Genomic DNA, 230,686 nt, shown 5'->3' with positions numbered 1-230,686 from the left:
ATAATTCCGCCGGGAAATCCGACCTTCTTTTCACATCGTAGATCGTCACATCAGCGCCCAATTTACAAAGCAATACAGCGGACGAAATACCGCTTTTTGCCATTCCTATAACGAGAACTTTCTTATTTTTGTATTCCATTTCCTGCCTCCGAAAGTCATGCAAAGAAGAACAACAAACCCCCAACGCTCAAAAGCATCGTAGCGGCCATGTACCCCGAGACTACTTTTGTCTCCGGGACGCCCGCCAGTTCAAAATGATGGTGGAGCGGGGCCATCCGGAACACCCGCTTTCCGCGCAGTTTAAAGGAGCCCACCTGGATGATCACCGAGATCGCCGACAATACAAACATGAAGCCCATGATCGGCAGGAACAGCTGCATCTCCGTAGCGATCCCCATCGCCGTGAGCGCCGCCCCCAAAAGGAACGATCCCGTATCCCCCATAAAAACCTTGGCCGGATAGGCATTGAAGCACAAAAAGGCGATACACGTCCCCAACACAGCTGCCGCAAACATGGTCATGTTCGACATATCCGCTTGTATCTCCGGGCTGATCAACGCCGCACCCAACACACTGAAAATAAAAATCAGGATAAACGTGGCGGAATTGATCAGCGTAATCCCTGTTGCGAGGCCGTCCAGCCCATCCGTCAGGTTTACACTGTTGACCATCGCGATCAGCACAAACATCGTAAATGGAATAAAGCCCGCTCCCAGCTGCCATTCCGTCCCGGCGATTGGGATCAGCACCGTTTTAATATCCAGCCAGAAATACGCGAGGCACGCGACCACTGCCGCAGCAACCAGCTGCAGGACGATCTTCTGCCACGCGCGCAACCCCAAAGACCGCTTTTTGAATAACTTTAAACCGTCATCCAAAAATCCGATCACGGAAAACGCCAACACTGTGACCACGGCAAAAACCGTATAGCGTATATCACCCGAAGAAAAAATAAAGCTCGTCGCCACGATGCCGATCAACATAATAATGCCGCCCATCGTAGGCGTGCCTTCCTTTACCAGATGTGTTTGCGGCCCGTCATCCCTTACATGCTGTCCCGCTTTCGCTTTCCTTAAGAGCGGTATGATGATCTTTGCCGCAACAAATGTTATTCCAAATGCAATCAGGATCGAGAATAACATGTTTACCATAAAGTCCATAAAGCCTTATTCCTCTTCGTTTCCGTCTTTTTTATTTGTAAATCCAAGTTCATTCAATATTTCTTCCACAACGACCTTTTCATCAAAGTCGTGCTTTACGCCCTTGATCTCCTGGTAGTCCTCGTGTCCTTTTCCTGCCAGCAGGATCATATCCTGGGGCCGGGCGTTTTTGATCGCCCACCTGATCGCTTCCCTGCGATCCTCGATGCGCGTATATTCCCCGCCCGATTCCTTCATCCCTTCTTCGATCTGGTCTAGGATCGCCGACGGTTCTTCAAAGCGCGGGTTATCGGATGTCAACACAGTAAAATCAGAGTAATCCCCTGCTATTTTTCCCATGATCGGGCGTTTTGTCGTATCGCGGTTCCCGCCGCAGCCGACAATCGTCACAACGCGGCCTGGCGCAAACCCTCGCAAGGTAGAAAGCGCGTTTTTCAGGCTGTCGGGCGTGTGTGCATAATCGAGTATGATCCCAAAATCCTGTCCATGTGTATCCAAAGGCTGGAACCGGCCGGCCACCGGGCGTAGCTTCTTTAAGCCCTGCTCGATATAGTGCGCACTGATTCCGAGGGCATGCGCTGCCACGATTGCCCCCAATGCATTGTATACGGTAAATTGGCCGGGGATAGCCACCTCGATGTTCAGGGTATTAGCGCCCATATCGACGGTGAATTTCGTCCCCTCATGCGTGATCTCGATCTCCTTCGCCATATATTGTACCGGCTGCATCACGCTGTATTTGACGACCTCGCTCTTTGCCGCAGCCATCATGTTGGCCGCACTGTCGTCATCGATATTGATAATGGACTTTTGCGATTGCTCAAACAAAAGGCTCTTCGCGTGGATGTAATTGTCCCACGTCTTATGAAAATCCAAATGATCCTGTGTCAGGTTGGTAAAAATACCAATATCAAATTCAATGCCATAAACGCGTTTTAAGTCCAGGGAATGTGAAGACACCTCCATCACTACCATCTCGCACTTGTGGTCCGCCATCTTTTTCAACAGCCTCTGCAGGTCAACAGACTCGGGTGTCGTGCGTTCGGTATGGATTTCCCTGTCCCCGATCATGTTCACAATCGTGCCGATCAGTCCTACTTTATACCCGGCCTGTTCGGCAATCGATTTCAGCATATATGTCGTCGTCGTTTTTCCATTGGTTCCCGTCACGCCTACCATCGTCATACGCTTGGCAGGATTACCAAAAAAATTACAGGCGGCAAGGGCCATCGCAGCCCTGTCGTCCTTCACGATGACCTGCGGAACGGCAAGCTCCGGCTGGTATTCCGTCACGGCAATTGCCGCAGCGCCTTTCCTTACCGCGTCCGGCGCATACTTGTGTCCGTCTTCGGCAAACCCGGCGATACAAAAAAACAGATCGCCACGCTTCACATCACGGGAATCATACTTTAAGTCCTTAATCTCTATATCTTTGTCGCTTCTTATGTCACATCTGATACCGCGAAATATTTCAGACAGTCTCATTTTTTCGTGACCTCCTCCATAAACAAAAGTATTATACCACAAAATATTGTGTCCCGCTACTGTGCCGTGTCTATTTGTAGATTGAACTGTACTGTCACCGTCGTACCTTTTTCCACTTGCAGGTTTGCCGCCGGCTTCTGGCCTTGCGCCACACCGTCGCCGAGCGCCACAAATTTTAATCCTGCGGCAACCGCCGCATCGCGTGCATCCGCTATGCTCATGCCCGCAAAATCAGGAACCGTAGTCATTTCTGCCACCGGCGCCGATTCCGATTTTGTTTCCATATTGAGCGTTACCGTAGAACCGGCATAGACTTCCTCTTCCGCCGCAGGTATCTGGCTCAGCACATTACCGCTTCCGTCCAGCTTAACTGTGAGCCCCGCATTTTCAAGCGTATCCTTTGCCGTCTGCATCTCCATCCCTACCACATTTGGCACAACGGTTTTTTGTGCACTACGCGCCGCCTCGTCGTCAGGTGCAATATTGTTGTTTTTCAGGATATCCTCCAGCACCTTCTTTGCATACGGCGCGCAAACCGTGTCATTGCTTTCCCCTGATGCGATTCCGTTTGCAGTGACCATCACAAGATACCTGGGAGTTTCAGACGGCGCGAAGGCAAAGAAGGACGATACCATCTTCCCCTGCATAGGCGTATCGCCATCATAAAATGCCGATGACCCGCTTAAGCCTCCTACGGAGTATCCTGCGATCTGCGCCTGTGTGCCATCGCCGCTTTGGATGTAGTCGAGCATCATCTCCTTGATTTGCGACGCCACCTCGGAAGAAACCGTCTGCCCTTTTACTTCCGCTTCATATTTTTCAACGATATTTCCATTGCTGTCCGCAAGGCCCAATACCAGCCGCGGCGTATACAGCGTCCCCCCGTTCAGGATCGACGCCAGCGCGTTCGCCATCTGTATCTGCGAGACCTTCATGTTTTCGCCCGCGCCCATCAGCGCAACGTCCGCTTGCCGCGCATATTTTTTCTCCATCACGTCGCCCTGCGTATCGGTCGAAAAATCGATCCCCGTCTTTTCACCAAAACCAAACGCTTTCAGGTATTGGTATAACGTATCCTTGCCCAGTGCATCCGATTGGAGCGCTGCCGCGATGCTGCAGTGATCCTCCACTGCCTGCATCATATTCTGCGTCCCATGCACCGCCCTACACGAAATCTTTTCGCCGTCCACGACTACGGAACCGCTGCAACTGTATTCGCCCGCCATATTCTCGTTCATTGCGGCCGCCAATGTAAAGACCCCAAAAATGCTTCCGGGTTCGTACGGCGTCGCAGTGATGGTATTGACGGACATTGACGCGAGTGCCGTCGCATCCTCGCGCGGCGGATTATTCAGGTCAAATTGCGGAATGTTCGCCATCGCCAGCACTTCACCTGTGGTAACGTCCAATACCAGCCCCTGTACGCTGTCCGGCGAATGGTCTGCATACAGTGAGTTGCACGCGTCCTCCAAAATGCTCTGCGCCATTTCGTCGATCGTCAGGACAACGCTTTGCCCATCCTGCGGCTCGATCACCATTTCCTGCCCATTGGGCACGCCGCTTCCGTCCTTTGCCGTCTCTGTGACCTGCCTGCCCTGGCGGCCTTCCAGCGTGCTGTTATAACGCTTCTCGATACCCGTCTGCCCAACGCCGTCCTGCGTCGTATATCCAATGACCTGCGATGCAAAATCCTTATTCAGGTAAAACCTCTTCACATCGCCAATCAGGCTGACGCCCTTTAATTTCAAGTTGGCGATTTCCTCGGATTGCTCCGTTGTGATTTGCCGTTTGAGCCAGATTTCCTTTTTCTCAGTATTGGTCGCTTTTGCATACACGTCTTCCCTCGGCATCTCCAAAATACGGGAAAGCTCGTCCGCCACCTGGTCTGCATTGCCGGCTTTGTCGATCGTCTCCGGCTGCAGCGCGACTGTATCCGCCGCGGCGCTTTGTGCAAGCACATACATATTGCGGTCGAAAATAGATCCTCGTTTTGCGTCCACCGCCACATCGCGCGTCCATTGTTTCTGCGCTTTTTCCTGTAGCCATTCTCCCTTAAATAAAGACCAATATCCCACTCGTGACATGAGCAGGATAATGAGTACAGACAATATGATCAGTATGACCAGCAACCTTTTCCTGGTTACTAAAACCCGTGAAGTCGACAATGTTTACTCCTGTTTAATTCTGGAACCATCCTTTGATCGTATCCAAAATTGTATTGATGAAGCCGGAAAATCCACTTGCAGCATCATTGCCGCCTGCCGGCTGGGACAGATCCGTGCTTCCCTCCGCTGTTACCGTATCCTGCGTATCCGCCGTATCGGCTGCGGCAGCCTGTGCTTCCGGTTCTACGAATACGATCTGGTTGTCTTTGGGTTCAGACATCCCCATCGCCGCCGCCTGCTGCCGGATACTGCTCAGGTCTTCCTTTAACGAAACTTCCATCTTTGCCTTGTCTAGATCCTGTGAAAGCGATTCAATGCGGGATTCCAGCTGTGCGTTCTGGTAATTCAGATTACTGATCTGCGAATAGCGGATCAGGATTCCTGCCAAAACCGCAAAAACCACAGCGATCAGGATGATCGTGGAAACGACTCCTTTTTTCTTGGGCGCTTCATATTCCACTGCGATTGGCTTTACTCCATTATACGCGGTCGCATCCGTTGCTTCCACCATGTCAAAGCCATGGATCGGTTTCCTTCTCTGCATTGGGCGGGATACGGGCCGTTCATACGACCTTTCATACGCCGGAGCATATGCCGCTCTTTGCTGCGCATAAGAGTTTCTCGGCTGCTGGCGCATACTGCGTTCACGTACGGGTGCGTTATAGCCATAGTTTCCCGCGGGTGCGCTTACTTCGTATGCCGGCGTCAGCTTCCTGCCGCCTACGACATTCTTGACCCCCGTCTGGCGGATCGTTTCCCGCGTTTCGTAAACCTCGCGCCTTTGCTGTGCGCTGCGTGCCGCTTTTGCGCGCTGTTCCTGTTGCCGTGCACGTTCATATTCCATGCGTTCTTCATATGCTTTTTTGCGCTGCATAGCGATTTTGCGCATATTATAAGCCTGCATGTCAGTGATCCTGCCCATGCGCTGCTGTGCGTTTATATTTGCCGTATTGTTGCGCGGTATCTGTATTCTTTCGTAATTATGCGCCTTTTGCGGTATCGCGTTCATTGATTCATCCTCTCCGCTATCGTTTTTCCACTATGCGCAGCTTTGCACTGCGCGCTCTTGGGTTGTTTCCCAGTTCTTCTTCGCCCGGAATGATCGGTTTCCTGGTCACCAGCTTGACCTGGCTGGCCTTTCCGCATACACAGACCGGGAAATCTTTCGGACATTCGCACGGATCGAACAGCTTTTTGAAAGTCTGCTTGACGATCCTGTCTTCTAACGAATGGAAGGTGATCACCGCCAGCCTTCCGCCGCTTGTAAGCGCCTGTACATAGTCTTCCAGCGCCTGCCCAAGGCCCGCAAGCTCGCCGTTCACTTCAATGCGTATCGCCTGGAACGTTCGTTTTGCCGGATGCGGCCCTTCCCGCCGTGCCGCGGCCGGGATCGCATTTTTGATGATCTGTGTCAGTTCCTCCGTCGTTTCTATCTCTTTTTGGGCCCGCGCTTCTGCAATAAATTTCGCAATACGCGCCGCCCATCTTTCTTCTCCATATTCGCGCAATATCCGCGTTAATTCATTTTGCGGATATTCGTTGACTACCGTCTTTGCGCTCAGGGCGCTTTCTTGGTTCATCCTCATATCGAGCGCCGCATCCTGTTGGTAGGAAAAGCCCCGTTCTCCCTCGTTGAGCTGGTAAGAGGAAACCCCCAGGTCTAGCACCGCGCCGTCTATCTTACCGATCCCGTTTGCCGCAAGGATCTCCCTGATATTTTTAAAATCATCATGGACGAATAATATTTGGCTTTCAAACTCTTTCAGCCCCTGCCTGCAACGCCGGATCGCCGCCGTATCCTTGTCGATTCCGATCAGCTTTCCTCCCGGCGATATCCTTTCCAGGATCCCCCGCGAATGTCCGCCGCCGCCCATCGTCCCGTCAACGATCGTTTTCCCGCTTTCCAGACGAAGTGCATGGATCGTTTCTTCATACAGGACGGGCACGTGGCCGCTTTGCGCCATCATATGCCAAGCTCCGCAAGCTTCGCGAGCGTCTCTTCATAATCCTTGTATGCGCTGTCGTTGTATTCCTCCCAGCCTTCCTTAGACCAGATTTCCGCCCTTGTCATTACGCCGATGATCACCGTTTCCTTGATGGCCCCAATATGGTCGCGCAGGCGCTGCGGCAACAATATCCTGCCTTGTTTGTCGCCCTCGCATTCGCACGCGCTTGCAAACAGCATACGTGTAAAGCTCTGTGCGGCAACATCCGATACCGGCAGGTCTTTCAGCTTTCCGGCAAAATTTTCCCATTCGCTTTTGGAGAATACAAACAGGCATTTACCCACGCCTTTCGTAACGATAAAGCTTTCGCCCAGGTCGTCACGAAATTTCGCGGGCATGAACACTCTGCCTTTGGCGTCTAAATTGTGCGAATATTCTCCAATCAGCATGGCCTGCCGCAAACTCCTTTCACCACTTTTAACCACATTTCACCACTTTTAATCAAATTTTATCACTATCCCACCCATTATGCAAGCATTTTTCAATGAAACGAACAAAAAAACGCAAAATCTTCATTTTGCGTTTTTTTGCATTCTTATCGTATTTTTTTGTGCTCTCCTAAATGATTTGTTTTAGTTTGAAATGCAGGTAATCGGCCGAGGTCAAATTATAGTTTACCGAACCGATTTTAAGATCCGTCAGGCAAATATTTTTCAAGATTTCCCCATGCAGGTGGCCAAAAACAACTTCCTCCACCCCGTATTCCTGCAGGATCGCGTTGAATTCCGTATCCTGTATCGTTTCATAAACAGGCGGAAAGTGCATCATGACGATTTTTCTTTTTCCTTCATCCTTTTTGGCGCTGTCAAGGGACATCCTAAGGCGCATCTTTTCCCGTTCATAGATCTTGCGGTCGTTTTCACTGAAACTGTTATCCTGCGGGAACATCCATCCCCGCGTGCCGCAGAACACGAAATCCCCGATCGCAATGCTGTTATTTTGCACTATGTAAGTATCGTTTGTCAACAGGGCGTTTATTTGCGTCATAGAGCTCCACCAATAGTCATGGTTCCCTTTGAGCAAAAGCTTGGTTCCCGGCAATGCGCAGATCGCGTCCAAATCCGGCCGCGCGTCCTCCAGTTTCATCGCCCAGCTGATATCCCCCGGAATCAGCACTACGTCCCCTTTTTTGACACGTGCATTCCAATCGCTGCTGATCTTCTCGAAATGATTGATCCAATGCTCCCCAAAGATATCCATCGCCTTCGGCTGTGCATTGGACAAATGCAGATCCCCAATCGCATAAATATTCATGCACGCGTTTCCTCCGCGGTCATTTTTTCCATATACGCAACGATCTCCTCTTTCCCCCGCTTGTCTGTCGAGCTTACCGGTACGATATCGATATCCATATCGATATCGAGCGCAGCGCTGATATATTTCGCCATTTGTACCACATAATGGAAACGCTTTGATTTCGCGATCTTATCGGCCTTTGTCGCTGCGACCATAAACGGTATACCGTAGTGTGCCGCCCATTCGATCATCTGCACGTCGTCGCCTGTCGGATTATGCCGGATATCGATCAGGATGACCATGGCACGCAGCCCCCGTGCCACGCGGAAGTAATCCTGCATCATCTCTGCCCACGAATCCTTCTCCGCTTTCGATACACGCGCAAAGCCGTACCCCGGCAAGTCTACCAGATAGAACGAATCGTTGATCAAAAAATAATTGATCAGACGCGTCTTGCCCGGCTGTTTGCTGACGTAAGCAAGCTTGGAATTGTTGGCAAGATAGTTGATCAGGGAGGACTTCCCCACATTGGACTTTCCTGCAAACGCGATTTCCGGGAGATCCCCTCCCGGATAATCCACGCTCTTTTTCATACTTTTATAAAAGGCTGCCTTTTTAATTTCCACTATTTTTTCTCCGCCACGATCGCATGCTTGAGTACGTCGTCTATTTTGGTGGCAAAAACAAACGATAGCTGGTCCCGTACGGATTGCGGCAATTCTTCCAGGTCTCCCTGGTTATCCTTCGGCAGGATGATCGTATGGATTCCCGCCCGCAAAGCGGCAAGCGCCTTTTCCTTGATGCCGCCGATCTTGAGTACCCGCCCCGTCAGGGTGATCTCGCCCGTCATCGCGATATCATGACGCACAGGACGCTTCGTGAGCGCGGATACAAGCGCCGTCACCATTGTGACCCCTGCCGACGGCCCGTCTTTGGGGATCGCTCCCTCAGGCACATGGATGTGCAAATCCGTTTTCTCGTTGATATCGAGCGGCAGCTTTAGCTTTTTCATCATCGCGCGCACAACGGATATCCCCGTTTTCGCGGATTCTTTCATTACATCGCCCAGCTGTCCGGTGAGCTCCACCTTCCCCGTCCCCGGGATCACCGACGCTTCGACCGGCATCGTCTGTCCGCCGACAGCCGTCCATGCAAGGCCGGTCACCACGCCGACCGTGTCCTGCTTTATCATATCGTTTTCGCTGCGCTTCGGGTGCCCCAAAAACTCCTTCAGGTTTTTCTGCGATACGGATATCTTCGCTGCCCCCGTTTCCACGGTCTTGACGGCTGCCTTGCGCATGATCGCCGCCAGCTCGCGCTCCAAACTGCGCACGCCGCTTTCCGCAGTGTACAGGTGGATGATATCCATGATCGCCGCGTCGGAGACTTTTATTGCCGACGGCTTTAAACCATGCGCCTTCGCCTGCTTTGGCATCAGGTGCCTTTTGGCAATATTGAGCTTTTCCACATCCGTATAACTGTCGATTTGGATGATCTCCATCCGGTCGTACAGCGGCCGTGGGATCGTGCTGATATCGTTGGCTGTTGTAATGAACATGACCTTTGACAAATCAAAGTCGATGTCCAGGTAATGATCCCGGAACGTATTGTTGATCTCCGGGTCGAGCACTTCGAGCATCGCCGATGCCGGATCGCCCCTGAAGTCGCTGGACATCTTGTCGATCTCGTCCAGCAGGAAAAGCGGATTCATACTGTCCGCCTGCTTAATCGATGAGATGATGCGTCCGGGGATCGCGCCAATATACGTCCTCCTGTGCCCGCGGATCTCCGCTTCGTCGCGCACGCCTCCCAGGGACATACGCACAAACTTCTTATCGAGCGCACGCGCGATCGAATGGGCGATCGATGTTTTACCAACGCCCGGAGGCCCCGCAAGGCAGAGGATCGGCCCGCGCATGTCGTTTTTCAATTTGCGCACCGCAAGGAACTCGATGATCCTGTCCTTGACCTTGTCAAGCCCGTAATGATCCTCGTCCAAAATCTTGCGTGCGTTCTGCAGATCCAGGTTGTCCACCGTATATTTTCCCCACGGCAGGCTTACGATCCAGTCGATATAGCTTCTAAGAACGCTGATTTCCGGCGAACCCGGCGCCATCTTGACCATACGCGCCAGTTCCTTTTCCGCCTTGGCGCGTGCTTCGTCGCTTAAAGGCAGCTCCTGAATCTTCTTCCGAAGCTCTTCGACTTCGTCTTCATCGTTTTCCGTTTCGCCCAGTTCCTTCTGGATCACCTTCATCTGCTCGCGCAGGAAATACTCCCTCTGGGATTTATCGATCTGCTGCTTGACGGAGGAGGCGATTTCCTTGTCGATCTCCAAAATATCGATTTCCTTTTTCAGGATATTCACAACAAGCTGCAGCCGGTCGAGCTCGTCGATACAGTCAAGCACGCGCTGCTTATCGTCGAGCTTGATTGCCACATTGGAGGCGATCATGTCCGCAAACTTGCCCGGCTCCTCGATCTCGCTGATCGTAAACAAGGTTTCGCCCGGGACGCGTGCCCCCAAAGACGCAAACCGCTCAAACAGATCCGTGATGCGGCGCATATAAGCTTCCTTCAAAACTTCCTGTGCCTTATCCGTGGTCACCTCATCCGGGATCGGCTCTACCTCCGCCTGGATGTACGGCTCGCGCTCCGCATATGAAAGGATACGCGCCCGTCGCTCGCCTTCCACCAGCACGCGCAGCGTATCCCCAGGAAGCTTCAATACCTGTTTCACCTTGGCGATCGTACCGATCTCATGTACGTCCGTTATTTCAGGCGATTCAATTTTCATATCCTTCTGTGTCACCAGGAAAATATCCCGCCCCTGTACGACACACTCTTCCACCGCCGCGACAGAAGCCTCCCTGCCTACGTCAAAGTGCAGTACCATATACGGGAAAATGACCAATCCCCTTAACGCCACCATGGGCATAACTACTTTTTCCAACTTACCTTCTGCTCCTTTATTCTGCATTATGTTCTAAATTATACCTTATATTGTTCTTCATTTCAAACGCATTCCGCCTGACTTCTGTGCCTGCAGTAAAACGCACGCAAAAAGACGCGTTATTTGCATAACGCGTCTTTTGATGATGTTACTTTAATTTATTTGGACTTTACAACCGCGTGTGCCGCAGCCAGTCTCGCGATCGGTACGCGGAACGGCGAGCAGGACACATAGTTGAGGCCTAAGCTGTCGCAGAATTCAACAGTGGACGGGTCTCCGCCGTGCTCACCGCAGATCCCAAGTTTGATATCGGGTCTTGTCTTCCGGCCCAGTTCAACAGCCATCTTCACGAGCTTACCTACGCCGTCCTGATCCAGTTTGGCAAACGGATCGGATTCGTAGATTTTCTTCGTATAATAATCGTCAAGGAACTTGCCGGCGTCGTCACGGCTGAAGCCAAACGTCATCTGCGTCAGGTCATTCGTGCCAAACGAGAAGAACTCCGCTTCCTTCGCGATCTCATCAGCCGTTACAGCAGCTCTCGGCACTTCGATCATCGTACCGACCTTATAGTCGATCTTCTTGCCTTTTTCTTCCATAACCTTTTCAGCTGTTTCAACGACAAAGTCTTTGACATACTTCAGTTCCTTCACGTCGCCGACGAGCGGGATCATGATTTCCGGAACGATGTCATAGCCGGTTTCATTGATCGTTTCGATCGCAGCTTCCATGACCGCCCTTGTCTGCATCACAGCGATTTCCGGGAATGTAACCGCCAGACGGCAGCCACGGTGTCCCAGCATCGGGTTGAACTCGTGCAGGCTGTCGATGATGCCCTGCAGGTCGTCAACGCTCATATTCATCTCTTTTGCAAGGGCCGCGATGTCGTCAGCAGCCGTGGGCAGGAATTCATGCAGCGGCGGATCCAGGAAGCGGATCGTAACCGGATTGCCCTTCATTGCCTTATAGATGCCCTTGAAGTCTTCCTTCTGCATCGGCAGAAGCTTGCTGAGAGCTTTTTCCCTCTGTTCGACCGTCTTGGAAACGATCATTTCACGCATGGCAGCGATCCTGTCTTCCGCGAAGAACATGTGCTCCGTACGGCACAGGCCGATACCTTCCGCACCGAACTCGATCGCCTGCTCCGCATCGTGCGGCGTATCTGCATTCGTTCTGACTTTCAGTCTCCTGATCGAATCTGCCCAACCCATAACGGTAGCAAAATCGCCCGTTACCTGAGCTTCCTGTGTTTCGATCGCTTCGCCATATACGTTACCTGTAGAGCCGTCCAGGGAGATATAGTCCCCTTCTTTGTAGACGGTACCATCCGCTGTCGTCATCGTTTTAGCACATTCTGCGATCTTCAATTCGCCGCAGCCTGCTACACAGCATGTACCCATACCGCGGGCAACAACAGCTGCGTGGGATGTCATACCGCCGCGGGCTGTCAGGATGCCTTCGGAAGCATACATGCCTTCGATATCTTCCGGGGAAGTTTCCTGTCTTGCAAGGACGACCTTTTCGCCCTTCGCAGCAGCAGCCGTAGCATCGTCAGCCGTGAAGTAAAGTTTACCGCAAGCGGCGCCCGGGGATGCCGGAAGGCCCTTTGCGATCGGTTTTGCTTTCTTAAGGGCGTCTGCGTTGAACATTGGGTGCAGCAGCGAATCGAGCTGCTTCGGCTCAACCTTGAGGATCGCTTCTTCTTTCGTCAGCTTGCCTTCATCCACCAGGTCAACGGCGATCTTAAGGGCCGCCGGAGCCGTTCTCTTACCGTTTCTTGTCTGCAGCATGTAGAGCTTGCCGCCCTCGATCGTGAATTCCATATCCTGCATATCTTTGTAATGGTCTTCCAAAGACTGCGCGATTTTCGCGAACTGCTCATAAACTTCCGGCATCTGGTCAGCCAGATGGGAAATCGGCTGCGGCGTCCTGATCCCTGCAACAACGTCTTCGCCCTGTGCATTCATCAGGTATTCGCCATACAGTTTCTTTTCGCCTGTGGAGGGGTTTCTCGTAAACGCAACGCCCGTACCGCAATCGTCGCCCATGTTGCCGAATACCATTGCCTGCACGTTTACCGCCGTACCCCAGCTGGCCGGGATATCGTTCATGCGGCGATATACGATCGCCCTCGGGTTGTCCCACGAACGGAACACTGCCGTAACGGACTCTAAAAGCTGTTCTTTTGCATCCTGCGGGAAATCTTTGCCCATTTCCTGCTTATAGATCGCTTTGTATTTTGCTACGAGCTCTTTCAGATCGTCAGCATCAAGCTCCGTATCGAGTTTCACGCCTTTAGCGTCTTTCATTGCCTGCAGCTCGTGCTCGAATTTTTCTTTATCGATACACATAACAACGTCGGAGAACATCTGGATGAATCTCCTGTAGCTGTCGTACGCAAAACGAGGATTGCCGGACTTCTTCGCCACGCCTTCCACCGCGATATCATTGAGACCGAGGTTCAGGATCGTGTCCATCATGCCGGGCATGGAAGCGCGCGCGCCGCTGCGGACAGATACGAGGAACGGGTTTTCGGGATCGCCGAATTTCTTTCCGGTCACTTCTTCCGTTTTCGCCATTGCATCGTAGATCTGGTTCACCACTTCGTCAGCAATCACTTTGCCGTCTTCGTAGTACTTCGTGCAAGCTTCCGTAGAAACAATAAAACCTTGTGGAACCGGCAGGCCCAGCTTGGTCATTTCCGCCAAGTTCGCGCCTTTGCCGCCCAAAAGGTTTCTCATGGACGCGTCACCTTCTTTGAAAAGGTATACATACTTGTTAGCCATTCTTAAAACTCCTCCTGGATAATAATATTATTTAAAAACTTTACGCAAAATAGAGTAGCCGTTTAATAGAATCCAACGTATATTATACATGAACGCCTTTCATAAAACAACAACTTTACAAAGAATTTTCATTCAAAAACTTCATTGTTTTCAGGTGGATTTCCATCATGGAATCCAGATATTTTGACAACAATAAGACGATCCCTTTGGCATCCTCCCCTTTTGTCTGTGCTTCCGATACCTGTTTTGGTTTTAAACCGCTCAAAACACACATATTTTGCAGCACGCTGCGCGGGACCTTTATCGTCCTGACATGAGGCGCACACGACGCGCACACTTCCCCGCCCTCCGCAAGGGAAAAGCATGCCGGATCGCTTGCCGCTTCCCCGCCGCACGTCGCGCATTCCCCTATGGACGGGAAAATTCCCATCAGCGAGGTAATGCGGGCAAAAAAATACGCCAGCGACTGCATAGGCAGGAGCTGCGCTGTTTCCATCGCATACAGCGCATAGATCAACGTCAGGAACAAATCTTCATATTCGGTCGTGTGCTGCAAAAGCTTATCCGCCAGCTCCAACATCACGCATGCCGCGGAATAGGCATCGTAATCGTTTTGCACGCGGAAAAATTCCTGACGCAAAAGCGCATTGGTCAAAAAGAGCTTATCGCCCTTCTTATAAAATTCATATTCCCCGCATGAGAGCACCTGCGAAGCCGAAGCGACCTCGCTTTTTATCTTGCGTGCCCCACGCGCCTGTGCGTTGATCCTTCCGCCGGTGCGCGAAAAGAGCGTGAGGATCTTGTCGTAATCCTTATAATCCGTACTGCGCAGTACGATGCAGTAATGCTTTTCCATTCAGGCGTCCCGGTATCCAAGCGTACGCAGCACGGAAATCTTGTTCCGCCAATCCGGCTTTACCTTGACCCAAACCTGCAGGAACACTTTGGAATCAAACAACATCTGCATATCCTCGCGCGCCGCAGAGGCGATCTTCTTGAGCATCCTGCCGCCCGCGCCGATGATGATCCCCTTATGGGAATCCTTTTCGCAATAGATCACAGCGTCAATATTGAGGATTTCCTTTTCCCCGTCATACTGCATCTTCTCGATCTCCACACCGATCCCGTGCGGGATTTCCTTGCCAATACTTTTTAACGCCTTCTCGCGGATCAGCTCCCCGGCGATCACCCGTTCCGGCTGGTCGGAGACCATATCCGCCGGATAGTACATCGGCCCCTCCACCAGGTATCCCTTCAATTCCTCGATCAGTGCAGGAAGGCCGATCCCCTGCGCCGCAGAAATACGGATCATCTTTTTTCCAAAGGGCTGTAAGGAATCCTCCACCTCTGCCACACGTTCCTCATCCACTGCGTCGATCTTGTTGATGGCAATGACCAGCGGGACATCCTTTTGCTTTGCCAGTCTGGCCAGTATTTCCATGTCGCGTTCCCGCGCACCCACTTTCGCATCCACTACAAAAAGCACCGCGTCCACATCGCGCGCCGCCTGTTCCGCCGTTTTGACCATAAATTCGCCCAGCTTGTTTTTAGGCGTATGCAATCCCGGCGTGTCCATAAAAATCATTTGGTAGTCCTCTTTTGTCAGAACGCCGGTGATGCGGTTGCGCGTGGTCTGCGGTTTTTTGGATACGATAGCGATCTTCGTCCCGACCAGCGCGTTAAGCAGCGTCGACTTTCCGACATTGGGGCTGCCAAGCAGTGCAATAAATCCTGATTTGAATTCCATTTGACCCCTTTCCTAAAACACAAACAATTCTGCGAGCTCAAAGACTATAACCGTAATACCGATACCCATAAACGCGCCCACCAAAACTTCCGCGAACGTGTGCACCTTTGTTTCCATGCGGCTTTCCGCCACGATCAGCGCCAAAACGGCCGCAAACGTAGAAGTGACCGGATCGCCCGAAACAAATGCGATCGCCGTAAAAAGCGCGAATGCAAATGCAGTATGCCCGCTCGGCATGCCGCCCTGCACATAGTTCCCGCCTTTTTTCATGGAACGTGATTTTAAGATAATCACGGCAATAAAAACCAATACGAGCGCCGCAAAAGTAATATACCCTGATATGTTATTGATATAATTGACCGAAAGATAGGAATACGTATACAGCTTACGGAAAAACACGAGGTACCCAATGACCAGGGCGCTCATCGCCGCTACAAACACAGCCCCCGCGCTCACATCCTTAGCAAGGCGCGCCAGCTCGTTATACTGGTTATGCGTGGCAATATCCACCGCCGCCTCCACCGCAGTATTCATCAGCTCCGCAAAGATCACAAAGGCAATGGAAAGCACCAGGGCCATCATTTCAAAGCGCGTCACCTGTGTGACCAGCGCCGCGACAATGACCACCACGGCAAGCGCAATGTGTATCTTCATGTTGCGTTCCAGCTTGAACGACTGTAAAAAACCATTGATCGCATGGTTGAAGCTGCTCATCAATGATTTTTTTGGCCTGTATTTTTTTCCGCTTTCCTTTTCGTCCATTCCCTTACCTGCCAATATTGACCGAATTCAAAATCTCTTCCTGCCTGCCCGTCATGCGCTCTTCCTCTTCCGGCGACATATGGTCGTATCCCAGAAGGTGCAGCGTCCCATGCAGCGCCAAAAAAGCCGCTTCCCGCACGAGGGAATGTCCATATTCTTCCGCCTGCTCCTGCGCGCGTTCCAGCGAGATCGCGATATCTCCCAAAAACACATCCCCATCGACATATTCCAGGTCGATCCCGCCCGCGGTCTGCGCGAATAATCCGCTAAGCTCGTAAGCCGGAAAGGAAAGGACGTCCGTTTCTTTGTCGATCCCCCGGAACTCCCGGTTGAGTTCCCGTATGCCCTCGCCATCCGTCAGCATGATATTGAGGCAGCACGGCATCCCGGCTTCCCGCTCCGCCGCCTGAAGCGCTTTTTCGATCGCCGTACGGATCTCGTCTGAGAATGCTATTTTTTCCTGTTCGTCAGAGAATATTATCTTCATCGTCTGCTCCATGTATTTTGATCTCCGGGTACTTGATCCGCTGGTGGTACACACCGTCGAAAACATTGATGAACGCCTCCGCGATATCACGCAGGTCACGCCTATTGAGCGGAGCACGATCCAGCAGGCCTTCGTCGTACCTCGCTTTGATCAGTTTATGTACCATATCGGATATCTCTTCCCTGCTCGGGTCGTCCAGGCTCCTCACGGCCGCCTCTACGATATCCGCCAGCATGACGATCGCGCCTTCCTTGGTGTCCGGAGGATTGCCCGCATAACTGAAATCTTCCACATCCGTATTTTCGTCCTGTTTCAGCGCCTCATAATAGAAATATCCGACCGTCCCGTTTCCGTGGTGGTTACGGACAATATCGATGATCTCGCTCGGCATTTTATATTTTTTCAGCATCGCTACGCCATCCGGCACGTGCTTCCTGATGATTTCTGCGCTTTCCTTAGGATCGAGCTTGTCATGCGGGTTCACGTTGTTTCTCTGGTTTTCTTTGAAAAACATCGGGTTTTCCACTTTTCCCACATCGTGGAAATATGCGCCGACCCTTGCCAACAGCGAAAATCCCCCCACTGCGTTGCACCCTGCCTCCGCCAGGTTCGCCACTAAAATACTGTGGTGATACGTTCCCGGCGCCTCGATCATCAGCCGCTTGGTCAGCGGATGCGTCGGGTCGGAGAGCTCCAAAAGCTTGGTCGGCGTCGTCAGCTTGAACGCGTTTTCCAAAAGCGGAAGCACGCCGATACTGACGATCCCGCACATGACCCCGCTGATCACGATCATGGCCATGCCGTTAAACATCTGCTGCATACTCGGCGCTTGGTCTCCCAGTACCGGAACCTGCAGCATCCATATGATCAGCACGACCACAACCCCCGGTATCGCGGCAGTAAGCCCCCCCAGGACAAGCCGGGAACGGTAACGCATATCCTTTAGCGTATATACCGCAAAAAAGCTCCCCATCATCATAATCAGCAACAGCATCAGAGAAGCCTCGCTGAACATTTCCTGTCCCCCCGTCGTCACGCTCACCAGCAGCAGCGAGAGGAACACGCTGTATATCAGCGCATTTTTGGGCGACAATAACACCGCCCCCAGTATGACGAAGAGGAAAATCGGGAATACATGGATCGCCACCAGCTGCGCGAGGGTCGTCGCCCCATAGGCAACGGCCGTCAGTATCGCTAGAATCGCTATCTTTTTGGTATTCATCAACAGCCGCCGGTTAAACACCGCCAGGAAAACCGCATACAGCACGTAAGCCAATACGATATAAATAATGATGCCAAGGTATGGCCGTACCGAAGTGGATTCCGTACTCAAAAGCCCCAGGGATTTCAAAACGTTATATTCCGCATCCCCGACGATCTCGCCTTTCACAACGATGTTCTGCCCGCTTTTGTATATTTTGGGGGTCACCAGCTCCGCCGCCTTATCGCGCGCTTCTTTTGTCGCCGCTTCATCAAAGACCACATTTGATGCGAGGTCGTTGGACACCACCGCCACCAGCAGGCTACGCATCGCTTCGTTCAAATCCAGCTTTTCCTCGATCGTCTGGATTGCGTCGCTTTTCATCTGATCCAGCTCATCGTTTCCGATGCCCTTGGAAAGCAGGTTCTCGATTTCGCCCGACACAGCCTCCTGCAGGTTGGACAACTGCTTTGCCGTCAGCGAGAGAATATGGTAAAACTGGGTATTGTCAATATAATCGGGCAGCATATCTTTTAGTTCCGTGATCTGCTCCTGCGTCAGCAAGCTGTCCCATTGCATTGCCGCCGGGTCGAGCGTGGCAGCCGCATACGGCGTGGGCAGCGGCGCGGGGGACGCAGCGGGATCGGTCAATCCTGCATTTTCCTGCTGCACCTTATCGATCTCTTTTTGCACCGCATCAGCCTTTTCCTGTTCTTTCTGATCGTATATACTTTGCGCCTGCGCGCGTGCCCTTTCAAAGGCCGCGAAATCTTCGCTGATCTTTTTATTTACCTGCTGGGTGATATCCGCGTCCTTTTTATAAGACGGCCCCACCTGCGCCTGTGCTTCCTCGATCTTTGCCTGCGTCGTGACCTCGTCCACCACGTCTTTGGGCGCGGTGATCGTCTGGCTTGATATCTCTCCTACGGAAATATCGTATGTCTGCGGGGTGATCGAAACAAGCGCGATCGCGATACATACGCCAAGCGAGCCGACAGCCATCAGCAAATTTACAAATGCTTTTTTATTTCTCTCGTTTTTAAAAGCCATAAAATCCCCTAACCACTTTTGCTATACGATCGTATTTCCCCGCCTGTTTTCATACTTTTCAAATGCCTTGACGATATTCTTGACCAACGGATGCCGTACAACGTCTTTGTTCGTGAGGTTCACGATCCCGATATGGTCGATATTTTTCAGGATCGACGTCACCTTTTTCAGGCCTGACGAGCGCTCCTTCGGAAGGTCGATCTGCGTGATATCGCCTGTGACGACGACCTTGGAGTTTTCGCCGAACCGTGTCAGGAACATCTTCATCTGCTCCATCGTACAGTTCTGCGCCTCATCCAGAATAATAAAGGCATCGTTTAAGGTGCGCCCGCGCATATAGGCGAGCGGCGCTACCTCGATCACGCCTTTTTCGGAAAGGCGCGCGTATGCCTCCGCCCCCATGAAATCGTAAAGCGCGTCATAAAGCGGACGCAGATACGGATCCACCTTGTTTTGCAGGTCGCCCGGCAAAAACCCAAGCTTTTCGCCTGCTTCCACAGCCGGGCGCGTCAGGATAATACGCGATATCTGTTTATTTTTCAGCGCGACTACGGCCATCGCCATCGCCAGATACGTTTTGCCCGTTCCCGCAGGGCCTACGCAAATCACGACCGTATTATCCTTAATCGACTTGATATATTCCTTTTGTCCGTACGATTTGCATTTGATCTGTTTGCCGCGCGAGGTAATCGCCACCACATCGGACATCATTTCGTTTACCATTTCCTGATGCCCTTCGCTCACCAACTCCATCGCATAACCGATAGTGCTTTCGCCGATCGTCTCGTTTTTATTGTACATCTTTTTCAGCACTTCGATGATGTCCGCCGCTTCCTGCGCCGCCTTTTGCGTACCCGAAATACAAATACCATGTTCCGTAGCCCGGATCGTCGTCCCCGTCTGCGCCGAAATGATGTTGATATTTTCGTCAAAGCTTCCAAAAACGCCGGACATCTGATCCATGCTGTCAAAAGAAACGTCTATATTCGTTTGCTTTTCCGCCAAGCTTTCTATCCTCCAACTGTGTTTGTCTATACGATTGCCAGAATAACAAATAGATCATACCATATTTTCCCTTAAAACACCACAAAAGGTAATTTTGTTACAATAAAAAACGGGCCAATCACAATAACCGGCCCGTTTCGTTTCCCTGCTTAGTGTTTTCTCTTCCTTGCAGCCTCAGCTTTTTTCTTTCTCTTTACGCTGGGTTTTTCATAATGCTCACGTTTCCTGATTTCAGCCAGAACTCCGGCTCTTGCACATTTGCGCTTGAATCTCCGAAGAGCACTTTCCAGTGTTTCGTTTTCGCCTACGCGTATCTCAGACATTATCTCCCCTCCTCCCGTACTCTGTCCCCGTTTCAAAACAAGAACTGGGAGTTATTTCATACCACTGTATTATAGTCAAAACCGCCCATGATGTCAACAGCTATTTCAAAGGCTTCAGAACGATTTTCATGATCAATTCCGCCGGTTTCCCGTAAATCCGGCCCAGCATCGCACGCAGCGTATCCATATCCATGGCGGCGCCGCTCGACAGCATCTCGAAACTGTCGCCAAACATTTTAAAGCGCAGGCCCGCTTCTGTAAACCCATTGCGCAGGTAAAACGCCTTACGCTTTTCCCTCTGCGCCGCGTTCGGAACCCCGGGCATGACAAGCTCGATATCCAAAAAAAGCTCACGGCTGCCGATACGCTCCTTTAACAGCGCCAGCGCCTTGCTGCCATATCCTTTTCCCCTGTTCGCCTCATCGATGGCAAAATAATTCAGCAATGCTTTACCGCTGTCTTCGGCCAGGATCATCAGTCCCGCAAACATCCCGCCGTCCACGATCGAAAGGAACTCGATATTACCCTTCCGGAATCGCTTTAAAAGAGCGCGGAAAGGAAATTTTTCGTTTTTGGGGAAAGCTTTCTCGTAAAGCCTGCGAAAGGCCGGGATATCTCCCGCCTGTGTTGTTTTCAGTTCCATATACGCCTTTCCCCGTCAGCCCGGAGGCCACTGGAGGCTCCGCCCTCCCAGCAGGTGCATGTGCAGGTGCTGCACGGTCTGCCCTCCGTCTTTGCCCGTATTGAATACCAGCCTGAATCCATCTTTTTCAAAGCCTTTTTCTTTGGCAAGCTTTTGCGCCGCCTCTATCATACGGTCCACATATTCAAAATCTTTTCCCGCTACGCTAAGGATGCTGTCAAAATGCTTTTTGGGGATGATCAGGATATGCTCGGGAGCCTGCGGCTCGATATCGTAAAAGGCATATACCATGTCGTCTTCATATACTTTGTTTGAGGGGATGTCCCCCGCGATGATCTTGCAGAATAAACAATCTTCCATTTCCATACTCTCCTATCTTACCTGTTCTCCATACAATATACCGTCTTCATAACGGTTCAATAGAATCCTTTCAAGCATCCCCGGACGCCCCTTTGCATGTACACGCAGGTAACGATCCGTATACCCTTCCGCCAGTCCGTCTTTTGCCTCCTGCTCGAACAGCACTTCCTGCACAGTGTCCAAAAACCGCAGGGCATATTCCTTTTCCATGTTTTTCCCCGCATCGATCAGCCTGTTCGCCCGTTCCCTGCGCAATTGCATGGGGACGGAGCCTCCCATAGCCGCCGCCGGCGTCCCTTCCCGTTCCGAATAGGGAAATACATGCATACGCGAAAATCCCACTTGCTTTATAAACCGCACGGTCTCTTCAAAATCCTCTTCTGTTTCTCCCGGAAAGCCGGTGATCACGTCCGTCGTCACCGCAGGATCCTCATAAATCCTCCTGACATTTTCGATATATTGCGCAAATTCCTCCGCAGTATATTTACGGTTCATGCGCGAAAGTACGCTGTCACAGCCGCTTTGCAGCGACACATGAAAATGCGGGCAGATTTTCTTGAGCCCATATAATTCCTGCAAAAACGGTTGTTCCAGGATATGCGGCTCGAGCGATCCCAAACGAATGCGCCTGATCCCTCTGAGCGCATTCAAATCCTGCAGCATCCCGATCAACGGTTCCCCGTTCTCCTGTCCATAGGAGGAAATATGGATGCCCGTGAGTACGATCTCCTGCACCCCCGAGGATGCCAGCGCGCGGGCTTCCTTTAAGATATCCTGCCTTCCGCGGGAACGCACCCGCCCCCTCACATACGGGATGATGCAATAGCTGCAAAAATTATTACAGCCCTCCTGTATCTTGATATAGCCGCGCTCAAGCTCCCCGCTGGTTTGCACGCTCAATTCCTCAAAGGTTTCCCCGCTATTGATCTCACGCACCCGACAGGTTTTCCCACCATTCAGGCACGCATTGATCACAGAGACGATATTCCTCCTGTCCTCCGTGCCGACCACTGCGCTCACGCCTTCTATCCTGCTGACCTCTTCGCTGTCGCGCTGCGCCAAGCAGCCGCATACGCAAATGATTGTATGCGGATACCGGTGGTGGATACGCCGTATCATATTCCGCGATTTTTTGTCCGCCATATTCGTGACTGTGCAGGTATTGACCAGGTACACCTCTGCTTCCTGCCCAAATCCCACCTGCGTAAACCCTGCGTGCAAAAGCAGCTCTACCATGGCGTTGGTATCGTACTGGTTGACCTTGCAGCCCAGCGTATATGCCGCTACCCTCATACGCCGTCCCCCATCAGGTGGTAACCGATCATCGCCGCAGCTGCCAATCCCGCCGTTTCGCTGCGCAGGATCAGCTTTCCCAGGCTGCAAACCTTTGCGCCCGCCTCTTTCAACATATCGGCTTCCTCTTTGGCGAAGCCGCCTTCCGGGCCGATAACCACATAGATATCCTTCTCGTCCGGGTTTGCCTCCAGTACCTGCCGGATCTGCGTCCTTTTTTCATCCTCATACGCCAGCAACACCAGTCCGTTTGCTTCTTTCAAGCACGCCGACAATTCCCTAATCGTCACGATCCCGTCCACACCGGGCACGCGTGACCTTCCGCATTGTTTCGCCGCTTCCATTGCGATCCTGCGTTCACGCTCTACCAGTTTAACAGCAGATTTTTCATCCGGCCGCTTGACGCACCGTTCGCTCAAAAAAGGTATGAAATCATACGCGCCCATCTCCGTACACTTTTGTACCACATAATCCAGATGGTCGCTTTTGATGACCGCCTGGCAGATATGGATGCGCGCACGCGGTTCGTTTCCCGCCTCCCGTTTACCCAATATCTCGATCTCTACCGCTTCTGCCGTGACCGCCTTGATCTTTCCGGTATAATCGGCCCCGCTGCCGTCAAAGAGAATAAGCATATCCCCTGCCTCCATCCGAAGGACGCGCGAAATATGCTTTGCTTCGCCCCCTGTGACGCAGGCCACACCATCCGTGACCTGCTGTGTAAAAAACCTTTTCATCCTCTGTACTTACAGGCGATCGCCCGCCATTCCCCATCCTCTAAAATCTGAATGACCTTATAGCCTTCCCCTTCGATGGACTTGCGTACATCCCCCAGGCGCGAATCGATGATGCCCGAGCAAACATACATACCGCCTACCTTCAGGTAATGCTTTGCAATACTGTTCAAGCTGATCACCACGTCTGCGATGATGTTTGCCACAACGATATCCGCCTTTTCCCCTTCCGGCACTTCAGAAAGCAAGTCGGATTTTTGCGCCCCGATCACATCTTCACATCCGTTAAGCGCCGCATTTTCACTCGTTACCTCGACGGCGACCGGGTCTAAATCAAGCGCATATATTTTCTGAGCCCCCAGCTTCGCCGCGGCAATGGAAAGGATACCGCTGCCGCATCCCGCGTCAATGACCGTCATGCCCGGCTCCATATATTCTTCCAGCAGGTGTACGCACATACGCGTGGTTTCGTGGTTGCCCGTGCCAAAGGCCATCCCCGGATCGATCTCGATGATGATCTCGTCCTTTTTCGCCTCATAATCCTCCCATGTCGGTTTGATGACAAAAAAATCGGAAATCTTGGCCGGTTTGAAATACGCCTTCCACGCATTCTCCCAGTCCTGTTCATACACCACGTCTGTTTTTACTTCCAGCGTCCCCAGCGGCAGGCCCAGGTTCATGCTGCGTACATCGCCGATCCTGCGTTGGATATCGTCCAGTACGGCCCCTTCATTGCCGTCGCACGGGAAAAAAGCCGCCACGCAAAACGGCGCCTTTTTCGTGACCTCGTCAGAAAGATAGTCCCACGGCAATCCGCCTTTCGCACACGCTTCGTTGTCCCCTTCGACGGATACGCCGTGCGCGCCGGCCTCCATCAACAGCGCCGTAACGATCTCTTCCGCTTCCTTTTGCGTAAAAACACTGATCTTTAACCAATCCATGCTCCACTGCTCTCCTAAAATATTTATTCTTTTTATTATACCCATAAACCCGGCCCGAATGCAAATATACAAAAAAGCCGGAGATCCCGCACCAGGACTCCGGCTTTCGGCATTTTCAGTTCATTGGCATCGGCTGTTTACCGCCTCCCGGACCACCTGCAGCGTTCACGTCATCCGTGGTCACGCTCGCCTGCACCGTCCCGTTGAGGGACACATCATAAACGGCGCCCTCTTCGATATCCGGACTGGAATACAAGATCATCCGGCATGTCTGTGCAAGCTCTGCCGAAAAGAGTTCCGCACCGTTTGCGCCGATCGAGACTGTATCGCCCGCCTGGCCGTTTACGCTTGCCACGATATATTTTTGCGCACCCCCCGACGGGGTAGAGATGTTCGCACCCGTGGCCAGCACTGTTCCTCCGTTCATGGTGATACCGCTGTCTGCATCGAGGCCGCCGTTTGCGTCGTTTACCGCCCCGAAGGTCACGACCGTACCCCCGTTCATTTCGATAGAGCCGTTGGAATCGATCCCATCGCCTCCTGCGTTGATATAGATCGTGCCCCCATTGATGATGATCTCGCTCACACCGTCGTTGTTGGCGTTGATTCCGTCGTCAGAAGCTGTGATTTCGATAGTACCGCTTTCGATCGTCAAGTGCATCTCGCTCGCGATACCTTCTTCTGCCGTCCCATTCACGACCAGCGTCCCTTCGCCGTTGATCGTATAAGAGATACATCCATAAAGCGCACCGTCATAATTGCTTTCCCCTGCATCCTCCAAAGTATTGACCGTCCCATCCGCCAATGTTACCGTCACGCTACCCGCATCCTTTATGAGGATCGCAGGCCCGGAGGCGCTCTTGATTGATACCCCGTTCAAGATCAGGACGACTTCCCCTCCCGGCGCATCGACCGTGACCGTCCCGTCCGTTGTCTCACCAGATATATTGTAAGTCCCTGCCGATGAGATCGTGACGTCCGCGCCGTCGGCCTGTGCTCCCGCTCCACTGATCTGTGTGTCACTCTCCTTAAGCGTTATAGCCGTCCCGTCCGGTGTATCTGTAATGGTCGATACCACATCGGCGGAACTTACATTTTGCATTACGCCCTCTACTTCCTTACTGCTGCAGCTAACGACTGCCGCGGACAGCAAAACCGTCAATATGACTGCCATCATTTTTTTCATCACCTGTGCTTTCCTTTCCGCTATGATATTTTCAGTATGGCTGTCCAGTGTGAAATCCACATGTACATATTGTTAGGGCAGGCTGAAGTTTACATGACGTTTGAAACAATAAAAAAGATCCTGCCGCCTGGCAGGATCTTTTTTGTCTTTGTATGCCGGTGATTACATCATCGCGCCCATCATTGTACCAACCAGCGCTGCCGCTGCAACTGCTACAATAATAACCGAAATGATTGCCAGGATCGTTACGATCATGCCCAGGATTTTACCAGCCTTTGCCTGTCCGTCAGCCGGATTCGCTTTGACCGCTTTCGCACCCATTACCCACGCAACGATACCGAGAACGATACCGATAAAGCCTACGAATGGGATCTGTGCGAAGGAAAGACCTGTGCATACGGCTGCTATGATTCCGAGAATTAATGCTGTCATAATGTATAAATTCCTCCTCTTTCATTTTCGGTCACATATGTGACCAAGCACATTATATCCAATTTTCATGAACCTGTCAACTTGAAAGGCACAATATCTTGCGATTTTTACAATGCCGCCTGCTTTTAAAACGCGTCCTTTGGTTTTACAAACTCAGCCTCACGATCCTTTGCCTTGGCCTTATCTCCAAAATCGCGCAATATCTTCTTCTGTTTCTCGCTCAATTTCTTGGGAATTTGCACATTTGCGCGTACATAAAGATCCCCCGTGCGGTTACTGTTCAGGTATTTGATCCCTTTGCCCTTCAAGCGGAATACCGTACCCGGCTGTGTCCCCGGCTCCACCTTATAGCGCACCTTACCGTCCAGCACCGGTACCTCGATCTCGTCGCCGAGCGCCGCCTGCATCATGTTGATGTTCATATCGAGGTAAAGATCGTACCCCAGGCGTTCAAACAGCTTATGCGGTTTTACGGAGATCACGATCTGCAGGTCGCCGGCAGGGCCGCCGTGCTTTCCCGCATTTCCTTCCCCGCGCATGGTCAGCACCTGGCCGTTGTCGATCCCTGCCGGGACATTGACCATGATTGTGCGCTGCTTTTGTTTGGTACCTTTCCCCTTGCAGTCTTCGCAGGGAGAATCCACAATGGTTCCTTCTCCGCCGCAGGTCGGGCAAGTCTGTACGTTGACAAAATTGCCGAACATCGTCTGCTGCTGCACCCTTTGCTGCCCCGTTCCGTTGCACGTCGGGCAGGTACGTCTCTGCGTACCTGGCTTTGCTCCCGTTCCGCTGCAGGTATCGCATTTTTCCAGACGATTGACGTTGATTTCTTCTTTCAGCCCGTTTGCGGCCTGCTCAAAGCTGATGCGCATATTCACGCGGATATCGCTGCCCCGCTGCGGGCCACCCCTTTGCTGGCGCATTCCTCCGCCAAAAATGTTGTCGAAAATATCGCCAAAGCCGCCGAAGCCTTCAAACCCGCCAAAGCCGCCCTGACCGCCGTAACCCCCGGCGCCGCCCATGTCCGCAGTGCCGAACGTGTCGTACTGCTGGCGCTTCTGGTCGTCGCTTAAAACCTGATAAGCTTCGTTCACTTCCTTGAATTTCTGCGCCGCACCCTCGTCGCCCTTGTTCATATCCGGGTGATACTGCTTTGCCAGTTTCCTGTATGCACTTTTGATTTCGTCTGCACTGGCGTTTTTGTCAACGCCCAGTGTTTCATAATAGTCCTTAGCCAAGTGTCATATACCTCTCCCAAAGATTCCTAACCTCCGAAAAGCCAAAGCTTACCGCTCTGGCTTTTCAGGAAGTTTTCTATTGATATTATGATCAGTCTTTCTTTTCGTCGTCTTTTTTGTCGTCGTCCACCACTTCATAGTCCGCGTCTACAACATTGTCGTCCTGCTTTGCACCCGCGTTCGGATCGTAATTCGGGTCAAATCCGGCGCCGCCGGCCGCTCCTTGTCCACCTGCCGCATTCGGGTCTCCGCCCGCCTGCTGGTAGATCTTTCCAAACGTCTCAAACGATACGTTCTGCAGTTTTTCCGTCGCAGATTTGATCTTTTCAACATCCGTTGTCTTGAGCGCTTCCTTCGTAGCCGCCACTTCCTCCTCGATCTTCTTCTTGTCGTCGGCAGACACCTTATCGCCCAGGTCTTTCAAGGTCTTTTCCGTCTGGTATACCAGCGAATCCGCATTGTTGCGCGCTTCTACCTCTGCCTTGCGTTCCTTGTCTTCCTGTGCAAACTTCTCCGCCTCCTTAACAGCCTTATCGATGTCCTCGTCGGAAAGGTTCGTGGAAGCCGTGATCGTGATCTTCTGTTCCTTGCCTGTACCCATATCCTTAGCGGATACGTTTACAATACCGTTGGCATCGATATCGAACGTAACTTCGATCTGCGGCACGCCCCTGGGCGCGGGCGCGATACCCGTCAGCTGGAACTTCCCAAGCGTCTTATTATAAGCCGCCATTTCACGTTCGCCCTGCAGCACGTGGATTTCCACGCTCGTCTGGCCGTCGGCCGCCGTGGAGAATACCTGGCTCTTTTTCGCCGGGATCGTCGTGTTCCTTTCAATCAGCTTCGTGGACACGCCGCCCATCGTTTCGATCCCCAAAGAAAGCGGCGTAACGTCAAGCAGCAGCACGTCTTTTACTTCGCCGCCCAAAACGCCTGCCTGAATCGCCGCGCCCATGGCGACGCACTCGTCTGGGTTGATGCCCTTGAAAGGCTCTTTGCCCGTGATCCTCTTGACCATATCCTGTACCGCCGGGATACGCGACGAACCGCCCACCAGCAATACCTTGTCGATCTCCGAGCTCTTTATGCCCGCATCCTTGATCGCGTTTACCGTCGGCCCCTCCGTTTCCTTTACGAGATCTGCCGTCAGCTCGTCGAATTTCGCACGCGTCAGCGTCAGGTCAAGATGCTTGGGCCCGGATGCATCCGCCGTAATAAAAGGCAAGTTGATATTCGTCTGCATCACGCCGGAAAGTTCGATTTTCGCTTTTTCCGCAGCTTCTTTAAGGCGCTGCAGCGCGATCTTGTCGCTCCCCAGGTCGATCCCGTCGCTCTTTTTGAACTCCGCGACCATCCAGTTTACGATCTTGTCGTCAAAGTCGTCGCCGCCCAAACGGTTGTTTCCGCTTGTAGCCAGCACCTCGATGACGCCGTCGCCGATCTCCAAAAGGGATACGTCGAACGTACCGCCGCCCAGGTCATATACCAGTATTTTCTGGCTGTGGTCTTTTTCAAGTCCGTAAGCGAGCGCTGCTGCAGTCGGCTCGTTAACGATACGCAGCACTTCAAGCCCTGCGATCTTACCCGCGTCCTTTGTCGCCTGGCGCTGCGCGTCCGAAAAATATGCCGGAACCGTAATAACGGCCTGCGTCACCGTCTCTCCCAAATATGCTTCTGCGTCCGCTTTCAGCTTCTGCAGGATCATCGCCGAGATTTCCTGCGGCGAATACGTCTTGCCTTCGATCGTCACTTTTTTGTCCGTGCCCATGTCGCGTTTTATGGACATGACCGTATGATCCGGATTGGTAACAGCCTGACGCTTTGCCACCTGGCCTACCAGCCTTTCTCCCGTATTAGAAAACGCCACAACCGATGCGGTCGTCCTGCCGCCTTCCGCGTTGGGGATGACAACGGCTTCGCCGCCTTCCATCACCGCTACGCAGGAGTTTGTTGTCCCTAAATCGATCCCAATTACTTTACCCATTTATTTCGTCCTCCTAAATATGATTTCCATTTTTACAATTTATTGCAAAACGCTGTATGCGTTTTACTTCGCTACTTTTACCATCGTGTGCCGCAACACCTTCCCTTTGAGGATATATCCTTTTTGCAGCACCTCCACGATGCTGTTGGGCTCACGCCCCTCCTCTTCCACCTGCATCACCGCATTGTGGAATTCCGGGTCAAACTGTCCGTCGGCGGCGATCTCCTCTACCCCCAGGTTCTTGAGCGCCTCCTGGAACTGCCGCATAATCATGCCCACGCCGTCCAAAAAAGCCTGGTCGCCGCACTCTGTTGCCAACGCCCGTTCAAAATTATCGAGCACGGGCAGCATTGCCGTTGCCGCATCCGCAACGCCGTTCTGGTAAGAATTTGCGGACAAATCCGCGTTGCGTTTTTTATAGTTCTCAAAATCCGCCCGTTCACGGATCAGCGCATTCACATATTCGTCTTTTTCCGCCTCCAGCGCCTTTAACTGCTCGCTTAATTTGTCTTCCTTGCTTTCGTCGGCCCCTGCCTCACATGCTTTTTCTTCCTGTCCAGAGCCTTCTTCCTGATCCGTTTCGGCTTCCTTCTCTTTCAAGTCGGGTTCCTGCTTGGTTTTTTCCTGTTCTTTTGCCTGCGTATGTTTTTTTTGTGCCAATTTCCTGTACCTGCCTTATTTATTTCTTATCGTCTGTTTCCAGCAAACACGATAGGATATCGCTCAAACTCATTCCGACATAATTAAGGACGGAGAGCACGCGGGCATAATCCATACGTGTCGGTCCGATCACACCAAACGACCCAATCTTCTCCCCGCCAATCTTATATGTCGCCGTCACGATACTCATATCCTTAAAGTCGTCATACGGGTTCTCCCTGCCGATGCGGATTGAAAATTCCAGATCCGTTGCATTTGACATCACCTGGTAGAGCATGTCCTTGGTCTCCAAAAGCTGCAAGAAATGCTGCGCTTTTGAAACGTCCTTATATTCCGGGTAATTGAAAATGTTCTGCGCCCCGCCAAAAACCATTTCCTTTTTTTCGCGGCTCAAATTGATCGCTTCCAGCACCTTATCCATAATGACGCGCTGTTCTTCAAGCGTATCTTTGCATATGCCCTCGATAATCCCGCCCGCCTCCTTTAGGGAAGCGTTCTGCACCTTGTCTGTCAGCATATTGGAAAGGAGCTCCATCTGGTGCGCGTCCATTCCTGCGGGCACAGTAATCATCTGGTCCTGCACAATGCCGTTGTCCGTTACGAAGATCAGCATCGCCTTTGTTTCCGTAATCTTTACAAGCTGGATGCGGCGCAGTTTTACACTTTCCAGATTGGGCGCAGTCACCATGGAAATGTGCTTGGTCGCGTCCGAAAGCGCTTTGGCCGCCGATTCCAGAACCTCGCCGATCTCACCAATGCGCGCGTCAAAATAGTGGCGGATGAAAAGCGCCTCGTCCTTGGTGACACGGCCGATGTGCATCATCCGGTCTACATAGAGCCTGTACGCCTTGTCGCTGGGTGTCCTTCCCGCTGAAGTATGGGGCTGGTCTAAAAAACCCATATCTTCAAGGTCAGCCATCTCATTCCGTATCGTCGCCGGGCTGTAGTCAAGATCCGGTTTTTTGGAAAGCGTGCGCGAACCGACAGGAATACCCGTATCGATATAATCATCGATAATGGCCTTTAATATCTTCAGTTTTCTATCCGATAATTCCATGCCGCACACTCCTTTCCTTATTTGTATACACAAAAAACCGGTCTCAAACCGATTTGTTAGCACTCATCAACGTCGAGTGCTAATCCTTGATATAAAGATACCACCGCACGCGGTGGTTGTCAAGTTCGATTGATAAAATTATAGCGACTGTTCATGAACTTATTGTGAATAGCGGTCACATATTCTCAATCAGGATCGAAACCAGCCTGTTTTGCAGGTCAAATCCTCTTTTTGTAGGCATGACGCAATCATCCTTCACCACGCAAAGCCCTTCGCTGCACGCTTTTTTCAGCTCCTGCGCATGCGTCAGCAAAAAATCCTCGCCAAAACGGCTCTTGTAGTCATAAAGCAAAAACCCTTTTTTCAGGCGCAGCTTGAGCATGATATATTCGACCTTGCGCTCCGTATCGTCGATAAAGTCGGACTGTTCATAACGCAGGGCCCCCTTACCCATATTTTTGATATACCCGTCGATGTTTTCCGTGTTCGCAAAACGCAGGCGCTCGATACACGAATGCGCGGAAACACCGAGACCGATATAATCCTTTAAGTTCCAATATTTCAGGTTGTGCGCACATTCATACCCGGCGATCGCAAAATTCGATATCTCGTAATTTGTATAGCCTTTGTTGCCCAGGATCGCTTGCGCCATATGGTACATGCGCACATCCGTGTCCTCGTCGGCTGGCGTGATCTCCCCGTCCGCTACCATACGCGCCATAGGCGTTCCCTGCTCGATCTTCAAGGCATATGCGGAAACGTGCTCGGGTTTTTTATGCAGGATATGGAACAGCGTTTCCTCCCATTCCGCAAGCTCCTGCCCCGGCAGCGCATAGATCGCATCGACATTGATGTTCTCAAAGCCTGCTTCCCGCGCCATCCCAAACGCTTCATCGAACATCGCAACCGTATGCTGCCGTCCCAGCGTTTTCAAATGTTGATCCTGCGCCGCCTGCAAGCCGATACTCAATCGGTTGATGCCCGCCTTTTGATAGGCCGCCAATTTTCCCGGCGTCAGCGAGCACGGATTCGCTTCCAGCGTCACCTCCGCATCCTCCCGGAATTTGAAAAGCCGCCGCACCGTATCCATGATCCGGCCGATATAATCCTCATCGATCAGCGAAGGCGTTCCCCCGCCAAAAAATACGGAATCCACGGCCTTGTTGTACATTCCGCCGATGAGCTCCGTTTCTTTTTGGAGCGCGTGCATATACGGGGCGATCTTGCTTTGCTGCCCCGTCGATACAAAATCACAATATGCGCATTTTTTGATGCAAAACGGTATGTGAAAATACAGTCCCAGCATAGCCCTAATCCATCTTGAGAACGCTCATGAATGCCTCGGACGGGACTTCTACGCTTCCCACCTGGCGCATGCGTTTCTTACCCTCTTTTTGCTTTTCAAGCAGCTTTTTTTTACGTGAGATATCGCCGCCGTAGCATTTGGCAAGCACGTCTTTCCTAAGCGCCTTGACGGTCTCACGCGCAATGATCTTGCCGCCGATCGCCGCCTGGATCGGGATCTCGAACATCTGGCGCGGGATCACTTCCTTCAGCTTTTCAGCGATGATCCTGCCGCGCGCATAAGCACGGTCTTTGTGTACGATCAGCGAAAGCGCGTCGCACATCTCCCCGTTTAAGAGGATGTCCAGCTTCACGAGCTCGCTCTTCTCGTACCCCTTTACCTCATAATCCATAGACGCATACCCGCGCGTCCGCGATTTTAAGTTGTCGAAAAAGTCGTAAATGATCTCATTCAGCGGTATTTCATAATGCAGCAATACACGCGTCGCCTCGATGTATTCCATGTTCTTGAACGTACCGCGCTTTTCCTGGCACAACTCCATGACCGCGCCCACATAGGTATCCGGCGTCATCACGCTTACCTTGGCGACAGGTTCTTCCATATATTCGATCATCGAAACATCCGGCAGGTTGGTCGGGTTCTCGATCTCGATCTCCTCCCCGCTCATCAGGTGCACACGGTAAGAAACGCTGGGCGCCGTGGTCACAAGATCCAAATCAAACTCACGCTCCAAACGCTCCTGGATGATCTCCATATGCAGCAATCCCAAAAATCCGCAGCGGAAACCAAACCCCAGCGCCACGGAAACCTCCGGGTCGTACAGCAGCGATGCGTCGTTTAATTGCAGTTTTTCGAGCGCGTCGCGCAGGTCGTCATATTTCGCGCCGTCCGCGGGATAAATACCGCAGTATACCATCGGCGTGATCTTTTTGTAACCGGGCAGCGGCTCTTTTGCCGGATGTGCAACGTCCGTCACCGTATCGCCCACGCGCGTGTCCGCAACATTTTTGATGCTCGCGGCGATGTACCCTACGTCGCCTGCTTTCAGCTCCTTTGCCGGGATCAGCTCCGGTGCAAACACCCCGACTTCCGTCACGTCGAACGTCCTGCCGGAAGCCATGAATTTGATCTCCGTATCTTCGGATACGGTTCCGTCCATCACGCGCACATAGCTGATCGCGCCCTTATAATTATCGTAATACGAATCAAAAACCAATGCCTTGAGCGGCGCGTTTTCATCCCCGGACGGCGGCGGCAGCTTGTCTACGATCGCTTCTAAGACCTGTTCTACATTCTCGCCGCTTTTCGCGCTCACGCGCGGCGCATCCGAAGCGTCCAGCCCCAGCACATCCTCGATTTCGGCGGCGATCTCATCCGGGCGGGCGCTCGGCAGGTCTACCTTGTTGATCACCGGAATAATCTCCAGGTTATTGTCCATCGCAAGATAGACGTTCGCCAGCGTCTGCGCCTCGATCCCCTGGCTCGCGTCCACGACGAGTACAGCGCCCTCGCACGCCGCCAAGGAACGCGACACCTCATAGGTAAAATCCACATGCCCGGGCGTATCGATCAGGTTCAGCTCGTACTCCTGGCCGTCCTTTTCGTAGAGCATGCGTACCGCCTGCGATTTGATCGTGATCCCGCGCTCACGCTCCAAATCCATCGTATCGAGCAGCTGTTCCTTTAAGTCCCTGCTCGCGACCGTGCCCGTCATCTCGATCAACCTGTCCGACAGCGTCGATTTGCCATGGTCTATATGTGCTATGATACAAAAATTCCGTATGTTTTTTTGATAGTCGTTGCTCATTTATCCACCTCAAAAGTATTCCAAGATATATCATACGAAAATACGGCTTAAAATGCAATAAAATTCCTGCGCATCCGCTAACCGAAATGTGCTATAATGAAAAAAAGGATCGAGGAAAGCGAGGGGTCTTGCAATGAGCCAATATGATGAACTGATCGGCCTTCTGAATCAAAAAGGATTTCACGCGGAATTCTTTGAAAATGCTGCTTCAGCAAAGGAAGCTGTCCTGAAATTGCTTTCCGGTGCACAGTCCGTCGGCATCGGCGGAAGCGTTACCCTTAATGAGACGGGCATTTTTGACGCAGTCGTGGCGACCGGCAAGGAAATCTATTCCCAGGTGCTTGAACGCCAAAAGGAAAACCCTGATGTGAAAACGATATGGCGGAACGCGATGAATGCGGATGTATACCTGACGTCCACCAACGCGCTGACGCAGCAGGGCGACCTGATCAATATCGATGGGAACGGTAACCGCGCTGCGGCCATGTTTTTCGGGCCGGACAAGGTCATTGTCGTGTGCGGCGTCAACAAGGTCACCAAAGGGCCGCACGATGCGATCGCCCGCATCAAGAAGGAGGCCTGTCCCAAAAACGCGCGGCGTTTAGGTCTCGATACGCCTTGTGCAAAAACCGGTAAGTGCGAGGAGTGCACAGGGCAGCGTATGTGCAATGTCACAGTGCGTATCCAGTATCCGCCTAAGGGCAAAGATATCCATATCCTTTTAATCAATGAAAATCTGGGTTATTAATACCTTATCCTAAATATAATTCCGGGAGGAACCCTAACATGACATACCAGCAAAGCTATGAACAATGGAAAAGTGCTCTTGCAGGCAGCGAATACGAAGCCGAGCTTCTTGCTATGGCGGCGGACGGCGATACCCTGCAGGATAGTTTTTATAAGGAAATGGAATTCGGTACGGCAGGTATGCGCGGCATTATCGGCTTAGGGCGCAACCGCATGAATGTCTTTACGGTCAGGCGTGCGACACAAGCGCTTGCCAACAATATCTTGAAAAACGGCGATCCCGAGGCGGGCGTCGCCATCGCGTATGATACACGCAGGAACAGCGACCTTTTCGCGCGCGAAACCGCGGGGGTATTATGCCAAAACGGCATCCATGTATTCATGTACGATACGCCGCACAGCGTACCGCAGCTTTCTTTCACCATTTTGGAGCTCAAGACTACGGCAGGCGTGGTCATCACCGCCAGCCATAACCCGCCGGAATACAACGGATATAAGGTATATGGTGAAGACGGCGGGCAGTGCCCCGTGGCGGATTCCGACCGCATCACGGAGTACATCAGCCGGATCGACGATATGTTCCACATCGATTCCATGCCCCTGGACGAAGCGGAGCGGACGGGTCTGCTCACCTATATCGGCGACAAGCTCGACGAGATATATTTCAAAAAGGTAGAAGACCTGTGCCTGATCCCCGACATCGTGAAACAGCAGGCAGATACGCTCAATATCGTCTACACGCCCCTGCACGGTACGGGCAATATCCCCGTACGCCGGGTCTTAAAAGACCTTGGATACAAAAATATCCATGTTGTGCCGCTGCAGGAGTATCCTGACCCGGCCTTTCCCACCGTCAAAGCGCCTAACCCGGAGGAACGACAGTGTTTTGACCTGGCAATGGCGCTTGCCAACCAGAAAAATGCCGATTTGATATTGGCGACCGACCCGGACAGCGACCGCCTCGGCGTTGCCGTGCGTGACGACAGCAACGATTTCACCATTCTTTCCGGTAACGAGATTGGCTGCCTGCTGATGGATTATGTCCTTTTCCAGAAGCAGCCGTCCTTTACGGGCGATGAATTCGTCGTCAAATCCATTGTTTCCACAGACCTTGCAGACGTGATCGCCGCACATTACGGCGTAAAGCTTCGCAGCGTGTTCACTGGTTTCAAGTTTATCGCAGAGCAGATTAAGCTGTCCGAGCAAACGGGAAAAGGCAAATTCCTGTTTGGTTACGAGGAGAGCTACGGCTTCCTGCAGGGTACGTTCGTGCGCGACAAGGACGCGGTACAGGCTGCCATGATGGTAGCAGAGGCCGCCTGCTGGTATGCTTCCAAAGGGATAACATTATACCAGGCGGTGATCGCCATGTATGAGAAATACGGCTGGTTCGAGGAACTAGTCGTATCCAAGACCCTTTACGGAAAAGAAGGAATCGAGAAAATACAGAACGCCGTCAAAGCATTGCGTGCAGGCTATCCTGCCAGGATCGGCAGTTTTGACGTACTCGCGGTACGGGATTATTTAAAGCAGGAGCGTACCGACATGCGCACCGGCGATAAGACGCCCATTCCCATGGAAAAGTCCAATGTACTGTATTTTGAACTTGACGGCGCGCGTTTCATCATCCGCCCGTCCGGTACGGAGCCCAAATTGAAATCCTACCTTTCCGCTTCTTCCGCCGACAAATCGGAAGCAAAATACCTGCTCGGCAAGTTAAAAGAGGATGCCGTCGCGCTCATCGAAAAATTGACCGACTGAGGTAATTACATAAAAAAGCCGCCTTTTTTGGGGCGGCTTTTTCATACATCTTATTCTTTTTTCAGGCGGGCGGTGAATTCGCTCCCCTTTCCAAGCTCGCTGACCACCGTAAGCTCGCCGTCATACAGCGACGTGATGTGCTTTGCGATCGCAAGCCCGAGGCCCGTACCGCTGACTGCGCCCGCGCCCGAATTTTTTGCCCTGTAGAACCTCTCGAATATCCGATCCGCTTCTTCCTCTGGAATACCGATACCGTCGTCGCGCACATGGATATATGCGTTTTCCGCATCTTCCTCCAGCCGGATTGTGACATGCCCGCCCCGCTGGCTGTATTTCACGGCATTATCGCACAGGTTCAGGATCAGTTCCTTCATACGGGCTTTGTTCGCCCTGATCTCCGCGTGCCCTTCCACCCCTGTTTCTATGCCGCCTTTCTGGATCTTGTTTTCCAAAAGATGCAGCACATCCTGCGCGATCGTTTCCAGCTCCACGCTTTCCACACTTTCGTCGATGGTGATCTGTTCCAGTTCGGATAGCTGCAGCGTATCATTGATCAGCCCCATAAGCCGGTCAGATTCCTCCGTGATCCGTTTTGCATATTCCGCCGTTTTTTGCGGATCGTCCACCATACCGTTTTCGATCAGCTGCGCAAACCCGTTGATGGAGGTGAGCGGCGTCTTCAGCTCATGCGACACGTTTGCCGCGAAATCCCTGCGGATGCGCTCGGATTTTTCAATATCCGTCACGTCGCTGATCAACACCAGCATACCGTACCCATTGCTGCCCGCAAACGAACTGTCCGCCACGATACTGGTATAAAAACGGTACACCCTGTTGTTCAATTCGTCGCGCACCTCAAAACGCTTGTTCTTTTTCTGCGCCATCGACTTTTCCAGCTTTTTGACGACATCCTGCCTGCGGATAAAATGCAGGATATTTTCGCTGCCGACATCTTCACCCGCGCCCAATATTTCTTTTGCCGCCGCATTGATGAGCAGCACATCCATCTTTTCATCCACAATGAGCAGCCCCTCGCTCAGGCTGTCGATGATGAGCGACGTCTTCTTGTTTTCCGCCTTGACCCGCTCGATATAACGGTTCAACCGCTGTGCAAGGCGCGTAAAGGCGCGTGTGATATCCTCAAATTCCGGATATGCGCTCTGCACCTCCAGTTTTTTGCTTTTCCCGCCGACATATGCCTGGATGGACTCATACAACCTTCCGAACGGCCGCAGGATGCTCTGCGCAAACCTGCCGGAAAAAATTACGGCGATCACGACCAGGACAATAAACATCATAATGATGACCGGCAATGTCTGGTTGATGATGTTACCCACATTGGCGAGCGGCATCGCGTTGCGTACGATCACGCCATCCGGCAGTTGTTTTGCAACGTAGACCATCTCATATCCCTTTGTCTGGGAATACCGCACCTCATAACCAAACGAGCCGTTGATCGCCTCTTTGATTTCCGGACGATCCAGATGGTTCTGGAGCGGTTCGTCCCCTTCGGGCGCGTCCGCGAGCACACTGCCGTCGGGCGCGATAAAAGTCACGCGGTTGTTCTGTCCATACGCCTGCTGGTATTTATCCGCGATCGTTTGGTAATCCGGGCTTTGCTCGTCTCCGACTGCCAGCGCGATCGCGTTCACATTGCCTTTGAGCACGTCCACCATGTCGTTTGCATATGTCCCGCGGAAGCTAAATGTTGATACAAACACCGTCACCACAAGCGCGACCACCAGCATGCAGGTCATAAATAATACAATTTTCTTTTTCACGTATCATACCTCAAAGCGATAGCCCACGCCGCGGACGGTCTTGATATAATCGCCGCAGCGCCCCAGCTTCTTTCTCAGCGTTTTGATGTGCATATCCACCGTACGCGTCTCGATATCCGCCTCGATCCCCCAGATCTTGTTGAGCAGCATTTCCCGCGTCAGTACCATGCCCGTATTTTTCATAAAATACCGCAGCATCTCAAATTCTTTATATGTCAGCTCCGTCTTTTTTCCGTCCACATACAGGATATGTCCCGTTGTGTCCATCACAAGGCCGCCCTGCTCCATGGCCTGCACCCCCGGCTTCCCCGTCCGCTGGCCCGCACGCCGTATCACGGCGTTGACGCGCGCAATGAGTTCCAATACGCCGAACGGCTTGGTGATATAGTCGTCCGCCCCTTGGTTGAGCCCCGACACTTTATCCACTTCGGTCGTACGTGCGGTGAGGAATATCACCGGTACCGCAAAGTCCTCTTTTTCACGCAGCCGGCGAAGCGTTTCAAAACCGTCTATGCCTGGCAGCATGATATCCAGCAGGATCGCCTGCGGTGTTTCCATCCTGCCATATTCGCGCAGCATATCCTCGCCGCATGCATACGCATGCACATCAAATCCTGCCGATTGCAGCGTACAGGTTATCAGTTCCCTTACCGCCGCGTCGTCTTCGACTACCGATACAAAAGCCATAAACGTTTCACCTCGGTTTTATTATACCACAGCCTTACAGGATCCGTTTGTCCTTGTGCACGCCCGTTTCCGAGAACATCGCCCACTCCGCGATATTTTCCGCGTGGTCGCCGATGCGTTCCAGATACTTTGCGATCATCAGGAAGTCAACGATCTGGTCGATCTTTTCCTGGTCTTCGATCGCCATCTGCAACAGCTCATTTTTGACCACATCGTACAGGCGGTCTACTTCGTTGTCGAGCTCGATCACCTGTTCCGCCAGCTCCATATCGCGGTGCACGTACGAATCGACCGCCATATGTACCATCTGCGCCGCCCGCTTCCCCATCTTCTGTATATGCTGCGGCCGGTCGATCGTCAGGTTCTTGCAGATCGTGAGCGTGATTTCAGAAATATCCGCTGCCTGGTCGCATATCCGCTCGATATCCGTAATCATTTTCAGGGCCGTCGATATCATGCGCAAGTCCTTGGCGACCGGCTGCTGCTTCATGATCAGTTTCATGGAGCGGCTCTCGATCTGCCGTGCCATCGCATCCACCAAATCGTCGTCCTCGATGATCTCCCGCGCGCCGGCCATATCACATTCTTCAATGACGCTCAAAACCTTTGTGATCGTTTCTTCCGCCATCGCGCCCATTCGTATCAGGTCAAGGTTCAAATTTTCCAGTTCCACATCAAATTTATTTCTCATACGTTTTCCTTTCTTCCGTCATCCGAAGCGCCCGGTGATGTAATCCTCCGTCCGTTTGTCCTTCGGCATACTGAACAGGTCTTCTGTCTTTGCGTATTCGATCATTTCCCCCAAGAGGAAAAATGCCGTACGGTCGGAAATACGCACCGCCTGCTGCATATTGTGCGTGACGATGACGACCGTGTATTTTTTCTTGAGCTCGCTCATCAAATCCTCGATCTTGGTCGTGGAGATCGGATCCAGTGCAGATGTCGGCTCGTCCATCAATATGACCTCCGGTGAAACGGCGATGGCCCGCGCAATACACAGCCGCTGCTGCTGTCCGCCCGACAAACCGAGCGCGCTCTTTTTCAGCCGGTCGCGTACTTCGTCCCACAATGCCGCCCCTTTCAGGCTGCTCTCCACGATGCCGTCGAGATCTAAGCGGTTTTTGATCCCGTGGATACGCGGCCCATAGGCGATATTATCGTAAATGCTCATGGGAAAGGGATTTGGTTTCTGGAAAACCATGCCCACCTTTTTCCGGAGAATGGTCACATCCACCTTCGGGTCATAAATGTTTTCCCCGTCAAGAAGAACCTCCCCCGTGATCTTCACGCCGTCGATCAGGTCGTTCATACGGTTCAATGTTTTCAGGTAGGTAGACTTTCCACAGCCGGACGGGCCGATCAGCGCCGTGATCTTCCCTTCCTCGATATCCATATTGATATTTTGCAGGGCGTGGTTTTGCCCATAATATAAATCCAGGTTTTTTGTTTCGATTTTAATACCCAAGTTTCAGTCCCCCCCGTCACTTATTCCTGTTAGAAAAGCGCTTGCTCAAATAATTGGTCAGTAGGTTGATCACCAGCACGATCACGACCAGTACCGCGGCGATACCAAAGGCCGCGTCATTTTGGCCCTTTGCCGCATAGGTGTACAGCTGTACGGTAAGCGTCGCCCCCGATTCCATCATATGCCCAAAGAAGTTGCCCGGCATATTTGTGCCGATGCCGGATGTAAACAACAGCGCCGCCGATTCCCCTACGATCCTGCCGATCGCTAAAATGATTGCGGTAATGATTCCCGGGATCGCACCAGGGAGGATGATCGTGCGGATCATGTGCCATTTCGTTGTTCCGATCCCCAGCGCCCCTTCGCGGTATTCATTGGGCACCGTCTTCAGCGCCTCCTGCGTCGTGCGTACAATGATTGGCAGGATCATCAGCACCAGCGTCAATGCGCCTGCAAGGATAGAATATCCCAGCTGCAACGTCATGCCGAAAAATACCGCGCCAAACAATCCATACAGTACCGACGGGATACCCGCCAGCGTTTCCGTCGTAAATTCGATCACGCGCACAATTTTCCCGCGCTTCGCGTATTCGTTCAGGTAGATCGCCGCCCCCACCCCAACAGGTGTTGCGATCAGCAAAGTGATGCCGATCATATACAATGTATTCAATATGCTGGGCAGTATCCCCACCGTCTTATTGAGGGCGCTTGGCGCAGTGGATAAGAACTCCCAGCTTATCTGCGGCAGTCCGCGCACCATAATGTAGGCCAGCAGGTAAAACAGGATCACGACCGTGAGGATCGCGCAGGCATAGATCGCAAAAATCTGCGCGCCGTCTTTGGGGCGGCGTTTTCTTTTCATGATACTGATATTGTTGGACAGCTTTTCCATGCTACTTCTCATTGCTTGCCGCCTCCTTTTTCAGTATCGTATTCAGCAGGACGTTGATCACCATGATAAAGATAAACAAAACGAGTCCGATGGAAAAAAGCGCTTCCCTGTGCAACCCCGAAGCATAGCTCATTTCAGATACGATGCCCGTGGTCAAAAAACGTACGCTGTGAAACAGCCCCGGCATATTGACCACATTACCGGACACCAGGATAATCGCCATCGCTTCGCCCAGTGCGCGGCCGATCCCCAGCACTACCCCCGTAATAATCCCCGACTTTGCCGCCGGGATCTGTACCTTGAATATCGTCTGCATCTTCGTCGCCCCCGTGGCAAGCGAAGCCTCCATATATTCACGCGGTACGGCCTTCAGGGACGTGATACTGATATTGACGACCGTCGGCAGGATCATGATCGTCAGCACGATGATGCCTGAAAGCATGTTTGCACCGCCCGTAAAGGTATGCGTCGGGTCGTTTGCGTATAAAAGCGTTTCCAGCTTGGCGATCTGCGGTACCAGCAGGATCATACCCAAAAGCCCGTATACCACGGAAGGAATGCCCGCCAAAAGCTCGATCGCGGGTTTTACGATACCAGCAAGCTTTTTATGCGCCACCTCCGACACAAACACCGCCGCCATCAGCGCAATGGGTACGCCGATCAAAATCGTGATCCCCGTTCCCACCAGCGACGTTAAGATCATCGGCAATATGCCGAATTTCGGATCTGCCGCCGTCGGCGCCCACTGCGTCCCAAACAAAAAATCCTTCAGGCCGATCGTAAACATCGCCGGCGCACCGGAAATGATCATGTAGATCGTGATCACAAGGACTGCCACTACGGCAAAGGCGCCGCAAACGATAAATACGCCCTTCATTGTTTTTTCAAGGGCGCTTTTCGTCTTCCTGCCGCCCATGATTGTGATATGTTCCATACGATGCTCCTTATAAGGTCGCTTATAACCGCCTAAAGAGGCGCTGGGTTTCCCGGCGCCCCTTCAGGTAAAAACCTAAGAGGAAAAGTTTTATGAAATCGTGATCAACTTATTGTCCGCTACGATCGCCTGTCCCTCTTCTCCCATGACAAAGTCGAGGAATGCCTGTACTTCGGGACGGAGTTCACCTTCCGCCGTCACCATGAGGAACGGCCTCGAAAGCGGGTATTCGTTTGCTTTGATCGCTTCTTCCGTCGCCGGCGCACCGTCGACATTGAGGGCGGTCACCGTATCGTCGAGCGCCTCGAGCGACACATATCCAATTGCGGCCGGCGTTGCGGATACCGCCGTCTTAACTGCGCCTGTCTCATTCAATTCCTGCGCATATTTGCACTTTTCCGCCACATCGAGCAGCTCCTCGAACGCGCCGCGCGTACCGGAGGATGCTTCACGGCCGATCACTACGATCGGCTGGTCGTCACCGCCTAAGTCCTTCCAGTTGTTGATCTCACCGGTATATACCTTTGCGAGGTCTTCCTTGCTGATTTCCGTTACCTTGTTTGCAGGGTTGACCACGATCGCGATCCCGTCGATTGCCATTTTGTTTTCCTTCAGCCCTGTCTCATCTGCTTTTAATGCCCTGGAGACGTTGCCGATATCCGATTTGCCTTCCTGCACATCCTTCACGCCTACCGAAGAACCGCCCAGCTGTACATCCACTGTCACATCGGGGTATTTGTCCATGAACGCTTCTTTTAAAGCATTGGCGATCGTTTCCATCGATGTGGAACCGGACATCTGTACCTTACCGGAAACCGCCTCGTCCGGCGCTGCGGCGGATTCCGACGGCACTGCCGGCTCGGATGCCGCAGCGGATTCGCTTGCAGCTTGGGAAGGCTGCTGGGCTGCGGGGTTCCCGCCGCATCCTACGAGGGCCAATACAGACGCAAGTGCCAAAGCTGTTACCATAATTAGTTTTTTCATTTTCGTTCTCCTTATGTTAAATTTATAAAAGATTAACGTTTCAACATATTTGCATTATAAAGGGTCAATGTAAAATCACAACGCATGTTATGTAAAATCCATGTAAAAGAAAAAGCCGCTGCTCTTAAAAGCAACGGCCAATATTTTACAGCATATGCGCTCGTCTTTCCGTCAATGGCTTTCCGCAGGCTCCTCCTGCCGGCGGGATACTTCCTTTAAGTAAGGCAGCTCCTGTTTTAGATCGCGGCAAATACTTTTCTGCCAGAAATACTCCCCCAAAAACTGGATACGATGGATCCAGAACCCATGGAACAGGGCATGCAGCAGCCTCCTTTTTGTGTACACACGGTTTGACGCATCAACGATTTCCTGCTGGAGCTCATACGGCGTGATCTTCTTTGGGTAATGCACCACATTCCCGTTGTATTTCGACCAGTCCTCATGGATCAGGCGTTCCTTATCCTGCTCATACACAGGGGTTCCAGGCACAAAACACATGGACTGGATGAGCATACCGTTGATTTTGTTTTCGATCACAAACTCGGCAAGGCGTTTTCCCACGCCGCGCGTATGGTTGTCCGCTCCAAAAATAAACAGCCCGCGCACAGAGATTCCATGGCGCTGTATATTTTTGATGGAACGTATGATATCTTCCCGCGTACTCTTTTTATGGTATGTTTCAAACGCTTCGTCTTCCAAAAATTCGATACCCATGGATAACTCGATCACGCCCGCCTTGCGGAGCAGCACCAGCATTTCATCGTCAAATCCAACTTCAAAGCGTGCCTGTATCGTAAAATAATACTTGATCCCACTGTCGATGATCGCGTTAAGCACGGAAATCGCCCAATCCCGTTCCGCGAAAAAATTGTCGTCCGTGATCCACAATACATGCCGGATCCATCGCAGCCCTTTGGGGGCATGGAAAGCGATCGCCTGTTTGATATCCTCTATCACGCTTTGCGGCGACCGCGTACGCACGCGCCTGCCGAAATGGCGCACGAGCGCACAATAATTGCAGTTGTGCGGACATCCGCGGAAAGCGTGCACCTGCGGCCAAATGGTAAGGTGCCATGCCATTTTATGGTAGCGGTACAAAATATTGCGGTCAGGCACGGTATCGATGTTTTCAGGCGGCTCGCGCTTTCCCGTACAAACGGCCTTGCCGTCTTTGAAATATGCGAGTCCTGGAAAATCCATGGGCTTTCCGTCGTTTGCCGCACGGATCAGTTCAAGGATGGATTCGTCACCTTCCCCGAGCAGCACATAATCGCAGTACTTAACGGCCTCCGGGTAATTCATGGAAGCGTGCAGCCCTCCCAGTACGACAAGCGCATGGGAATTCTGCCTGACGTAACGTGCAAGCTCATACCCCCGGTTCGCATTGAACGTAAAGACGCCAATCAATACAATATCTGCATCAAGGACGTCCGCCCATTTGATTTTGGAAATAGATTCGCTGTACATCAAGGTATCCGCAACAAGGGAACGGGCAATCGTAGCCAGCGTCATCAGCCCCGTGCCCGGCGTGCGGATATATTTATCATAGGTGTACAGATTTTTTAAAGAGACCCTGTAAGGAAGGTTCCCCGGCTCCAAAAACCGTATTTTGCGAATCATCTTTTTCCCTTTTTTTCCTTTTATGTGTTTTGTATCAGGATACTACAAAAAAAGCCAGTGGCAAGTGTGCGCCACTGGCTTTTCCATCCTATCATTATGCTGTTTTGATAATCTTATTGTAGCCTTCCTTCATCAGGTTTTCGATTGCTGCCGTCCAGGATGAGGACTGCTCGCAGTACCGGCGTGCAACATCTTTTACCGATGTCCCGGAATACAGCCTTCCGCCTTCCGTCAGATATTTCGACCCCAGCAGCTGCGCCATATAGTCTACGCAGTCCGCCTTGGTGTCAAAGGCCATATATCCCCCGCGTCCGTTTTTCAAACCGCCCAGGTTGTTTTGCCTGCGGGCGAGCGAGCTCGATCCGCTTCCGCTTTCCTGCTTTGTGATACTGATCAGGAACAGCGCGTTCACGCCATATTTACTTTCCATCTCCGCAAACGTTGTTCCCAGTCCGGATAGCTCTGTCCCGTCCAGCAATTGCTCCAGCTGTTCCGGGCTGTACGCCGTCAGCCTCGTCAGGTTCGATCCATATTCATACTCATAGGCAGAAGCTGTCAGGGCTGCGTTTGCTGCGGGAATGTACCTGATCTCCCCATCGAGCAGGATCGCGTCCCAGCTGTCGTTCACATCCGTCATATATACGCCGATCTCCGCTCCCGATGCCAGGACCGTCACCGTCTCGCCGTTTTCTGCCGGGATATCTTTCACTTCCGTCTTCATGATTGTCATGCTTTGCCGCGTTTCAATTGTTTGTCCTTCCACATGCTCTTCTTCCGTTGCCGTCCCTGCCGCTTCCGGCAGTTCTTCCGCATAGGCCGGAGTGGCCATGCCCAGCATTAGAATCGTGATCAAGAAGAATGTTCCCAAAAGGATCAATCCATTCTTCATCCATTTTGTGGTACTCAACAAATCACCAGTCTTTCTATATTCAAATTTCTGTCCGCCGGCCCCGAAAGCAGGCCAACGCGTCTGATTTTACCACAAAGTGTAATATTTGTAAAGTTTTATTGATTTTATTTTAATATTTAGCATGCTTTTTGACGTTCGTCCCCCACTTTTTAATATGACTTGTCTGGTCTTGTTTTTCACTCTGAACGCGCTTTTCCATGTATTTACAAAATAAAAAAGAACCGTCCTTAGGACGGTTCTTTTAATGTGTCATATCGTCGTCTTATTCTTCTTCCAGAGTCACTTTTTCGATCACGATATCGGCAAGGGGTTTATCGGAAAAATCCGTTTTCATGGAAGCGATCTCATCTACGATGTCCATGCCTTCCGTCACCTTGCCAAACGCCGCATATTGACCGTCCAGGTGGGGTGCGTCAGCATGCATGATAAAAAACTGTGATCCCGCCGAATTCGGATCCATGCTGCGCGCCATAGAGATCACGCCACGCTTGTGCTTCAAAGGATTTTCGACTCCATTGGAGGCGAATTCGCCTTCGATCGAATATCCGGGGCCGCCTGTTCCCGTTCCGTTTGGGCAGCCGCCCTGTATCATGAATCCTTTGATGACCCGGTGGAACGTAAGTCCGTCATAGAAGCCCTCTGACACGAGTTTCTTGAAATTTTCTACTGTTTTCGGGGCAGCATTCTCGTCGAGTTTGATTTTAATCGTCCCGCCGCCTTTGATCTTCATAAGAACCATTTTCTTATGCCTCCCGGTTTCCGGGCGCAAGTAGGCGCACCCGATTTATGCCATTCATTATAAGGCATTCCATAACATTTGTAAACCGTACGCCCACAATTTTAAACATTTGTTTACCAAATCACGCGATCCAGCATCGAATTTAAAAAAGCGATAGCCACGCCAAAATTTGTAATCGGGACTCCTGCTTTTTTTGCCTGCTCGATCCTGGAGAGCATATTTTTGCGGTTGACCATACATCCGCCGCAGTGGACGACCAGCTTATATTTGGAGAGATCATCCAAAAAGCCATGCCCGGCCGTGTTTTCGATCACCAGCCCTCCGCCTGCATAATCATTGAGCCATTTTGGCAGCTTCTCACGTGCGATATCACCTTTCTGGGCATGGTGCGTACACGACTCCGCGATCAACACACGGTCGCCTGGCTTTAAACGTGCGATCGCCCGCGCTCCTTTGACAAATTCCCCGATATCCCCCTTGCTTTTTGCCATCAGCATGGAAAAGGAAGTCAGCGGGATCTCCTTGTCCAAATGTTCGTTTACATATCCGAACACCTGCGAATCCGTGATCACCAGCTTGGGCGGATGTTTAAGCTCTCCCAACATGGATTCAAGATCCTCCGTCTTGATCGAAACCACCCTGCATCCGTTGTCCAGCAAATCCCGCGTAACCTGCACCTGCGGTAAAATCAGCCTGCCTTTGGGCGCCTGGATATCCTGCGGCATGACCAATATGACCACGTCCCCTTCGCCTGCCAAGTCCCCGGTGATCGTCGGCTGCTCCGATTCCTGTGCATTGTCGATGATCAGCTGTTTCAATCGGTCGATCCCTTCGCCCGTCTTTGCATTGACAACGACCGACTTTTCGCCGACCGGCGCCGCTGCCTGCGCCCCGTTTTCTTCAAACATATTGTAAGCCACAAGTACCGGGGTCTTTTTTTCTTCCAGCTTCCGCATATATTCGCGTTCTACGCCAAGGTCTGTGTCCCCGCAGCGGATCACAAATACTGCGACATCCGTTTTATCGGTCACTTCATCCGTTTTTTTGATGCGCGCCCGCCCCAGCTCTGTCCGGTCGTCAAGCCCCGCCGTGTCAATGAACACGACAGGCCCCACAGGCAAAAGCTCCATCGCCTTGTAGACCGGGTCTGTCGTCGTACCAGCGACGTTCGATACCAAGGCGATATCCTGCCCGGTGATCGCGTTGATCACGCTTGATTTTCCCGCGTTCGTCTTGCCGAAAAACGCGATATGCAGCCGGTTGGCGCGCGGCGTTTCATTGAATCCAGACATCTTTTTCTCCTTAGAATCGAAAATCGCGTTCGCCTGCTTCGATCTTTGCGATATACTCACGCGCCTTTTCACGCACCGTATCGTTTGGTATCTGCTTGAGCTGCTGCTCGATCAACTCGTTTGCCATCTGCTTGAACTCCTCGTCGCCATAATCCGTCGCGTATTCCTTCAGCGTAATGAGCGCGTTCGGCTGGCAGATATTGCTGATCTGCCCGGTCTTTGCAAGGCGCATAAAGCGGTCGCCCGTCCTGCCCTGGCGGTAGCATGCCGTGCAGAAGCTGGGGATATAACCGTCGCGGATCAGCTCCTTTGTCATTTCAATGGGGCTGCGGTGGTCTTCGATCTCAAACTGCGGCTGCTGCGTTCCCATTGTGTAGCCGCCTACACCCGTCGCACTGCCTGCGCTCACCTGCGAAATCCCCAGCTTAATCACGCTGTCCCTGAACTTTCCACCCTCGCGTGTGGAAAGGATCATGCCAGTATACGGCACGGTCATGCGCAGGATGGCCACGATCTTCTTAAAATCATCGTCGCTGACCGCGTGCTCATAGTCCGTTTTCTTCACATCGCCCGCATCGCGGATACGCAGCATGGACAGCGTGTGCGGCCCTACGCCGAATACCGCTTCTAGGTGCTCCGCATGCATGATCTGTCCCACAAGGTCGTAGTGCCAGTCGTAAAGCCCGTATAAAACGCCCAGCCCCACGTCGTCGATCCCTGCCTCCATCGCGCGGTCGTGCGCCGTCGTATGGTATTCATAGTTGCTCTTCGGCCCCTTGGGATGCTGGTATTCGTACGTCGGTTTGTGGTACGTTTCCTGGAACAGGATATACGTGCCGATGCCCGCGTCCTTAAGCTTTTTATAGTTTTCCACCGTCGTTGCCGCGATGTTGACGTTCACACGGCGGATGGCGCCGTTATCAAAATGGATGGAATAAATGGTCTTGATGCTTTCCAGCAAATATTCCATCGTATTGTTGACCGGGTCCTCGCCCGTTTCCAGGGCCAGCCGTTTGTGACCCATCTTTTCCAGCGCTTTTACTTCCTGTACGATTTCTTCCTGCGTCAGCTTTTTACGCTCCATGCAGGACGAATGGTGATATCCGCAATACCGGCATTCATTCACGCAGTAATCCGACAAATAAAGCGGCGCAAACATCACGATACGGTTGCCGTAGATGTGCTTTTTGATCTCCATTGCAACGGCAAACATCTCCTCTAACAGCTCTTTGTCCGTAACAAAGCTCAAAACGGACGCTTCCTCGTGTGTCAGTCCCTTGAATTCCCGCGCCTTTGCAATGATACGTGCAACTTCCCCTTTGTCCTGTGCCTTTTCTTTCGCTGCGGCAAGCGTGCGCTCGATCTCTCCCTGATCCATAAACTCCGCTGCCGTCATACCTTTTCTGTCGTAAGCCATTTTACTCTCCCCTCATTCCGCGCGGAGCCCAAGCCCCGCAAGCCTTTGCTCAAGTTCCTCAAACTGCTCCTTAAGCGGCACGTCCTTTGCGTCCCTGCCCGGATAGATATCATAAAGCTTCCTGTATTCATAAGGCGTCGCCTTTTGCATGATGACGTTCGCACCGCACAAAAGCGCATCCTTCATCCCGCCTTTTACATTGAGCGCCGTCGTCGACGGCAAATGGCACCGCGGCAGTAAAAGCCGCGCCAGCGCCAGCACTTTGAGCGTCTTGTGTGCGTCCCCATCCGCCGCCTGCCCGATCGAGGTGTCCGGATGGGCGATAAACGGCCCGATCCCGGCCATCACCACCCCTTCCCTCCTGAGCGTCAACAGGTCGTTTGCCAGCGTCATGTCCGTTTGCCCCGGAAGCCCTACCATAAAGCCGCCCCCCAGTTCAAACCCCAGCGCCTTTAACATGCGCTGCGCCTGCAGCCTGCTATCAAGCAGCACGCCGTGCAGCGACTGGTAAAGGGCCGCATCCGCCGTTTCATGCTTCAACAAAAAACGGTCTCCTCCCGCTTCACGGATTTTCTTATATTCTTCCAGCGACCGTTCCCCGATGGAAAGCGTCACCGCACAATTCGCGCGCGCTTTGATACGCGCCACGATATCCGCCAGCATATCCGCCGTGTAATAAAGGTCCTCGCCGCTTTGCAGGATGACCGTGCGGTATACCCTGGCCGTTTCCACCGCCGCCTCCACCAGTTCGTCCGGCGTCATCCGGTAACGCGTCATTTTCATACCGGCATTAAGGCCGCAATACGCGCAGCTGCACCTGCAATAGTTTGAAAACTCAATGATCCCGCGTACAAAAACAAGGTTTCCATACTCCCTTGCTTTCACTGCGTTCGCTGCTGCAAATAATATATCGTCAGTTGACCCATCCGCCAATATTGCGGCAATGGCCGTCGCGTCCGGCTTCTCCGTATCCAGACGATATTTTCCAAATTCGTATTTTGCCATATTTTCTCCCCAATAAAAATGCTGTCCTTTTGAACGCAAAAGAACAGCACAAAACCATTGTCTTATCAGCCGTCCTTCCGTTCAGAATCATTCCTTGCGGTCAGAAGTCTTTCCTAATAATATAGATACCCGCTTTGCGCGCCCGGTAATCCTGATTTTATCTGGATAACCCGGCGATCGCACAGCCTTTTAATACAGCCATATCCACACTGATCACATCCGCCTCGATCTCCCTGCCCTGCAAGAACGGCAGCAGCGTGATCAACGCCTCATGCTTTAAACCAAACATTTTTTCATATGTCGTGCCCTCGATCGTCATGCAAACGCGGTGGTTGGCTTTGCATGCTTTTACTGCCATCGCCGCCATCTGCAGCGCAAGCAGCCTGCCCGCCCGTTTTGTCAGGTTGAGCAATATCTCGTACGCTTCTCCCGCGTCGCTTTCATCCGTAAAATATTCCGCAATGAAACCCGCACGGTCTGTTAGGAATTCATTTACCTGCATAGTATCAAGCTGTGCGTCAAAAGACTTTTGAAATACACCCTCCGCACTGGCAACGCGCAGGGTAAATCCGCACAGGCTCCCCAGATAACCGCCGCTCGTCATCTTTTCAAATACGCCCACGCCGGGGTTTTGCAGGCTGTTGTCAAAGGCGATGTCGATATCGCTGCGCGGAACCTTATTATAGCTTCCCGCTTCCGCATTGACGACTGTCACGCCCTCCGCGTCGTGTCCGTTCATTTTTTTGATATTCCCGATGGATTCCATATAGCAGCTGTTGCTGCCCGTACCAAGGATCGTTCCAGTGAAAGAACCGTATCCTTCCACTAATTTTTCCGCTTTTCCGGCCAGCGCCGTAGCGACCGAATCGTTTAAAACGATCACGCTGCAATCCTGCGCACCGAGGGCGGCCAGGCTTGCGCATATCTCTTTTCCCAGCAGTTTCCCTTCCGCTCCCCTCACCTTGACTTCCTTTGTGATGTCCACGATCTCGCTGTCGATGTTGGGGAGCGTCCTTGCCCGGTAGGCAAACGAAATCACGATATCCTTTGTGATGCTTGTGAGCGGGAAAATCAGTCCCGCCAGCGTATCAAAGAATTCCTGTGCACTAAGCTCCCTCTCCACGCCGGGCATAATATAGCGGAACACTTCCCCCGTACAAAAATGCCCCTCCGCATCAAATTGCGCCACCGTAATGCGCAGGTTCGTTCCCCCCGCATCCACGCACAATACAGGCTTCTTCCGCTGTACGTCGTCCTTTAAAGCAATATAGGAAGGCAGCATCAGCAGCGAACTCGGCTGCCCGCATAACCCTTTTTTCATCTCGTCGATATATTGGTCGATCTCGTCTTCCAGTACGATGGTCTCAAATCCCATCCGGTGATTTTGTAAAAATTCTTTAGCTTTCAACACATGTACTCCTTTATCAAAATTCGGCCATCTTTATTATACAAAAAAAACACATGCTTGCATAGCCGTCATCTGCCCCGTTTTCCTTTTTTCCGACATGGGTTGAGCCTTTTTCCTTTTTCTGCTATAATACTTAAGGTTTATTCCAAAAAAGCATATCTTTTGCGATGTGTACCAAAGGTGGGATTTTTTATGTCTAGATTAGTAGGAACCATTTCCCGGGGGATCCGTACCCCGATCATCCGCCAGGGCGACGACCTGGCCCAGATGGTGGCCGACTCCATCCTGGAAGCTGCAAACGCTTTTGACGGCGGTTTTGCGATACACGACCGTGACGTCATCGCGGTAACGGAAGCTGTGGTAGCGCGTGCGCAGGGGAATTACGCCTCTGTTGACGATATCGCCGCCGATGTCAGGGAAAAATTTGGCGATGAAACGGTCGGCCTTATTTTCCCCATCACCAGCCGCAACCGTTTCGCAATCTGCCTGCGCGGTATTGCGCGCGGCGCGAAAAAGATCGTCATGATGCTCTCCTATCCGGCTGATGAAGTAGGCAATCACCTGATTTCTTTAGACCAACTGGATGAAAAAGGCGTGAACCCGTGGACGGACGTGCTCGACCTCAAAAAATACCGGGAGCTGTTCGGCGTGAACCTCCATCCCTTCACAGGCATGGATTATGTCGAATATTACGCCTCTGTGATCAACGAAGAAGGCGCGGAAGTCGAATTCGTATTTGCGAACAACCCGACCGTGATCCTCGATTATACCAAAAACGTGCTGTGCTGCGATATACATACGCGCGAGCGCAGCAAGCGTAAATTACTTAACGCAGGCGCACAGAAAGTCTATACGCTCTGCGACATCTTAAACAAGCCGGTAAACGGGAGCGGCTACAATCCCGATTACGGCCTGCTGGGTTCCAACAAATCCACAGAATCGACGGTAAAACTGTTCCCGCGCGACTGCGATCAATTCGTCGCCAGCGTACAGCAAAAAATGAAGGATGCGACGGGCAAAACCGTGGAAGTCATGGTCTATGGCGACGGCGCGTTCAAAGACCCGGTCGGAAAAATCTGGGAGCTTGCAGACCCGGTCGTCTCCCCCGGCTATACCTCCGGGCTCGAAGGCGTTCCCAACGAATTGAAGCTCAAATACTTAGCGGATAACGACTTCGCCGGGCTTTCCGGCGCGGAGCTGCAAAAAGCGATCACCGCACACATCCAAAAAAAGGATGCCGACCTGAAGGGGTCGATGGCCTCGCAGGGCACGACCCCCCGGCAGCTAACAGACCTGATCGGTTCGCTGTGCGACCTGACTTCGGGCAGCGGCGATAAGGGCACTCCCGTCGTATTCGTACAGGGCTACTTCGATAACTATTCCGACGAAATCTAAAGCAAACGGTAAAAGCGCGGCCCAGTCATAAGGGTCGCGTTTTTTGTCGCCATATTATTTCTCCGGTTACCCCTTTACTAATTTAGCACAATGAATTATAATACCAGTATTGTGATAAAATTTATAAGCAGGAGAGAAATGTTATGAAAAAAATATTGCTTTTTGCCCTTGTTGCTGTTCTTGCCGCAGCGTGCCTGATTGGCTGCGCGCCCCAGGCAGAGGCTCCCAGTGAATCCGCATCTGCGTCCGATGCGGGCAGCGCTTCTGCGCCTGCGGATGAAAGCGCGGCTGCCGCCAGCGACGATTCCCTGCAGAAGATCAAAGACAAAGGCGAATTCATTATGGGTATGGACGTCAGCTTCCCGCCCATGGGCTTTAAGGACGAAAGCGGGAACATCACCGGCTTCGACGTGGAAATGGCGCAGGCCGTTGCCGACCACATGGGTGTGAAGGTCGTATTCCAGCCCATCGACTGGAGCTCCAACATCATGGAATTGAGCTCTGGAACCGTCGACCTGCTGTGGAACGGTTTTACGATCACGGACGAGCGCAAGGAAAAGCTCCTGATGAGCGATCCTTACATGGAAAACACGCAGGTGGTCGTGGTCACGGCGGATTCCCCCATCACCAAGCTCTCAGACCTTGCGGGCAAAAAGCTTGCGGTACAGGATGGTTCCTCCGCCCAAATCGCGATTTCAGAGAATAAGGAGCTTTCCGATTCCATCGGCGAGCAGGTAGATTTCAAAGATAACGTAACCGCGCTTATGGATGTTAAGACGGGCACTGTCGATGCTCTCGCGGTCGATTCCGTGGTTGCGAATTATTATCTTGCCAAAACGCCCGGCGAATATGTTATACTGGAAGAAACACTTGCGCCGGAAGAATACGGCATCGGCTTTCGTAAAGGTGAAGAGTCTTTTATGAACGCTGTCATGGATGCGCTCAAACAAATGAAGGAAGACGGTACGGCGGCCGAAATCAGCCAGAAATGGTTTGGTAAGGACGTTACCACCTTCTAAACAGGCCAGCTTTTCAAAAAACGGGCAGTGTTTGATATACTGCCCGGTTTTTTGTTATTATTCAATAATCAGGAGTCATTACCTATGGAAAAAGTATTGAGTTTGTCTGTCGAGCTTGCACAAGGCCTCGGTATTACGCTCGCCCTGTTTGCCCTGACGCTCGTGATCGCTATCCCACTCGGTTTTCTCGGGTCGCAGGTCAGCCTGTATGCCAAAAATAAATTTGGCCGTGGGATCTACAATGTTTATTTGATCATCATGCGCGGTACGCCTCTTATCCTGCAGGTCGCCTTTTTGTTTTTCGGCATCAATTTGCTGCTGACCGCTCTGAACGTACCTGCCAGCGTCTTTCGGCTGGGACGTTTTGAATCCGCCCTCATCTCCTTTGCCCTCAACTACACCGCCTATTTCAGCGAAATTTTCCGCGGCGGCGTCCAGTCGCTTAACCGCGGGCAATATGAGGCCGCTTCGGTACTTGGGCTTTCCAAAGGCGTGACCATGCGCAAGATCGTCGTTCCGCAGGTTTTTAAAATCGTCATGCCCTCCCTCGGCAATGAAGTGATCACCCTCGTAAAGGACACCGCACTTGTCAGCATCATCGCCTTGGGCGACCTGTTGCAAATCGCCTACTCGGCATCCACACGCGAAGTGTCCATCATGCCTTTGGTTGTGGCGATGGTCTTCTACCTGATCATCAATGCGATCGTTTCCGCCATATTGCAAAAAATTGAGAAGCGTATGGATTATTACAGGATATAGGAGCAGCGCAAATGAGCATATTGGAAGTTAAAAATCTGTATAAAAGCTTCGGCAAGGCCGAAGTTCTGAAAAATATCGGCCTTTCCCTTGAAAAAGGCGAAACGACAGCTATCATCGGGCCGTCCGGTTCGGGCAAAAGTACGCTTTTGCGCTGTATCAACTGCCTGGAGCGCGCGGAAAAAGGCACGATCATATTGGATGGGATCACCATCGCCGAAGAAAAAAACGGTTCTACCGTTTACCTGCCCGAAGAGGAACTGACCAAAGCGCGGCTGCACCTTGGTATGGTTTTTCAAAATTTCAACCTCTTCCCGCACTTAAACGTACTGCAAAATTTAACGCTCGCCCCCATGAGCGTCGATAAGAAACCAAAGGAACAGGCCGAAACCGAGGCCTTTGAATTGCTGGGGAAGGTTGGCCTGATGGACCGCGCCGAGGCTTATCCCTGCGAGCTTTCGGGAGGACAAAGCCAGCGCGTTGCGATCGCGCGGGCGCTCGCCATGGATCCCGACATCCTTTGCTTCGACGAACCGACCTCCGCGCTCGACCCCGAGCTTACGGGCGAGGTATTGCAGGTCATCAAAGAACTGGCGGCCGAGCACATGACTATGCTCATCGTCACGCATGAGATGGGCTTTGCCAAAGAGGTCGCAAGCAGCGTGGTCTTTATGGATGACGGACGGGTGCTCGACCGGGGTACGCCGGAAGAGCTCTTGCTCAATCCTAAAGAGGATCGGATCAAAGCATTTCTCAATAAATTATTAAGTGTGTGAGGTAAGCGCTATGAAGGTGTTGAATTTCGGATCACTGAATGTGGATTATGTATACGATGTTCCCCATTTTGTCACGCCCGGGGAAACCATCACTTCCTTTGCACGCGGTATCTTTGCCGGCGGCAAAGGGCTCAACCAGTCCATCGCCACCAAAAAAGCCGGCGGGGACGTATACCATGCGGGCAGCGTGGGCAGCGATGGCGATATCCTGCTTAAGGCCCTTCGGGAAGCAGGTGTGAACAGCGATTATGTGGTAAAGCGGGACGATGCTCCCTCCGGCCATACTGTCATCCAGGTCGACCCCAACGGCCAAAACTGCATCATCGTATTCGGCGGTACCAACCGCCAGATCCCCAAAGGGCAGATGGACGAAACGCTTGCGCACTTTGAAGCGGGCGACTTTCTTCTTTTACAGAACGAATTAAACGACATCGGTTACCTGATCGACCAGGCGTATGAAAAAGGCATGCACATCGTTTTGAACCCTTCCCCCATCGATGCCTCGATCAATGGCCTTCCTTTGGAAAAAGTGAAGTATTTTATCGTCAACGAGATCGAAGGCGCCCAAATCGCGGGAACGGATGTCATTGACGACATTATCCCTGCGATCGCGCAAAAATATCCGTATGCCAACATCCTGATGACCCTGGGTTCGGAAGGCTCGCGCTATTACGACGGCAACCAAACGTATACGCAAGGCATCTTCCCTGTCAAGGCAGTGGATACGACCGCCGCGGGCGATACCTTCCTCGGATACTTTGTCTACGGGATTTCAAGCGGGCTTGCCATAGAAGATACGCTCAGGCTGGCGGCGCGCGCCTCCTCCATCACGGTCTCCAAAAAGGGGGCGGCTGGCTCCATCCCCACGCTCGATATGGTGCTCGCACAGGAAAAATAGCAATCTGGCATCACAGAAAAGGCGGATTTTTATCCGCCTTTTGTTTTCTTTTCTTTTTTGAAGTGTTAAGATACTATTAGCAGGAAAGATTGACTGGAATGTTCGGAGGGCTGGCATATGATTACAAAACTGGAACAGGATTATACGATACGCGCACTCGATGTGGATTTAAAGGGCGTATGGCGGCCGTCCGCCGTCCTGACGCGTATGCAGGAGATCGCCGAGGATCATGCGATCGCCGTAGGTGCGGGACGCGCTGACCTCGTGGACGAGAAAGGACTCGCGTGGATGCTCACGCGCCTGCACCTCAAGATGACCAAATACCCCGCCTTAACGGAAAACATCAAAGTCGTGACCTGGCCGGGCAAGCCGACCAAGCTGTTTTTTATCCGCCATACGATGTTTCTAAGCGAGGCGGGAGAAGAACTGGGACGCGCCACTTCCCTTTGGGTGCTTTTCAATATCCGTGAGCGGTATCTGTGCCGCACGGGCGAGATCGGCGAAAACTATCCCTACGACCTCGCGCACGGGACGGCCCTTGCCGAACCTACCAAGATCAAAATGCCGGACAACATGGAGCATCTTGCACGCCGCATCGTCATGTACAGCGATACGGACATGAACGGGCATATGAACAACGCCAAATATGCGGATTGGATCTGCGAGCTCTTTTCACCGGACACCCTGAAAAATGACCAGATGGCAGATTTGCGTATCAATTATATCGCGGAAACCTATATGGACGATGTCGTCGATATCTATTGCAAGCAGCTTGAAAACACCACATTGGTATGCGGCAAACGCAACGGGCACACCGTGTTTGACGCAGCCATCGAATGGAAGAACAATATTGGGGGGATCAGGAGATGACAAAGAGAATCGGCATCTTGACAAGCGGCGGCGATTGCCCGGGCCTTAACGCGGCAATACGCGGTGTGGCAAAAGCCGCTTACGAACGTATGGAAAATGTGGAGATCATCGGTGTGATGGATGGTTTTTCCGGCCTTATCAATGGGCAGTACCGCCTGATGAAGCAGGATGAATTTTCCGGCATATTGACGCTGGGCGGTACGATCCTCGGTACAGTGCGTACGCCTTTTAAAGACATGCGCAAGATCGGCGACGATAATGTCGACAAGGTCGCAAGCATGGTCAGGAATTACGAATCCATGAAGCTGGACTGCCTATGCACCCTCGGCGGGAACGGGACGCATAAAACGGCAAACCTGCTCTCAGAAGAGGGACTCAATATCATTGGCCTGCCCAAGACCATCGATAACGACATCTGGGGGACGGATGTGACCTTTGGTTTCCACACGGCCGTGGATATCGCAACGGACGTGATCGACCGCATCCATACGACCGCCGCCAGCCATGGGCGTGTCATGATCGTGGAAGTCATGGGCAACAAGGCTGGCTGGCTCACCCTGTACGCAGGGATCGCAGGCGGTGCGGACGTAGTCCTCATTCCTGAAATGCCCTACGATCGCGGCGCAGTCATCGAGGCCGTCACCAAACGTGCCGAGCGTGGAAAAGCCTTCTCCATCATCGCGCTTGCCGAGGGCGCCCTGCGCAACGACGAAGCAGGTATGAAGCGCAAAGAGATCACCAAAAAGCTTGCAGGGGAAGGCTACCGCAGCGTTTCCGACCGTCTTGCCCATGCCATCGAATCCGCCACCGGTGCGGAAACGCGCGTCGTTGTCCCCGGCCATATCCAGCGCGGCGGAAGCCCAAGCGCTTACGACCGCATCCTTGCAACGCAGTTCGGCGTACAGGCGGCGGAGCTCATTTACCGGAAAAAATTCGGCTGCACGGTCGCGTTGCAAAAGAGTAAGCTGACCCAGAACCCGTTAAAGGACGTTGCCGGCAAGACAAAGCTTGTTGCTCCGGCCGACGATATGGTGCGCATCGCCAAAAACATGGGCCTGTGCTTTGGCGACTGAGCAGCGTTCATAAAAGGGAGTGCCGCACGCTCGGTCGTTTAAACCCTTGTGCGGCAGTCCCAGTTTTTTTGCTTGTCAAAACAAAATTACAAATTGGAGCCGTAATCCAGGGCGATGCACTGGCCCGTTATTGGGGCCGCCTCGTCACTGGCAAGGAAAAGAATGCTGTTTGCGACATCTTCCGCGCTGCAGATAGGAAGAGTCAGATCCGAGTGAGCCTCTATAGCTCCCATCATATCCGAATCCATAACCTCTCCGGCCGTTGAAGCCATGGGGGTCTTAATCGAGCTGGGGCAAAGCGCGTTGCAGCGCACGCCGCTCTTTGCGCATCGCATCGCTGTATGTTTGGTGATCCCCAGAACAGCTGCCTTGGATGTCACATAGGCGGATCCGCCCCCACCGTTGATGGCAGCGCTGCTCGCCACATTAATAATGGAACCTTTCTTGTTCTTTAACATCTCTTTGAGCGCTGCGCGAATACAATATATAGTCCCTTTGGTATTGATATCTACGACGCGGTCGATCTCGCTATCGGCCACTTTGTCCACAGGCATGAGGCACTTGTCTCTGACTCCCGCATTATTCACCAGGATATCCAGTCTCCCAAATGTTTCCACCGCCTTGGCTACCAGCATCACGCTGTCCTCCGGCCTGGAGACATCCCCGCATATTGCCAGCGCTAAGCCGCCTTCCGCCTGGATTTTTGCAGCCACTACCTTCAATTGTTTTTCGCGGCGCGCCGTAATGATTACGTTAGCTCCCTCCCGCGCAAACAAAATTGCCGTGGCTTCCCCCACTCCGGAATTACCGCCTGTGATGAGCGCCGTTTTCCCTTCAAGTCGTTTCATATCTACTACACCCCTTTTTCATTAAATTATAATCTTATATTATATCACTTTTTCGCTAATTTTAAAACGTTTCAGTCATTTTATAAAAATAATTCCAGGTATATAAAAAAGACTGCCGCATCTTTATATTTCCACCTCTGGTGCGGCAGCCTCTTTTCTTTTATCGCTTGAATTTATACCAGCAGCGCTCCATAGCCTGCCGCCTGCTGATCCGCAACGCCCGCGCGTCCCGCATAACAGCGCAAAAATGCGGTTATAAGTTCCTCGTTTTCCGCCTTGACGATCACCGGCTTTTTGACGAACATGGAAAGCGTGGATACAAAACTCCACATATCGAAATCAAAATCCATACTGCGAAAATCTAACGCCACAACGTCCGCTTCCGCTTCATCTGCGGGAATAGCGTCCATCAGGCAGTAATAATCCCCTCCCCGGATTCCCGATACCACCGCATCCGTGCATATGTCCATTTCAGCGATACGTGTATCTTTGTTCCACACCAAGCTCATATAGGCGGATGCCAGCCTCTGCGGCTTTTCCTCCCGCACAGTGGGTATGCTTGCCTCGTCGATCGCTTTTCTCAAGGCCGCGATATGCTTTTCACTACTGCCGCAGCAGCCGCCTAAAAGCCGCACGCCGCAATCGATAAACCCCTGCGCCATCTGTGCAAAATCCTGCGGCTTTTGCCGAAAGACCGCAACGCCGTCTTCCATTTCCGGCAATCCGGCATTTGGCTTTACGCACAGCATCGGCGCGATCTCTCCCATTGCCTTTACAGGCCCCAGCAGGCTTTCAGGGCCGCCGGAGCAATTCGCCCCGACCAGCGTCGCTCCCAACGCGCTCAAGACGGCAGCGCATACGTCCGGCGTATTTCCCGACATCGTATAGCCGTTTTCATATGTCATGTTTGCAACAATCTCAAATCCGCCGAGTTCCTGTGCCGCCACAACGCCCGCCCGCATTTCGCTTAAATCTGTGAACGTTTCAAAGTTGACGATACCGATTCCCGCCTCCTTCAAAGGCAGCAGCTGTTGTTTGAAATACTCTACCGCAGTCTCAAATTTCATCTCCCCAGCCGGCTCGAAAAACAAACCGGTCGGCCCAAGCGACGCGGCCACCATTACTTCCCTGCCCTTAGCGCACGAAAGCGCCAGTTTCGCGCCTTCATAGTTGATCTCATACAGCTTTTCTTCCAGGCCGTGCGACGAAAGCTGCGGCCCGTTGCCGCAAAATGTATTTGTCTGGATCACATCCGATCCCGCGTCGATATAGCTCATATATACGTCGCGCACCTTATCCGGTTCAAGTAGGTTCCATTCCTCCGCGCTCTGCCCGCCCGAAAGTCCCCTTTGCTGGAGCATCACGCCCTTGGAGCCATCGTACAATAAAACGCCATCCCTACACTTTTCAGCCAGTTTTCCCATTGCTCTCTCCCTTATGCCATACTGATTTTTCCATAAACTTATTATATCTTAAATCTTTTTCCAATGCTACGACAATCCTGAATAATCATCAGTCAAAATGTGTATTAATGAATTATCACAAAAAAGGAGGGCTCATCCATGAATTACCTGTCGCGTGACCGCGACCGCTATCTTTTGCGGTATGAGATCATCGGAGCCATCGTCGTATGCATCCTTGCCCCTGTCTTTCATTTTCTGTTCGCATGGTCGGGCAACAACCACTTCGTAGGGATTTTTGCCGCCGTCAACGAAAGCGTCTGGGAACATACCAAAATCGTTTATTTTCCATTTCTATTTTATACCATTGCCGAATATTTTATTGTAAAGCCTGATTTCAGCCGTTTCTTTGCCGCAAAAACGATCTCTATGTCGCTGATCCTGCTTTTGATGATCACGTTCTTTTACACCTATTCCGGCATGTTCGGCATAGAGTCGCTGGACGTGGATATTGTCTTTACCTTTGTACTGACGATCCTCGTATTTTATATTTCCTACCGGCTCTATCGTTCCGGCCGCGATTTCGGCAGCCTCTTTATCCTGATCATCATATTGTTTGCCGCCATCCTGGTCATGGAGCTGGCGTTCACCGCTATGCCGCCGCACATCCCGCTGTTCCAGGATTCGGAGTCCGGTATATTCGGCTTCCCCGTTTCATAACAGACCGTAAAAAATAAATATGCAAAATGCAGGAATATTTTGTATGCTGGCCGCATATAAATAAGTAAGAGGTTTTATGTGTACCTCTGAATGTCTATACCGAAACAAAAAACCGGCACCTTCTTCCAAAGACGCCGGTTTTTTGTTCGCTTGAAATTGCTCAGCCTTTCCACAAACCATGCAGGTTGCAGTAAGCAAATACTTCGATGTCGTCGCTGTCCACAGTGAATTCCGCCCTCGGCGCTTCGCCCGGCTCCAGTACGTGCCGCTGCATCAGCTTAGGTGTTTCCACCGCGATCCATTCAATATAATGTTCTTCCGTCATCGGATGCTCTACGCTTCCGATCTGTACCTTTAATTGATTGCCATCCCTCTCATAAACGGGAACGTGCTTTTCCTGTGCCGCATCCACAGTGTTAGGAACGAGCTTCACCATCGGTTTCCCACAGCAAACCAGCTGGCCGCCACCGTCCTTGATGAGTCCGACAATATTACCACACAGCTCGCATCTGTAGAAATTCGCTTTTTCTTTCATAATATACCACCTCTCATAATATAAAATAATAGGATGTCCATAAACCCAACGGCACACCTTATGTTATTCATAAACGCCGCGCCAATAAGGTAAACGCTATTTCTCATTTCTGGAAGAAAAATAAGATTGATAACTCAGGTGCTGCTGTCCCGGAAACAGGTATTCATACAGATCCATAAAATAATCGTCCGTCATACTTGCGATATAATCCACGACCACCTGGTTCGGTTCTTCTTTCAAATATTGTTCCTTCAGCGCCGCCGCCCGCGAAAAACCGCTGAAAACATGGTTGATATGGTGGCGGTAGATCGGCGAACGCTCATTGTTGTCTACAAAATCCTCCAGTAGCTTTTCGTACACCTGCTCAAACATCTTGCGGATCGTCGGATAAGGCTCGTTTTTGTCCTGCAGCTCATAGATCCGCTTGAAATTCACCTGTTTTTCATATGCAAGCGCATCCGCATATTCCTCATCCAGCTTGATATATGGCTTCCCATAACTATTGGATACTACATTGGTGATGATGTTATTGATAAAATCCGAATTGGTGGAGCCCAATACATTGTTTTCAGAAAACGGTTCATGTACGCCGATCTTAAGGATCTGCGCGTCCTGCCTGTCTTTTCCAAGGTATGCGATCACGTCCGACAGCCGTACCACACAGCCTTCCAGCGTCGCCGGCACGAGCGAGCCCGTCGCCGCTTCATCCGTATAACATTCCTCCATCTGGCGGTCAAACTCCAAAAACATTCCTTCTGCGTCCTTGGATGTATACGGGTTCGGACGATATTCCCCGCTCACCTTTTCCCCATTGTGGCACAGTATCCCGTTTAAGACCTGTAAACTTAAGTTCAGCGAAAGTACCTTGTCCAAAATCCGTGCGCTGTGCACGTTATGGTTAAAATACCGGCCCGTATTTTCTTTGTAGATCGCCGATAAAAAGCGCTCTCCCGCATGCCCGAACGGCGTATGCCCAAGGTCGTGCCCGAGCGAGATCGCCTCGATCAGGTCAAGGTTCAAATTGAGCATCCGTCCAATATTGCGCGCAATGCGCGAAACGAGCTGCACATGCAAAATGCGGCGCGTGATATCATCGTTTTTATAAAGGGAGAACACCTGCGTCTTGTCCGCATAACGGTTAAAATAGCGGCAGTAAAGGATGCGCTCGCAATCTTTGGCAAAATTGGGCCGCTGTACGCGGAAGTTTTCCTTTGCACGCCGCAGGCAATACTGGTCCCGCGTTGCATACGGGCACAATTCGTCCTGCTTCCTTTTAAGGTCGTCGTAGACCGCCTGCCTGACCGCAGGATCCAGTTCCAGATATTTTTTCTTGCCATCCATAACGTCTGCCGTCCTTTTCCCCTGTATTATACCATAAAGCCCGGGATACTGTCAGCGCTCTTTTTGCTCTTGGCCGCGTTTTGCAGACAGGCAAAATGTGTATTAATATCGTACAGTAATTTATGTGGAGGAAACGATTCTTATGAAAAAAAATGTTGTAGGGACGCTGGCGGCAGCCATCTGTTCCATATTCTTACTTGCATCCTGTGCCCCTGCGCCGGCCACGGGTATGCAGCCCTCGGGCAACGACCTCATTTTGGCGGCCAAAGGAGAGGTCACCCATATCGAAACATCCGGCGACACAACAAGCATCACCGTAGATGGCGACGATACGGATTCAAACGCGACCTATAAGCTGTTGGTCGCGCACCTGACAGGCGAAACGCCCGTCATCGACAACGGCAATGCGTCCGCTTATACCGACGGTTCCCTAAGCGTTGGCGACGAAGTGGAAATATACCTCGCCCCGAACACGCCTGTTACGGCTTCCGAACCGCCGCAGGCAACGCCCGTCAAGGTCGTCGTTACCGAGCGCGAAGCCGAGGGTTCCCCTGCCGCGGGCGCTTCCGGGCCTGCCGATGTAAAGACAGAATACGAAGGCAAGATCACAGAAATCACTCCTGACGGCGAATACTATCTCGTTTATGTCCAAAAAGAGGAGAATGGCGGTCCTTTAGACGATCTGCGCGCGGTCGTTTCCAGCGATACAAAGATCATTTCTGAACAGCGGGAAGTGAGCGGCCTTACGTCTGAGGAGCTCCAGGTCGGCGACGAGGTAACAGTGACCACAAACGGGATCGCAACCTTTTCTATCCCGCCGCAGTCCTCCGCGCAAAAAATCGTGATCCACGATGCCGGGACAAATAACCTTGGCGATACCATGTGATCGGCGGAAGCATAGATCCGCGCACAGAAAAATGCAAACAAAAAGGCGGATTTTTTCCGCCTTTTTAACGGTGTTTTTGATTAGTTGCCCATCAGCTTGACCATAACGGCTTTCTGCGCATGCATACGGTTTTCCGCTTCATCGAAAATCTCCCGTGCGTGCGCCTCGAATACATCCGTGGTGATTTCCTCTTCCCTGTGCGCGGGCAGGCAGTGTTGCACCATCGCGTCCGGCCGCGCGGCCGCCATGACATCGCCGTTGATCTGTATTCCCGCAAAGGCCTTTTTCCGCGCTTCCACCTGCGCCTCGTGGCCCATAGATGCCCATACGTCCGTAAACAATACGTCCGCATCCTTAGCCGCGGCATAAATATCGTCCGAGATAGAAAACTTCGGATTTCCCTGCGCAAACTCCAGCACCTGCGGATCGGGCCGATAATCCTTGGGGATCGCGCAGGCAACCTCCATCCCGACCGTAAGCCCGCCCACGATCAGAGAATTCGCCATATTGTTCCCATCGCCGATGTACGCCATCTTAAGGCCGTCAAAACTCTTTTTGTATTCGCGGATCGTCATCAGGTCTGCCAGCACCTGGCACGGGTGCGCATAGTCCGTCAGCCCGTTGATGATCGGGATGCTGCCGTATTCCGCCAGGTCTTCCACCTCTTTTTGCGCATAGGTACGGATCATGATTCCATCCAAATACCGCGACAAAACACGTGCCGTATCCTCCACCGGCTCGCCCCTGCCGATCTGCAAATCGTTTGACGACAGGAACAACGGATATCCGCCGAGCTGGTACATCCCCACCTCAAAAGATACGCGCGTGCGCGTTGACGATTTCTGGAAGATCATGCCCAGTGTTTTTCCCGCAAGGATAGGATGCTTGATCCCTTTTTTATTTTCGTCCTTAAGCTGATCCGCAAGGTCCAGGATCGAGATGATCTCGTCCTTTGAAAGATCGCTCATTTTCAGTAAATGCTTCATAACAAAACCCTCATTTCCATTTCAATAGTATAATTATACATCAAAATGAATATTTATGCAATATCTTTTTTATCTCTCCGCCTGCTGCTCGCAGTATGCGCAGCGGTATACGCCGCGCTCCTTGTCCGTCAGCTTAAAAACGTGTGGCAATTCCTGTTCGACCGCCGTAATACAGCGCGGGTTCTTGCATTTTACGATATTGACGACGCGCTCGGGCAGCGTTAAATTCATCTTTTTGATGATCTTCCCGCCATCGATGATGTTGACCGTGATATTCGGGTCGATGAAGCCGAGCATCTCAAGGTCGGTCTCGATCTCGTTCTCGATCTTGATGATATCCTTCTTGCCCATACGGTTGCTCTTGACGTTCTTGATGATCGCCACGGCACAGTCGAGCTTATCCAATCCCAAATAGTTATAGATGCTCATGGCTTTTCCGGCCTCGATATGATCTATGACCACGCCTCTTTCCACACTATCGATACTTAACATTACGCATTTACCCCCAACATCGTCATGATCAGAGCCATACGGACATACTTGCCAAACTTCGCTTGCTTGAAATACGCGGCGCGCGGATCCTTGTCCACCTCCACCGAGATTTCGTTGACCCTTGGCAGCGGGTGCATGACGATCATGTCGTCCTTTGCCTTTTTCATCTTGTCCGTATCGAGGATGTAGCTGTCGCGCAAACGAATATAGTCTTCTTCGTTAAAGAAGCGTTCACGCTGTACACGCGTCATATAAAGGATATCGAGTTCTGATATAATCTCTTCCAGGCGCTCATACTGTACATAGGTGACGTTCTCATTGTTTTTCAGCACGTCTTCCTTTACATAGCGCGGCACCTTCAGTTCCATCGGCGAGATGAGCACAAATTTGATATTCTTATAGCGCGACAGCGCACGGATCAGCGAATGTACCGTGCGTCCAAACTTCAAATCCCCGCACAGGCCGATCGTCAGGTTATTAAGCCGCCCCTTCAAAGAGCGGATCGTCAGCAGGTCGGTCAGGGTCTGTGTAGGGTGTTGGTGGCCGCCGTCACCCGCATTGATAATCGGGATATCGACGTTTTGTGAAGCCACCATCGCGGCCCCTTCCTTTGGGTGGCGCATCGCGATGATGTCCGCATAACATTCCACCGTACGTACGGTGTCCGCTACGCTTTCCCCCTTTGAAGCCGAGCTGTTATCCGCGCCCGCAAAACCGATCACGTCCCCGCCCAATTCATGCATCGCCGCCTCAAAGCTTAAGCGCGTCCTTGTAGAAGGCTCAAAAAAAAGTGTAGCCAGCTTCTTATACCGGCACACTTCCCTGTACTTTTCCGGATTCTTGATGATCTCGTCCGCCAGGTCGAGCAGCTCGTCGATCTCTTCTGTCGTAATGTCCATTGGATCCAGTAAATGTTTCATGTTTTTCCCCTGTTCCTTTCCATTCTGCACAAAAAAACGTCTTCCTGCACTTGACAGAAAGACGGGATCAACGCGTGACAATATGCCCAAACCTTATCAGCCTCTCTGTACCAATTTAAAGGTTCTTTATGCTTTACTTATTCTACTACACATTTTTTACGATAGCAATATAAAATCCCCAATTTTTTTTATGTTTTAATGTTTATACCGTCCGGGCCAGGTCTACATTAAAAGTAACAATCAGTAGCAAATACTTGGGAAAGGAAGTGTAAACGATGGTAGCTAAAATGGTTCGTCAATTTATTGCATTAGGGGCTGTGATCGCGCTTGGAATAACGATCCTTGCCTTTGGATTTGGCTCCGCGCCGCTTCCTGTCCAGTTGATCCAGGACAGTTTTGCAAGCCAAAGCGAAACGGCCAAATAGCTTTTTCTTTTCTCTCCACGTTTTTATTTTCTAAAAGGCGCTTCTTGAAAAAGAAGCGCCTTTGCTTTTCCTTGCTACATAAGCGGCGCAAACACGCGCAGCACCGCCTGCATCAGCCGGATATACCATTTCCGCCTGCGCACCTGTTCATAATCGACTTCCTCGCACAGGGGCATCGTATCCAGATAATCTTGCTTCACCTGCATCACAGCCTGTGCCCCGTACATCCATACGCCGCACTCGTAGTGTAAAAACAGGCTCCGGTAGTCGAGGTTGATCGTCCCCACGATCGAAAGCTTGTCGTCGCATACAAAGGTTTTGGAATGGATAAAACCGGGCGTATATTCGTAAATACGCACCCCCGCCTCCAAAAGCTGTTCATAATAGGCGCGCGTCAACAAAAACACCATCTTTTTATCCGGGATGTGCGGCGTCGTGATGCGGACGTCAACGCCGCTCTTTGCAGCATTGGTGAGCGCCGCCATCAGCTCATTGTCTAAAATCAGGTACGGCGTATTGATATACAGGTATTTCTCCGCCCGCGTGATCATATTGAGATAAACATTTTCACTGATATATTCGTCGTCCATCGGGTCGTTGCAGTACGGCTGTACGAAGCCATCCGTCCGGAACGCCTGCGCATACTTTTGCTCCGGCAAAAACGCGCTGCAATCGTTGTCGCCGCCGACCATAAAATCCCATGACTGCAAAAACATCATGGCAAACGACCAAGCCGCCTGCCCTTTCAGCATCACGGACGCGTCTTTCCAGTGTCCGAATTTTTCGATTTCATTGATATATTCGTCCGCGAGGTTTGCACCCCCGCAAAAGGCCGTATGGCCGTCGATTACCGTGATTTTCCTATGGTCGCGGTTATTGAAAATGGAGGAAAGCTCGGGCTTTAAGGTGTTGAATACCACACACTTGATCCCCATCTCCCGCAGCTTTTTATAATACTGGAACGGCAGCGTGCGCGCGCACCCCATGTCGTCGTACATAAACCGCACGTCGACCCCCGCTTCCGCTTTGCGCTTCAGGATATCGAGGATGCTGTCCCACATCACGCCCTTCTGCACAATGAAATATTCCATAAAAATATAGCGTTCTGCTTTTTCAAGCTCTGCCTTCAACTGCTCAAAAAACGCTTCCCCGCTCGGAAAATATTGTGTCTGCGTTTTCTCCCACACCGGAAACATGTTACAGCGGCGGATATAATCAGCCTGCCTCAGCGCGCCCCGGTTTTCCTCTTCCAACCGCTGCATGACGCCAGTATCCTGCTGCAACAGGCAATTTGTCTTTTCATAGATGCCCTTTGCCTTGAGGCGCATTTTTTTCGAGAGTTTGCGCTGGCTGAAAAAGATATACAGTAAAATGCCCAACAGCGGCAGTACCAGCACAGGGATAATCCACGCCAGCTTATACGATGCGTTCTGGCGCTTGTTCACGATATAAAGCGCCATGAACAGGCTCAATACAAAAAAGATGGTTTGCAGCGTCTGCGATTCATCGTCAAAATAATAGAAGATACTGATGATAATAAGCGCCTGGATGCCGATCAGGGCAAATACGATGAACAGCCGGCTGGTAAAAAAGCTCAAAATTTTCTTCATGCATCCCACCTCGTGTAATTCTTACCTGCAACTATTTTACGTCAAAACCCCTTTCTTTGCAATGTATAACAAAAAAGGCCGCACATCCTTCGCGCGGCCTTTTCGTTTCTTCCTTATTTATATTGTTCGCCGTACCCATATTTTTCGACGACATAGTCGATGTCCTTATCGCCCCTGCCGCTGCAATTCACGAGAATCGAGCCCTTCTTGTTTTCCTTCGCGTACTTCATTGCGTAGGCAATGGCGTGTGCGCTTTCGATCGCGGGAATGATCCCTTCATAGCGCGAAAGCTTGAAGAACGCCTCCATCGTTTCGTCGTCTGTCGCCGTTACATAATGCACGCGCCCAAGGTCATGTAAAAATGCGTGCTCCGGCCCTACCGACGGGTAATCGAGACCGCTGGCCACGGAATAGACCGGCGCCGCCTCGCCCGCTTCGTCCTGCAAAAGGTAGCTTTCAAAACCATGCAGCGTCCCTTTTTTGCCATACGTGATGGTCGCTGCGTGCTCGCCCACTTCTTTGCCCCGTCCCATCGGTTCCACGCCATAGATTTCCACCGGATCATCGAGGAAAGGTGTGAACAACCCCAGCGAATTACTGCCGCCGCCCACGCACGCGCAGATCGCGTCCGGCAGGTTGCCCGTCATTTCCAGGAACTGCTCGCGCGCTTCCTGTCCGACGACCATCTGGAAATCGCGTACCATCATAGGGAACGGGTGCGGCCCGACCGCACTGCCGATGCAATAGATCGCGTCCTTATAATCCCGCGCATATGCTTCAAAGGCCGAATCCACCGCTTCCTTCAAGGTCGCCGCCCCGCGCGATACCGGCACGACCTTCGCGCCCAATATCTTCATGCGCGTCACGTTGGGCGCCTGTTTAGCGATATCGACCTCTCCCATATGGATTTCACATTCAAGGCCGAAGAAAGCCGCCGCCGTAGCGAGGGCAACGCCGTGCTGCCCCGCGCCCGTTTCCGCGATCAGCTTTTTCTTGCCCATATATTTGGCAAGCAGGCCCTCGCCCATGCAATGATTCAGCTTGTGCGCGCCCGTATGGTTTAAGTCCTCGCGCTTCAAGTATATCTGCACCCTGCCCAGCATCCTCGACAGGCGTTCGCAATGGTACACCGGCGTAGGACGTCCCTGGAACTCACGGCGGATACGCCTAAGCTCGCTTATAAACTGCGCGGAATTGCATATCGTTTCATATGCCTCTGTTATTTCCTCAAACGCGGGCACAAGCTCCGGCGGCAAAATCGCCCCGCCATATTCGCCAAATTTTCCATTTTCATCCGGGTAATTTTTCAAATAGGTTCTGTAATCCATCTCTATTCTCTCCATTCCTAATCTATGGGCGTCTGCCCGTTCTCGTAGGGGAACCGTTTCCCCTCTATTCTATATCGGCCTTTGTCCGACTTTATTTATTATAACCATACTGCCCCTGTTTGTAAACACCCGGCGTTTCGTGTTCCTTTGCTTACGGCATCTGCGGCAGGCTGTCAAACCCTTTCGCAAGCTCTTCGTCCGTGGGGATATAATCGCTCATCTTCCCGTCATGGAACGCTTCATATGCCGTCATATCAAAGTAGCCTGTACCCGTGAGCCCGAAAAGGATCGTTTTTGCTTCGCCCGATTCCTTGCACCTCAGCGCTTCGTCGATCGCCTCGCGGATCGCATGGGCGGATTCCGGCGCGGGCAGGATCGTTTCTTTTTTGGCAAACAATACCGCCGCTTCAAATACCTTACTCTGTTCCACGGCAACCGCGTCCATATACCCGTCATGGTAGAGCTTGGATAGGATGGGCGACATCCCGTGGTAGCGCAGCCCGCCCGCGTGGTTTGCCGAAGGCATGAAGCCGCTGCCCAGTGTATACATCCTGGCCATGGGCGTGATCTTGCCCGTATCGCAAAAATCGTACGCGTACTTCCCGCGCGTCAAGGACGGGCAGGAGGCAGGCTCGACCGCTGTGATCCGCGGGTTTGCCCTGCCCTGCAGCTTGTCCTGCATAAACGGTGCGATCAGGCCGCCGAGGTTGGAGCCGCCGCCCGCGCAGCCGATGACGACGTCCGGATATTCATCCAGCTTTTCCATCGCGATCTTGGATTCCAGCCCGATGATCGACTGGTGCAGCAGTACCTGGTTCAGCACCGAACCGAGCACATAACGGTAACCTTCCGATCCCACTGCTTTTTCCACCGCTTCGGAAATCGCGCATCCGAGGCTTCCGCCCGTTTCCGGGTTTTCAGCAAGGATCTTCCTGCCGACCTGCGTCGTGGCGCTCGGGCTGGCGATCACGTCCGCGTCGAACGTTTGCATGACCGCCTTGCGGAACGGCTTTTGCTGGTAGGATACCTTTACCATGAATACCGTCAGCGGCAGCCCGAAGTATGAGCACGCTTCCGCCAGCGCCGTACCCCATTGGCCTGCGCCCGTTTCTGTCGTCAGCCCCTTAAGGCCCTGCTCCTTTGCGTAATACGCCTGGGCGATCGCCGAGTTCAGCTTGTGGCTGCCCGACGTATTGTTGCCCTCGAATTTGTAATAGATCTTGGCGGGCGTATCCAGTTCCTTTTCCAGGTTATACGCACGGATCAGCGGGGACGGACGGTAGATCTTGTACATCTCCAGTACTTCTTCGGGAATATCCACATACCGCGTTTCGTTATCCATTTCCTGGTGCGCGAGCTTTGTGCAGAACACCGGATAGAGGTCTTCTTCCGTTGCCGGCTGCATGGTTCCCGGATTGATCATCGGATCCGGCAGCTCTTTCATATCTGCGCGCAGGTTATACCACTGTTTGGGCATCTCGTCTTCTGTTAAATAGAGTCTGTGCGGAACTTTTACCATTGTCTTGTTCTCCCTTCAAATTTGTATTGAGCCGTCCGCCCACAATGTATGCGGCGGACGCGGCTTTCTGTTTCCAGGGATAAAAAAAGCTTTTATCCCAGTTTTCCTAGGACAAAAGCTTATAACACTTCTGCGGTGCCACCTAAATTGACGCATGAGCGCCCACTCATCACAGTCTATCAACTGCTGTCCCTCATAACGGTGGGATTCCGTCAGGTATTACTTGGCCCATGGCCTTTCTCCCTGCCCTCATCAGTCCATTCGCCGAAAATCCTGTGCTGCGATGATCACACCATCCATCGCTCTCTCAAAAGCGGTTTTCCCGGTTACTCCTCCGAATCGTTGGTTTTCTTATTTATGATTCCGTATTATAACAGACGCTTTTTAGGATGTCAAGCGAAACTGTTACTTTTGCATCGCTTTTAATTCTGCCGCCGTAATCCGGTAATTTTTATCGCGGCAGTCCTGCTCCGTAAAACGCCCATCCTGCTCCCGCTCGTTTGTGGAATCGTAAAACAGGAAGGGAACGCTCTCCCCGCCGTGCGCGCCCGTATCCGAAAACGTAAAATGGTCGGAAGCGACGGAAAGCGTATAATCGCCCCCGATCCCGGCAAGAAAATCCTTTAAAAACACACGGTCGATGGATTCGATCGCCTGCATTTTTTCCACCGGCTCAAGCTCGTGCGAAAGATCGTCCGTTTCCTGGATGTGCACATAAATATCGTCGTATTCCCTGACCGCTTTCAGCGCTTTTTCCAGCTTCTCCGCGAGAAAATCATCAAAACTGCGCCCCTCGCGCTTCGTTCCGATATTCGGCAAATTCGCTATGGTCGTGATACCGTCCATGAGCAGCGTTTCGCTGAGCGCGACGCGCCCCCTTGTATCGCCTTTGATTTCCGGCATGATGGAATCTCCCCAAAACCACAGCCCGTTGGCAGCGATTCCTTTATCCTGCATAAAATCGTACGACGCTTTCATCAACTCGAAAAACTTTGCCTGTTTGCCGCCCGTTTTGATAAACGGCGCGATATCCTGCCCGATAATGTCATGCGCAGGCTCCAGGTTCAACGGGTACAGGTCTTTTCCGTTTTTCACGATCAGCGTATTGCGGAACGAGCCGCAGTATACAAGCTTATAATCGTCGTCAAACACCGCCGCCGCAAGCTCCTTCATCACAGGCTCCGCGACATCCGTTGCGATGTCGTACGCGCTGTAGCTTTTGATACGGCTCGTCTCAAAAGAATCCCCCTCGAACGCCACCAAATTGCAACGGATATATAAATCATTATCATTCATCGGCAGGCCCAACCCTGCCGCTTCGATGATCGAGCGCCCACGATAGGTATATGGATCAAAACCTAAAAGGCTTAAATTCGCTACCGCGCTGCCGACCTCCAACCCCTGCGGGATCGTCAGGCACGTCCCGCTCAAAGACTTTTTATACAGCGCGTCCAAATTGGGCGTGCTGGCATATTCCAGCGGTGTTTTATGACCGAGCGCGGCATTCGGCCTGTCTGCCGAGCCGTCCAGTACCAGTGTAATCTTTTTCATGTCCTCGTCCTCTCTTATGCAAAATCCTTTTACATCCCTATTATACGTCATTCCCACCTTCTAGGCAATGCGTTTCGCTTTTAGCAAAGCGCGCTTTGCAAGCTTAAACAGCTCGGATGCCGCAATGACGGAAAGCGCGCAAAGAATGATCCTCATCCACATCTCAAGCTGCAGCGGCACCGTACCGAAAAACGCGCCGCCAAACTGGGTGATCACTACCTGCAGCGCAAACGTTACCAGGAACACGAGCAGCATCAGTTTGTTATTGCCGATATTTTTGAACATGCTCACATCCGAAAGCTCGCGGCTGTTAAAAGCATTGAAAAGCTGGAATACCACAAATAGGGTGAACAGGACTGTCGCCGTCTGCTGCGGCGCCGCGCCCAAAAAGTTCCACGTATGCTGCGCCATGAATACGGCTGAAATAAAAATTCCGTTAAAGGCGATTCGTCCGAGCATTCCCTTGGTCACAATACTTTTATCGCGCGCGATCGGCGTGCGCTTCATCAGGTCCTCGCGGATAGGCTCCAGGCCCAGCGTCAGGGCCGGCGGCCCGTCCATGATGATATTGATCCACAAAAGCTGCAGCGCGGAGAACGGGGAAACAAAGCCCATCAGGATCGAGCACAGCACGACGACCACCGACGACAGGTTGACCGTTAGCTGGAACTGGATAAACCTCTGGAAATTCTCGTATATTCCCCGTCCCCACTGCACCGCCTTGACGATCGTGGAAAACGAATCATCCAGCAGCACAATATCGCTCGCCTCCTTGGAAACCTCTGTGCCCGATATGCCCATCGCAATCCCCACGTCCGCGTTTTTCAGGGCAGGCGCGTCGTTAATACCGTCGCCCGTGACCGCAACCACATCCCCATTCGCTTTGAGCGCATTCACCACGCGCATTTTCAGCCCTGGCGTACTGCGCGCAATCACGCGTATTTTGGGAAGCGCCTTAAGCAGCTGTTCGTCGCTCAAGCCTTCCAACATATTGGCTTCCACGGCAATATGCCCGTCCCCTAAAAGGTCAAGCTCCCCGGCAATGGCGGTTGCCGTCACAAGGTTATCCCCCGTCAATATTTTCAGGTCGATCCCCGCGCTGCGGCAGCGCCCTACCGCGGCAAACACATCCTCCCGCAGAGGGTCGGCGATCGCTGCGAACCCGTCGTACACCATACCGCTTTCGATTTCCTGCCTGCCGCTTTCATAGTCTTTCATATCCGCAAGTCCCTTATGTGCAAAAGCGATCACACGGCAGCTTTTTTCCTGGTAAGAAAGCATATCCGCTTCGGCCTGCCTCCTGCGCGCTTCATCCAAAGCACACATGGCCAGCACTTTTTCGGGGCTGCCCTTTGTATATGCGATATGCCGCCCCTCTTCCAAAACGATCGTGGTCATGTTTTTGGTCTCCGAGCTGAATGGGAACACGCATGCAATCTCCTTGGCGGCACGCATTTGCCTGTAATCCTGCCCCGCCTTTTGCGCCGCGACCAGAAGCGCGCATTCCGTTGGATTCCCAATAAAATCCGCCGAAGCGGAACAGCTTAAGTCCGCCGTGCCGTTGATACAAAAATTGCGCAGGATCGCCCCATCGGTAAGTTCCTCCGGCCTCACGACCCCCTCTTTGGTTCCCACCGCCAATACCGTCATCCGGTTTTGTGTAAGCGTACCCGTCTTATCCGAACAAATAATGCTTACACACCCAACCGTTTCACAGGCCACCATCTTTTTGACCAGTGCGTTCTGCTTTGCCATCTTGATGATATTCAGGGCAAGCGACACCGCTACAATGGTCGGCAGGCCTTCCGGCACTGCCGCGACGATCAGCACGATGCTTGTGATAAACGCACTAGACACCGTATCGAGCGAAGCGGTGCCGTTGGTCAGGAAAATAATGACCTGTATCGCGAATACCACGGCCGCGGCGGCAGCGCCCAGTATGGTGATCGTCTTACCGAGTTTTGCCAGCTTTTCCTGCAGGGGCGTGCTTGCCTTTTGTGTGTCCGATAATTCCTGCGCGATCTTGCCAAATTCTGTTTGGTCGCCCACCGCGGTCACGACCATCACACCGCTTCCTCCCGTAATAAAGCAGCCGGAATAAAGCATATTCGAGCGTTCCGCAACAGGCGTTTTTTTATCTGTAAAGGCCGCGTCTGCATCCTTTTCGGCGGGTACGCTCTCCCCCGTAAGGGACGCTTCGTCCGCCGATAATCCTTTGCTTACAAGCAGCCGCCCGTCGGCCGGCAGCTTATCGCCCGTTTCCAGGTGGATGATGTCCCCCACGACGATGTCTTTTTGCGGGATCAGCTGTACCTGTCCGTCGCGTACTGCCTTCACGAGGACGTCCTGGTTGATCTCGCTCAAGGCTTCAAACGCCTTTGCGCTTTTCCCCTCCATGATGACAGTGATCACAACGGAGAGGGATATCGCGACGAATATTCCCACACACTCCAGGAAATCCGCTTCCCCTCCGCTTATACCGCGTGCGATATTGACGGCCAGCGCGATCAGCCCAGCTGCGATCAGCATAATGATCATCGGCTCCGTCGCCGCGTCCTTTAAACGCTTTAGCAGCGAGTCCGGCTTTTCCCGCGCAAACTCATTCCGTCCATATTTCTTTGCGTTTTCCTCCGCCTGGCAGCTCGTTAAGCCCTGCCTGGTATCCGTTCCCAGACGCCGGGCGGTTTGTTCGCCCTTCTCCAAAAATGCCTGCATACCCGCTTTCTTCCTCCCGCGTGAAATCGGCTGCGCGCGTCCGCATAACACGCATTCGTGCAGCCGGTTGTCCATAACATAACAAAAAACCGGATATCGCCCCTAAAGCAGTATCCGGTTCCACGGTTCCAAATAAAAAAGACCGCACGTATACCCTCCTTAACGGGAGCGATACGCGAGTCTCGTTAATCAAGGCAAGCCAGGCATTTGCCAGTATGTTGACTTGCCGCACACGGCTTGCCGTATGCCAACTACTCCCTCACGAAGTATTTCATTATGTTTCATATGCTACCATAGACCGCTTTGCAAGTCAATGTCAAAATGCCGTATGTTTATTATTTCCTTCCATTGGTTATTGGTATCAACAGTGCTATAATAAAAGCATGCATCAAAAGAAGGTCGTGATATTATGTCTGCAAAGGAAATCAATTTTGACCACGCGCCTCGCATCCGCAAAAAATTTTTGCCTCTGCTGGCGGGGATCGTCTGGGGCGTCGCCTCAACGGCCGTGCTGTCCATCGGCATCCCTTCCATGGTGGAAAACTGGACGATGCCGTGGCTGTGTATCCTCGTCGCGGCAGTGATCTTCTTCCTGTTTTTTAAATTTGTATTCTTCCGCCTGTTCAAAAAGCATATGCACCGCATCGATTCCTTTGAAAAGGATAAGGTTTGCGCATTCGCCTTTTTCGATATAAAGGGTTATATCATCATGGCCTGTATGATCACTTTCGGTATCGTGCTCCGTTCGCTCGATATCCTTCCGCACGTATATTTGGGCGTGCTGTATACCGGTCTCGGCTTTGCCATGGTGTCCGCTGTCATCGGCTTTTTGTCCACCTTTATCGGCCGCCACATTCGCGAAAAGGAAACACAGGCAAACTAAAAACGCGGTCTCCCGCGTTTTTTATTACTTTTAATGGATGTTTCGTTATTTCATCCGCGCAGCAGCAATTGCCTCGATCATTTTTTTGCCAACTTCCGTGATCTTATCATAATCCCCGGTTTTCGCTCCCGCCGTTAAATCACCGCCCGCTCCAACAGCAACACATCCCGCCCGGATCCACTCCGCACAATTATCAGCATTCACTCCTCCGGTCGGCATAAGCATCGCCTGGGGCAAAGGCCCTTTTATCGCCTTGATCATAGCGGGCCCAAATAAGTTTCCCGGAAATACCTTAACAATATCCGCGCCCGCCTCCATGCACTCAACCACTTCTTTTATCGTCATAGCTCCCGGCATACAGGCAATCTGGTATCGGTTGCAAAGCTTTATGGTTTCTAGATCGAGGCATGGCGATACAATATAATTCGCTCCTGCGAGGATCGCTGCACGTGCCGTTTCGCTGTCGAGCACCGTACCTGCGCCTACGATTATTTCCTCGGATGTATATTTATTTGCCAATTCTTTAATGACGTCAACCGCCCCCGGAACTGTAAATGTTAATTCAATCCCTACGATCCCGGCTTTTCTGCAGGCCTCGCAAATTTTCATCGCTTCTTCCGCATCTTCCGCACGCACAACCGCAACAATACCGCTGTCGATCAGCCTCTTTAACACTTCTGATTTTTTCATCATACCCAATTTTCTCCCATCGTTTATCTGCCATTGACAATATAGGGGCAATCTTCCCCTTTTAAGATCGAAATTACATTTTTTACTGCCATCAATCCCATATTTTTCACCGCCTCCGATGTGTGCGCCCCCGTATGCGGCGTAAACACCACATGATCCAGGCCCTTCAACGGTGAATCCTTTAATGGTTCCTGTTCAAAAGCGTCCAATCCCAAGCCAGCCAGTTTCCCATCCTTTATCGCCCGGGCCGCAGCTTCTTCATCAATGATTCCGCCGCGGGCAGTATTAATAATGATCGTGCCCTCCTGCATTTTTGAAATACTTTCCGCATTGATCATATGCCTTGTACTTTTATTGAGCGGCACATGCAGCGAGATAAAATTTGCCTGCCGTAATACATCATCAAGCGCCATCTCCGTGATATTGTTTTGACAGGCAAATCGCTTATCAAAGAAAGGATCGTAGGCGATCACCTTCATATTAAAAGCAAGCGCGCGGATTGCGAGGTTTTTTCCTATTGCTCCCATCCCAACGATACCCAGCGTTTTACCGGATAGTTCAACGCCCTCGTTTCTAGGCCATTCCCCGTTCGTTACAGCTTGATGTAACCTCGGGATATTCCTTGCCGTACTCAGCATTAATCCAAAAGCAAGTTCGCATACCGCAACGCTATTAGCGCCGGGCGTATTCGCAACTGTAATCCCTTTCTTTTTGCAAGCCTCTATATCGACCCTGTCTACCCCCGCGCCATATCGTGAAATAACTTTAAGCTTAGGGGGCATACAGTTTACTACGTCGCCAGTGATATAATCCACTCCGGCAATATAGCCATCGACTCCCCGCAACCTCTTTAAGAGTTCGTCCCCCGCCAGCGGGATCCCAAGATCGTTATAGACGACCTCGTCTGCAAAATCTTCCAGCATCTCTTTCGCCTGTATATTTTGCGGTTTCAAAAAGGACGTAGGCGTCACCAATATCCTCATCTCTGCTCCACGCTCCACTTTGGATTGTCCACGATCGCGGGCTTTCCATCTTTCTCCACCAGGAGTTTCCGGTACCCCTTTGTCTCGATCGTCCCATAGTCATGCCCCGCATCGCCCCTAAACACGAAAAAGGTCAATAACGGTTCCGAATTACTGATATTGATACTCCTGTGCGCATACCTTTTAGGCACATATACCGCTTTCCCCGGGGTCAACTCCTGCGCAGACCAATCGCCCTCAGGATTTTCCAAAAGCATATAACCATGGCCGCCCATACAATAATATACCTCTCCCGTTTCCAATATCGTATGGAAATGGCCCTTTGTCATAAAGTATTCATTTCCAACCTTGCCCGGATAAGTAATACTGCATCCAAAAGCAAGATCTCCCGGCAGCTCTGGAACTCCCATGTCATGGAATTCATATACAAGCCGATCGTCTTTATCGAGCATCTTTTCCAGGGCTTCGTCGTCGGAAAACATCCCTCTCATATCGGAAAGATATCTTTTTCCCGCTTCCTTCATTGACGACAGCCCTGTTTTCATATCAAAATCAATAGTAAATCCACGGTCAAAATCAAACTGCTTGCTACTCGTATTAAAACCAGCCATTTTTTTCTCCTATCTATGATTAAATTTAGCCGCGATCCGATCAAGTTCGGATAGCGTTTCCCCTTCAATCGGAACATGGAAAACTTCGGAGATCACCTGCGTCCAGCCGTAAATAAAGTACATCCATCCGTCTTCTACTACTAAGTTCCGGGAACTTTGCTGTTTTTCCGCCTGATGTAGAAAACCCAAGTCCCCGCGATAATTGATTTCCCAAACCAAAGCATTTTCAGGGAATACCGCCTTATCCGTTAACGGTGATCCCGGTCGGTCTTTACCAAGCCCTGTCGCGTTAATGATCAAGGATCCTTCCCCCATCATATCCATGACGGCGTCGTTCTGTCCCGCCTCCGGCGTCAGGTAATAATCAAATTCAATACCGCCCGGATCCAAATCAGCATTGATACGCTTAATTTCATCCAAACGGAGTTTTGACCTGTTTGCGATAACGATCTTTGACGGATAATTCCCAGCAAATTCTTTTCTCATAAAATAGGAACACATGGAAATCGCGCTCCCGCCAGCGCCCATAATAAGCACTCCCGCTTCCCTATGGTTTTTCCAATAATGAGCCGGCACAAATTCTTCCAAAGCCAAGCCGGAAGAAATAGGGTCTTTTGCATGGCCGCAAAGTTTTCCATCTTTTTTTGATATAGATGACAATTCCCCAAATTTAAGGGCATAAGGGTCTAAATAATCAAATGTATCCTTTGCCGCATTATAGAGGTCGATCTTATGGGTCGTCACCAAAGCTCCTGCGGAAAGTTCATCATTTTTAATAAAATCAACAACTTCTTCATAGACTTCAGGCTCCGCGTGTATCGCAATGTTAATACCTTTCATAACCGTGTTCTCAAGGCCCAACGCCCTGGCCCATTCTGGAAATACTTTCATGATGGACGATTTTCCCGTTGTAACACCAATAAAATACATTGTAGGTTGCGTTGCTTTTTCTAAGTTCATATTCTCTCCTCTTTTCAAAAAATATTAACAATTTTATTTATAAATTATTTATCATTCAGGTATTTTTACAACGATCTTGTTATATTCTATTTCCCTGTTTTTCATATGCAATAGGGTATCCGGCAAATCACCCAGCGAGACCGAATTGGTTATAAAACTTGATACGTCCAGTTTTCCGTTTTCCAACAACTCCATTACTGCGCGCCATTCGATCCCGGGAAACGGGGCGGAAAACGAATTCCAAGTTCCTTTCATGGTAATTTCATTGCGTATGATACCTTCAAATGTTTCTTTGGGAAAAACTACATCTTGATGTGCAGTACCCAAAAACAAAACCATACCCTGCTTTTTTACCATTCTTACACATTGTTCCTGAACAATGGGTACACCGGCAGTCTCAACCACAACGTCCGCCCCGCCATGTGTCAACTCTATTATTTCTGCTGTGATATCCATTTTTGAACTGTCAAACACTTCAGATGCGCCAGCTTTTTGGGCAGCCGCTAATTTGCCTTCCAAAATATCCGCCGCCAATATTTTTGTCGCACCCATGATTTTCGCAAATTGTATCGCAAGCAGGCCAATCGCGCCGCACCCCATCACAGCCACGGTATCGCCGACTTTAATTTGCGTCTTTAGCATACCGTGCAAAGCAACGCAAGCAGGTTCAACAACCGCCCCAGAAATAAAGTCAATGCCATCGGGCATTCTTACAAGATTCTGTGCCGGCGCAATGACATACTCCGCAAAGGCGCCGTCCCTCCTGGAACCGATGTAATCGTATGCGCTGCATTGTCCATAATTGCCTTGCTCACAGCTATCGCATTTAAAGCATGGCAGGATAGGTGCAACCGCAACCCTGTCGCCTGTTTTGAAATCCGTTACCCCGTTTCCAACTTTTTTCACAATGCCACAAAATTCGTGTCCTGGAACAGCTGGCATTTGATACATTCCCGTCTTAAAAATCCTGTCCAAATCCGATCCGCAAATCCCAGCTGCCTGAACCGCAATCAAAACGTCATCATCGTTTGTAATAACAGGGATATCGCGGTATTCTATCCTCAAATCTCCCGGCGCATAAAGCACAGCCGCTTTCATCTTATCGTTATCCATTTCCATTCCCCATTCAGTCGAAGTCAAACACAGTTTTCATCCCTTGTCCGCTCATGGCATATTGAAACGCCTCAAGACCATCCTCTATACGATATTTTCTGGAGATCATTCCTTCGAGGGGCAATCGCCTTGATGCTAAAATGTCAATCGCCTTTTTATAATCAAAAATGCTCGATCCCGTTGTACCCAGTATTTTCAATTCTTTGTAATGCATCAGATTGGTATCCATTAACACGTTGCTCTTTCCTTCCGGCAAACCGCCAAAAAAGTTTATTTTACCATGGCGTGCGGCTAACCTCAGGCTCTGCGCCTGAAGCGCAGGTGCCGAGCATGCTGTAATGACGATATCTGCGCCTCGGCCATTCGTATGATGTAAAACAGCTTGTTCTAAATCTTCCTCCGCTGAATTAATCAGAATATCTGCGCCATACCCAAGCATTTTTTCCAGCCTCGTTTGCAAAATATCAGCGGATATCACCGTTGTTGCGCCAGCAAGCCTATTCAGCATCACATGAAATGCTCCAATCGGGCCTGCGCCAATGACCAAAACGGTATCTCCGGGTTTGGTTCCCAATGCCTGATATGAATTATGGCAGCAAGATAACGGTTCTGCTAAAATGGCCTCATCATACCCTAGATCATCCGGCAGCGCCAAAATATTGCCAGCCTTAACGGCAAAATCCGGAATGTAAACATATTCTTCAAATCCGCCGTCTATACTGATTCCAAACGCTTCATAATCAGGGCACAGCTCATTATGTCCTTCCAGGCACATTTCACAATGCCCGCAACCAATATTCGGTACTAACGCCACCCTCATTCCTCTTTTAAAATAGGAGACATCTTCTGCAACGCACGCAATCTCGCCCACAATTTCATGACCCAAGACGCGCTTTTCCCCGCAAGGGATTTTGAAATGACCGTTTTTATAAATTCTGATATCTGTACCGCAGATCGCAGATCGCCTAACTTTTACAACCATGTCCGAACCATTTAGACTGGGCATCGGTTTTTCACCAACCATTAATTGTCCGGCAGCCATAAAATTCAATGTTTTCATAAATTCTCCTAATATCCCGTGCTATAAAAGGCAACAAAAAGCAGACCGTAAAGGCAATTGTCGTCTTTAACGCAAAAATTATGATCAAAAATATGATAATACCTATTTAAGTAGCTTCAGGAAATCCATCACAGGCAATTCCGCCTCCATCGAGAGGTATCACCGCCCCATTGATAAAATTAGAAGCTTCCGATGCAAGGAATACGGCAATTCCCATTAGGTCTTCCTGTGAAGCAGCCCTTCCCATCGGAATTCGTTCCTTTAGCTTTTGGTAAAACTTTTCATTCGAGAGAGTCGGTGCCGTCATATCAGTCCAACACCACGTCGGCGCGATCGCATTTACTGTGATACCCTCTTGGGGCCATTCGCACGCCAAAGATTTCGTCATGAGATTAACGGCCCCTTTGCTCGTAGAATACGCAGGGTCTCCCCTTCTTCCCGCAAATCCCTGGAGGGACGAAATATTGATGATTTTGCCTCCCCTTTTCTGCAAAAGCATTTGTTTTGCGGCAGCTTTCGTACAAAGAAAAACGCCTTTTACATTAATATCCATAATTTCCTGCCATGTTTTTAGGTCAAAATCCATAACAGGCCTCACCTCAGCAATCCCGGCGCTGTTTAAAAGAATATCGACGCCCCCAAACATATCCACCGCAGCTTTCACCATATAGTCTACTTGGAGTTCATCTCTGACATCTACCGTACAACTTCCGGCCCTTCCACCCATTGATTCAATTTCTTGAACCGTTTTATTATTATTCGCTTCCGTTTTTCCCGCTATCAAAACATCAGCGCCTGCCCCGGCAAACGCCAATGCGCACGCCCTTCCCAGCCCTTTTGCTCCTCCAGTAACGATTGCAGTTTTTCCTTCCAGCGAAAATGCACCCTTGATCTCCAAAGCTTTTTTCAGCAAATATTCATCATCCATTTTTTTGCCCTTCGTTTCTATATATGCGTACGACCAAATTCTTTTGGCATTTCGACTATAGCTATTTTACAGGCGCCGCATTATGAAATATCTTCATCCCTTCATCAAACCACTCGCACGTAGCATAGCCGCTTTCAAGCGGCATCGAACAACCGCTATACATCCAAATAAACTCACACGGTTCATCAAACGGATTTCTAAGCCAATGTACTGTGCCAACCTTATTAAATTGAACGTCACCGGCACATAACACGTATTCTTTATCCCCTGCGCCGACAACTCCTCGTCCCGAAATACAATACATAATTTCTTCGGCATAATAATGCAGGTGCGGTTGATGGTAATCTCCCGGATGATAAACGCTTCTTCCCATCACCGTTTTATCAGCTCCGCATGTATCGCGCCTAACAATTTGTTGTGTTTCTACATTTCCCCGGATCCCGGGCCAAAACCCAGGGGTGCCCGGCCCATGCGCAATCGGGTCTGCCTCCACTTCCCTCCAATTGATCGTCCCTTCCGGAAAATTTTCATAAATCTCTCTCGGTAAATCTGCTTGAATTCTTTTGATACCCATTGCTAATACCTCCTAAAACAAACGTTTTCTCTCAGTCAAATCTCGGAATATAAATCCTTTCGCCATCACGCATTGCCGACTGTTGCGCACATATTCCAGCCACAGTATATTTCGCGGAATGAATTGCATCTGATTTTGGCTGCGTACCGTTGACAATAGCCTGCACAAAATCATTTCCTGTATGAGGATGCGAACCGCTATGTCCTCCCCCCTGGATAAACGATTGATGCGTTTTATCCTCAACCGCTTCGCGGTTAGCCAATTTACCAATCTCAGGCGGAAGCAGGTATCCCGTGTCAGGGCAATCAACGACTTCAGCATCTTCCAGATTCGTATAAACCACATGGCCGGAATCTTCTGTCATCTGCCATTCAAAGGACATCTTGGAGCCATACACGTCAAACGCTTCCCTGCATTGGCGAATCGTATCATATAGCCATCTGGTAGATTCCAGAATGACATCGGTATCCTCAAAAAAGAATGTCGCGCTTTCCGCCGCAAAGGGGCAATGGTATCTTGATTGGCGTTCTTTTTTGATTGCGCCGGAACCATGGCAAACGACGCTTAACGGCTGCTTCCCAATAATTTCAAACGCAGGGGCAAGCGCGTGTGTTCCATATAAGAAAGGCGGGTATCCGAGCCAATAATCCGGCCAACCAGGCAGCGTCATATTTTGCATATGGTCAGAACGCAAGAATTGTAATTTTCCAAACTTTCCTTCATCCACTAATTTTTTTACATATAGAAATTCACGCGTAAATAAATGCGTCTCCAGCATCATATATATTTTATTCTGTTTTTGCGATTCGTTTACGATATCTGCGCATTCCTGGATCGTCATCCCCATAGGAACCGCGCATGCCGTATGTTTGCCGGCTTTCAGGCACATCATTGTATGTTTATAATGATCCGGTATGTCCGTCGCCAGGTGGATCGCATCCAGGTCATCGTTTTTCAGCATATCCTCGATGCTCGTGTAACATAATTCCGCCGGAATGCCATGCTCTGCCGCAGCTGCCTCAACTTTAGATTTTGTCCTTGCGCAAATAGCAACTTTTCCTACATTCGGATGCAACTTATAAATATTGATAAATTCTTTTCCAAACCCCAATCCAACAATTCCAATATTAATTTTCTTTTGTTCCATAACGAGTACTATCCTTTCTTTTGCTACCGCTTATTCCGCATGAGCTAATTTCATAATCGCTAACTCATTCATCAAATCCTTTTCTTCCCTATCTACCATCCCGCTTATCTTGCCGTTTGCCATAACAACGATCCTATCGCTTACCTTAAGCACTTCCGTCAACTCCGAACTTATCATCATGATAGAAATCCCGCGTTCTTTTAGTTCATACAACAGGTTGTAAATCTCTTCTTTCGCCCCCACGTCAATTCCTCGGGTAGGCTCATCGATAATCAAAACGTTGAAATCCGTCAACAGCCATTTTGCCAATACAACCTTTTGCTGGTTTCCCCCAGACATCCTTTTCACCATCATGTCCTGGTTCGCAGGTTTCACATTTAACTTTTTTACAATATCCTCGACTTCCGTCTTTTCGAGTTTTTTGTTAATTATGCCCTTTTTTAAATAATGCGCTTTTAAGTTCGCCAATGTTGAATTCTGTCTGATATTAAAATTCATTAATAAGCCTTGTGTTTTCCGATCCTCTGGTACAAACCCGATCCGGTTCTTAATAGCGTCCTGTACGCGGGGCTTTTTAATCTTTTTCCCATTTAAAATAATTTCGCCGCTCACAATCGGATCCGCGCCATAAATGGCCCGCGCGAGCTCGCTTCGCCCCGCGCCGACCAATCCGGCTATCCCCAAAATTTCTCCTTCATATAACCTTAAATTAATGTTATGAAGTTTCTCATTATTCAAATCTTTAATTTCAAGAACCGTCTTTTCCTTATTTGCGGGTTTTACATTTCTCTGTTCTTCAACAATTTCCCTGCCAATCATATAACTGATCAGCTTGGATTTATCCACTTCCGCAACATCGCCAGTCACAATCAGTTCCCCGTCGCGCAAAACGGAAAAGCGATCCGCAATTTTAAAAATTTCTTCCAATCTATGAGAAATATATATAATCGAAATCCCCTGATCCTTGAGTGTTCGGACAATTTTGAGCATATGCTCCACATCATCTTCACCAAGCGCAGCTGACGGTTCATCCATAATTAATATTTTAGCGTTGTACGAGATTGCTTTTGCAATCATAACCATTTGCTGCTGCCCAACGCTTAGATCCCTGACCTTAGCGTTTAAGGGTATATGAACTCCCAATTTTTCAAAAAGCTCTTTCGTCTTTTTTACAGACTCTTTGCGGTCAATAAATAACTTTGATTTCGTTTTCGGTTCAGCGGATAATACAATATTTTCCGCAACATTAAGAAAAGGGATCAAATCCAATTCCTGATAAATAATGGACACGCCGTTTTCTCTCGCGGCAATAGGTGAAAAGTCCTTAATTTCTTTTCCTTCTATCAAAAGTGACCCGCCGTTAAAATCCGGCGTATAGACTCCAGATAAAATTTTCATTAACGTAGATTTGCCGGCGCCATTTTCTCCGCACAAAGCATGCACCTCACCCTTCTTAATAGAAAGATTGATGTTGTCCAACACTTTGACTCCCGAAAATGTTTTTGATATGTTTTTAAATTCTAATATGTCCACGTTTTACACTCTCCGGTTTTTTGCTTTGCAGCGATGTTCCCACCGCTGCAAAGCACAGCCTTTATTTCTGAGGTTTAACAGCCTTTCCCGATATATTCATAACGGTTACATATCCACTTAAGATTTAACGCTCAACGGTTTTGTAAAAAATGTAGCAAATCCATTTTCCGTATCGTTCATGAACATTTCATAACCCGGTTTCCACGAATACTCCGTATCCGGCAAAGACTGATCCCAGTAATCCTTATAATTTTCACTGGTAATAATCGGGCACGGCAGGCTTACGTATTTATTGTCAGCAACAACTTCATTTCCCTTAAGAATCTCAATAGCAGTTTGTACTGCAACGGCCCCAACATAGGTGGGAAGCATCGTTGTATAAGGAGCAATCGTTCCATCTCCAATTGCCTTCAGGCAGTCATTTCTCCATGCATCAAAGCATACAAGCGTAATTTCATCTTGCCTTCCGGCATCCACAACTGCTTGCCACGCGCCTAAGCCGGAACATCCGTCCGAGCAAAGGAGAATATCAATATCTGGATATGCCTGCAACGCGTCCTCTGCCGCGGCAAGAGCATCCGCTTCGTTCCAGTTGCCATCCGTCTGTCCAAGTATCTTATACTGGGGTTTATCGCCGAGAACGCTCATAAGCCCTTCCGTTCTTTCCGTATCAGCGCCTGCACCGGCAGTACCGGAAACATAGAAAATATTCGCGCCATCCGGCCAGGTATCAACAATATAATTGGCGACAGGTATCGCAAGGTCATGATTATCAGTCGCAACATATGCCGTATAATTATCATTGTCAATCGTACGGTCAAACACAATAACCGGGACTCCCGCTTCGTTGCACATATCTACAACAGGTGCCAGCGCGTCGGACACCGCCGGTGCCAAAACCAACGCGTCAATATTCTGCTGCAACAGGTCTTCACAGTCTGCAAGCTGTTTTGTTACATCAAAATTTGCGTCACAATTAATTAATGTAATCTCATCGCCGTATTCCTCGCATATCATTTCAACGCTTTCAACCATGGATGCACGCCACGGATTACCCGTACCGGCATTTGAAAAACCAATCGTATAGTGTTCCCCTGCCGCCGAGCCTGCATCACTGGCTTCTGGAGCCGAAGAAGCCTCCGTGCCGGTTGTCCCAGGCGCTGCCGAAGACGCATCCGGCGATTTTTCAGTCGTTCCGCAGCCTACAAATGCCATAACTACTAATGCCACCGCGACCATTAATGCAACCATCTTAATTCTTTTCATCTTTTCTCCTCCATTAATATTAATTTGGCATTGCCAAACTGGTTTTCATCCTTTAGCCCTAATCCATGTTCTTCTTCGCTATCATTTTTGCCTGCTGCTGATAAATAATGATCGCGGCAATAATGATCGCGCCTTTAAAAGCTTGCTGTGCGTACGAAGGTACCCCCAGCATATTCAGTATATTTGTAGCAAGCTGTAAAATAATCGCGCCGATCATACTGCCGCCTACGCTGCCTACGCCCCCGCTCATAGCTGTTCCGCCGATCACTACCGCAGCGATGACGTCCATCTCGCTTCCCTTGCCGATCTCTGCCGATGCGCTTCCCATCCGGCTAAACATAACGATCGCAGCAACGCCGCATAAGAATCCGCAAAATGTATAAAACAATATTTTATATTTATTGATATTGATCGCAGAAAGCTTTGCAGCCTCTTCGTTTCCGCCTATTGCATAGGAATAGCGCCCAAACAGCGTATTCTTTTCTAAAATCAATCCTATAATGCCTACGGCAATAAATATTACAACCGGTATCGGAAGAAAATCTGCGATGTACCCCGCGCCAATCGTTTTGGTAAAGGCATCATATCCCGTGACTATTTTCGCATCCGTATATATCAGCGTTAATCCCGCACCTACGCTCATCATTCCAAGCGTCAGAATAAAAGGAGGTAATTTAAATTTTGTAATCATCAGTCCATTGACAAATCCAAATGCCGTTCCGATTGCCAGGGCAATGAGCATCATCGCCACATCGCCATACGCCAGAAAAAACTTTGCTGCAAATACGCTGCTTAAAATCATATTCGATCCAACCGAAAGGTCGATTCCGCCGGATATGATAACAAACGTCATGCCAACGGCCATAATACCTATAATTGAAGCCTGTCTTAAAACATTAGAAAAATTTGACCATGTAAAAAAGGTATCGAACGACAATATCGCTCCGGCAGCAATCATAACCGCCAGTACAATCAAAATACCTTGATACTGCTTCAACACGGCAATTTTTTTCTTCTTTTCAACCAAGCTTTCCGCCACATTATTACTCATTGTTACCTCCTGTAAAAATCAAAGTGTAATGATCATTCTGAATTTATCTTTTGAATTTGTTCCATATTTCGTTCATGCGAAAGAAATGCGTTATCGAAATAAAACAATAATATGATAAAGGTCTTTCAAACAGTGTGTGTTATAACGGCATGTAGAATTCCACTTCCGCGCCATCCGGATCCGTACAAAGCATCCCCCGGATTCCAAGATCCGGCATCGAAGTGGAATGTAGTTTGATCGGAACACCATTCTCGATCAAATATTCCTCCATAGCATCTACATCATCAACCAAAAAAGCAAAATGCCTATACCCGACTATAGAATTATCCGGCTGCGCTTTGTCTTCCCTTTCACCATAATCAAACAATTCCAGCAAGCCCCCGTCAGGCATTCTCAGATTTGTAATCGAAAATTCTTCCCAAACCACCTTGCTTTCTTCCTGCAATCCCAGAATATCGCGATAAAACACAATCGATTTCGCATAATTTCCAGCATTGATCGCAATATGCCCCATTCCCTTGATTTTCATATCGATCCCCTCAATTCTTATGTTTTTTAATTATTTTTTTGAATGTTTGTCAGATGTTGACTGTTATTGTTTATTATTAATTTATATCGTTTATGCGCGTTTGTCAATCATTTTTTGTATTTTTTTATTTTTATATGGATTTTTCAAAATTTGCATGTTAAAATAATAATATTCAAAAACATCTATTATCATTTACTCTCGAACGTTTATCACTCGCTATATATGAAATTTTCAATATATTATAGAAATGAGGTAATAAAAAAATGGCAAACAATTTATTTCAAGGGTATAGCCACATAGGGGTATATGTAACAGACAGGGAAAAGGCGATCCAATTTTATCAAGACGTTCTTTCTTTCGACCTTCTATTCAAAGTAGACAATGAGTCAGATGGCTTGCTGATCGCCATGCTTCAGCTTGGAAATTGTTACGTTGAAGTTCTGGAGCCTCCCCAGGGAAGAGAAAATATCGTTCCCGGTGCAATGTCGAGCGTCAATCATATAGGAATCGTTGTCACCGATATTGATAAGGCGTGCAGCCATGTGGAATCTTTTGGCTATTCGATTGAAAATCGAGGAATCTATGACGTCCCTCGGTTTGGCCGCCCGGACTTAGATCTTAAGGTTGCTTTTTTTCGCGGCCCCAACGGTGAACGTATTGAATTATTCCAAGAATTATACCGCAAATAGTTTCCCATTACTGTTACGTTCGACATTAAAAGGTGGAAGTATTGTATATTTCATAACTGCCTAATTTTTCCAAAACAAGAAACGAGGTTATATTATGAGTTCTATCAGAAAGCAAATCAGCGACGAACTGTCTAGACGAAACGGAATCTTAAATCTTATCCCCAGCTGGGTTGCCCGTACATTGCTTCTTCCCGGTAAGAGATTAAAGCTCCATCCAAACGATTTATATGCTTATGGCGCCGATCATGGGCCTTTGGTAGAAAGATGGGTCGCTTCCGTATCCCGCGCGGACAATGGTAAACTGACGATGCCAAATGAGGGCCTAAGCTATATTAACATTGGATTTGGCAGCGAAAAATTATTGCTGCAAAACGCCATCGACGATGCGGGCGATCTGATTATCGGCCAAAAAGCGATGAACGAAAGCGGTGGCCTAACCGCTTTTGCAAAAATATACGATTTTGCACGCCCCCTTCCTTTCCATATACATTATATGGAAAAGGATGCAAAAGAGTTTGGGGTGGAACCAAAACCTGAAGCATATTATTATCCCCGTCAGCTCAATTCTATAGATTACGAACATCCTTATACTTTTTTTGGCCTTACACCCAGTACCACCAAGGAAGACCTTAAAGTCGCACTTGAACAATGGGGGAAATATGGCGATAACGGTATTTGCGAATTTTCGGTTGCTTACCGCTTGAAATTGGGAACCGGCTGGAATATTCCTGCCGGTATTCTTCATGCGCCAGGGGCATTGGCTACCTATGAACCCCAGCGCGTTAGCGATACTTCTATGTTTATGCAGTCAATGGTATATGATAAATATATCGAACGCGATTTATTGACTAAATACGTTCCTGAAGGAAAAGAGTATGATTTTGATTTTATGATAGATAAAATCGACTGGGCTGCAAATATGGATCCTGATTTTAAACAAAACCATTATTGCGAACCCGTACCGGCACATCCTGAAAACGAGATGGCCGGTTATTACGAAACATTCGTATGTTATGGTTCCGATGAATTTTGCGCAAAGGAGCTAACCGTTTTCCCCGGCGAGGAAGTAACGGTTACAGACAGCGCCTCTTACGGTCTTTTGATGATGGAAGGATATGGTACTATTAATGGGAATGAAATCTCTTCTCCATCTATGATCCGTGTTGGAAATCTTACCAGTGATGAAATGTTTGTAACTGCCAGCGCTGCCCAGGAGGGCGTAAGGATCAAAAACCCGAGTCAAACAGATAATATTGTTATGCTCAAAAATTTCAGCGGAAATTGTGAAGAGTCCAAATGTTTTTTAAGAAAATACTGATTTAAGGATTTTGATCCCAAAATTGTTCTTGTAAATAGGGTATCATATCATCTAACGATTCCAAAACCGCAATAGTCATATCCTGTTCCTGTTTTCCAGGTTTCTCCAAGTCGGGGATCATAATAGTCGGCAGGCCCGCTTGACATGCGGATAAAACACCATTTACCGAATCCTCCAATGCCAGGCAGTCTGATGGATCCATATTCATAATCTTACAAATAGTGGTATATATTTCCGGATATGGTTTCCCTTTGGAAACCATATCCCCACATAGCACTACATCAATGTACTCCCAGATATGCGCCTTTTTGATCAGTTTAAGCACCCTATGTTGTTCTGTGGACGATGCAACCGCCAAAACGTAACCTCGCTTCCTCAAACCCGCCAAACACCGATGTAATCCCTTCTTTAAGGGTACGCCATTTTTTTCTATCCATTCATCCACATATTCATTCCGCATTCTCCTGGCTTCCAAAATATCAAACTTTTCTCCAAACTCATTGACAAAGACAGCATCTGTCTCTTCCTTCGTGAGCCCCAGTGTTTTGTCTAACAACTTATCCCCTGCATTACAGCCCATTCTATCGCAAGCGTGCCGCCATCCTTTTCGCGCAAGCCTTTCCGTATCAAACATCAGCCCATCCATATCAAAAACGAATCCTTTGATCATAATTTTGCTGTACCCACCCATTATATTGTATCCGTGTAAAGTGCATGCATCGCCAAGACTTTTTTTTGATACGCCTGTGCATACTTTTGGTATCGGTCATAATTTTGCCCACAAAACCGTATTACATTGCCGCAGTCAATTGTTTTTGAAATTGCCTCCCTATAATCAGGGATGATCCCTGCGCCTACTGCACCGATCACAGCGCTCCCCACGAGGGCCGCGTCTCCAAGCATCAGCGGTATAACATCCATTCCTAAAACGTCCGCCTTAATCGAGCAAAAAAGTCTTGATTTGGATCCTCCTCCAATACTTCTCATAACATTAGGTTTTACGTTGGGATATAATGTTTTCAACACACTAAAATAGTACCAATATTCATAAGCAATCCCCTCCATGATTGCACGGTATAAATGAGCCCTCTTATGCTTCCAATCCAATCCGCTAAACGATCCCTTAATATCCGGATCATTGGGAAGTACCCTGCCTGCAAAATGCGGGATAAAAAAGATACCTTCACTTCCGGCCTCCACCATTTCCGCCTCTTTTTCCAGCATTTCGTATGTGGCGTGGGGTTCCCCGGTAAACTCACTTTGAAACCACTTGATACATAATCCGCCGCCATTAATATATGAAAGCGGAATATACAATCCATCTATGGGGGATCGCAGCATAATAAGGGTTTTGTACTCAAGATCCGGAACATATTCTCTTACGGCTGCACATAGGTTGGATGCGGTTCCCGCACAATCTAAAAGTGTATTCTCCTCAAAATGCCCTGCGCCGAATGTAGACGCTGCCGTATCCCCGGCTCCCGCCGCTACGGGAATTCCTTCGCGCAATCCGCACAAATCCCCGAACTCCTTTTTTGTCGTTCCTACAATATCAAACGGCGATACCATTCTCGGTAATTTATTTTTATCGATATTAAATTCCCTTAACAGGTTTTCAGACCATGCTTTTTTAACGGTGTCCCCAAATCCAGAAAAAACAATACATGTATAATCCATAAACTGTTCTTCCGCTGACAGGCCTGTCATTTTTCCGACTACATAAGCCTGTGGTACGACAAATTTGCATATTTTATTATATATATCGCTATGCTCATTTTTCCACCAAATAATTTTTGGCGCATGCCCATAGGTCACTTGCCCGCCTGATGTCCGAATCAATTCTTTTTCACTGGTTTCCCTAAGAATATCGAGGTACTTGCCACAGCGCGTGTCCAGCCACGAATCATACGGCGTAACAGCATTTCCTTCCCTGTCTATGCCGATAATCCCCGCCATTTGGCCATCAATTGCAATTGAGAGCACCGATGCAGGAGCAATCTGTGTCTCATCCATCATTTGTTTGATTGTGCGTACGCAAGACAAATAAATTTCTTCCGGTTGCTGCCATACGGTACCGGGTTTTGGACTGATTAAACATGATTGTTCAAATGCGGAAGCGACCACATTCATATCCGTATCAAAAATCATGCTTTTTGTTCCCTGGGTTCCAATATCTATACCGATAATATAATGTTTCATATTATCCCTCCAAAAAAGGGCGGAAATTCCACCTCTCCGCCCTTTCGTTTTCTATTACATGGTATCTTGAACGATCATTTATTTATTCAAATATACTCTTTCTTCCAAATCGGGAACTACAAACACTTTTACAAGGTTTTTATCTTTCCGGAGCTCAAGCAATGCCCATTCAAGATCCTTCAGCGGGACTGCCAGCGAAAACATCGGCTTTGGATCGATCCTTCCATATTCAAGAAGCCTGATCGCTTCGCCCCAGTTATTGCCAATGCCCGCGCAAGAGCCGCTAACCTTTTTTTCACCTAAAACGAACTCATAAGGGGAAAGCGAAGCCATATCGTCAGTTGCGCAAATACCAAATGCTTCCAATTTACCGCCTCTTCTCAGCATCGAAAAAGCCTGTTCGTAAGTTTTAGACGTGCCAACCGCCTCTATTACATAATCAGCGCCTATTCCATCCGTGATCTCCATCACCCGTTTTACCGGGTCTTCTTTTGTATAATCAATCACGATATCCGCTCCCATATCTTTCGCCATCTGTAGACGCGCGGGGCTATCGCCTATTACGATAATCGGCGCAAGTCCCCTTGCTTTTGCTACAGCGGCATGCAAGATTCCCAATCCACAGCCAATGATAACGATCGAGGACGCAATGGTTGCATCCATTCTTTTAGAAGCATGCAATGTCGCAGTCAGCGGTTCTACAAACGCCGCAGTATAGTCGTCCATATCATCCGGAAGTTTATACAAATTTTTTGCAGGCGCTTTCACATATTCAGCAAAACCACCGTTTGTATGTATCCCTAATTGAGTAAAAGTCTGGCATAATAAGCCGTCCCCTCTTCTGCAAAAATAGCAGGTACCGCAGGTAAGGCATATATCGCATGCGACCCGCTCGCCTTTTTTCCAATCTTTTACATCGCTTCCGACCTCATCGATCACGCCCCAAAATTCATGCCCGCTGACCAGCGGCAGTTTGTCAGCGGCATATTTTCCCGTGTAAATACTCCAATCCGATCCACAAATACCGCATACTTTTACTTTGATAAGAACCTCGTCAGATTTTATTTCTGGTACCGGCACATCACAATACTCCATCTGGTTAGGCGCTTTCACGACCTGAGCCTTCATCATTCTGCCCATAGTTTCTTCTCCTTTAAAATATTTTTATTCCCCTGCGGCATCCGCCGCAAACTATTTATCCAAATGTAAGGGCTTTTTTTGCATTATTACAGAGTATTTTCCTGATTTCCGATTCATGAACACCGGCTGCCTTCATCATTTCAGTATAAGTATCGAGAATATAAGCCAATCCCATATCGCCGCCATAATACTTCAAACGCGCACGCGTCGTGTCAAGGCTCACCATTATTTTTTCTGCATGGCCATGGCGTATCATGGCTTGGATGAGCGCCAATTCTTGCTCATGGCTCAAATATTTCAGCCTGTTGACGGTATCGTAATCAAAGTAAACGCCTGTTTTTGCAACTTCTAAATGGTAAGAGAGGTCATATTTCGCGCGATCCAAATGGCAAACAATAATTTTCTCCGGGTCTACATCGAGCGATACTAAAAAAGCGATCAACTCTAAAGCATCTGCGCCTTTTTCAATATGGCATAAAATGGGCGCGCCCGTCATTTTTTGTGCAAGGGCTGCAGCGTGAAACAGCTTCTCATATATTTTTTCACCATGCAGCCCGCACGATTCGACTGCCGTCTTTATGGCTCCCGCTTTATAGCCGGTCCTTAGCAGTCCGCCTGCTTTTGAATCGATCATTCCCTCCGTCAATTCCAGAACAAATTCTACGGCGATTTCATCTGTCGTCTTCGCCTGAAATCTTTCCGGGAAATCGCAAAAAGCCATTTTATGGAATCCTGTCGATGCGACAATATCTACATTGCTTTTTTGCGAGGCCCACGCAAGATTGCCCGCCATTCTGCCAAAATATCCCGGCTGGGCGTCTACAATAAGGCTGCCTCCCTTTATATAATATTCCCGAAGTTCCTTTGCGGAGGCATCCGGATCGTTCATGAACAATACCGGATCCACCTTTTTTGATGCACCTTCTTCTATAAAAAGATGTTCATGGCATTGAATATGCTTTAGGCTTTGTTCCTGAATATCTTTCAATATCGTCCTTATCATCACAAGTTCCTACAGTATTTGAGAAGAATCGAGCAGATCGTTTTTAAATCTCAGATTGATATGCGATCTGGACATCCACCCCCACTTTCTTTGCTTCTTCAACAAAAGCCGGATCAACCGCTTCGTCTGTGATCATAAGGTCAATGTTGGCGAAATCTGCAAACTTAACAAATTTATTTTGTTCAACCTTTGAACTATCCGCCAATACGATCACTTCATCCGCCGCTCCAATAAATTCGCTTTTTATCACGGCCGTATCCATATTCGGGGAAGTCAATCCCCTTTTTATACTTACGCCGTTTGCCGCGATAAACGCCTTATCTACATTCAATTTTCTTATCGTATCGGTTACCGTACTTCCAGAAACATAATGATAATGTCTTCGTATGGTTCCGCCCGGCATAATGATAACGGCATTGGAGTTTCGTTCCAGGAACGCTGCGATCTGCAAATCGTTTGTAATGACCGTCAGGTCTTCACAGCCCACCAATTGCTTTGCCATTTCATAAGTCGTCGTTCCAGTATCGATAATGATGGAATCCCCTCGCTGAATATATTGCGTTGCAAATCTTCCAATGGCCTCCTTTGCTAGCTTATTCTCGATTTCTTTCTGCCCAAAATTAGGTTCATACGTAACCTGTCGGTTGCTAATGGCTCCGCCATGCGTCCTTTTTAAAAGTCCGCTTCCCTCAAGATCCCTTAAATCGTTTCTTATGGTTGCAGGTGAGACCGAAAAAGTCTCGCAAAGAAAATCAACCGTGGTTTTTGTTTCCCTATTTACGAGATCAACGATTTTTTGTTTTCTTTCTTCTGCAAACATATTCTCATCTTTTTTCATCATAGTATTCTGCTTACTCCTTTGTTCTTTATTATTTTAATATTTGTATACTATCATAATATAACAAAATTCAGCAGAAATACGAGTGTTTATTATAACTATTATTAACTTATTTTGACGTTTGTAAGTTCATCTCCGCTCAATGCCATAAAATGTGCGATATCCCTATGTACCTTATAAAACTTTTGATATTGCGCAAATGCTTGCTTATCGGGCTTTTCAATACTCTGTATTTCATGTATTTTGTCTATGATCGTATAATCATTCCAATAACCAAGCCCATAGGCGACCAGGGACGCTGCGCCCAGCGACGCTGCATCCTGGTCGATACACGTTTTAACAATATCAATACCGAAAACATCAGCAAACATCTGGCGCCAAACCTGGCTTTTTGCTCCTCCTCCCACCAAAAGCATCTCCTTAATATCCTGTTGGTAAATGGTCAAAATATCAAAAACATATTTAAGGTTATATGTGATCCCTTCCATTGCCGATCTTACAAGATCATTTCGCGTATGGCTCATAGTAAGTCCCACAAATCCGCCGCAGATATTTTTACTTTCCTCAAAGCTGGCGCCGCCCGCAAGGCTTGGATTAAAAATAAGCTTGTTTGCCCCGATCGGGGATCCCTGAATCATTTGATTCATTTCAAGATAGGCGTCTTTGATCTCGCCTTTCCTTTCCTTTTCTAAAATATCGGTGCAAATATTATCCCTTACCCAGCGAAAACTGGAACCGGCCGCAAAAATACTGGTAGCCGATGCATACATATCATCCGCTACATGGGCAAAAACAAAAGGCTTATATTTCGTATCCAAAATCGGTTTTTTCGACGTGATCGCGATCCAACTGGAGGAACCCAGCGATAAATACGCCCTTCCATCAGCAATCCCCTTAGATCCCAGCGCCATGCAGGAATTATCTACTCCGCCCGCCATTACCGCAACATGTTCTGATAATCCTAAAAGCCCTGCGGCTTGCGGCGTTAAATGGCCAACCTTCTCGTGTGATGCAATAATTTCAGGAAAAAGTTCCCCACGCACATCAGCGGCATTGATATATTCAGGAAGATACTTTTTTTCCAAAAGACTGTAAACCCCGCTCCCCGAAGCATAAGAATGATCCGTGCACATTCTTCCGGTCAGCCTAAGGTTACAATAATCTTTGGAACCGAGAATTTTATAAGTATGATCATAAAGTTCTCTTTCATGGTCCTTATACCACATCATTTTAAAAACAGAATATAACTCCGCCGGGAAGCCATTTCCGGTCGTCATATACCATTTCTCATAATTTATTTCTTTAAAAAACCGGCGGGCTTGTTCTTCCGCCCTGGCATCAGACCAAATTGGGGTAACCTCGCGAAGCAGCCGGCCATCCTTATCAACCGGCACCACTCCAAGCGAATGTCCTGAAATTGCCATCCCCACAACCGTCATCGGGTCTATTTTGGATTTATCAAGCAAAAGCCGGGTCGTTTCTATCACGCCGTTCCACCAGAGATCAGGCCCTTGTTCATGAAATTTACCATTATAATCCGTTTCATACGCAGCGAAAGTATTCGCATGCGATCGGCCGTCAATATCAAACAAGGAAGCTTTTATGCCACCAGTTCCCAGATCATAAGCAATAATCATATTTTTTTGCATAATTTTCTCCCTTTTACGCAAAACAACGGCTATTGAAAGCTTTCAATGATATCCATTGCCGATTTCGTATTGATCCCAAACCTTTCAACGCCCATCGCAACCAATGCATCAAATTCTTTTCTTGACCTGATTCCTCCGGCGGCTTTTATTCGTATCTTTCCATCGGTCAGGGATTTGATCCTCCGAATCCTTTCAACATTCGCATTTCCGGATACCCATCCTGTTCCCGTTTTAATAAAATCAGCCTTCGTTTTCATAACCAAGCCGCAAGCAAGATCCATCTCTGCATCCGAAAGGCAATTGATCTCGATAATGACTTTTGTTTTTACGCCATCCGGAGCCAGTCCGATCACCTGGTCGAGTTCGTCTAATACATAATCGTACTCACCATGCTTAAATCTCCCTACATTCATAACAATATCCATTTCCTGAACCCCGTCTGCAATCAATTCCTTTGCCTCAAGCAATTTGACCGAGGTTTTATGGCCGCCGCCGGGAAATCCTACCGGCGCGCCTACAAAGACCTCTTTCTCATCTTTTAACAACCGGCTTAGATCCGCTACCCAATTTGGTAATGCGTGTACATTGATAAACTGGTACTTTTTTGCAATTGTTACGACCGCCATAATATCATCCAATGTATGTTGCGTTCTTACTGCGCTAATATCAATCATACGTGCTGCATCTCTTGCGTTCATTTTCGTTTCTCCCCAAATCGTTAGCATATAGTATTGTATTCTTATATTATCATCTATTTTTAAAAATATCAATGCCAAAATGCATAAAACATTAAAAAATAATAATAATCAACAGATATTTTCCCTATTTTTCTATTGTTCGCTGTGATTTTTTGTCATTTTTGCTCGATTTTATTGACAGTATACTATCATTGGTATAGAATGAAACATACAGTTTAGCATGCAAACATTTATCCGCCACCACAAAAACCAAATGATCGAGAGGAGTGTATTTATTATGAAATTAGGCTTTTTCGCCGCTAATTACGCGCATCTTTCCTTGGAAGAAGTCGCAAAGATCATGCAGCCGTACGGTTATCAAATGATGGAGATTCCCGCATATAACGATTGTCAACAGTTTGACTGCCACGAAATACTAAAAAGCAACAACGCTTCTAATCTGAAAAAAATGCTGAAGGATCACGATATCGAAATCTCCGCTTTATCCAACCATGCGGATTCCCTCTTGATCCTCGGCCCTCACAGCGAAGATACCGACGCGCTATATAAGGGTACGCCGGAAGAGAAAATAAAATATGGCACCGAAAACCTGTTGGCTACCGCAAGGGCTGCCAACGCACTCGAGGTTCCCGTTGTTAACGGCTTTACGGGCGTCACCAATTGGGGCAGGTACTTCCCCTTCCCATGCGCTGACGGATGGGCTAAAATGGAATTGCAATTTGTAGAACGTTTTATCCCCATTCTGGATAAATTCAAAGAATACGGCGTAAAATTTGCCGTAGAGCCACATCCTAATAACATGATTTACGATATTCACACAGCAAAAAGGGCGCTTGAACTTGTAGAGTACCATCCTTGTCTTGGGTATAACCTCGATCCTGCTAACCTCGTTTCTCTTGGGTTAAGGATCGAAAACTTTATAGATGAGCTCGGCGATAGAATTTTTCACGTACACGCAAAAGACGGCGAAATTGTCGAACACAATTTGCAACGCGGCGGAATCCTTATGCAGGGCGATTGGCAGCGGATCGACCGCGCATTTCGGTTCAGGATTCCCGGCTGGGGAAGCGTGCCGTGGAAAAAAATTATTACTGAACTTTCCATGGTAGGATATGATTATGTTTTAAGTTATGAGCATGAAGATGTGACCATGAGTGTCGGCGATGGCGTGAAAAAGGTTTCCTCTTTCCTGCTTCCGCTTTTTATAGAAGCTCCTTACGAAGGCCGAAAAGACAAAATATTCAATAACCCCAGGTGACGCAATTGATACCTTGAAAATTAAAAACGCGGTTTCCCGCGTTTTTTTATTCCTGCATTTTTTCGCCGACCAATTTATTGACCAGCCCGCCGTCCGCTTTTCCCTTGACAAGGGGCATCAGTTCTTTCATGATCCTGCCCTTGTCCTGCGGCGTTGGTTTTCCGATTCCCAGCTTTGCAAAAACGTCATCGATAATCTTGCGTATCTCCGCTTCATCCATTTGTTTGGGCGCAAATTCCCTTAAAACGGCGATGCGCTTCTCGTTCATATCGATCAAATCCTGGCGATTGGCTTTCTTCGCGCCTGCAAGGCTTTCCTCCGCCTGCTTCACCTCTTTTAGGATGATCGTATTTTCTTCCTCTTCGCTCAAATCCTCGCGCTTGTCCTTTGCCTTTGCCTTCATCGCCGACAAAAGCAGCGTCAGGGTTTCCTTGCGCTCCGCATCCTTTGCCTTCATCGCCGCGATCATTTCCTTCTGTACCTGCTCGACCTTTCCCATCTCCTGCATCCTTCCTTCAATCGTTCTAATATTACATGGGATATAGTATAGCACATTTTGCAGGTGTTTCACAGTCTCTGCGCGCTTGCACAAATACGCGAATACCGATACAATAAATATAGGCACATCGTTAAGGGGGATCCTCCATGAATCTGACGTTTTTAGGCGCCGCACACGAGGTAACAGGCAGCTGTTACTATTTAAAAGCGTGCGGCAAAAACATACTGGTTGATTGCGGTATGAAGCAAGGCCCGGACGAATACCAGAGCCAAACATTGCCGTTTCCCGCTGCGGAAATAGACTGCGTACTGCTGACACATGCGCACATCGACCATTCGGGGCTGCTGCCCCTCCTGTATAAAAATGGCTTCCGCGGCAATATCTATGCCACCGGCGCGACCGCCGACCTGTGCGGCATTATGCTGCGCGACAGTGCGCACATCCAAATGTTCGAGGCCGAGTGGCGCAACCGTAAAGGAAAACGCGCGGGGCGCGCGGAATATGTCCCGCTGTATGAGATGGACGACGCGGCCGACGTCCTTTCCTGCTTTGTCCCCTGTCGCTACGAAACAGATATTGCACTATACGACGGAATATCCGTCCGCTTTACCGACGCCGGACACCTGCTGGGCTCATCCAGTATCACCATCGATATGGCGGAAAATGGTATCCATAAAAAAATTGTCTTTTCCGGCGATATCGGGAATTCAGGCCAGCCGCTGATCCGCGACCCGCAATACCTTACGGATGCGGACTACGTCGTCATGGAGAGCACGTACGGCGACCGCAGCCACGGGGTGCGCCCGGACTATGTGGCAGAGCTCGCGGCCATCATCCAGAAAACTTTTGACCGCGGCGGCAACCTTGTGATTCCTTCCTTTGCCGTTGGGCGCACACAGGAGCTCCTTTATTTCATGCGCATCATAAAGGAGAGATCCCTCGTAAGCGGCCATGGCAATTTCAACGTCTATGTCGACAGTCCCCTCGCCATCGAGGCTACCAATATTTTCAACGAGAACAGCCGTGGATATTATGACGAAGAGGCGGCGGAGCTTGTAAAAAAGCATATCAACCCCATCGCCTTTCCTGGCCTTAAGACCTCTGTCACCAGCGAAGATTCCAAGATGATCAATGCGGACAAGCAGCCAAAGGTCATCATCTCCGCCAGCGGCATGTGCGACGCGGGACGCATCAAACACCATTTAAAGCACAATCTCTGGCGGCGGGAATGTACCGTACTCTTCGTCGGTTACCAGGCGGGCGGCACCTTAGGGCGCAACATACTCGACGGTGCACAGCAAGTCAAGCTGTTTGGCGAGGACGTCACCGTACTTGCCGAAATACGCACGCTCGAAGGGATCAGCGCACATGCGGACAACGGCGGGCTCATGCGCTGGGTACGCAGCTTTGCGCCCCAGCCGCAGCGCGTATTCGTCACGCATGGCCAGGCCGCCGTATGCGATTTCTTTGCCGGCAGGCTGAAAGACGAGCTTTCGCTCGATTCCTTCGCTCCCTATCCCGGAGCGCAGGTCGACCTTTTGAAAAACAGCATCCTTACGGAAGGCGTCAAGGAAAAAGCACGTGCCAAGACGCCCTCGCGGCCGGATACCGTCTTTGACCGCCTCGTCGCGGCAGGCGAGCGCCTGTTGGGCGTGATCCGCAAAAACCGCGGAGGCGCGAATAAAAGCCTTGCCAAATTTACCGACCAGATCAACAGCCTTTCCGATAAGTGGGACAGATAACAAAAAGCCGGTCATGCAACACATGACCGGCTTTTCTTGATTTTTAATGTCCATGTTCTTCTTCCGTGTTATCGGGCTTTTTCAGCCCCTCGATCTTGATCCCGTTCTTTTCCGCATAATCCCACAGCGCCGCCTGTATGGCCTGTTCCGCCAAAACAGAGCAGTGCACCTTGACCGGCGGAAGCCCGTCGAGCGCTTCCATAACGGCCTTGTTCGTCACCTTGAGCGCCTCCTGTACGGTTTTTCCCTTGATCATTTCGGTCGCCATACTGCTCGTCGCGACAGCCGCGCCGCAGCCAAACGTTTTAAACTTCACGTCACGGATGATCCCCTGATCATCAACATCCAAAAAGATCCTCATAATATCCCCGCACTTCGCGTTGCCGACTGTGCCGACGCCGCTCGCATGGTCAAGCTCTCCCATATTCCTCGGATGCTGGAAATGATCCAAAACTTTTTCACTATACATAGTTTTTTCTTCCTTTCTTTTCTTTCATGCAGAAGTTGCCAATTTTTTCTGTTTGTCTTCTACATTCTGGCAGTAGGCTGTCCCACTCTCACTTCGCCCTTGGCTCGTGCTCATGGACATCCCTTGCCGGGGCATCGTTAGCCGAACCATAGGTTCGGACAATGCTCCCCCTTTCTTTACTTCGCCTGCGATTTCATAAAATCATCGTAGAGCGGCGACATACTCCTGATTTGCTGCACCACGGTCTTGAGCGTGTCCACAACATAATCCATTTCTTCCATTGTGTTCATTTCATTGAGCGTCAAACGCAGCGAGCCGTGCGCGATTTCGTGCGGCAGGCCGATCGCAAGGAGCACATGCGACGGGTCTAAGGAACCTGACGTGCACGCGCTGCCGGAGGAACCGCAGATGCCATTCATATCCAGCATCAACAGCAGGGATTCCCCTTCAATAAAGCGAAAACAGAAGTTAGCGTTGTTGGGCAGCCTCTTTGTACGGTCGCCGTTCAAACGCACATACTCGATCTCATTTAACACACGGTCTATCAGGTGGTCGCGCATCGCAATCTCTTTTTCCGTCCGCTCCTTTAAGGTAGCGGCTTCGATCTCGATTGCCTTTGCCAATCCCACGATGCCCGGGACGTTCTCCGTGCCGGCGCGCTTGCCGCGCTCCTGCGCGCCGCCGTGGATAAACGGCCTTAGCTTCACGCTTTTACGCACATATAAAAATCCAACGCCCTTGGGGCCGTTTAATTTATGTCCGCTCGCGCTCAGCATATCGATATTACATTCATCCACATTGATGGGCACCTGGCAGTAAGCCTGCACCGCATCCGTATGGAATACGACCCCGTGCTTCTTTGCGATCGCACCGATCTCCTTTATGGGCTCGATGGTACCGATCTCATTGTTCGCATACATGATGGAAATAAGGATCGTATCTTCCCGGATGGCCGCTTCCAGTTCATCCAATTTCACAAAGCCGTTCTCATCCACATCGAGGTACGTTACCTCATAGCCTTGCGTCTCCAGGTATTCGCACGTATGCAGGATCGCATGGTGCTCGATCTTGGAAGTGATGATATGCTTGCCCTTCTTTTTATAGGCTTGTGCCGTGGAAATGAGCGCCCAGTTGTCCGATTCGCTGCCGCCCGCCGTAAAATAGATTTCCTCCGGTTTTGCGCCCAGCGTATCCGCGATCACCTTACGCGCACCGTCTATCACATCCTTGTTTTCGGCCGCAAACTGGTAGATACTCGATGGATTCCCAAACTTCTCGGAAAAATATGGGAGCATGGCGGCCACCACTTCGTTTCGCGTCGCCGTTGTCGCTGCGTTGTCCAGATAAATAAACTTTTCCATCACTGTGCTCCTCGTGTAAATTTTTATAGTCCTGCCGCACTGCTATGGCAAGAGCATGCACCGTTCTCCTGCTCCACCAAAGTGCTCAGCTTGATTTCATCTACGATCTCATTGATACCGTCGTTTAAGCGCTGCCAAACATATTTGGATGCGCACGATCCGGATTGCTCGCAGCCGCCTTCATCCATAAGCGCCGGACAATCGATGGGGCTTAAATCCCCCTCAAGCGCCCGCAGGATATCCCCGACCGAGATATCTTCCATCTCCTTTGCGAGGATATAGCCTCCCTGCGCGCCGCGGATGCTGCTTACCAGCCCCGCTTTTTTGAGCTTGCCTACAAGCTGCTCCAGGTAGCTTTCCGAAATATGCTGCCGTGCCGCAATACTGCTGATGGAGACCGCTTCCTTACTCCCGTTTTGCGCCAGGTCGATCATTGCGCGCAATCCATATCTTCCCTTTGTCGATAATTTCATTCCGCGTCTCCTCCTTTCCCATTTGCAACATACCTTTCCTTCTTAATTCCCACTAATTTACTCTGATATATTAATACACTCTGTGCCAAATGTCAAACATAATTTCTACTATTTTACTGCGAATTAAAAAATTTCTTCTATCCGATTTTAAAAGCATGGCATTTTGTGTATCATATAGATGTATATGAATTTGGATTGAAAGGGTTTTTGGTATGTCTATTTTCAAGAGTTTCGCCAGCTATTATAAGCCCTACCGGAGGATGTTTTATTTCGACCTGTTCTGCGCGCTCGTGGTTTCCCTTGTCGACCTCGCCTTTCCGCAAATATTGAATTTCCTGACGGATGGCCTGTATACGCGCAGCGCGGACATCATCGTCCGCTCGCTGTGGATCGTTGCCGTCGCGCTGGTCGCGATGTATATCGTCCGTTACGGCTGCCAGTACTACATCACCACCTGGGGGCACGTCATGGGCGCCCAGATGGAAAGCGACATGCGCCAGGACCTGTTTGACCAGATGCAGCGCCTTTCCTTTTCCTACTACGACAAAAACAACACGGGCGATATGATGTCGCGTCTCGTTTCCGACCTCTTCGATATTTCCGAGCTTGCACACCATGGGCCCGAAAACATTTTTATTTCCGCATTGAAAATTATCGGTTCATTTGTGCTGCTGATGCTCATCAACGTCCCCATGACACTCATTTTACTCGCCGTCACGGCCCTCATGATCGCTTTTTCCGTCAGCAAAAATAAAAAGATGCGCGCCATTTTTATGGATAACCGCAAAAAAATCGCGGGCGTGAACCAGCAGGTGCAGGACAGCCTTTCAGGGATCCGCGTGGTCAAATCGTTTGCCAACGAAGACCTCGAACGCGAAAAATTCGAGCACAGCAACATGGAGTTTTTGGATTCCAAAAAGAGCAGCTACCGGATCATGGGCACCTTCCAGGCCGGCAACAATTTCTTTACCGGCATGCTGTATACAGCCGTGCTCGTTTCGGGAGGCTTTTTCATTGCGAACGGCACGCTGCGCATCGCCGACCTCGCGATCTATGCCCTGTATATCGGTATATTCGTAGCGCCCATCGACGTGCTCATCAATTTCACAGAACAGTTTCAGAAGGGTTTTGCCGGTTTTAAACGCTTTTTGGAGATCATCCATACCGAACCGGAAATCCGGGAAAAGAAAAACGCGCAGCCGCTCCAAAACGTTGCGGGCAACATCGATTACCAGGACGTTACTTTCGGTTACGACCACGATTCGCATGTATTTGAACATATTGACGTATCTATCCCCGCGGGAAAAACCGTGGCGCTCGTCGGCCCCTCGGGCGGCGGCAAAACAACGTTTTGTTCCCTCCTGCCCCGCTTTTACGACGTAACAAAGGGCGCTGTAAGGATCGACGGGCAGGATGTGCGCGACGTAACGCTCAAATCCCTGCGCAGCGCCATCGGCATCGTCCAACAGGATGTTTACATGTTCGGAGGCAGTATCCGCGACAACATCGCCTACGGCAAGCCGCACGCCACGGATGAGGAGATCGTGGAAGCGGCAAAAAACGCCAATATCCACGATTTTATTGCCAGCCTCCCCGACGGCTATGATACCAATGTAGGCGAGCGCGGCACGCGCCTTTCAGGCGGGCAAAAACAGCGCATCGCCATTGCACGCGTATTCCTCAAGGATCCGGCGATCCTGATTCTCGACGAAGCGACCTCCGCACTCGATAACGAAAGCGAGCGCCATATCCAGCTCGCGTTGGAAAAGCTCTCAAAGGACAGGACGACCATCGTTATCGCCCACCGTTTGAGCACGATCAGGGGAGCCGACGAGATCATCGTCATGGGCAATGAAGGGATACAGGAACGCGGCACGCACGCACAGCTGCTTGCCCATAATGGTATTTACGCCAATTACTATAATATGCAGTTTGAGGGATTGAATGACTGACGAAAAGATATACCGTGACGACCAACGTAAAATCATCATACGGCTTGTTGTGCAGGGCGAAGCACCGACAGATACAGCCGTGCCCGGCGGCGGATACATCCTGCGCGACGTGTATTCGCCCTATGCGTTCGAGGAAAAGATACGCATCTTTAAAAGCGGCCTTGACGACCGTGCCGTCGAGCTGCTGAAAGCTTTCACCATACATGCGAACGCCGAAAAATTGAACGGGCCGGATTCCCTGCTGTTCGCGGGCATGGATGAGGAAGCCCTTTCTTTTTTTGCCCTTGCGGCGGACGGAAACGATTTCCTGCTCAAAACGCCTATCGGATTCTATGAAAAATTGCGTGCCGGTATGGATTCCCCCATCTTCGATACCAAAGGCTTCACCACGGTAGACAGTGCCTGGATCTTAAGCCGTGTGTCCTTCTGATGCCGTTTGCCCGTGTTTGGGATAGCTGGCCAGCGTAACGATGATCCCTGCTACGGCAATAAGCGCGATAAGTAAATAAGCGACCTTATAGTGGAACGCATCCGCAAAAATACCCATCAGCACAGGCCCCAGCGTAGAGCCCGCACTGTATACCGCCTGGTAAAAGCCCATGGCGACCGCTTTTTTGTCCTCCCCAAAATTACTGACCGCATTGGTCATAAAGATCGCGGTCAGCGACGCGTACCCCAGCCCTCCTACGAATTGGACGGCGATCAATGCGGGGATGCTCGTAATGAAAGGGATAGCGACCGTATTAAGCAGCAGGCAGGCAAAGCCGATCACGCTCGTTTTCCTGCCTCCCAGCCGCTTGCCCGCCTTGGTCGCCACAAAGAACGAACCGATGACCGAGGCGCCGATGAACACCGCGCTCACAATACCGACCTCGATGCCGTTCGCGCCAATATCCTGTGCCATTTTGGGTGTGAATGCAAAGGCTGTTGCAAATACTAGCGCTTTGATCAGGATGCCGAGAACGGAGGACGTGACCAGGCGTCTATCGCGCACCACGGAAAGGAGCGTCTGTATGCTCACCGCTTCCTTTGCCTCGGGCTTTTCCTTTACAAATGCGGATATGACAAGGCCAATGGCGGCGACCGCGGCGCTAACAAAGAACAACAGGCGGATGCCGGCCTGTTCGTACAAAATACCGCCCGATACAAAAGCCGCCAGAATACCGACTTCCACTACACCGCCCAATACGCCCATAGCCTTGCCGGTTTCCTCTTTTGTGTAATAACGGGCATACAGCAGCGTAAAGGACACGTACATCGTACTGGCAAACCCCGAAATCGCGTTTCCCACCAGCAGCATGGCCGGGGACGGGAACGCCCACATCACGATGGAAGAAATCGCGGTGAACAGCATGCCCATCATGATAAACGGCTTTTGCTTCCCGATTGCTTCCGATTTCATGCCCACCGGCAGGCGCGCCAGCAATTGCACAAACGAATGCGCGCCAAAAATAACGCCTGCAAGCGTCGCGCTGAGCCCCAGTGAAATAAGGAACGGCGTCAGGAAAGGGATATATAAATACAGGGAAAACCAAAAAAGGCATGTCACAACGAGCAGGATCAATTTTTTCATCTGTTCTCCCTTTCTTTGCGGATATTAAGGTATTGATAAACGCCATTCCCCCAGCCATAAACACCGCTTCATTGCTTTTTCATGGTATTTTTATTATAATACATATATGTATTTGGCGTATTCAGGAGAAAAATTATGAAAATATCTGCAAAGGGACGTTACGGCCTCAGTGCCATGATCTATCTTGCCTTCCATGCAGGCACATCTAAATATGTTACCGTCCTCAAAATTTCCGAAAACCTGGATATCTCCAAAATTTATCTGGAACAGGTTTTTTCCCTGCTCAAAAAAGCGGGGCTCGTGAATTCCGTCAAAGGCTCGGGCGGCGGTTACCAGCTAAGCCGCGACGCTTCGCTCATTACCGCTTTCGATATCCTGGACGCTATCGAGGTAACGCTGTTTGAAGAGACGGAGAGTGCTCTCGGCGAAAAAGGTACGCATATCAACGAAGCGCTCAATTCCCTTTTGTGGGACAAGCTCGACGGCGCCGTTCGCGATATCCTGCGCTCCGTCCATTTGAACGAACTTGTGGAAGGCGCCCTCGCAAACAAACAGGGCGGCGAATACATGTATTTTATATAGGAAAGGCATTGCGATGAACGATCAGGTCATAATACGATTACAGGAAGATATACGGACAGGCGCCTATACCTGTGTCTGTTACGATGAAACCAAGCGCCTTTATGGGATGTCCGGCAAGCGCCTGCGCCCCCTCTGGGACCTTTCACGGAAGGTCAGCCTGCAGGATAAATATGTCGGCGATAAAATAATCGGTAAAGCCGCCGCCATGATCATCGTCGCGGGCGGTGCAAAATATGCTTATGCAAAATTAATGAGCGTGTCTGCGCAAAAAGAATTTGAAAAATATGGCGTTTCGTTTGCATGCGAGGTTACTGCACAGACGATCAAAAACGCCGCGGGCGACGGAATGTGCCCGATGGAGGCCGCCATGCTAAAGATCAACGACCCGCAGGCCGCCATACAAAAAATCGACCGTATGATCAACGGAAACTAACGGTATGCAAAGAAAGGGGTTTATATGAATTACAGGAAACTTGGCAACACGGGTTTTTTAGTCAGCGAAGTCGGGATCGGCGGGGAATACCTGGAAGACGAAAGCCTTAAGACTACGGTAGATACCATGCACGCCGCGATGGATCTGGGCGTCAATATCCTCGATATTTTTATGTCCGAGCCGAATGTACGCACCAACCTCGGGGCGGGGATTAAGGATCGCCGGGACAAAATATATGTCCAGGGGCATATCTGCTCCATCTGGGAAAACGGGCAATACGGCCGTTCGCGCGACCTCGAAAAAAGCAAGTTTTTTATAAACGACCTTTTTACGCGGCTTGACAGCGACTATATCGATATCGGTATGCTGCACTATGTAGATACGATGGACGACTGGCGGGATGCCAAACAAAACGGTATCGTCGACTATATGCTTAAGCTCAAACAGCAGGGGCGCTTCCGCACACTGGGCGTCAGCTCCCACGATCCGCTCGTCGCACAGGAAATGGTCAACTCAGGCGTCTTTGGGGTGCTCATGTTCAGCATCAACCCCATGTTCGACCTTGTTTTGAACCAGGTCGAAACCATCGATTATTTGGAGCATCCCGAGCTGGGGAATATCGACCATATCTCTATCAATAAGAGCCGTGCACAGCTTTACAGCCTCTGCGAAGAAAAGGGCGTCGGTATCACCGTCATGAAAACATTGGGTGCGGGAAGGCTGCTGAAAGCCGAAAGCTCGCCTTTCAAAGTCCCCATGACCGTCAACCAGTGCATTCATTATGCGCTTTCACGCCCCGCCGTTTCGAGTGTGCTCATCGGTGCGCGCAGCGTTTCAGAAATCGAAGACGCCGTATCTTACTGTGATGCTGCAGACGAAGAAAAAGATTACAGCGCGGTTTTCGCCCATTTGACAAACGAACAGAGCGGCGCCTGCATGTATTGTAACCACTGCCTGCCCTGCCCTGTCCATATCGATGTCGCCCAGTCCACGCGCATCCTGGACGAAGCGCGCCAGTATGGCATGAACGATTCCTTGCGGCGTGAATATGCGGCGCTTGGCCATAAAGCTTCCGAATGTGTCGCCTGCGGCGCGTGTGAAAAGCGCTGTCCGTTTGCTGTCCGCGTCATTGATAACATGAAAGAAGCAGCCGCGCTGTTTGAATAAAGCTTCGTTTTACATTTTCAGCAATACCTTGAAGTGCTCCTTGTCTTCGATCGCGTAGCGCATTGCCTCTTCTACGTCTTGTAAGTCGTAGATCTTTGTAATAAACGTTCGCAGCTCAGCGTCGAGCTTTCCCGAAGCAAGGATTTTAATTGCATGTTCAAAATCACTTTTATTGTGCAGCCGTACGCCACGGATACGCACTTCCTTCATAAACACGTCCGATACGTTGACGGGCAATGCTCCCGAGGGGATCCCGACACTGACGACAGTCCCTCCCCTTTTGGCGGCCTGCGTCATAAGGGCCGCCCCCGCAGCGCTTCCCGTCACTTCAAAGACCACGTCCATTCCTTTTCCATTTGTCCTCTTCCGGATCTCTTCCGATACGTCCGTTTTCATTGGGTTGACCACTTCAATGCCCAGTCTCGTGATAAAATCGATCCTGAAATCATTGATTTCGCTGACCGTAACGCTCGCTCCCGCATTTTTTGCCACCAGCGCGATCAGTATCCCGATCGGGCCTCCGCCGATGATCAAAACATTTTGCCCGATCATCAGGCCGCTCGCATGTACGTCATGCACGGCAATCGCCAGCGGTTCCAGCAAGCCCGCAAGTTCCATGTCCATACCAGGCGGGAGCCTCAGTACTTTGGACTCCGGCACGCAGACATATTCCGCAAAGCCCCCGTTTTCCTGGCATCCGATGATGCTAAGTTCTTCACATATGTTTTCCATACCCCCAAGGCAGGCGTCGCACCTCCCGCATGTCCTGATCGGATGCACCGCCACCTTTTCGCCCGGCCTGAAGTCCGCCTGGCTGCAAGGGCCCGTCTCCGCGATCTCCCCCACGAATTCATGTCCGATGATCAGCGGAAAAGCCGCCTTGCCGTAGTGTCCCGTTACGATATGCATATCCGTGCCGCATATACCCGCATATAAAACTTTTACCAACACCTCACCGGCCGCAGGAATCGGTCTTTCCGTCTCTTCCAGCCGCAGTGTAACCTCTTCTTTTGTCTTTCTTGCCATTGCTGCTTTCATATCAAGCAACCTCCTAAAAACAGCACTTTAAGACACCCGGATCCCTGTGGCATATCCGGAACGTCTTTTGCTGTTTACTTATTTTTGGTGATTTTTATTCTTCTTTACAGGGCTGCCCCTCCGGGCACGGCCCTACCGACTGGCGCAGGATAACCGTGGTCGGGAACGTCACCACCTGCGGCGGCATATCGATCCCTTCTTTCATCCGTTCCAAAAGCATACGCATAGCAGTGGTCGCGATCGATTGCGTCGGCTGCGCCACGACTGCCAGCGGCGGCGTAAATATCTGCGTGACCGGCGCTTCGTCAAAACCCGAAAGCGATATATCCTCCGGGATACGCAGTTTATTATCGCGTATCGCCGTATACACGCCCATCGCCGTATAGGTATTCAGGCAGTGGATCGCCGTCGGGCGCTGCGGCAGGCTCAACAACCTGCAAGCTTGGTCATAACCGGACTTCAGGTTGGCTTCGCTCAAGCCGAGCAATTCCTTTTCAACAGGGATGCCGTTTACCTCGTGCGCCCTGCGGTATGCTTCCAAACGCCGTTCAAACAACGAAAGATTCCACGAATAACCGATAAAGCCAATACGCCTGTGCCCCAATTTGATCAGGTGGTCTACCATCTCAAACACGCCGTCGCCATCTGTCGTCATAATGGAATCCAGCCCTTCTACGTCGCACTGGAAACATACGGTCGGGATCGCCCTGGTCATCTTATAAAACCAGGAATTCCCCCCGGCGGGCTGCATACAGATACAAATGCACCCATCTACTTTCCTGGCTACCATTTCCCGGCAGTATTCTTCGATCGTCTGGATATTGTTTTCAAAGATCGATAAGATCATCGCATATCCGGATTTTGCCAGCAGCTTTTCTATGCTGTAGGTCAGGTCCTGGAAAAAGGGGTTTTTAATGTCCGGCAGCATCAGCGCGATACTGCCATTCAAAGGCGAGCCTTTTTTATCGTTTTTTGGTTTTGCGACATATCCAAGCTCCCGGATCGCTTCATTGACGCGTTTTCGCGTTTCGCGCGGAACTTCGTACGAATTGTTTACCACACGCGATACGGTACTGATGGAAACGCCTGAACGATCCGCTACATCCTGCAGTTTGACTTTTTTCACCGCACCCCTGTTCTCTTTCATCACGACCTCCAAATATTTCCATTTTCATGTTAATAATGAAGGTTTTCAGCAAATTTGTCAATGGTACATATGGATTTTAAGGAGTACGGTTGCTGTCGCACAGGTAGTTTGATCCGCCTTGTGTCTTGATCCGTTTCTATGAAATTTTCAAAGTTTCCGACACGGCAGGGCCGGCATGCCGTTCCCCGGCATGCCTCATCCAATCAAAGAATGTCCCTGTCCGTATGGTTTGGTTTGTCAGTTCTCTTCCTTATTTTGAAGCTTCCGCCTTGATCTCATCGACCGTCTTGGGGAAAACAAACTGCGGCGTCTTATAGAATTTCGCGTCGAATCCCGTCTTGTCTGTCGGATAGAACTCGTCGATATTTTCCGCAGTGATGATGTTCGCCGGGAAGTAAGACCCAAGCGGCAGGTTCGACGGATCGTATCCCTCGTTGAAAATATCGTTGATGAACTCGACTGCCGCCGCGCCTGCTTGCGGGCCGGACATTGCGCCCGTGCAGAGGAGCTCGCCGCTCTTGATCATGTCCATTCCTTCGACCGTGCCGTCTGCTGAAGTGCCGATCTTGATGGAATCCTGCAGGCCTGCATTGCGCAGCGCCGTGATTGCTCCCACTGCCATAAAGTCATTATCCGGCATGATCAGGTTCATCTCGCTGCCATGCGCCGTGATAATATCCTCTGCTGCAGCCAGGCCGCCTTCTACCGTCCAGTTCCCCGTTCCCCAGGCAACGATCTTGAAGCCCAGGTCCGGGTTGTCGTACGTCCCGTTCTGCTGTACGCCCGAAAAAGCATTGAAGCCTTCCAGCCATGCGTCTTCTTTACTTGCATAAGCATTTCCCTTTGCCTCTGCACGTCCATAAAGCACACCGGAGATCATCCCGCACAAGCGGCTTTCCGATGCGGACGAGCCCATCACGCCGATGATCAACGAGGAAATGATTTCTTCGTTCGGGTCAAATTGTTTGGCAATATATTGGCCGCTTTCAAATCCCAGTTCAAACCCATTGGGCGCTACTGTCGTGAGGATCGGGCAGTCTTCCGGTACTGTCCCGATACAGACTACGGGAATACCCGCTTCCACAGCGCGTTTGATATCTTCCACCGGGCCTACATTGTTGATCGGGTCAACCACAATGATATCCACGCCCTGCGAAATAAACGTATCGATATGCTGGCTCTGCGTATTTACATCATTGTCGGCATTCATGAAATTCAATTGGAAACCATATTGATCGCACAATGCTACCGCCGCGTCCCGTACGCCGATAAACCAGTCATTGTCCTGGTTGATCTCTGTCCAGCCAATGACGATCTTGTTCGGATCCTTGGGTGTTTTCGGCCATGCCTTGTCTACATCCGCCCTGCTGGGCATGTTCGGGTCGACCACGCCGGACAGCGCAGAGTTGGGCAGCTTGGAATAGATCTCGTGGGAACTCGTACTCCCTGCCGCCTGCGATGCCTCTGCAGAGCCTTCTGTGGATGCTTCCACAGAAGGTGCTGCGGACTCTGCGGACGTACTCGCCGCAGGAGCCTGTGAGTCTTCCGCCGGAGCGGTCGTCGTACATCCGGCAAACAGCGCTGCACACAGTGCAACTACGACAACGATCGACATTACCTTGCTCATCTTTTTCATTTTCCTACCTCCATGGTATTTGTATTCTCACCCTATTTTTGTTATAGGGAAAACTGACGCAACTGTGCAGCCCTGCGCTGCCGTTCCGTTTGTGGCTGTATTTCATTTTGATGTGATAAACTTAAAACCCCAGTTCCTGGTCTACTAAAATGATATGGTATTCCCGCGCAAAAGGTTCTTTTGTCGGTTCTTCGATGATCGTCGTCACGCTGCATATACGGTCTTGGGAATAGCAGTCGTAGCACCTGCCGGTGCCGTAGCATGGGTTTTTCGTAAACCCGAGCCTGCGGACGTTTTGCGGGGCGGCAATGTTTTTAACACGCTTGATCGCTTCCTCGTAACCGCCGCTGACGATTTTATTTTTTCCGCAGACCAACACGACCGTTTCCGGCCCGTGGAACATATAAGCGGCGCGGTTTCCCAGCCCGTCCGTGTTGACGAGCGCTCCTTTTGCCATCACCGCGTTGCTGGAACAAAGATATATATCTGCAGTACGCTCGCCTTCAAATTGGGCCTTTGTAAAGGTCTCCTCTCCCAGCCAGTGCGACCATACCGTATTTCCCCGTTCTTTCAGCGCTTCATACAACCCAAGTCCCCGGATGGTCATCGAGCCGCCGATCCCTACGCTTTTTTTCGGCGGTATCAGCGCCAGCACCTGTTCCTTTGCTTCACCGCCGTCTTTTGCATAGTAAGCGTGAAAGCGCCTTTTTTGAAGGTTTTTGATCGTTTCTTTTATGATGTCCATTTGCAGCTTCTCCCTGATACGGGCGGGAGTAACGGTATCAGTTGACCGCACTCCCGCCGCCTACCATCAGCGTCGTCCCCGTGATATAATCCGCATATCCGGAAAGCAGCATCGCGACCGCTTTGCCGATATCTTCAGGCTTACCAGCCCTGCCAAGCGGGATCCTGTCCACATTTGCCTGCCATGAGCTCCCCAGTGGATCGCCTGTGATATGGGAGGACATCGCATCCCCCTCTTTCCACATATCCGTATCGATAATACCTGGGCATACTGCATTTACATTGATATTATATTTTCCCAGTTCCTTTGCCAGCGCCTGTGTCAGGCCGCGTATGCCAAATTTTGCTGCGCTGTACGAAGAATGGAATCCCCATCCTTCTACGCCGCAGTCTGAACTGATATTGATGATCTTGCCGCCGCCGTTTTCCTTTAAGTATGGCAGCACGGCGTGATCTGCGAGGTAAACGCCCTTTAAGTTGATACTGATCATCCTGTCCCAGTGTTCTTCCGTCAGGTTATCGAATTGGATGACGTCCGTGATGCCCGCGTTTGCCACCAGCGCATCGATCCCGCCATACGCTTCACACGAACAGCGCATCAGTTTTTCCACATCTTGTCGCTTTGTCACGTCGCATACGAAGGATTCGATCTCATACCCCATTTTTTGGAATTCCGGCTTGATCTCTTCGACCAACCTGGGGTTCGTTCCGCTCACGACCACCTTCGCGCCTTCCTTTGCGCACTGGATCGCAATACCCTTGCCGATTCCCCGCGTCGAGCCTGTGATCACTACGATCTTATCTTTTAATAGCATTTTGCACTCTCCTTTTCCTTGCGCCCTGTTTATACTGCCGTATTCTTATCGCTCGCCCCTACCTTCTGGAGCACGACCGCACCGATGATGACAAGGCCTTTGACGATCTGCTGCGGATAGGCCGGCACGCTCAAAAGGTTCATGATATTGGTAATGAGTGCAAGGATCATTACGCCGATCAGCGTATTCACCACTTTTCCCTTGCCGCCCGAAAGGCTTGCGCCGCCGATGACACAGGCAGCGATGGCGTCCAGTTCATACCCGTCGCCGGTGATGGGCGTTCCCATACCTGTGCGGGCCGTCATGCAAATGCCTCCCAAAACAGCCATGCAGCCGCTGATCACATACGCGCTGAACTGGTATTTCTGCGCCTTGATCCCGGACAGGTTCACCGCAGTTTCGTTCGAGCCCGTCGCGATGATCATCCTGCCGAACACAGTGAATTTCGTAATCAGGAGGAATACCACGAATACGGCGACGCCCAGCAGCACCGGCCATGGGATACCAAGTGCGGAATCCTTGCCAAAACTGATCAGCGCGGATGTCGCTGCCGTATCCTGCGGCCACCTGATCGGCTGTCCATTGGTAAAAATGAAAGCCATGCCCTTTGCGATCGTCATCATGGCTAATGTTACGATGAATGGGGCGACCCTCACATATGCAATGAGCGCGCCGCTCGCAGCCCCCAGTACGATGCCCGGTACGAAAGCCAGGATCAGCGCCAGCACCAAGCCCCCTCCGCTGTTTAACCCCCAAGAGGTGAGCGCCATGGAAAGCACCATGCCGCCGACAGCCGCCATCGATCCTACGGAAAGGTCAATGCCGCCCGTCAGGATCACGTACAGCATCCCCATCGATATAATGAGCAGCGGCATGTTCTGCCGCAGCAGGTTGAAGATATTGCCGGGCGTCAAAAACACCGGCGACAAGAGGGTGGAAACCACGATCAGGATGATCAGGATCAAAATCGCATTATATTTGATAAAAATATCCTTCAAACTAAATTTTTTCTCCAAGCTTTGTTCGTTCATGTCAACCTACCCCCATTGCAAAATGTATTAGTTTTTCTTCACAGATTTCCTGGCTCTCGATCTCTCCTGCCACCACGCCCTCATGCATCACGATCACGCGGTCGCACATGCCGATGATTTCCGGCATTTCGGAGGATATCATAATGATGGGCATCCCCTCTTCCGCCAGTTGGTTGATGATCTTGTATATCTCGATCTTTGCCCCGACGTCAACGCCTCTCGTCGGTTCGTCCAGGATCAGCACTTTAGAATTACTGGCGATCCATTTCGCGAAAGCCACCTTTTGCTGGTTGCCGCCCGAAAGCGATTTGACATCCGCTTCCTGTCCCGCCGTTTTGATCTTCAATTGGTCGATCAATTCCTGCACGCGTTTCTTTTCCTTTCGCGTATCGATCACGTCAAAAGATTTCCGATAATTCCGAATGGAAGACATCGTGATATTGATCCTGCACGACAGGTCGAGCAATACCCCCTGGCTCTTCCTGTCCTCGACCAGAAAACCGATCCCCTGTTTTACGGATTCCCATGGCGAATCGGTCTTGATCTTCTTGCCGTACAGGTAGACCTCGCCGCTGTCCTTTTTGTCTGCGCCAAAGATCGCCCTTGCCGTTTCCGTCCGTCCGGAGCCAACCAGTCCGCTTAAGCCCAGTACCTCGCCCGCACGCACATGGAAAGAAACATTTTTCGCCGCGATACCATTGGAAATGTTCTTCGCTTCAAAGACGATATCCCCGATCTTTGCATTCCGTTTGGGATAATAATCCGTCAGCTCACGGCCGATCATCATATTGACCAGGGTATGTTCGTCGATCTCATTTGTGTTCACCGTTTTTACATACTGCCCGTCTTTTAAAACAGTGATACGGTCTGAAATCTTAAAGATCTCCTCCAGTCGGTGCGATACATAGATAATGCCCACGCCTTCATTTTTCAGGCCGTTGATCAACTGGAACAGCTGTTCGATCTCATTGGAAGCCAACACGGCCGTCGGCTCGTCAAGAACCAATATTTCCGTTTTCCGGGAGAGGGATTTGCAAATCTCCACCACCTGCTGGCAAGCCACGCTAAGCTCTCCCGCCGGCTGCTTTTCATTGATGTTTGAAAATCCCAGCCGATCCAGGAGCTTTCTTGCATTTTTATTGAGTTCATGCCAGTTGATAAATTTTTTGCCCAGTCCCAGATGGTCGATAAAGATATTTTCAGCAACTGTCAAGTCCTTCGCCAGGGCAAACTCCTGGTAAATGACTGATATCTTCTGTTCTTTTGCCTGCTTCGGATCCTGTATGTTCACCGGTTCCCCATGCAGCTTGATCGTTCCTTCGTCCTTTGTATATACGCCGGAAAGTATCTTGATCAGCGTTGATTTCCCCGCGCCGTTCTCCCCCATCAGCGCATGGATCTCCCCGGGCCTTAAGTCAAAACGTACATCCTGTAACGCGTTGACGCCGCCGAAGCTGATCGATATATTCTCCATTTCTGCCAACAGCTCACTGTTTTGCATCTTTCCACCTCTTCTCCGACTTTATGAATCTTTATGTTGCTCATACTTCTTTGTGCGCCATACTGTAAGTCGTATACCCGCCGGAAAGGTCGATCGCATCAAACCCATGTCCGATCAGGATCCGGCAGGCAACGTACGCCCGCAGCCCGATCGCGCAGCATACCACGATCGTTTTGTCCCGGTCGAGTTCTGCGATCCGTTTCCGCAGCTGTCCCAGCGGGATATGTACTGCTCCCTCGATCATACCGCGTGCCACTTCGCTGTCCTCACGCACATCCAGCACGGTATATTTTTCCGGATCCAGCCCGTCGATCTTGTCCCACGAAATAAACCGGCACTTCCCGCTCAAATTGTTTTCCGCCATAAAACCGATCATATTGACCGGGTCTTTGGCCGATGAATACGGAGGCGCATAGCATAGCTGCAAACGTCCTAAGTCGTAGATCGTTCCGCCGAAATACATGACTGTGGCAATTACGTCCGTCCGTTTGTCCACACCGTCTTTACCGACCGCGCTTGCCCCCAGGATCATCCCGTCCGGCCCATAAAATACCTTGAGCGCCATTTGCGTCGCACCCGGATAATAGGTAGCGTGCGACCACGCATGTGTTTTTGCCACAAAGTATTCTTCTCCTTCCTTCCAACCCAGTTCCTGAAGCTGGCGTTCATTGAGGCCGACCGACGCAACCGTAAGCTCAAACACCTTCGCGACCGAGCTCCCCAGGCTTCCCCTGTAAGCGATATTGTCGCCATGGATGTTGTCGGCGCAAATCCGCGCCTGCTTATTGGCAGGCCCCGCCAAGGGGATCATCGCCGGTTTTCCGGATATCAGATGGCGCACCTCGACCGCATCGCCCAATGCATAAATGTTGTCGTCGCTCGTCCGGAGGAATTTATCTACGACGATCCCGCCCTTTTCCCCGCAGTCAAGCCCTGCCTGTTTGGCCAGGTCGCTTTGCGGGCGTACTCCCACCGCCAGGATCACCATATCGGTTTCCACCCGCTCGCCGTCGTCCAGCGTAGCGGCAAGCTGCCCGTCTGTGCGGGCCAGGTTTTTCAATCTTCTTCCAAGCTTCAAATGAACGTCATGTTTTTTGAGGGACATATGCACGATCTGTGCCATTTCAAAATCGATGTTCGGCATTACCTGGTCGAGCATTTCCACCAAGGTGACGTCTATCCCAAGCGCGCGCAGGTTCTCCACCATTTCCAGGCCGATGAACCCGCCGCCCACCACGACGGCTTTCTGTGGCTTGTTTTCCAGCACATAGCCTTTCAGCCTGTCCGTATCGAACATATTCCACAATGTGAATACCGCCTTGTCGACGATACCCGGGATATCGGGGATGAAGGGCGTCGATCCCGGGGATAAAACAAGGATATCGTACGCTTCGTCATAGGTCGTTTGGTCTATCAAATTTTTTACCGACACGGTTTTCTTTTGCCGGTCTATTAAGAACACTTCATGTTTTACCCTGATATCGATGTCAAAACGTTCCTTCATCCCCGCTACTGTCATGACGAGCAGATCGTCCCGGTCCTCTATCTCGTCGCCAATATAATATGGCAGGCCGCAATTCGCAAAGGAAATGTAATCCCCTTTCTCGAGCAGTATGATCTGCGCATCTTCTTCCAGCCGTCTCATCCTTGCCGCCGTACCGGCTCCCCCGGCCACGCCGCCCACAATCACTATCTTTTTCATACCTTCTCCTTTTGTTCCGCCATGATCCCTACTGCTTAAGGGTATCTGTTACATTGCCAGATATTTTTCTATGATCTCCGCCGCTTTTGCCACATAAGCATCGCATGTCGGATGGAAAGCCCCGGCCTCCCCCGCTTTTTCCCGTTCCTGCGGGTCGGAAAGGTTATACCCCAGGAGCACGCTGCACTGGTCGCTTCCCAACGCGTCCTTAAATTCCTTGATCGCCGCGTTGACCAGCTCATAGGTGTGCAGCTGCCTGTCCGTTTGTTCCGGTCTTTCCTTCCCGTTCCTAAGGGCCAGGATAATCGCGATCGCCGAAGCCGTCCCGCAGATATTGTCCGTCCATGCCACCCCGCCGCCAAAACCGTTCGCCAGCCGCGCAAGTGCTGCCGCATCCATATCAACGTCTTCCGCGAAAGCGAGCGCTACGCTCTGTGCGCAGTTGTAACCATCGCTGAAATTCTTTTTTGCCAATTCTGATTTTGTCATAGCCTTTTCCCCCTCATATTACATGCATTGGTGTACCAGCTGTTCTACGTCCTCGCGGCTGGTCGGTTTCGGATGTCCATCGATATCCTGCTTGAAAGCTGTGTAAGCCAGATCGACAAACGCAGGGATTTCTTCTTCTTTCAAGCCATAACCGCCAAAGGAAACATGCACGCCGATATCTTCATACAGCTTATGCAGCAGCCCCGGCAGCGCCGCTGCCTGCTGCGCTTTGTCTTTCCCTATGAGTGACGGGTCGAATATTTCCGCTACCTTCGCAAATTTTTCTTCCCCGTAAGGAAGCGTCCACTCAATGATCTGTACCAGGCAGGCCGCCAGTGTTCCACCGTGCGGCGCATCTGTAAAAGCGCTCAAAGGCTGTCCCAGTGCATGCGGCAGGGTCACGCCCGCCTGTGCGATCGACCATCCGCCCAACATACATGCAAGCGCCATATTATAACGCGCATCGATGTCTGAACCATCCTTTACCGCTGCCCGGATCGAACGCGCGAACAATTCGATGGAGCGCAAGGCGATCGTATCCGTCCATTCATTTGAATTTTTGGAGATGTATGCCTCAAAAGCATGTGCAAAGGTATCGATCCCTGTGAGCGCCGTACTAAGCGGCGGAATGGATACCATCAGCGACGGATCGATCAGCGATACCGTCGGATAGATCGCCGGATTGATGATCGTGCATTTTCTCTTAAGCGACGGATTGTTGATGACCGAACACGGCGTCGCCTCTGTGCCCGTCCCTGCCGTAGTCGGTATCACTATCAACGGCAGTGAGGGTTTTTCCGGCCTGTGCACATACTCGTTCTGGCGTTCCGTGTATTCCCAGCACGTCCCGCCGTTCGTCATAACAAGCGCAATTGCCTTGGCAGAATCGATGGCGCTGCCGCCGCCGATCCCGATCACTACGTCACATTTTTCCTGCGCACAGATTTCGGCTCCCCGGTCGATCGTCGTGTTTCTCGGGTTTGGGACGACGTCGTCGAATTCCGTATATGCCACGCCATTCTTCTGCAAATCATCCAGGATCGCCCGCAATGTCGCCGAGCCTTTTAAAAACGGATCATACAATACGAATGCTTTTGTCCCCACTGCGCCGGCTTCTTCGCCAAGGCGTTTCAGCATCCCCTCTCCAATCATAACTTTTGTCGGAAAATGAATCATAATGTCTTTCAAAGCCTTTACCTCCTCTAATTTCCTGATAACGCGCGGCTTTTCGCCATCCACGTTATATATATTGTCCGTTTGCCCCCCAATATGGGAATTCGCTGATAGTGATAAAAATATTTTGCCGTTCGATCTCCAGCTCCGATGCAGCGATCACAAACAATTTTTCAATCAGCTCTTTTTTGTTTTTCATCGGCGCTTCATGGTGCAGGTTTACAGCCATATAACAACACTCCTGCTTTTTGCCTCCGAAAAAGAGATTGCAGCGATCGTTGATATCTATCATCAGGACGGCTTCGCTCTTTTCCGGAATAATATCGATGATCCTGCCGATCCGGCTCTTTATGGCCTCGCTTTTTTTTGCTGGGACAGGTTTTGTCGTACGGATATCAATGAATGGCATTGGTTTCTCCTTTCTTAAATATAGTTTTCATAAAATTTGAATAGTCCAAGAGTTGCAAAACATATATGGCAACAACGATTCATATAATACAAAGATGAAAAACTTAGAAGACGGAGCGTTTGATATATCAAAATTGTTTTGGGATTCTAAAAAGTAATTATATATACATTTTTTCGTTTGTCAATATATTTTCAGAAAATTGTATATTATTTTCTGGTTATAATAATTCATTTGCGATATTTTTTCAGAAAAAACGCATTTACGATTGCTTACAGTTGTTCCTCAATAAGCGCTTTTGTCGTCAGGTAGGCCCTCCTGATCACGTCTTGCGGGGCCATTTCATAATATTCCGGGCGGAATGTCTCGATGGATACCATACCGTCATAGCCTGTCTTTTTGATATTCTCCAGATAATTGTGAAGGTCGATCTCTCCCTCGTCTACAAACCTCCTGTGGCAATGGTCAAGCGTTCCCAGCGGCAGGGAATCACAATTATTGATGTGTACGGCAAAAATTTTTTCGCGGGGTATCCGTGCCAAATATGAAAAATCATTGTGCTTGCCATCCAGATATAAATTGAAAGGGTCAAGGGCAATCCCCACATTGGTACATCCGGTCGTGCTGATGATCTCCATGGCGTCCTGCGCGCGCCTCACCGCACAGCCCATGCTGCCCACCGGCTCCCAAGCCAAATTCATCTCGTATTGCTCCGCCATGGCGGCCAGCTTCCTCAATATTCGTACAGAATCCTCCATCACCTTTTCTTTGGTATATGGATAAGCTTCAGTATTGGGGTCGTGCGGCAAATAAATATTGTTGCCGTCATCCAGAAGGTGGGGTACAACAATAAAGTAATGGCCGCCGATCTGATACGCGATCTCACAGCAGGCAAGGAAATACGCGCATAATGCCCTGTCACGTGCGATATCCGCTCTTTGCGGATGGAACATATCCGCATATGTATAAAGCGCATTGATCGCATGGGGTTGTAAATGGCTGCGGCTGAAAAAATCCTTCAATGCCGCTGCTGTGTTTTCCGCCAGGTAATCGAGAAGCATATCTCCGCGGATTTCAATATAATCGAATCCGTTCTCTTCACACAGAACAAGGTCTTTTTGCAGGCTGGAACAATTGGCTGCCGTCGCTTCGTTATAAGAAATTTTCATTTCCTTCCCTCCACAATTTGTTCTTTTATTTTTATGAAAATTATATATGTTTTATGAAAATATTTAATTTCATCATAGTCTATTTTTCAATTTTGTCAATATATAATACACTTTTATACTCTGAAATTTTCACAATTTGCTATTGCATTATTTAAATTTATGATATACAATCAAGTTGTTTAAAGATTATATTCCGCTAATTGTATACATATTTTCACCATCACATATTATCAGGCAGCAGCGGACGTTCCTTAATATTTCCAGTTTTTATCAGTATCCCACTACAATTATTTATTTAGGAGAAAATTATGAAAGCTTTGGTAAAATTTGCAGAAGGCCGTCAAGGAATGGAGATTCGTGACCTCCCTGTTCCTGTACCAAAAGGAAACGAGCTCCTGGTCAAGGTCATGGCCGCCGGCATCTGCGGCACGGATATCCATCTGATGCACGACGAATATACTTACTATCCCCCGGTCATATTGGGACACGAGTACACCGGCACGGTAGAGGCCGTAGGCAGCAATGTTTCCGGTTTTTCTAAGGGCGACCAGATCATCTCAATGACTGCCGCCGTTACCTGCGGCCAGTGTAAATATTGCCGTGAGGGCCTGCTGATGCTTTGCAACGAGCGCCGGTCGATCGGTTCCGGCGTCAACGGCGCCATGGCCGAATATATGGTAATCCCCGCCGAGCTGGCCTTCAAACTGCCCGGTAACGTTTCCGGCAACGATACGATGGCCATTGCAGAGCCGCTTGCGTGCGTGATACGTGCCGTCATTGAACAGTCGCATGTAAAAGCCGGCGACGTCGTGCTTGTTTCCGGCCCGGGGACGATCGGCCAGCTTACCATGCTGGTCGCCAAAATGCAGGGAGCCTATGTCATCATGTCCGGTACGCCTCAGGATGCACAGCGGCTTGCACTTGCCAGGCAACTGGGCGCCGACGCCGTTTCCTCCGATCCGCAAGAACTTAGAAAGCTGGTCGAAAACGCGACCGTAAACGGTGTGGACGTCGCTTACGAGTGTGCGGGCGCCGCCCCTTCCCTTGATATATGTATCGACCTGCTCAAAAAGACAGGAAATTTGGCACAGGTCGGTCTATACGGCAAGCCCATACCAGTCGATATGGATAAGATCCTGTGCAAAGAACTTGTCCTTTCCGTCAGCTATGCAACGGAGCGGACTTCGTGGGATATCCTGCTAAAACTGGCTTCCCAGGGCAAGCTCGATAAAGTCCAGCATCTCATCAGCGCCCGTATGCCGCTTGACCAATGGGAAAAAGCTTTTGACATGTTTGCCAATAAGGAAGGATATAAAATTTACCTGATCCCATGACCATCACAGGTGACAAAAATAAACTATATAAAAAGGAAGGTGCTTTATTATGAAAATGCTCATTAATGGAAAACAGACAGATGCCAGCGACGGCAAGACCCTGGAGGTATGGAATCCGGCGACGATGGAATTGATTGATACGGTTCCTTCGGCAACACCGCAGGATGTGGAAGCAGCCCTAGACGCTGCACAATTGGGAAAAAAGGAATGGCGGGACGTTGTCCTTTTTGAACGCGTGGCGATCCTGCGCAAATTCGTTTCGCTGATCGACAAAAATCTCGATACTTTTGCCAAAATGATCAGTGCGGAAAGCGGGAAAACGCTGGTATCCTGTATTGACGAAGCGAAAGCGTGTATGGGGATTTTTGAATCCTACTGCGAAAAAGCAAAAAATTACGGAGGCGAAACGCTTCCCTTCAATTCCGAAGCAAGGGTAAAAGGCGATATCATTTTCACGCTTAAAGAGCCCCTCGGCGTGGTTGCGTGCGTCGTACCCTTCAACTATCCGGTCGAACTCTATGCGCACAAGGTGGCTCCGGCCCTCGTGATGGGCAATGCCGTCATCATCAAGCCGTCGAGCGATACGCCTATGTGCAACATCTTCCTCACGCAACTCCTTTTGGAGGCAGGCGTTCCGGGCGCAGCCGCCCAAATCGTGACGGGCAGCGGGGCACGGATCGGAAAACAGATCGCGGAAAGCCCGAAGATCGACGCCATCAGCCTGACAGGGAGCACGGCCGTAGGCGTCGAAACCATGCAAAACGGCGCAAAAAACCTGACGCATGTATTTTTGGAGCTGGGCGGCAACGATCCGCTTATCGTCTTTGAAGGCGCCGACCTCGACCAGGCTGTCGCGGAAACGCTGGCCGGGCGGGCAAGCAATGCGGGCCAGACCTGCTGCGGTACCAAACGCCTGATCATCCAGAACAGCATCAAAGAAGCATATACCCAAAAATTGCTTGAGGCGCTCAAAGGGCTGAAGGTCGGTGATCCGCTCGATCCTGAAACGGTATACGGCCCCTTGATCAGCGAACGAGCGGCAAAGGATGTCGAGCAGCAGGTGCAAAAAACGATCGGTCAAGGGGCGACCTGCCTTTATGGCGGCAAGCGCTACGATACGACTTATTTTGAACCTACCCTGCTGACGGATGTCACGATGGATATGGACATTGCGGGCGACATGGAAATTTTCGGGCCTGTATTCCCTGTCATCGGCTTTGATACGGCCGAACAGGCGATCGAGATCGCCAACCACGCTCCTTACGGCCTGTCAAGCGGCGTGATGTCGCCGGATATCTGTACAGCCCTCAAGGTCGCGACCGAAATAGAAGCAGGTACCTGCGTGATCAACGGCTGCGGGAACTACCGGAGCTCTCATCTGGCGTTCGGCGGATATAAAATGACCGGCATCGGGCGCGAAGGCGTAACGCAGACGCTTGACGAATATACACAAACCAAAAACATCGCTTTGAAGCAGATGCTGAAGTAAGCGCATTTTAAGGAGAGAAAACATGAGTAGCAATGAAGAGATCAAAGCTTTTGCCAGACAAATACGCATTGAAACATTAAAAGCGTTCCGACACCTTGGCTTTGGCCATATTGGCGGCTGCATGTCCGTAGCCGACCTCCTTGCCGTATTGTATGGCCAGGAAATGAGAATCGATCCGCAAAATCCCCAAAAGCTCGACCGTGACCGTTTCGTCCTTTCCAAAGGCCACGCAGGCCCTGCATTGTATGCAACGCTTGCCTTAAAAGGTTATTTCCCCCTTTCGGAACTGGCCACCATCAATACGGGCAACACCCTCCTGCCCAGCCACTGCGACAGGAATAAGACCCCCGGTGTGGATATGAGTACAGGTTCGCTTGGCCAGGGGATGTCCACTGCCATCGGTATCGCATTGGCACAAAAAATGGATAGAATGGATGCGCGCACCTTCCTTGTGCTCGGCGACGGCGAATGTGACGAAGGGCAGGTATGGGAAGGCGCATTATTTGCCCCGCAGCACCATCTCAATAACCTCGTCGCTTTTGTAGATTACAACAAAAAACAACTGGATGGTTATACGAAGGATATCTGTGACCTTGGCGACCTGCGCAAAAAGTTTGAGGACTTTGGCTGGAACGCGCTGGAGTGTGACGGACATGATACAGAAGCGCTCACAGCGGCGATCAGGCAGGCCAAAACTGAAACGGACAGGCCCAGTATGGTCATTATGGACACTGTCAAGGGAAAAGGCTGCTCGTTCGCGCAGGACGTCCTGTTTAACCACCATATGACATTCACCAAAGAACAGGTGGATCAGGCGCTCGCGGCGCTTGGCTGCTAAGGAGGGTTTGAAATGGCAAATTATAAAGTATGTACGAGCGTATCCACAGAGAAAACCGCGATGCGCGACGTCTATTGCAAAGTATTGATCGACCTTGCCGAACATAACAAAAATATCGTCGCCATGGACGCAGACCTGATGAATTCGATCGGTATGCTCCCTTTCCGCGACAGGTTTCCGGAACGTACCATCAACTGCGGGATACAGGAAGCAAACATGATCGGTGCTGCTGCCGGTATGTCCACGCTCGGTAAGATCCCTTATGTCCACACGTTCGGCTGTTTTGCCTCACGGCGCGTGGCCGACCAGGTATTCGTTTCCTGTGCTTTTGCGCAGGCAAATGTGCGCATCATCGGCAGCGATCCCGGCGTAACGGCGGCTTTTAACGGCGCGACCCATATGCCCTTTGAAGATATGGGCATCATGCGCGGTATCCCAGGCCTTACGGTGATCGAACCAACAGATTCCGTAATGCTGGAAGATATCGTCAGGCAGCTGGAAAAAGCATCCGGCGTGTATTACATCCGCCTTTCACGCAAAAATGCGGAAAAGATCTTTGAAGACGGCTCCACCTTCGATATCGGTAAAGCCGCCCTGATCCGCGATGGCTCCGACGCAACCATCGTTGCCAGTGGGATCATGGTCGCCGAGGCGGTCAAAGCCGCCGACCTGCTGCAAAAGGACGGGATATCCGTACGCATTTTAAATGTGTTTACCATCAAGCCGATCGACCGCGAAGCCATCAAAGCCGCTGCACAAAAGACAGGTGCGATTATCACGGCGGAAAACCATAACATCATCAACGGCCTTGGCAGCGCGGTGGCAGAGGTCGTCGGCGAAACCTGCGCCGTTCCGCTGGAGCGCGTGGGGATCCATGACCACTTCGGTGAAGTGGGTTCCGTCGACTTCCTGAAGGATAAATTTGGCCTGACCGCCGGAAACATTGCCCAGAAAGTAAGGGCGGTCATCGCCAGAAAAGAAAGGTAACGCAGCATGCAAGATGTATATATCTTAAATTCCTGCCGGACGGCGATCGGTTCCTTCGGGGGTTCCTTAAAGTCAGTCAGCGCGGTACAGCTTGCCGTAACCGTCGTCCGCAGTTTGCTCGACAGGACCATCCTCCCTGCCGGGCAGGTCGATCAGGTCATCATGGGCAACGTCCTGCAGGCGGGCCAGGGGCAAAACCCTGCCCGCCAGGCCATGATCGCCGCCGGGCTTCCTATGGAAGTCCCCGCCCTGACAATCAATAAAGTATGCGGTTCCGGATTGACGTCCGTCAATCTGGGCGCGGCGCTGATACAGGCAGGACAGGCAGATTGCATTGTTGCGGGCGGCTTTGAAAACATGTCCCGCGTCCCGCATGCGGCTGATCTGCGCTGGGGACATAAAATGGGAAATCTGGATTTAACAGACCTTATGGTTCATGACGGCCTGTGGGATGCCTTTTACGATTATCATATGGGGGTCACGGCCGAAAACATCGCGCAAAAATACGGAATCACGCGTGAACAACAGGACTCCTTTGCTCTTGCCTCACAGCAAAAAGCGTATGCGGCCCAGAGCAGCGGACGGTTCCGGGAGGAGATCGTTTCCGTGGAAATATCCCCGCCCCGCACTGCTCCCCGGCTCTTTGAAGAAGATGAATATATCAGGCCGGGCGCTTCCCTCGAGTCCCTTCATAAGCTCCGTCCCTCTTTTCTGAAGGACGGGACAGTAACAGCCGGAAATGCATCCGGCATCAACGACGGGGCAGCCGCGCTTTTGCTCGTTTCAGAACAATTCTTAAGGGAAAGCGGTCTGCAACCACAGGCTAAATGGCTGGGCAGCGCTTCTATGGGGGTGGATCCCGCATATATGGGCATGGGCCCTGTCCCCAGCGTACAAAAAGCGCTTAAAAACACGGGGCTTGTGCTTCGTGATATCGACCTGGTGGAAGCCAATGAGGCGTTTGCCTCGCAGGCACTGGCTGTTATCAGGGAACTTGGGCTATCTCCCGGGATCGTAAACGTCAACGGCGGCGCAATCGCGCTCGGACACCCAATCGGTGCTTCGGGCGCAAGGATCGCCGTAACGCTGCTCCATGAAATGAACAGGCGGGGCGCCAAACGCGGCCTTGCGACCTTATGCATCGGCGGCGGCATGGGCGAAGCCACGGTCTTTGAATTGTGTGAATGATATGGATACACTGACAATCGATAAGAAAGACACCGTTGTCATCCTGACGCTCAACCGTCCGGATAAGCTCAATGCGATCAATAAGGCTATGATCGCTGAATTATCTGAAGGATTGCATGAGATCCGGCGCGATCCCCTCGCCCGCTGCCTCGTCATCACCGGGGCGGGCAAAAAGGCTTTTGCAGCAGGGGCGGATATTGCCGAAATGGAACACATGGATTTTTCCGGCGCGAAAACATTTGCGGAAAAAGGCTGTGCCGTTATGCAAGACATTGAAACGCTTCCCATACCCGTGATCGCAGCGGTAAACGGTTTCGCCCTCGGCGGCGGCATGGAGCTCGCGCTTGCCTGTGATATCAGGATTGCTGCTGAAAATGCGGTTTTTGGACTTCCCGAGACTTCCCTCGGCGTGATCCCCGGTTTTGGCGGTACCGTAAGGCTATCCCGGATCGCCGGATACGCCGCGGCGGCAGAAATGATATTTTCCGGAAAAGCCGTTGACGCCATCCGAGCACAGCAATGCGGAATCGTCAGCCATGTCGTAAAGCCGGAGGAGCTGATGGGATACGCCTGCAGCCTTGCCGAGGCAATCAGCCGCAACGCGCCCCTCGCGGTCAAAGCCGCCAAACGTTCCATGAGGCCAGCGCAGGATACCGCCATGGAGAACATGCTGTTTGCGCAATTGTTCCTGACAAAGGATCAGAGGACAGGCATGGATCATTTCCTCCATAAGAAAAAGGCAGAATATTTTTTAGGAGAATAACGCGATGAAAAACATGAGTGTGATTGGCGCCGGAACAATGGGCGCCGGGATTGCACAAGTTTTCGTGCAGGCCGGCTGGCAGGTCGTCCTCGCGGACAATTCCATGGCGCTCGCCCGTCAGGGACAAGAGAAGATAATCTCCGCCATGGCAAAGCTTGTGCAAAAAGAAAAGCTGTCACAAAAAGAAATGGATCAGGCCATGGTTTCGCTGACAGTGACGGACCATCTGGAGCAGTGCGTGCAAAGCTCCCTTGTCATAGAAGCCATATATGAAGATTTGCAGGCCAAACAAGACCTGTTTTTGGCGCTTGAGTCCATCGTATCGCCGGATGCCATATTGGCCTCCAATACCTCCTCGATCTCCATTACGCAAATTGCATCCGTCCTCAAAGAAAAAGGGCGGTGCGCCGGTATGCATTTTTTCAATCCGGCAGGCGTTATGCAGCTTGTGGAAGTCATCGCCGGCATGCAGACCAGCCCCCAGACGGCCGCATCCATCATTGCGATTGCAAACGAGATCCACAAGACTCCCGTCCCCGTCGACGAAGGGCCGGGCTTTGTGGTCAACAGGCTATTGATCCCTATGATCAATGAAGCAGTCGCTATCTATGCCGAAGGCATTGCCAGCGCACAGGACATTGATGCCGCCATGCGTTTGGGCGCCAACCACCCCATCGGGCCGCTTGCATTGGGCGACCTGATCGGGCTCGATATCTGCCTGGCGATCATGGAAGTGTTACAGGGTGAATTTGGGGACAACAAATACAGCCCGCATCCCCTTCTGCGCAAAATGGTACGCGCGGGAAGGCTGGGCCGCAAGACAGGCCAAGGGTTTTTTGCTTACCAATAAGGGGGGATGCTGCGCCGGATACTTGACAGTCAGCTGCAGAATATGCAAGAATGTGTTTATCGGTACTGCAGGCAAATGTAAAAATAGTAGCGCCAAGAGGGACAAATATGAATGAGAAGAAAGACAAAATAAAAATCAATCTTGCACAATATGTTCATGACCATATCATGGAAATGCTGATCCGCCAGGAGATCAAGCCCGGCGGCAAAGTACCGGAAGAGAAGATATCTGAAATGCTCAACGTCAGCCGTACGCCGATCCGTGAGGCGATCCGCATCCTTGCGGCCGAGGGAATGGTAAACATTTCACCGAACCGTGTTGCCGAGGTGATCTCCTTTACCAAAGAAGATATCCACGACATCGGGATGGTGCGGTTAAGCAACGACCTGCTCGCCGGGAAGCTGGCGATCTACAACGGCAGCAACGCAGATTTCCAGCGTTTGGCCGAGATTGCGGACATGTGCGAGGAGTATGCCAAAAAGGGAGACATCTTCAACCGTATCATTTTTGACGCCCATTTCCACAACGAGCTGGCCGAGATCGCGGGTAATCCTATCCTGCTTCGCTTTCAAAAAGAGCTGTACCAGAGGATTTGCTTTTACCAGTCCATCGAGTATGCGCGCCCCGGCTTCAAAAAAGAAAACATCTCCCATCACGATCCGATCATCCGCGCCTTGATGAACCGCAATGAAGAGGAATATTCCCGGGCGATCCAGGATCACCTGATCGAGTTTTACGACCTAAAGAACAGCAAATACAAGGTTTTCCTGAACGAGGAATACTGAAAATATCGGAAATAGAAAAGTCCGGGAAAGAATCCCGGACTTTTTTTATTTCCAGCTCGCTTCTTATTCTTCCGCGAACATGGGCGTGGACAAATACCTCTCGCCCGTGTCCGGCAACAATACGACGATCGTCTTACCCGCGTTTTCGCTCCGCTGTGCCAGCTGTAACGCCGCCCAGGCCGCAGCGCCGGAAGAGATACCTACCAACACGCCTTCGCTCCTCGCAAGCTCCCTGCCTGTCTCAAAGGCATCCTCGCCTTTTACGGTAAGAATCTCGTCATAAATTTTTGTATCGAGTACATCCGGTACAAACCCCGCGCCGATGCCCTGCAAGGGATGCGGCCCCGCCGTACCCTTTGAAAGCACAGGAGACGCCTCCGGTTCCACTGCCACTACCTTGATTTCCGGGTTTTTCGATTTCAAATATTCACCCGTACCGGTGATTGTCCCGCCGGTGCCGATGCCCGCTACGAAAATATCGACCTTGCCGTCCGTGTCCTCCCAAATTTCCGGCCCCGTGGTCGCCTTATGTACCGCCGGGTTCGCCGGGTTTACGAATTGCCCAGGGATAAAGGAGTTCGGTATCTCCTTTGCCAGCTCTTCCGCTTTCGCGATCGCGCCCTTCATCCCCTTTGTCCCTTCCGTCAGCACCAGTTCTGCGCCATACGCCTTCAACAGGTTCCTGCGCTCCACGCTCATCGTCTCTGGCATGGTGAGGATCGTGCGGTATCCCCGTGCCGAGGCCACGCTCGCCAGCCCGATCCCCGTGTTCCCGCTCGTCGGCTCGATGATCGTCGCGCCCGGCTTCAGCCTGCCTGCTTTTTCCGCCTCGTCGATCATTGCCCGGGCAATCCGGTCTTTCACGCTTCCCGCCGGGTTGAAATATTCCAGCTTTGCCAGAACTGTTGCCTTCAATCCGTGTTTTTTTTCGTAATTCGTGAGCTCCAAAAGCGGCGTTTTCCCAATCAGTTCCGGTAAACTTTTATATATCCTTGCCATTTCTTTTTTCCTCCGTTCTATAAAAGTGCCTGTTCCAAATCATAGAGGATATCATCGATATGCTCCGTCCCGATCGACAGCCGCACCGTATTCGGCTTGATCCCCTGCTCCAAAAGCTCCTCCCCGGTAAGCTGCGAATGTGTCGTGCTCGCCGGATGGATCACTAAGGATTTTACGTCCGCTACATTTGCGAGCAGTGAAAATATCTTCAGCCTGTCGATAAAGTCGCGTGCCTCTTTCGCGCCGCCTTTGACCTCAATCGTAAAAATGGAACCCCCTCCATTGGGAAAATACCTCTTATAAAGCTTGCTGTACCCGCTCTGTGCAAGCGAAGGATGGTTTACCCGTTCGATTTTTGGATGCTGATTCAGGTATTCGACCACCTTTTTTGTGTTGTAAGCATGCCTTTCCACGCGCAGGGAAAGCGTTTCCAATCCCTGCAGGAAAATGAAGGCATGGATAGGAGATAACGTAGCGCCCATATCGCGCAGCAGGATCGCGCGTATCTTTGTCACAAACGCCGCCGGGCCCGCTGCATCCACAAAGCTCAAACCGTGGTAGCTCGGGTTGGGCTCCACCAGGCTCTTGAATTTCCCGCTCGCCTTCCAGTCAAAGCTGCCTCCTTCAACGATCACGCCGCCAATTGTCGTTCCATGCCCTCCGATGAACTTTGTCGCCGAATGTACGACGATGTCTGCGCCATGCTCTATAGGACGGAACAGATACGGCGTTGCAAAAGTATTATCCACCACAAGCGGTATGTTGTTCTGATGTGCAATGCCCGCGACCTTTTCCACGTCGATCAGGCTAGCGTTCGGGTTTCCCATCGTCTCGATAAAAATCGCCTTCGTATTCTCCTGTATGGCTTCCTCAAAACTTCCTTCCTCATCCGGATCGACAAACGTGGCCGTAATACCATACTGCGGAAGCGTATGTGCCAGCAGGTTGTATGTCCCGCCATAGACCGTCTTGGCAGATACGATATGGTCTCCCGCCGAAGCCAGGTTCTGTATCGCATATGTCACTGCCGCCGCGCCAGAAGCAACCGCCAGCGCGGCCGTTCCTCCCTCCAGCGCAGCGATCCTTTTTTCAAAAATATCCTGCGTGGGGTTTGTCAGCCTTCCGTAAATATTCCCCGCATCCGCAAGCCCGAACCGCGCCTGTGCGTGATCGCTGTCGTGGAACACATATGACGTCGTCTGGTAAATGGGCACAGCGCGCGAATCCGTTACCGGATCAGCCTGTTCCTGTCCTACGTGCAGTTGCAAGGTCTCGAACTTTACTTCCCTGTCTTTAAAAGTGCTCATTGTTTTTCTCCTTATTTGGTCAAGCCGTGTGGTTTTCCTGGATGCATCCTTGCATACAGGTATCTTTATTTCCTGTTTTTCCCGTTACAACATCGCCGCATTCGTTCCCTTGCCGATCTGGATTTTTGCACCTTATGCCAGTCCATCAAGTCCTCCGTCCCTATATAAAACATATTAAACATATATGTTTTATATAATTTTATTGTTTTTATAGTACCAGAGCCCTTTTCATTTGTCAACCATCAATTCATGAAAAATGTCCCGAAGCATTACGCATTATACAGGGATGACAAAAAACCGTTCTGCTTTTCCGTACAGAACGGTTTTTATTGTCTGGCAGGAGGGTAAGTAGCAATTTTCCGCCTTATAACTGCTATCAGCAACAATATGAATGATTGATGATTGGCCGTGGCCTCATCATATCGGCTGGATTCTATAAGGTCATGCCTGCGAAGGGTGCGGCTTCAATCGTCATTTATTTTATCTTAAACAAGCATTTTGCATTGTTGTACATGATATTTTCAATCACCTGATACGCATCTGTCAAAGTGAAATATCCATTTTCGATTTTTTCGTCCAATACACAGGCCAGGGTATCTGCCATGGTCAATTTTGCCGCATAGCTTTCCTCCGAATTCCACGTATCGCATCCCCACACCACTCGGTCAGAGGTTCCCACTTCAATCAACTGGTGCAGCATATATTTTGCGGTTGTAGGCGATAGTGACGGCAACCATACAATATCAGAAAATACATTAGGATACATATCCAAATATGCAAGTATATCAGAACACCACGGAAAGCTGCCATGCATCAAGGAAAACTTCGTCTTCGGATTTTCTTTTATAACATGAAGCATATTAATCGCTCTCGTATTTCCGAGCTGCCCCATTCCCGTATGACACTGGATTGGAACGTCTAATTCCGCTGCAAGTTTGCAGACGCCGTCAAAAAAGTAATCCTGGAAATTCAATATATCCTTTTTGTCGTAATCCTTTTTTTCAAACACCTTATTCGCGTCTGCTCTATTCACACTCCTGTAGTCTATATTCCTGTCATATGCTATTGCGTTCTTAATGCAAACGCTTCCCGCCTCAATGTGCTCTCTCACAAGAATATAGACGAATTCCATAAAGTCATCAATATTGTTAAAAGATTTTCCATAATGTGTATATGTATTAAAGCCATCATGGTCAAGGGCAGTTCTATCGTATCCGAAAAACTCAGGATCCACCCGAAATGTTGTCGCAAATAGATCCGGATGTCCGTTGTCGTCGCCCGGATTCCAATACGCATCCAGGATAACCTTGTCGTAATTACAAATGTCTTTCAATAAACCGATTTGCCACTCTGCAGATTTATATTTTTCTGCTATCAACATGTTATACTCATCCCAGTTATCGACGGTCAGTTCTTCGGAAACGTCGTATATTTTCATAATACTGCGCTGCAGTCCCCTGAAAAAAGATTTGTATTTTACTTTTTCCAAATACTCTTGCCTCGACTTCTTTGAAGAATCAAAGGGAACTTTACACCAATCCACGTATGATGTTCTCAATATTTGATCCAGGTCAAACCGTTCAAATTTTTCATCCTCCATATGGTGCGAATGTGTATTAATCGTTGGCAATGCCAGGATGGCCTCATATAATTCTTGATAAAACTTCGACATGGTATTTTCTCCTAATCCGATAAAATATTTTATTCTAGCAGCACAGCTGTTTTTCCGATTTTGTCATCCTTGATTGGATAATAAGAATAATGAGCAGCACTCCTCCCGTAACGCATCCTTCCCATTGATAGGGAATATCCTTATTCAGATTAATGATATTTCCTATAATTGTGATGATGAGCGCTCCCCACATGGAGTTGAGGACTTTCCCCCTGCCTCCGCTCAGCAATGTGCCGCCCAATACAACAGAGGCAATAACGTCCATTTCGTATCCTTCTCCCAGCAAAATATTTCCGGAATAAGTCCTTGCCGCCAGAATCACCCCTGCAAGTCCCGCACACGCACCGCTAAGTACATAAGTAAAAAACTTTGTCTTATCGACGGGAATACCTTTCATGACCGCCGCATCTTCATTGCCGCCAATTGCATAGCAGTTTCTGCCGAACACAGTATATTTAGCTGCCAATGCGGCCAGTATAAACGCACAAATCATTATGATCGCAGGAATCGGGATAAAGACTACCGACTCGATCCCGATTGCCCGGAAGCTTTCGAGCACAATACTAACGGAATTTCCGCCTTCTGTAATAAGAAGTCCCACGCCGCTAATACCCGACATCATTGCCAGTGTAACAATAAAAGGTTGAACGCGAAGTTTAGTGATACAAAATCCATTTAATGCACCCCATGCCGCGCACGTAATTATGGCTCCTATAACCATCAATGCCGCATTGCCTGTTGCAGCCCCAATGTAACCGGCTATCACCGATGCAAAGCCACATTGCGATCCCACGGATAAATCGATTCCGCCTGTCAAAATAACAAAGGAACCGCCTATTGCCATGACCCCAATCATGCTTGCCTGCTTAAACAAATTACTGAAATTATTTAAGGAACAGAAGTTCTCAAAAGCAAAAGAAGCGACTATGATTATTACAATCAACGCTATCAGCGTCGAATATTCTTTTATGTAGCCCTTGATACGATTCGTTTCCATTATTGACCCCCTCTTGCCATAGCCTTGTGAGCCTTTATTTTCTTTTTCTTCATGCTTTTATCTGACTGCATATAAACTGCAATTATAATGATCAATGCCTTCAGTAACATTGAATACGAGGTATCGATCCCATTCATGTTTACCGTCATAGTAATCAACGTCATAATAAAGCACCCTATCATGCTTCCTAAAATTCTGGGCTTTCCTCCGGACATAGACGTACCACCGATTACTACGGCCGCAATTGCATCCAGCTCCATCCCTGATCCAAATGTACTTGGATTGCAATTCATAGACCTGGAAACCGAAAGCATTGCCGCAGCGACGGAAAGAAGCCCCAATATCACATATGCCAGAATCGACATCATATTGGAACGGATTCCCGAAAGTTTTGCCGCGATTGCATTGTTACCGATTGCTTCTATTGATTTTCCGAATACAGTAAACTCAGCTACAACATAGAAAATAATTACAATCAAAATTACATAGACCAGCTGAATCGGAACTTCGCCAAACTTAGTCAATGATAAGGATATAAACCCCTCATCTGTCACCTGCACACTTCTCACATCGCAGATAATACGCGAAATACTTCTTAATATAATCATCATAGCTAATGTCAATACCATCGGCTGTATTTTCAGCTGTATGGTCAAAACCCCTATAACCAGTCCCACGACCAGCCCTATTAGTATTCCTACCAGTACGCTTCCCAAAACAGGATAGCCATGCAACATCATCAGCGTAGTGGTAGTAGCACATAAAGCCATTGTGGATCCAACGCTGATATCGATCCCTCCGATTGCTATCACAAACGTCATGCCCATTGCAACAAACAATGCCGGCGTAGATTGTATGATAATATTCCAAATTGTCGACATCTCTACAAAATTAGGCGTTATGCAGACATTCACTAGCATCAACACCCCAAAGACGAGCAGCGCACCATATTTGGTAACAAATTCCCTGCGTTTTAGGGCCTTGTTGCTGCGTTCTTGTATTTTCTGAAGTTCTGTATCGAATTGATTCATCTATTCCACCTCACTTTATTACGAATATGCTTCGGATATCCTATGGATGATCTTTTCTTCCGTAATATCTTCGCGCAACAATTCCCCTACTTCTTTTCCTTCACGTATGATAACCACACGGTCGCAATCGCGGGCCAGTTCCTCCAGGATTGACGATATCATGATTACGCTGATTCCCTTTTTTGCGATATCGCTGACTAATAATTCTATCTCCATCTTTGCGCCTACGTCGATTCCCCGTGTCGGTTCGTCAAGGATCACGATTTCAGGATCAGATACAAGTCCCCTTGCGATAATACACTTTTGTTGGTTCCCGCCGCTCAAAAATTTTATCCTTTGCTTGGTATTTGGCGTTTTAACTTTTAATCGTTCTATATACTTTTGCGCAATTTTTTCTTGCCTCTTTAAATCTATGAATCCGAACCGGCTGATTTCTTTCAGGATCGTCATCGTAATATTATCCTTGATAGACATATCCGGAAAAACTGCGTCCCGCTTTCGCTCCTCCGGGCACAAGACCATTTTATTTTTCAAAGCATCTTTGACATGCTTAATCTTTACATGTTTCCCTTTTAGCCTGATATCACCGTGTGTAATCCTGTGATTTCCAAACAAGGTATTGGCGATTTCAGTTCTTCCCGATCCCAGAAGCCCCGCTAGCCCCAACACTTCCCCTTTTTTAAGGGCAAAGCTCACTCCGTTTAGGCGCTTTCCATCTTCCACTTTTCTAAATTCGCATATTGCTTCATTATTTTCGACATCATAATCATATTCTTTCCTGTAATCCATGATGGTAGATGCATCCCGTCCGATCATTTTAGAAATCAAACTCAGTTTGTCCAGCTGAGCTACATCATACCGTCCCATGAATTCCCCATCCTTTATAATCGTAACTTTCTCGCATATTTCATATACTTCATTCAGGCGGTGTGTAATGAAGATCACGGCAACATTTTTCTTTTTGAGTTGTTCAACGATATTCATAAGCAGTGCAACTTCTTTTTCATCTAATGAAGAAGTCGCCTCATCCATAATGACCAGTTTTGCATCTTTCGACACCGCAGCCGCAATGGAAACCATCTGTTGCATTGCTGCCGATAACATATTGATCGGCTGTTTTACATCTATATTCAGGTTAAAACTTTTTAATATTTCCTCCGATTTTGAATAAGTTGCTTCCCAATCGATCAGTCCATTTTTGTTTCTTATCTCATTTCCTAAAAACATATTCTCTGCAATACTCAAATAGGGGATCGTATTCAATTCTTGGTAAATCGTATGGATTCCCACATTCTGCGCCTGCGCGGGAACAGTAAAATCAACTTCTTCACCTTGATAAATGATTGTTCCGGCGTCCTTGGTGTATACGCCTGTCAAAATTTTTATCAAGACAGACTTTCCTGCTCCGTTTTCGCCTTCCAGCGCATGTATTTCGCCTTCCCGTACTACAAGATCGACTCCTTTTAATGCATTGACACCAATAAAAGATTTGCAGATCCCCCGCATATCCAGCAAGATAGGTTTTTCTTCATGCATTGCTTGTTCCCTCCGTTTGGGGTAAAAGGGAAGCAAGCTTCCCTTTTACCCGTTTCCCATTGGATCTATACTAAAAAAGTAGACATAAAAGTAAACAGTCTATTACAATAAAAGAGACACAAAAAGGAGGTTCTTTCATGGCTGCAAATAACTTCAAAAAATACGATGATGATTTTAAAAAGTCTCTCGTATCTCTTTTCCAAAATGGCAAAACACAGACCCAACTCTGTAAAGAGTACGGCGTTTCTCAATCCGCCCTTGGCAAGTGGATCAAGCAGTATTCTACCGTTCAGGTCGACGACGGTGAAGTCCTTACTGCCAAACAGGTTAAGGAACTCCAAAAACGGAATGCACAGCTCGAAGAAGAAAACCTTATCCTAAAAAAAGCGATTGCCATATTCACGCCTCACTCAAACAACGATTAGACGCTGTCCACAGGCTCCGTTTTCAGCACCGTATTCAAACGCTTTGCCGTGTCCTGAATGTCAATAGAAGCACTTACTACAAGCATTTTTATTCTCCTCCCGCTCCCCGTGTTTCTCTTAATCAGGATCTTCGACGCCTTATCCTTACTATTTATGCTGATTATGACAAACGCCTTGGCGCCTATAAAATCCACCATGTCCTCCAGCGTGACTATGGCGTCCGCATCAGCGTTGGACGAGTGTACCGCCTGATGCGCTCTATGCATTTACCAAAAATGTCTACTGCTCACCCCAGACATTATTTCTGTCGTTCCGATGACAGCCTTTGTCCCGACCGTCTCCGCCAAAGCTTTACTCAAAATGCCCCTAATCTTGTTTGGGTGAGTGATATTACTTATCTGCGGGCTGGCGGAAAATGGTATTATCTTTGCGTTGTCATTGACCTTTTTTCCCGCAAGGTCATTGCTTGGCACCTGTCTTCCAAACAGGATGTGGACCTTACGATCACTGCTTTCCGTAAAGCTTATGCCGCCCGCAGCGCTCCCAAGGGTCTGATGTTTCACTCTGACCGTGGAACTCAATATACCGCTTTTGCTTTCCGTAGTCTTTTGGACTCCCTTAATATTGTTCAGTCTTTTTCCAAGAAAGGATATCCGTTTGACAATGCTGTATGTGAATCTTTTTTCAAATATCTGAAAAAGGAAGAAGCTAACCGTAGAAGCTACTCTTCTTTTCACGATTTAAAGTTGGCTATTTTTTCCTATATTGAAGCCTTCTACAATGCCAAACGTCCCCATTCTTCTCTTGGTTATTTGACTCCCGATGAAGCTGATGCTCGTTTCCCCTAATTATCTTCACTTTTTTCTGTCCACTCTATTGACTATACTTCACCATATCATTCTCAGAACGCCATTCCGTTTGTCATCGCTTCTTCCGCATTATTCTTATCGATTATTTCAGATGGGATACTCGTCACTTTAGGCTGATCCTCACCGTTCATATAAGCTGCCACCATAGAAAACATCAGATCGCCTATACGGGTTTCGCAAGTGGCTATCGCTGTTATATTACCATTGATAATTTCTTGTACTGCCGCTTTCTGTCCGTCTATTGCCACTACCGTGATCTTACCTTCCAGTCCCGCTGCTTTCAGGGCCGCCAAAACGCCTAGAGCCATCTCATCATTATGACAAAACACAGTGTCAAACTTTCCACTGTAGGATTGGATAATATTGTCCATTGCCTGTTGTGCATCATCCATCATGAAATTCCCGGATTGCTGTACAATGATTTCATAATTTTCCCCTCCGGCCGCAATGGCTTCTCCAAATCCTTTTTCTCTTCCTATTTCAGTATCTGTTCCCAGTTGTCCCTGTATTTCTACAATTTTAGCGCTATCCATATTCTCTACGATCCATTGTCCGCAAAGTCCCCCGTCAAGCTCAAAATCCGTCAGGGCTGCCGCTACATATTGATCGTCAGTTTTTTCGCAATTTTGCCCCATTAAAAACACCGGCACATCATATTTCGCCGCAATTTCAAGAGCTGCCGCGCCGGCTTCATATTCCACAGCAGGGTAAAGCAAGGCATCTATGCCTTGGGCACATAGATCCTCCACATCGGATATCTGTTTTGACTGGTCGTTATCGGCGTCTGTATATATGAACTCTACACCATATTTTTCTGCAGCGGATGTCAGGCTGTCCATTTGCGCAATCTGCCATGCAATCGTTGTGATCCTCTGTGCGCAGCCTATCTTTTTACCTTTCAGTACGCTCATATCAGTGTCGATCACTTCAGCCAGGATCTTATCCGATGAACCTGAGGCTTCTGCCGCTTCACTTTCTGTCGGCGTTCCCGTTGCTTGTGCTCCCTCCTGTACCTCCTGCGTCGCTGCAGCCGTTTCTGCTCCAGCATCCGTCTTTTCCTCTGCCGTAGGCGTACCACAGCCCGCCAGAAGCGATACCAGCATTACGACTACAACCACCATTGCAATTACCTTAGATCTTTTCATGTTCCTTCCTCCTTGTTCAATTGATTATTGGGTGTTTCATTTCGGTAAAAAAAAGAATTTACGATATGGAATCTCGTTAGTACCATTCTATTGCCACAAAAGTCATTCCACAATGAGATGATTTTCAAATTTAGGGTGTGATTTTCAACGATATTATCCATGTTAAATTATATATCTGAAATTCCCCCTCCCTCTTCTTGATTTCGTCTACTTCTTTTTGTATACATTTGTTTGCCATAAGCACAATTGTTTACTATAATTGAATTAAGCCATAATTCGTGGTTTATCGTGTAAACGATTCTATATTTCATTATCGATAGGTGTCATGAAAAAAGAGAGAATAAGAGTCGATTCCATTACCAAAAATGTCAATGGAGATATTTTACTCCATAACATTAGCTTTAAAGTTTTTCAGGGAGAAGTCCTCGCTGTTGTCGGTGTAAACGGTGCGGGGAAAACTCTTATAGTAAATATTATCTCTGGGTGTGATAGCGCATCTTCCGGCCGAATATATTTTAATGAAATGCTTTTAAATAGCCTTAACCATGATTTTTTACACAAATCGGTTTTTGTCGCCAACGACACGAATATGCTCGTAGATGAATTAAGCATTGCCGAAAATATCTTCCTTGGTGCTCTTGGGTTTCACTTCGTCAACGTAAAAAAACTCAACAGTAAAGCACAATTGATCTTGGATTATATCGATTGCCATATCAGCCCCAATAAAAAGGTATCCCAATTAAATGCCAAAGAAAAAGCCATGGTCCAGTTGGCCGGCGTATTTGCAAGCGGCGTAGAACTTTTTATTGTTGATGAACCCTCCTTTATCTGTACTCACCTGGATTTTGCTTATATCAAAATGATCATACAAAAACTGAAAAGTAGGAATATTTCCGTCATGTATATCACCCATAATATAAAAGAAGCATTGGAGTTATCCGATCGTATATTAGTCATGCACAACGGTACCTCGCTAGGGGAATTTTCCGCTTCGCAAAATAATATTGGAGCATTGATCCATTCCATTGCCAACCCCGCCACATTCAATCCAAATAATACTTTATCCTCCTCAGAAAACAATCGCCTTATCGTCCAGAATCTGTCCGGGCATTTTGTTTCGGATATTAGTTTCTCCGTAAAAAGAGGAGAAATATTTGGCATCTATGATCCTGTGGGATTATATAAAACCGAAGTTTTAGATATGATTTTCGGATATTCCAAGAATTGTTCCGGGACGATCATAAAAGATGGTCACATAATCTTAAATCGCTCGACCTACCATGCCATAAAAAATGGTTTTTCGTATCTTTCCGATCTCTCAAGTTACCCAAGTTTGATTCCAGATATGTCAGTAGAAGATAATATTTCTTTACCATCCATGAAAAAAATCAAAAAAATGGGTTTTCTGAACCGCAAAAAAAAGGCTGTTTTTGCTAAGACATTATTGAAAGTCGCTGGTTCCTCTGTGAACACCAACCTATCCATTCAGCAGCTCAACACCGGCGAACTACAAAAAATACAATTTTCAAAATGCTTATCTACTGCGCCGGATATATTACTATTGGATAATCCTACCAATCATTACGATGTGGCTAACAATATGGATTTCTTTTCTATTTTGGAAAGCCTCACCAAAAGGGGCCTTTCCATTGTTTTTGCCTCATCTTCGTTGAAAGATATTTCTTCCATATGTAACCGTTGCCTTTATTTAGACCACGGCAAAGCCACCTATATTCCGTTGCAAAACTGTTAAAGGACGAAATTATTTAGATAAAGAGGGGAACCAAATGATTCGAGTTGTAATCGCAGATGATGAATCCGGCATTTGCAAAATGTTGGAAAACATGATTGATTGGACAAGACTGGGGTTTAAAATAGTGGGCTGTGCCCAAGATGGTATCACTCTTTACAACCTTATTATCGAGGATACCCCCGACTTAGTCATAACAGACATCAAAATGCCTGGTATGGATGGTTTGGATGTATTGCAAAAAACTTTACACCTGAATACGAAGTTTATTATCATCAGTGGCTATGATGATTTTGTCTATGCAAAAACCGCTATAGAATTTGGGGTTCTCCAATACTTGTTAAAGCCTGTCGACAGTGATGAACTCGAGAGGGCTGTGCTTTCTGCAAAAAAACAAATATTTTCCTTCCATACTTCTGACAATACTTCTTTGCAAAGAGCCCTGCTGGAAAGTTCGTCGAAAAGCTTTGAGCTATACCTGCAAAATCTAATGAGCATTTCTGCTGTAAATGTTCATGATATCGATTATATCAATAATGTTTTTATGCGCCATTTTACAGACGAACTATTCATAATCTTTTCTGTCAGCGCTTCTCTGCGCCAAGGCAAGGTTTCGGCAGACCGTGAAAAAAACCATGTCGTCAACCGTTCCATATGCTCTGTATTAGAAAAGAACCTCACTGATATCAGTGCAGAGATTTTCACCTTTTCCATCGGCAATATTTGCTATTTGCTTATTAATTATTCTCGATCCAAAGCGACAGAAATCATTCAACAGACAAAATCATCATTTTCTGATATCATCCATTCTTCAATGTATACGTCCCAATATGACATAACCATAGGAATAGGAAAGCCTGTCGATGATATTAAGGACATCCGTAGATCATTTGAACATTCCAATGCTGCTTTGCGTTCGCGAATTATAGTCGGCGAAAATTCCGTTATTGAAATTTCAGAAAACAAACTACAAAAAAACATGATCGAAAAACTCTTTGTCAATGATATCAAAAAGTTGCTTTCGTCTTGTATTACAGCCGAGAACCATGAAACAATACAGGCTACTGTAGACAAAATTTATTATGAAAAAATTGCTGCGATGTCGTTCAGCAGTACCGACATCTTTGAATTGACACGTAAAATAGTAGATTTCTTATTGGATTCTATGACGTCCTTTGTATCTCAAAAGTTTTTTTCAGAATATTCCCGCAATGATATATATAACAGTATTGAGGAATGTGCTACTATTTTAGAGCTGGATGCTTGTGTCTGTGAGTGCATCAATAAAATACATATGATTTCTAATCCATTAAACGATACGACCAGCACCTTGATTGCGATAATCAAACAGTATATAGACGAGCATTATAATGAAAATATCCATCTGGAGGATATCGCAAAGCAGGTATTCCTGCATCCCAACTATGTCAGTGAAATTTTTAAGCAAGAAACAGGCATAAATTTCAGTAAATATCTCATACAAAAACGTATGGAGATGGCAAAAATATATTTGCTGGATATCCGCTATCGCGTCAATGATGTTGCTTCCCTTGTTGGATACAACGATTCCAAACATTTCAGCAAGCTTTTCAAATCATATGTCGGTATGACTCCTGCCGCGTTTCGGAAAATGTTTGCCTGATGCCATAGGTGATATGATGAAAAACAGTGCAAAACAGTTTTATATAACTAAAACCTTAAAAATGGTACTTATCATTTACTTTTGTATATTGGTTATCCTTCCTGCAGGCTTTTTCTGGCCTGCCTCACAATATTGGTCTATGGTCGAAGACGACATGGTCGCACAGCGCATGAATTATATGGATTTGGTTATCCAACATTTCCTTGCGGATGGTTCATTGGATGTCGACGAAAAAATAATTTTGGACGCTTTCAACGGCGAGCTTGCCATCCTGTCCAGCGATGCTTCCGTTGAATACTACAATAATCATGCCGCTTTATCGACGCTCCCGACCGGCAACGAGATTGCCTTTCAAAATTGTACTGTGATAACCACAGAGCATCCCATAGGAAATGTCCTTGTCCGATATTCAGTCCGTTCCTCCTCTCCATTCTGTTTTATTGATACCATTATTTATTTGATGATATATATTTTCATTTGCATCGTCATATTTATAATAATTCGGTATAGATTGTACCTGCCCATTCTAAAATTTGAAAAAGTGTTAACCAGCGCCGTCGAAGAAGAATTCGATTTTGATTTCAGTTCCTACAAAAATAATCGTATTTTTAAAAAAATTTTTAGCAACCTCCAAATACTGATGGATAAGATGAAAGAACTGCTTCTGCGGGAAGCGAATGCACAGTTATTGAAAAAACAAGCTGAAATCTTGGCATTACAAAGCCAGATCAATCCTCATTTTCTGTATAACACCTTGGATTCCATACGTGCCCAGGCATTAGAAAGTTCCAATCAGGAAGTAGCTCAAATGGCATATTCTCTTTCCAAATTGTTCCGTTATAGCATATCGCCGGCTGAATATGTTACGCTTTCAGATGAATTGGCATCGATTGAAAATTATATCGCCATCCAAAAAATACGTTTTGAGAATAAGTTTGAATACGTGAGCGATATCGATCAAGACGTCATATCCTGCAAAATCCCAAAATTAATCATACAGCCAATTGTAGAAAATGCGATAAGTCATGGCATCGAGCCCATCTGCAAAGGTGCGAAGCCCGAAATAAAAATCTCTGCATACCGCACTGCTACGTTCCTTGCCATTACCGTCACTGATAATGGCTTGGGTATCCCGATCGATCGGCTTAACAAAATCAATGATGCACTCTCCAGAAACGATGACTCTCCAATCTTTTCAACAGATATTGCGCGCAAATCTTCTATTGGACTTAAAAATGTTAATTCACGGATCAAGCTTCTTTTAGGGAGCAGCTTTGGGATCCGTATCTCCAGCGCATGTAATATTGGAACGTCTGTCGAATATTTACTGCCGATTATAAAATAATATTTTATTAGAGCAAGACGATTACATGTTTGTTTTTCAACTTTACACCTATCGATTGATCAGTTTGTCCATTTGCTCATAGACCCAATCCTTTTCCGTACATTCGTAAGGCAGCTGCAGCCAAAATTGCTCTATCATCGAATAAAACGAATTGACCGAAGCAAACTCATCCGTTAAAACCCGCACCGAATAATCATTTGAGGGATGAAAATATGCTATAGTATTTTCCTTCACCCACATGTTCAGGTTCGGGATGAACGGCTGCGAGCCCATCGGCCGCAGCGCAATCTTCACCTTAGGATCGTGTTCCACCGTTTCCAGGAAATACTCGATTTCCCGCAGGATAAACCTACTGGGCATCCTGATCGGCCGGCCCAGCAGGTAGGTAAAGGTCGGCGAATCGGTAATGACCTCTTCCCGCAGGTCGTGGATATAGTCCGCGCTGAAAATGATATGCATCAAATTGTCTCCACCCAGGAACTTCTTGGTATTGACTATACAGTTCCGGTAAAACTGCGTGATCTTCTTTTCTTCACTGGCGGAAAGATCGATGGCCAGCATCACGTCTTCCAAAGTTGCCTTGCTGAAGGTAATAAACGGGGTTGACTCCGTGATTACATACTGATCCATGTTGGTCGTAAAATACCTTTTCATAGGATTTGCATTGAAATCCGAGCACATGTCGCGGCTCTCCAGATGCTTTGTCAGGGGCTTAAATCTTGTGAGCTGGTTTTCCAAAAACATGTCGAACTGGTGCACGGTCATAGGATCGTCGTATATGGCTGTATACATATTGGCAGGATTCTTGTCAAAATTGGAGCCCACCAACACAAGTTTGCCCTTGATGCTGTAAACATAGTCATAAAATGGGCTTTCCGTATCATAGGTATAATAAGCATGCGCATTGGTCGACAAAAAAATCGGCAGCCAATATTGGAACATATTATGGATCTGCTCCGCGGGCCGGTTCATATAAAACATCATGGTAAGCTGGTGCTTTTTCTTTTCCGCCTGGAGAAATTTTTTCTGTGACGTCGCAAGGTCGCTGACCAGGGAATAAAAAATTCGCGACTGCACATCAAATCCGCGCACTTCCTCCCCCTCCGGCAAGGTCAGCAATACGTCAAGAAAATCGAGGATCGCTGCGCGCTTCCCCGACGGCCCCTTATAGATTTTATATGCAGCCGAATACAGGCTGTTGTCTTTTTCCTTTTCCCTGAATGTCTGCTCGAATTCCTCGGAGAGCAGCCACGAAGCCACAAACGCATAAAGCTCGTCCCTGCTTTTGATCTCCGTATTATTTGTCGATTTAAAAAAGCGTTCCAGCTTCCTTAAACCCTGCTTTTCGTTAAAATCCAGAAGCGCATTGACAACGTCCTGAAAATAAGCTGATTTCGCGTGTAGCTTGGTACGTCCGTTCTTCCAGCGGCTGATTACTGTCCGGTCGACATGTACCGCACCCGCCAGCTTCGTTCCCTGAATGTATAGCATATCCATCAGGTATGCGAGCGGCGTCTGTGCATGTTCCGCCATAATCGTTCCCCCTTTTTGAAACCTCAAACAATACTATAAACACATTCGGACAGGTTGGAACAATTATTTCAGGTTTTCCAGGTAATCGACGATTTCCCCTACGGTCAGAAGCTGCTTTACCCGCTCCTCGTCGATCTCGATTTTGAATTCTTCCTCAAACGCACAAATCAGGTCGATAAAATCAAAAGAATTGATGTTTAAATCCCGCAGCAAATGCGTATCGCGGCTCAATGTACTTTTGTCGATCAGTTGATGATCGCTGATGATTTCAATCACACGCTGTTCCAGCATTGCTTTTACGCTCCTATATGTTCCCTTTTGATTTTTTGGGTCGTAGTCCTCTCGAAATCCGTTTCCCGTATCTTGACGCCGCTTAATTGCTTATACGGCGGCAGCGTCTTGTTGAGTTCGTCCACGTCCCGGTCAAGCGTTCCACGGATATCCGTGATGCCATTTTGTACAAAGTAATCGCGATTCAAAAAGACCTCCGCTAAAATACGGTCGTTTTCACCATAGGCGACGATCTCTTCTACATAGGGAATAGCGCGAAAAACCCCTTCTATTTCTTCCGGGGAAATATTCTTGCCGTTTGAAAGGATGATCAGGTTTTTGATGCGTCCCGTCACATACAAAAAGCCGTCCGCATCCAGCCGTCCCAGGTCGCCCGTCTTATACCAGCCGTTGTCGAATACCTTTTTGGTCTCGATATCATCCTCAAAATATCCCAACATAACATTGGCGCCGCGCACCAATATTTCGCCTTCGCCCGTTTCGTCCGGCCGATCGATCCTTACTTCGTTGCAGGGCAACAAAACGCCCACGCTCTTATCGTTATAATAGCCATTCCGGTTTTCCGCCACGATCGGCGCACATTCCGTCACACCATAACCGTTCATGATGTGTACGCCCAGTTCACGGAACCCCTCCGCGATTTTTTCATCCAAAAAAGCGCCGCCGCAAATGCAAAATTCAAGCTTGCCGCCAAGCGCAGCCAGTACCTCTGCAAAAAGCTTCCTCCGCAGGTCGATACGCAGCTTCATCAGCGCATTGCTTACCCTGAGCCCTGTTAAAAGTTTTTTATCCTTGCCGGATTTTTTGGCCGTCGACCAAACCTTGTGGTACATGGATTCCAGGATCATCGGGACAACAAACAGGTTTACAGGCTTGAATTCCTGCATATCCTTGATTACATATTTCAAATTGTCATTGATAAAAATGGTATAGCCCGCGAATATGCCGCACAGTACGTTGGCCGTAAAGCCAAACGTATGGTGCAAGGGCAGCATCAAAAGCGACGGCCCCGTCAGGTTGATTTTCCTGCGCGCCGCAACCGCATCCGCCATCAAATTAGCGTGCGAAAGCATCACGCCCTTACTCTTTCCCGTGGTTCCCGATGTGTAAACGATGGCCGCCAGCCTGTGGATATCGACCTCATAGTCCGAAAACCCTCTTTCGCCATTGCCGACCGCCTGCCTGCCCTCGCACAGCAATGCGTCAAACCCATTGCCGTCCGCGCTGTCCATATCCACGCAAAGCTTGAGTCCCGCACCGATGCCTAAGGCAGTCTCGCGGTATTTGCGGGAATGGATGAGGACGCTGCAATGGCTGCGCTTGAGCACCTCCGCCATTTCCGCTTCGCTCAAATCCTTGTCGACCGGCACGATCACATTCCCGCCGTTCACAACGGCAAAGTAGGTCACCAGCCACGCATAACTGTTCTCTCCCAGCACAGCAATATGCGCGCCATGAAAGCCCCGTAAAAGCAGCGCCGTTCCCAGCGCCTGGATATCTTCCCTGAATTCCCTGTAGCTTTTCGACGCGACGCCGGTTCCATCACGAAACATAAAAGCAGCAGCGTCATGATATTCATGCGCTGCATAGTCAACCAGTTCCTTTAAACTGTTAAGCACCGGCACCTCGTAGTCGGGGTAATTTTTCATTGGCCCTACTCCTCCATACGATAATCAACGGTCTTACTATACCATATCCCGGAATTTTCTTCAATTACTGCGCTACACTTTTTTCATTGGAAGCGGCGCGTAAAGATATCGCTTTCGCACAACAGGTCTTCCACCGTTTCAAATCCCAGCCGCTTTAACAGTTCCACCACATAGGGATTGTCAATGGGCGTAGCGTAGGTCGCTCCGTTCCCATAATCGTCGACGTTTTCCTTCCCTTCCTCGCGGTCAAGGATGGCTTTCGGCCCACCCACGCAGCCGCCTACGCAGCCCATGCCTTCGTAAAAATTCGCCCCGGTTTCCCCCGCCAGGATACCGTTTATCATAGCCTTGCAGGCCGGTACGCCGTCCGCGTGCTGCGTCCGCACTACGATCTCCCTCGTGGGGCTTAAACGCTCCACAGCCTCTTTTACCGCTTCGCTCACCCCTCCGCTGCGCGCATAGATCCTGCCCGCGCGTGAAGAGTGATCCTTATAGCTTTCTTCCATGTCACGCGGATCGATCTCCAGCGCTGCAAAGATGTCGCGTACTTCCTCAAACGTCAGCACATAATCCACCGCGCCCGCAATATCCGCCTCACGCGCTTCCGCCTTTTTGGCGATGCACGGGCCGATAAATACAGTCACTGCGTCAGGGTGCAGTACCTTGATCGTGCGGCCGCATGCCACCATAGGCGACACGCTGCCCGGCACATGCGGCATCAATTCATGGTATATCTTGCGGATCATGGCGATCCACATCGGGCAGCAGCAGCTTGTCAGCTGGTAGTCCGATTCCGATGCGATGTTGTGGTCAAATTCCAGCGCCTCCTTGAGCGTCAGGATGTCTGCAAACAGGGCAACTTCTATCATCCCGTCAAAACCCATTTTCTTAAATGCGCCCCGCAGTTTCCCCGGGGTGACCTCCGCTTCAAACTGCCCCAAAAACGCCGGAGCAATGAGCGCATATACCAAGCCCTTTGTTTCCCGCAGGGCCTTTAATACCGCCATGATATCCTTACTTGCCGTAAGCCGTTTGTCCTTGCAATGGTCAACGCACGCACAGCACCCCACACATACGCGCGGGTCTATTCGGATGCCGCCTTCCATCCCTGCGCAGATGGCGTCAAACGCGCACTCGTCCGCACAGCCCTGCTGTTCCTCCGGCGAACATTCGCAATTGCCAAACTTCCAGATAACCGGCTGTTTTTCAGGATGCAGCAGGCAGTCAAGCTCCGCAAGCCCTTCGCGTTCCTTTTTTATCTTCTCGATTTCCTGCGCGCTTTTCCCCTGCATATCGGCCTTTAAAAGCCGTTGATATATTTCTTCAAATGCCGCCATGATTTTACTCCCGTGATACGCTTCTTTACCATTAAATTAAAACAGAAGCTGCCGCTTGAAACAATTATCTCCCGGCCGCTTCTGCTTTACCTGCCCCATCCTATAACCGCTCGCCCGGTTCTTCCAGGACTGCCGTCGCCTTTTCGATATCTTCAATCTTACGCTGGCTGCTGTGTTCGATGGGTACCCATTCCGTACGCGGATTGAAAATCGCCGCCAGCGCGATCACCATCATCGAAAGCATAAAGACCGGGTACAATACCACCGCGCGCAGCATCGGACGTAACTTGCGCTTTTCCAGCGCGAGCGTCAGGATCGCCGTGACCATGGCGGCTATCCAGTTGCCAGCCAGCATCCCAAGCAATATGGGAACGCTGAAAGCCTGCAGCGCAGGGTTTAAAAACAGCATGCCTATGACCGCCGCATTGAGCGGAAGCGCCAGCCCCGTCGCCGGGATAAAGAACACATACCATAGAAGATCCAGCGCCTTCCAGTCGCCGCTGAACACCTTTTTGATGATTCTCGAAAAATAAAGGGGGATACACTGCATCCCGCCGATCATCCAGCGGAACCGCTGCTTTACGGACACGCCAACCGTTGTCGGCTGTTCGTCGTAAAAGACCGCTTTTTTAGCCGGCAGGATTTTCCTGCCCGCACAAATTTGCTGGATGGAAAACTCGACGTCTTCTGTCAGGGAATAAGTCGTCCAGCCCTCTTTTCCCAACACTTCCAGCTTAAAGGCAAAGCCCGTACCGCCGACCATGCTCGAAAGCCCCAGCTTATGCCGCGCACCGTGATAAAAGCGCTGCAGCATCAGCCAGTATACCGAATATACTTCACTGATCCAAGAATCATGGATATTCTTTGTATCGCGATAGCCGAGCGCGACATCCGCGCCCGAACACAGTGCGCGGTTCATTTCCGTCAAAAAGTCCTTAGCCGCCAGATTGTCCGCATCGAAAACGCACAACGCGTCAAAATCGTCTTTATGCTCCGCAATCAGGCGGTTGATCCCGTAGTGCAATGCAAAGCCCTTGCCTCTTTTTTCCGCGTCAAAGCGTTCATAAACGGTCGCGCCATAGCCCCTCGACACGTCCGCCGTCTTGTCCGTGCAGTTGTCCGCAACCACAAAAATATGGTAAGCATCCCCGTCGTAATCCTGTGCCTTCAGGCTGGCGATCAGGTTCCCGATTACGCGTTCTTCGTTGCGTGCGCAAACAAGCACCGCGAAACGGTGGCGCTTTTCTTCTTCCGGTTTCAATTCCTTAGATGGCAAGAGTCCCGCACACGCGGTGGTTAACAGCCAAATCATCAATGGCGCCGAATACACCGATAAAATAATCACGACCCATTGGCAGACAACAAACCAAACATTCATACCCATTTTCCCCCATCATTACTCCCCATGACCATATTATACCAGAAAAACAGGCAAAACGTTTTAAGAATTCCTTAAAACTGGAAATATACCCTCATATCTCCTCGATCATATGATCCACAAATAAAATGCCGTCCAGATGGTCAAGCTCATGGCACAAGCATTTTGCCAGATCGCCCTCGCCCCGTATCCTGGTTTCTTTTCCGTTTTCATCGAGCGCCGTGACCGTGACGGACTGCGGACGCAGCGTTTTTCCAAACCGGTCGGGGATACTCAGGCATCCTTCCTCACATTCCTGCAGGCCGCTCTGTTCTTCCATCACCGGATTCACCAGCTTTATCAGTCCATCGCCCATATCAATGACAACCAGCCGCTTCAATATCCCTACCTGGCACGCCGCAAGCCCTGCCCCATTGCCCTGTGCGTACATCGTTTCCGCCATATCGTCCAAGATCATCCTGATCCTGTCGTTTACTTCCGTTACTTCCCTGCTTTTCTTCCGCAGGATATCGTCTCCAAATATCCGGAGCTTTCTTTGTGCCAAACCGTTTCTCCTATTCTTCAAACAGCGGCGTGCTGAAATACCGTTCCGCTGTATCCGGCAATACCGTCACCACCGTCCTGCCTCTTCCCAGTTTTTTTGCCAGCTTGAGCGCCGCAGCCACGTTCGTCCCACTGGAGATACCGCACATCAGTCCTTCGAGACGCGCCAGTTCCTGCGCCGTCCGAATCGCTTCATCATCCGTCACGATGCACACATCGTCGTAAATTTCCGTATTCAGGTTTTCCGGGATCAATCCGTCGCCGATCCCCATCTGCAGGTGCGTACCAATACTGCCGCCCGAGAGGATCGCCGCGTTCTCCGGTTCCACCGCCCATATTTCCATCTGCGGATTCTGCGCTTTCAGCACTTCACCGATCCCGCTGATCGTACCGCCCGTACCGACCCCGCTGCAAAAACCGTGAATCGGGCCCGATACCTGCTCCAAGATTTCGAGCGCCGTATGGTGGCGGTGCACCATCGGGTTCGCAGGATTTGTAAACTGCTGAGGCACATAGACGTTTGGGTCTTCCTTAGCCATTTTGAGCGCTATATTCAGGCATTCATCGATGCAGTCGCCGATGTTGCCGTCGTCGTGTACCATGATCACTTCCGCACCATAATGCCGTACGAGCTTGCGGCGTTCTTCGCTTACGGAATCCGGCATGATGATCACCGTCCGGTAGCCTTTCACCGCCCCCACCAGCGCCAGGCCGATCCCCTGGTTCCCGCTGGTCGGTTCGACGATGACCGTTCCCGGCCCGATCTTCCCGCTTTTTTCCGCCTCATCGATCATATTAAAAGCGGTTCGTGTTTTGATGGAACCGCCAATATTCAATCCTTCATATTTGACCAGTACCTGCGCACCGTCTTTTGCCATGCGTCTGAGGCGTATCATCGGCGTATGGCCGATCGCCTCCAGAACATTATCATAAACCATAGTGTCTCCCATCTGTCTTTCCTGCTGTGATACCCACTTATTATATACTGAATCCGTTTGTTTGCAAACCTATTTTGGACACGATTTCCTGCAAAAAAAGACTGCGGAATCACCGCAGTCTTTACAGTTGTTTTCTTTAGACATCCATCGTCAGCGTCAGCAGCACATCATTGTACTTCGCCACCTGTTCCAAAATTTCTTCCGTGAGCACTGTCCCCGCGCTCAAACGGAACGCCCCATCGCTGCTCTCCACATCGTTTTTCACAACTTTTCCCAGCAAATATGCTTTGGATTCCTCCTCAAGCGCGCTCGGCTTCGGGGCCTCCTCCACGGCCGGCGCCGCCGTTACCGCTTCCACCGTCTGGCGCAACGCTTCGTTGCCCGATTTATCCACAAAGACCATTTTCCCTGCCAGGGTGGTGATCTTATTCCCGCTGTATTCTTCTCCATTATCCAGATAAAGCGTATCGAGCGCACCCGTCTTTTCGTCAAAGCTGAAATCGACGATCCCCCCGATCACATCGCCCGTGCTGGAGAGTACCGTTGCGCCAAGGATGAAAAATCCCTTTTCGATCACTTCGAGTATCTCTTTGGATTCATATATCTTCTTTGCATTCTCGATCGTCGAGGTCATGATGTAATCCGCGCCGATTCCAAGGATATCGCCCGTTGCGATTGCCCGGAACCCATATCCGTTGTTGTCCTTCAGGATCAGGTATTCCACCGTCCTTTTTGCCGCATCGATCATAAAATCCTGTGCGATCCCATTTTCGAGGCCTTCCCTGATTCCCATTACTTTGAGTCCTAATGTTTCTGACGATTTTTTCATTTTTTATTCTCCTATCCGCAGTCTTTTCTACCTATAAATAATTTGCTTCTTTATTTATCCGCTTTATTGGTACCTTCCAGAATGGCTCCCTTGATTTCATGGAAATAATCGTGCGATATCTTTTCGCTCTTGACGATTTCACCGTCCTTCAGGTAATTGCGGTAAACGTCCACCTCATATCCCTTCCTGCCTGTGATGGTCGTCTTCCGCTCCCCTGCCGGTATTTCATCAGTATAGATGATCTCTGGCTTCGGCACATCGATTTCCTTCAAGATATTGTTTTCGATCTCAATATCATATTCGCTCGGCTGCCCATATATTTCGATGACGACGGAATGTTTATAGAAGTCCGCACCCAAATACATCGGATATTCGCTTGTGTTCTTTAATTTCAGATCCTTATCGTCCCAGTTGAGCGTCGCGTCCAGTCCCACGGGCAGATAGGCCGACGGCCAAGAATGGTGTACGCGCTCCACGATTTCCATATCCGCCAAAAGCGCTGCATTATAAAGGGTTCCCGCCACCTGGCAAATACCGCCGCCGAGTTCATCCGTCAGCTTTTTCCCATCCATGATCGCAGGCGCGGCTTTAAAGCCCTTCTCAGCCGTCCGTTCGCCCACCAGGCCGTTAACGGAGAGCGTCTCCCCCGGCTGCAGGACAAGCCCGTTCAGGGCTTTGCACATCAATTGGATGTTGACGTCACGGTTCGGGTTCTCTGTCGCAATCGTTTCGCACCGCCCGATCAGCACCGTGTTTTGCTTAAGCTCTTCTTCCGTCATATCCGGATTTAAGCGCTGTCCCGTTACATTGATATCCTCGGCCTTTCCGCTCTTTAAGTTTGCTTCGATCTGTGCACACACAGCGTCTGCGTCCGCCATGGAACCGACCGAACTCTCTGTGTAAGTAAATTTATGCGTATACTGGTCGAATTTTGCCGTAGCCTCGACCGGCTCCGTATCATATTTGTCCAGAAAGCTTTTTACATTTTTTTCCAGAATCTCGTTGTCGATCAAAATACTGCTTTCAAGCTGTTCTCCCGCATAGGTATGGTCATAGTCCGAAAATACATTGCCGCTCCGGGAATACTCATATGCCTGCTTTAGTATTTCTTCCGCATTGCCGCTCACACCAAGGTCTGCCGCAGTGAACTCACGGATATTGCCGTTATAGGTCACCTTGACCCTGATCTGCTTGAGGTCGTCTCGTTCCTGCTTCAGTACCTCTTCCTTTGCCTGCTCGTAGGTCTTCCCGGCAAGCTCAAACCCGTTCACGACCGTCCCCTGCGCAAACACTTTATTATCCGTTACCTGATGCATGCCGCCGTACGCGCCCATCAGAAGCAATGCCGACGCAAACACCGCAACGATCAAAATATTGAATACATATTGTTTTTTGTCGTTGCGCGCATTTTTACGCTTGAGCTTCTCCGATGCCTTCATCTACTTCATCTTCTCTTTCAGCGTCATCAATACCAACCTCATCTGCTGTTTTTCCTGCGGCGTCATCAAATAGCCGGCGTTCAATATCTTAAATACCTTCTTAAGCGCCTCCTCATAAAATCCTACCTTGATCAGTGCGCGTAATTCTTCGATATCTTCCTTTTTCCGGTCAAACGGCGTTTCCGGTTCTTCCTTCAGCTTTGCCGCAGCACGGCTTGCGATCTGTACAACATCATCCCTTGCCGCCTGATCTGTTTCTTCTTCATCCGCTCCCACAGAGGCATCCCCTTCGGCGAAGACGGCTTCCTCCACGGTGAGCGCCACATTTTCCACAGCCTCATCCGCGGCCATCTTCTCCGTTTCCCCAATCGCTGCTTCCTCGATCAGAGATTCTGCCGTTACATTTGGTTCCTCCACCGGGCCTTCCATATCCTGCTTCGGCTCATCCGGCTCCATGGCAGTCCCTTCGTCAAGCGCTTCGTCTTCCCCGGCATCCTCCGCATATTCCTCCTGTTGCCTTTCTTCCTCCGCCTTTTCTGCAACAGGCGATTCATCCGTTATCGATTCTTCATCCTCGCCCCAACCGTCGCCCGGCAGGAATCCCGGGACATTGCCTGCTTCCATGTAAACCGCCTCTTCTTCCTCCCAGACGGTTTCTTCCCGCGCTATTTGTTCTTCGCCGAATAATCCCCCGTCTTCTAAATCAGAGGGCAGATTTTCCGGCTCCTCCTGTTGCCTTTCGATCTCAATTCCGGCAATTTCATCTTCTTCTGCCAAAAATGCCGTCATAAATTCTTCGTCTTCTTTCTCTGCCAGTTCATGCTGCAACGCCATTCCCTCGGCTTCTTTCATTTGTGCCTGAAGCTGTGCATATGCTTCTTCACGCTGTTTTTCTTCCAGTGCCGCCAATCTTTGCCGCTCTTTTGCGATGCGCTGTTCCTCCCGCTTCTTTTTCCTCGCTTTCGCATGATGCTGCAGCGCCACGGTCATGATATATACAAGGATCAGTACGATCACTGCGCCCCCGGCCACCAATAAGACCGACTTAGCGTTTTGGAAAAAAGAAATATAGTAATACAACAATAATCCAGCGACGCAACCCACGATGATCGCCACGATCATGCCCAGTCTGTATCCCGGATTATCTTTGTTGATTATACAAGCCAAAATTACTCCTACAACCGCCAGAGCAATCATAATGACGATGTTGACGTCCAACCGGCATCTCCCACTCTTTTCTTATTTTCCCATACCTATCGCGTTTTATAATTTATCTCTTTTGTCAGGTATTATTTTATGATACAAAAACGCCCGAAAAGCCCTCTGTAAAAATAAATATTGCCTTTAAAACTTTATCATTTCCACTCTTCTTTGTCAAGAATTTCCAGGACATACAGCGCATACGCAAATCCTTATTATAAAAGACTTTCCGCGTAACAAACAAGGCTGCTTTATCCACAACCTTGTTCGTATACGCCAGTAACCCACTAAGCCCTGTGATTGACGGAATCTTTTAAAGATTTACCGGCCCTGAAAGCAGGGACTGTGGATTGGGGAATGGCGATCTTCTTTTTGGTCTGGGGGTCAACACCGGCCCGCGCGGCGCGTACCCGCGGCTCAAACATGCCAAAGCCGACGATCTGTACGCGCTCACCGTTTTTCAGGGCATTGGTAATGGAATCCAGAACTGCCTCGACCACGATCTCGGTGTCGTGCCGCGAAAATTGGGTACGCCGTGCAGCGGTGTCAATGAGTTGTTTCTTATTCATATCTAAGCTCCTCCTTTGAAAACATAAAATCTTGTTATACGGGCAATCTTCCAAAAGCATAAAAGTGTTCCTGCCAGTAAGGGGTATCGATGCGCGAATAACCTATGGGTTTCCCGCAATGCAGCATATAGCCATTGCCCACATAAATCGCCACGTGTGTGACCGGCCAGTTGGCGTCGTATGTCCCCTGGAAAAAGATCAGGTCGCCGGGACGCGCATCCGTGCTGTCAAGTGGATCGCAAGCGTCGAACAACCCCTGTGCGTTGGTACGTTCAATGGAAAACACACCGGAATTGTTAAGCACCCAACAAACGTACCCCGAGCAGTCGAACGATGTGTCGGGCGTAGACCCGCCCCACACATACGGCATGCCGATATATTGCTTGGCCTCGGCGATCAGGCGAAGATATACGGGGTCGTTATAAAGCTCACCGGGATAACCGTTCCCGCCGCCGTCCGTCAAATGGATCTCCGGGCGGTCGTCGCGCGTGGGTGCAGTGAGCGATAGTTCATCCGCCGCGATATATGCCATCTGCCCATCTTCGGTCATCACGGCATTGAAGCTGTCGTTGACGCGCACGGCATATACCGCGAGTTCCTGGCCGATGGAAACCTCCGCCACGGCCTGCGCCCCCTCTTCCGGCAATGCGAAAAGCTTTGTATCGCACAGTACGCTGCCCATACGCACTTCCGGTATCTGGCCCTGCTGTTTTTTGAAGATTTCGGGCATGGTATACGGCAGCGCAGTTTCGCTTGACGGGGATGCTTCATTCCCTGCTGCCCCCATTCCATCCGGCAGCGAAAGGGGCATTTCCAGTGCCAGTGCGGCGGTGCTGCTCAGCAGCAAGATACACATACAGAGAACAGCGGCCGCCATATGCCGCAAATATGCTTTTTTTACAACACGCCTTTTCATGGCTGGTTTTCCCTTTTTGTTATACATCCATTGTCAAGGCCAGCAGCACATCGCTGTGATCCGCTGCCTGCCCCAGCAGTTCTTCTGTGAGTACGGTGCCTGCCGCGATATGCAGTGCATTGTCCGCAGACACCACATCTTCCCTGACCGTCTTGCCCAGCAAATAGGCCATGGACTCCTTCTGCAGGAGGCTGGGCGCAGTGCCCTGCGGCGCTTCTTCACGCATCTGCGGTGCTGGTTGTTTAAGGATGGAATTCCCGGCTGGGTCTAAAAATACCATTGTGCCTGCCAGCGAAGCGATCTTTTGTGCGTCGAATTCCTGTCCGCCGTCTAAGATCAGCGTATCGAGCGCGCCTGATTTTTCGTCAAAGCTGAAATCCGCTACGCGGCCGATGACATCACCCGCGCTGGTGAGCGCTGTCGATCCCAAGATAAAGAAGCCCGTTTCGATCACTTTTAAGACATCTTTCGATTCGTACATTTTGCGCGCGTTGTCCACAGTGGACGTCATGATATAATCCGCGCCGATCCCCAGGATATCCCCTGTCGCGATCGCCCGGAAGCCGTAGCCGTCCTGATCCTTTAAAATCAGGTATTCCACAGTACGCCTGCCCGCATCGATCATGAAATCCTGCGCACTGCCGCTTTCCATGCCCTCGCGGATGCCCATGACCTTAAGTCCCAATACTTCTGATGCTTTTTTCATTTTTCATTTCCTCCCGTCTGTTTTCGTAATATTTGAATGATGGACTTAAGCTTGACACGCTCGTCCACGGTATATCCATAGTCCTTTTTTAAAGCCTGCTGCGCTTTTTTGAGCGCGGCCTCTGCCTGCTTGGCACTGATCAGGCACTTGATCACCTGCATCTCCGCCGCTTTTTTGACCTCGATCTCGTTCGTATGCTTGACCACATCGTTGAACTGCCGGGCTGCATAAATGTAATCCTTCTTGCCCTTCAGGCTATATGCCTGCCGCAGCGCGCCCTCCACGACGCGCATTGTCCATAACCCGTCCTCCGGTTGTTTCGCAGGTTCCTCTTCTTCCTGTTGTTCTCCCGGTTTCTCCATTTCTCTGGCGGCGATATGGATCTCCCCCCAGGGGATCGCCTTGCTGCGCGGCACTGCATCCGGTACGATGCCCTGCGCTTCTTTGAGCGCTTCGTTGCGCTTCTTCTGTCGTTTTACCCGCACGACCAGAATAGCGATCGCTACCGCCAGTGCGACGGCCCCTGCCCCGATACATACCAACAGCGCATTTTCCTGCAGGAATGCTACCACCCCCGGTGTATCCTCCCGCTCGATGGGCGTCAGGGGAACCGCGCCCGCTGCGGACGGCGTGGCTGTCGCTTTATCCGGTGATACTGACGCTGTCGCGGGAGAGGGCGTAGGCGTTATTGTGGACTGCGGGGCGGACGTGGGTACAGCAGTGACCGGAGCCCCCGCCTGCGTCCCCAGCTCGAGCGTCCGCAGCTGGGAAAGCGCGCCGTTTAAATATTGGTCGTCCCCCGCCTGCTTATAGATCAGGGTCACGGTATACAACGTCCCGTCCTTTGCCACCGTATATATCCTGGCGGAATACGCTTCTGCAGTACTGTCGCCGGTAACAGCGCCAGCCTCTTCACCGGCAAGCTCTTCCTGCGTAATATCGCCGAACGTATATCCGTCGCTCATCTGTGCCATGAGCTCTTCCAGATGCGCTGTCCTTGCTTCCGCACCTTCCTCCCCCGCTTCCAGAGGCTGCGAAGCCACTTTGAGAGAATAGGCCAGTTTTAACAGGCCGTCAGCAGCATCCTTTATATATACGCCTGTCAGCAGTCCGACATCCGGCTCGCTCTGTGCGCTTTTGAGCATATCATCCTTCATATTGGTATCGGAGGGGGTATAATAATACACATTACTGCCGTCCGGGACCTCAATGGAAAATCCGTCGCCCGCATATGCCCGCGCCGCAGCCGTGGCTCCCGCAAGGAATATGGCTGCCGCCAACATGCACGGTATGATACTTTGTATGATCCGTTTCATGTATCTCATTTCGTCTTTTCCCCAAGCTCCAGCAGTATCAGTTTAAGCCTGCTGCGTTCTTCCTGCGTAAGTCCGCCTGCCTTAAGCATTCCGAATATCCGTTTGATGGCCTCATCCGTATGTCCGGCTTTTATCATTTCCCGCAGGAGCGCCATTTCCCGTTTTTTTCCATTATCTTTTTCAAGTACAGTCAGTGCCGTTTCCTGCGGCAAGGCCGGCTTTTCCGTCTTCTTGTGTACCGCGTCCGCGTATTGCTGCGCCAGCGTGATACATACGTAAAGCAGGATCAGCAACACGCTTGACAGCCCTACGTTTAAGAGGATCGTTTGTATATTGCGGAAATAGATCACATAAAAATACAAAAGCTGTCCGGCAGCGTTCCCCAGCACGACCGCTGCTGCCATGCCCTTCCGGCGCCCTTTGCCTTTCATGGCCGTGCACACGGCGATCATCCCTATTACTGCTAAAAGCAAGATCGTTATCGTATTCAACTGTCTTCCTCTCCCGCACCGGGCGTCGCCTGCTGTTCCTCTTTTGGCGGCTGTTCCTCCTCTTTCTTTTTACGCAGGATCAATATTACGAGGATCACGATTCCCAAAACGATGATCGCCAGAACCATGGCCCACATCATTGCATCGATCCCCATGATTTTTTTGCTCACATTGAGCTGCGTGCCGTCTACGCCCGCAACGCCCTTGGGCAGGTTGTCCTCCGTCCCTTCCCGCACCGCCGTCACAGTCGCTTTGCCAGTTTCTTCGTCGACCTCCACCTCCACGATCACAGTATTGAGCCCTACACGCGCAACGATATGCACCGTGCCGTCTTCGCCAATCTGCAGGTCTGTCGTTTCATCATATGTCAGTTCAAATTCGCTGCTCGCCAGGATATTTCCGTCGTCATCCTTTACATAAATGGTATGCGGCCCGATCTCTACACTTTTGAATACCTCCCAGCCCGCGTTGTTCGTCCGTCCGTAATGTACCTTGGAGTGCAGCTCCAGCGGCAGGTTGGCCGCTGCCTCGCCGTTTGTATACGTCACCTTGACTGCCAAATCGATGGGAACGGCGCTTTGCATCGGAACCTCTTCCGTGGGGATATACGTTCCGGCGTTGTCCGCACTTGCAGACGGTGTGGCTGCCGGTATCTGTGTATCCGCAGGCGCGGCAGTGTCTGTCCCTTCAGGCGCCGGGGTTTCCGCCGGCACAGGTGTTGGCGTTGGCAGCGGTGCAGGATCCGGGAGCAGCAGCCTTACATTGTCCCCATCTTCCGGAATGCGCAAAATACCGTTTCCCTCTCCATAGCCAGTTTTGGTGATTTTGTAGTCGTAACCTCCCGCATAAAGATCCGTAAAGAGCGCATGCCCTGCACCGTCTGTACGCACGGCCTGTCCCTTTATCGTCACGACCGCGTCCGCGACCGCATTGCCGAGTGCATCCACCACATACACGTTCACGTCGTACCTGTTGCGCTGCATGACTACCGGTACCGTATGGCGTTTGTTTTTTACAACCGAGATTTCCCCGGCTGTATCCTGGTGTGTTTCGTGCTGCAGCAGGTAGGTATAATTTCCCAGCGGAACCTGCACCGTTGCCTGTCCTTTGGCGTTCGTTTCCGCCATCACTGCGCCGGGCGGCGTATCTGCCGCCGCTTCGCGCGTTGCCGCATCCTTCGGCTGTACCGAAACTGCCGCGCCCGCCACCGGATCGCCTGCATCGTTCGTCACCTCAAAGTCCACATACACGAGATTGTCCCCGCGGTAAAGGTATACGGTTTCCTGTAAAAACTGCCCTGTGTAGGTGACCCTGACCTCTTCGCTGTCGTAATATCCCACCTTTGTCACCACGAACACGTACCCTTTTCCGGACGCGTCCGGCGGGTCTGGAAGCTTGATGCCCGCATGTCCCTTTTCGTCGGTCACCGCCATCAGTACCGTATCCACATTCTCCGGCACGGTATTGACCACCGCTCCCTCAATGGGCTGGTGCGTCTGTGCATCCAGTACGGTAAACAGCAGCCGGTATTCCGTATCCACCTCCATGGTCACTGTCATGCTGTCGCTTTCTTCCCCCGTAAGCGGATCGATATACGACGTATCGCCCGGTTGGATACTGCCTGGCGGCGCGCCAAAACACACCCCGCCAAGGAGTGTCAAAAGCATGCTGACGATGATGATAGCCGCCGCTGTTTTCTTCATTTCTTCCTCTTTCCTGCCTTCAGCCCGTAACCGTGATGTTGATCCGCGCACCGGCAGAGCCCACTTCCCGTTTGCCGTCCGTTTCGTATGCTGTGAATACTGCCGTGGCCGGATAGATTCCCTTTTTCAGTTCCCGCAGGAGCGTTGCCTTTTCCACAAAGTATCCCGGTGCGATCAATCCTGATTTATATATGGTCTCCCCCGTATCGTCCAGCTTGATTTCCACTACGAACCCATACTGGTTGCCCGGAATGTTCTCAATGCGCAGGTTCCCCTCTGCCCCGCCTGTCGCAAATACGGGGTTGGAATTGATGGAGATATTGAGCATGCTGTCTGCGACGATCGTATTCAGCCGCTCACGGATCTCCTCGTCGCTCATATCAGGCAATATCCCCATCTGCGCGTTTTCTTCCGCCACAATCGCGTCCTCTTTTGCCTGCTGCTCGCCCTGCGGCTGCAATACGAACACATACAGCAGGGTTACGAGGATCGCGGCCAAGATCACGATGAGCGCCACCAGAAGGCCGCGGTTCCCTTTTTTCTTGTTCCGTTTTTCCATACTCTTTTTCCCTTAACCCGCCACTGTGATGACGATCTTTGCGCCTGCGGAGCCTACTTCCTGCTCCGTTTCCCGGTCGTACGCATAAAACGTTGCCGTCGACGGATAAACGCCCTTTTCAAGCGGTGTTTTCAGTTTGGTCTTTTCGATATAATATCCCGGCTCGATGACACCCGATTCGTATACCACGTCCCCTGTATCGTCCCGCGTGATAATGACGCGCATCAGGTACTTGTTGGCCGGTATATTTTCGATGCCCAGTACACCCTCTGCGTCGCCGGTCTCAAAATAGGGCGACGAATTGATGGAGATGTTGAACATTCCGTCCGCAACGATCTGCCGGAGTGTTTCGTCGATATCTTCATCGCTTTTGTACGAAAGCTGCCCCATCATCGCGTCAAGATCCCGCTGCGCTTTTGATTTTTCCCCGCCGAATACGCCGTTTACATACAACAGTGCTATTCCTGCCAAAATCGCGGCAACGATGACCACGACAGCGATCCAGCCTCTTTTCTTTTTCTTTTGTGCCATTTTCTTCCCCCCTGTACCAAAGCCGGTCATGCACGAAAAACAAACGCGTTGTTTTCCCTGCAAAACCGGCTTTTACCGGTTTTGCCTGTCCTGCTTACGGAACGGATGGCGTAATGACCGCATTATCGAACTGCGAGATCACGATCTCGATTTTGAACGCGTCCGCTTTACCCACTGCCGCGGGATAATCCGTTTCCTTGCCGCCCGCCTGTGCCGTTACGCTGATCGGAGCGATACCATCGCGCTCGATCTTCTGCAGGCCTGCTTCCAGCGTGCTTCCTTCGATCGACGCCGTACCGGAGCTTGTACCCGCGAGGGTGCCGAACGTTGCGCCGCCCATCGTCAGCTGCAGGTTGTTCTTATCGCCCGTATCGTCCGTCACGGAGTCCTTGAGGCCCCATGCCGTTGTCGAAGGATGCGCGATGCGCGCGACCATCTTGTCTACCTTGATCGCATAGGCCTGGTCCTTTTCAGCATCCGTCCAGCTGTCTTCCCCGCCGGACGTCGTGTTGATGATATTGACGCCCGTCGTCGGTGCGTATGTACGCGGCGCCGTTGCGCCTGTACCACCCTTGACCACCACCGGAATGGTGATCGGTACCGTTGCCGATACGTTAACGGGCGCTACCGTCGCTACCTCCACCGTTACCAGCGAGGATGCCGTCCCCGGCTCGCTGCCCATGCCGGAATTCGGGATGGTCGTGGAATCCCCGGCTGCCGCAAACCCGATGCTGCCCACTGACACAACCAGCACAGCTGCCAGTGCCAGCGCTACGATCATTTTTGTCTTTTTCATTTCTTTTTCTCCTTTCACATGAGAAATTTATGTTTTTAGGTTGCCCTTAATTAAGGCGATATATATGAACAGTGTAGCCACTGTTTTTTCCGTCAGTTCAGTACGAATACATTGATCTTCGCGCCCGCCGTACCCACTGCCTCCAGCGTTTTGGGATCCACCGCCGTGAAAGTCGCCGTGCATGGGTACGTTCCCTTGCCAAGGGCTACGTCCAGCTTGTCGTTCTGGATATACTGTCCCTGCTTGATCCCTGCGGATTCGTAGACCGTCTCCCCCGTATCGTCCCGCGTGATCCTCACCGTCATGTAATATGGATTGTTGGGCACGTTTTCGATACGCAGGTTGCCTTCGCTGTTCCCGTCCTCAAACACGGGATTCGAGTTGATGGAAATATTGAACATCCCATCCTCGACCACCTGGCTTAGCAATGCTTCGATATCTTCCTGGCTTTTGTCGTCGAAAAAGCCGTCCTTTGCCGCCTGGTCGATATCAAACCGCTTGTCGCTTTTTGCTACATTCTGGTAGATCAGGTATCCTGCCACCGCCCCGATTACTATGATTACTATGATCAGTATGGGTACGATCCTGCTTTTCTTTTGCTTTGTTTCCCTGCTGCCTTCTCCCATGGTTTTCTTCCCCCTCATACCTTGTCAAACCGGAACACATTCGCATAGGCCAGTTTTTTGCCCATATGCTTTGTGATGAATCCCGCTACGAGCGGCGAGCCGTATGTAAAACACCTCATCCCGCCGCCTTCGACCTCTCCTAGTACCAGGGCATTTGTGCTGCTTGCATTGCACACATACCCTTCCCCGCCCGGGAACGAAAACGGATTGCGTTCACCGTCCGGCTTTAATACCTTGAGCGCCACAGTATCCTCTGTTGCCGCCGTTTTGTCGTCTGTCAGGACGATCCCGTCCGTAGGCGTTTGCGCCTCGAAGCCGATGATGCTTACCCGGACTGCCGTGGAGCTGTCTTCGTTGTTGTTGTACACGCGCACAGCGGGAGGTGCGAACATCTTGGCAGCGCCCTGGTACGACGCCGCGACCAGCGGTATTTCCAGCGGTACCGTTACATCCAGGATGTCGTCCGCTTTCACCTCGATATCTATAGTCCCGTCGCCGTCCACGTCGATCCCCCCGGCAGCAGCCCTGCCCACATATCCATAGACCGGCACTTCCCCTGCAAGGCTGGCCGGATCGGACGGTGATGAGGATATGTCCTGCCCCTGCGGCGGTTCCGTGAACGCAGGCGTTGCAAAAGCTGCCTTGCCCCCTGCGCTTACCAATATGCATACCAGTATGATACTGACCAGTCGTTTCATATCTTCTTCCCTAGCCTTGTATTGTGATCACCAGCCCTGCGGCCGTCTGTCCCACCTGCTGTTTGGTATCCGGGTCGTACGCATAGATCGTGGCTGTCGCCGCATACTCGCCTTTTTTAAGCTCAATATCCAGCTTGTCCGTTTCGATACTCTGGTTGGGCATGATCCCTTTGGTCTCGTATACCACGTCCCCCGTATCGTCCAGTACGATCGTAACGCTCATCGGATAGGCGTTCGTCGCCGGGTTTTCGATCATCAGCGCGCCCTCTGCCTGTGCGTTTTTGAATACCGGCCGCGAATTGATCTTGAAGGAAAATGTACTTTCATCCACGCTCTGCTGCAACTGCGACAACATATCTTCCTGTGAAAGGCCGCTCATTGCGCCGTCTTTGGCGCGGTCGTCCGTCAAAAACTCCGCCGGTGACAAGCCGCCGATCACGCCCGTCAGAAGCAGGCCCGCAACCACCGCGCACGCCAGCACGACGACCACAACCACCACCAATGCCGTGTATTTTTTCTTCTTTCCTTCCGCCATACTCTCTTCTCTCTTTTTCCGCGTTTCTTTACCAGTGCCGTGACCGCCATATGGCGCCTGCGCTAACCGCTTTGTTCAAACTTCAGCGTCATGGAAAATCCTGCGCGCAGCGTCGGTATATCCGTCCAAGGTATACTGAATATGTTATAGTTCGGCGTATCGCCCGCAAAGGTGAACTTGCCTTGCGCCTTTGAATCCATCACCCCCAAAAGAATGGGTGTGAACGTTCCCTGCCTGTTTGGTACCAGCGCGCTCTTTTCCATGCCCGTGAACGCCCCCGCATCCGCAGAGGCTTCCTTTACATACAGCACCATTTCGTCTGCCGCCAACCGGCTGCCCGGCGCTACCAGGCTGAACCCGTTTTCCGCCCCGCTGTATTGTGCCGTATCTTCCATACCTGTCACGATCGCTTTCGTCTTTACAAACGCACTGTTGTTCTTCACCGTGTAATCCGGCGCAAGGAATCCGCCGCCAAACGTATTCGGCAGCACCGCAAACATCAGCTTCACCGGTACCGATACATTCAGCACATTTCCCTCGTCAAGCACGCGCTTCTCGCTTGTGTTTCCCACATTGTCCGTCGCGCGGATCATATGCACCGCCGTATTGGGATCGTCCGCCGTTTCAAACGAATACTTTCCATTTCCCTCGTCCGTTACGCCGCGTCCATAACCGGCATCCGCTTCCGTCTTCCACACAATGTTCGCCGCCGTTACACCGCTTTGCGTATCCGTTACTTCAAACGTCACCTTTGTGCCGCTTGCACCCGTATCCGTAAATAACACATTGCTGACCAGCGGCGCCGCCGTATCGATCCCGCCGACCGCCACTGCGCTGCTGTCTGCGCGCTGCCCGCCAAAACTTTCCGCATGCACGTAATATGTCCCTTCCGCCATCCCGTGTACGCTCTCGTACACATGGGCCGCCGCATCATTGAGCTGCATCTCGCAAGTGTTTTCCCTGCCTGCTTCGTCCGTCGAACACCAGACGCGGCCGAGCAGTGGCCAGCTGTCCGTCACTTCCGCGCGCAGTGTACGTTCCTGCGCCCACGCCGTATCCGCCTGCGCGGGATATTCGCTCACGCTGCCGATCACTGGCGGCGTGCCTTCCCGCATTTCCTCCGGGTTCCTTGTCACCTGCGGGTAATCCGCCTCCGGCGCCGTGATTGCCGTGTATATCCCGGCGTCCAGGCCGAAAAGCTGCCCCAGCATATCCGCTTTTCCAAGCTTTTGCGCTCCGCTGTCCGTGCCGGCGGCATTTCCGGCGCCCACGCCGTATGAGGCGCCGCCCACATCGCCGTCCCAGCCGTTATTCGTGAAAGTTGCGCTTCCGCCGTTTCCGGCGATCCCGCCCACAAAGTTTCCTGCTGCGGCCGCTTTGAGCATACCTGCATTATAGGTATCGTGCACCTGCACGTAGCCGTTTGCCGCTATGCCCACGATACCGCCCAGGTTTTGTGCCGCGCCCGTTTTTGTCGTTTGCACAACGCCCTTGTTGTAACTGCCCGCGATCACTGCCCGTGCGCTGGCCGAGGCGCAGCGCCGCCCACGCTGCCCGCGATCCCGCCGGCGCCCGTGCCTGCCGTCACTGCCGCTTTGCTGTAGCAGCCTTCGATATGTGCCGATGCCGACACGACGTTGCCCGCGATCCCGCCGGCCGACGCTGTAGCCGCTGTGACCGTCCCCGTCACGTCGCTGTTTAGGATGTTTGTTTCCCCCGTCACATAGCCTGCGATGCCGCCGATATTGCTGCCGCCCACAAATACCGCGTTGCGTACGTTCACATTGGCGATATCCGCCCCGCTCACATAACCGAACAAACCGCGGTTCGTACCCGTTCCTGTCGGCATCTTCACGTCGCTTACCGCATAGCCCCGGCCGTCAAAGCTGCCCGTAAAGGGCGCGTTCGCATTGCCCACCGGATTCCAGAACGTACTTGTTACCGCAATATCGCCCGTTTGTACATACATGGCGTACGGCCGCTGCGCCATGGCCGCAAGGTCTGCCTCGCTGGCTACCTCATAGACCTGCTGGCCTTCCCGGTTCTCCCGGATCTCCGGATAGCCCGCCGCATTTCCTTCATAGGCGTCCTCCGGCAATCCAAACAGATCCCCGCCGCGCATCTGCCTCGATGTCAATTTTTTTGCTTCCGTTGCCTTTTCACTGCCTGCCGCGCTCACGCCCCCCGTGCCGCGCGTCACCACGCTCGCATCGATACTCCAATAATTATTGATCAATACCGTCGTCGTCACGTTATTACGATTCCCAAGGATGCCGCCCGTATAGGTGCTCGTGCGTGCGTTTTGGATGCTGCCGATGTTATAGCAGCCTTCAATCCGCGTATTTGCGCCCGCGTTCCCCACGATACCGCCCGTGTTCTGGCTGCTGTTCGTGCTCGTTGTGGCAATATTTCCCTTGTTGTAACTGTTTTTGACCGTCGTCGGCGCACCCGCAGCTCCGCCGTACAAATACCCTGCGATACCTCCCACGTTTGCCGCCTGCGTCCCTGATTGTGCGCTTACGCCGCACAGGTTATAACAACCGTCGATCACCGAAGCATTGCTTGACGACGTATACCCAATGAGGCCGCCCACAAACACCATGCCCGTTATGCTGCCCGATACCGCCGCGCAGTTGGTAATGCTGCTTGCGCCGATACTGCTGTCTAAACGCCCCGCGAGCGCGCCTACATACTGGTTGCCCGTTACCGTCACATTTTCGAGCCGGACGTTTTTGATGTCTGCGCCGCTCACGTACCCGAATAAGCCCAGGTTGTTCGTACCGCTCACCACAAGGCCATCCAGCGCATAACCACCGCCGTCGAATACGCCGCTGAACGGTTCGCTTGCGCTGCCCACCGGCGTCCAGTTTCCAGTTAGCTCGATATTATTGAGCTGGATATGCACCGCATATGGATGGTTGGCCATATCCTTTAAATCTTCTTCCGTGCGGATATAATATACATCCGTTGGGTGTTTATCCGGGTTTGCCGTGATATCCGGATATCCTGTACGCACGAGCGTATAACCCGCATCCCCTGTCGGCAGGCCGAACGTCTTGCCCAGCATATCGGGCCGGGCCAGCTTCCCTGTCTTGCCCGTTTCGTCACTGCCGCCGCCGTCCGCCGCGCCGATCCCGTACACCGCGCCGTTGCCGCTTGCGTTCCAGTAACAGCCGCTGGCCTGCGCCTTGCCCGACAGTCCGCCGGCAACGCCGCCAATATTTGCCGTGCCGCTCGCCGCCACCGCGCCCGTGGCATAAGCGTCCGCAAGGCTTGCATCCGTAAGCTGCCCGATCACGCCGCCCACAAAACTGCCCGCTTCGCTGCTCACACGCCCCTTGCTGTAGCTTGTTTGAATGGTGGTCGTATCGCCGGAGGTACTGCCCGCCGCAAAGCCAATCAGGCCGCCCGTGTTCATACCTCCCGTAACGTCTGTTTTGCTGTAGCTGCCCGTAATATGCGCGGCGCATCCGTCGCCGGCAATAACCGAGCCCGCAAGGCCGCCAGCATTGCTGCTGCCCGTTACGCTGCCCACGCCGCTGTCGCAGTTTTCTATCACCATGCTGCCTTTCGCCAAGCCAACCAGCGCGCCCGCGTTGTTTCCGCCCTTTATTTCTATGTTTTCAACGCCTATATTTTTCAGCGTCGCGTCTTTAGCAACGCCAAACAGCCCCGTGTTTTCCTCTCCTGCCGCGCGCAGTCCGTAAATAAGGTATCCGCCTCCGTCATAGCTGCCTGTGAACGGTGTGTCCGCGCTGCCCACAGGAATCCACTCGCTTGTCAGCGTGATATCGTTTTTCTGGATATGCATGCCGTCCGGATGGTTTATAATATCCCGCAGGTCCTCTTCCGTATAAATCAGGTATACGCCGCTCGTCTGCAGCTTCGTCACATTCCCCGCGCCGTCTGTCGCGCTCAGCCAGTAGGCCCCGCCGTCCGTCGGTACCGTTCCTTCAAATACGCCGCTTCCTTCGGCTGTTTCGCGCATCTGCGTCCCCGCGCCGCTTTCCGTCCTGCTCCACGTAACTTTCGCGATCCCGCTCCCGCCGGTGTCTTTGACAGTCACGCTCAACGTGCCCGCGCTGTCAAGGGTATAGCCCAGGATTTCCGGCGCGATCGCGTCGATCTTTTTCAGTTCTACCGGCGTTCCCGTTTTCGTCACGTTGCCCGCCTTGTCGATCCCGTACACATAGTAGGTTCCCGGCGTTGTGATCTCTTCCTTGCTTTCCCAACAGTTTTCAATCGCGTTCCATTCCATATCCGTGCCCGACTCCGCGCCCTGCGCGCGATCCGTATAGAACAGCTTAAGCACGCCCGTTTCCGCATCCAGCGCCGTTGCGCCGATTTTGCGCGATTGTTCCCATGTATCGTTATCCGGTATCTGGAAAACGCTCTTTATGACCGGCGGCTCGCGGTCAGATTTCAGCCCTTCCGTCGTCCCGTCAAATATCACGATGTCGCTCGTCGTCCTCGCCTGTTCGTTTTCGTTCCATATGTATAGCGCATAATTTTCAGGATGATCCGCCACGTCCGCGGGAAGTGTGATATCAAATGTGCCATATCCGCTTGCGTCCGTCGCGATAAGGCGCGCCGCATATTTTTCTTTTGTATTTTTGTTTACCAGCAACCCCGCGATGTATGTCTGCCCAGCTTCATAGCTCGCGCTTGAATAGCGGATCGTCCCTTCCGTATGTCCCTTAAGGTGCGAGATCTGCGCAGTCAGCACGCCGTTCCCGCCGCGCTCAAACACGCGGAAGCTTTCGTTATCCTGCGTTCCGTACGTCGCAGCAAAGTTCGCAGGCGCGCTTCCAAGCGCTGTTGTCGTGATATTCGTCGTCGCCGCAGGGGCGCCGCCCGCATTATTTGCCGCCGTCAAAACGATTTTTGACGGATCGAGGTTGAGTGCGGGGCGAATGCTCCACGTCGTATTTACAGGTCCTGTCGTCGAAATTTGCCCTGTGTCATTAACACGATATATGTTGCTGTTGGTCGTGCTGTCAGGCGTTCTGAGCATCCAATATGTACCGGTTAGCCCACCCGCAGGATGCCAGTTTCCATCCTGTGTCTTGGAAACAGGCGTTGCGATTGCTGCTCTAGATCCCGAAGTCGGGAAATACACAGACGAAACTGCTTCCTGATACGAAATCGGAAACAACTTATCGAACACAGTCTTCCCTGTGCCGGCCGTGCTGGATTCCCCCTCGACAACCGTTTCCACCACCATGTTTTTTTGCGGATTTGTGAAGGCTGTATTCAAGAAACCACCATTGATACCCGTGCCGGAGGAGAAATCATAATCCCATCCCTGTGTACTGTTCAGCCACGCACGCGCGTGACTGCTTCCACTTTCCGAAGCATACAGATTATTATTGCCTGCGTTATTCCAATTTCCTCCTGCGAGTAAATACTCACTCATCATCAGCACGTTACCTGTCGTGCTCTCTACTGTACGCCAAAGGATCGGCTCGTTCGCACTTGCGCTGCTCTGCGGGTAATTCCCGAACCATACCATCGCTCTTTTATCTGTAGCGCTGCCATTCACGATCCCGTCATAATACGTGCTCACGTCCGTCGGCAGTACCGTGGACACCTTATCCACATACACCGGCGCGCTCGCGCGGTTTCCGTTGCTGTCCACCGCGATGATATACCATGTGCCGTTTTTGGCCACGCCCGTTTCCGATACATAGGTATCGCCCGCCGAAAGCACCAATTCGATCCCCGTCGTTGCGTTCGGGTCGGACGCAACGAACACGCGCTGTCCCGTTGCCCCGCTGCTCCACGCAACGTCCGCCTGCACGGCGCGGCTGTTTGCCACTGCGTTGTCCACCTGCTTCACGTTTGTTATAACAGGTATGTTCGGGTTGGCAATATCCGATACCACCACCGGGCCCGACACCGCGCGGTTGCCCGCCGCGTCGTACGCGATAATGTAATATGTCCCTTCATAATAGATGTTCTGGCTTTCCCATTGGTTACCCGATCCCACGGGAGTCATCGACGTTCCCGCAAGCGCGTTTTGATCCATGGAAACAAAAGCGTTCGTCACGCCGATGTTATCCGTGATGTCCGCCGCAACTTTCTTGACCTGCGCCGCGTCCGCCGGCTGCTGCGCTTCGTTTGCGATCACAGGCGGCTGCGTATCTTCCGGTATGCTGCCGATGTTTACGCTGAATTTCACAGGCTCGCTTGCTTTCTTCGTTCCTTCATTCTCGTTCCAGATGAACGCCGCATAGCTCCCGTCCGGCAGATCCGCCGGCAGAATAAATTCCGCATATCCATTTGTAGCCGTGATAGGCGCGATACGCCCCTGCCACTTTGCCTTGCTCGTCTTGTCCACGAGCAGCATATTGAAGTAATTCTGGTCGGACGCGCTCGCACCGAAATAGTCGATACGCACCGTATTTCCCGCTTCTGCGATCACGCGTTTGGCTGTCGTCGTACCAAGCGTAAGATTGACGTCCCGCTCAAAGACACGGAACGACTGGCTATCAGCTCCATAATTTATACTAAAGCTATCAGGAGCAGCGCCTGTAACTTTCGTGAGCGTACTCCCCACAGTTAAAGGCGCATCGCCATACGTACCAGAGGCCGTTAATATGACCTGATTTGGGTCAAGATTAACAGCAGGCCGAAGCCCGATCGTTGAGGATTCCACAGATATTTCCGTTGAGAAGTTGATCGCCCCAGCTACTTTAAGTCTGCTTGATTCCGTTGACGGCGTGCGCAGCCAGTAAGCGGAATAACCGTCCGCGTCTTCAAGTTTGCCGCCCGAATAACTGGTTGTTTTTGCCCAATCCGTTCCCATCGCTCTACTTTTTGTAATATCCCCGTCGTAATATCGATAAAGCTCGGTATTGCTGATGGCAAATACTTTGTCATACAGTGTCGTGGCTGCTGAGCTTTCCGGCGCGAGAGCAGTTGTCATAATCAAATTTTTATTTGCGTCGTTCAGGTTATTCAAAAATCCCTGATCCGCCCCTGAAAAATCAAAGTCGGTCACCAAATAGCTGTTCAGCCATCCCCTGACATTGCTCAGTATGTATTCGTTTCCAGAGGCTGTATTGTTATGCACATTACCGGAAATGAGGTTGTATTCCGTCATCAGTATGGTACTGCCGGTGGTGCTCTCCAATGTCCTCCATAGCAGTGGATGCCGCGTGCCATCGGCGCCCTGCATAAAATTGCCGAACCACACCATCGCGCGGTTTGCTTCGTCGAGCGCGCCCGTAGCGTTGGAAATCCCGTCATAGTACTGCGAAATATCCCCGATAGATGGATCTTCCGTGCCCGTCACCTCGATCTTGTAGACGCTCATCTCGTCTGTGATATTGCCTATGTTATCTACTGCATAGATATACCATGTTCCGGCCGGAATCATCGCCGTATATTGGTTACTTCCTACTGTCTGCGTGAACAAAATGCCGTCCACAGCATTTTTATATTCCTGCGACGCAAACACGCGCGACGGGTTTACGCCCGACTGCGTATCAATTACTTGCGCGGTAACATATTGTACATAAGTTGACGGTTCGTTACCCACCATGACATTTGAGATATTCGGCGAATACTTATCCACATACAGCGTGAACTTAAACGCGCTGCGCATGCCTGCCGTGTCGTACGCGATCAGGTATTTCTGCCCGCCGTTTACCCAGTCGTCCTTTGTGGCCTCATAGGTATTCTCTGCGCCCGCCTTTTTCGACAGAAAAACGTTCGTTGCCGCGCTTGGCTCCGCGTCGATGCTGTCCGCGATATATACTTTCGCATCGTCCACCGCCGTGCTGCGCGGCCTAACGACCGCTTCTACCGTCTTTTCGCCGTTTGTCCATTCTTCGTTTACCGCCCCACGGTATAAATTCGTCACACTCACGATCTCCGGCCCCATCTGGTCAAGCGCGTACATCATCGGTTCGCTTGTGTTTTTATCCGCTTCGCTCTCGTTCCATATATACAGGCGGTACCCTTCCGCCCCTACGTTGACGGGCAGCTTGACCGTTACGCTGCCATCAGCAGCCGTAACCTTTGCGATCCGCCCCGTCCATTTATCTTTCGTCGCCGTATTCACCAGCATTGCCGAAATATAGTTGTCGCGTCCATATGTCGCGCCCGTATAATCAAAGGTCACCGTATCCACGCCGCCATAGCCCGTTCCTGCCGTCAGCGTCATTTCCTGTCCGCCGCGCCGGAACACACGGAAGCTCTGGCTGTCCGTCCCATATGCTAAAGCAAACGAAGAGGGCGCGTCTCCCGCCGCCTTGACGAGCGCCGTATCCTCGCCCAGCACTGCCGGACTGCCGCCCGTATTGCTTGCCGCCGTGAAGACCACCGCCGACGAGTCGAGGTTAATCGCGGGACGCGCCGCCGCGTCATTATTGGTTACATTTGCATTATGATCCGCTATATATCCGCTTGCGCTGGTATATCCCTCGGCATGAACCTGGTGAGCCGTCCCATCATAAGGCGAGCGCGTAAACCAGTACCCATAATTATTGTAGTGATATCCAGCTTTTCCAGTCATTGTTCCATAAACCGACGTATAACTATTATTGGCTCCGTTGTTGCTTGCATTGGGTGTAATAATCGTTTTTAAATCCGTATCGCCCGCAAAATATTTGACATCTTTCGTATCGCCTGCCGAAAGCGCGAATACCTTGTCAAACACCGAATACGCCTGTCCGTTGTTCCCATATAGGCCGCCCCACGCAGCAGCATTCCCCGCCTCTGTCGTGATTTTTGTCGGCAGGATCAATCCCTTCTCTTCTGCCCCAAACGCGTTGATATAGAACGAAGGATACGTCGTATCGCTTTTGATATACCTGCTGTAATTGCCATCCGATACCATACCCGCGCCGCCGTTCATCCACGCACGGATATCGCTCGATACCTTGTTTGCGTTGTTGTACCAGAACTGGTTATAATTGCCCGTATCCTTATCAAAATACGACGTATACGGCGCGTATTCAGAAAGAAGCGTGATACTGCCCGCGTCGCTTTCCAGCGTGCGCCAAAGCATAGGCTCGTTTGCCGTAGCCGCAGGCGCGGACTGCGGCCATCCGCCGAACCATACCATCGCGCGTGCCGCCGTACCCATGCCGTTCACGATCCCGTCATAGTACGTACTAATATCGTCTTTTGACACCAATTCTATCTTATCCACAAGCACGCGCACTTCCGCGCGGTTGCCCTCTGCGTCGTACGCCACCACGTAATAGACGCCGTTCTTCTTCAGCGCGGATACCGTCTGGTAGGCATCCCCGCTTCCAGTTTTTTGCATCTCTACATCGCCTGTTTCCATGCCCGTGGAGTTGTCGCGTTCCGTCACATAGACCTGCGTAATCTCCGCGCTGCCGCGCATAACGTCCGCAGTGACATTCTTTTCCGCTTTGAGTTCGTCCGTTTCCTGCTTCCCGTTCGTGATCACCGGCGGGTTCCCGTCGCTCATCCCGATGTCCGATACCGGGATTGCGCCGGACACGCTGCGGTTTCCGAATACATCGTAGGCGATGACATAGTATGTATCGTTCGTGTACAGTGTTTGGCTTTCATACACATTGCCGCCGTTTGCCGTCATGGAAATACCGCTCATCGCGCCGGGGTTCGTCGCCACGAAAATATTGCTGATCCCGCTTGCGTCGCTTGCCGTAATCGTGATATTCTTGGTCGGCGCTTTCGTTCCCGCCGCCGGAACCTGCGTACCGTTGCTCAAAACCGGCGCGGTTTCCTCTTTTGCCTGCCCGATATTCACCGTAAATTTCACCGGCTGGCTCGCCTTGCGCTGTTGTTCGTTCTCTGCCCATAGGAACATCGCATAGCTGCCGCTTGCAAGGCCGGACGGCAGCGTGATTTGCAGCGTACCGTTTTCATCCGTGATTTTTTGTAACCGCGCCTGGTATTTCTCGTGCGTCACTTTATTGACAAGCAGTACGCCCGCGTAAATATCCGCGCCAATTTTCGAGCGCGTTGCTCCCTCGTATGAAACGTCCAGCATATCGCCTGCCAGCGCCGTGCGGACATCCCCGTTGATATTGCCCATCGTGAGGCTGCCGTCCGTTACGCGCTCAAACACACGGAACGTCTGCGAATCGCTGCCGTAAACCGTATCAAAAGAGTCCGGTGCGCTGCCCGTTGTCTCGGTCAGCGTTCCGCTTGTGCGCGGCGCGCTGCCGTCGTTTCCTGCCGCGACAAGCATGATCGAGGAACTGTCGAGGTTTGTCGCGGGGCGCACGCCATGTATACAAACCGACAAAGAAGCAGTTGCTCCCACGATATTACCGGCTTGATTAATGATACTTACCTGATTATATTTCGCCGAGGAGAACGGCTCCGGAATATAGTAATGTATATATCCATCCGCAGTAACTTCCGAAGTGTAGCCATCTGCCATAAGTTTATTCTTTGTGTCCGTGGTCGCCAGTACTTTTCTGGCCGCCGCGTCTTTATAATATTTTGGATCTGTTGCCTGTGCCGAATTTAAAAGGAACAGTTTATCGCTTGTTGGGATACCATAACCCCACGCCTCGCCGTCTTTGTCGGGAGGCTTAACGATCGTATTCAGCGTCAACGCTTTTTCGGTTTCTGAAAACGCGTTATTCAAAAATCCATTGGATGCGTAATCTACCGTGCGCCCCTGCAAATTATTCATCCATGCGCGTGTACCACTGTTTATGCCATTAAAATTTGCCCAGTATAAATTGACCGGCGATGCATCGAGATCGTCATAGCGTACCGCAGCAGGTACATATTCCGTCATGAGCATCGTTTCGCTGCTGCCCGATTCCAGAGTACGCCAAAGCACGGGCGATTCCTTCTCCCCCGTCTGGTTATAGCTGCCAAACCACACCATTGCGCGGTTATTCTCTATGAGCGGCGTTACGCTTTCGCCCGCGCCGAGGCCGTCCCAATATTGCGAAATATCCCCAATGGACATATCCTCGATGTCCCTTACCGTAAACGGCGTAGGCTCCGCGCTTAAGTTGCCTACGTTATCCGCCGCGTACAAATACCAGTCCCCCGCCGCCAGCTTTTTCACGCTGTATGTAACGAGACTGCCGTCCGCTTCCGCCGTGCTGTCCAATTCCAGCTCCACGCCGTCCGCCGCGCCAAGCTCCCTTGACGCGAACACGCGGGATACGCCGCTCTGGCTGTCGCGCACTTTGGCCGCCACATCCTGCGCGTCTCCGATATTTTCCGTTACCGTGATGCTTTCCACTGCGGGCGAATATGCGTCCACGCGCGATTCAAATTCCACATATGTCGGCGCGCCGCCGCTATTGGAATCCTTCGCCACCACATACATTTTGCCGCCCAGTTTCAGCGCGCCGTCTGCCGTAGTGAAGGTATCCGTTCCTGCAATGCGCGTCATTGGAACTGCGTTCGTGATGCTCAGCGGGTCGTCCGAAACAAATACATTGGTTTCGTCGATAACGCTTGTGCCGTTTGCCTTGATCGTCGCCGTGACCGTCCTGCCGTCCGCCGCGTTTGTCCAATAGCCCGGATATTGCTGGATGTCGGTGATTTCGATGTCGTCGCCCAAGAGGCGGATCATCGAGTCGGTGATGGAAGCGTCGGGAACCGATGAAGTTTTTCCAACTTTATTGGAATATTTACATGCCGCAGTATACGTGTTATTGCTATATACATTATCTGTCAGGGAAACAAGTCCGTTATTTCCTATAAAACCACCACATTTGACATTTGTAACGCTTCCATCGACAACCGTACTCGTTATATGAGTTACAGTAGAACAATCCTTTATGGAAGCCGCGCACGTCGTAGGCATCCACACGGAACCGATAAATCCGCCAATCCCTTGCACGTTTGCGCCATTAAAAGTTTCATTTGCAGTGATCGAACCGGAGGCGTTGCAATTTTCAAACAGCCATGGCCCATTTGTAGAATTCCCCGCGCCGCCAAAGCCACCCAAAAACACTTGGCCGCTGTTTGATCCATTCAAGGTGATATTGGCGTTTGCCGTTGAGCTTTTTACTGTGCAGGTATCCATTGAACCAAGGAACCCGCCAATAAAAGCGTTACCCCCTGTTCCGGTTGTTCCCCCAATCAGTGTGACGTTATCACTTGAACAGTTTTCTGCATAAGAATCGTACATCTCGGCTACTAGTCCACCCATAACGAGATATCCTGTATAGGCTCCCATATCGAGCGTACAATCTTTACTGTGCGCATTAATCAATTTCGCATCGGTACCAAGAAATGCGACCAACGGCGCAACCTCTTGATTACGCGATAAATTAGCAGCCATATATTTCAGGCCGGATACCGTAATGTTTTGAACCGTTCCGTAGACGCAACCAAACAGCGCTGACGCAGAAATATCGCCGCTTGGATAGACGTTTCCTGTTGCCGGGAAGCTTATATTCCGGGCATAAAGCGTATAATTCCCGCCATCATATATTCCCGAAAATTTTGTTGCTTCCGTGGGCGCGATCGGCGTCCACACCGTATTATCTGGAATGGTAATATCCGCAGTTTGCAAATAGCCGCGGTCGAGGTTGTAGCCGTTCGCGGTATCTTTGCCGACTTTTTCAAATGCGGCAAAATCAGGTACGCCAATCACACCGAGAATATCCACCGCCGCCGTAATATCCGCCTGCCCCGCTTTGCTGTAGGTGACCGTAAGCGTTGCTTTTTCGTTGCCGTTTGCAAGCGGGACTAACTGGCGCACATTTACGTTGTCGCCAACTACGTTTGAAAGCTGGAACTTCGGATTATCGATGCTCCAGTGCGCGGTATAACCAAAGGCCTGCGCCGCGCCCTGCACCGTGTAATCTTTATCCATTTCGTGTATGTTGAGGATAGAGACAGACGGCTGTGGAGTTGCGAGCAGTGTGATGCCCCTATCAATATCGGCATTATTGGTGGCGTTGTACGCATTGGTCAGCGCGACCTTCCCATAAGTCGTGTTGGTACAGACGTTGTTCACAAAAACGCCCGCATAATCGGCAGTCTCTGTCGAATCCAAGATGATACTGTTGCGCCCATTAAAGCTCCCCGATATTACGCTCGATAATCCGGCCGAGCCAATTTTCACAAATTTACCCAAGGCAGCGCAATTCTGGAACAATGGCTTAACGAAGCCTGCTTTTGAAGCGGTTGTGGCAAGTGTCGATACAAAACCGGCCGCTTCCTGAAGACCCGACGCATCTTCCGTCGTGATATTGCCGGACGCGGTACAATTCTCAAATACCAGTTCCCCCGTCGTGCTTTTGCTCACGAGTCCGCCAAAGCCGCCGGTATATACGTTATAGGAACCGCCGTTGTGTACGTCTGCGGAAGTAGAGCAGTTTCGGAAGACAACGTCATGGCCTCCGGCTGTAAAGCCACCGAGGATCGAATGTCCATTTGCGATCTTTGACGAAGCCGCGTTAAACGTACCGCCGTTCACGGCGCAATCCGTAAATGTACTTTGACTGCCGTAGCCAATGAAACCGCCCACGCGTACAATATTGACCTGTGCATTCACCGTTTCGATATTTGTATCGTCAACAGTGCATTTTTCAAAGCTGCTTGCCGACACGCTTCCTGTGAGACCGCCAAAAAAAGTTTGCTCCGTCGTATTTGTATCGCACTTGATGGCGCTATCAGATACTGATACGCCGCTTATTTTTGCGGAACCCATCGCTGCCGCTAAAATCCCTGCCTGAAGCACATCCGTACTTTCAATTGCGACCTTGCGTATGGATAGATCCATCACCGTTCCGGAACCGATATATCCGAACAGGCCAGTCAGCTTTGCGCTTCCGACCACTTTCCACGTCATGTTCTTTCCGCCGGTGATCGTGCAATGGTTGCCGTTATAAATTCCCGTGAAGTATTCGCCTGCATTATTATTGCCTACCGGCGTATGCTCCGTGCCGTCGGGTATTTTGAAATCGTTCATCTGGATGTATTTGCCGTCAAGCGGATAGAGCGCGTCCACGCCGATCTTCTTGAAATCCGCATACGAATAGATCGGTATCCAGCCGCTTGCCTTAACATCCACTTTTATGGGCACATCGCTGAAATTACCTACGCGGTCGATCGCGTAGATATACCATGTGCCTTCGGAAAGCACACCCGACCATATATCGCCCGCCGCGACACGGTCAAATGCCGTACTGCCCGCATCCTCCGGCTTCGCGTTTGTCGCGTTCTGGCTGGCGTACACCTTTGCAACGCCCGACTGCGAATCGATCACAGCCGCGCTGACATTTTGTCTGTCCTGCGTCGTTTGTTGCTGTACGTTACTGATGTGCGGAGAATATATGTCGCGCAGGATTGTAAACGGCGCAGATGCACGCATGCTGTTGTCCGCGTTTTTCGCGATTACGTACTGCGTCCCGCTTTCCATAAGGCCCGCCGCCTGCGCAAGCTCGTAAACGCCGTCGTCCGGAGTGACGCGCATATTCGTTCCGCTTACCGCATTTGGATCGGACGAGATAAATACGCTAATATCACCCGTTACACCGTTGCTTTTTGCGACATTGGCTTTCACGCCGACCTTCTGGTTTCCGTTTATCCAGATAATATCCGCTGCCGGATCGAGCGTGATATTTGAAATCGTGATGTTGTTGTCATCGATAAGACGGATCATGCTGTCGCTGATATTGGCGTCAACCGTCGCTGACGAGGCTCCCACCTTATTTGCATATCCGACAGACGTACTGAATGTATTATCCGCAAACGCTGCCTGTGCGTTTGCTGTTGTCATAACATGGTATCCAATAAATCCACCGCCGCGTCCAGCCGTCCCATTTATGCTCGACTGCGCTGTTGTGCTGCAATTCGTAACCGTCTGTCCTGCTGAATCGCTATCGATACTGCCTATAAATCCCCCTAGGTTTGCGGTGGCTGCAAGCTTCCCTGCAAGCGAAACGATCGTTCCATCAACATGGCAATTATCGATGGTAAACTTACTGTTGCTTTCTCCAACCAATCCTCCAACCGATTCAATTGCGATAGCGCTGCCATTGACCGATACATTCCCTCCGATAACGGAAGAATCATAGATTTGCGCGCCATATTGGTTACAACCAACCAATCCACCCGCAAATGCGCTGTAACTGGCGTTATTGAAATTGACTTTGACATCGTTATTCTTTGCCGTACAATTTCTAATGATGGAATTGACGTCATGCGAGATACCCACCAGCGCGCCTGCTTGGCCGTTGTTTGCGCTGGTGTATATTTCTACTTTGGAATCGCTGACTCTAACGTTTTCTGTTGTTCCGTTTATCAGGTCGCCAATGACAACTCCGCCCCAATTTGTTTCTTTCGACGTGTTGGCGATACTCACATTTTTGACATTCCAGTTTTTCAGCGTACCTGTAAAATGTCCGAACAACCCCATCGTATATACGCTTGCTGAATTACCTGTTGTTGGAACCGCGCTCATTCCCTCGCCGCCTGTAACCGTATGATTACCGCCATCATAAATTCCACTGAAAGAAGCAATATGGTTCCCGATCGGCGTATGTACCGTGTTCGCGGGGATGGCGAAATCCTGCGTTTGGTAATAGCTCCGGTCAAGCGAATAGCCGTTTTGCGTATCTGCCCCGATCTTTTTAAAGGTATCGTAATCCGGCACGGCGACCACGCCGCGTACCTTGACCGTTTTTGCAATGTCGTTATACCCAACTTTGGAATACGTTGCCTTAAGCGTTACCTCCGCCGGGGCGGGGCACGCCTTCGTTTGCGTCACCTTAACCTGCTGGCCTTCCGCCGCCGAAAGCGTGAAATATTCCCTCACAGAGTCCGGATATTCAAATTCCCATTTTACGCCGTAATAACCGAAGTCGTCGCCGACGGAATCTACCGTGACGGGCGTGTTAAGGGTCTTGATATTCACCGGCGAGGGGGTGGGGGCTGCGTCGGTCAAAATATGAATCGTCGTATCGTTGATATCATCCGGCGCATTGGTTTCATTGGTCGTTGAACCACTGCCTACGCGGGGATACTGTGCGCTTACATATGTATTACCCTTAAACGCATTTTTCACCGCAGCTGCGTTCATCCAGTTCACACCGACAAATCCCGCACAGTACTTTGTATCACTGCCCGCATAGCTCATCGCACCCGTTGTCGAGCAATTTTCAAAGCGGAGAGCAGCATTCAAAGTCCATCCGGCAAAACCGCCAAAATAGGAAACCGTATTATTTCCATTCGATGTAACTTTTCCTGTTGTGGTACAGGTGTTAAATGTGGAAACACTATTTTGAACCGATCCGACAAACCCACCCGCGCGGAGCTGGGTCGCAAGTCCGCCGATGTCTGTTACGTCTGCCGATGTATTACAATTTGAATACTTGCTTGCAGACGCATAGCCAACAAAACCGCCAATATATACTGTCTGCGTTCCATTTGTGTCAACCGCCCCTCCTGTCACGGCGCAATTTTCGATGGCTTCGGAGTTATTTGTGCCGCCAAACAATCCACCCGCGCAGATATATGTTGTTCCTGACGCGTCCACACTAACGTTCACATTTGTGGCAGTACATCCTGTCACAACCCCGTTTTGAATGTCCCCGGCAAGGGCGCCGCTCGCAATCAGATTGATGCTTTCCATCGTGCTGATTGTCACGCTGCTGTCTTTTACATGTACGTTCCTTAACTTGCCAGACGATCGCCCCGCGACGATACCAACAAGCTCAATATTGCCTACCGCTAAATCAAATTCCTTAATATCCAGATTTTTTACTACGCCAGAAGTATATCCAAATAAACCTACCGCCTTTTTTTCACCAACCGTATTCCATGTCATGTTTCTGCCGCCGGTGATGGTGTGGCTGCCGCCGTCGTAGGTTCCGGTGAAGGGGGTTGCGCTGTCGCCGATGGGCGTATGGGTCGTTCCGTCAGGGATCACAAAGTCCGCCATCTGGATATAATTGCCCGAAAGCGGATAGGCAGGGTCAACGCCGATCTTCTTGAAATCGTCGTACGTCCATATCTCGATACGTCCGGCGACGCTGTCATCCACCACAAGCGGCGCGGTGCTCATATTGCCCGCCTTGTCCACCGCATAGATATACCATTTCTCCCCCGTTGCCGGAACGGCGACGCTTCCAGACCATGCGTTCGTATTGTCAGAAGCCTTTGCAAGCTGTACCCTGCCTGCTTCCGCCGGATTGCTTGCATCTTTTGACGCGAAAACATAGCCCATTCCAGACTGGGAATCGGTCACGTCCAGGCTCACGTCAAAACCTCCCGCGTTGTTTTTGTTTGCCGACAGGTTTTCCATGCGCGGTGAATACAGGTCGCGCAGGATATTAAACCCGTATGTCGCGCGGCGGGCCGTAGGATCGTCCGCGTCCTGCGCGATGAGGTACATGGCGCCCGAACCAAAAAGGCCGTCTGCGCCGCCCGCGAGCTTATATGTATTCGGCATGAAAAGATTCGTTGATTTTGAAATTTCCGTTCCGTTCGCCGGATTTGTTTCGTTTGCGTCCGCCGCTACAAACACTTGCACCGTGCCCGTGACGTCCGAGGTGGTTTTGACGTCCGCCTGTACGCCTACGCCCTGCGACGCGTTTGCCCACGCGCCCTCCGGCGGGTCGAGCATAAGGTTACTGATGGTGATGGGAGCGTCGATCAGTTTGATCATGGAATCGTCAAAATTGCTGCCTGTATCCGGCGTGGTGGAATTCGCGCTCACGCGGTTAGGATATTTACAGCTTGCAGTATAAGTATTGCCGGAGTATGCAGCCGCAGATTTGGTCGTCACCATATCATTGCCGCCTATAAAACCGCCACATTTTATCAATACTGCTGAACCATCAATTAGATCGCTTGAAATCGTAGTGTTTGTCCGAGAGTTTACTATTTTAGGACTGGCTGGCATAAAATTTTGCTGGGTATGCCCTGCAAAACCTCCTAAATAAACCCCACAAGTTGTTGTGCCTACAAGCCCATTTACAGCTATCGTTCCATCTGCCGAACAATTTTGGATCAGCCAATCGATTGTCTGTCCATTGTCATGGGCATCCCCCACGAAACCGCCAACTATAGTAGAACCTTGTGTAATAGAACCCTCTGAAATATCAATATTTGTATTTGCTGTTGAATTCTTTATTGTGGAACTTCTATTGACGCCCGCAACTCCGCCAACTATAACGTCTCCTGTTACTTTCGATTTTGATTCTAGCGTGACATTATTAGCTGAACATCCTTCGATATATGCATTATCAAAAGCATGTCCCACGATTGCGCTCATTATAAGTCCGCCATAGGAAACGGTGTCGATATTCAATACACAATTTCTTACATGCGAATTGAGAAGTCTTCCTCCATTTCTGAGACTTGACACTATTGTTGCAACATATTGCCCTTCTACGGCAGTAGAGGTATAGTGTAATCCTTCAACATTGATATTTTGCAATCCCCCGCTTACCGTCCCAAACAGCGATGCACCTTTCAAATCATTTTGCACAATATTCGCCAGATTGTAACTAATAACTCCTGCCTTTACCGTATGATTTCCGCCGTCATAGGTTCCCGTGAATGGCGCGGCGTAGCTTCCGATCGGCGTGTGAACCGTATTATTTGGAATGGTGAAGTCCTGCGTTTGGTAGTAACCACGTTCAAGACCATAATTTCCTTTTCCGATCAATTTAAAGGTATCGTAATCCGGCACGCCGATCACGCCTTTGAGCGAAACCGTTGCGGCGCTTGAAGTCGTTCCCTTTTGGTAAGTGATCATGATATTCGCTGCTTCGTCCGGCGAAGAAAGCGGCTCCATTTGCCGCACGGAGACGCTGTCGCCTGCCGTGGCGTTAAGCTCAAACTTCGGGTTGTCAACGCTCCACTTTGCGGTATAGCCGAACGCTTCCGCCGCAGAGGAGATATTATAATCCCTGTTTAACTCCTGCATGTTAAGGTCCGTAACAGAGGGTTCAGGCGTTGCCACAAAACGGATATGACTATCGGTAAGCCCCGCAACCGGATAGCTCGATCCGCTTTTCCCAAAACCATTGTTTACGCATACGTTCCCCGCAAAGGACACTGTCGTACAATTTGTAACGCCGAAAAAGCTTCCGACTCCGCCGCTGTTGCCAGTGATATTCATTTTGCCATATGCAGCGTTATTCGATGCCAGTGGCGTACCTGTCGCAACAGCGATCGTACCTATAAAACCGCCGATCCGATAGGCATTCGCTGTAGTTGCATAAGCCGGAACAGCAGTGATATTTCCGCTGGAAACACAATGATTGATCGTCGACGAGGCAGCATAGGTATCTGACTGCAGACCGATCAGGCCGCCAACCGACATAAGGTTTGCAGGAGACGTCAGCCCCGCGTTTACGCTATCCACAGATGAGTAACAATTTTCTACCTTTGCGCTGAATACATGGCCGATCAAGCCGCCTACGCCCGTGGTTTGGCAGGCTCCCGCGTTAATTGTTCCGCTTGCCGCCGTGCAGTCTATGGCATAAGCGCCATCTATCAGCATCGCGCAGAGACCGCCGGCACTGATCATCGCAGCGGGAGTCACAATATCAATGGAAATATTTTCAACAAGACAGTTCTTCAGGCTCGCACTACTGCCCATAACGATACCGGCCAGAGCGCCTGCCCTACCGCCGCGATCCGATTCCGTTGCGGCCGAGTTGATTTCAATCGTGATATTTTGAGCGGTAACGTTTTCAACCGCGCCACCGACACAGCCCGCCAGAGAACTGGCGATATAGGTTTGCCCTGCGGGCGCGCTTTTATTGATGATCGTAAACCCATCTAACGAAAGGCTGCTTACCTTTCCATCCATGACTCCGAATAGTCCTGTCGCATATGCCGCCGGGAACAGATTTCCTGTTTTTGATACTACGCTGTTCCACGTCATATTCCTGCCGCCGGTGATGGTCTTATTGTTGCCGTTGTAAATTCCGGCGAAAGGCGCGTCCGCATTGCCTATTGGCGTATGAACCGTGCTGTCGGGGATCTTAAAGTCCGCCATCTGGATATATTTTCCTGAAAGCGGATAGCCTTTTTCCACGCCGATCTTTTTAAAATCGTCATAGTCATAGACCGGAATCCAGTCGGATACCGCCGCTTCGATCTTTTCAGGAGCTGCGCTGATGTTCCCCGCGTTATCCTTGGCGTACAAATACCACGTGCCGCCCGGGAGCGCCGCGCTCCATTTTTTTGTCGTGTCGTTATAGGTAAGGGCGACCTGTCCCGCCGTATAGTCCGTATCTGAGGCTGCCGCATATACGCCCGCAACGCCGCTTTGGCTGTCCGTTGCGCTAAGCGAAATGTTTATCGTGCCGTCCTGCATATCTTCTTTGTTGATACCGCTTAAGCGCGGCGAATAAGGATCGCGCAGAACCGTAATGGGCTGGGATGCGCGCGCGGTCTGGGCGCCGCTTGTGTTCTTCGTCTGCGCGCACAGGTAGAGCGTACCGCTGCCGATGATGTTTTCCATCGCGCTTGCGGGGATCGTACCCGTGAAGCGGTCGCCGTTTGCGGAAAGCATCATAAGCGCCGAAGAGCTGTCCGCATCCTCGCTGCTTGCAATAAATACATATTTCGCATCTGAAAGCGTGCTGGTCACTTCCGCCGAAACGTCCATGGTTCCCGCCGCATTCAGCCATTGCGTTGACGTGGGCGAAGTGGTGAGGTTTTGGATGGTGAGAGTAGCGAGGGTTGGGTCAGATACGAGCTTGATCATATTATCGGTGATCGCCCCATCCTGGGTAGCAGAAAATGATCCAACCTTATTTGTATATCCCACGGAAGCGGTAAACGTATTATTCACAAACGCGTTTTCCATATTTGCAGCAGTAATATCGTGCCGACCAATAAAACCACCGCATACTCCATCTGTTCCATTTGCGGTCGACGTTGCGGTTGTCGAGCAGTTCCTAATTGCAAAAGTTGTACTATCGCCTACCTCTACAGCAACAAAGCCTCCTATGAAATTTGTTGTTGCGTTGCCGTCTCTTATAATTTGCGTATTATAACAGTGTGTATTTGCAATTTTTACATTTGAGTCAATCTGCCCGATTACGCTTCCCTGAACGGTTCCCCCCGGATATGCAGCGTTATCCACTTTAACAGTTCCGCCATCTCCAACAGAGTTATTTATATTTCCGATCGCTACTACGCCCGCAAGTAAACCGGTATAGGCATAATTGCCCCCTCCAATGACTGGTGTGACATCTACGTTGGTATTTTTTACCACGCAATTATTCATGGTGGCTTCAACGCCCATGCCTATTAAACCACCTACTATTATATTTTTGGCTATGGCAGTATTTGTAATGTTGACCTTGATACTGGAATCAACTATCGTTACAGATTCAACGGTTCCCTGCACGAATCCGGCCAGTATCCCACAGTACTCAATATCTGTTTCTGTTTGCTCAACATGAATATCTTTAATTGTAAGGTTTTTAATTGTTGCTTTTGCAGTATGTCCAAATATACCAATTTCATATGAACCGTCGCCCGCAATAGCTTTGTTAATTTTAAACCCTGCGCTGCCTGTAATTATGCGGCCTCCGCCATCATAAGTACCCAAAAACGGCGTGGTCGCGTTACCAACCGGCGTATGTGTCGTGCCGTCGGGAATCGTCCAGTCCGCCGTCTGCAAATAACTGCCCGAAAGCGGATAGGCCGCGTCCTGCCCGATTTTGGCAAATGTCTCATAGTCCGGCACGGCGATTACCGCTTCTGTAACAGGGATTTCCTTTATAATAGACGCTGCGCCGACACGGTTATACGTCACCACAACTGTCGGCAGCTCGTTTGGCGCGACGGCCTTTGTTTGCGTCAATTGCGACGTATCGCCCGCCGTATTAGTGAGCGAAAAAGCGTTCTGTGGGTCCGTACCGTCTTTGATGGAATACGAAACATCCGTATAACCAAATATATCTCCCATGGAATAAATATTTGCGGGAGCGTTCAGGGAAGTAAATTTCAATTCCGTGGGGAAAGGGCTAACTTCGGCAGTAGTGTCGAGTTTATGAATGCCCGCGTCTACAAATTCATTTCCATCAATGTAGGAGCCCAGTTTTCCGGTACGGTTTTGAAGATTACCGCCGCCGTTATTGAAATAATAATTTCCTTTGAAAGTAGATGCTGACGGAGCAACCGAAAGTCGTCCGACAAAACCGCCTATATTGCCCCCGTCCGCGGCCCCGCTCCCCGCGAAAGTATATTCGATGGAATTGATCGCCAAATTATTTTCAAGCTGCATGCCTGCTGTGTTTGAACTGGCGGATGCCAGAAAGCCCCCAAGATATAATCTGGCGGGCGGCTTTGCTGTATTATAGGAAATCTTTGACGTAGAAATACAATTTGTAATGTGCGAATTTCCTGCGAGCGCCGAAAAAAAACCGCCTAACGAAACATCGCTTGATGTATCTGCGTATAGATCCGCTGATGTGGAACAATCCGAGTAGACTCCTCCCGTTGACCCGCTAAATCCTGATACTAATATACTTCCGCTTTCGGCATTCAACGCTTCGACATGCCCGCCGTTCACATGGCAATTATTCACCGTCCATGCAGTTCCACCATTACCAATTCCAAACATGCCGCCCAGATATTGCGTGGCTCCAGCGCCTCCTGTATGTGATACGAAAGTATTATTGACGGTGCAGTCTTTGATCGTTCCGGCAGCATAACCCGCAAAACCTCCGGTCGCAAGTCGTACTGAATCCGAAGTAACGCTGACGCCGCAATTTTGCACATGGATATTTTCTATGACAGGTTCATCGCGATCCGCACCCATGACAATACCTGTATAGCCAACATCATTGCCTGATATATCCTGTTGTGTATATGATACGGCGAATTCAACATTGGAAACCGTAAAATTGCATAGCCTTGCATTTTTTTGCACCGATCCAAACAAACCAACCGCATAACCATAATCGTTATGATATACAACGTTCATTTCTAAATTTTGTCCGCCGGTGATGGTATGCCCGCCGCCGTCATAAGTACCTGTAAACGGCGTATTGCCGTCCCCGATAGGCGTATGGGTGGTATTGTCCGGTATCTTGAAGTCCGCCGTCTGGATGTACGAGGCGTCAAGCGGGTAGGCAGGGTCGTGCCCGATGCGCTTAAATTTTTCGTAACTGTCGATCTGGATACGCCCGTCCGCATCCGCTGCCGCTTTCACGTCCGCCGAGGATACCACATTCAAATTGTTGATCTGCGCCTTGGGTAACTGTTTGGGCACGCCGTTTTCCCATGCGTTCGTGCCGTTTGCGATATCCTCGCTTCCTAAAGGTTCCAATTCTTGCGTTTCCGATATTTGCGTCGGCAGTTCAGCCGCCATCGCCGTCGGCACGATACTGAAAATCAGCGCGAACGCCAACAAGAACGCCGTCATACTTCTGACCCGTTCCCGCCTGTTTCTTTTCTTATCTGTGACTTTTGAACCTTTAACGCTTCTCAAGTCTTTCATCATTTCTGCCTTACTACCCCAAACAATCCGTTGTAATCCGCATCAAAATCAATGCCTGGGTTTGCCGTGACATCAATCTTGTATGTTTTTCCATCAAACGTACCTGTAAACGGATCTTCCTCCGTCCCGATGGGGCTGAATTCCCCACCGTCAGCGAAGATATCCGCCCCCAAAACATAATCCGCCTCCATGGTGTACCGCTCGTCGTACGCCGTATTGCCGATATTTTTAAACTGTTTCCACGTCGTGATTTCAACCGTTTTATCCTCGATCTCCGTCGGCAGGATCGAATCGAGCTTTTTCACTTCCTCGATTTGTGTCGGAAAGACAGGATCCACCGGTTCAAGCTGTACCGGCTCGTTGATATCTTTTGAGATGATCACCGGCGTTGCAAAACGGATTTCATCCTTCGTCCCGTCCCGATAAGCTTTCTCATAGACCGCAATTACCTGCGTCGCGCCAATATCCGCTTTGGGCTTCACTTGCACGCTTCCATCATTCATACCGGATTTTTCCAGTATAGTTTCATCTTCCAAAAAGAAATTTTTGAAGGCCAGGCCATATTGTCCTGCCTGGTCTATATTCGCCGTAACCAGCGCCCCCGCATCCCCAAGCATCAATGTAAGATACCTCGGGTCTGTCTCGATCTTTCCGATTCCCTCCGAGCCGTTCACCGTGCTGTCCAGCCCCAAGGCGTTATCCTGCCCATACACGGACGACCAGATACAATCTTTGAACGCTTCTGATGGCGCACTGCTCTTTCCCACGAGCGCACCCGTCAGTTTATTCTGCTGTGGAATCGATACAAAGGCCGCCGCTTTCTCAAAACGTTTGGCGCTCTCGATCGCCCCCGCCAAACCACCGGCAATCCCAATTTCCGTATTTTCCGGAACGGTCATTTCTCCTGTAATAAAAACGTTACTAACATCCGCTTCGCCGGCCACAGTTCCAAATAAAGTACCGGTTATATCTGTAACCTTGACTTTTACATTTTGAAGGTCTAAACTAAAAAGAGTGCCACAAAAATATCCGAATATTCCCGAAACCCCATCTTTTGATTTTATTTCGACATTGGATAATTTAAATCCATTTCCGTTAAAAACGCCCGTAAATGGCTGCTCCTTCGAGCCAATGGGCTGGAAAGGCAGGTTTTGCGCATCGATATCATTCAATAATTCATAATTTCCGTCAAGGGGATATGCTTCATCCTGTCCGATTCGCTGCAACTGGTCTATCGTTGTAATTTGTATATTGCCGCCTGTTGCTTGTGCGGGGGGGATGGAATTTTCATGATCTATACCATTATTGTCCGGTATTGTTTTTTCATCAACAGAATCGGCACTTTCTGTTTCCGCCGCGAAAGGCGGGGGTGTTTCCACAGCGAATGTATACGGCGTGAACGATAACGCAAATAATGCGCACAGCACCGCTATTGCTGTCCGCAATCTGCCTGACACCCGGCTACGTCCGTTCAAATTGTTCGCCTCCCCTGCCCTTATATATCGTGTGTATTCCATTCCGTGTATATAAATACACGGAATCTCCACTTGCTGCGGACGCGCTTTCCCTAAATTGCAAAATCCACGGTGCTTCCGCTGTTTTCCTTCTCAAAGATTGAAATGCTTTGTTATGCCATCTTTCAAAAGCATACCAATATTCTATGAATCTATTTTGCATATTTATTCAAAATACCAAACAATCCAGAATATTTTGGCTTGGAAAATTTCATTCAGGAAAATTGTTTTTTTGGCTTTACAAAGAGAATTCGACGCGAATTGAAAGAATTTTGTAACATTTTGTTGACAAAAAGAATGTTAAGTGATATGGTGAATTTATCTAAAATTGTGATAAGTATCGACAAACGTTCCGTGTATTTATATATACGGAACGTTTGTTTTTTTAATCCATTATTTCTTTTCATAGTAACCGATGTATACATCGAAATCAATGGTATAATAGCGAAGTTCATATATCTTTTACACTTCTTTCAGCATCTATACAAACTCTGTGTCCACTATTATTATGTGTGTTTCACACAACTACAACAGGAGGTAAGCATGAAGCAAAACACAATTGAATATTTAAAGCAGAGCCAGGGAAGATATTCCAAGTATCTCTTTGAACAGGAAAAGGCTCCGGCAACCATCCGTCTTTACACCAAATATGTGAAAGACCTCGCACACTTTCTGGAATATGAGCTGAAGGTGGGGATGTTCGATAAATCCCATATCGTCCTGTTCAGGCAAAACATGGAGGAACGCTATGTTCCCGGCACGATCAATACCGCGATTTCTGCGCTCAACAGTTTCTTTAAATACAACCACTGGGATTACCTGAAACTGCGGAAACTGAAATTGCAGCACGTAAGCAGTGTGGAAAACGGCCTTTCGATCGCGGAATATAACAGGCTCCTCGTCTTTGCCAAACAAAGAAATGAAAAAATGTATTACATCATCCGAACCATCGCCGGATCAGGCATCCGCGTGGGGGAACTCAAATATATCACTGTCGAAGCGATCAACGAGGGGACTGCCCGTGTCGTCAACAAAGGTAAGATCAGGAACGTTCTTTTGAAGAGTTCCCTGTGCACCCTGCTGATGCGGTATTGCAAGAAGCACGGCATAACGCATGGTACGATTTTCCGGGGTTCTTCCTCCAACAAGAGTATCAGCCGCGAATATATCTGCCGCAAACTGAAAGATATCGGCGGGCCGGCGGGGATCCCCTGTTCCAAACTGTTTACCCATAATTTAAGGCACCTGTTTGCACAACAGTTTATCGACAAGCATAACGACATTACCGCCTTAGCAGACATTCTCGGACATACAAGCATCGAGACTACGCGCATCTATACCCGCACTTCAAATGCGGAAAAACGTGCCAAAATCGAGGATGTAGACCTGTAAACAGGCATCAAAAAAGCCGCCATTAAAGGGCGGCTTTTGTCGTTATATCCTTATTTCCATACATGCAGCTTTTTAAGCGCCTGTACAATCTTTTTCCCTCCGCGGATTTGCAGCATTTCCCTCTCGTTTACCGCCTTGACAAGCACCAGCATAACGAAGTATACGGCCAAACCGGCCACCACGCATGCAAGCACGCCGACCGCATTTGAGTATGGAGCGATCAGCGAATATACCAAATAGGCAACGGCCGCCATGACGGCTGTCGCAGCGACAGGCTTTAAGAGGTGCTCCCCCCACCGGATGCGTACGCCCGTATACTTGCGCACAAACAGGTAATTCATGACCGCCGCAATAATATAACACATGACAGTCCCAATAACGGCGCCGTAAATGTTGATCTGCGGAATACTCATCAAAAACAAGCTCAGCCCGATCTTGACCCCCGCCCCTACCGCAAGCGCGATAGGCGGCAGGTTTTGTTTGCCGATCCCCTGCAGCACTCCCGTCATGGTCTGCATGAACGGCAGGAACACTGCTACCGAGCACATAGTCATAAGCAGGCCCGTCGCAAGCTCGTGCTGCGCAGGTGTGGAGCTCGGATATAAGAACGAAAAGATCGGTGATGCGAATACAAAAAACGCAACCGTCACCGGTATCCCTTCCAAAAACGCAAACTTGATCCCGTGCAGTACGTTTGCTTTGACGCGGTCGCCGTCGCCCAGCTTGAGCGCTTCGCTGATCGCGGGCACGACGCTCATTTGCAGCGCCTGCGAAACGATCGCCGCCAAATTGATAATCGTCAGTACGCCGCCCGACAGCGTCCCGTACATGCTGCGTATCGCAGTGCTTTCATATCCCAGGGCAAGCAGGCTGCGCGGGATGATAACGGAATCCACAAAGGCGACGATCGGCATGACGAGCCCCGCCACTGTAACGGGAAGTGCCAGCACCAGCACTTTGCCCAGCAAAGGCTTGATCTCCGGCCACGAAAGCTTGCTTTTGTAAGCCAGCATCATATCCTCGGTCATTTGCCTCTTTTGCTTGCCGTATGCGCCCATCGTATACAAAAGCGCAACCGCCTCGGAGATCGTAATACCGAGGAGCGCGCCCATAGCGCCGAATTCCATGCGTCCCGTCCACTTGAGCAGCAAATATGCAAGCGCCAGCCCCGCCGCTACCTTCACGAACTGCTCAATGATTTGCGAGAGCGCCGTAGGCTTCATGTTTTGCAGCCCTTGGAAATAGCCGCGGTATGCGCACATCACGGATACGAAGAATAAAGCGGGCGCAAGCGCCATCAGCGAATACTGTCCGCCGGGCAATGCCTGCAGCTGCGTGATCGGCCCTGCCAAACAGAACATGGCAACAGACGTAATGACGCCAACCAAAATAAGGAACATACGCGACGTTTTGAAAACGGCGTACGCCCCCCTGTAGTCCCCTGTCGTTACACGCTCGGACACAAGTTTTGAAATCGCAATGGGCAGCCCCACCGTGGAAATGATGAGCAGGGCCGAATAAACGGGAAACGCCTGCTGGTAATAGCTCATTCCTTCCAAAGAAATGAACTCCGCGAGAACGATCCTGTAAAGCGCGCCTACGATCTTGACGATCACGCCGGCAGCGCCTAATATCAACGTACTTTTGATCAGGCTTTTTGTCGTGCTTGACATAGCATACCCCTATTGTCTTTATTGCGGTATACGCCGCATACGTACGGGGTATATTATATCACGGAATCCCCAAAGGGGAAAGTTAATAAACCATCCCCTGTTTTTTGTATTCAGGGAGCGTCAATCAATGACCATTCCACTGTCGTACTGTAGGGAATCCCCGGCTGTCCTTCCCCACCGCTCAGTGAAACGAGCAGACCCTTGTCGGCAGCCCAATTGATATCCGTGCGGGCGGAAGTCCCCGTTGTCCCATCATATACGGTTACAGGCACGTTCCCCAGCGTGTGCCGCTGTCCCGTCCCATCCACATACACGAGGGCATCCGGCAGAGTGTACGTCGTCGTACCTCCTACCCCCAAGAGCGGCTGTGCGATGCTCGCATCCACCCGGAAGCGGCTGCCTGTTCCCCGCGTATCCTCCACAGCTATCGTCCAACCCGCGTCCTGCCTGCCAACTGTTTGCGGCAATGCCGAGATGTTCGCTGTAGCAAAAGCCAGATCATCCGGTACGGCGAGGAAGCGGAGGATGCTCGGCTGTTCCAGTACCTTTGTGACGTGACGTGCTTTCAGGTAATTCCTATGGCTCATGGCCGTTATCTCCGTATCCGGCGCGATCGGCGAGTCAGGTATCGCCATGCTATATTTTCCACTGCCGTCCGCCGTGGCGCTCAACGCCTGTTGTATTCCGCCGTTCGTATAGCCTGCCCTGATATCGGCAGCGCTGTCCGCCGTGCCCGAAATTGCCGTATCGTTTGGATATACTTCATCCGTATCGAGAAAATAACTTCCCATGACCAGCATGGGCATCGCATAGGTATTAAAGGTAGCGCTGTTGAACTCGGCTGTGAACGGATCTCCCTCCGCCTGATTGGAAATGGAAGCGGCAGTCACCGCTGCCGTTCCCAGCGTTGCGCTCATGCTCATAGCCGACGAATCGTTTTTGTTCCAGATATTCGCGGGCATATTGTCCACGCTGTCCGTATATCCCTTATCCGTCGTCCATGCATTGATCGCGCCAACCGTCCCGCTGATCGTTGCCGTTCCCGTGCGCGCAGTGACCACGCGCCCGTAGGGATTATAAAGCCGTATCCTTTTCGGATTGTTGAGCGTTACCCTTCCTCCGGTATTATAAAAACGGATCAGCCCGCTTGCACGGGTGTTTGCTTCGCGCTGTACCTCGAGCGTACCGCCGTCCTGTACGGTAAGCGATGAGTTTAAGTGCACCGTGGGATAGTTCCCCGGGTCGCTCGTTTGCATGATGCTCAGCTTTCCGCCCTGCTTGATTTCGATCGACTCCACGCGGTGGTCGATATGGGTAAAGCCCACCCTCGTACTCACCGCCAGGGACGCGTTCTGGCCGATCGTGATCTCCGGCCTTTGGTTGACCGCCGCGCCCAGTCCCTCCACATAGATAAAACCGTAAGGGGACGCGGTCGAATTATGGCTGACTGTCACCTGCGCACCGTCAAGCACTTTCAAGTATTGGTTGCTTCCGAAATTTCCGGCAAACCAGAACATCGACGTCGCACCCGCCGTATTGGTAAACGTCGTATTCCCGCCGATCTCAAGCTGCGCCAGCTCTGCTACCTCCTGCGCCGGGTCGCCGCCCGTACCGGCAATGGTAATGGAACAGTTGATATAACGCGCGATGCCCCGACGGTTATATGTAATCTGCGGGCCGTTGTACGTCACGTTTTCATAGCTGATTGTACACCCGGTGTATCCGTCATATACGACGAATGGCCCATAATAATTTTTCCCATTAATATTGATATCCCTGATCGTAAGATTAAAATTGTTCTTTAGGATGCGGATTGCGTTTCCAGGAGCTCCGCCCGCGATATCGGTAATCGTATATTGGCCGCCTTCTCCCTTTGGGTGTCCTATGATCGTAAGGGCGTTCCTGTTCTTATTGACCGCGATACCGCCCGCAAGGTATGTGATATCGCCATTCAGGTAAATGGTATCAACGCCCGCGTAGGCCGAGTAATCTTCCAGCACTGTTTTCAGGTCGGCAAAATTATCTACCATCACTTCGTTTGCATCCAGCCCATCCGTCGCGATTGTGAGCGGCATAATCGACAGTTCTTCTGTATTTTCCTCCGCTTGCGGCTGTGGTTCTGCCGTTTCCAGGACAGGTGGCGGCGATGGCAACGCTGGGGATACTTCCGGTGTATTCCCTGCTTCCGGCAATTCTTCTTCCTTCTCCTGCCCGATTAGCGTTTTTGGGGGCTGCGTCCCACTTTCCTCCTGCGGCTCCTCAGTTGGCAGCGTTTCCGGCTCATCTGCCACTGCCATATCCTGTCCTGCAGGCAGCTGGGTAGTTTCCTGCGCATAGGCCGGAATTCCCGCTGCTATGAGTGCGACGGCCAGGATCAGCAATATGATACGGTTCATTTTGAACCTCTTTTTCCCAGCCGCCTTTCTCATCGTATCTTTATTTTCTCCTTCCGGCCCTCGTCGTCCTTTGCCCTATCTCTGTTTTTTCTTCCGTATTTTTCCTTCGCTTCATCGCAACCAGCAGGAGCATGATGACCAGTATGAGCACCACGAGGATCACGACCAGCAGGATCGCCCACCACGGTATGTCTTGTCCCTGCTCCACAGATTCCTTGTTAATCTCCTGCGCCGCCTGCGCGCTGACCTCGAACGGCAGTTCAAATTTCCATTCTTTATCATCAAGTTTCATCGAAACATTGCTTACATATTTACCTGGGGCGATCTCCCCATCCCACATGAGCGCGTACGGCATCACCGAATTCGGCGCCATATCGACCGTCCCATGGCTCGTTTTTACGACCGCTTGTTCGTTTTGCGAATAAACCTCGATATCGAGCCGTACGTTTTTCGCGATCGCCGCTTCCCTGTTCCTGATATAGTGGATCACATTGACCCTGTAGTTGAGCAGCTCCGGTCGTGCCTGCACCCCTTCAAATGCAGGGAAGATTCCTGCGTCTGTTTCCGTAAGCTTCACGCCCACTACATAGCTGTATTCATTGTTGATATATACGCCCTGCTGCGCTTCCTGCGCGCTTTCCTCCGGACTTTCTTCTTTTACCTGCGTCAGTACGATCGCGCCAAGGATCACGCCGTCATATTCTTCTTTTGGCATTTCTATGCTTACGACTGCCGCAGCTGTTTTTCCACCGGGAATAACCAGCTCCGGCGTCCTCACTTCCGCGATTTCCGATAACGGCGTCTTCAGCGTTTCGTCCCTGATATCCGGCGTCTTATAGTCTATGATCCCGTTTGCGTTTGTGGAGGCGCTGACTACCCCTACTTTTACTTTGATTTCTTCCGTGTTTTCGTTGTATACCGTTATATCCAGGCTTTGCTTTTGTTCCGGACGCATTTGCAGGTCAAAGTAAGAAACGCCGCTGTCATTTTGGTTGTCCGGCAGGTTTGCGCTCACGGAAAAGCCGACTGTTTCGCTTTTGCCTGCGGCAAATGCCATAGCCGGGATCAAAGCGAGCAGCAAAGCCGCCACGACCAGTAAAACTGAAATTTTGAGTTTTTTCTTTCCCAATTTATCTCCTATCCCTTTTCATGTAGCATATCCGGGGAAACGATTCCCCGGATATGCTTTTCCATCATTCCAGTACCATCACGGAGCGTCTTCCAGCGTCCACGACAATGTCGCCGTATGTGTGCCGATTTGCTGGTGCTGTACGGGGACATTGATCGAGGCGTTGTCTGCCGGCCACGAAACGTTCCATGTACCTCGTCCGCTGCCTGCCGCCGCTGTCGCCACCGTGTCTGCCGCGCCGCCCGTTGCAAGGGTCACCGGTGTTTTGGCTACCGGAGCCGTGTCATTCGTGCCTATTCCGGAGGGTGTTCCGTTCGTAAGGGTTATCGTCGCGCTTCCGATAGGCGTTGTCCCCCCTGTTACGCTGAACGTGCCCAGCTGTGCCGTCACTTTCCAGCCCAACCCGCTTCCCCGTGCATCAGCGACCTGCATGGTGCTGGGGCCTGCCGGCGTTTCAAAATCCACCGTCGTATTATCGATGGTATGCGAGCCAAAGTTTAAAGCAGGTACTGCATTCAACTCCAGGTTACCTGCCGTAAATTCGATTTTTGCTTCCGACATATCGCTGTCCGCCGGGGCTGCAAAGGCGATCGCCCCCATCGCTAAAACCATGACTACGGCGAGGACTGCCGATATAAGAACCTTTCCTTTTTTCTGCATTCTTTCTGTTCCTTTCCAGTATTATATATTTTTATATAAACACGCTATTTCCGTGCTAATATGAACACTCGCTACTTGCGTAATGATACATCTAATATACCCCTCTCCTGTCCCGGAACGAACAGAACGGCTGAATCGACACGCGAAAAGCGTGACATGAGCGTGCATATTTTGCGCAAAAAGGCTGCATATTCGTTGAATATGCAGCCTTTTTGGAATTCCTATGTATTACATTGGCTGGAAAACAAGCGGACGTTTCAGTTTACCTAGGCAAACAGGTGCCGAGCCTTTTTTCATGTCCTGCGGCAGCCGGGCCATCAATATCCCATTGTTGTCGTATGTTTTGAAAAAATATTCACACGTCGCCGTATTCATGAATGCCACATAGCGGGTATAATCCACGGTACCCCTGCTCGTGACCACCACTCCTTTGGGGATGCTCACGCCTTCCATGATATGGAAACAGGTGAGGATCGCTTCCTCCCTGCTGCCGGGCACCGGTACGAAACTTTTCTGGTAAGCAGTGCGCACAAACCGGGCAGGCGGCGTATATCCGCCGGGCAGGCTGTCCGTCCCCGAGGCGTTTCCAAACGGCCTCAATGGGGTCTGCCCCCATAACACCTCTTCACGCTGCTGCGGCGCAGCGTTCATATAGTTACGCAAATTGGCCATATGCCACTTAAAATCCGGACTGTTGGTCAATACGCCGATCGTATTGTCCCATAAATCAAGCCCTTTTTCCGTTTGTTCCGCCACCAGGCATTTTCCGCTCCTGTCGGTCATGATCCAATGCAGCGGCGCGACCGTTTTGGTCAAGGGGTCGGGCACGCTCACGATCTCCACCCGGGAAAGCGCTTCGCGCACGTCGCCGACGCAGCTGCATTTCCCAAGGAGATAGCTGGCCACTTCGAGCGCCGCGATCTGCGCTTTGGGGGCTTCCTTTGTAACCGTTCCATAGTGCGCATATCCTGGAAAATACAACGTCGCTGCCGCAAACCCCTTTTCATTTACGCCGTCTGCAAAGGTGATCTTTCCATCCAACTCCTGTCCGATGCCCAAAAAGCTGTAATCGTTTGTAAACTGTACGTTCCCCAGCATGTTGCTCCACCGGTAACCGGCGCAAAGCGCATACATGGATGGATCGATGGCATAAGAAAAATCCATACTGCGTCCAAAGAAATTTTCTTTCTGCGCTGTTTGCAGCGTCAATGCCGTACACATCCTCAGACTGCTTTCAACGTCACTTCAATGTTGCCGCGCGTCGCCTTGGAATATGGGCAAACCTCGTGCGCCTTTTCCAGCAGCTCCTGCGTCTTTTCTGCGGACTGTCCTTCCACGTGTCCTTCGATATCTGCGCCGATCAGGTAATCAAAAGGTTCTCTTTCATACAATGAAACGACGATCGCGACCGTGCTTTTCGCCTTGATGCCAGCCCGTTGCATAACAAGCTCAAGCGCACTGTTGAAGCATGCGCTGTAGCCTGCCGCAAACAGTTGTTCCGGGTTGGTCGCCCCCTCCTGTCCGCTGCCAGGCGCGGCGATCTTCAAATCGAGCGAATGGTCGTCTGAAAACACCTCTCCCGCACGTCCGCCGGTATTCGTCATTTTTACAGAATAAATCTTTTTCATGGTCATGATTCCTTTCCAATCGAATTTGCATTAGTAATAACCAAAAACACAGTGCACCAAACGTTTTCACGAAAAAAGGCCGGTCCGATATCTGCGGGCCGGCCTTTTGATATATCTTCCGTTATTCTTCCTTCGCCTTGTGCCGCGCGACCAAAACCCGGACGGCCACAAGGGCCGCGGCACCTGCTGCTGTGATCCACATCCAAAGGCTCGTATCGTCGCCTGTACCCGGAGAGGCTGCCGACGCGGTTTTGGTATCCGTGGTCGTAGACGAACTGGTGTTGGTATCCGTATTGCCCGTGGCGCTCCCCGTCTCCGATGTATTATCTGCCGGTGTCTCCGGGTCTTCTATGTCGGCGGGATTACCCGGATCGGCCGTGCCTCCCGCCTTCGTCCACTTCCCGTAGAGCATCGTGTCCGCATTAAGGGCCGTGCCGTCTGCATACTTTTGCTTACACGCTTCATCCGTATACCAGCCCTCAAAGGTATACTCCTGTGCTGTCGCCTCCTGCTGTGCCGCTGTATACGCCGTGCCTTTGTTGACCGTCTCTCCTGCAGGCGGCGTTACATCGGTGGGCCTGTCCGGCCCCACCCAATGGTAGCTTACGCCGACCTTTTCTATAAGCGGTTCGTCAAATGGCATGAGAGTCGCCCAGTTACCCGCTACCGCGGAGGAAACCGTGGTAACTGTGTGCGTTGTTCCCGCATGTGTGAGCACCATGTCCGGCGCCGTGAACAGCCAGTTCACATCGACTTTGTCACTGCTCGACGCATCCAAGTGCCCTGCTGCGACATCCGAAGTCGCGGACGCCATAGCCGATCGCCTGTGAGCGGTAACCGCCGTGTGTATTGACCGTAGCCCCGTCGGTGATGGAAACGGCAAATGCCACGCTTCTCGCATCATTGGCTGTGGGATATCCGCTGCCGATTCCTGCGCCGCCGTAAATGCCGCTCGCCCCTGTGCCCGTTCCGCCGTATGCATTGACCACCGTGCCTGCACCCGATATGGCGATGGGGGCGGCATATCGAACCTCACCGTCTGTGTCTCCCATAAAAAAGATGCTGTAACTGGTGTTGCTGCCGCCGCCGATCCCGGCTGCACCGTTGCCTCCGTAAGCGTTGACCGTACCGCCCGTGATCGTAACGGACTGTACCGCGGCATTGTCGCCTCCGCCAATCCCCGCAGCTCCCATGGAATCGCTGCTGATACCGCCTTTGGCAGTTATGCTTCCGCCGCTTATTGTAATCGGCCCCATATCGCTGCTCGAGCCGCCGCCAATGCCCGCGCCGTACTCTCCGCCATAAGCTTTGACCGTCCCGCTGCTGATATTCACTTCCCCGTCTGTCACGATATTGCCGCTGTCGATGCCCGCGCCGTATTCTCCACCGGTTGCCGTAACATTGCCGCCGGATATATTGACCACGATCTTTGACGTTACGTACGAACTGCCTTCCGCACCGCCGCTGCCGATCCCTGCGGCGCAGTCCTCTCCGCCTTTGGCCTCTATGGTGCCGCCTTCGATGGAAATACTGCCGTATACCTCCGTCCAGTCGTTCGCACCTCCGGCGGTATACATGCCGCCGCTGCCAATGCCCGCGCCCGCACCGTAAGTGTTTCGGCAATCCCCGCCGGTTGCCGATATGCTACCGGTAAAAGCAGGCGATACCGTTATGCTTCCAAAATCCACCCCTTCGCTTTGGTTTCCTCCAAAGCCCTGTCCATTGCCGCCAATCCCCGCACCGCCGCCTTTGCCCGAGGAGGCGTTTCCGCCTGTTGCGGTAAGGTTTCCAGCACCCGAAACCGTGAGCTGTGCACTTTTTTCCACTGCAATCCCGGCGTAAGCGCCCGCGCCTGCAAGCGTATTATCCCCCCTGACGGTAAGCCTCAGGGCCGCTCCTGCATTGACCGTGACCGGTGCGCCTGTGGAAGTGATATTTACATCCTGCAGCGTCAGGTCGACCGTTCCCCCCGTTACTGTGATCTTATTCGCCGTCGGGGAAGGGTCGGACTGCATGATGATATAGCCGTCGGTGTTTGCTGTGCTGGCCGGTGTTCCGTCACTCTCAAATCCCGAAACAGAAGTATCTGAAACGGTAATCTCTCCCTTGCTGATATCAAGCATCGTCTGTAATCCGCCATCAAGCGGCGTGATTAATGCAAAACTGTCCGCCTCCGCATTCGGCTGTGTTGTTCCCATAAAACCGCAGGTATCGTCGTGTACATGGCTGCATGCAGCTTCTTCCGCCGCCTCCCGATATGCGCAATCCGGTTCATGGACGATTTGTCCCTCCTCCGTTTCCATACATCCCATATCACACGCGATCCCGTCCGAGGCCGCTGCGTATCCGCATGCTTCATCGTGTATATGTGTGCATAAGCTGCCTGTTTCGCTTTCTTCCGCCAAAGCTGTGGCCGGTGATATGGCCAAAATCGTCATACAAATCACAAGTAATGTGGTAAATAATTGATAGAAATTCTTTCTGTTTTTCTTCATTCCTCTGTTTTACTATCCTTCCGTTCCGGCCTGAACCATAACCCTCCTAATAAGGTATTGGTTCTGGCATAGTTACATCTTTCTATTACTATAATCTATCGGCCGGATCGGTTTTACAGGAACGTAAAAAAATCACATCCAAAGATTTACCTGGACGTGCACACTTCTCATATTCCCTGTCTCGACAAATTTTTATGGAAGGCAAGCATCTGTAGCATAAATGCTCCTTCTATTGGTGTTTTCCCTCCCGTGCAATATTCTTTCTCATACGTTTCATTGGGATATATGACCAGCGTACCGCCATCCTCGTCGCGCGTCGCTTTGGCGATGCAGTTTCTGTTTATCCCCCTTCGCATGACTGCGCTAAAAACGTATGTAATTCATACCCATTTTGTCGGGCATCTAATCTTTTCCGCTGGTTTTTGAATGATATGGGGAATTCCCGCCCGTTTAGGGCCGGGACGGCAAATGACAATAAAGATGAAATATGGTATGATTGGTAAAAAAGATCATCAATGTTTGTGAGGTAGCTTGTGTATAATAATTTATTGACCATAGGCCCCATTACCATACACGGATATGGGCTCATGATAGCGATCGGCATCATCTGTGCGCTTCTCATAGCGATGTACCGGGGTAAAAAGCGGAATATGGATACGGATGCCATCATCACCCTGTGCATCTTTGCCGTCGTGTTTGGTTTTCTGGGCGGAAAACTGCTGTACGTCATCCAGGATTTTCAGAATTTCCTTTCCAACCCGTTGGAAATACTTTCAGGCAGCGGCTTTGTCGTATATGGCGGGATTATTTTGGCTGTCATTGCCGCCATCCTCTATTGCCATAAAAAGAAGTATAGCTTCATGCAGTACTTTGACCTTTTCATGCCCTCCGTCGCAGTGGCGCAGGGGTTTGGGCGTATCGGCTGTTTTTTGGCCGGGTGCTGCTACGGTGCGCCAACCACCTGTGCGATCGGCGTCGTCTTCCCCGCCGGTTCGCTCGCGCCCAGCGGCGTGAGCCTGCTCCCCACACAATTGTTTTCTGCCGCAGGCGATTTTCTGCTGGCGCTCGTACTCATTTTATATGCCCGTAAAGACCGGCGTGATGGGCGCGTAGGGGCATTGTACCTGATTTTATACGGCATCGGCCGGTCGATCATCGAGATTTTCCGCGCGGATTTCCGCGGCACCGTCGGTATCCTTTCCACATCCCAGTTCATCTCCATATTTATTGTCATTGCAGGCCTGGCGCTTTTCTTGCCCAAGGCATTGCCTTCCCGCAAAGCTTCCGGTTCTTAAGAAGGTATGGTTCCGGGTTTATTTTTCCATTTTAACAATAAAAAGCCCCGAACCTTTAACCAAACTATAAAAGGTTCGGGGCTTCGTAAAGTTTGTTCATTCACTGCCGTGATGCTGGCCGCCGTCCCCCGCATCATGGTTTTCCGTCTCATGGCTCCCGGACTCATGTCCTCCCGACGCATGCGCCTCCGAACATGCGTCTATTTTATTTTTCATATCGTGCATGCTCATATGCCGGCTTTCCTCGATCGTCACCGTAGGGTCAAGCTCCTGCAATTCCAGGTAAGTCTGGTATTTGCCGGGCGACATCCCGTGTTCGTGCGCCTGTTCCCTTGTTTCCTCACTGACCGATATACATTCCGTCTGGGCGCTGCCATGGTGTATCTGGGCGCACTCCTGCGTCCCCTTCAGCAGTTCCTGCTCCTGCACAGGGTCGTTGCTTTGTACGGCAAACACGACATAAGCGTTCTCCCCCAAATATCCTGCCTTGCCTTCCTGTTCCAATATCGCATCGATGGCGTCCTCATAGTAACGCCCCTTCAGATCGAGGTTCTCAAGGATATTTTCACCGTCGCGGTTGTGCGCCCATACCCCAACGACATTGTTTGCTTTGTTCAGGGTGAGCTCTATACTGGGATTCAGATCCACACTGATATAAGCCGACGGCTGCATATACATGCCATAACCGCTGATCGCAAGGACAAACACTGCTGCGACCGCTGCCATCGCGAGGATCAGGCGGGGTTTCCGTTTCGCCGGTCTCGTCGCCCCCAGCGCGGCCGATACCGCTTTTTGCTTCAATTCGTCCGAAGCCGTAACCGCTTCAAACGCGTCTCTTATATCCTTATCGCGCATCCGCTTCATCCTCCAGCTTCTCTTTCAACATATCCCGCGCACGTCCAAGCCATGTATATACCGTATTCGTATTTTTGTGTATCAGCTTTCCAATTTCGGGGGCTGTGTATCCTTCGTAATAGTGCAGGTATGTAACTGTCCTGTATTCCTCCGGCAGGCAGGTGACCGCTTCGAGCACCTCCCGCCTGTCGTCCTCTTCTGCCAGCGCGAGCCCGCTGACCTCTTCTAAGGGCTTGTCGTGCCTCGCAGAACGCTTTAACCAGTCTTTGCACCGGTTGATACTCACGCGCAGGATCCACGCTTTCAAATGCCCGCTGTCATCGAACCGTTTGCTGCAAGTCGCATATTTGATAAAGACGTCCTGGAAGATATCCTCACAATCCTCATAGTTTTTCAAATACACAAAGCAGACCCTGCGCACCATATCCGAATAGGTTTCCACCGTATTCCGTATTTCATCCTCGCTTTTCATTCCCCGCCCCAGTCTGGTTTAGTGATGCCTTCCACCGTGATGCCGCTCGCCTTCATCGTGGTGTCCGCCATTATCATGCTGCTCACTTTCGTCATGGTGTTCTTCAACAGCATGGCTTTCACTTTCATGGTGCTCTCCGTCCTCGATGTGATGTCCGCTTCCTGCTGCCCCCGCGCTGTGTTCGCCCCCGGTACGGCAATATCCGTCATGTTCTGTACACGTTCCCGTGCTTTCGTCATAAAAACCGCATCCGGCTCCGCCGTCATACCACATACAATCGTCGGGACAATCCGCTCCGTGCTGCGGACACCCTTCGTAGGCTTGTACAGGAATATCCTGCGTTGGCTGCGGTGTAGCCTCTGGCGTCGGCTGCGGTGCCGGGCTGGGGACGGAGGTTGCATCCGACGCTTTTAGCGGCTCCTGCGTTACGCTTTGGGAAATGCCCTGCTGCTCCACCGGCTGCCTGTGTCCTGCATGCAGCGGCCCTGCCGCCATTGCCGTTCCCGCTGCCATAACGGCTGTAGTCACCGCTGCCGCCACAATCAATACGATCCATCTTTTTTTCATCTTTGTTGCCTCCCAAACTTATTTTCACTACTAATACGATTGAAGTTTGGAAATCCATTCAGGAAATAAAAAAAATCTATTGTTCCGCCCTCTTTTCCCGTTTCTCTGATTATATCATAACAGCGGACGGAAAACCTCTTCCATCCCCAACTTCTCCAAAGCCGCCGGTACAGGCACGATTCGTTAACGTTGCGCGCGCTTTGCGGCGGCGATGAACTCGCGGAACAAAGGGTGCGCCTTATTGGGGCGGCTCTTGAATTCCGGATGGAACTGCACGCCGACAAAAAAATGGTTGCCTGAAAGCTCCACAGCTTCCACCAATCTTCCATCAGGCGACATCCCGCAAATTTTCAGTCCGTGTTCTTCCATTTCCCGCCTGAATTCGTTGTTGAACTCGTAGCGGTGGCGGTGGCGTTCGGAAACCGCGTCCGTTCCATATGCGTTTTGCAGGATGGAGCCGGGCATGATTTTGCAGGGATATGCCCCCAGGCGCATCGTACCGCCTTTCCTGTCCACACCGCATTGATCGGGCATCAGCCCAATCACGGGATGCAGCGTGTTTTCGCTGAATTCACTGGAGTCGGCGTCGGAATAGCCAAGCACATGGCGCGCATACTCGATCACCGCGACTTGCATCCCAAGGCATATGCCCAAAAAAGGGATATTTTTTTCCCGCGCATATTGCACGGCATGAATTTTTCCTTCGATCCCCCGTCCGCCAAAGCCGCCCGGCACCAATATCCCGCTGCATGCCGCAAGCATTTCTTGCACATTGTCCGGCGTTAGTTTTTCGGAATCGATCCATTCGATATCTACCTGCACGCTGTTTTCATATCCGCCGTGCATAAGCGCTTCCGCAACGGAAAGATATGCGTCGTGCAGCTGTACATATTTGCCCACCAACGCGATTTTCACCCGCCTCCGGCTGTTTTCAATCCGTTCCAGCATCTGTTTCCAGTCCGAAAGATCAGGACTGCCGCATTGCAGGCTCAATTCGCGGCACACAATATTTGCCAGCCCGTTTTGCTCGAGCATCACCGGCGCTTCGTAAAGTACGGGCAGCGTCCTGTTTTCAATGACGCAATCCGGCTTTACATTGCAAAAGAGCGCGATCTTCTGCCGAATCGCCGTATCCACGGGTTCGTCGCTGCGCATGACGATGATATCCGGCATAATACCAAAGGATTGCAGTTCCTTGACGGAATGCTGCGTCGGCTTTGACTTGTGTTCGCCGGAGCTTTTCAGGTAAGGTACCAGCGTCACATGCAAAAACAGGCAATTTTCCCTGCCTGTTTCGTGTGATACCTGCCGGATCGCTTCCAAAAACGGCTGGCTCTCGATATCGCCCGTCGTACCGCCGATCTCCGTGATGACGATATCCGCGTCCGTTTTCTTGCCCACGGCATAAATAAAGCTTTTGATCTCATTGGTGATGTGCGGGATCACCTGCACCGTTTCCCCCAGATATTCACCCTTTCGTTCCTTATCGAGCACATTGGCGTACACCCTGCCTGTCGTAAGGTTGGAAAACCGGTTCAGGTCTTCGTCGATAAAACGTTCGTAATGCCCCAAATCGAGGTCTGTTTCCGCGCCGTCGTCCGTCACAAAGACCTCGCCGTGCTGGTAGGGGCTCATCGTACCCGGATCGATATTGATATAAGGATCCAGTTTTTGCGCCATGACCTTTAGGCCGCGCGCCTTCAAGAGCCTGCCGAGCGAAGCCGCCGTGATTCCCTTTCCCAGTCCCGATACCACGCCGCCCGTTACGAAAATATATTTTGTCATTTTTTCTCCCCTCCGTTATTCATACGTTTCCAACAGCTTCTCCGCTACCTGCCGGCTCGTCATCCGTAGGTCCATCGCCTGCCTTTCAATATAGCGGTGCGCCTGCGCTTCCGTCATACCGAGAACCTCGATCAAAATACATTTTGCACGGCCTACCACACGGATATCCTCGATCTTGCGCTCCAATTCCGCTTTTTCCTCCTGGAACTGTGCAATGCGCCTCCTGCACGCAAGCGCCAGACGGAAAGCACGGTAGAAAAACTTCTGGCTGACCGGCGTGCGCATCACCAGCGCGCCCAGTTTTTCCATGCGGATCACGTCGCGCTCATCCGTTTCGTTCCCCATCACCATCACGATACCACAGGAAAACCCCTGTGCCGCCCTCTCTGTAAGCCGTTCGATTTGCCCGTCCAGATGCGGTGCGTTGATGATTGCAAGCTCCGGATCGTATCGTTGCAGGATCTCCCCTGCCCGCGCGCTGTTTTCTGCCGTGAAGATTTCATGCTCGCCATATTTCAGGATCAGGGACTCAAAAAAGTCCCTGCCCTTTGCCGACTCCGATACGATCAAGATGCGGTTCATGACGTTTCCCTTTCTAATTCTGCGTATATAACAACCTGTATGGATTTTTGCTGTCCGGCCGCAGCACATAAAAATTACTGTCCATAACATTGGCTTCGGTGTGCCCGAACATTTTGCAAAATTCCTTTACATAAGAACGGATATCCGCTAAGTCCTTTTCCCCAGCCCTTTGAATAGTGACCTGCGGCGCAAGGTTTTTAGGCGCTTTCTCGCACCTTAAGTAGATCCTGCCGCCATGCATGCCCACGCCGCAAAAATTCCCTATGGGCTGCGTCTGGTAAAGGCTAAGCACCAGGATCGTTCCCCCCGCCTGGTATTCTCCAAGAAAGCTTCCCGCCGAGCCGCCGACCACGAGCAGCGGGCTTTTTTCTTCGTATTCCTTCATATGGATGCCCGCGCGGTATCCCACATCTCCGTTTACAAAGATCCTGCCGCCGCGCATGGCGTATCCTGTTGCGTCCCCGGAGGTGCCCGCGATATAGATCGCGCCGTCGTTCATGGTGTCGCCCGCCTGATCCTGCGCGTTCCCGTTTACCAGGATCGTACTTCCGTCAAGGTAAGCCCCCAGCGCATTCCCGGGCGTGCCGTTGATCACGATACGCTTGCCGGAAAGCCCGCTGCCGATATAGCGTTGCCCCATGCAGTTGTCGATTACAACCTCTTTTTTCGCCTCCCGGATCCTGTCGTTCAATACCCTGAAGTGCATATCCCTTGCATCTATTCTCATGTCTCTGTTCCTCCCAGCTTTTGCTTCCGCTGCGTCCTTGAAAGCGCCATCAATTGCGGTTTTTGCCTGATCAGTTCATAATCGATGGTACTAAGCGGCGTTTGTTCCCTGATCAGCGCGGTATAAATCCCTGCGCGGGCTACATCCCCGACAAGAATGAATCCTGTGAGCTTTCCGTCTTTTGAAACCAGCTTTTTATAATCCTTACCGCTTTGCGCTGTAAACGCCTCGCCTTCATAGCTTCCCGCCGTGACCATATGCAGTCCGAAGAAACCGATGGCGTTCATGGGAATGGCCTTGCCATACGGCTTAGTCCCGCCCGCCATATTGATGCCTGCGCATTCTCCCTGCATATATGCGTTGGGTAGCAATGCCAGCGGACGCTTTGTCCCTGTCGTAATATCAAGGCTTTCGCTGCAATCCCCCGCCGCGAAGATGTCCGGCGCAGAGGTGGCGCACCACTCATCCGTTTCGATCCCTTTTTGCACCGCGATCCCCGCTTCCTGCGCAAGCTCGGCGTTCGGCTGTACGCCTACCGCAATGACCAATATGTCAAACCCAATGCGCCCGCCGCTTTCCAGTATCGCCGTATTTCCTTCAAAGCATTTCACTCCATTGCGCAAGTACAATACGATCCCCTGATCCTCGATATGTTCCTGCACGATTTCGGCCGCAGCCTCGTCGAGAATGCTGGGCAGTATCCTGTCTGCAAGGTCTACGACCTCTATGGACTTTACCTTATGCGCAATTCCCTCCGCGCACTTTAAACCGATCAGCCCTGCGCCCATGATCAGCACTCTGCTGTTTGCATGCAGCGCCTCATCCAGTTCTTTCGCGTCGCCAAGCGACATAAAGGTATATTGTTTCTCTACATTTTCAAGGCCCTCGATCTTTGGCACAAACGGGCGCGACCCTGTTGCGACCAGCAGCCTGTCGTAATCCACGACCGTCCCGTCATCGAGGAACAGCCACTTTTCGCTTTTTTCGATTTTGGTGACGCTTCTGCCAAGTATCGTTTGGCAGCGCATTTTTTTATAAAAATCATCCGGCCGGTATTTCATCTGCTGCTCCGTTGTCTTTCCGCATAACAAATAGGAAATTGCAGGACGCGAATAGGTGTGGTACGGTTCTTTTGAAATAACTGTGATTGTCCCGCTTGTGTCCTGCTGCCGGATTCCCTCGATGCAGCCTACCGCGGCAGCCGAATTTCCGATGATTACATATTTCATGCTTCCCTCTCCTCAAACACAATTGCCCGATTGGGGCAGCCTTTTACGCACGCGGGTTCTCCTGCCGCGTTTTCCATACACAATTCGCATTTTTGCATCACGCCTGTCCCCGCCGGCATAACCGCCCCGTAAGGACACATCAGGATGCACGTGCAGCAGCCGACGCATTTATCCTGGTCGATGACGATCACGCCGTTCGTTATGCTGATCGCGCCCATAATACAGCCACGGGCGCACAATGGTTCGGCGCAATGTCTGCACGATACCGCAAAGCATATGTCCCCCGCCTCTTCAATGCGGATACGCGGATTGATGTGCACGTCTTTCAACGCTTTTACCATGTCCGTTTCATCCGAATTAGAAAACGCACAGTTATATTCGCACAAGTGGCATCCAAGGCACCATTTTTCGTCTGCATAGATCCGTTTCATGTCCCTATTCTCCCGCGTATTTCACGCCTAATATACTGAGTTCCCTGTCGTTAAGCCCGATACCGCGCAGCATGAGCCGGTTGCCCCGTAGCGCTTCGATGGAGTTGATCCCCATGCCGCCCATCATTTCCTTGATCTCGTGTCCCCACGCGTGCACAAGATTTACAAGCCGCTCGCTTCCGATATCCGGATTCAGGCGCTTTACAAGCGCCGGCTCCTGCGTCGCAATGCCCCAGTTACACTTGCCCGCCTGGCAGCTTCTGCACAGGTGGCAGCCGAGGGCCAATAGCGCGCCTGTGGCGATATAGACCGCGTCCGCGCCTAGGGCAATCGCCTTGACAACGTCGGCGCTGTTACGGATGCTGCCGCCGGCGATGATGGAAACGCTGTTACGGATCCCCTCTTCACGCAGCCGTTGATCCACGCTCGCGAGCGCAAGCTCGATCGGGATACCGACATTGTCGCGGATCCGTGTGGGCGCTGCGCCCGTTCCGCCGCGAAAGCCGTCGATCGCAATGATATCCGCCCCGCTGCGCGCAATCCCCGAAGCGATCGCCGCCACATTGTGTACCGCCGCAATTTTAACGATCACCGGCTTTTTGTAACGCGTCGCTTCCTTGAGCGAATAGACAAGCTGTCGCAAATCTTCGATGGAATAAATATCATGGTGCGGCGCGGGCGAAATCGCGTCGCTCCCCTCGGGAATCATACGCGTACGCGAAACGTCTCCCACAATTTTCTTGCCCGGCAAATGTCCGCCGATCCCCGGTTTTGCACCCTGTCCCATTTTAATCTCGATCGCCGCGCCCGCGCTTAAATAGTCCTTGTGTACGCCGAACCTGCCCGAAGCTACCTGCACGATCGTATTTGCGCTGTATTCGTAAAAGTCCTCGTGCAGGCCGCCCTCGCCAGTGTTATAAAGCGTATTGAGCTTACGCGCCGCACGCGCAAGGCTCGCATGCGCGTTATAGCTGATAGAGCCGTACGACATTGCCGAAAACAGTATGGGAACATCCAGTTCCAGCTGCGGCGGCAGGTTATTTTTTATATTGCCATTCCTGTCCCGCTCCACACATTCAGGTTTTTTTCCCAAATAAGTTCGCGTCTCCATCGGCTCGCGCAAAGGGTCGATGGAGGGGTTCGTGACCTGGGACGCATTGATCAGCAGCCTGTCCCAATATACGGGATAAGGCTTGGGATTGCCCATAGAGGAGAGCAGCACGCCGCCCGTGCCTGCCTGCCGGTAAAGCTCCTTGATATTTTCCCCCGTCCAGTTCGCATTTTCCTTAAAAGTGTGATCCGTCTTCACGATCTTCAGTGCGCGTGTCGGGCAAAGCGAAACACACCTGTGGCAGTTGACGCATTTGCTGTCGTCGCTTTTCATCAGGTTCAGTTCCCTATCGTAGCTATGTACCTCGTTTGCGCATTGGCGTTCACACACACGGCATGCGATGCATTTGTCGGTATCGCGCACCACCTCATGATCCGGATATATAAAATTGATAGGCATATCACGCACTCTCCTTTGGGCTTTTTCCCTGTTCCTTGCCGTAAAGCGTAGCGATGACCGGTTCGCCGCCCCTCGGTGACCATACCCTTTGCAGGTCTCCCTGCACGGCGCGTATCGCGCATTCCTCGCTCGCCACAAACAGCATATCGTCTTTTTCCGCGGCCACCATCGAACGCAGCTTCAGCCTGTCGTTTAAGGCCATCATCCCGCCCTCAAAGCCAAGCAATATCGAAAAAGGCCCCGTCACCAGCATACTGGCGAACATATTGCGCAAATAGCTGAATTGCGCTTTTTTATCCGCTGGCATGTGCTCGATCGTGCTCCAGAACGGCGCCGCGATCACCTGCGCGACCTCCTCAAAGCCGAGGCCCTGCCGCCTGTTCAAATAGTCGATCATATAGGTTATGACCTCCGTATCCGTCAGCAGCGTACATTTATAACCGAACATCTCGATATACCGCCTGTTTGCATCGTAAGACGATATCTCCCCATTGTGCACGACGGAATAGTCCAGCATCGCAAAGGGATGCGCGCCGCCCCACCAGCCCGGCGTATTTGTCGGATACCTTCCGTGCGCCGTCCAGCAGTAGCCCTGGTATTCCTCCAGCCTGTAAAACTCCCCCACATCCTCCGGAAAGCCCGCCGCCTTGAACACGCCCATATTTTTTCCGCTGGAAAAAACATAAGCGCCCCTGATTTGCGTATTGATCCTGATCACGCAGCGGACGGTATACTCCCTTTCATCGAGCTGGCTGTCCGCAAGCCTTACGTGCAGCGGGCTTAGGAAGTAACGCCAGATCAGCGGCTCGTCCTTAATACGCGGATGCTTGCGCGTGGGGATCTTGGAAAGGTTGATGATGTCAAAATGATTTTCCAGGAATTCCTCACATTCCCGTTTTGCTTCCTTATCATCGTAAAATACATGGAATGCGTAATGATCCTTATACTCCGGATAGATCCCATATCCTGCAAAACCGCCGCCCAGGCCGTTGGAACGGTCGTGCATGACCGCGATCGACCGAATGATTGCGCTGCCGTCCATCCTTTGCCCGCTTTTTGAAAACATACCCGAGATCGCGCACCCGGACGGTATCCTGATTTGTCCTTCTCTTTGCATCCTGTGTTCTCCCTTTCCGCATCTTTTTAACATGGTTTATCATACGCCCCCTTGCTATTGCATGTCAAGCACAAAATGAAATATTTAAAACATTTCTTGCATTTTATAATTGTTTTAAACGCTATTCATGCTTATTTATTCCTTTTATTGCAATTAGTTTTATAAAACATTTCATTTTTTTGTTAAAAAGGCTTGACAATATTTGTCCGTGATTTTATAATGAAGGACGTGGACAGCAAGGGCGCTGCGGAAATAAAAAACCTTTCCCGCAGTGTCCTTTCTATTTTATCAAGGCATTGCCGCGCAACGGATATATGCGAAAAAGCAATGCCGGGGAAGGATGGATCAAAATGACAAAAACAACGGAACTGTTCGGCAGTATGGTGTTCGGCGATACCGTCATGAAGCAGCGGCTCCCAAAGGAAACGTACCGTGCGCTGAAAAAGACCATCGAGGATGGCAAGGATCTTGATATCGGCGTAGCCAACGTCGTGGCCAATGCCATGAAGGATTGGGCCGTAGAGCATGGCGTCACACACTTTACCCACTGGTTTCAGCCCATGACCGGAACCACGGCGGAAAAACACGACAGTTTTATTTCGCCCACGCCTGACGGACAGGTCATTATGGAATTTTCCGGCAAGGAACTCATCAAGGGGGAACCCGACGCATCGAGCTTTCCGTCCGGCGGATTGCGCGCGACCTTTGAAGCGCGTGGATATACTGCCTGGGATCCTACCTCTTACGCATTCATCAAGGATGGTATCCTGTGCATCCCCACCGCCTTCTGTTCGTATGGCGGCGAAGCGCTGGACAAAAAAACGCCCCTGCTGCGTTCCATGGAAACCCTTTCCGGCCAGGCCCTGCGCATTTTGCGGCTTTTTGGCAATACGCAGGCCACGCGCGTACTTTCCACAGTCGGCCCGGAACAGGAGTATTTCCTCATTGACCGCAAGCTGTATGAACAACGCAAGGATTTGAAATACTGCAACCGTACGCTCTTTGGCGCCCGGCCGCCCAAGGGACAGCAGCTCGACGACCATTACTTCGGCGCGATCCGTCCACGTGTTTCCGCGTTCATGAAAGAGTTGGACGAGGAATTATGGAAGCTGGGGGTGCTCGCAAAGACCAAGCACAATGAGGTCGCACCCGCACAGCACGAGCTTGCGCCTATTTTTACGACGACGAACATCGCAACGGATCATAACCAGATCACGATGGAGCTGATGCGGCGCATCGCCTACAAGCACGGACTTGCCTGCCTGCTGCATGAAAAGCCGTTTGCCGGCGTGAACGGAAGCGGCAAGCACAACAACTGGTCGATCTCCACCAACACGGGGGAAAACTTATTGGAACCGACCAGCGATCCGCACGGCAACCTGCAATTCCTCTTGTTCCTATGTGCGGTTATCAAGGCGGTGGACGAATACCAGGACTTGCTGCGCGTGTCTGTCGCCAGCGCGGGAAACGACCACCGATTAGGCGCAAACGAAGCGCCGCCAGCGATCATTTCCATGTTCTTAGGAGACGAGCTCACGGACGTACTCACGTGTATCGAAACGGACAGCGACTATATTGATCGTGTGAAATGCGATATGGAGATGGGCGTACATGTGCTGCCCAATTTCAAAAAGGATACCACAGACCGCAACCGCACGTCGCCGTTTGCCTTCACCGGCAATAAGTTTGAATTCCGCATGCTTGGCTCCGCGCTCTCCATTGCCGGGCCGAACATCGTGCTCAATACGATCGTGGCAGAAGAGCTGCGGCAGTTTGCCGATGCCCTGGAAAACGGTGCGGACTTTGAAAAGGATGTGCTCGCCTTGATCAAAAAGACGCTCAAGGAACATAAGCGCATCATCTTCAATGGAAACAACTATTCTGGCGAGTGGGTAACGGAGGCGGAAAAACGCGGACTGCTGAACCTGAAATCGACTGCGGACTGCCTGCCGTATTTCATCCATCCGAAAAATGTGGAGCTTTTCACCAGCCATCACATCTTTACGGAAAGGGAGATGCATTCCCGTTATGAGATCCTCCTGGATTCATATTGCAAGACGATCAATATCGAAGCGGTGACCATGCTGCAAATGGCCAAAAAGAGTATTATGCCTGCCGTGATCGGCTATACGCGCGAGCTGACGGAAACGGCGCTCGCCAAAGAGCAGCTTGGCGTAAACGCGGATACGGAAAAGCGGCTTTCATCCGAGCTTTCATCCCTGCTGTCGTGCTTTATCAGCGCCATCGACCGGCTCGACCAGGCGATGATCAATGTGAAGGATACCGGTGATATCGCGCAGCAGGCCGGCGATTACCGTGAGTATGTATTTGCCGCTATGCAGGAGGTGCGCGGCGTTTCCGACAGGATGGAAACCATCGTCAGTAAAAAATACTGGCCCTGGCCGACATACGGCGACCTGCTTTTCAGCGTATAACAAATTTCATACCGTAACACAAAGGCGTGTATCCGATCTGATTAAACTGACAGGATACGCGCCTTTTAAATTTTTATGAGGGGGTTACATTATGTTTTCAGCAGTTGACACAGTATGGGTTCTTCTGGGCGCAGCCATGGTATTCTTTATGCAGGCTGGGTTTGCCATGGTAGAGACGGGTTTGACCCGTGCAAAAAACGCCGGCAATATCGTCATGAAAAATCTCATGGATTTCTCTCTTGGTTCTATCGTTTTCTGGATCGTCGGGTTCGGACTGATGTTCGGCGTTTCAGCATCCGGCCTCATCGGTACGCCGGATTTCTTCGTGCAGGGAGACTACGCGACGGGAGACATCCCTTCTTATGCCTTCTTCATCTTCCAGACGATGTTCTGCGCGACGGCGGCAACTATCGTTTCGGGCGCCATGGCGGAGCGCACAAAATTCTCTTCCTATTGTATTTATAGCATTATCATCAGCGCCGTCATCTACCCGGTTTCCGGTCACTGGATTTGGGGCGGCGGCTGGCTTGCCGGCCTGGGCTTCCACGATTTCGCAGGTTCGACCGCGGTACATATGGTCGGCGGTGTGGCGGCGCTCGTAGGCGCAAAAATCCTCGGCGCGCGCATTGGCAAATACGACAAGGACGGAAAACCCAAAGCCATCCTCGGGCACAGCATCACGCTGGCCGCGCTGGGGGTCTTTATCCTCTGGTTCGCATGGTTCGGCTTTAACGGCTGCTCCACCCTCTCCGCTTCGGGCGACGCGACGCCCCTGATGGGCAAAATCTTCACAACTACCAGTATTTCTGCTGCCGCGGCGTCCATCGGCGCTATGCTGATCACATGGCTGCGCTATAAGAAGCCGGATGTCTCCATGACACTGAACGGCGCGCTCGCCGGTCTGGTGGCGATCACCGCCGGATGCGATATGGTCGAGCCGTGGGCTGCCGCCATAATCGGGCTGATTGCCGCTTTCGTCGTTGTGTTCGGCGTGGAATTCGTGGACAAAAAGATGAAGGTCGACGACCCTGTCGGCGCGGTGGCCGTACATGGCTTCTGCGGCGCAGTGGGAACCATACTGGTCGGTATTTTTGCCACGGAAGGCGGCCTCCTTTACACAGGCGATGCATCCTTCCTCGGTGTACAGGCGCTGGGTGTCGTGTGTGTCGCCGCCTGGGTCGCCGTCACCATGGCGGTCGTATTCCAGATCCTAAAACATACGAACGGCCTGCGTGTTTCCAAAGCGGAAGAGCTTGTGGGGCTTGATATCGAAGAACATGGCCTTGCCAGCGGTTATGCGGATTTCATGCCCGCCGTAAGCACCGACTTTATCGTGACCAACGACGTGGTGGACGGTCATGCGGCCATCGGCTATACGGACGCCGCGCACGTTACGCCGTCGCAGGCGGTTCCTGTCAGCCATATGCCGTCCGCTGCATCGGAAACGGCGGCTTCCGATGTCAAGATGACCAAGCTGGCCGTCGTCGCTAACCAGAGCCGGTTTGGCGCTCTGAAAACCGCTCTGGAAAATATTGGTATCACCGGCATTACGGTAACGCAGGTCATGGGTGCAGGCATGCAGAAAGGGCATTCCGAATATTACCGCGGCATCCCTGTGAATATCAACCTGCTCCCCAAGGTCAAGGTCGAGGTCGTGGTATGCAGGATCCCTGTCAATACTGTGATCGATGCCATCAAGGAAGCCTTGTATACAGGACACATCGGCGATGGCAAAATCTTCGTATACGACGTCGAAAACGTTATCAAAGTCCGTACCGGCGAAGAAGGCTATGACGCTTTGCAGGACGAAGCGTAAGCATAAAACTCCATCCATACGCAAGACGCTGAAAAGGAACGGTTATGCCGCTCCTTTTTGGCGTCCTTGTAATCATACTATCAATTATCCTTATGCCTTAACACTGCTTCATATACGAAATTTTTTTTACAAAAGCGCCTTATTGTGTTATCATAGTCATAGTATCAAATTCCGCACTGTCGCGCATATTCATGTAAGCCCAGTATGGTTTTACAGAAATATGCGTTTTTTTATGGAAAGATACAGCGGGCTGTTTGGGAAACATTCTATTTTATTGTTCTCTCTACGGCTTAAAGATTATTTTTTAGGAGACAATAAATGCAAGAAACACCTTTTAAAGACCTCGGTATCTCAGATGATATCCAAGCAAGCCTTCGTAACATGAATTTTGAAAAACCCACGCCGGTGCAGGAGCTGACCATTGGGGGCTTTCTGGAAGGAGCCGACCTGTTGGTACAGGCGCCGACCGGAACAGGCAAAACGGGCGCGTTCGGCGTCCCTATCGTTCAGCAGATCGACCGGACGCAGCGAATTTCACAGGCGCTTATCCTGTGCCCGACCAGGGAACTGGCGGTGCAGGTTGCAGGTGTACTTCGTAATCTTGCAAAAAACAAACCCGGTATACGTATCGTCACCCTATATGGCGGCGAAAACATCAGGAAGCAGCTTGACATGTTGCATAAAACGCCGCATATCATTGTGGCTACGCCCGGCCGCCTGATGGATCATATGCACCGTCAAACCGTTCAGCTCAAGAATATCCGTACCGTCGTTCTGGATGAAGCCGACCGCATGCTGGATATGGGCTTTCGCCGGGATATGGAAAAAATATTGCGCGCTACGCCGAAAGACAGGCAGACCGTCTTTTTTTCCGCAACCATCCCCCAGGAAATCTACCTAATCGCAAACCAGTTCTTAAAAAAAGATGCACGTGAAATCCGGGTTGAACAGGAATCCCTGGCGGTGGAAACGGTAAAACAATACTATACGATCATTCCTGTCGGCTACAAAAATGATATCCTGATTACACTCTTAAAAAACAATGATCTCCCTTTGACGCTGATCTTTGTAAACATGAAACACAAGGCGGACAGACTGGCAGCCCAGTTACGGAAAAAGGGATTTAAGGCTGCCGCACTGCATGGAGATATGAGCCAGAATCAGCGTGACCGGGTGATGAAAGAATACCGTTTGGGCAAACTTGATACCCTCGTTGCCACAGACATCGCCGCCCGGGGTATTGATGTCAAGAATATCGACGCCGTCATCAATTATGACGCGCCCCTGGATGACGAAAGTTATGTACACCGTATCGGACGCACCGGCCGCGCCGAACAGGAAGGCGTCGCCTATACGTTTATTAACCAGGATGAGGACGAAATTGACCGGCTGCGGAAGATGATTAAGAATCTCAAGATCGATATATCCCCAACTGCAGATTCGCCTGTCCTTCCCGAACCCGTCAAGCATGTATCGTATGGCCGGGTAAGCGGCCAATCGTTCCATAGCATCAATCCGCGCCGCAGGGGGCGCGGACGCAGATGATAGGTTTACCCAGAAAAAATGCGTATGTGCAAAACAAAACCCGCTAAAAGAGCGGGTTTTGTTTATTCATGTATTGCATTGACTAAATAAATGCCGCAATTTTTTTGCTAAATACCTATTACATAGTTGCTTATTTGGTCGACAACTGACTGCTCAACATTAAACTGTTTTGCAATAGCTATATTCGTCCTTTTGCCATCTATCAAGCTCTTAATAGTTTTCAGCACTTTCCCAACGGTAATAATATTGGTCTTGAATTTTGGATTACCAAGCAAATCAGCTATTGCCATAGAAGTCAGTACAAGTTGCCACGGCTGTTTTGAATAATGGCACTCCGTTGCCGGAGTTTAGTTATCTGTGATTCTAGATTCACGCTATGTTTGGCACGCGTCTGCGAAGACATATCATAAAGAGTAGTCTGTTGAGGCATCTGTATCTGACTATCAAGCTGGCAAGATTGTAATTAGATCTCATTAACGTTGCACAAGCAAGCAAACAAATCGTGACCATCAGCGACGGTTGCATCAGCGCGGAGTAGTATTTTATGATATTGACTTAAGAGTATTCTTCAAGGAACACTCTTAAGCTGTTTTGTACAGACCACCGTCAAACGATATACATTTGCGCAAGAATATTGTATACGGCGCGGAGGACGGCGAATACACAATAAGTCAACGCCCATCAATTGAAAAAATCTTAGATGTAGCGAGTCCCTCCTGCGAATCATGGTAGGACAATCTTTCAGTCCTCCGCCTTATTTTCTCTTTTTGAAAACAAATATAATTATAATCACCGCTGCCGTACCAGCCATCAATAAGACCCACGGCGTCAAATTAACATCATCACCGGTCTTAGGTACAGCGCTCGGCGGCGTACTAGAAGTAGGCCCCGGCGTCACACTGAGAGTGGGTCCCGGCGTCATACTGGTAGTAGCGCTGGATGTGGGTTCTGGCGTCACGCTGGGCGTGGGTTCCGGCGTCGCGCTAGGAGTAGAACTGGACGTGGGTTCCGATGTCACGCTGGGAGTAGGCTCTGGCTCTTCGTGTTTCATGGTAAAGTCCAAACGGAAAACAAAACTCGTACCCATGTTTGCTGTTTCACTTGACGCTTCCCACCCCATACCGTAAGCCCACTGGACGCTCATACTTTCACCGGGCGCTAAAACGACCGTATCGCTAGGCGGTATTGGCGCTTTGGCAAAACAATCATCCTCTATAGACGATGGCGGAAAGACATTATAGCTGGATGCGTCCGGGAATGAATATCCGTTGTTATTCTCAAAATCAGTTATTGTCGAGTAAGGGCAAAGCGTTTGAACCGTCCCATCCGGCTCAGTGATTTGCAATTGAAACATAAGCCAACGACTCATCACTGCTACATAATTTACATACGTGTCTTGCGGAGTCTGAGTGAGGTGCGCATACGAAAATACCCAAAAAGGTTGTTCGGAAGGATCCAGTACAAAAGTTTTATCCGTATCATTTGTTATTGTTGCAGTAGACAAATAGATATCATTCGGCACTAGAACAGCCGCTACCACAGAGGTCGCATTGTAGTCGATGACATAATCATCACCATTCTTCGACACTGTTGCCGCCCCGCCAGCAGATGTCCCGCCAGCGGCCTCTGCATCACTAAACAGCACATCTCCCGCTGCCGTACGCGGAATCAATGAATAATAACTGTCATTATCCGGGCTGGAGTCAGGAACCGCCATTGCGTGAATCGGCACGGCAAAAAATGCCAACAATAAAATCATCGTCAGCGCAGGCATATATGGCTTTCTTTTCATTTTTTGACCTCCTATTTAGCTGATTGAAACTAAAATTGTTTGGAATCAGACGGAAATGTCATGTTTTTCATAAAAAAGCTGCTCCTTTTCTGTTTTGCTTTCTTATGGAAGACTATATAACTTACTTAATACCCCATTTTGCAATTCACAAAACAAAGGGGCTGTCTCAACAAAGAAAAAGTCCCGAAGTAAAAATACACCATAAAACCCGCTCTGATAGCGGGTTTTATGGCTGCGCATCTATTTCGTCAGCACATTATGGTGGAGCCGACCGCGAAGCTGTCGAACTCGATAGTATCGTCAGCCAGCTCCTCAAATGATACTTGTTCAGCAATTCCCTCGAAATATGGCCCCGTGACGATGATCCTGTCATCGTAGACGAAGATCTTGTCTACAAAGTATTCCAGAACTTTATCACGGATATCATCATCGAACATATCAGGGTCACTGTATCTCTTGAAATATGCCTCGATGCTGTGTGCATCCTGCATCAGTTCACTTCGTGCCCGTTCAGCCTCGATAGAATCCTGCAAGCCTCTTTTCCTCGCTTCCAGTTCGGTCAATCGCTTCTGCGTAGTCTCTGAGAAGATACCCATCTCAATGGCCTTGACAAGGTTATCAAGCGCCTTTTGTGTGTCTTTCAGCTCGGCTTCCATACTTCCGATGTAATCCGTCTTCTTGTAGTGTTCCTCATAGTATTCAACCGCAGCTGTCGCCAAGCGGAAAGAATTCTCGGAGTCTGCAAGAATGCCGTACAGCACATTCAGGACGGCTTTTTCAATCACGTCCTTCCTGACAGGTTTCTTACTGCATTGATGCTGACGCTGACCAGCACAATAATAATAGTAATGCTTTGCGAGTGTATGACTTGTGCCTGATACTCCTTGCATTGACTCACCGCAATAGCCACAGAAAAGTTTTCCTGTCAGCCAGTAGCGGGGAGCTTCGTCTTCATCAAGACCAGCAGCCCTCTGAGCGCCCTTGCGCTTATTCTGAACAAAACGAGCCTGGACTTTATCGAACGTCTCTTGTGAGACCAGAGCAGGAATGCCGTTCGGGATGACGATATCACCGTACTTGTACGTTCCGATATAAGCCACATTATGGAGGATATGCCTCAGGCTGTTTATGGTAAATTTTTTGCCCTTCACAGACCGCAAACCGTCATCGTTCAGTTCATTCATGATGACCTGTAACGGCTTGCCCCCAGCGTAATCAGCGAAGATGCGCTGAACAACTGGCGCTGTATCAGGGTCTATAAGAATTTTCTTGCTGGCTTTCTTGCCCTCTTCGGGCTTATAGCCAAGCGTCGGATGCCCGTTATAGAAGCAGTTCTCGGCATTATATATCATGCCGCGCCTGATATTCTGCTTGAGTTGCTGTGAGTAAAACTCTGCCATCGACTCCAACAGTCCTTCAAACAAGGCGCCTTCTGGTGTTTCAGACGGAATTGGCTCAGCGACATAATGTATTACACAGCCTGCATCTCGAACAATTTTCTTTGCAAAAGCCGATGTATTACGGTCCCTGGCTATTCTGTCCGTCTTCCAGACGATCAGAGCGGCGGGGCGGATATGCCCCACCTCTGATAACATCAGCTGGAACTGCGGACGGTCATCGGAAGTGCCCGAAAGAGCAGCGTCGGCGTACTCCTTCATGATCGTAAAGCCGTGAGCTTCTGCGTACTTCTCAGCCGCCTCACGCTGCTGATCAATACTGGCCTCATTCTGTGCATGGGAACTGTATCTGTAATAGGCGATAGCAAGGTTATTATTGTTCTGTACGAACTTCTTTTGTTTTGCCACTATGTCACCGCCTTATTAACCAGAAATAGCAAAAAGCTTTTCCATGTTATCAGATGCATCTTCCATAACTTCACGCATGTATACATCCATATACTCCCAATTTGGATCTCCATCTGACAAAGCAGGGAGCTTTACAGTTTGAACCAGAATTGTTTGCGAATTGATTTGGTCATTATATGAAAACTTTGTCAAGGCAGCTCTCAAAACAGTTGCAATGAATAAACCGTTCATCTCTGACAAATGCTCATTGTGAAGCAATAGAATAGCAGAGCCAGCACCGCCGCGACCGAGAAAATCCATAGGTTGATAAAAAGCCGAACCATCTAAAGGACTAACAGAAATACACCCCTTTGGATCAAGGATTTCTCCTTCTTTTGGCTCACACCACTTTACAACCCCGTTATTATAATTGCCCGAAGCAACAAAAGGAACATCACCGTCTTCATAGTGAGCTTGAGAACGAGCCACAGGGCGACTAACACTAAACAAATCACCAATCTTAAACTCTTTCCATGTGCTTGTATCAATCCGTTCCATCTGCATCACCTGCCTTTATAGAAATGCTAATATTACCGTCTGACATACTTATCTCGCTGGAGTACATAGCCGCTGTAAGCAGCTTGTCTCCGAACTCTTTTGCGTCAATTCCCTGCTGGAACATCAGATAATCCATAGCCGTCTTCCTGAAGTCCTCTTTGAAAACTTCAAAAGGCTTTTCAGGCATCTGATAGGAAAGGTGTTCACTCGGCTTAATCCACTGCGCCGTTCCGTGCGTATCGTCGCGGAGCTTCTTGATACTATCCACCCAGTACCGCTCTATAGCAGGCCAGCGATGTCGTACATCATGACGACCTTTGTTCTTGACTGTTTCCAGACCATCCGTCTCGATATAACAGCCGAAAATTTCATTTTCACCTTGCGGAACACCAGTCTCAAACACAAAGATAGAAGTTGTCACACCTACGCCGAAGAACAGGTCTTCGGGCATCTTAATAATCTTTATGAGCCTGTGATTCTTCAAGATACGTTTAATCTGCGTCTTGCTTGCTTTTTCCAGCTTCTTATCGGGAAGGATAAACCCGCACATCGTATGTGCTGGAACGCTATCAAGCATGTTCTCTACGATGGTCATACAGCCGTATTTATTCTCATAGGGCGGATTCATCAGCACCTTTGTGATGCTCTTCTTGGCAATCCATTTACCCGCCTCTTCCGTCCTGGCATCCATCTGTTCCAGATTAGTCTTTCCGTCCTTATGGATCAGCATATTCGCACAGGCAAGGGCATAGATTTCTTTATCGAACTCTATACCGTAAAGCTGTTCACGCTTTATCTCTGTAGCCTTTTCCGTCTGTACGCCGCCTGCTTCCTGTATCATGTTTGCCATGGACTTCACAAGGAACCCACCAGAGCCACAGCAGCCGTCCAGAACACGATCATCCTTATTTACTTCCAGAATCTTATACATGAAATCTGTAATATGTTCAGGCGTAAACACCTGTCCAGCCTCAGACTTCTTCTTATAGCGGTTGAATTCATTGAAGAAGATACCCATAACATCTTCACCGCGCCAAGCATCGGAGTTGAGGCAGTCAGAAATTTCTGTGACCCAATCAATGAACTCTGTTATCAGATCCTTTACATGCTGCTGTTGCTTTGCATCTTCGGAACTGACATCAAGGTTCATCTCAATCCTTGCGAAAACATCTGTCAGAATACCAAGTTTGCGGTTCTGCTGCTTATCACGAATAAGCTCTTTGTTCAAGCAGTTCAGAATAGCATTATGGAATTCGGAATAGTCCATTCCGCTGACCATCAGTGCATTGTACCTCTTCGCAACTAACGCACATGCTGTAAAAATCATGCGGTGATACAGGTTCTTAATGCCAAAGTCAAAATGCAGGCAGTTGTTGATCTTAGCTGTCAACTCGTAGATGTGTTCTTTGTCAATCGTGTCCACTGTGAAAAGAGCAGCATAATACTCAAGGCGTTGCAGTTGCTTTACTGTATCAACTTCCTCATGGTTCATGAAAACACGGATATCCTCGCCGTTGTAGAGGATACCAACAACTTTTTCATACTGGCTCTCGATAATCTTGACATTTTTCAAGACTTCTTCAACTTGTTTATCACCAAGCGGAATATATGATGCTTTCGTTTCGAGCACCATAGCTACATCAGCATGATTGTTCGGCAGATACCAGCCATCAGGCTTGTCTGCTACACCTGTAAATCCAAGCTGATTAAATGTTGTAAGCTGTCCTACACCAGAACGGGCACTATCTTTATCTTCAAAGCCGAGAATTCCACGCGCTAAGTCGCGGACTTCGTCTTCTGTCATACGTTTAGCCACGCTTATCAGCCTCCTTCGCCCTGTATTCTTCCAGCCAGCGACGGATAAGCTCAGACACCGAACAGTCGTTGTCCAGCGCAGCCTGCTTCAAGGCTTTCTTTTCTTCCTTCGTCATCGTGACGGTGATATTTTCAAGATTACGTTCTGCCATAATATGACCCTCCGTGAACTCTCTGTGTGTTCGTGTAGTAGTGTAACACAAAAACCGTGGTTTTTCAAGACGCTATAATAAAACAATCTGTGTGAAAATATGGACAACTTTATGAAGTTGCCCACATTACGCACACAGACTACTACTGCTTCTGCGTTTCATCCTCAGACTTACTTCCAGCCATCTCTTCGACCTGTCTTGCAAGTCCCGCATCATATTTATGCATCTTAGCAATATCACGCTGATAAACGTCTTCGAATGATTCACCCGTACTCTTGATCCAATGAGTTTCCATGAAATGTTTACGGCTTTCATCTCTATCAGCAGACTTCTCAATTCGCTCCACCATCGAGCGCATATTATCAAGAAGAGCCTGACGTTCTTTTTCCCATCTCTCATGAGCAAGGCGTTCACGCTCTTGCTCTTCCTTGACAAGCCGTTCCTGCCATGCATTCATTTCATTACGTAACGCATCTGCTATTGAAACATTCTTTTCAGGCACTTCGATTTCATCATCTTCGTGACCTTCACCACGCATTATTCTCACCATAGCACGGAAAGACTCTTCGATAATTCGCCTTGACTCATCAATCCTTTTTTCCTGCTTATTCAGAACATCACGATTATGATTGAGTATATCAAGTCGTTCTTGATCTGCCTTTCTGCTTCGCTTCGCGAGTTTAATAACTTCCTGTTTCTCATTATTTGCTTCCGCGTGTATCGCTTCTGCATCATCCATCAACTTTTCAGCCGTCCGTCTGATATGCTGATTGACTGATTTTCCAGACTGCCCACGCTTGAAATCGCGTTCAGCCTTGTAATCGGAATCCACCTTCGCACGGTCGAAATCGGTGACATCCAGATCATCCATATCCCAGCCACGCTCACGCATAAGAGCAGGGAACTTCTTGTTAATTGTCACCAGCAACTTCGCGTCAATCGTGGTTCCGCAATAATGACCATTTTCGTCCAGCGAAATACCTAAGTCATGAAAATGTCCATCAGGCTCTTCACCATCATCGGCAGGAACACCTTCGTCCTTATGGAATGCGGTCATCCTGATATTTTCCTTTCGGAAAATCGGAGAGATGAGCCCCATGCATTCCTGGCAGTCCTCATGGAATTTCTTATACTGTGCCTGTGTCCAGTCTCGGCAAACTTCAGCAGGCGGATTATAAATCACAGCCCATCCGATAACGGCATTGTGTTGCAATCCCTTTTCTCGGATGATCTCTTCGCCCGTCTTTGTCTTGCCTTTCACCTGAACACGATACTCAGAAGCCTCTTGCTCCATCACATCCCAGAACTCTTTTCCGCTCCTATAACCTTCATATTCATTCTGGTTGGAGCGAGTTCTGTCCAGTGTGTCGCTGAGAGACGCTCGTTCATATCCTGCTTCCATCGCAATCTTGCGACCGTTTGCTCGGTGCTTCTGTCCTGCTTTCGGTTCCCCTCGGACAAGACCCATCACCTGAGGCGCACATTTCCAGCCCATTCACATCACTCCTTCCTCGTATCGTCCGAAGACTGTTTACAGTCCCAGTATAATGTCCTCTGGGTCTGTAAACAGACCCTCCGTCCTCCTGCCGTCAGCGTCTTCTTATGGGCGCTGCCCCTTGCCAGACGGCTCACCCTGTCTAAGCGTCGTTGCCGGAACGGCAACTGACGCTACGTTTCCAGATGTCGCTTTGCTCTCAGCCAGCTTCCTTGCGATGTAATCGAAGTAGCTGTCATTACCGTTCTGGAAACGCAATCGCTTCGCAAACTCGATGAACTCCAAAGCATACGCAATGTCCTTCTGTCTCCTTGCATCAGCTTCTGCCTGCTCCTCCAACTTCTTCAGCTTGCGTGCTTCCTTTCGAAGCCCAGCAAGTTTCTTCTGAAGCTCATCGGCCTCAGCAGTAATTTCTTCACTCGATTTAATTCTGCTCGACATATTTAAAATCTCCTTTCGAAATAAAGAACGCCCCGATAAGATACGGAATTTCCGTAAATCCTATCAGGGCGACGCTTTTCAGCACTCAGATACCTTTCGGTAAATCGACCAACAGTTTTGTCTGGGTATGTCAGACCCGTTATTCAGTTATCACTATGAGTATAATCGAGATGTCTTAGAAGGCAAGAGGGTGGATTATAAATCTCCCAGCCAGACAAGTTCAAGCGCTCCGCGAATGACCTTCTCATTATAGCGAAGAATCATGTTCTCATAACCGTAATTATGGATAGCCCTCTCGATATCAGAGAAATCCATATCATCCAGAAAGCCCTTCTGATAAGCAGTCTTATCATCAGTGTCCAGATACTTGTAAAACTTCTCACGGTTCAAATGTGAAACGAACTCATCCCAGAACCAGTGAGCGAAATCCACCAACTTGTCAAAGCAGGCTTGCTCGTCCTTAACCATCTCATTAAGGAACCGTTCTTCTGCATCTGCTTTAATCTCGTCAGCGGTCTTATATTCACCGTAGCCGTCGGCTTTCAGTATGGCAAGAACCTCGTCATCAGATTTGTCAGCGAACGGATCCGACTTGATGTTCTCGACTATCAAATTGTGTGCATTGACCGCATGAGTGGAGAGCAAACGTTCTGCCCTCTGGAAGAGGTCAGGACGACTATTCAACTTCCTTGCCAGTTCACCAAACGACCCTCTGACCTGACGCCATGCCCTGTACTCGGAAAAGGCATCCCCGCCGAGATACCCCTCGTTCAACATGATGTCAAAGTAGTCCGCATGGATGGGTATAATAATCGGGAAGCGTCTGTTTGCCTGTGTCGGGTCTGGGTCACCTTCTTGAACAAGTCCACGCAGAAAGTCCCGATAGTCCTGTGTGCTGGTCACAATATTGACCGCATTCACAAGCCTTATATCCCCGTACTTCTTATGCTCGCGCTTGTTCTTCGGGATTATATCAATCGTTCCCAGAACACTTTCATAACCGCCCAGCGCATCAACAAATGTGTCCGCGCGGAACTCTGACCAGATGATGACGGGTTGTCCATCATATCCGCTAAACGTGACCTTCTTTGAGCCTATCTCAAAGTAAACATCATCGTCATATTCCATGTTCGAGAACAGGGCTTTTGCCAATGAATGAGCCATTGTGTCCTTACCCGTTCCGCTATTACCGTAGATGTAATAGTTCACACGGAACGGTGGCATCGGAGCGTTACGGTTAAGATACTCAAGACGCAATTTCTGTAACGTGGTCAGTTCTTCTTGATAGAGAGTAGGATAGCGGTCGATAACCTCTCGAATGGTCATACCTTTGTAAAGAACAGAGTTCTTTACGTATTCCTTCTCGGAGAGCGGACGTTCGTATTCCGTCTTACGGAGAATAAGAGCCTCGACCTCGGTCTGCCAGTCGAAATTTGCCTTTACCTCATCCACGCCGTACTCGTACTTTCCTTTGAGAGCTTGATGAATATCTGAATGACGAAGGTACTCGACGCAATCAATAAAAGCCCCGCGCCCCTTCGGAATTTCAACCATGTTCTCAGGTATATTCAACCACTTTGCTATCGTGCTGGCAGGATAAGCATTATTCGCCGTCTCTATCACAACGTGCCAATGAACGCCCTTCGGCTTATTCAGATCAGCGTCTGTGTATGTCCCACGCCCAGTCTCAATATCAGACTCAGTCACGACGTCTTTATCATGCTTAATATAGGCATATCTGGTGATTGTCTTATGCTTCATGCAGGCAAGAATATTTGCTTCTGTAAAGTTCAGGCAAGCACCCGTCTTCGGATTATACTCATATTGCAGGCAATTAAAGATTCGCCCGCGCGGGGTCTTATCACCTGATGCCTGAATTGCAACTGTATCGTCTGCCATGGAATCACCACCTTTCACTCCGTAGTATACACATACACAGTTAAAAAATCAATATTAACTGTGTATTTTTACGAAATATACACAGTTGTACACAGTTTGCACAGTTAGATGTCGGCGCCCCCCACAAGCCCAAAAGCGGGGGCGCGTGTAGTGTAGGAGCGGAAACTTTTCGGTTCGGTATTGTTTTATACACAGTTGTACACAGTTTACACAGCATAATAGTTTTCTGTGTATAATTCTCGCCAGAAGCGGGAATCTACGAAAACTGTCAGAAGCATACAGTCATTAACGCTCGATATTTTCATCAGAACGACTTCCCCCTGTATAAACCCCGTAGAAAGCATGAAAACCCGCTTCTGTTAAATGAGAGACCCCAAAAAGGCATAAGAAAAGAGGCCAGCCTTATCGGTTGACCTCTATTTCTATTGCAAGCGCGAACATGTTTCTGATGAAACCGAGTTCAACGCTTCGTATTCTGGTGGAGGCGGCGGGAGTCGAACCCGCGTCCGAAAGCCTGCCCGACCGACTTTCTACAAGCTTATTGGCTTTTGTTAAATTCCCTCTTTTAGGCCCCCAGCCACAAAAACCGTAAGAGGTAGCTTCATAAAATCCGTATTGCCGCAAAGCTTTGGCAATATAGTACCCTGTTTTAAATTTGCTCCCGATTCTCTCCCAAACAGGAAAAGAGAGGTCGGAAGGCTGCTATTTAATTAAGCAGCGAGCAGAGCGGGAGAACCCACCTCTGCAGTTTTGTTTGTTTTAGCATTTGTATTTAAGTCAGATTTTTTAACGCAGAACTTCTGAAACTGCGGCTTGCTTATCGGCCTCACAAATGCCCCCGTCGAAACCATTTACGCCCCCATATTCAGTTGTATAGAAAGGATGTTGTTACATCCTTCTTTCCATATCCCTCTTAATCGCTTTTTCCTTAAGGTCGTGCCGCTTGTCGTAAAGGTGTTTGCCCCGGCATACGCCGACCTCCAGCTTGACCTTTCCCGCCTTAAGATACATCTTGAGCGGAATAAGCGTGAGCCCCTTTTGCGACGTGAGGCCCAACAGCTTCATGATCTCGCGCTTATGAAGCAGCAGCTTGCGCACCCGCAGCGGATCGCGGTTGAAGATATTTCCCTTTTCGTACGGGCTAATGTGCATGTTGTTGACAAACGCTTCGCCGTTTTTCACTTGCACATACGAATCCCGCAGGTTCACCTTCGCCATGCGGCAGGATTTGACCTCCGTGCCCACGAGCTCGATGCCCGCTTCGTATTTATCGTCTATGAAATAATCATGCCACGCCTTTTTATTTTGCGCGAGCAGCTTTACCCCGCTCATAACTCTTTCCTTTTCCTTAGGATACCGTTTCCTATTATACCTTAACTTTGATCAAACGTAAATTCAATTTTTGCCGTCGCGACATCTGCCGAAACCACGCGTATCATGACCTTATCCCCTAGTGTGATACGCTTTTTGGTACGCTGCCCGATTACACAGTACTCTTTTTCATAATAAACGTAATAATCGTCTTTCAAACTCCCGAGGGGGATCATCCCTTCGATCGTATTCTCAAGCTCCGCAAAAATACCAAAGCGCGTTACGCCGGACACCACCGCCGGGAATTTCT

At 50.4% G+C, this 230,686-nt stretch carries 193 protein-coding genes, 1 other RNA gene and 1 other annotated feature (2 of these 195 only partly in view); of the genes, 39 read left to right on the top strand and 155 right to left on the bottom strand.

Features of this window, described 5'->3' with window-relative positions; all coding sequences use genetic code 11:
- The 31 genes from murD to lepA all read right to left on the bottom strand — a co-directional run.
- Positions 1–139: the start of a UDP-N-acetylmuramoyl-L-alanine--D-glutamate ligase gene (gene murD, locus BN6471_RS07920; RefSeq protein ID WP_066647487.1), read on the bottom strand. 1,217 nt of this gene lie to the left of the window's left edge; 139 of the gene's 1,356 nt are visible here — the first part of the coding sequence; the start codon lies at positions 137–139; its stop codon lies beyond the left edge, outside the window.
- Positions 140–155: 16 nt separating this feature from the next.
- Positions 156–1,160 (bottom strand): phospho-N-acetylmuramoyl-pentapeptide-transferase, encoded by a 1,005-nt coding sequence (mraY, locus tag BN6471_RS07915; RefSeq protein WP_082903405.1) that lies wholly within the window; start codon positions 1,158–1,160, stop codon positions 156–158.
- Positions 1,161–1,166: 6 nt separating this feature from the next.
- Positions 1,167–2,645: a UDP-N-acetylmuramoyl-L-alanyl-D-glutamate--2,6-diaminopimelate ligase gene (locus BN6471_RS07910; protein WP_066647484.1), complete on the bottom strand. Its 1,479-nt coding sequence runs from the start codon at positions 2,643–2,645 to the stop codon at positions 1,167–1,169.
- A 56-nt stretch (positions 2,646–2,701) separates the two neighbouring features.
- On the bottom strand, positions 2,702–4,810 hold the full coding sequence (locus tag BN6471_RS07905; RefSeq protein WP_147554006.1) for a penicillin-binding transpeptidase domain-containing protein: 2,109 nt from the start codon (positions 4,808–4,810) through the stop codon (positions 2,702–2,704).
- Between the two features lie 13 nt (positions 4,811–4,823).
- A complete protein-coding gene (locus BN6471_RS07900) occupies positions 4,824–5,819 on the bottom strand; it encodes a hypothetical protein (protein WP_066647478.1) in 996 nt (331 codons plus the stop codon).
- A gap of 16 nt (positions 5,820–5,835) precedes the next feature.
- On the bottom strand, positions 5,836–6,774 hold the full coding sequence (gene rsmH / locus BN6471_RS07895; protein ID WP_066649951.1) for a 16S rRNA (cytosine(1402)-N(4))-methyltransferase RsmH: 939 nt from the start codon (positions 6,772–6,774) through the stop codon (positions 5,836–5,838).
- The gene (mraZ, locus tag BN6471_RS07890) at positions 6,774–7,205 is read right to left on the bottom strand and encodes a division/cell wall cluster transcriptional repressor MraZ (RefSeq protein WP_066647473.1); all 432 of its coding nucleotides are present in this window, start codon (positions 7,203–7,205) and stop codon (positions 6,774–6,776) included. The genes rsmH and mraZ overlap by 1 nt, the downstream gene beginning before the upstream one ends.
- Before the next feature lie 169 nt (positions 7,206–7,374).
- Positions 7,375–8,070: a metallophosphoesterase gene (locus BN6471_RS07885; RefSeq protein WP_066647471.1), complete on the bottom strand. Its 696-nt coding sequence runs from the start codon at positions 8,068–8,070 to the stop codon at positions 7,375–7,377.
- Complete coding sequence (yihA, locus tag BN6471_RS07880) at positions 8,067–8,678, bottom strand: ribosome biogenesis GTP-binding protein YihA/YsxC (RefSeq protein WP_066647469.1); 612 nt, start codon at positions 8,676–8,678, stop codon at positions 8,067–8,069. Before yihA ends, BN6471_RS07885 begins: the two co-directional genes overlap by 4 nt.
- A complete protein-coding gene (lon, locus tag BN6471_RS07875; protein ID WP_066647467.1) occupies positions 8,678–11,032 on the bottom strand; it encodes an endopeptidase La in 2,355 nt (784 codons plus the stop codon). Before lon ends, yihA begins: the two co-directional genes overlap by 1 nt.
- Before the next feature lie 131 nt (positions 11,033–11,163).
- On the bottom strand, positions 11,164–13,791 hold the full coding sequence (ppdK, locus tag BN6471_RS07870; RefSeq protein ID WP_066647465.1) for a pyruvate, phosphate dikinase: 2,628 nt from the start codon (positions 13,789–13,791) through the stop codon (positions 11,164–11,166).
- Positions 13,792–13,906: 115 nt separating this feature from the next.
- Positions 13,907–14,647, bottom strand: a complete 741-nt coding sequence (gene recO / locus BN6471_RS07865; protein ID WP_066647463.1) for a DNA repair protein RecO — start codon at positions 14,645–14,647, stop codon at positions 13,907–13,909.
- Complete coding sequence (era, locus tag BN6471_RS07860; RefSeq protein WP_066647452.1) at positions 14,648–15,538, bottom strand: GTPase Era; 891 nt, start codon at positions 15,536–15,538, stop codon at positions 14,648–14,650. It lies immediately after the preceding gene.
- 12 nt (positions 15,539–15,550) lie between these two features.
- Positions 15,551–16,300, bottom strand: coding sequence for a diacylglycerol kinase (locus BN6471_RS07855; protein WP_066649949.1), 750 nt, complete (start codon positions 16,298–16,300; stop codon positions 15,551–15,553).
- 4 nt (positions 16,301–16,304) lie between these two features.
- Positions 16,305–16,799 (bottom strand): rRNA maturation RNase YbeY, encoded by a 495-nt coding sequence (gene ybeY / locus BN6471_RS07850; RefSeq protein WP_204213238.1) that lies wholly within the window; start codon positions 16,797–16,799, stop codon positions 16,305–16,307.
- Positions 16,768–19,038 carry an HD family phosphohydrolase gene (locus BN6471_RS07845; protein ID WP_066647450.1) on the bottom strand — a complete coding sequence of 757 codons (2,271 nt, stop codon included), beginning with the start codon at positions 19,036–19,038 and terminating at the stop codon, positions 16,768–16,770. The genes ybeY and BN6471_RS07845 overlap by 32 nt, the downstream gene beginning before the upstream one ends.
- Before the next feature lie 21 nt (positions 19,039–19,059).
- Positions 19,060–20,001, bottom strand: a complete 942-nt coding sequence (locus BN6471_RS07840; RefSeq protein ID WP_066649944.1) for a PhoH family protein — start codon at positions 19,999–20,001, stop codon at positions 19,060–19,062.
- A 191-nt stretch (positions 20,002–20,192) separates the two neighbouring features.
- Positions 20,193–20,366, bottom strand: coding sequence for a 30S ribosomal protein S21 (rpsU, locus tag BN6471_RS07835; protein WP_046444557.1), 174 nt, complete (start codon positions 20,364–20,366; stop codon positions 20,193–20,195).
- A 100-nt stretch (positions 20,367–20,466) separates the two neighbouring features.
- Positions 20,467–21,009: a GNAT family N-acetyltransferase gene (locus BN6471_RS07830; protein WP_066647447.1), complete on the bottom strand. Its 543-nt coding sequence runs from the start codon at positions 21,007–21,009 to the stop codon at positions 20,467–20,469.
- A gap of 15 nt (positions 21,010–21,024) precedes the next feature.
- Complete coding sequence (locus tag BN6471_RS07825) at positions 21,025–21,369, bottom strand: histidine triad nucleotide-binding protein (RefSeq protein WP_066647444.1); 345 nt, start codon at positions 21,367–21,369, stop codon at positions 21,025–21,027.
- A 12-nt stretch (positions 21,370–21,381) separates the two neighbouring features.
- Positions 21,382–22,662: a tRNA (N(6)-L-threonylcarbamoyladenosine(37)-C(2))-methylthiotransferase MtaB gene (mtaB, locus tag BN6471_RS07820; protein ID WP_066647441.1), complete on the bottom strand. Its 1,281-nt coding sequence runs from the start codon at positions 22,660–22,662 to the stop codon at positions 21,382–21,384.
- Positions 22,659–23,399, bottom strand: coding sequence for an RsmE family RNA methyltransferase (locus BN6471_RS07815; protein WP_066647439.1), 741 nt, complete (start codon positions 23,397–23,399; stop codon positions 22,659–22,661). Before BN6471_RS07815 ends, mtaB begins: the two co-directional genes overlap by 4 nt.
- Complete coding sequence (prmA, locus tag BN6471_RS07810; RefSeq protein WP_066647436.1) at positions 23,396–24,337, bottom strand: 50S ribosomal protein L11 methyltransferase; 942 nt, start codon at positions 24,335–24,337, stop codon at positions 23,396–23,398. The genes BN6471_RS07815 and prmA overlap by 4 nt, the downstream gene beginning before the upstream one ends.
- Positions 24,338–24,452: 115 nt before the next feature.
- Complete coding sequence (locus BN6471_RS07805; protein ID WP_066647433.1) at positions 24,453–25,523, bottom strand: carbohydrate-binding domain-containing protein; 1,071 nt, start codon at positions 25,521–25,523, stop codon at positions 24,453–24,455.
- A gap of 162 nt (positions 25,524–25,685) precedes the next feature.
- A complete protein-coding gene (locus BN6471_RS07800; RefSeq protein WP_066647431.1) occupies positions 25,686–25,955 on the bottom strand; it encodes a hypothetical protein in 270 nt (89 codons plus the stop codon).
- 125 nt (positions 25,956–26,080) lie between these two features.
- Positions 26,081–27,193, bottom strand: a complete 1,113-nt coding sequence (gene dnaJ, locus BN6471_RS07795) for a molecular chaperone DnaJ (protein WP_066647425.1) — start codon at positions 27,191–27,193, stop codon at positions 26,081–26,083.
- Positions 27,194–27,284: 91 nt separating this feature from the next.
- Positions 27,285–29,177: a molecular chaperone DnaK gene (gene dnaK / locus BN6471_RS07790; protein WP_066647423.1), complete on the bottom strand. Its 1,893-nt coding sequence runs from the start codon at positions 29,175–29,177 to the stop codon at positions 27,285–27,287.
- Positions 29,178–29,240: 63 nt separating this feature from the next.
- On the bottom strand, positions 29,241–29,837 hold the full coding sequence (gene grpE / locus BN6471_RS07785) for a nucleotide exchange factor GrpE (protein WP_074025762.1): 597 nt from the start codon (positions 29,835–29,837) through the stop codon (positions 29,241–29,243).
- A 19-nt stretch (positions 29,838–29,856) separates the two neighbouring features.
- Positions 29,857–30,894: a heat-inducible transcriptional repressor HrcA gene (gene hrcA, locus BN6471_RS07780; RefSeq protein ID WP_066647420.1), complete on the bottom strand. Its 1,038-nt coding sequence runs from the start codon at positions 30,892–30,894 to the stop codon at positions 29,857–29,859.
- Between the two features lie 175 nt (positions 30,895–31,069).
- On the bottom strand, positions 31,070–32,200 hold the full coding sequence (gene hemW, locus BN6471_RS07775; protein ID WP_066647413.1) for a radical SAM family heme chaperone HemW: 1,131 nt from the start codon (positions 32,198–32,200) through the stop codon (positions 31,070–31,072).
- Positions 32,201–32,204: 4 nt separating this feature from the next.
- Positions 32,205–34,007, bottom strand: coding sequence for a translation elongation factor 4 (gene lepA, locus BN6471_RS07770; RefSeq protein ID WP_066647410.1), 1,803 nt, complete (start codon positions 34,005–34,007; stop codon positions 32,205–32,207).
- A 133-nt stretch (positions 34,008–34,140) separates the two neighbouring features.
- On the opposite strand from lepA, the gene BN6471_RS07765 reads away from it, so the two are divergent.
- Both BN6471_RS07765 and BN6471_RS07760 read left to right on the top strand, forming a co-directional pair.
- Positions 34,141–34,755: a lactate utilization protein gene (locus tag BN6471_RS07765; RefSeq protein ID WP_066647408.1), complete on the top strand. Its 615-nt coding sequence runs from the start codon at positions 34,141–34,143 to the stop codon at positions 34,753–34,755.
- A 38-nt stretch (positions 34,756–34,793) separates the two neighbouring features.
- On the top strand, positions 34,794–36,515 hold the full coding sequence (locus tag BN6471_RS07760; protein ID WP_066647405.1) for a phospho-sugar mutase: 1,722 nt from the start codon (positions 34,794–34,796) through the stop codon (positions 36,513–36,515).
- A 50-nt stretch (positions 36,516–36,565) separates the two neighbouring features.
- Here BN6471_RS07760 and BN6471_RS07755 read toward each other — a convergent pair whose 3' ends face one another.
- The 14 genes from BN6471_RS07755 to BN6471_RS07690 all read right to left on the bottom strand — a co-directional run bounded on the left by BN6471_RS07755 (position 36,566) and on the right by BN6471_RS07690 (position 51,649).
- Positions 36,566–38,296 carry a sensor histidine kinase gene (locus BN6471_RS07755; RefSeq protein WP_066647403.1) on the bottom strand — a complete coding sequence of 577 codons (1,731 nt, stop codon included), beginning with the start codon at positions 38,294–38,296 and terminating at the stop codon, positions 36,566–36,568.
- A 3-nt stretch (positions 38,297–38,299) separates the two neighbouring features.
- Positions 38,300–38,983, bottom strand: coding sequence for a response regulator transcription factor (locus BN6471_RS07750; RefSeq protein ID WP_066647401.1), 684 nt, complete (start codon positions 38,981–38,983; stop codon positions 38,300–38,302).
- Between the two features lie 34 nt (positions 38,984–39,017).
- Positions 39,018–39,674, bottom strand: coding sequence for a phosphate signaling complex protein PhoU (phoU, locus tag BN6471_RS07745; RefSeq protein WP_066647398.1), 657 nt, complete (start codon positions 39,672–39,674; stop codon positions 39,018–39,020).
- Between the two features lie 18 nt (positions 39,675–39,692).
- The gene (pstB, locus tag BN6471_RS07740; RefSeq protein ID WP_066647395.1) at positions 39,693–40,448 is read right to left on the bottom strand and encodes a phosphate ABC transporter ATP-binding protein PstB; all 756 of its coding nucleotides are present in this window, start codon (positions 40,446–40,448) and stop codon (positions 39,693–39,695) included.
- A 16-nt stretch (positions 40,449–40,464) separates the two neighbouring features.
- Complete coding sequence (gene pstA / locus BN6471_RS07735; RefSeq protein WP_187118771.1) at positions 40,465–41,352, bottom strand: phosphate ABC transporter permease PstA; 888 nt, start codon at positions 41,350–41,352, stop codon at positions 40,465–40,467.
- Positions 41,342–42,274: a phosphate ABC transporter permease subunit PstC gene (gene pstC, locus BN6471_RS07730; RefSeq protein WP_066647390.1), complete on the bottom strand. Its 933-nt coding sequence runs from the start codon at positions 42,272–42,274 to the stop codon at positions 41,342–41,344. Before pstC ends, pstA begins: the two co-directional genes overlap by 11 nt.
- Positions 42,275–42,364: 90 nt before the next feature.
- Positions 42,365–43,258 carry a phosphate ABC transporter substrate-binding protein gene (locus tag BN6471_RS07725; RefSeq protein ID WP_066647387.1) on the bottom strand — a complete coding sequence of 298 codons (894 nt, stop codon included), beginning with the start codon at positions 43,256–43,258 and terminating at the stop codon, positions 42,365–42,367.
- A 171-nt stretch (positions 43,259–43,429) separates the two neighbouring features.
- Positions 43,430–44,878, bottom strand: a complete 1,449-nt coding sequence (locus BN6471_RS07720; protein WP_066647384.1) for a B12-binding domain-containing radical SAM protein — start codon at positions 44,876–44,878, stop codon at positions 43,430–43,432.
- A 94-nt stretch (positions 44,879–44,972) separates the two neighbouring features.
- Entirely contained in the window at positions 44,973–45,785 is an 813-nt protein-coding gene (locus BN6471_RS07715; RefSeq protein ID WP_147554005.1) for a glucosaminidase domain-containing protein, read from the bottom strand.
- Positions 45,786–46,050: 265 nt separating this feature from the next.
- Entirely contained in the window at positions 46,051–46,527 is a 477-nt protein-coding gene (locus BN6471_RS07710; protein WP_066647371.1) for a peptidylprolyl isomerase, read from the bottom strand.
- Between the two features lie 113 nt (positions 46,528–46,640).
- Complete coding sequence (gene hydF, locus BN6471_RS07705) at positions 46,641–47,819, bottom strand: [FeFe] hydrogenase H-cluster maturation GTPase HydF (RefSeq protein ID WP_066647368.1); 1,179 nt, start codon at positions 47,817–47,819, stop codon at positions 46,641–46,643.
- A 10-nt stretch (positions 47,820–47,829) separates the two neighbouring features.
- Positions 47,830–49,236, bottom strand: coding sequence for a [FeFe] hydrogenase H-cluster radical SAM maturase HydG (gene hydG, locus BN6471_RS07700; protein ID WP_082903401.1), 1,407 nt, complete (start codon positions 49,234–49,236; stop codon positions 47,830–47,832).
- Positions 49,237–49,248: 12 nt separating this feature from the next.
- Positions 49,249–50,241 carry a [FeFe] hydrogenase H-cluster radical SAM maturase HydE gene (hydE, locus tag BN6471_RS07695; protein ID WP_066647366.1) on the bottom strand — a complete coding sequence of 331 codons (993 nt, stop codon included), beginning with the start codon at positions 50,239–50,241 and terminating at the stop codon, positions 49,249–49,251.
- A gap of 157 nt (positions 50,242–50,398) precedes the next feature.
- Positions 50,399–51,649, bottom strand: a complete 1,251-nt coding sequence (locus BN6471_RS07690; protein WP_066647364.1) for a hexokinase family protein — start codon at positions 51,647–51,649, stop codon at positions 50,399–50,401.
- A 192-nt stretch (positions 51,650–51,841) separates the two neighbouring features.
- Here BN6471_RS07690 and BN6471_RS07685 point away from each other — a divergent pair, with 192 nt between their 5' ends.
- The 7 genes from BN6471_RS07685 (at position 51,842) to BN6471_RS07655 (ending at position 58,436) form a co-directional block, all read left to right on the top strand.
- Positions 51,842–53,044 (top strand): coenzyme F420-0:L-glutamate ligase, encoded by a 1,203-nt coding sequence (locus BN6471_RS07685; RefSeq protein ID WP_066647362.1) that lies wholly within the window; start codon positions 51,842–51,844, stop codon positions 53,042–53,044.
- A gap of 143 nt (positions 53,045–53,187) precedes the next feature.
- Positions 53,188–54,063 (top strand): amino acid ABC transporter substrate-binding protein, encoded by an 876-nt coding sequence (locus BN6471_RS07680; protein ID WP_066647359.1) that lies wholly within the window; start codon positions 53,188–53,190, stop codon positions 54,061–54,063.
- Between the two features lie 84 nt (positions 54,064–54,147).
- Positions 54,148–54,822, top strand: coding sequence for an amino acid ABC transporter permease (locus tag BN6471_RS07675; RefSeq protein WP_066647356.1), 675 nt, complete (start codon positions 54,148–54,150; stop codon positions 54,820–54,822).
- A gap of 11 nt (positions 54,823–54,833) precedes the next feature.
- Positions 54,834–55,595 carry an amino acid ABC transporter ATP-binding protein gene (locus BN6471_RS07670; RefSeq protein WP_066647354.1) on the top strand — a complete coding sequence of 254 codons (762 nt, stop codon included), beginning with the start codon at positions 54,834–54,836 and terminating at the stop codon, positions 55,593–55,595.
- A 10-nt stretch (positions 55,596–55,605) separates the two neighbouring features.
- A complete protein-coding gene (locus BN6471_RS07665) occupies positions 55,606–56,493 on the top strand; it encodes a ribokinase (protein ID WP_066647351.1) in 888 nt (295 codons plus the stop codon).
- A gap of 117 nt (positions 56,494–56,610) precedes the next feature.
- Complete coding sequence (locus BN6471_RS07660) at positions 56,611–57,363, top strand: acyl-[acyl-carrier-protein] thioesterase (protein WP_066647348.1); 753 nt, start codon at positions 56,611–56,613, stop codon at positions 57,361–57,363.
- Positions 57,360–58,436 (top strand): 6-phosphofructokinase, encoded by a 1,077-nt coding sequence (locus BN6471_RS07655; protein WP_066647346.1) that lies wholly within the window; start codon positions 57,360–57,362, stop codon positions 58,434–58,436. Before BN6471_RS07660 ends, BN6471_RS07655 begins: the two co-directional genes overlap by 4 nt.
- 86 nt (positions 58,437–58,522) lie before the next feature.
- Here the strand turns inward: BN6471_RS07655 and BN6471_RS07650 are convergent, their stop codons facing one another.
- Both BN6471_RS07650 and BN6471_RS07645 read right to left on the bottom strand, forming a co-directional pair.
- Positions 58,523–59,284 carry an SDR family NAD(P)-dependent oxidoreductase gene (locus BN6471_RS07650; RefSeq protein WP_066647344.1) on the bottom strand — a complete coding sequence of 254 codons (762 nt, stop codon included), beginning with the start codon at positions 59,282–59,284 and terminating at the stop codon, positions 58,523–58,525.
- A 173-nt stretch (positions 59,285–59,457) separates the two neighbouring features.
- Entirely contained in the window at positions 59,458–60,708 is a 1,251-nt protein-coding gene (locus tag BN6471_RS07645; protein WP_066647336.1) for a homocysteine S-methyltransferase family protein, read from the bottom strand.
- Positions 60,709–60,846: 138 nt separating this feature from the next.
- On the opposite strand from BN6471_RS07645, the gene BN6471_RS07640 reads away from it, so the two are divergent.
- The gene (locus BN6471_RS07640) at positions 60,847–61,404 is read left to right on the top strand and encodes a DUF6512 family protein (protein WP_066647334.1); all 558 of its coding nucleotides are present in this window, start codon (positions 60,847–60,849) and stop codon (positions 61,402–61,404) included.
- A gap of 160 nt (positions 61,405–61,564) precedes the next feature.
- On the opposite strand, the gene BN6471_RS07635 is transcribed toward BN6471_RS07640, so the two are convergent.
- Both BN6471_RS07635 and BN6471_RS07630 read right to left on the bottom strand, forming a co-directional pair.
- A complete protein-coding gene (locus BN6471_RS07635; RefSeq protein WP_066647332.1) occupies positions 61,565–61,939 on the bottom strand; it encodes a desulfoferrodoxin in 375 nt (124 codons plus the stop codon).
- Between the two features lie 96 nt (positions 61,940–62,035).
- Complete coding sequence (locus BN6471_RS07630; RefSeq protein WP_066647329.1) at positions 62,036–63,280, bottom strand: deoxyguanosinetriphosphate triphosphohydrolase family protein; 1,245 nt, start codon at positions 63,278–63,280, stop codon at positions 62,036–62,038.
- 142 nt (positions 63,281–63,422) lie between these two features.
- Here BN6471_RS07630 and BN6471_RS07625 point away from each other — a divergent pair, with 142 nt between their 5' ends.
- The gene (locus BN6471_RS07625) at positions 63,423–64,166 is read left to right on the top strand and encodes a hypothetical protein (RefSeq protein ID WP_066647327.1); all 744 of its coding nucleotides are present in this window, start codon (positions 63,423–63,425) and stop codon (positions 64,164–64,166) included.
- 80 nt (positions 64,167–64,246) lie between these two features.
- On the opposite strand, the gene argF is transcribed toward BN6471_RS07625, so the two are convergent.
- The 3 genes from argF to pyrB all read right to left on the bottom strand — a co-directional run bounded on the left by argF (position 64,247) and on the right by pyrB (position 66,564).
- On the bottom strand, positions 64,247–65,152 hold the full coding sequence (argF, locus tag BN6471_RS07620; protein WP_066647325.1) for an ornithine carbamoyltransferase: 906 nt from the start codon (positions 65,150–65,152) through the stop codon (positions 64,247–64,249).
- Between the two features lie 69 nt (positions 65,153–65,221).
- Positions 65,222–65,644, bottom strand: coding sequence for an aspartate carbamoyltransferase regulatory subunit (locus tag BN6471_RS07615; protein ID WP_066647323.1), 423 nt, complete (start codon positions 65,642–65,644; stop codon positions 65,222–65,224).
- Positions 65,644–66,564: an aspartate carbamoyltransferase gene (gene pyrB / locus BN6471_RS07610; RefSeq protein ID WP_066649932.1), complete on the bottom strand. Its 921-nt coding sequence runs from the start codon at positions 66,562–66,564 to the stop codon at positions 65,644–65,646. The genes BN6471_RS07615 and pyrB overlap by 1 nt, the downstream gene beginning before the upstream one ends.
- Positions 66,565–66,839: 275 nt before the next feature.
- Between pyrB and BN6471_RS12895 the strand changes: the two genes are divergently transcribed.
- The gene (locus BN6471_RS12895; RefSeq protein ID WP_156511792.1) at positions 66,840–66,989 is read left to right on the top strand and encodes a hypothetical protein; all 150 of its coding nucleotides are present in this window, start codon (positions 66,840–66,842) and stop codon (positions 66,987–66,989) included.
- A 74-nt stretch (positions 66,990–67,063) separates the two neighbouring features.
- On the opposite strand, the gene cls is transcribed toward BN6471_RS12895, so the two are convergent.
- The 5 genes from cls to BN6471_RS07585 all read right to left on the bottom strand — a co-directional run bounded on the left by cls (position 67,064) and on the right by BN6471_RS07585 (position 75,712).
- A complete protein-coding gene (gene cls, locus BN6471_RS07605) occupies positions 67,064–68,599 on the bottom strand; it encodes a cardiolipin synthase (RefSeq protein ID WP_066647320.1) in 1,536 nt (511 codons plus the stop codon).
- 113 nt (positions 68,600–68,712) lie between these two features.
- Entirely contained in the window at positions 68,713–69,927 is a 1,215-nt protein-coding gene (gene trpB, locus BN6471_RS07600) for a tryptophan synthase subunit beta (RefSeq protein ID WP_066647314.1), read from the bottom strand.
- 151 nt (positions 69,928–70,078) lie between these two features.
- Complete coding sequence (locus BN6471_RS07595) at positions 70,079–71,446, bottom strand: TrpB-like pyridoxal phosphate-dependent enzyme (protein WP_066647312.1); 1,368 nt, start codon at positions 71,444–71,446, stop codon at positions 70,079–70,081.
- Positions 71,447–71,550: 104 nt separating this feature from the next.
- Positions 71,551–71,798, bottom strand: a binding site (T-box leader).
- A gap of 53 nt (positions 71,799–71,851) precedes the next feature.
- On the bottom strand, positions 71,852–72,997 hold the full coding sequence (locus BN6471_RS07590; protein ID WP_066647309.1) for an alkaline phosphatase family protein: 1,146 nt from the start codon (positions 72,995–72,997) through the stop codon (positions 71,852–71,854).
- Between the two features lie 60 nt (positions 72,998–73,057).
- Entirely contained in the window at positions 73,058–75,712 is a 2,655-nt protein-coding gene (locus BN6471_RS07585; RefSeq protein ID WP_066649930.1) for a calcium-translocating P-type ATPase, PMCA-type, read from the bottom strand.
- Between the two features lie 409 nt (positions 75,713–76,121).
- On the opposite strand from BN6471_RS07585, the gene BN6471_RS07580 reads away from it, so the two are divergent.
- The gene (locus BN6471_RS07580) at positions 76,122–76,595 is read left to right on the top strand and encodes a hypothetical protein (RefSeq protein ID WP_066647301.1); all 474 of its coding nucleotides are present in this window, start codon (positions 76,122–76,124) and stop codon (positions 76,593–76,595) included.
- A gap of 45 nt (positions 76,596–76,640) precedes the next feature.
- Here BN6471_RS07580 and BN6471_RS07575 read toward each other — a convergent pair whose 3' ends face one another.
- The 13 genes from BN6471_RS07575 to BN6471_RS07515 all read right to left on the bottom strand — a co-directional run bounded on the left by BN6471_RS07575 (position 76,641) and on the right by BN6471_RS07515 (position 89,040).
- Positions 76,641–77,285 carry a bifunctional 2-keto-4-hydroxyglutarate aldolase/2-keto-3-deoxy-6-phosphogluconate aldolase gene (locus BN6471_RS07575; RefSeq protein ID WP_066649929.1) on the bottom strand — a complete coding sequence of 215 codons (645 nt, stop codon included), beginning with the start codon at positions 77,283–77,285 and terminating at the stop codon, positions 76,641–76,643.
- Between the two features lie 23 nt (positions 77,286–77,308).
- A complete protein-coding gene (locus tag BN6471_RS07570; protein ID WP_066647298.1) occupies positions 77,309–78,268 on the bottom strand; it encodes a phosphoglycerate dehydrogenase in 960 nt (319 codons plus the stop codon).
- A complete protein-coding gene (locus BN6471_RS07565) occupies positions 78,265–78,879 on the bottom strand; it encodes a glucose-6-phosphate isomerase family protein (RefSeq protein WP_066647288.1) in 615 nt (204 codons plus the stop codon). The genes BN6471_RS07570 and BN6471_RS07565 overlap by 4 nt, the downstream gene beginning before the upstream one ends.
- Positions 78,880–78,888: 9 nt before the next feature.
- Positions 78,889–79,839: a shikimate dehydrogenase family protein gene (locus BN6471_RS07560; RefSeq protein ID WP_066647286.1), complete on the bottom strand. Its 951-nt coding sequence runs from the start codon at positions 79,837–79,839 to the stop codon at positions 78,889–78,891.
- A 51-nt stretch (positions 79,840–79,890) separates the two neighbouring features.
- Positions 79,891–80,937, bottom strand: coding sequence for a galactitol-1-phosphate 5-dehydrogenase (locus BN6471_RS07555; protein ID WP_066649926.1), 1,047 nt, complete (start codon positions 80,935–80,937; stop codon positions 79,891–79,893).
- A gap of 28 nt (positions 80,938–80,965) precedes the next feature.
- Positions 80,966–82,012, bottom strand: a complete 1,047-nt coding sequence (locus tag BN6471_RS07550) for an alcohol dehydrogenase catalytic domain-containing protein (RefSeq protein ID WP_066647284.1) — start codon at positions 82,010–82,012, stop codon at positions 80,966–80,968.
- Positions 82,013–82,118: 106 nt separating this feature from the next.
- Positions 82,119–82,940 carry an SDR family NAD(P)-dependent oxidoreductase gene (locus BN6471_RS07545; RefSeq protein ID WP_066647282.1) on the bottom strand — a complete coding sequence of 274 codons (822 nt, stop codon included), beginning with the start codon at positions 82,938–82,940 and terminating at the stop codon, positions 82,119–82,121.
- 61 nt (positions 82,941–83,001) lie between these two features.
- Positions 83,002–83,514 (bottom strand): cupin domain-containing protein, encoded by a 513-nt coding sequence (locus BN6471_RS07540; protein ID WP_066647276.1) that lies wholly within the window; start codon positions 83,512–83,514, stop codon positions 83,002–83,004.
- Between the two features lie 31 nt (positions 83,515–83,545).
- Positions 83,546–84,661, bottom strand: coding sequence for a Gfo/Idh/MocA family protein (locus BN6471_RS07535; RefSeq protein ID WP_066647274.1), 1,116 nt, complete (start codon positions 84,659–84,661; stop codon positions 83,546–83,548).
- A gap of 30 nt (positions 84,662–84,691) precedes the next feature.
- On the bottom strand, positions 84,692–86,194 hold the full coding sequence (locus BN6471_RS07530; RefSeq protein WP_066647272.1) for a sugar ABC transporter ATP-binding protein: 1,503 nt from the start codon (positions 86,192–86,194) through the stop codon (positions 84,692–84,694).
- A gap of 117 nt (positions 86,195–86,311) precedes the next feature.
- On the bottom strand, positions 86,312–87,460 hold the full coding sequence (locus BN6471_RS07525) for a substrate-binding domain-containing protein (protein WP_066647270.1): 1,149 nt from the start codon (positions 87,458–87,460) through the stop codon (positions 86,312–86,314).
- 58 nt (positions 87,461–87,518) lie between these two features.
- Positions 87,519–88,511 (bottom strand): ABC transporter permease, encoded by a 993-nt coding sequence (locus tag BN6471_RS07520; protein ID WP_066647267.1) that lies wholly within the window; start codon positions 88,509–88,511, stop codon positions 87,519–87,521.
- Positions 88,512–88,650: 139 nt separating this feature from the next.
- Positions 88,651–89,040, bottom strand: a complete 390-nt coding sequence (locus tag BN6471_RS07515) for a VOC family protein (RefSeq protein WP_066647264.1) — start codon at positions 89,038–89,040, stop codon at positions 88,651–88,653.
- A gap of 263 nt (positions 89,041–89,303) precedes the next feature.
- On the opposite strand from BN6471_RS07515, the gene BN6471_RS07510 reads away from it, so the two are divergent.
- Positions 89,304–89,729 (top strand): VOC family protein, encoded by a 426-nt coding sequence (locus BN6471_RS07510; protein WP_066647261.1) that lies wholly within the window; start codon positions 89,304–89,306, stop codon positions 89,727–89,729.
- A gap of 94 nt (positions 89,730–89,823) precedes the next feature.
- A complete protein-coding gene (locus BN6471_RS07505) occupies positions 89,824–91,047 on the top strand; it encodes a cupin domain-containing protein (protein ID WP_066647258.1) in 1,224 nt (407 codons plus the stop codon).
- Between the two features lies 1 nt (position 91,048).
- Here BN6471_RS07505 and BN6471_RS07500 read toward each other — a convergent pair whose 3' ends face one another.
- The 7 genes from BN6471_RS07500 to deoC all read right to left on the bottom strand — a co-directional run bounded on the left by BN6471_RS07500 (position 91,049) and on the right by deoC (position 98,574).
- Positions 91,049–91,717: an HAD family hydrolase gene (locus tag BN6471_RS07500; protein ID WP_066649923.1), complete on the bottom strand. Its 669-nt coding sequence runs from the start codon at positions 91,715–91,717 to the stop codon at positions 91,049–91,051.
- A gap of 20 nt (positions 91,718–91,737) precedes the next feature.
- On the bottom strand, positions 91,738–93,246 hold the full coding sequence (locus BN6471_RS07495) for a xylulokinase (protein WP_066647256.1): 1,509 nt from the start codon (positions 93,244–93,246) through the stop codon (positions 91,738–91,740).
- A gap of 78 nt (positions 93,247–93,324) precedes the next feature.
- On the bottom strand, positions 93,325–94,386 hold the full coding sequence (locus BN6471_RS07490) for a zinc-dependent alcohol dehydrogenase (RefSeq protein WP_066647254.1): 1,062 nt from the start codon (positions 94,384–94,386) through the stop codon (positions 93,325–93,327).
- 55 nt (positions 94,387–94,441) lie between these two features.
- Entirely contained in the window at positions 94,442–95,389 is a 948-nt protein-coding gene (locus tag BN6471_RS07485) for a phosphotriesterase family protein (RefSeq protein ID WP_066647251.1), read from the bottom strand.
- 43 nt (positions 95,390–95,432) lie between these two features.
- Positions 95,433–96,230 (bottom strand): DeoR/GlpR family DNA-binding transcription regulator, encoded by a 798-nt coding sequence (locus BN6471_RS07480; RefSeq protein ID WP_082903396.1) that lies wholly within the window; start codon positions 96,228–96,230, stop codon positions 95,433–95,435.
- Positions 96,231–96,331: 101 nt separating this feature from the next.
- On the bottom strand, positions 96,332–97,876 hold the full coding sequence (locus BN6471_RS07475) for a xylulokinase (RefSeq protein ID WP_066647242.1): 1,545 nt from the start codon (positions 97,874–97,876) through the stop codon (positions 96,332–96,334).
- A 29-nt stretch (positions 97,877–97,905) separates the two neighbouring features.
- On the bottom strand, positions 97,906–98,574 hold the full coding sequence (deoC, locus tag BN6471_RS07470; protein ID WP_162270194.1) for a deoxyribose-phosphate aldolase: 669 nt from the start codon (positions 98,572–98,574) through the stop codon (positions 97,906–97,908).
- Between the two features lie 277 nt (positions 98,575–98,851).
- On the opposite strand from deoC, the gene BN6471_RS07465 reads away from it, so the two are divergent.
- The gene (locus BN6471_RS07465; protein WP_066647237.1) at positions 98,852–99,832 is read left to right on the top strand and encodes a sugar phosphate isomerase/epimerase family protein; all 981 of its coding nucleotides are present in this window, start codon (positions 98,852–98,854) and stop codon (positions 99,830–99,832) included.
- A 46-nt stretch (positions 99,833–99,878) separates the two neighbouring features.
- Here BN6471_RS07465 and BN6471_RS07460 read toward each other — a convergent pair whose 3' ends face one another.
- Positions 99,879–100,331, bottom strand: coding sequence for a GatB/YqeY domain-containing protein (locus tag BN6471_RS07460; RefSeq protein WP_066647235.1), 453 nt, complete (start codon positions 100,329–100,331; stop codon positions 99,879–99,881).
- A 146-nt stretch (positions 100,332–100,477) separates the two neighbouring features.
- Here BN6471_RS07460 and BN6471_RS07455 point away from each other — a divergent pair, with 146 nt between their 5' ends.
- Positions 100,478–102,073 carry an MBL fold metallo-hydrolase RNA specificity domain-containing protein gene (locus tag BN6471_RS07455; protein ID WP_066647234.1) on the top strand — a complete coding sequence of 532 codons (1,596 nt, stop codon included), beginning with the start codon at positions 100,478–100,480 and terminating at the stop codon, positions 102,071–102,073.
- 43 nt (positions 102,074–102,116) lie between these two features.
- On the opposite strand, the gene nifU is transcribed toward BN6471_RS07455, so the two are convergent.
- The 3 genes from nifU to BN6471_RS07440 all read right to left on the bottom strand — a co-directional run bounded on the left by nifU (position 102,117) and on the right by BN6471_RS07440 (position 104,376).
- Entirely contained in the window at positions 102,117–102,542 is a 426-nt protein-coding gene (gene nifU, locus BN6471_RS07450) for a Fe-S cluster assembly scaffold protein NifU (RefSeq protein ID WP_066647232.1), read from the bottom strand.
- A 176-nt stretch (positions 102,543–102,718) separates the two neighbouring features.
- On the bottom strand, positions 102,719–103,903 hold the full coding sequence (gene nifS, locus BN6471_RS07445) for a cysteine desulfurase NifS (protein WP_066647222.1): 1,185 nt from the start codon (positions 103,901–103,903) through the stop codon (positions 102,719–102,721).
- A 23-nt stretch (positions 103,904–103,926) separates the two neighbouring features.
- The gene (locus BN6471_RS07440) at positions 103,927–104,376 is read right to left on the bottom strand and encodes an RrF2 family transcriptional regulator (RefSeq protein ID WP_066647220.1); all 450 of its coding nucleotides are present in this window, start codon (positions 104,374–104,376) and stop codon (positions 103,927–103,929) included.
- A gap of 212 nt (positions 104,377–104,588) precedes the next feature.
- Between BN6471_RS07440 and BN6471_RS07435 the strand changes: the two genes are divergently transcribed.
- Positions 104,589–106,328 carry an ABC transporter ATP-binding protein gene (locus tag BN6471_RS07435; RefSeq protein ID WP_066647218.1) on the top strand — a complete coding sequence of 580 codons (1,740 nt, stop codon included), beginning with the start codon at positions 104,589–104,591 and terminating at the stop codon, positions 106,326–106,328.
- Positions 106,321–106,758: a CpXC domain-containing protein gene (locus tag BN6471_RS07430; RefSeq protein WP_066647217.1), complete on the top strand. Its 438-nt coding sequence runs from the start codon at positions 106,321–106,323 to the stop codon at positions 106,756–106,758. Before BN6471_RS07435 ends, BN6471_RS07430 begins: the two co-directional genes overlap by 8 nt.
- On the opposite strand, the gene BN6471_RS07425 is transcribed toward BN6471_RS07430, so the two are convergent.
- Positions 106,738–107,901, bottom strand: a complete 1,164-nt coding sequence (locus BN6471_RS07425; RefSeq protein ID WP_066647216.1) for an MFS transporter — start codon at positions 107,899–107,901, stop codon at positions 106,738–106,740. The two genes, BN6471_RS07430 and BN6471_RS07425, sit on opposite strands and share 21 nt — an antisense overlap.
- Before the next feature lie 135 nt (positions 107,902–108,036).
- Between BN6471_RS07425 and BN6471_RS07420 the strand changes: the two genes are divergently transcribed.
- From BN6471_RS07420 to BN6471_RS07410, 3 genes are read left to right on the top strand one after another with little or no spacing between them, the layout of a single operon-like run.
- A complete protein-coding gene (locus BN6471_RS07420) occupies positions 108,037–108,483 on the top strand; it encodes an RrF2 family transcriptional regulator (RefSeq protein WP_066647214.1) in 447 nt (148 codons plus the stop codon).
- Positions 108,484–108,496: 13 nt separating this feature from the next.
- Positions 108,497–108,916 carry a DUF1893 domain-containing protein gene (locus tag BN6471_RS07415; protein WP_066647211.1) on the top strand — a complete coding sequence of 140 codons (420 nt, stop codon included), beginning with the start codon at positions 108,497–108,499 and terminating at the stop codon, positions 108,914–108,916.
- A gap of 24 nt (positions 108,917–108,940) precedes the next feature.
- Positions 108,941–110,083, top strand: coding sequence for an aldo/keto reductase (locus BN6471_RS07410; protein ID WP_066647206.1), 1,143 nt, complete (start codon positions 108,941–108,943; stop codon positions 110,081–110,083).
- A gap of 9 nt (positions 110,084–110,092) precedes the next feature.
- Here the strand turns inward: BN6471_RS07410 and BN6471_RS07405 are convergent, their stop codons facing one another.
- From BN6471_RS07405 to BN6471_RS07350, 12 genes are all read right to left on the bottom strand, one after another.
- Entirely contained in the window at positions 110,093–111,121 is a 1,029-nt protein-coding gene (locus BN6471_RS07405) for a zinc-dependent alcohol dehydrogenase (RefSeq protein ID WP_066647202.1), read from the bottom strand.
- A 94-nt stretch (positions 111,122–111,215) separates the two neighbouring features.
- Positions 111,216–112,268 carry a LacI family DNA-binding transcriptional regulator gene (locus tag BN6471_RS07400; RefSeq protein ID WP_066647196.1) on the bottom strand — a complete coding sequence of 351 codons (1,053 nt, stop codon included), beginning with the start codon at positions 112,266–112,268 and terminating at the stop codon, positions 111,216–111,218.
- 250 nt (positions 112,269–112,518) lie between these two features.
- Complete coding sequence (locus BN6471_RS07395; protein WP_082903395.1) at positions 112,519–113,904, bottom strand: sugar ABC transporter substrate-binding protein; 1,386 nt, start codon at positions 113,902–113,904, stop codon at positions 112,519–112,521.
- Positions 113,905–114,025: 121 nt separating this feature from the next.
- Positions 114,026–114,649: a lactate utilization protein gene (locus BN6471_RS07390; RefSeq protein WP_066647193.1), complete on the bottom strand. Its 624-nt coding sequence runs from the start codon at positions 114,647–114,649 to the stop codon at positions 114,026–114,028.
- A 37-nt stretch (positions 114,650–114,686) separates the two neighbouring features.
- On the bottom strand, positions 114,687–115,463 hold the full coding sequence (locus BN6471_RS07385) for an SDR family NAD(P)-dependent oxidoreductase (RefSeq protein WP_066647188.1): 777 nt from the start codon (positions 115,461–115,463) through the stop codon (positions 114,687–114,689).
- A 29-nt stretch (positions 115,464–115,492) separates the two neighbouring features.
- Positions 115,493–116,494 (bottom strand): ABC transporter permease, encoded by a 1,002-nt coding sequence (locus BN6471_RS07380; protein WP_066647186.1) that lies wholly within the window; start codon positions 116,492–116,494, stop codon positions 115,493–115,495.
- A 1-nt stretch (position 116,495) separates the two neighbouring features.
- Positions 116,496–117,995: a sugar ABC transporter ATP-binding protein gene (locus tag BN6471_RS07375; protein WP_066647184.1), complete on the bottom strand. Its 1,500-nt coding sequence runs from the start codon at positions 117,993–117,995 to the stop codon at positions 116,496–116,498.
- Between the two features lie 40 nt (positions 117,996–118,035).
- Positions 118,036–119,697: an FAD-dependent oxidoreductase gene (locus tag BN6471_RS07370; RefSeq protein ID WP_066647181.1), complete on the bottom strand. Its 1,662-nt coding sequence runs from the start codon at positions 119,695–119,697 to the stop codon at positions 118,036–118,038.
- 48 nt (positions 119,698–119,745) lie between these two features.
- Positions 119,746–120,186: a C-GCAxxG-C-C family protein gene (locus BN6471_RS07365; protein WP_066647178.1), complete on the bottom strand. Its 441-nt coding sequence runs from the start codon at positions 120,184–120,186 to the stop codon at positions 119,746–119,748.
- A gap of 18 nt (positions 120,187–120,204) precedes the next feature.
- Positions 120,205–121,374, bottom strand: a complete 1,170-nt coding sequence (locus tag BN6471_RS07360) for an iron-containing alcohol dehydrogenase (RefSeq protein ID WP_204213237.1) — start codon at positions 121,372–121,374, stop codon at positions 120,205–120,207.
- A gap of 52 nt (positions 121,375–121,426) precedes the next feature.
- Positions 121,427–121,768 (bottom strand): tautomerase family protein, encoded by a 342-nt coding sequence (locus BN6471_RS07355; protein ID WP_066647176.1) that lies wholly within the window; start codon positions 121,766–121,768, stop codon positions 121,427–121,429.
- Between the two features lie 269 nt (positions 121,769–122,037).
- Positions 122,038–122,934: a sugar phosphate isomerase/epimerase family protein gene (locus BN6471_RS07350; RefSeq protein WP_066647174.1), complete on the bottom strand. Its 897-nt coding sequence runs from the start codon at positions 122,932–122,934 to the stop codon at positions 122,038–122,040.
- A 308-nt stretch (positions 122,935–123,242) separates the two neighbouring features.
- Between BN6471_RS07350 and BN6471_RS07345 the strand changes: the two genes are divergently transcribed.
- From BN6471_RS07345 to BN6471_RS07310, 8 genes are all read left to right on the top strand, one after another.
- Positions 123,243–124,268 (top strand): zinc-dependent alcohol dehydrogenase, encoded by a 1,026-nt coding sequence (locus BN6471_RS07345; RefSeq protein WP_066647166.1) that lies wholly within the window; start codon positions 123,243–123,245, stop codon positions 124,266–124,268.
- Between the two features lie 49 nt (positions 124,269–124,317).
- Positions 124,318–125,757, top strand: a complete 1,440-nt coding sequence (locus tag BN6471_RS07340; protein WP_066647163.1) for an aldehyde dehydrogenase family protein — start codon at positions 124,318–124,320, stop codon at positions 125,755–125,757.
- Positions 125,758–125,779: 22 nt separating this feature from the next.
- Complete coding sequence (locus tag BN6471_RS07335; protein ID WP_066647160.1) at positions 125,780–126,595, top strand: transketolase; 816 nt, start codon at positions 125,780–125,782, stop codon at positions 126,593–126,595.
- 12 nt (positions 126,596–126,607) lie between these two features.
- Positions 126,608–127,582: a transketolase family protein gene (locus tag BN6471_RS07330; protein ID WP_066647157.1), complete on the top strand. Its 975-nt coding sequence runs from the start codon at positions 126,608–126,610 to the stop codon at positions 127,580–127,582.
- Positions 127,583–127,588: 6 nt separating this feature from the next.
- Positions 127,589–128,770 (top strand): acetyl-CoA C-acetyltransferase, encoded by a 1,182-nt coding sequence (locus tag BN6471_RS07325; RefSeq protein ID WP_066647154.1) that lies wholly within the window; start codon positions 127,589–127,591, stop codon positions 128,768–128,770.
- A gap of 1 nt (position 128,771) precedes the next feature.
- Positions 128,772–129,533 (top strand): enoyl-CoA hydratase/isomerase family protein, encoded by a 762-nt coding sequence (locus BN6471_RS07320; protein WP_082903394.1) that lies wholly within the window; start codon positions 128,772–128,774, stop codon positions 129,531–129,533.
- 4 nt (positions 129,534–129,537) lie between these two features.
- The gene (locus tag BN6471_RS07315; protein WP_066647150.1) at positions 129,538–130,383 is read left to right on the top strand and encodes a 3-hydroxyacyl-CoA dehydrogenase family protein; all 846 of its coding nucleotides are present in this window, start codon (positions 129,538–129,540) and stop codon (positions 130,381–130,383) included.
- Between the two features lie 107 nt (positions 130,384–130,490).
- On the top strand, positions 130,491–131,168 hold the full coding sequence (locus BN6471_RS07310; protein ID WP_066647149.1) for a GntR family transcriptional regulator: 678 nt from the start codon (positions 130,491–130,493) through the stop codon (positions 131,166–131,168).
- A 63-nt stretch (positions 131,169–131,231) separates the two neighbouring features.
- On the opposite strand, the gene cysK (BN6471_RS07305) is transcribed toward BN6471_RS07310, so the two are convergent.
- The 6 genes from cysK (BN6471_RS07305) to BN6471_RS07280 form a co-directional block, all read right to left on the bottom strand.
- On the bottom strand, positions 131,232–132,167 hold the full coding sequence (cysK, locus tag BN6471_RS07305; RefSeq protein ID WP_066647145.1) for a cysteine synthase A: 936 nt from the start codon (positions 132,165–132,167) through the stop codon (positions 131,232–131,234).
- 17 nt (positions 132,168–132,184) lie between these two features.
- Positions 132,185–133,474 (bottom strand): O-acetylhomoserine aminocarboxypropyltransferase/cysteine synthase family protein, encoded by a 1,290-nt coding sequence (locus BN6471_RS07300; RefSeq protein WP_066647143.1) that lies wholly within the window; start codon positions 133,472–133,474, stop codon positions 132,185–132,187.
- A gap of 475 nt (positions 133,475–133,949) precedes the next feature.
- A complete protein-coding gene (locus BN6471_RS07295) occupies positions 133,950–135,146 on the bottom strand; it encodes an amidohydrolase family protein (protein WP_066647140.1) in 1,197 nt (398 codons plus the stop codon).
- A 34-nt stretch (positions 135,147–135,180) separates the two neighbouring features.
- Positions 135,181–136,143, bottom strand: coding sequence for an ABC transporter permease (locus BN6471_RS07290; protein ID WP_066647138.1), 963 nt, complete (start codon positions 136,141–136,143; stop codon positions 135,181–135,183).
- Complete coding sequence (locus BN6471_RS07285) at positions 136,143–137,174, bottom strand: ABC transporter permease (RefSeq protein WP_082903392.1); 1,032 nt, start codon at positions 137,172–137,174, stop codon at positions 136,143–136,145. Before BN6471_RS07285 ends, BN6471_RS07290 begins: the two co-directional genes overlap by 1 nt.
- An 18-nt stretch (positions 137,175–137,192) precedes the next feature.
- A complete protein-coding gene (locus BN6471_RS07280; RefSeq protein WP_066647135.1) occupies positions 137,193–138,710 on the bottom strand; it encodes a sugar ABC transporter ATP-binding protein in 1,518 nt (505 codons plus the stop codon).
- Positions 138,711–138,847: 137 nt separating this feature from the next.
- Between BN6471_RS07280 and BN6471_RS12540 the strand changes: the two genes are divergently transcribed.
- A protein-coding gene (locus tag BN6471_RS12540; protein ID WP_147553978.1) for an IS3 family transposase occupies positions 138,848–139,983 on the top strand; the annotation gives its coding sequence in 2 pieces (ribosomal slippage) (positions 138,848–139,100 and positions 139,100–139,983; 1,137 coding nt in all).
- Positions 139,984–140,036: 53 nt separating this feature from the next.
- Here the strand turns inward: BN6471_RS12540 and BN6471_RS07260 are convergent.
- On the bottom strand, positions 140,037–141,149 hold the full coding sequence (locus BN6471_RS07260; RefSeq protein ID WP_066647133.1) for a substrate-binding domain-containing protein: 1,113 nt from the start codon (positions 141,147–141,149) through the stop codon (positions 140,037–140,039).
- Positions 141,150–141,474: 325 nt separating this feature from the next.
- Between BN6471_RS07260 and BN6471_RS07255 the strand changes: the two genes are divergently transcribed.
- Genes BN6471_RS07255 through BN6471_RS07245 form a run of 3 tightly spaced genes read left to right on the top strand, consistent with a single transcriptional unit; the run spans position 141,475 to position 145,886 of the window.
- A complete protein-coding gene (locus BN6471_RS07255) occupies positions 141,475–142,902 on the top strand; it encodes an ATP-binding cassette domain-containing protein (protein ID WP_066647131.1) in 1,428 nt (475 codons plus the stop codon).
- Between the two features lie 34 nt (positions 142,903–142,936).
- A complete protein-coding gene (locus BN6471_RS07250) occupies positions 142,937–144,541 on the top strand; it encodes a response regulator (protein WP_066647129.1) in 1,605 nt (534 codons plus the stop codon).
- 16 nt (positions 144,542–144,557) lie between these two features.
- A complete protein-coding gene (locus BN6471_RS07245; RefSeq protein WP_162270193.1) occupies positions 144,558–145,886 on the top strand; it encodes a sensor histidine kinase in 1,329 nt (442 codons plus the stop codon).
- 48 nt (positions 145,887–145,934) lie between these two features.
- Here BN6471_RS07245 and BN6471_RS07240 read toward each other — a convergent pair whose 3' ends face one another.
- The 25 genes from BN6471_RS07240 to BN6471_RS07120 form a co-directional block, all read right to left on the bottom strand.
- Positions 145,935–147,419 carry a hypothetical protein gene (locus tag BN6471_RS07240; RefSeq protein WP_066647127.1) on the bottom strand — a complete coding sequence of 495 codons (1,485 nt, stop codon included), beginning with the start codon at positions 147,417–147,419 and terminating at the stop codon, positions 145,935–145,937.
- Between the two features lie 63 nt (positions 147,420–147,482).
- On the bottom strand, positions 147,483–147,710 hold the full coding sequence (locus BN6471_RS07235) for an acyl carrier protein (protein ID WP_066647124.1): 228 nt from the start codon (positions 147,708–147,710) through the stop codon (positions 147,483–147,485).
- 5 nt (positions 147,711–147,715) lie between these two features.
- The gene (locus tag BN6471_RS07230) at positions 147,716–149,359 is read right to left on the bottom strand and encodes an AMP-dependent synthetase/ligase (protein ID WP_066647121.1); all 1,644 of its coding nucleotides are present in this window, start codon (positions 149,357–149,359) and stop codon (positions 147,716–147,718) included.
- Between the two features lie 83 nt (positions 149,360–149,442).
- Entirely contained in the window at positions 149,443–150,696 is a 1,254-nt protein-coding gene (locus BN6471_RS07225; RefSeq protein ID WP_066647118.1) for a [Fe-Fe] hydrogenase large subunit C-terminal domain-containing protein, read from the bottom strand.
- Positions 150,697–150,796: 100 nt separating this feature from the next.
- Positions 150,797–152,008, bottom strand: a complete 1,212-nt coding sequence (locus BN6471_RS07220; protein WP_162270192.1) for a glycosyltransferase family 2 protein — start codon at positions 152,006–152,008, stop codon at positions 150,797–150,799.
- Between the two features lie 160 nt (positions 152,009–152,168).
- Entirely contained in the window at positions 152,169–152,618 is a 450-nt protein-coding gene (gene def, locus BN6471_RS07215) for a peptide deformylase (RefSeq protein WP_066647107.1), read from the bottom strand.
- Positions 152,619–152,628: 10 nt separating this feature from the next.
- Positions 152,629–153,555, bottom strand: coding sequence for a cysteine synthase A (gene cysK, locus BN6471_RS07210; protein WP_066649907.1), 927 nt, complete (start codon positions 153,553–153,555; stop codon positions 152,629–152,631).
- A 136-nt stretch (positions 153,556–153,691) separates the two neighbouring features.
- A complete protein-coding gene (locus tag BN6471_RS07205; RefSeq protein ID WP_066647104.1) occupies positions 153,692–154,384 on the bottom strand; it encodes a PRC-barrel domain-containing protein in 693 nt (230 codons plus the stop codon).
- Positions 154,385–154,434: 50 nt separating this feature from the next.
- A complete protein-coding gene (locus tag BN6471_RS07200) occupies positions 154,435–155,823 on the bottom strand; it encodes a VanW family protein (RefSeq protein WP_066647101.1) in 1,389 nt (462 codons plus the stop codon).
- Entirely contained in the window at positions 155,824–156,990 is a 1,167-nt protein-coding gene (locus BN6471_RS07195) for a hypothetical protein (protein WP_147554001.1), read from the bottom strand.
- 320 nt (positions 156,991–157,310) lie between these two features.
- The gene (locus BN6471_RS07190) at positions 157,311–157,592 is read right to left on the bottom strand and encodes an HU family DNA-binding protein (RefSeq protein ID WP_066647094.1); all 282 of its coding nucleotides are present in this window, start codon (positions 157,590–157,592) and stop codon (positions 157,311–157,313) included.
- 34 nt (positions 157,593–157,626) lie between these two features.
- Positions 157,627–158,508 (bottom strand): C40 family peptidase, encoded by an 882-nt coding sequence (locus BN6471_RS13270; RefSeq protein ID WP_066647091.1) that lies wholly within the window; start codon positions 158,506–158,508, stop codon positions 157,627–157,629.
- Positions 158,509–158,527: 19 nt separating this feature from the next.
- Positions 158,528–159,214, bottom strand: a complete 687-nt coding sequence (locus BN6471_RS07180; RefSeq protein ID WP_066647088.1) for a PRC-barrel domain-containing protein — start codon at positions 159,212–159,214, stop codon at positions 158,528–158,530.
- Positions 159,211–160,539 carry a hypothetical protein gene (locus BN6471_RS07175; RefSeq protein ID WP_066647085.1) on the bottom strand — a complete coding sequence of 443 codons (1,329 nt, stop codon included), beginning with the start codon at positions 160,537–160,539 and terminating at the stop codon, positions 159,211–159,213. Before BN6471_RS07175 ends, BN6471_RS07180 begins: the two co-directional genes overlap by 4 nt.
- Positions 160,536–161,021, bottom strand: a complete 486-nt coding sequence (locus BN6471_RS07170) for a hypothetical protein (protein WP_066647082.1) — start codon at positions 161,019–161,021, stop codon at positions 160,536–160,538. The genes BN6471_RS07175 and BN6471_RS07170 overlap by 4 nt, the downstream gene beginning before the upstream one ends.
- Complete coding sequence (locus BN6471_RS07165; protein WP_066647078.1) at positions 161,018–162,724, bottom strand: hypothetical protein; 1,707 nt, start codon at positions 162,722–162,724, stop codon at positions 161,018–161,020. The genes BN6471_RS07170 and BN6471_RS07165 overlap by 4 nt, the downstream gene beginning before the upstream one ends.
- 19 nt (positions 162,725–162,743) lie before the next feature.
- On the bottom strand, positions 162,744–163,283 hold the full coding sequence (locus tag BN6471_RS07160; RefSeq protein WP_066647074.1) for a hypothetical protein: 540 nt from the start codon (positions 163,281–163,283) through the stop codon (positions 162,744–162,746).
- A gap of 12 nt (positions 163,284–163,295) precedes the next feature.
- Positions 163,296–163,814, bottom strand: a complete 519-nt coding sequence (locus BN6471_RS07155) for a hypothetical protein (protein ID WP_066647070.1) — start codon at positions 163,812–163,814, stop codon at positions 163,296–163,298.
- Between the two features lie 94 nt (positions 163,815–163,908).
- On the bottom strand, positions 163,909–164,610 hold the full coding sequence (locus BN6471_RS07150) for a hypothetical protein (RefSeq protein ID WP_066647068.1): 702 nt from the start codon (positions 164,608–164,610) through the stop codon (positions 163,909–163,911).
- A gap of 92 nt (positions 164,611–164,702) precedes the next feature.
- The gene (locus BN6471_RS07145; RefSeq protein ID WP_066647066.1) at positions 164,703–165,236 is read right to left on the bottom strand and encodes a hypothetical protein; all 534 of its coding nucleotides are present in this window, start codon (positions 165,234–165,236) and stop codon (positions 164,703–164,705) included.
- A gap of 14 nt (positions 165,237–165,250) precedes the next feature.
- Positions 165,251–165,934, bottom strand: coding sequence for a hypothetical protein (locus BN6471_RS07140; RefSeq protein WP_066647063.1), 684 nt, complete (start codon positions 165,932–165,934; stop codon positions 165,251–165,253).
- Positions 165,935–165,944: 10 nt separating this feature from the next.
- Positions 165,945–166,469, bottom strand: coding sequence for a hypothetical protein (locus BN6471_RS07135; RefSeq protein WP_066647060.1), 525 nt, complete (start codon positions 166,467–166,469; stop codon positions 165,945–165,947).
- Positions 166,470–166,531: 62 nt separating this feature from the next.
- Positions 166,532–167,953 (bottom strand): hypothetical protein, encoded by a 1,422-nt coding sequence (locus tag BN6471_RS07130; protein WP_147554000.1) that lies wholly within the window; start codon positions 167,951–167,953, stop codon positions 166,532–166,534.
- A gap of 26 nt (positions 167,954–167,979) precedes the next feature.
- Positions 167,980–189,801 carry a DUF6273 domain-containing protein gene (locus tag BN6471_RS07125; protein ID WP_066647055.1) on the bottom strand — a complete coding sequence of 7,274 codons (21,822 nt, stop codon included), beginning with the start codon at positions 189,799–189,801 and terminating at the stop codon, positions 167,980–167,982.
- Between the two features lie 74 nt (positions 189,802–189,875).
- Positions 189,876–191,351 (bottom strand): hypothetical protein, encoded by a 1,476-nt coding sequence (locus tag BN6471_RS07120; protein WP_147553999.1) that lies wholly within the window; start codon positions 191,349–191,351, stop codon positions 189,876–189,878.
- Between the two features lie 582 nt (positions 191,352–191,933).
- Here BN6471_RS07120 and BN6471_RS07115 point away from each other — a divergent pair.
- Complete coding sequence (locus tag BN6471_RS07115; protein WP_066647050.1) at positions 191,934–192,782, top strand: tyrosine-type recombinase/integrase; 849 nt, start codon at positions 191,934–191,936, stop codon at positions 192,780–192,782.
- 50 nt (positions 192,783–192,832) lie between these two features.
- On the opposite strand, the gene BN6471_RS07110 is transcribed toward BN6471_RS07115, so the two are convergent.
- The 8 genes from BN6471_RS07110 to BN6471_RS13030 form a co-directional block, all read right to left on the bottom strand.
- Entirely contained in the window at positions 192,833–194,455 is a 1,623-nt protein-coding gene (locus BN6471_RS07110) for a putative polysaccharide biosynthesis protein (protein WP_066647048.1), read from the bottom strand.
- Between the two features lie 110 nt (positions 194,456–194,565).
- Positions 194,566–196,884 (bottom strand): pectate lyase-like adhesive domain-containing protein, encoded by a 2,319-nt coding sequence (locus tag BN6471_RS07105; protein ID WP_066647046.1) that lies wholly within the window; start codon positions 196,882–196,884, stop codon positions 194,566–194,568.
- 7 nt (positions 196,885–196,891) lie between these two features.
- On the bottom strand, positions 196,892–197,980 hold the full coding sequence (locus BN6471_RS07100; protein WP_066647044.1) for a WxLIP family cell surface protein: 1,089 nt from the start codon (positions 197,978–197,980) through the stop codon (positions 196,892–196,894).
- 78 nt (positions 197,981–198,058) lie between these two features.
- A complete protein-coding gene (locus tag BN6471_RS07095; RefSeq protein ID WP_066647037.1) occupies positions 198,059–198,640 on the bottom strand; it encodes a WxL domain-containing protein in 582 nt (193 codons plus the stop codon).
- A gap of 228 nt (positions 198,641–198,868) precedes the next feature.
- Positions 198,869–199,861: a linear amide C-N hydrolase gene (locus tag BN6471_RS07090; protein ID WP_066647036.1), complete on the bottom strand. Its 993-nt coding sequence runs from the start codon at positions 199,859–199,861 to the stop codon at positions 198,869–198,871.
- A 2-nt stretch (positions 199,862–199,863) separates the two neighbouring features.
- Positions 199,864–200,268, bottom strand: coding sequence for an organic hydroperoxide resistance protein (locus BN6471_RS07085; protein WP_066649904.1), 405 nt, complete (start codon positions 200,266–200,268; stop codon positions 199,864–199,866).
- Positions 200,269–200,389: 121 nt separating this feature from the next.
- Positions 200,390–201,082: an InlB B-repeat-containing protein gene (locus BN6471_RS12660; protein WP_162270191.1), complete on the bottom strand. Its 693-nt coding sequence runs from the start codon at positions 201,080–201,082 to the stop codon at positions 200,390–200,392.
- Entirely contained in the window at positions 201,027–202,763 is a 1,737-nt protein-coding gene (locus BN6471_RS13030) for a hypothetical protein (RefSeq protein WP_066647032.1), read from the bottom strand. Before BN6471_RS13030 ends, BN6471_RS12660 begins: the two co-directional genes overlap by 56 nt.
- Positions 202,764–203,296: 533 nt before the next feature.
- Between BN6471_RS13030 and BN6471_RS07070 the strand changes: the two genes are divergently transcribed.
- Entirely contained in the window at positions 203,297–204,058 is a 762-nt protein-coding gene (locus BN6471_RS07070) for a prolipoprotein diacylglyceryl transferase (RefSeq protein WP_074025761.1), read from the top strand.
- 96 nt (positions 204,059–204,154) lie between these two features.
- Here BN6471_RS07070 and BN6471_RS07065 read toward each other — a convergent pair whose 3' ends face one another.
- The 10 genes from BN6471_RS07065 to BN6471_RS07020 form a co-directional block, all read right to left on the bottom strand.
- Complete coding sequence (locus BN6471_RS07065) at positions 204,155–204,913, bottom strand: anti-sigma-I factor RsgI family protein (RefSeq protein ID WP_066647024.1); 759 nt, start codon at positions 204,911–204,913, stop codon at positions 204,155–204,157.
- Entirely contained in the window at positions 204,903–205,385 is a 483-nt protein-coding gene (locus tag BN6471_RS07060) for an RNA polymerase sigma factor (protein WP_066647017.1), read from the bottom strand. Before BN6471_RS07060 ends, BN6471_RS07065 begins: the two co-directional genes overlap by 11 nt.
- Positions 205,386–205,403: 18 nt before the next feature.
- Positions 205,404–205,952: a hypothetical protein gene (locus tag BN6471_RS07055; protein WP_066647016.1), complete on the bottom strand. Its 549-nt coding sequence runs from the start codon at positions 205,950–205,952 to the stop codon at positions 205,404–205,406.
- A gap of 183 nt (positions 205,953–206,135) precedes the next feature.
- Complete coding sequence (locus BN6471_RS07050) at positions 206,136–207,737, bottom strand: CTP synthase (RefSeq protein WP_066647014.1); 1,602 nt, start codon at positions 207,735–207,737, stop codon at positions 206,136–206,138.
- A gap of 15 nt (positions 207,738–207,752) precedes the next feature.
- Positions 207,753–208,319 (bottom strand): ANTAR domain-containing response regulator, encoded by a 567-nt coding sequence (locus tag BN6471_RS07045; RefSeq protein WP_066647012.1) that lies wholly within the window; start codon positions 208,317–208,319, stop codon positions 207,753–207,755.
- A gap of 13 nt (positions 208,320–208,332) precedes the next feature.
- Complete coding sequence (locus BN6471_RS07040) at positions 208,333–209,046, bottom strand: GltB/FmdC/FwdC-like GXGXG domain-containing protein (RefSeq protein WP_066647006.1); 714 nt, start codon at positions 209,044–209,046, stop codon at positions 208,333–208,335.
- Complete coding sequence (locus BN6471_RS07035; RefSeq protein WP_066647004.1) at positions 209,043–210,275, bottom strand: NAD(P)/FAD-dependent oxidoreductase; 1,233 nt, start codon at positions 210,273–210,275, stop codon at positions 209,043–209,045. The genes BN6471_RS07040 and BN6471_RS07035 overlap by 4 nt, the downstream gene beginning before the upstream one ends.
- Positions 210,272–210,706: a 4Fe-4S dicluster domain-containing protein gene (locus BN6471_RS07030; protein ID WP_066647002.1), complete on the bottom strand. Its 435-nt coding sequence runs from the start codon at positions 210,704–210,706 to the stop codon at positions 210,272–210,274. Before BN6471_RS07030 ends, BN6471_RS07035 begins: the two co-directional genes overlap by 4 nt.
- A 4-nt stretch (positions 210,707–210,710) precedes the next feature.
- Entirely contained in the window at positions 210,711–212,216 is a 1,506-nt protein-coding gene (locus BN6471_RS07025; protein ID WP_066646998.1) for a glutamate synthase-related protein, read from the bottom strand.
- Between the two features lies 1 nt (position 212,217).
- On the bottom strand, positions 212,218–213,333 hold the full coding sequence (locus tag BN6471_RS07020; protein ID WP_066649901.1) for a class II glutamine amidotransferase: 1,116 nt from the start codon (positions 213,331–213,333) through the stop codon (positions 212,218–212,220).
- A 350-nt stretch (positions 213,334–213,683) separates the two neighbouring features.
- Between BN6471_RS07020 and BN6471_RS07015 the strand changes: the two genes are divergently transcribed.
- From BN6471_RS07015 to BN6471_RS07005, 3 genes are all read left to right on the top strand, one after another.
- Positions 213,684–215,768 carry a glutamine synthetase III family protein gene (locus BN6471_RS07015; RefSeq protein WP_066646994.1) on the top strand — a complete coding sequence of 695 codons (2,085 nt, stop codon included), beginning with the start codon at positions 213,684–213,686 and terminating at the stop codon, positions 215,766–215,768.
- Between the two features lie 91 nt (positions 215,769–215,859).
- Positions 215,860–217,584, top strand: coding sequence for an ammonium transporter (locus BN6471_RS13240; protein WP_066646993.1), 1,725 nt, complete (start codon positions 215,860–215,862; stop codon positions 217,582–217,584).
- A 318-nt stretch (positions 217,585–217,902) separates the two neighbouring features.
- Positions 217,903–219,129 (top strand): DEAD/DEAH box helicase, encoded by a 1,227-nt coding sequence (locus BN6471_RS07005; protein ID WP_066646991.1) that lies wholly within the window; start codon positions 217,903–217,905, stop codon positions 219,127–219,129.
- Positions 219,130–219,883: 754 nt separating this feature from the next.
- Here the strand turns inward: BN6471_RS07005 and BN6471_RS13080 are convergent.
- The 11 genes from BN6471_RS13080 to rnr all read right to left on the bottom strand — a co-directional run.
- On the bottom strand, positions 219,884–220,921 hold the full coding sequence (locus tag BN6471_RS13080; RefSeq protein WP_066646987.1) for an LPXTG cell wall anchor domain-containing protein: 1,038 nt from the start codon (positions 220,919–220,921) through the stop codon (positions 219,884–219,886).
- Between the two features lie 248 nt (positions 220,922–221,169).
- A complete protein-coding gene (locus BN6471_RS06990; protein WP_082903386.1) occupies positions 221,170–222,726 on the bottom strand; it encodes a recombinase family protein in 1,557 nt (518 codons plus the stop codon).
- Positions 222,727–222,741: 15 nt separating this feature from the next.
- The gene (locus BN6471_RS06985; protein ID WP_066646982.1) at positions 222,742–223,263 is read right to left on the bottom strand and encodes a restriction endonuclease subunit S; all 522 of its coding nucleotides are present in this window, start codon (positions 223,261–223,263) and stop codon (positions 222,742–222,744) included.
- On the bottom strand, positions 223,250–225,079 hold the full coding sequence (locus BN6471_RS06980) for an HsdM family class I SAM-dependent methyltransferase (protein ID WP_066646979.1): 1,830 nt from the start codon (positions 225,077–225,079) through the stop codon (positions 223,250–223,252). The genes BN6471_RS06985 and BN6471_RS06980 overlap by 14 nt, the downstream gene beginning before the upstream one ends.
- Positions 225,072–225,230, bottom strand: coding sequence for a ribbon-helix-helix protein, CopG family (locus BN6471_RS12655; RefSeq protein ID WP_082903385.1), 159 nt, complete (start codon positions 225,228–225,230; stop codon positions 225,072–225,074). Before BN6471_RS12655 ends, BN6471_RS06980 begins: the two co-directional genes overlap by 8 nt.
- Positions 225,231–225,372: 142 nt before the next feature.
- Positions 225,373–226,725, bottom strand: a complete 1,353-nt coding sequence (locus BN6471_RS06975; protein ID WP_066646978.1) for a hypothetical protein — start codon at positions 226,723–226,725, stop codon at positions 225,373–225,375.
- A gap of 105 nt (positions 226,726–226,830) precedes the next feature.
- Positions 226,831–227,166 (bottom strand): hypothetical protein, encoded by a 336-nt coding sequence (locus tag BN6471_RS06970; RefSeq protein WP_066646975.1) that lies wholly within the window; start codon positions 227,164–227,166, stop codon positions 226,831–226,833.
- A 195-nt stretch (positions 227,167–227,361) separates the two neighbouring features.
- The gene (locus BN6471_RS06965) at positions 227,362–229,065 is read right to left on the bottom strand and encodes a P-loop NTPase family protein (RefSeq protein ID WP_066646972.1); all 1,704 of its coding nucleotides are present in this window, start codon (positions 229,063–229,065) and stop codon (positions 227,362–227,364) included.
- Positions 229,066–229,541: 476 nt separating this feature from the next.
- Positions 229,542–229,926, bottom strand: a transfer-messenger RNA (tmRNA) gene (gene ssrA / locus BN6471_RS06960).
- Positions 229,927–229,953: 27 nt separating this feature from the next.
- Positions 229,954–230,397 (bottom strand): SsrA-binding protein SmpB, encoded by a 444-nt coding sequence (smpB, locus tag BN6471_RS06955; RefSeq protein WP_066646969.1) that lies wholly within the window; start codon positions 230,395–230,397, stop codon positions 229,954–229,956.
- A gap of 41 nt (positions 230,398–230,438) precedes the next feature.
- On the bottom strand, positions 230,439–230,686 hold the 3' end of the coding sequence (gene rnr / locus BN6471_RS06950) for a ribonuclease R (RefSeq protein ID WP_066646967.1). Its footprint extends 1,858 nt past the window's final position; only the last 248 of its 2,106 coding nucleotides appear in the window; its start codon lies beyond the right edge, outside the window; it ends in the stop codon at positions 230,439–230,441.

This window comes from Christensenella timonensis, from assembly GCF_900087015.1.
GTDB classification, from domain to species: Bacteria; Bacillota; Clostridia; order Christensenellales; family Christensenellaceae; genus Christensenella; species Christensenella timonensis.
This window is presented reverse-complemented; position numbering and strand designations above follow the sequence as displayed.

Bases quoted from the DNA above. Each gene is read 5' to 3' on its own strand.
- BN6471_RS07675 (WP_066647356.1), top strand. From the start codon at position 54,148: ATGGAAAAAGTATTGAGTTTGTCTGTCGAGCTTGCACAAGGCCTCGGT.
- BN6471_RS07055 (WP_066647016.1), bottom strand. From the start codon at position 205,952: ATGAAAAAAAGATGGATCGTATTGATTGTGGCGGCAGCGGTGACTACA.
- BN6471_RS07595 (WP_066647312.1), bottom strand. From the start codon at position 71,446: ATGGTAAAAGTTCCGCACAGACTCTATTTAACAGAAGACGAGATGCCC.
- BN6471_RS07435 (WP_066647218.1), top strand. From the start codon at position 104,589: ATGTCTATTTTCAAGAGTTTCGCCAGCTATTATAAGCCCTACCGGAGG.
- cls (WP_066647320.1), bottom strand. From the start codon at position 68,599: ATGAAGAAAATTTTGAGCTTTTTTACCAGCCGGCTGTTCATCGTATTT.
- BN6471_RS07090 (WP_066647036.1), bottom strand. From the start codon at position 199,861: ATGTGTACGGCATTGACGCTGCAAACAGCGCAGAAAGAAAATTTCTTT.
- BN6471_RS07910 (WP_066647484.1), bottom strand. From the start codon at position 2,645: ATGAGACTGTCTGAAATATTTCGCGGTATCAGATGTGACATAAGAAGC.
- BN6471_RS07900 (WP_066647478.1), bottom strand. From the start codon at position 5,819: ATGAACGCGATACCGCAAAAGGCGCATAATTACGAAAGAATACAGATA.
- ppdK (WP_066647465.1), bottom strand. From the start codon at position 13,791: ATGGCTAACAAGTATGTATACCTTTTCAAAGAAGGTGACGCGTCCATG.
- BN6471_RS07455 (WP_066647234.1), top strand. From the start codon at position 100,478: ATGAATCTGACGTTTTTAGGCGCCGCACACGAGGTAACAGGCAGCTGT.
- BN6471_RS07555 (WP_066649926.1), bottom strand. From the start codon at position 80,937: ATGAAAGCGGCTGTGCTTTATGCGCCGGGAGATTTGAGGATAGAATAC.
- BN6471_RS07340 (WP_066647163.1), top strand. From the start codon at position 124,318: ATGAAAATGCTCATTAATGGAAAACAGACAGATGCCAGCGACGGCAAG.
- BN6471_RS07505 (WP_066647258.1), top strand. From the start codon at position 89,824: ATGAGTTCTATCAGAAAGCAAATCAGCGACGAACTGTCTAGACGAAAC.
- BN6471_RS07250 (WP_066647129.1), top strand. From the start codon at position 142,937: ATGATTCGAGTTGTAATCGCAGATGATGAATCCGGCATTTGCAAAATG.
- BN6471_RS07430 (WP_066647217.1), top strand. From the start codon at position 106,321: ATGACTGACGAAAAGATATACCGTGACGACCAACGTAAAATCATCATA.
- smpB (WP_066646969.1), bottom strand. From the start codon at position 230,397: ATGAGCGGGGTAAAGCTGCTCGCGCAAAATAAAAAGGCGTGGCATGAT.
- BN6471_RS07235 (WP_066647124.1), bottom strand. From the start codon at position 147,710: ATGCTGGAACAGCGTGTGATTGAAATCATCAGCGATCATCAACTGATC.
- BN6471_RS07625 (WP_066647327.1), top strand. From the start codon at position 63,423: ATGAAAAAAAATGTTGTAGGGACGCTGGCGGCAGCCATCTGTTCCATA.
- BN6471_RS06970 (WP_066646975.1), bottom strand. From the start codon at position 227,166: ATGTCGAGCAGAATTAAATCGAGTGAAGAAATTACTGCTGAGGCCGAT.
- BN6471_RS07535 (WP_066647274.1), bottom strand. From the start codon at position 84,661: ATGGAACAAAAGAAAATTAATATTGGAATTGTTGGATTGGGGTTTGGA.
- BN6471_RS07495 (WP_066647256.1), bottom strand. From the start codon at position 93,246: ATGAAACATTATATTATCGGTATAGATATTGGAACCCAGGGAACAAAA.
- BN6471_RS07240 (WP_066647127.1), bottom strand. From the start codon at position 147,419: ATGGCGGAACATGCACAGACGCCGCTCGCATACCTGATGGATATGCTA.
- BN6471_RS12660 (WP_162270191.1), bottom strand. From the start codon at position 201,082: ATGGCGTCCGCGACTTCGGATGTCGCAGCAGGGCACTTGGATGCGTCG.
- trpB (WP_066647314.1), bottom strand. From the start codon at position 69,927: ATGGATTACAGAACCTATTTGAAAAATTACCCGGATGAAAATGGAAAA.
- BN6471_RS07060 (WP_066647017.1), bottom strand. From the start codon at position 205,385: ATGAAAAGCGAGGATGAAATACGGAATACGGTGGAAACCTATTCGGAT.
- BN6471_RS07665 (WP_066647351.1), top strand. From the start codon at position 55,606: ATGAAGGTGTTGAATTTCGGATCACTGAATGTGGATTATGTATACGAT.
- dnaK (WP_066647423.1), bottom strand. From the start codon at position 29,177: ATGGGTAAAGTAATTGGGATCGATTTAGGGACAACAAACTCCTGCGTA.
- BN6471_RS07350 (WP_066647174.1), bottom strand. From the start codon at position 122,934: ATGAAAATTTCTTATAACGAAGCGACGGCAGCCAATTGTTCCAGCCTG.
- BN6471_RS07150 (WP_066647068.1), bottom strand. From the start codon at position 164,610: ATGAAAAAGACAAAAATGATCGTAGCGCTGGCACTGGCAGCTGTGCTG.
- BN6471_RS07425 (WP_066647216.1), bottom strand. From the start codon at position 107,901: ATGAAAAAATTGATCCTGCTCGTTGTGACATGCCTTTTTTGGTTTTCC.
- BN6471_RS07400 (WP_066647196.1), bottom strand. From the start codon at position 112,268: ATGAAAGAGAACAGGGGTGCGGTGAAAAAAGTCAAACTGCAGGATGTA.
- BN6471_RS07580 (WP_066647301.1), top strand. From the start codon at position 76,122: ATGTCTGCAAAGGAAATCAATTTTGACCACGCGCCTCGCATCCGCAAA.
- BN6471_RS07720 (WP_066647384.1), bottom strand. From the start codon at position 44,878: ATGATTCGCAAAATACGGTTTTTGGAGCCGGGGAACCTTCCTTACAGG.
- BN6471_RS07885 (WP_066647471.1), bottom strand. From the start codon at position 8,070: ATGAATATTTATGCGATTGGGGATCTGCATTTGTCCAATGCACAGCCG.
- BN6471_RS07165 (WP_066647078.1), bottom strand. From the start codon at position 162,724: ATGAAGAAAACAGCGGCGGCTATCATCATCGTCAGCATGCTTTTGACA.
- era (WP_066647452.1), bottom strand. From the start codon at position 15,538: ATGGAATTCAAATCAGGATTTATTGCACTGCTTGGCAGCCCCAATGTC.
- BN6471_RS07635 (WP_066647332.1), bottom strand. From the start codon at position 61,939: ATGAAAGAAAAAGCGAATTTCTACAGATGCGAGCTGTGTGGTAATATT.
- BN6471_RS07765 (WP_066647408.1), top strand. From the start codon at position 34,141: ATGAGCCAATATGATGAACTGATCGGCCTTCTGAATCAAAAAGGATTT.
- BN6471_RS07575 (WP_066649929.1), bottom strand. From the start codon at position 77,285: ATGAAAAAATCAGAAGTGTTAAAGAGGCTGATCGACAGCGGTATTGTT.
- BN6471_RS07310 (WP_066647149.1), top strand. From the start codon at position 130,491: ATGAATGAGAAGAAAGACAAAATAAAAATCAATCTTGCACAATATGTT.
- BN6471_RS07065 (WP_066647024.1), bottom strand. From the start codon at position 204,913: ATGCGCGATAAGGATATAAGAGACGCGTTTGAAGCGGTTACGGCTTCG.
- BN6471_RS06965 (WP_066646972.1), bottom strand. From the start codon at position 229,065: ATGGCAGACGATACAGTTGCAATTCAGGCATCAGGTGATAAGACCCCG.
- BN6471_RS07345 (WP_066647166.1), top strand. From the start codon at position 123,243: ATGAAAGCTTTGGTAAAATTTGCAGAAGGCCGTCAAGGAATGGAGATT.
- BN6471_RS07650 (WP_066647344.1), bottom strand. From the start codon at position 59,284: ATGAAACGACTTGAAGGGAAAACGGCGCTCATCACAGGCGGTAATTCC.
- argF (WP_066647325.1), bottom strand. From the start codon at position 65,152: ATGAAGCATTTACTGAAAATGAGCGATCTTTCAAAGGACGAGATCATC.
- BN6471_RS07760 (WP_066647405.1), top strand. From the start codon at position 34,794: ATGACATACCAGCAAAGCTATGAACAATGGAAAAGTGCTCTTGCAGGC.
- BN6471_RS07510 (WP_066647261.1), top strand. From the start codon at position 89,304: ATGGCAAACAATTTATTTCAAGGGTATAGCCACATAGGGGTATATGTA.
- BN6471_RS07855 (WP_066649949.1), bottom strand. From the start codon at position 16,300: ATGGACGAAAAGGAAAGCGGAAAAAAATACAGGCCAAAAAAATCATTG.
- BN6471_RS07220 (WP_162270192.1), bottom strand. From the start codon at position 152,008: ATGATTTGGCTGTTAACCACCGCGTGTGCGGGACTCTTGCCATCTAAG.
- lon (WP_066647467.1), bottom strand. From the start codon at position 11,032: ATGCAGAATAAAGGAGCAGAAGGTAAGTTGGAAAAAGTAGTTATGCCC.
- BN6471_RS07145 (WP_066647066.1), bottom strand. From the start codon at position 165,236: ATGGGAGAAGGCAGCAGGGAAACAAAGCAAAAGAAAAGCAGGATCGTA.
- BN6471_RS12895 (WP_156511792.1), top strand. From the start codon at position 66,840: ATGGTAGCTAAAATGGTTCGTCAATTTATTGCATTAGGGGCTGTGATC.
- BN6471_RS07800 (WP_066647431.1), bottom strand. From the start codon at position 25,955: ATGACAGCATTAATTCTCGGAATCATAGCAGCCGTATGCACAGGTCTT.
- cysK (WP_066649907.1), bottom strand. From the start codon at position 153,555: ATGGTTTATGATAATGTTCTGGAGGCGATCGGCCATACGCCGATGATA.
- BN6471_RS07115 (WP_066647050.1), top strand. From the start codon at position 191,934: ATGAAGCAAAACACAATTGAATATTTAAAGCAGAGCCAGGGAAGATAT.
- mraY (WP_082903405.1), bottom strand. From the start codon at position 1,160: ATGGACTTTATGGTAAACATGTTATTCTCGATCCTGATTGCATTTGGA.
- BN6471_RS07395 (WP_082903395.1), bottom strand. From the start codon at position 113,904: ATGAAAAAGATGAGCAAGGTAATGTCGATCGTTGTCGTAGTTGCACTG.
- BN6471_RS07645 (WP_066647336.1), bottom strand. From the start codon at position 60,708: ATGGGAAAACTGGCTGAAAAGTGTAGGGATGGCGTTTTATTGTACGAT.
- phoU (WP_066647398.1), bottom strand. From the start codon at position 39,674: ATGAGAAATAAATTTGATGTGGAACTGGAAAATTTGAACCTTGACCTG.
- BN6471_RS07280 (WP_066647135.1), bottom strand. From the start codon at position 138,710: ATGCATGAAGAAAAACCTATCTTGCTGGATATGCGGGGGATCTGCAAA.
- hrcA (WP_066647420.1), bottom strand. From the start codon at position 30,894: ATGGAATTATCGGATAGAAAACTGAAGATATTAAAGGCCATTATCGAT.
- BN6471_RS07355 (WP_066647176.1), bottom strand. From the start codon at position 121,768: ATGCCATTCATTGATATCCGTACGACAAAACCTGTCCCAGCAAAAAAA.
- BN6471_RS07370 (WP_066647181.1), bottom strand. From the start codon at position 119,697: ATGAAAAAGATAGTGATTGTGGGCGGCGTGGCCGGGGGAGCCGGTACG.
- BN6471_RS07480 (WP_082903396.1), bottom strand. From the start codon at position 96,230: ATGATGAAAAAAGATGAGAATATGTTTGCAGAAGAAAGAAAACAAAAA.
- nifS (WP_066647222.1), bottom strand. From the start codon at position 103,903: ATGGAAAAGTTTATTTATCTGGACAACGCAGCGACAACGGCGACGCGA.
- BN6471_RS07415 (WP_066647211.1), top strand. From the start codon at position 108,497: ATGAACGATCAGGTCATAATACGATTACAGGAAGATATACGGACAGGC.
- BN6471_RS06985 (WP_066646982.1), bottom strand. From the start codon at position 223,263: ATGGAACGGATTGATACAAGCACATGGAAAGAGTTTAAGATTGGTGAT.
- BN6471_RS07460 (WP_066647235.1), bottom strand. From the start codon at position 100,331: ATGGGAAAGGTCGAGCAGGTACAGAAGGAAATGATCGCGGCGATGAAG.
- hydF (WP_066647368.1), bottom strand. From the start codon at position 47,819: ATGTCTGGATTCAATGAAACGCCGCGCGCCAACCGGCTGCATATCGCG.
- BN6471_RS07655 (WP_066647346.1), top strand. From the start codon at position 57,360: ATGACAAAGAGAATCGGCATCTTGACAAGCGGCGGCGATTGCCCGGGC.
- pstA (WP_187118771.1), bottom strand. From the start codon at position 41,352: ATGAGAAGTAGCATGGAAAAGCTGTCCAACAATATCAGTATCATGAAA.
- BN6471_RS07245 (WP_162270193.1), top strand. From the start codon at position 144,558: ATGAAAAACAGTGCAAAACAGTTTTATATAACTAAAACCTTAAAAATG.
- BN6471_RS07570 (WP_066647298.1), bottom strand. From the start codon at position 78,268: ATGAGGATATTGGTGACGCCTACGTCCTTTTTGAAACCGCAAAATATA.
- BN6471_RS07565 (WP_066647288.1), bottom strand. From the start codon at position 78,879: ATGGCTGGTTTTAATACGAGTAGCAAGCAGTTTGATTTTGACCGTGGA.
- hydE (WP_066647366.1), bottom strand. From the start codon at position 50,241: ATGGCAAAATACGAATTTGGAAAATATCGTCTGGATACGGAGAAGCCG.
- BN6471_RS07405 (WP_066647202.1), bottom strand. From the start codon at position 111,121: ATGAAAGCAGCAATGGCAAGAAAGACAAAAGAAGAGGTTACACTGCGG.
- BN6471_RS07255 (WP_066647131.1), top strand. From the start codon at position 141,475: ATGAAAAAAGAGAGAATAAGAGTCGATTCCATTACCAAAAATGTCAAT.
- BN6471_RS07590 (WP_066647309.1), bottom strand. From the start codon at position 72,997: ATGAAAAAGATTACACTGGTACTGGACGGCTCGGCAGACAGGCCGAAT.
- BN6471_RS07095 (WP_066647037.1), bottom strand. From the start codon at position 198,640: ATGCAGAAAAAAGGAAAGGTTCTTATATCGGCAGTCCTCGCCGTAGTC.
- BN6471_RS07320 (WP_082903394.1), top strand. From the start codon at position 128,772: ATGGATACACTGACAATCGATAAGAAAGACACCGTTGTCATCCTGACG.
- mraZ (WP_066647473.1), bottom strand. From the start codon at position 7,205: ATGCTGATTGGAGAATATTCGCACAATTTAGACGCCAAAGGCAGAGTG.
- BN6471_RS07485 (WP_066647251.1), bottom strand. From the start codon at position 95,389: ATGATAAGGACGATATTGAAAGATATTCAGGAACAAAGCCTAAAGCAT.
- BN6471_RS07335 (WP_066647160.1), top strand. From the start codon at position 125,780: ATGAGTAGCAATGAAGAGATCAAAGCTTTTGCCAGACAAATACGCATT.
- BN6471_RS07545 (WP_066647282.1), bottom strand. From the start codon at position 82,940: ATGGATGATGAATATTTGCTGAAAAAAGCTTTGGAGATCAAGGGTGCA.
- BN6471_RS07040 (WP_066647006.1), bottom strand. From the start codon at position 209,046: ATGAGAATAGATGCAAGGGATATGCACTTCAGGGTATTGAACGACAGG.
- BN6471_RS07640 (WP_066647334.1), top strand. From the start codon at position 60,847: ATGAATTACCTGTCGCGTGACCGCGACCGCTATCTTTTGCGGTATGAG.
- BN6471_RS07045 (WP_066647012.1), bottom strand. From the start codon at position 208,319: ATGAACCGCATCTTGATCGTATCGGAGTCGGCAAAGGGCAGGGACTTT.
- BN6471_RS07050 (WP_066647014.1), bottom strand. From the start codon at position 207,737: ATGACAAAATATATTTTCGTAACGGGCGGCGTGGTATCGGGACTGGGA.
- BN6471_RS07685 (WP_066647362.1), top strand. From the start codon at position 51,842: ATGTCTAGATTAGTAGGAACCATTTCCCGGGGGATCCGTACCCCGATC.
- BN6471_RS07750 (WP_066647401.1), bottom strand. From the start codon at position 38,983: ATGGCTTTTGTATCGGTAGTCGAAGACGACGCGGCGGTAAGGGAACTG.
- BN6471_RS07585 (WP_066649930.1), bottom strand. From the start codon at position 75,712: ATGCAGGCATTTTTGGAGAAGGGCGAACAAACCGCCCGGCGTCTGGGA.
- BN6471_RS07135 (WP_066647060.1), bottom strand. From the start codon at position 166,469: ATGGCGGAAGGAAAGAAGAAAAAATACACGGCATTGGTGGTGGTTGTG.
- BN6471_RS07295 (WP_066647140.1), bottom strand. From the start codon at position 135,146: ATGTCGAAGTTTTATCAAGAATTATATGAGGCCATCCTGGCATTGCCA.
- BN6471_RS07225 (WP_066647118.1), bottom strand. From the start codon at position 150,696: ATGGCGGCATTTGAAGAAATATATCAACGGCTTTTAAAGGCCGATATG.
- cysK (WP_066647145.1), bottom strand. From the start codon at position 132,167: ATGGCAAGGATATATAAAAGTTTACCGGAACTGATTGGGAAAACGCCG.
- BN6471_RS07560 (WP_066647286.1), bottom strand. From the start codon at position 79,839: ATGAACTTAGAAAAAGCAACGCAACCTACAATGTATTTTATTGGTGTT.
- recO (WP_066647463.1), bottom strand. From the start codon at position 14,647: ATGGAAAAGCATTACTGCATCGTACTGCGCAGTACGGATTATAAGGAT.
- pyrB (WP_066649932.1), bottom strand. From the start codon at position 66,564: ATGAAACATTTACTGGATCCAATGGACATTACGACAGAAGAGATCGAC.
- BN6471_RS07805 (WP_066647433.1), bottom strand. From the start codon at position 25,523: ATGAAAAAAATGATGGCAGTCATATTGACGGTTTTGCTGTCCGCGGCA.
- BN6471_RS07200 (WP_066647101.1), bottom strand. From the start codon at position 155,823: ATGAAGGCATCGGAGAAGCTCAAGCGTAAAAATGCGCGCAACGACAAA.
- BN6471_RS07035 (WP_066647004.1), bottom strand. From the start codon at position 210,275: ATGAAATATGTAATCATCGGAAATTCGGCTGCCGCGGTAGGCTGCATC.
- BN6471_RS13080 (WP_066646987.1), bottom strand. From the start codon at position 220,921: ATGAAAAGAAAGCCATATATGCCTGCGCTGACGATGATTTTATTGTTG.
- BN6471_RS07015 (WP_066646994.1), top strand. From the start codon at position 213,684: ATGACAAAAACAACGGAACTGTTCGGCAGTATGGTGTTCGGCGATACC.
- BN6471_RS07630 (WP_066647329.1), bottom strand. From the start codon at position 63,280: ATGGATGGCAAGAAAAAATATCTGGAACTGGATCCTGCGGTCAGGCAG.
- pstC (WP_066647390.1), bottom strand. From the start codon at position 42,274: ATGGAACATATCACAATCATGGGCGGCAGGAAGACGAAAAGCGCCCTT.
- nifU (WP_066647232.1), bottom strand. From the start codon at position 102,542: ATGTATAGTGAAAAAGTTTTGGATCATTTCCAGCATCCGAGGAATATG.
- BN6471_RS07105 (WP_066647046.1), bottom strand. From the start codon at position 196,884: ATGAGAAAGGCGGCTGGGAAAAAGAGGTTCAAAATGAACCGTATCATA.
- BN6471_RS07260 (WP_066647133.1), bottom strand. From the start codon at position 141,149: ATGAAAAGATCTAAGGTAATTGCAATGGTGGTTGTAGTCGTAATGCTG.
- BN6471_RS07420 (WP_066647214.1), top strand. From the start codon at position 108,037: ATGAAAATATCTGCAAAGGGACGTTACGGCCTCAGTGCCATGATCTAT.
- BN6471_RS07815 (WP_066647439.1), bottom strand. From the start codon at position 23,399: ATGAAAAGGTTTTTTACACAGCAGGTCACGGATGGTGTGGCCTGCGTC.
- BN6471_RS07490 (WP_066647254.1), bottom strand. From the start codon at position 94,386: ATGGGCAGAATGATGAAGGCTCAGGTCGTGAAAGCGCCTAACCAGATG.
- BN6471_RS13030 (WP_066647032.1), bottom strand. From the start codon at position 202,763: ATGAAGAAAAACAGAAAGAATTTCTATCAATTATTTACCACATTACTT.
- BN6471_RS07540 (WP_066647276.1), bottom strand. From the start codon at position 83,514: ATGGGTATCAAAAGAATTCAAGCAGATTTACCGAGAGAGATTTATGAA.
- hydG (WP_082903401.1), bottom strand. From the start codon at position 49,236: ATGGCTTACGACAGAAAAGGTATGACGGCAGCGGAGTTTATGGATCAG.
- BN6471_RS07725 (WP_066647387.1), bottom strand. From the start codon at position 43,258: ATGAAAAAACTAATTATGGTAACAGCTTTGGCACTTGCGTCTGTATTG.
- BN6471_RS07475 (WP_066647242.1), bottom strand. From the start codon at position 97,876: ATGCAAAAAAATATGATTATTGCTTATGATCTGGGAACTGGTGGCATA.
- BN6471_RS07680 (WP_066647359.1), top strand. From the start codon at position 53,188: ATGAAAAAAATATTGCTTTTTGCCCTTGTTGCTGTTCTTGCCGCAGCG.
- lepA (WP_066647410.1), bottom strand. From the start codon at position 34,007: ATGAGCAACGACTATCAAAAAAACATACGGAATTTTTGTATCATAGCA.
- hemW (WP_066647413.1), bottom strand. From the start codon at position 32,200: ATGCTGGGACTGTATTTTCACATACCGTTTTGCATCAAAAAATGCGCA.
- BN6471_RS07660 (WP_066647348.1), top strand. From the start codon at position 56,611: ATGATTACAAAACTGGAACAGGATTATACGATACGCGCACTCGATGTG.
- BN6471_RS07845 (WP_066647450.1), bottom strand. From the start codon at position 19,038: ATGGCTTTTAAAAACGAGAGAAATAAAAAAGCATTTGTAAATTTGCTG.
- BN6471_RS07020 (WP_066649901.1), bottom strand. From the start codon at position 213,333: ATGCAAAGAGAAGGACAAATCAGGATACCGTCCGGGTGCGCGATCTCG.
- BN6471_RS07290 (WP_066647138.1), bottom strand. From the start codon at position 136,143: ATGGAAACGAATCGTATCAAGGGCTACATAAAAGAATATTCGACGCTG.
- BN6471_RS07110 (WP_066647048.1), bottom strand. From the start codon at position 194,455: ATGTCAAGCACGACAAAAAGCCTGATCAAAAGTACGTTGATATTAGGC.
- BN6471_RS07325 (WP_066647154.1), top strand. From the start codon at position 127,589: ATGCAAGATGTATATATCTTAAATTCCTGCCGGACGGCGATCGGTTCC.
- BN6471_RS13240 (WP_066646993.1), top strand. From the start codon at position 215,860: ATGTTTTCAGCAGTTGACACAGTATGGGTTCTTCTGGGCGCAGCCATG.
- BN6471_RS07180 (WP_066647088.1), bottom strand. From the start codon at position 159,214: ATGAAAAAAGCATCAGAAGTATTGGGACTTAAGGTCATGGGCATCCGC.
- prmA (WP_066647436.1), bottom strand. From the start codon at position 24,337: ATGGATTGGTTAAAGATCAGTGTTTTTACGCAAAAGGAAGCGGAAGAG.
- BN6471_RS07840 (WP_066649944.1), bottom strand. From the start codon at position 20,001: ATGGATCAGATGTCCGGCGTTTTTGGAAGCTTTGACGAAAATATCAAC.
- BN6471_RS07710 (WP_066647371.1), bottom strand. From the start codon at position 46,527: ATGGTTCTTATGAAGATCAAAGGCGGCGGGACGATTAAAATCAAACTC.
- mtaB (WP_066647441.1), bottom strand. From the start codon at position 22,662: ATGAGGGTAGCGGCATATACGCTGGGCTGCAAGGTCAACCAGTACGAT.
- BN6471_RS07140 (WP_066647063.1), bottom strand. From the start codon at position 165,934: ATGAAACGACTGGTCAGTATCATACTGGTATGCATATTGGTAAGCGCA.
- BN6471_RS07315 (WP_066647150.1), top strand. From the start codon at position 129,538: ATGAAAAACATGAGTGTGATTGGCGCCGGAACAATGGGCGCCGGGATT.
- BN6471_RS07525 (WP_066647270.1), bottom strand. From the start codon at position 87,460: ATGAAAAGAATTAAGATGGTTGCATTAATGGTCGCGGTGGCATTAGTA.
- ybeY (WP_204213238.1), bottom strand. From the start codon at position 16,799: ATGGAGCAGACGATGAAGATAATATTCTCTGACGAACAGGAAAAAATA.
- BN6471_RS07155 (WP_066647070.1), bottom strand. From the start codon at position 163,814: ATGGCACAAAAGAAAAAGAAAAGAGGCTGGATCGCTGTCGTGGTCATC.
- BN6471_RS07025 (WP_066646998.1), bottom strand. From the start codon at position 212,216: ATGCCTATCAATTTTATATATCCGGATCATGAGGTGGTGCGCGATACC.
- BN6471_RS07520 (WP_066647267.1), bottom strand. From the start codon at position 88,511: ATGAGTAATAATGTGGCGGAAAGCTTGGTTGAAAAGAAGAAAAAAATT.
- BN6471_RS07465 (WP_066647237.1), top strand. From the start codon at position 98,852: ATGAAATTAGGCTTTTTCGCCGCTAATTACGCGCATCTTTCCTTGGAA.
- BN6471_RS07205 (WP_066647104.1), bottom strand. From the start codon at position 154,384: ATGAAAAAATCGTCAGAAACATTAGGACTCAAAGTAATGGGAATCAGG.
- BN6471_RS07030 (WP_066647002.1), bottom strand. From the start codon at position 210,706: ATGAAACGGATCTATGCAGACGAAAAATGGTGCCTTGGATGCCACTTG.
- BN6471_RS07380 (WP_066647186.1), bottom strand. From the start codon at position 116,494: ATGAACGAACAAAGCTTGGAGAAAAAATTTAGTTTGAAGGATATTTTT.
- BN6471_RS07085 (WP_066649904.1), bottom strand. From the start codon at position 200,268: ATGAAAAAGATTTATTCTGTAAAAATGACGAATACCGGCGGACGTGCG.
- BN6471_RS12655 (WP_082903385.1), bottom strand. From the start codon at position 225,230: ATGGCAGAACGTAATCTTGAAAATATCACCGTCACGATGACGAAGGAA.
- BN6471_RS07825 (WP_066647444.1), bottom strand. From the start codon at position 21,369: ATGGAAGATTGTTTATTCTGCAAGATCATCGCGGGGGACATCCCCTCA.
- BN6471_RS07365 (WP_066647178.1), bottom strand. From the start codon at position 120,186: ATGACAAAATCAGAATTGGCAAAAAAGAATTTCAGCGATGGTTACAAC.
- BN6471_RS07375 (WP_066647184.1), bottom strand. From the start codon at position 117,995: ATGCAAAACAGTGAGCTGTTGGCAGAAATGGAGAATATATCGATCAGC.
- rsmH (WP_066649951.1), bottom strand. From the start codon at position 6,774: ATGGCGCAAAGCGGCCACGTGCCCGTCCTGTATGAAGAAACGATCCAT.
- rpsU (WP_046444557.1), bottom strand. From the start codon at position 20,366: ATGTCTGAGATACGCGTAGGCGAAAACGAAACACTGGAAAGTGCTCTT.
- BN6471_RS06975 (WP_066646978.1), bottom strand. From the start codon at position 226,725: ATGGGCTGGAAATGTGCGCCTCAGGTGATGGGTCTTGTCCGAGGGGAA.
- BN6471_RS07390 (WP_066647193.1), bottom strand. From the start codon at position 114,649: ATGGACATCATAAAAGAAACGATCAAAAACCTTCAAAAAAGGCGCTTT.
- BN6471_RS07830 (WP_066647447.1), bottom strand. From the start codon at position 21,009: ATGGAACTGAAAACAACACAGGCGGGAGATATCCCGGCCTTTCGCAGG.
- deoC (WP_162270194.1), bottom strand. From the start codon at position 98,574: ATGAACGCAAGAGATGCAGCACGTATGATTGATATTAGCGCAGTAAGA.
- BN6471_RS07285 (WP_082903392.1), bottom strand. From the start codon at position 137,174: ATGAATCAATTCGATACAGAACTTCAGAAAATACAAGAACGCAGCAAC.
- BN6471_RS07125 (WP_066647055.1), bottom strand. From the start codon at position 189,801: ATGACGGCGTTCTTGTTGGCGTTCGCGCTGATTTTCAGTATCGTGCCG.
- BN6471_RS07190 (WP_066647094.1), bottom strand. From the start codon at position 157,592: ATGAATAAGAAACAACTCATTGACACCGCTGCACGGCGTACCCAATTT.
- BN6471_RS07230 (WP_066647121.1), bottom strand. From the start codon at position 149,359: ATGAAAAATTACCCCGACTACGAGGTGCCGGTGCTTAACAGTTTAAAG.
- BN6471_RS07410 (WP_066647206.1), top strand. From the start codon at position 108,941: ATGAATTACAGGAAACTTGGCAACACGGGTTTTTTAGTCAGCGAAGTC.
- BN6471_RS07385 (WP_066647188.1), bottom strand. From the start codon at position 115,463: ATGCTATTAAAAGATAAGATCGTAGTGATCACAGGCTCGACGCGGGGA.
- BN6471_RS07160 (WP_066647074.1), bottom strand. From the start codon at position 163,283: ATGGAAAAACGGAACAAGAAAAAAGGGAACCGCGGCCTTCTGGTGGCG.
- BN6471_RS07440 (WP_066647220.1), bottom strand. From the start codon at position 104,376: ATGAAATTATCGACAAAGGGAAGATATGGATTGCGCGCAATGATCGAC.
- BN6471_RS07500 (WP_066649923.1), bottom strand. From the start codon at position 91,717: ATGATCAAAGGATTCGTTTTTGATATGGATGGGCTGATGTTTGATACG.
- BN6471_RS07300 (WP_066647143.1), bottom strand. From the start codon at position 133,474: ATGAGCACTTTTAAAGACAGGGAAGTAAAGTTCGAGACCTTGCAACTG.
- BN6471_RS07005 (WP_066646991.1), top strand. From the start codon at position 217,903: ATGCAAGAAACACCTTTTAAAGACCTCGGTATCTCAGATGATATCCAA.
- BN6471_RS07615 (WP_066647323.1), bottom strand. From the start codon at position 65,644: ATGTTAAGTATCGATAGTGTGGAAAGAGGCGTGGTCATAGATCATATC.
- BN6471_RS07515 (WP_066647264.1), bottom strand. From the start codon at position 89,040: ATGAAAATCAAGGGAATGGGGCATATTGCGATCAATGCTGGAAATTAT.
- BN6471_RS07550 (WP_066647284.1), bottom strand. From the start codon at position 82,012: ATGAAAACATTGAATTTTATGGCTGCCGGACAATTAATGGTTGGTGAA.
- BN6471_RS13270 (WP_066647091.1), bottom strand. From the start codon at position 158,508: ATGAAAAGGCGTGTTGTAAAAAAAGCATATTTGCGGCATATGGCGGCC.
- BN6471_RS07330 (WP_066647157.1), top strand. From the start codon at position 126,608: ATGGCAAATTATAAAGTATGTACGAGCGTATCCACAGAGAAAACCGCG.
- BN6471_RS07175 (WP_066647085.1), bottom strand. From the start codon at position 160,539: ATGAGATACATGAAACGGATCATACAAAGTATCATACCGTGCATGTTG.
- BN6471_RS07670 (WP_066647354.1), top strand. From the start codon at position 54,834: ATGAGCATATTGGAAGTTAAAAATCTGTATAAAAGCTTCGGCAAGGCC.